Origin of the sequence: Flavobacterium chungangense LMG 26729 (genome assembly GCF_000735715.2) — a bacterium.
GTDB lineage: Bacteria > Bacteroidota > Bacteroidia > Flavobacteriales > Flavobacteriaceae > Flavobacterium > Flavobacterium chungangense.
Genome location: NZ_JASY01000002.1, coordinates 288358 through 519043, shown reverse-complemented (window position 1 = coordinate 519043; position 230686 = coordinate 288358). Strand labels below are relative to the sequence as shown.

At 34.1% G+C, this 230686-nt stretch carries 203 protein-coding genes and 5 tRNA genes (2 of these 208 running past the window's edge); 105 read left to right on the top strand and 103 right to left on the bottom strand.

From position 1 onward, the window contains the following. From JE46_RS05455 to xrtF, 5 genes are all read right to left on the bottom strand, one after another. Positions 1 to 68: the 5' end (the start) of a heavy-metal-associated domain-containing protein gene (locus JE46_RS05455; RefSeq protein ID WP_031454248.1), read on the bottom strand. The gene continues 274 nt to the left of window position 1, outside the view; only the first 68 of its 342 coding nucleotides appear in the window; it begins with the start codon at positions 66 to 68; its stop codon lies beyond the left edge, outside the window. Positions 69 to 113: 45 nt separating this feature from the next. Continuing rightward, complete coding sequence (locus JE46_RS05450) at positions 114 to 2120, bottom strand: TonB-dependent receptor plug domain-containing protein (RefSeq protein WP_031454247.1); 2007 nt, start codon at positions 2118 to 2120, stop codon at positions 114 to 116. A gap of 116 nt (positions 2121 to 2236) precedes the next feature. After that, on the bottom strand, positions 2237 to 2629 hold the full coding sequence (locus tag JE46_RS05445; protein WP_031454246.1) for an HYC_CC_PP family protein: 393 nt from the start codon (positions 2627 to 2629) through the stop codon (positions 2237 to 2239). Positions 2630 to 2675: 46 nt separating this feature from the next. Further along, the gene (locus JE46_RS05440; protein ID WP_031454245.1) at positions 2676 to 3122 is read right to left on the bottom strand and encodes an exosortase F system-associated membrane protein; all 447 of its coding nucleotides are present in this window, start codon (positions 3120 to 3122) and stop codon (positions 2676 to 2678) included. Then, positions 3112 to 3648 (bottom strand): exosortase family protein XrtF, encoded by a 537-nt coding sequence (gene xrtF / locus JE46_RS05435; RefSeq protein ID WP_031454244.1) that lies wholly within the window; start codon positions 3646 to 3648, stop codon positions 3112 to 3114. The genes JE46_RS05440 and xrtF overlap by 11 nt, the downstream gene beginning before the upstream one ends. 70 nt (positions 3649 to 3718) lie before the next feature. Here xrtF and JE46_RS05430 point away from each other — a divergent pair, with 70 nt between their 5' ends. From JE46_RS05430 to JE46_RS05415, 4 genes are all read left to right on the top strand, one after another. Continuing rightward, a complete protein-coding gene (locus JE46_RS05430) occupies positions 3719 to 4174 on the top strand; it encodes a GAF domain-containing protein (RefSeq protein ID WP_031454243.1) in 456 nt (151 codons plus the stop codon). A gap of 31 nt (positions 4175 to 4205) precedes the next feature. Next, positions 4206 to 4907: a toxin-antitoxin system YwqK family antitoxin gene (locus tag JE46_RS05425; protein WP_031454242.1), complete on the top strand. Its 702-nt coding sequence runs from the start codon at positions 4206 to 4208 to the stop codon at positions 4905 to 4907. Positions 4908 to 5118: 211 nt separating this feature from the next. Continuing rightward, on the top strand, positions 5119 to 5385 hold the full coding sequence (gene rpsO, locus JE46_RS05420) for a 30S ribosomal protein S15 (RefSeq protein WP_007804772.1): 267 nt from the start codon (positions 5119 to 5121) through the stop codon (positions 5383 to 5385). Between the two features lie 178 nt (positions 5386 to 5563). After that, positions 5564 to 7699, top strand: a complete 2136-nt coding sequence (locus tag JE46_RS05415) for a polyribonucleotide nucleotidyltransferase (protein ID WP_031454241.1) — start codon at positions 5564 to 5566, stop codon at positions 7697 to 7699. Positions 7700 to 7787: 88 nt separating this feature from the next. Here the strand turns inward: JE46_RS05415 and JE46_RS05410 are convergent, their stop codons facing one another. Beyond that, positions 7788 to 8615 carry an LA_2272 family surface repeat-containing protein gene (locus JE46_RS05410; RefSeq protein WP_031454240.1) on the bottom strand — a complete coding sequence of 276 codons (828 nt, stop codon included), beginning with the start codon at positions 8613 to 8615 and terminating at the stop codon, positions 7788 to 7790. A 34-nt stretch (positions 8616 to 8649) separates the two neighbouring features. Continuing rightward, a complete protein-coding gene (locus JE46_RS05405) occupies positions 8650 to 9729 on the bottom strand; it encodes a fatty acid desaturase family protein (protein ID WP_031454239.1) in 1080 nt (359 codons plus the stop codon). Between the two features lie 106 nt (positions 9730 to 9835). Between JE46_RS05405 and JE46_RS05400 the strand changes: the two genes are divergently transcribed. From JE46_RS05400 to rpe, 3 genes are all read left to right on the top strand, one after another. Beyond that, positions 9836 to 10798 carry a hypothetical protein gene (locus JE46_RS05400; RefSeq protein ID WP_031454238.1) on the top strand — a complete coding sequence of 321 codons (963 nt, stop codon included), beginning with the start codon at positions 9836 to 9838 and terminating at the stop codon, positions 10796 to 10798. 85 nt (positions 10799 to 10883) lie between these two features. After that, positions 10884 to 11747 (top strand): sigma-70 family RNA polymerase sigma factor, encoded by an 864-nt coding sequence (locus JE46_RS05395; protein WP_007804760.1) that lies wholly within the window; start codon positions 10884 to 10886, stop codon positions 11745 to 11747. 197 nt (positions 11748 to 11944) lie between these two features. Next, the gene (rpe, locus tag JE46_RS05390) at positions 11945 to 12607 is read left to right on the top strand and encodes a ribulose-phosphate 3-epimerase (protein ID WP_031454237.1); all 663 of its coding nucleotides are present in this window, start codon (positions 11945 to 11947) and stop codon (positions 12605 to 12607) included. On the opposite strand, the gene JE46_RS05385 is transcribed toward rpe, so the two are convergent. Both JE46_RS05385 and JE46_RS05380 read right to left on the bottom strand, forming a co-directional pair. Further along, positions 12584 to 13363: a DNA/RNA non-specific endonuclease gene (locus JE46_RS05385; RefSeq protein WP_031454236.1), complete on the bottom strand. Its 780-nt coding sequence runs from the start codon at positions 13361 to 13363 to the stop codon at positions 12584 to 12586. The genes rpe and JE46_RS05385 overlap by 24 nt on opposite strands. A gap of 86 nt (positions 13364 to 13449) precedes the next feature. Beyond that, entirely contained in the window at positions 13450 to 15636 is a 2187-nt protein-coding gene (locus JE46_RS05380) for a carboxy terminal-processing peptidase (protein ID WP_031454235.1), read from the bottom strand. 201 nt (positions 15637 to 15837) lie between these two features. Between JE46_RS05380 and surE the strand changes: the two genes are divergently transcribed. From surE to JE46_RS05355, 5 genes are all read left to right on the top strand, one after another. Next, a complete protein-coding gene (gene surE, locus JE46_RS05375; RefSeq protein WP_031454234.1) occupies positions 15838 to 16617 on the top strand; it encodes a 5'/3'-nucleotidase SurE in 780 nt (259 codons plus the stop codon). Beyond that, positions 16610 to 16882, top strand: a complete 273-nt coding sequence (locus tag JE46_RS05370; RefSeq protein ID WP_031454233.1) for a hypothetical protein — start codon at positions 16610 to 16612, stop codon at positions 16880 to 16882. The genes surE and JE46_RS05370 overlap by 8 nt, the downstream gene beginning before the upstream one ends. Positions 16883 to 16953: 71 nt before the next feature. Next, positions 16954 to 18072: a lipid-A-disaccharide synthase gene (gene lpxB, locus JE46_RS05365; RefSeq protein ID WP_031454232.1), complete on the top strand. Its 1119-nt coding sequence runs from the start codon at positions 16954 to 16956 to the stop codon at positions 18070 to 18072. An 11-nt stretch (positions 18073 to 18083) separates the two neighbouring features. Beyond that, a complete protein-coding gene (locus JE46_RS05360; protein WP_031454231.1) occupies positions 18084 to 18566 on the top strand; it encodes a C40 family peptidase in 483 nt (160 codons plus the stop codon). 47 nt (positions 18567 to 18613) lie between these two features. Next, positions 18614 to 20653: a ComEC/Rec2 family competence protein gene (locus JE46_RS05355; protein WP_031454230.1), complete on the top strand. Its 2040-nt coding sequence runs from the start codon at positions 18614 to 18616 to the stop codon at positions 20651 to 20653. On the opposite strand, the gene JE46_RS05350 is transcribed toward JE46_RS05355, so the two are convergent. From JE46_RS05350 to JE46_RS05325, 6 genes are all read right to left on the bottom strand, one after another. Next, on the bottom strand, positions 20654 to 21103 hold the full coding sequence (locus JE46_RS05350; RefSeq protein ID WP_031454229.1) for a hypothetical protein: 450 nt from the start codon (positions 21101 to 21103) through the stop codon (positions 20654 to 20656). A 264-nt stretch (positions 21104 to 21367) separates the two neighbouring features. Beyond that, positions 21368 to 21820: a thioredoxin domain-containing protein gene (locus JE46_RS05345; protein WP_031454228.1), complete on the bottom strand. Its 453-nt coding sequence runs from the start codon at positions 21818 to 21820 to the stop codon at positions 21368 to 21370. 226 nt (positions 21821 to 22046) lie between these two features. Further along, the gene (locus tag JE46_RS05340; protein ID WP_031454227.1) at positions 22047 to 22514 is read right to left on the bottom strand and encodes a thioredoxin family protein; all 468 of its coding nucleotides are present in this window, start codon (positions 22512 to 22514) and stop codon (positions 22047 to 22049) included. Positions 22515 to 22562: 48 nt separating this feature from the next. Next, complete coding sequence (locus JE46_RS05335; protein ID WP_031454226.1) at positions 22563 to 24047, bottom strand: peptide MFS transporter; 1485 nt, start codon at positions 24045 to 24047, stop codon at positions 22563 to 22565. A gap of 1 nt (position 24048) precedes the next feature. After that, entirely contained in the window at positions 24049 to 25728 is a 1680-nt protein-coding gene (locus JE46_RS05330; protein WP_031454225.1) for a peptide MFS transporter, read from the bottom strand. Positions 25729 to 25763: 35 nt separating this feature from the next. Continuing rightward, positions 25764 to 27935, bottom strand: a complete 2172-nt coding sequence (locus JE46_RS05325; RefSeq protein ID WP_031454224.1) for a S9 family peptidase — start codon at positions 27933 to 27935, stop codon at positions 25764 to 25766. Between the two features lie 181 nt (positions 27936 to 28116). On the opposite strand from JE46_RS05325, the gene JE46_RS05320 reads away from it, so the two are divergent. Both JE46_RS05320 and JE46_RS05315 read left to right on the top strand, forming a co-directional pair. After that, positions 28117 to 29415: a hydroxymethylglutaryl-CoA reductase, degradative gene (locus tag JE46_RS05320; protein ID WP_031454223.1), complete on the top strand. Its 1299-nt coding sequence runs from the start codon at positions 28117 to 28119 to the stop codon at positions 29413 to 29415. 127 nt (positions 29416 to 29542) lie between these two features. After that, positions 29543 to 30463, top strand: coding sequence for a GYDIA family GHMP kinase (locus JE46_RS05315; protein WP_031454222.1), 921 nt, complete (start codon positions 29543 to 29545; stop codon positions 30461 to 30463). Positions 30464 to 30488: 25 nt separating this feature from the next. Here JE46_RS05315 and JE46_RS05310 read toward each other — a convergent pair whose 3' ends face one another. The 7 genes from JE46_RS05310 to JE46_RS05280 all read right to left on the bottom strand — a co-directional run bounded on the left by JE46_RS05310 (position 30489) and on the right by JE46_RS05280 (position 37452). Further along, entirely contained in the window at positions 30489 to 30893 is a 405-nt protein-coding gene (locus JE46_RS05310; RefSeq protein ID WP_236010667.1) for a hypothetical protein, read from the bottom strand. A gap of 320 nt (positions 30894 to 31213) precedes the next feature. After that, positions 31214 to 33313: a peptidylprolyl isomerase gene (locus JE46_RS05305; RefSeq protein ID WP_031454220.1), complete on the bottom strand. Its 2100-nt coding sequence runs from the start codon at positions 33311 to 33313 to the stop codon at positions 31214 to 31216. Between the two features lie 108 nt (positions 33314 to 33421). Continuing rightward, positions 33422 to 34681: a hemolysin family protein gene (locus JE46_RS05300; protein WP_031454219.1), complete on the bottom strand. Its 1260-nt coding sequence runs from the start codon at positions 34679 to 34681 to the stop codon at positions 33422 to 33424. A gap of 6 nt (positions 34682 to 34687) precedes the next feature. Beyond that, positions 34688 to 34879 carry a hypothetical protein gene (locus JE46_RS05295; protein ID WP_031454218.1) on the bottom strand — a complete coding sequence of 64 codons (192 nt, stop codon included), beginning with the start codon at positions 34877 to 34879 and terminating at the stop codon, positions 34688 to 34690. 10 nt (positions 34880 to 34889) lie between these two features. Next, the gene (gene lptC / locus JE46_RS05290) at positions 34890 to 35447 is read right to left on the bottom strand and encodes an LPS export ABC transporter periplasmic protein LptC (protein WP_031454217.1); all 558 of its coding nucleotides are present in this window, start codon (positions 35445 to 35447) and stop codon (positions 34890 to 34892) included. A gap of 51 nt (positions 35448 to 35498) precedes the next feature. Then, entirely contained in the window at positions 35499 to 36725 is a 1227-nt protein-coding gene (locus JE46_RS05285) for a membrane protein (protein WP_031454216.1), read from the bottom strand. Further along, a complete protein-coding gene (locus JE46_RS05280; protein WP_031454215.1) occupies positions 36718 to 37452 on the bottom strand; it encodes a type III pantothenate kinase in 735 nt (244 codons plus the stop codon). Before JE46_RS05280 ends, JE46_RS05285 begins: the two co-directional genes overlap by 8 nt. A gap of 143 nt (positions 37453 to 37595) precedes the next feature. Here JE46_RS05280 and JE46_RS05275 point away from each other — a divergent pair. After that, positions 37596 to 37668 (top strand) — tRNA-Phe (locus JE46_RS05275). Between the two features lie 75 nt (positions 37669 to 37743). On the opposite strand, the gene JE46_RS05270 is transcribed toward JE46_RS05275, so the two are convergent. Together JE46_RS05270 and JE46_RS05265 are read right to left on the bottom strand one after the other, a co-directional pair. Then, on the bottom strand, positions 37744 to 38499 hold the full coding sequence (locus tag JE46_RS05270) for a hypothetical protein (protein WP_031454214.1): 756 nt from the start codon (positions 38497 to 38499) through the stop codon (positions 37744 to 37746). A gap of 32 nt (positions 38500 to 38531) precedes the next feature. Further along, positions 38532 to 38762: a helix-turn-helix domain-containing protein gene (locus tag JE46_RS05265; protein WP_031454213.1), complete on the bottom strand. Its 231-nt coding sequence runs from the start codon at positions 38760 to 38762 to the stop codon at positions 38532 to 38534. Between the two features lie 86 nt (positions 38763 to 38848). On the opposite strand from JE46_RS05265, the gene JE46_RS05260 reads away from it, so the two are divergent. Continuing rightward, a complete protein-coding gene (locus JE46_RS05260; RefSeq protein WP_031454212.1) occupies positions 38849 to 39088 on the top strand; it encodes a hypothetical protein in 240 nt (79 codons plus the stop codon). Positions 39089 to 39185: 97 nt separating this feature from the next. On the opposite strand, the gene JE46_RS05255 is transcribed toward JE46_RS05260, so the two are convergent. The 3 genes from JE46_RS05255 to JE46_RS05245 form a co-directional block, all read right to left on the bottom strand. Further along, positions 39186 to 39824 (bottom strand): hypothetical protein, encoded by a 639-nt coding sequence (locus JE46_RS05255; RefSeq protein ID WP_031454211.1) that lies wholly within the window; start codon positions 39822 to 39824, stop codon positions 39186 to 39188. Positions 39825 to 39845: 21 nt separating this feature from the next. Continuing rightward, positions 39846 to 40154, bottom strand: coding sequence for a hypothetical protein (locus tag JE46_RS05250; RefSeq protein ID WP_157505878.1), 309 nt, complete (start codon positions 40152 to 40154; stop codon positions 39846 to 39848). 160 nt (positions 40155 to 40314) lie between these two features. Beyond that, positions 40315 to 40396: transfer RNA gene (locus JE46_RS05245), tRNA-Leu, on the bottom strand. Positions 40397 to 40505: 109 nt separating this feature from the next. On the opposite strand from JE46_RS05245, the gene JE46_RS05240 reads away from it, so the two are divergent. The 6 genes from JE46_RS05240 (at position 40506) to JE46_RS24005 (ending at position 44902) form a co-directional block, all read left to right on the top strand. Further along, positions 40506 to 41894 (top strand): dipeptidase, encoded by a 1389-nt coding sequence (locus JE46_RS05240; protein ID WP_031454209.1) that lies wholly within the window; start codon positions 40506 to 40508, stop codon positions 41892 to 41894. 27 nt (positions 41895 to 41921) lie between these two features. After that, on the top strand, positions 41922 to 42362 hold the full coding sequence (locus JE46_RS05235; protein ID WP_051872824.1) for an energy transducer TonB: 441 nt from the start codon (positions 41922 to 41924) through the stop codon (positions 42360 to 42362). Positions 42363 to 42653: 291 nt separating this feature from the next. Further along, positions 42654 to 43076 carry a toxin-antitoxin system YwqK family antitoxin gene (locus tag JE46_RS05230; protein WP_031454207.1) on the top strand — a complete coding sequence of 141 codons (423 nt, stop codon included), beginning with the start codon at positions 42654 to 42656 and terminating at the stop codon, positions 43074 to 43076. A gap of 44 nt (positions 43077 to 43120) precedes the next feature. Next, positions 43121 to 43492 (top strand): BlaI/MecI/CopY family transcriptional regulator, encoded by a 372-nt coding sequence (locus JE46_RS05225; RefSeq protein ID WP_031454206.1) that lies wholly within the window; start codon positions 43121 to 43123, stop codon positions 43490 to 43492. Next, positions 43489 to 44709 carry a M56 family metallopeptidase gene (locus JE46_RS05220; RefSeq protein ID WP_031454205.1) on the top strand — a complete coding sequence of 407 codons (1221 nt, stop codon included), beginning with the start codon at positions 43489 to 43491 and terminating at the stop codon, positions 44707 to 44709. The genes JE46_RS05225 and JE46_RS05220 overlap by 4 nt, the downstream gene beginning before the upstream one ends. A 28-nt stretch (positions 44710 to 44737) precedes the next feature. Beyond that, entirely contained in the window at positions 44738 to 44902 is a 165-nt protein-coding gene (locus tag JE46_RS24005; RefSeq protein ID WP_157505877.1) for a hypothetical protein, read from the top strand. A 381-nt stretch (positions 44903 to 45283) separates the two neighbouring features. On the opposite strand, the gene JE46_RS05215 is transcribed toward JE46_RS24005, so the two are convergent. After that, entirely contained in the window at positions 45284 to 46648 is a 1365-nt protein-coding gene (locus JE46_RS05215) for a saccharopine dehydrogenase family protein (protein ID WP_031454204.1), read from the bottom strand. 330 nt (positions 46649 to 46978) lie between these two features. Between JE46_RS05215 and JE46_RS05210 the strand changes: the two genes are divergently transcribed. Next, positions 46979 to 47365, top strand: a complete 387-nt coding sequence (locus tag JE46_RS05210) for a DUF423 domain-containing protein (RefSeq protein WP_031454203.1) — start codon at positions 46979 to 46981, stop codon at positions 47363 to 47365. Between the two features lie 186 nt (positions 47366 to 47551). After that, the gene (pckA, locus tag JE46_RS05205) at positions 47552 to 49156 is read left to right on the top strand and encodes a phosphoenolpyruvate carboxykinase (ATP) (protein WP_031454202.1); all 1605 of its coding nucleotides are present in this window, start codon (positions 47552 to 47554) and stop codon (positions 49154 to 49156) included. 127 nt (positions 49157 to 49283) lie between these two features. Here the strand turns inward: pckA and JE46_RS05200 are convergent, their stop codons facing one another. Further along, positions 49284 to 50342 carry a phytase gene (locus JE46_RS05200; protein WP_031454201.1) on the bottom strand — a complete coding sequence of 353 codons (1059 nt, stop codon included), beginning with the start codon at positions 50340 to 50342 and terminating at the stop codon, positions 49284 to 49286. Positions 50343 to 50417: 75 nt separating this feature from the next. Continuing rightward, complete coding sequence (locus tag JE46_RS05195) at positions 50418 to 53228, bottom strand: TonB-dependent receptor (protein ID WP_031454200.1); 2811 nt, start codon at positions 53226 to 53228, stop codon at positions 50418 to 50420. A gap of 401 nt (positions 53229 to 53629) precedes the next feature. Here JE46_RS05195 and JE46_RS05190 point away from each other — a divergent pair, with 401 nt between their 5' ends. Continuing rightward, a complete protein-coding gene (locus JE46_RS05190) occupies positions 53630 to 54730 on the top strand; it encodes a DUF4407 domain-containing protein (RefSeq protein WP_031454199.1) in 1101 nt (366 codons plus the stop codon). 55 nt (positions 54731 to 54785) lie between these two features. Here the strand turns inward: JE46_RS05190 and JE46_RS05185 are convergent, their stop codons facing one another. Continuing rightward, positions 54786 to 55835, bottom strand: a complete 1050-nt coding sequence (locus tag JE46_RS05185; RefSeq protein WP_035136429.1) for a helix-turn-helix domain-containing protein — start codon at positions 55833 to 55835, stop codon at positions 54786 to 54788. A 137-nt stretch (positions 55836 to 55972) separates the two neighbouring features. On the opposite strand from JE46_RS05185, the gene JE46_RS05180 reads away from it, so the two are divergent. Then, a complete protein-coding gene (locus JE46_RS05180) occupies positions 55973 to 58189 on the top strand; it encodes a TonB-dependent receptor (RefSeq protein WP_083480846.1) in 2217 nt (738 codons plus the stop codon). 12 nt (positions 58190 to 58201) lie between these two features. Next, a complete protein-coding gene (locus JE46_RS05175; protein ID WP_031454196.1) occupies positions 58202 to 59542 on the top strand; it encodes a hypothetical protein in 1341 nt (446 codons plus the stop codon). A gap of 158 nt (positions 59543 to 59700) precedes the next feature. On the opposite strand, the gene JE46_RS05170 is transcribed toward JE46_RS05175, so the two are convergent. From JE46_RS05170 to JE46_RS05145, 6 genes are all read right to left on the bottom strand, one after another. Further along, positions 59701 to 60609, bottom strand: coding sequence for a pseudouridine synthase (locus tag JE46_RS05170; protein ID WP_031454195.1), 909 nt, complete (start codon positions 60607 to 60609; stop codon positions 59701 to 59703). A gap of 208 nt (positions 60610 to 60817) precedes the next feature. Further along, positions 60818 to 61774, bottom strand: coding sequence for a geranylgeranylglycerol-phosphate geranylgeranyltransferase (locus JE46_RS05165; RefSeq protein ID WP_031454194.1), 957 nt, complete (start codon positions 61772 to 61774; stop codon positions 60818 to 60820). A 32-nt stretch (positions 61775 to 61806) separates the two neighbouring features. Then, positions 61807 to 62745, bottom strand: coding sequence for a mevalonate kinase family protein (locus JE46_RS05160; RefSeq protein WP_031454193.1), 939 nt, complete (start codon positions 62743 to 62745; stop codon positions 61807 to 61809). Positions 62746 to 62750: 5 nt separating this feature from the next. Then, on the bottom strand, positions 62751 to 63077 hold the full coding sequence (locus JE46_RS05155; protein WP_031454192.1) for a type II toxin-antitoxin system RelE/ParE family toxin: 327 nt from the start codon (positions 63075 to 63077) through the stop codon (positions 62751 to 62753). Continuing rightward, a complete protein-coding gene (locus tag JE46_RS05150) occupies positions 63077 to 63295 on the bottom strand; it encodes a hypothetical protein (RefSeq protein WP_031454191.1) in 219 nt (72 codons plus the stop codon). The genes JE46_RS05155 and JE46_RS05150 overlap by 1 nt, the downstream gene beginning before the upstream one ends. Before the next feature lie 30 nt (positions 63296 to 63325). Continuing rightward, complete coding sequence (locus JE46_RS05145; RefSeq protein WP_031454190.1) at positions 63326 to 64408, bottom strand: diphosphomevalonate/mevalonate 3,5-bisphosphate decarboxylase family protein; 1083 nt, start codon at positions 64406 to 64408, stop codon at positions 63326 to 63328. A 146-nt stretch (positions 64409 to 64554) separates the two neighbouring features. On the opposite strand from JE46_RS05145, the gene JE46_RS05140 reads away from it, so the two are divergent. Beyond that, positions 64555 to 65031 (top strand): TspO/MBR family protein, encoded by a 477-nt coding sequence (locus JE46_RS05140; protein WP_031454189.1) that lies wholly within the window; start codon positions 64555 to 64557, stop codon positions 65029 to 65031. 42 nt (positions 65032 to 65073) lie between these two features. Continuing rightward, positions 65074 to 65997: a tetratricopeptide repeat protein gene (locus JE46_RS05135; protein WP_167343418.1), complete on the top strand. Its 924-nt coding sequence runs from the start codon at positions 65074 to 65076 to the stop codon at positions 65995 to 65997. A 52-nt stretch (positions 65998 to 66049) separates the two neighbouring features. On the opposite strand, the gene JE46_RS05130 is transcribed toward JE46_RS05135, so the two are convergent. The 11 genes from JE46_RS05130 to JE46_RS05080 all read right to left on the bottom strand — a co-directional run bounded on the left by JE46_RS05130 (position 66050) and on the right by JE46_RS05080 (position 80442). Continuing rightward, complete coding sequence (locus JE46_RS05130; RefSeq protein WP_031454187.1) at positions 66050 to 66781, bottom strand: hypothetical protein; 732 nt, start codon at positions 66779 to 66781, stop codon at positions 66050 to 66052. A gap of 124 nt (positions 66782 to 66905) precedes the next feature. Beyond that, positions 66906 to 67553, bottom strand: a complete 648-nt coding sequence (locus JE46_RS05125) for an HAD family hydrolase (RefSeq protein WP_031454186.1) — start codon at positions 67551 to 67553, stop codon at positions 66906 to 66908. 6 nt (positions 67554 to 67559) lie between these two features. After that, positions 67560 to 68768: a BaiN/RdsA family NAD(P)/FAD-dependent oxidoreductase gene (locus JE46_RS05120; protein ID WP_031454185.1), complete on the bottom strand. Its 1209-nt coding sequence runs from the start codon at positions 68766 to 68768 to the stop codon at positions 67560 to 67562. Next, entirely contained in the window at positions 68765 to 69442 is a 678-nt protein-coding gene (locus JE46_RS05115; protein WP_031454184.1) for a glycerophosphodiester phosphodiesterase, read from the bottom strand. The genes JE46_RS05120 and JE46_RS05115 overlap by 4 nt, the downstream gene beginning before the upstream one ends. A gap of 140 nt (positions 69443 to 69582) precedes the next feature. Then, positions 69583 to 71442, bottom strand: a complete 1860-nt coding sequence (locus JE46_RS05110) for a glycoside hydrolase family 13 protein (protein ID WP_031454183.1) — start codon at positions 71440 to 71442, stop codon at positions 69583 to 69585. Positions 71443 to 71470: 28 nt separating this feature from the next. Then, positions 71471 to 72295 (bottom strand): abortive infection system antitoxin AbiGi family protein, encoded by an 825-nt coding sequence (locus JE46_RS05105; RefSeq protein ID WP_031454182.1) that lies wholly within the window; start codon positions 72293 to 72295, stop codon positions 71471 to 71473. 121 nt (positions 72296 to 72416) lie between these two features. Next, the gene (locus JE46_RS05100) at positions 72417 to 74531 is read right to left on the bottom strand and encodes a glycoside hydrolase family 97 protein (RefSeq protein ID WP_031454181.1); all 2115 of its coding nucleotides are present in this window, start codon (positions 74529 to 74531) and stop codon (positions 72417 to 72419) included. A 115-nt stretch (positions 74532 to 74646) separates the two neighbouring features. Then, entirely contained in the window at positions 74647 to 76953 is a 2307-nt protein-coding gene (locus JE46_RS05095; protein ID WP_031454180.1) for a glycoside hydrolase family 65 protein, read from the bottom strand. Positions 76954 to 77101: 148 nt separating this feature from the next. After that, positions 77102 to 77755: a beta-phosphoglucomutase gene (gene pgmB, locus JE46_RS05090; protein WP_031454179.1), complete on the bottom strand. Its 654-nt coding sequence runs from the start codon at positions 77753 to 77755 to the stop codon at positions 77102 to 77104. 18 nt (positions 77756 to 77773) lie between these two features. After that, entirely contained in the window at positions 77774 to 79129 is a 1356-nt protein-coding gene (locus tag JE46_RS05085) for an MFS transporter (RefSeq protein ID WP_031454178.1), read from the bottom strand. Between the two features lie 278 nt (positions 79130 to 79407). Then, on the bottom strand, positions 79408 to 80442 hold the full coding sequence (locus tag JE46_RS05080; RefSeq protein ID WP_031454177.1) for a LacI family DNA-binding transcriptional regulator: 1035 nt from the start codon (positions 80440 to 80442) through the stop codon (positions 79408 to 79410). Between the two features lie 237 nt (positions 80443 to 80679). Here JE46_RS05080 and JE46_RS05075 point away from each other — a divergent pair, with 237 nt between their 5' ends. The 4 genes from JE46_RS05075 to JE46_RS05060 all read left to right on the top strand — a co-directional run bounded on the left by JE46_RS05075 (position 80680) and on the right by JE46_RS05060 (position 89069). Next, complete coding sequence (locus JE46_RS05075; protein ID WP_031454176.1) at positions 80680 to 83655, top strand: SusC/RagA family TonB-linked outer membrane protein; 2976 nt, start codon at positions 80680 to 80682, stop codon at positions 83653 to 83655. A gap of 54 nt (positions 83656 to 83709) precedes the next feature. Further along, a complete protein-coding gene (locus tag JE46_RS05070; RefSeq protein ID WP_031454175.1) occupies positions 83710 to 85317 on the top strand; it encodes a RagB/SusD family nutrient uptake outer membrane protein in 1608 nt (535 codons plus the stop codon). Positions 85318 to 85346: 29 nt separating this feature from the next. Next, positions 85347 to 86111: a SusE domain-containing protein gene (locus JE46_RS05065; RefSeq protein WP_031454174.1), complete on the top strand. Its 765-nt coding sequence runs from the start codon at positions 85347 to 85349 to the stop codon at positions 86109 to 86111. 72 nt (positions 86112 to 86183) lie between these two features. After that, the gene (locus tag JE46_RS05060; RefSeq protein ID WP_031454173.1) at positions 86184 to 89069 is read left to right on the top strand and encodes an alpha-amylase family glycosyl hydrolase; all 2886 of its coding nucleotides are present in this window, start codon (positions 86184 to 86186) and stop codon (positions 89067 to 89069) included. A gap of 75 nt (positions 89070 to 89144) precedes the next feature. On the opposite strand, the gene JE46_RS05055 is transcribed toward JE46_RS05060, so the two are convergent. The 12 genes from JE46_RS05055 to JE46_RS04995 all read right to left on the bottom strand — a co-directional run bounded on the left by JE46_RS05055 (position 89145) and on the right by JE46_RS04995 (position 101307). After that, positions 89145 to 89369: a DUF6814 family protein gene (locus JE46_RS05055; protein WP_031454172.1), complete on the bottom strand. Its 225-nt coding sequence runs from the start codon at positions 89367 to 89369 to the stop codon at positions 89145 to 89147. An 11-nt stretch (positions 89370 to 89380) separates the two neighbouring features. Then, a complete protein-coding gene (locus tag JE46_RS05050) occupies positions 89381 to 90877 on the bottom strand; it encodes an MFS transporter (RefSeq protein WP_031454171.1) in 1497 nt (498 codons plus the stop codon). Positions 90878 to 91194: 317 nt separating this feature from the next. After that, positions 91195 to 91764 (bottom strand): hypothetical protein, encoded by a 570-nt coding sequence (locus JE46_RS05045; RefSeq protein WP_031454170.1) that lies wholly within the window; start codon positions 91762 to 91764, stop codon positions 91195 to 91197. Continuing rightward, the gene (locus tag JE46_RS05040; protein ID WP_031454169.1) at positions 91751 to 92245 is read right to left on the bottom strand and encodes an RNA polymerase sigma factor; all 495 of its coding nucleotides are present in this window, start codon (positions 92243 to 92245) and stop codon (positions 91751 to 91753) included. The genes JE46_RS05045 and JE46_RS05040 overlap by 14 nt, the downstream gene beginning before the upstream one ends. A gap of 1 nt (position 92246) precedes the next feature. Beyond that, positions 92247 to 93083 (bottom strand): alpha/beta fold hydrolase, encoded by an 837-nt coding sequence (locus tag JE46_RS05035; RefSeq protein WP_031454168.1) that lies wholly within the window; start codon positions 93081 to 93083, stop codon positions 92247 to 92249. A 1236-nt stretch (positions 93084 to 94319) separates the two neighbouring features. Continuing rightward, complete coding sequence (locus tag JE46_RS05025; RefSeq protein WP_031454167.1) at positions 94320 to 94979, bottom strand: HAD family hydrolase; 660 nt, start codon at positions 94977 to 94979, stop codon at positions 94320 to 94322. Between the two features lie 316 nt (positions 94980 to 95295). Beyond that, positions 95296 to 95369, bottom strand: a tRNA-Asp gene (locus tag JE46_RS05020). Between the two features lie 463 nt (positions 95370 to 95832). Next, a tRNA-Asp gene (locus JE46_RS05015) sits at positions 95833 to 95906 on the bottom strand. An 86-nt stretch (positions 95907 to 95992) separates the two neighbouring features. Beyond that, on the bottom strand, positions 95993 to 96919 hold the full coding sequence (locus JE46_RS05010; RefSeq protein ID WP_031454166.1) for a DUF58 domain-containing protein: 927 nt from the start codon (positions 96917 to 96919) through the stop codon (positions 95993 to 95995). After that, positions 96916 to 99489 (bottom strand): M1 family metallopeptidase, encoded by a 2574-nt coding sequence (locus tag JE46_RS05005; protein ID WP_031454165.1) that lies wholly within the window; start codon positions 99487 to 99489, stop codon positions 96916 to 96918. Before JE46_RS05005 ends, JE46_RS05010 begins: the two co-directional genes overlap by 4 nt. 280 nt (positions 99490 to 99769) lie before the next feature. Then, a complete protein-coding gene (locus tag JE46_RS05000) occupies positions 99770 to 100564 on the bottom strand; it encodes a hypothetical protein (RefSeq protein WP_031454164.1) in 795 nt (264 codons plus the stop codon). Between the two features lie 164 nt (positions 100565 to 100728). Beyond that, positions 100729 to 101307: a DUF4082 domain-containing protein gene (locus JE46_RS04995; protein WP_083480858.1), complete on the bottom strand. Its 579-nt coding sequence runs from the start codon at positions 101305 to 101307 to the stop codon at positions 100729 to 100731. A gap of 205 nt (positions 101308 to 101512) precedes the next feature. Between JE46_RS04995 and JE46_RS04990 the strand changes: the two genes are divergently transcribed. Both JE46_RS04990 and JE46_RS04985 read left to right on the top strand, forming a co-directional pair. Then, complete coding sequence (locus JE46_RS04990; protein WP_031454162.1) at positions 101513 to 102214, top strand: LytR/AlgR family response regulator transcription factor; 702 nt, start codon at positions 101513 to 101515, stop codon at positions 102212 to 102214. Beyond that, positions 102215 to 104290, top strand: coding sequence for a tetratricopeptide repeat-containing sensor histidine kinase (locus JE46_RS04985; protein ID WP_031454161.1), 2076 nt, complete (start codon positions 102215 to 102217; stop codon positions 104288 to 104290). Between the two features lie 206 nt (positions 104291 to 104496). Here the strand turns inward: JE46_RS04985 and trxA are convergent, their stop codons facing one another. Beyond that, entirely contained in the window at positions 104497 to 104814 is a 318-nt protein-coding gene (gene trxA, locus JE46_RS04980) for a thioredoxin (RefSeq protein WP_007805142.1), read from the bottom strand. A 264-nt stretch (positions 104815 to 105078) separates the two neighbouring features. On the opposite strand from trxA, the gene JE46_RS04975 reads away from it, so the two are divergent. Beyond that, complete coding sequence (locus JE46_RS04975; protein ID WP_031454160.1) at positions 105079 to 107538, top strand: AsmA family protein; 2460 nt, start codon at positions 105079 to 105081, stop codon at positions 107536 to 107538. Positions 107539 to 107646: 108 nt separating this feature from the next. On the opposite strand, the gene JE46_RS04970 is transcribed toward JE46_RS04975, so the two are convergent. Both JE46_RS04970 and JE46_RS04965 read right to left on the bottom strand, forming a co-directional pair. Then, positions 107647 to 109626, bottom strand: coding sequence for a DUF2075 domain-containing protein (locus tag JE46_RS04970; protein ID WP_031454159.1), 1980 nt, complete (start codon positions 109624 to 109626; stop codon positions 107647 to 107649). Continuing rightward, complete coding sequence (locus tag JE46_RS04965; protein ID WP_031454158.1) at positions 109619 to 109825, bottom strand: helix-turn-helix domain-containing protein; 207 nt, start codon at positions 109823 to 109825, stop codon at positions 109619 to 109621. The genes JE46_RS04970 and JE46_RS04965 overlap by 8 nt, the downstream gene beginning before the upstream one ends. Positions 109826 to 109904: 79 nt before the next feature. Here JE46_RS04965 and JE46_RS04960 point away from each other — a divergent pair, with 79 nt between their 5' ends. Together JE46_RS04960 and JE46_RS04955 are read left to right on the top strand one after the other, a co-directional pair. Then, positions 109905 to 110177 carry a hypothetical protein gene (locus JE46_RS04960; RefSeq protein ID WP_031454157.1) on the top strand — a complete coding sequence of 91 codons (273 nt, stop codon included), beginning with the start codon at positions 109905 to 109907 and terminating at the stop codon, positions 110175 to 110177. 105 nt (positions 110178 to 110282) lie between these two features. Further along, the gene (locus JE46_RS04955; protein WP_031454156.1) at positions 110283 to 110597 is read left to right on the top strand and encodes an HPF/RaiA family ribosome-associated protein; all 315 of its coding nucleotides are present in this window, start codon (positions 110283 to 110285) and stop codon (positions 110595 to 110597) included. Positions 110598 to 110786: 189 nt separating this feature from the next. Here JE46_RS04955 and JE46_RS04950 read toward each other — a convergent pair whose 3' ends face one another. Beyond that, on the bottom strand, positions 110787 to 111464 hold the full coding sequence (locus JE46_RS04950) for a hypothetical protein (protein WP_031454155.1): 678 nt from the start codon (positions 111462 to 111464) through the stop codon (positions 110787 to 110789). 329 nt (positions 111465 to 111793) lie between these two features. On the opposite strand from JE46_RS04950, the gene JE46_RS04945 reads away from it, so the two are divergent. From JE46_RS04945 to JE46_RS04925, 5 genes are all read left to right on the top strand, one after another. Continuing rightward, on the top strand, positions 111794 to 112285 hold the full coding sequence (locus JE46_RS04945; protein ID WP_031454154.1) for a nuclear transport factor 2 family protein: 492 nt from the start codon (positions 111794 to 111796) through the stop codon (positions 112283 to 112285). 262 nt (positions 112286 to 112547) lie between these two features. Continuing rightward, complete coding sequence (locus JE46_RS04940; protein ID WP_031454153.1) at positions 112548 to 113927, top strand: ammonium transporter; 1380 nt, start codon at positions 112548 to 112550, stop codon at positions 113925 to 113927. A 122-nt stretch (positions 113928 to 114049) separates the two neighbouring features. Beyond that, the gene (gene trmB / locus JE46_RS04935; protein ID WP_031454152.1) at positions 114050 to 114727 is read left to right on the top strand and encodes a tRNA (guanosine(46)-N7)-methyltransferase TrmB; all 678 of its coding nucleotides are present in this window, start codon (positions 114050 to 114052) and stop codon (positions 114725 to 114727) included. 39 nt (positions 114728 to 114766) lie between these two features. Continuing rightward, complete coding sequence (locus JE46_RS04930; protein ID WP_031454151.1) at positions 114767 to 115402, top strand: LysE family transporter; 636 nt, start codon at positions 114767 to 114769, stop codon at positions 115400 to 115402. 138 nt (positions 115403 to 115540) lie between these two features. Further along, on the top strand, positions 115541 to 115867 hold the full coding sequence (locus JE46_RS04925; protein ID WP_031454150.1) for an MGMT family protein: 327 nt from the start codon (positions 115541 to 115543) through the stop codon (positions 115865 to 115867). 13 nt (positions 115868 to 115880) lie between these two features. Here the strand turns inward: JE46_RS04925 and JE46_RS04920 are convergent, their stop codons facing one another. After that, the gene (locus tag JE46_RS04920) at positions 115881 to 117143 is read right to left on the bottom strand and encodes a L,D-transpeptidase family protein (protein WP_236010665.1); all 1263 of its coding nucleotides are present in this window, start codon (positions 117141 to 117143) and stop codon (positions 115881 to 115883) included. Between the two features lie 678 nt (positions 117144 to 117821). Here JE46_RS04920 and JE46_RS04915 point away from each other — a divergent pair. The 4 genes from JE46_RS04915 (at position 117822) to JE46_RS04900 (ending at position 120416) form a co-directional block, all read left to right on the top strand. After that, entirely contained in the window at positions 117822 to 118952 is a 1131-nt protein-coding gene (locus tag JE46_RS04915; RefSeq protein WP_031454148.1) for an Mrp/NBP35 family ATP-binding protein, read from the top strand. A 144-nt stretch (positions 118953 to 119096) separates the two neighbouring features. After that, positions 119097 to 119336 carry a NifU family protein gene (locus JE46_RS04910; RefSeq protein WP_017494691.1) on the top strand — a complete coding sequence of 80 codons (240 nt, stop codon included), beginning with the start codon at positions 119097 to 119099 and terminating at the stop codon, positions 119334 to 119336. Positions 119337 to 119551: 215 nt separating this feature from the next. After that, positions 119552 to 120034 (top strand): hypothetical protein, encoded by a 483-nt coding sequence (locus tag JE46_RS04905; protein WP_031454147.1) that lies wholly within the window; start codon positions 119552 to 119554, stop codon positions 120032 to 120034. A gap of 64 nt (positions 120035 to 120098) precedes the next feature. Further along, the gene (locus tag JE46_RS04900) at positions 120099 to 120416 is read left to right on the top strand and encodes a 2Fe-2S iron-sulfur cluster-binding family protein (RefSeq protein WP_026982672.1); all 318 of its coding nucleotides are present in this window, start codon (positions 120099 to 120101) and stop codon (positions 120414 to 120416) included. Positions 120417 to 120457: 41 nt separating this feature from the next. Here JE46_RS04900 and JE46_RS04895 read toward each other — a convergent pair whose 3' ends face one another. The 4 genes from JE46_RS04895 to JE46_RS04880 form a co-directional block, all read right to left on the bottom strand. Beyond that, the gene (locus tag JE46_RS04895; protein ID WP_031454146.1) at positions 120458 to 121141 is read right to left on the bottom strand and encodes a DUF6058 family natural product biosynthesis protein; all 684 of its coding nucleotides are present in this window, start codon (positions 121139 to 121141) and stop codon (positions 120458 to 120460) included. Between the two features lie 112 nt (positions 121142 to 121253). Further along, positions 121254 to 122243 carry an aspartate-semialdehyde dehydrogenase gene (locus tag JE46_RS04890; protein WP_031454145.1) on the bottom strand — a complete coding sequence of 330 codons (990 nt, stop codon included), beginning with the start codon at positions 122241 to 122243 and terminating at the stop codon, positions 121254 to 121256. A gap of 171 nt (positions 122244 to 122414) precedes the next feature. After that, the gene (gene mscL, locus JE46_RS04885; RefSeq protein ID WP_031454144.1) at positions 122415 to 122798 is read right to left on the bottom strand and encodes a large conductance mechanosensitive channel protein MscL; all 384 of its coding nucleotides are present in this window, start codon (positions 122796 to 122798) and stop codon (positions 122415 to 122417) included. Positions 122799 to 122866: 68 nt separating this feature from the next. Continuing rightward, positions 122867 to 125335, bottom strand: coding sequence for a bifunctional UDP-N-acetylmuramoyl-tripeptide:D-alanyl-D-alanine ligase/alanine racemase (locus JE46_RS04880; protein WP_031454143.1), 2469 nt, complete (start codon positions 125333 to 125335; stop codon positions 122867 to 122869). A gap of 133 nt (positions 125336 to 125468) precedes the next feature. Between JE46_RS04880 and JE46_RS04875 the strand changes: the two genes are divergently transcribed. After that, positions 125469 to 126074: a hypothetical protein gene (locus JE46_RS04875; protein WP_031454142.1), complete on the top strand. Its 606-nt coding sequence runs from the start codon at positions 125469 to 125471 to the stop codon at positions 126072 to 126074. Here the strand turns inward: JE46_RS04875 and JE46_RS04870 are convergent. Continuing rightward, positions 126069 to 126770 carry a porin family protein gene (locus JE46_RS04870; protein WP_031454141.1) on the bottom strand — a complete coding sequence of 234 codons (702 nt, stop codon included), beginning with the start codon at positions 126768 to 126770 and terminating at the stop codon, positions 126069 to 126071. The two genes, JE46_RS04875 and JE46_RS04870, sit on opposite strands and share 6 nt — an antisense overlap. Before the next feature lie 211 nt (positions 126771 to 126981). On the opposite strand from JE46_RS04870, the gene JE46_RS04865 reads away from it, so the two are divergent. The 4 genes from JE46_RS04865 to JE46_RS04845 all read left to right on the top strand — a co-directional run bounded on the left by JE46_RS04865 (position 126982) and on the right by JE46_RS04845 (position 133310). Continuing rightward, entirely contained in the window at positions 126982 to 127335 is a 354-nt protein-coding gene (locus JE46_RS04865) for a hypothetical protein (RefSeq protein ID WP_031454140.1), read from the top strand. Positions 127336 to 127485: 150 nt separating this feature from the next. Further along, positions 127486 to 129693 carry a TonB-dependent receptor gene (locus JE46_RS04860; protein ID WP_031454139.1) on the top strand — a complete coding sequence of 736 codons (2208 nt, stop codon included), beginning with the start codon at positions 127486 to 127488 and terminating at the stop codon, positions 129691 to 129693. A 253-nt stretch (positions 129694 to 129946) separates the two neighbouring features. After that, positions 129947 to 132055, top strand: a complete 2109-nt coding sequence (locus JE46_RS04850) for a prolyl oligopeptidase family serine peptidase (RefSeq protein WP_031454137.1) — start codon at positions 129947 to 129949, stop codon at positions 132053 to 132055. A 262-nt stretch (positions 132056 to 132317) separates the two neighbouring features. Continuing rightward, positions 132318 to 133310, top strand: coding sequence for a Gfo/Idh/MocA family protein (locus tag JE46_RS04845; RefSeq protein WP_031454136.1), 993 nt, complete (start codon positions 132318 to 132320; stop codon positions 133308 to 133310). A gap of 202 nt (positions 133311 to 133512) precedes the next feature. On the opposite strand, the gene JE46_RS04840 is transcribed toward JE46_RS04845, so the two are convergent. Together JE46_RS04840 and dnaE are read right to left on the bottom strand one after the other, a co-directional pair. Then, a complete protein-coding gene (locus tag JE46_RS04840; protein ID WP_031454135.1) occupies positions 133513 to 134463 on the bottom strand; it encodes an outer membrane beta-barrel protein in 951 nt (316 codons plus the stop codon). Between the two features lie 175 nt (positions 134464 to 134638). Further along, positions 134639 to 139177: a DNA polymerase III subunit alpha gene (gene dnaE / locus JE46_RS04835; RefSeq protein WP_031454134.1), complete on the bottom strand. Its 4539-nt coding sequence runs from the start codon at positions 139175 to 139177 to the stop codon at positions 134639 to 134641. Positions 139178 to 139842: 665 nt separating this feature from the next. Between dnaE and leuC the strand changes: the two genes are divergently transcribed. From leuC to leuB, 4 genes are all read left to right on the top strand, one after another. Continuing rightward, the gene (gene leuC / locus JE46_RS04830) at positions 139843 to 141237 is read left to right on the top strand and encodes a 3-isopropylmalate dehydratase large subunit (protein WP_031454133.1); all 1395 of its coding nucleotides are present in this window, start codon (positions 139843 to 139845) and stop codon (positions 141235 to 141237) included. A gap of 105 nt (positions 141238 to 141342) precedes the next feature. Then, positions 141343 to 141939: a 3-isopropylmalate dehydratase small subunit gene (gene leuD, locus JE46_RS04825; protein WP_031454132.1), complete on the top strand. Its 597-nt coding sequence runs from the start codon at positions 141343 to 141345 to the stop codon at positions 141937 to 141939. Positions 141940 to 142067: 128 nt separating this feature from the next. Beyond that, the gene (locus tag JE46_RS04820; protein ID WP_031454131.1) at positions 142068 to 143591 is read left to right on the top strand and encodes an alpha-isopropylmalate synthase regulatory domain-containing protein; all 1524 of its coding nucleotides are present in this window, start codon (positions 142068 to 142070) and stop codon (positions 143589 to 143591) included. A gap of 58 nt (positions 143592 to 143649) precedes the next feature. Next, the gene (gene leuB, locus JE46_RS04815) at positions 143650 to 144705 is read left to right on the top strand and encodes a 3-isopropylmalate dehydrogenase (protein WP_031454130.1); all 1056 of its coding nucleotides are present in this window, start codon (positions 143650 to 143652) and stop codon (positions 144703 to 144705) included. A gap of 454 nt (positions 144706 to 145159) precedes the next feature. Here the strand turns inward: leuB and JE46_RS04805 are convergent, their stop codons facing one another. After that, on the bottom strand, positions 145160 to 145519 hold the full coding sequence (locus JE46_RS04805; protein ID WP_031454128.1) for an RNA recognition motif domain-containing protein: 360 nt from the start codon (positions 145517 to 145519) through the stop codon (positions 145160 to 145162). A gap of 385 nt (positions 145520 to 145904) precedes the next feature. On the opposite strand from JE46_RS04805, the gene JE46_RS04800 reads away from it, so the two are divergent. The 6 genes from JE46_RS04800 to JE46_RS04775 all read left to right on the top strand — a co-directional run bounded on the left by JE46_RS04800 (position 145905) and on the right by JE46_RS04775 (position 150880). After that, positions 145905 to 146465: a 30S ribosomal protein S16 gene (locus JE46_RS04800; RefSeq protein ID WP_031454127.1), complete on the top strand. Its 561-nt coding sequence runs from the start codon at positions 145905 to 145907 to the stop codon at positions 146463 to 146465. Between the two features lie 15 nt (positions 146466 to 146480). Continuing rightward, complete coding sequence (rimM, locus tag JE46_RS04795; RefSeq protein ID WP_031454126.1) at positions 146481 to 147005, top strand: ribosome maturation factor RimM; 525 nt, start codon at positions 146481 to 146483, stop codon at positions 147003 to 147005. Positions 147006 to 147120: 115 nt separating this feature from the next. Beyond that, positions 147121 to 147828 (top strand): tRNA1(Val) (adenine(37)-N6)-methyltransferase, encoded by a 708-nt coding sequence (locus JE46_RS04790; RefSeq protein ID WP_031454125.1) that lies wholly within the window; start codon positions 147121 to 147123, stop codon positions 147826 to 147828. Positions 147829 to 147985: 157 nt separating this feature from the next. Continuing rightward, positions 147986 to 149164 carry an acyl-CoA dehydrogenase family protein gene (locus JE46_RS04785; protein WP_031454124.1) on the top strand — a complete coding sequence of 393 codons (1179 nt, stop codon included), beginning with the start codon at positions 147986 to 147988 and terminating at the stop codon, positions 149162 to 149164. Positions 149165 to 149253: 89 nt separating this feature from the next. After that, complete coding sequence (locus tag JE46_RS04780) at positions 149254 to 150036, top strand: DUF3050 domain-containing protein (protein WP_031454123.1); 783 nt, start codon at positions 149254 to 149256, stop codon at positions 150034 to 150036. Between the two features lie 67 nt (positions 150037 to 150103). Further along, a complete protein-coding gene (locus JE46_RS04775; protein WP_031454122.1) occupies positions 150104 to 150880 on the top strand; it encodes an SGNH/GDSL hydrolase family protein in 777 nt (258 codons plus the stop codon). A 149-nt stretch (positions 150881 to 151029) separates the two neighbouring features. Here JE46_RS04775 and JE46_RS04770 read toward each other — a convergent pair whose 3' ends face one another. From JE46_RS04770 to JE46_RS04725, 10 genes are all read right to left on the bottom strand, one after another. Next, positions 151030 to 151596 carry a hypothetical protein gene (locus JE46_RS04770; RefSeq protein WP_031454121.1) on the bottom strand — a complete coding sequence of 189 codons (567 nt, stop codon included), beginning with the start codon at positions 151594 to 151596 and terminating at the stop codon, positions 151030 to 151032. A gap of 30 nt (positions 151597 to 151626) precedes the next feature. Next, positions 151627 to 152652, bottom strand: a complete 1026-nt coding sequence (locus tag JE46_RS04765) for a hypothetical protein (protein ID WP_031454120.1) — start codon at positions 152650 to 152652, stop codon at positions 151627 to 151629. Further along, entirely contained in the window at positions 152630 to 154258 is a 1629-nt protein-coding gene (locus JE46_RS04760; protein WP_031454119.1) for an NAD(P)/FAD-dependent oxidoreductase, read from the bottom strand. Before JE46_RS04760 ends, JE46_RS04765 begins: the two co-directional genes overlap by 23 nt. Then, positions 154233 to 155753 (bottom strand): polyamine aminopropyltransferase, encoded by a 1521-nt coding sequence (locus JE46_RS04755; protein WP_031454118.1) that lies wholly within the window; start codon positions 155751 to 155753, stop codon positions 154233 to 154235. Before JE46_RS04755 ends, JE46_RS04760 begins: the two co-directional genes overlap by 26 nt. Continuing rightward, positions 155746 to 155961, bottom strand: coding sequence for a DUF350 domain-containing protein (locus JE46_RS04750; RefSeq protein WP_031454117.1), 216 nt, complete (start codon positions 155959 to 155961; stop codon positions 155746 to 155748). Before JE46_RS04750 ends, JE46_RS04755 begins: the two co-directional genes overlap by 8 nt. 11 nt (positions 155962 to 155972) lie before the next feature. Further along, positions 155973 to 156152: a hypothetical protein gene (locus tag JE46_RS04745; protein WP_035136428.1), complete on the bottom strand. Its 180-nt coding sequence runs from the start codon at positions 156150 to 156152 to the stop codon at positions 155973 to 155975. Between the two features lie 6 nt (positions 156153 to 156158). Continuing rightward, complete coding sequence (locus tag JE46_RS04740) at positions 156159 to 157388, bottom strand: DUF4178 domain-containing protein (protein WP_031454116.1); 1230 nt, start codon at positions 157386 to 157388, stop codon at positions 156159 to 156161. Between the two features lie 3 nt (positions 157389 to 157391). Further along, complete coding sequence (locus JE46_RS04735; RefSeq protein WP_031454115.1) at positions 157392 to 157754, bottom strand: S-adenosylmethionine decarboxylase family protein; 363 nt, start codon at positions 157752 to 157754, stop codon at positions 157392 to 157394. A gap of 164 nt (positions 157755 to 157918) precedes the next feature. Beyond that, the gene (locus JE46_RS04730) at positions 157919 to 159229 is read right to left on the bottom strand and encodes a Fic family protein (RefSeq protein WP_236010645.1); all 1311 of its coding nucleotides are present in this window, start codon (positions 159227 to 159229) and stop codon (positions 157919 to 157921) included. A 212-nt stretch (positions 159230 to 159441) separates the two neighbouring features. Continuing rightward, complete coding sequence (locus tag JE46_RS04725; protein ID WP_035136427.1) at positions 159442 to 159894, bottom strand: hypothetical protein; 453 nt, start codon at positions 159892 to 159894, stop codon at positions 159442 to 159444. A gap of 365 nt (positions 159895 to 160259) precedes the next feature. On the opposite strand from JE46_RS04725, the gene JE46_RS04720 reads away from it, so the two are divergent. The 3 genes from JE46_RS04720 to JE46_RS04710 are packed head-to-tail and all read left to right on the top strand — an operon-like array spanning position 160260 to position 164233. After that, entirely contained in the window at positions 160260 to 160781 is a 522-nt protein-coding gene (locus JE46_RS04720) for an RNA polymerase sigma factor (RefSeq protein ID WP_031454112.1), read from the top strand. A 23-nt stretch (positions 160782 to 160804) separates the two neighbouring features. Beyond that, positions 160805 to 161701 (top strand): FecR family protein, encoded by an 897-nt coding sequence (locus JE46_RS04715; RefSeq protein WP_031454111.1) that lies wholly within the window; start codon positions 160805 to 160807, stop codon positions 161699 to 161701. A 3-nt stretch (positions 161702 to 161704) separates the two neighbouring features. Beyond that, complete coding sequence (locus JE46_RS04710; protein ID WP_031454110.1) at positions 161705 to 164233, top strand: TonB-dependent receptor; 2529 nt, start codon at positions 161705 to 161707, stop codon at positions 164231 to 164233. Between the two features lie 438 nt (positions 164234 to 164671). Here JE46_RS04710 and JE46_RS04700 read toward each other — a convergent pair whose 3' ends face one another. After that, positions 164672 to 165016 (bottom strand): winged helix-turn-helix transcriptional regulator, encoded by a 345-nt coding sequence (locus JE46_RS04700; protein ID WP_031454108.1) that lies wholly within the window; start codon positions 165014 to 165016, stop codon positions 164672 to 164674. A gap of 149 nt (positions 165017 to 165165) precedes the next feature. On the opposite strand from JE46_RS04700, the gene JE46_RS04695 reads away from it, so the two are divergent. Both JE46_RS04695 and JE46_RS04690 read left to right on the top strand, forming a co-directional pair. Beyond that, on the top strand, positions 165166 to 165906 hold the full coding sequence (locus tag JE46_RS04695; RefSeq protein ID WP_031454107.1) for a 3-oxoacyl-ACP reductase family protein: 741 nt from the start codon (positions 165166 to 165168) through the stop codon (positions 165904 to 165906). Positions 165907 to 165988: 82 nt separating this feature from the next. Continuing rightward, the gene (locus JE46_RS04690) at positions 165989 to 166372 is read left to right on the top strand and encodes a YybH family protein (RefSeq protein WP_031454106.1); all 384 of its coding nucleotides are present in this window, start codon (positions 165989 to 165991) and stop codon (positions 166370 to 166372) included. Between the two features lie 204 nt (positions 166373 to 166576). Here JE46_RS04690 and JE46_RS04685 read toward each other — a convergent pair. The 6 genes from JE46_RS04685 to JE46_RS04660 all read right to left on the bottom strand — a co-directional run bounded on the left by JE46_RS04685 (position 166577) and on the right by JE46_RS04660 (position 171309). Then, positions 166577 to 166663, bottom strand: a tRNA-Ser gene (locus JE46_RS04685). Between the two features lie 96 nt (positions 166664 to 166759). Then, positions 166760 to 167797 carry an asparaginase gene (locus JE46_RS04680; protein WP_031454105.1) on the bottom strand — a complete coding sequence of 346 codons (1038 nt, stop codon included), beginning with the start codon at positions 167795 to 167797 and terminating at the stop codon, positions 166760 to 166762. After that, entirely contained in the window at positions 167787 to 168923 is a 1137-nt protein-coding gene (locus tag JE46_RS04675) for a 1-acyl-sn-glycerol-3-phosphate acyltransferase (protein ID WP_031454104.1), read from the bottom strand. Before JE46_RS04675 ends, JE46_RS04680 begins: the two co-directional genes overlap by 11 nt. A gap of 63 nt (positions 168924 to 168986) precedes the next feature. Next, complete coding sequence (locus JE46_RS04670; RefSeq protein ID WP_031454103.1) at positions 168987 to 169775, bottom strand: TatD family hydrolase; 789 nt, start codon at positions 169773 to 169775, stop codon at positions 168987 to 168989. Between the two features lie 221 nt (positions 169776 to 169996). After that, entirely contained in the window at positions 169997 to 170722 is a 726-nt protein-coding gene (locus JE46_RS04665; protein WP_031454102.1) for a tetratricopeptide repeat protein, read from the bottom strand. A 2-nt stretch (positions 170723 to 170724) separates the two neighbouring features. Continuing rightward, positions 170725 to 171309: an RNA polymerase sigma factor gene (locus tag JE46_RS04660; RefSeq protein WP_031454101.1), complete on the bottom strand. Its 585-nt coding sequence runs from the start codon at positions 171307 to 171309 to the stop codon at positions 170725 to 170727. Between the two features lie 125 nt (positions 171310 to 171434). Between JE46_RS04660 and JE46_RS04655 the strand changes: the two genes are divergently transcribed. The 6 genes from JE46_RS04655 to JE46_RS04635 all read left to right on the top strand — a co-directional run bounded on the left by JE46_RS04655 (position 171435) and on the right by JE46_RS04635 (position 178450). Continuing rightward, positions 171435 to 171731, top strand: a complete 297-nt coding sequence (locus JE46_RS04655; protein WP_031454100.1) for a hypothetical protein — start codon at positions 171435 to 171437, stop codon at positions 171729 to 171731. Positions 171732 to 171923: 192 nt separating this feature from the next. After that, the gene (locus JE46_RS04650; protein ID WP_031454099.1) at positions 171924 to 172907 is read left to right on the top strand and encodes a hypothetical protein; all 984 of its coding nucleotides are present in this window, start codon (positions 171924 to 171926) and stop codon (positions 172905 to 172907) included. A gap of 184 nt (positions 172908 to 173091) precedes the next feature. Further along, positions 173092 to 175044 carry a DUF7849 domain-containing protein gene (locus JE46_RS04645; protein ID WP_031454098.1) on the top strand — a complete coding sequence of 651 codons (1953 nt, stop codon included), beginning with the start codon at positions 173092 to 173094 and terminating at the stop codon, positions 175042 to 175044. 124 nt (positions 175045 to 175168) lie between these two features. Next, positions 175169 to 175330 carry a hypothetical protein gene (locus tag JE46_RS24000; RefSeq protein WP_157505876.1) on the top strand — a complete coding sequence of 54 codons (162 nt, stop codon included), beginning with the start codon at positions 175169 to 175171 and terminating at the stop codon, positions 175328 to 175330. An 82-nt stretch (positions 175331 to 175412) separates the two neighbouring features. Further along, positions 175413 to 178061: a CHAT domain-containing protein gene (locus tag JE46_RS04640; RefSeq protein ID WP_031454097.1), complete on the top strand. Its 2649-nt coding sequence runs from the start codon at positions 175413 to 175415 to the stop codon at positions 178059 to 178061. Beyond that, positions 178013 to 178450 carry a retropepsin-like aspartic protease gene (locus JE46_RS04635; RefSeq protein WP_031454096.1) on the top strand — a complete coding sequence of 146 codons (438 nt, stop codon included), beginning with the start codon at positions 178013 to 178015 and terminating at the stop codon, positions 178448 to 178450. Before JE46_RS04640 ends, JE46_RS04635 begins: the two co-directional genes overlap by 49 nt. Before the next feature lie 109 nt (positions 178451 to 178559). Here JE46_RS04635 and JE46_RS04630 read toward each other — a convergent pair whose 3' ends face one another. The 3 genes from JE46_RS04630 to JE46_RS04620 form a co-directional block, all read right to left on the bottom strand. Continuing rightward, entirely contained in the window at positions 178560 to 179783 is a 1224-nt protein-coding gene (locus tag JE46_RS04630) for a TCR/Tet family MFS transporter (RefSeq protein WP_031454095.1), read from the bottom strand. An 86-nt stretch (positions 179784 to 179869) separates the two neighbouring features. After that, positions 179870 to 181111: a 2-oxoglutarate dehydrogenase complex dihydrolipoyllysine-residue succinyltransferase gene (gene odhB, locus JE46_RS04625; protein ID WP_031454094.1), complete on the bottom strand. Its 1242-nt coding sequence runs from the start codon at positions 181109 to 181111 to the stop codon at positions 179870 to 179872. 78 nt (positions 181112 to 181189) lie between these two features. Continuing rightward, entirely contained in the window at positions 181190 to 183970 is a 2781-nt protein-coding gene (locus JE46_RS04620) for a 2-oxoglutarate dehydrogenase E1 component (RefSeq protein WP_031454093.1), read from the bottom strand. Between the two features lie 118 nt (positions 183971 to 184088). On the opposite strand from JE46_RS04620, the gene JE46_RS04615 reads away from it, so the two are divergent. Both JE46_RS04615 and JE46_RS04610 read left to right on the top strand, forming a co-directional pair. Further along, on the top strand, positions 184089 to 184643 hold the full coding sequence (locus JE46_RS04615) for a hypothetical protein (RefSeq protein WP_031454092.1): 555 nt from the start codon (positions 184089 to 184091) through the stop codon (positions 184641 to 184643). Positions 184644 to 184696: 53 nt separating this feature from the next. Continuing rightward, positions 184697 to 185272 carry a hypothetical protein gene (locus tag JE46_RS04610; protein WP_031454091.1) on the top strand — a complete coding sequence of 192 codons (576 nt, stop codon included), beginning with the start codon at positions 184697 to 184699 and terminating at the stop codon, positions 185270 to 185272. A 1-nt stretch (position 185273) separates the two neighbouring features. Here JE46_RS04610 and JE46_RS04605 read toward each other — a convergent pair whose 3' ends face one another. The 3 genes from JE46_RS04605 to JE46_RS04595 all read right to left on the bottom strand — a co-directional run bounded on the left by JE46_RS04605 (position 185274) and on the right by JE46_RS04595 (position 187437). After that, positions 185274 to 185627, bottom strand: a complete 354-nt coding sequence (locus tag JE46_RS04605; RefSeq protein ID WP_031454090.1) for a hypothetical protein — start codon at positions 185625 to 185627, stop codon at positions 185274 to 185276. Between the two features lie 73 nt (positions 185628 to 185700). Beyond that, complete coding sequence (locus JE46_RS04600) at positions 185701 to 186447, bottom strand: hypothetical protein (protein WP_031454089.1); 747 nt, start codon at positions 186445 to 186447, stop codon at positions 185701 to 185703. A gap of 15 nt (positions 186448 to 186462) precedes the next feature. Beyond that, positions 186463 to 187437: a polyprenyl synthetase family protein gene (locus JE46_RS04595; RefSeq protein ID WP_031454088.1), complete on the bottom strand. Its 975-nt coding sequence runs from the start codon at positions 187435 to 187437 to the stop codon at positions 186463 to 186465. A gap of 248 nt (positions 187438 to 187685) precedes the next feature. Here JE46_RS04595 and JE46_RS04590 point away from each other — a divergent pair, with 248 nt between their 5' ends. The 9 genes from JE46_RS04590 (at position 187686) to JE46_RS04550 (ending at position 199533) form a co-directional block, all read left to right on the top strand. Beyond that, positions 187686 to 188207 carry a YceI family protein gene (locus tag JE46_RS04590; RefSeq protein ID WP_031454087.1) on the top strand — a complete coding sequence of 174 codons (522 nt, stop codon included), beginning with the start codon at positions 187686 to 187688 and terminating at the stop codon, positions 188205 to 188207. Positions 188208 to 188314: 107 nt separating this feature from the next. After that, a complete protein-coding gene (locus JE46_RS04585; protein ID WP_031454086.1) occupies positions 188315 to 188914 on the top strand; it encodes a TetR/AcrR family transcriptional regulator in 600 nt (199 codons plus the stop codon). Between the two features lie 18 nt (positions 188915 to 188932). After that, a complete protein-coding gene (locus JE46_RS04580) occupies positions 188933 to 190267 on the top strand; it encodes a TolC family protein (RefSeq protein WP_031454085.1) in 1335 nt (444 codons plus the stop codon). A gap of 9 nt (positions 190268 to 190276) precedes the next feature. Further along, complete coding sequence (locus tag JE46_RS04575; protein ID WP_031454084.1) at positions 190277 to 191344, top strand: efflux RND transporter periplasmic adaptor subunit; 1068 nt, start codon at positions 190277 to 190279, stop codon at positions 191342 to 191344. 83 nt (positions 191345 to 191427) lie between these two features. Further along, positions 191428 to 194604 (top strand): efflux RND transporter permease subunit, encoded by a 3177-nt coding sequence (locus tag JE46_RS04570; RefSeq protein ID WP_031454083.1) that lies wholly within the window; start codon positions 191428 to 191430, stop codon positions 194602 to 194604. A 222-nt stretch (positions 194605 to 194826) separates the two neighbouring features. Next, entirely contained in the window at positions 194827 to 197286 is a 2460-nt protein-coding gene (locus tag JE46_RS04565) for a TonB-dependent receptor (RefSeq protein WP_031454082.1), read from the top strand. A 58-nt stretch (positions 197287 to 197344) separates the two neighbouring features. Continuing rightward, a complete protein-coding gene (locus JE46_RS04560; RefSeq protein ID WP_031454081.1) occupies positions 197345 to 197677 on the top strand; it encodes a hypothetical protein in 333 nt (110 codons plus the stop codon). A gap of 2 nt (positions 197678 to 197679) precedes the next feature. Further along, entirely contained in the window at positions 197680 to 197982 is a 303-nt protein-coding gene (locus JE46_RS04555) for a hypothetical protein (protein WP_031454080.1), read from the top strand. 3 nt (positions 197983 to 197985) lie between these two features. Next, a complete protein-coding gene (locus tag JE46_RS04550; RefSeq protein ID WP_031454079.1) occupies positions 197986 to 199533 on the top strand; it encodes a PepSY-associated TM helix domain-containing protein in 1548 nt (515 codons plus the stop codon). Positions 199534 to 199612: 79 nt separating this feature from the next. Here JE46_RS04550 and JE46_RS04545 read toward each other — a convergent pair whose 3' ends face one another. Beyond that, the gene (locus JE46_RS04545; RefSeq protein WP_031454078.1) at positions 199613 to 199960 is read right to left on the bottom strand and encodes a toxin-antitoxin system YwqK family antitoxin; all 348 of its coding nucleotides are present in this window, start codon (positions 199958 to 199960) and stop codon (positions 199613 to 199615) included. Positions 199961 to 200167: 207 nt separating this feature from the next. Continuing rightward, complete coding sequence (locus JE46_RS04540; RefSeq protein ID WP_031454077.1) at positions 200168 to 201163, bottom strand: TlpA family protein disulfide reductase; 996 nt, start codon at positions 201161 to 201163, stop codon at positions 200168 to 200170. A 159-nt stretch (positions 201164 to 201322) separates the two neighbouring features. Between JE46_RS04540 and aspS the strand changes: the two genes are divergently transcribed. The 17 genes from aspS to JE46_RS04455 all read left to right on the top strand — a co-directional run bounded on the left by aspS (position 201323) and on the right by JE46_RS04455 (position 218096). Further along, a complete protein-coding gene (aspS, locus tag JE46_RS04535) occupies positions 201323 to 203074 on the top strand; it encodes an aspartate--tRNA ligase (protein WP_031454076.1) in 1752 nt (583 codons plus the stop codon). Positions 203075 to 203393: 319 nt separating this feature from the next. Then, the gene (locus JE46_RS04530) at positions 203394 to 203588 is read left to right on the top strand and encodes a cold-shock protein (protein ID WP_007137066.1); all 195 of its coding nucleotides are present in this window, start codon (positions 203394 to 203396) and stop codon (positions 203586 to 203588) included. Between the two features lie 242 nt (positions 203589 to 203830). Continuing rightward, positions 203831 to 204196 carry an NADH-quinone oxidoreductase subunit A gene (locus tag JE46_RS04525; protein WP_031454075.1) on the top strand — a complete coding sequence of 122 codons (366 nt, stop codon included), beginning with the start codon at positions 203831 to 203833 and terminating at the stop codon, positions 204194 to 204196. An 83-nt stretch (positions 204197 to 204279) separates the two neighbouring features. Beyond that, positions 204280 to 204828: an NADH-quinone oxidoreductase subunit B gene (locus JE46_RS04520; protein ID WP_031454074.1), complete on the top strand. Its 549-nt coding sequence runs from the start codon at positions 204280 to 204282 to the stop codon at positions 204826 to 204828. Between the two features lies 1 nt (position 204829). Next, on the top strand, positions 204830 to 205351 hold the full coding sequence (locus JE46_RS04515) for an NADH-quinone oxidoreductase subunit C (protein ID WP_031454073.1): 522 nt from the start codon (positions 204830 to 204832) through the stop codon (positions 205349 to 205351). A 17-nt stretch (positions 205352 to 205368) separates the two neighbouring features. Further along, positions 205369 to 206607, top strand: coding sequence for an NADH-quinone oxidoreductase subunit D (locus tag JE46_RS04510; RefSeq protein ID WP_031454072.1), 1239 nt, complete (start codon positions 205369 to 205371; stop codon positions 206605 to 206607). Between the two features lie 81 nt (positions 206608 to 206688). Further along, positions 206689 to 207219 carry a complex I 24 kDa subunit family protein gene (locus JE46_RS04505; RefSeq protein WP_031454071.1) on the top strand — a complete coding sequence of 177 codons (531 nt, stop codon included), beginning with the start codon at positions 206689 to 206691 and terminating at the stop codon, positions 207217 to 207219. 1 nt (position 207220) lies between these two features. Further along, complete coding sequence (nuoF, locus tag JE46_RS04500; RefSeq protein WP_031454070.1) at positions 207221 to 208591, top strand: NADH-quinone oxidoreductase subunit NuoF; 1371 nt, start codon at positions 207221 to 207223, stop codon at positions 208589 to 208591. A 93-nt stretch (positions 208592 to 208684) separates the two neighbouring features. Continuing rightward, a complete protein-coding gene (locus JE46_RS04495; protein ID WP_031454069.1) occupies positions 208685 to 209716 on the top strand; it encodes a 2Fe-2S iron-sulfur cluster-binding protein in 1032 nt (343 codons plus the stop codon). A gap of 2 nt (positions 209717 to 209718) precedes the next feature. Beyond that, positions 209719 to 210792, top strand: coding sequence for an NADH-quinone oxidoreductase subunit NuoH (nuoH, locus tag JE46_RS04490; RefSeq protein ID WP_031454068.1), 1074 nt, complete (start codon positions 209719 to 209721; stop codon positions 210790 to 210792). A 155-nt stretch (positions 210793 to 210947) separates the two neighbouring features. Then, complete coding sequence (locus tag JE46_RS04485; protein WP_031454067.1) at positions 210948 to 211493, top strand: NuoI/complex I 23 kDa subunit family protein; 546 nt, start codon at positions 210948 to 210950, stop codon at positions 211491 to 211493. Continuing rightward, on the top strand, positions 211494 to 212033 hold the full coding sequence (locus JE46_RS04480; protein WP_031454066.1) for an NADH-quinone oxidoreductase subunit J family protein: 540 nt from the start codon (positions 211494 to 211496) through the stop codon (positions 212031 to 212033). Further along, positions 212033 to 212353: an NADH-quinone oxidoreductase subunit NuoK gene (gene nuoK, locus JE46_RS04475; protein WP_017494599.1), complete on the top strand. Its 321-nt coding sequence runs from the start codon at positions 212033 to 212035 to the stop codon at positions 212351 to 212353. The genes JE46_RS04480 and nuoK overlap by 1 nt, the downstream gene beginning before the upstream one ends. Positions 212354 to 212359: 6 nt before the next feature. Then, positions 212360 to 214249 (top strand): NADH-quinone oxidoreductase subunit L, encoded by a 1890-nt coding sequence (nuoL, locus tag JE46_RS04470; RefSeq protein WP_031454065.1) that lies wholly within the window; start codon positions 212360 to 212362, stop codon positions 214247 to 214249. 10 nt (positions 214250 to 214259) lie between these two features. Further along, positions 214260 to 215702, top strand: coding sequence for a complex I subunit 4 family protein (locus tag JE46_RS04465; RefSeq protein ID WP_031454064.1), 1443 nt, complete (start codon positions 214260 to 214262; stop codon positions 215700 to 215702). A 64-nt stretch (positions 215703 to 215766) separates the two neighbouring features. After that, entirely contained in the window at positions 215767 to 217158 is a 1392-nt protein-coding gene (locus JE46_RS04460; RefSeq protein WP_031454063.1) for an NADH-quinone oxidoreductase subunit N, read from the top strand. A gap of 161 nt (positions 217159 to 217319) precedes the next feature. Further along, entirely contained in the window at positions 217320 to 218096 is a 777-nt protein-coding gene (locus tag JE46_RS04455) for a Bax inhibitor-1/YccA family protein (RefSeq protein ID WP_031454062.1), read from the top strand. A gap of 49 nt (positions 218097 to 218145) precedes the next feature. Here JE46_RS04455 and JE46_RS04450 read toward each other — a convergent pair whose 3' ends face one another. Further along, positions 218146 to 218661 (bottom strand): PAS domain-containing protein, encoded by a 516-nt coding sequence (locus tag JE46_RS04450; RefSeq protein ID WP_031454061.1) that lies wholly within the window; start codon positions 218659 to 218661, stop codon positions 218146 to 218148. A 79-nt stretch (positions 218662 to 218740) separates the two neighbouring features. Then, complete coding sequence (gene dinB / locus JE46_RS04445) at positions 218741 to 219823, bottom strand: DNA polymerase IV (protein WP_031454060.1); 1083 nt, start codon at positions 219821 to 219823, stop codon at positions 218741 to 218743. Between the two features lie 983 nt (positions 219824 to 220806). Between dinB and JE46_RS04440 the strand changes: the two genes are divergently transcribed. Genes JE46_RS04440 through JE46_RS04430 form a run of 3 tightly spaced genes read left to right on the top strand, consistent with a single transcriptional unit; the run spans position 220807 to position 223458 of the window. Further along, entirely contained in the window at positions 220807 to 221577 is a 771-nt protein-coding gene (locus tag JE46_RS04440; RefSeq protein ID WP_031454059.1) for a hypothetical protein, read from the top strand. Then, positions 221578 to 222654: a glycosyltransferase gene (locus tag JE46_RS04435; RefSeq protein WP_031454058.1), complete on the top strand. Its 1077-nt coding sequence runs from the start codon at positions 221578 to 221580 to the stop codon at positions 222652 to 222654. It begins immediately after the preceding gene. 3 nt (positions 222655 to 222657) lie between these two features. Next, a complete protein-coding gene (locus tag JE46_RS04430) occupies positions 222658 to 223458 on the top strand; it encodes a lipid II flippase family protein (RefSeq protein ID WP_031454057.1) in 801 nt (266 codons plus the stop codon). Between the two features lie 4 nt (positions 223459 to 223462). Here the strand turns inward: JE46_RS04430 and mfd are convergent, their stop codons facing one another. Beyond that, on the bottom strand, positions 223463 to 226825 hold the full coding sequence (mfd, locus tag JE46_RS04425; RefSeq protein ID WP_031454056.1) for a transcription-repair coupling factor: 3363 nt from the start codon (positions 226823 to 226825) through the stop codon (positions 223463 to 223465). Then, positions 226818 to 227426: a hypothetical protein gene (locus JE46_RS04420; protein WP_031454055.1), complete on the bottom strand. Its 609-nt coding sequence runs from the start codon at positions 227424 to 227426 to the stop codon at positions 226818 to 226820. Before JE46_RS04420 ends, mfd begins: the two co-directional genes overlap by 8 nt. 205 nt (positions 227427 to 227631) lie before the next feature. Between JE46_RS04420 and JE46_RS04415 the strand changes: the two genes are divergently transcribed. Further along, the gene (locus JE46_RS04415; protein WP_031454054.1) at positions 227632 to 228570 is read left to right on the top strand and encodes an L-threonine 3-dehydrogenase; all 939 of its coding nucleotides are present in this window, start codon (positions 227632 to 227634) and stop codon (positions 228568 to 228570) included. 64 nt (positions 228571 to 228634) lie between these two features. Here JE46_RS04415 and JE46_RS04410 read toward each other — a convergent pair whose 3' ends face one another. Continuing rightward, positions 228635 to 230686, bottom strand: partial view of a VIT domain-containing protein gene (locus JE46_RS04410; RefSeq protein WP_031454053.1) — the 3' portion only. It continues 777 nt past the right edge of the window; only the last 2052 of its 2829 coding nucleotides appear in the window; the start codon falls outside the window, past its right edge — the gene reads right to left on this strand; the stop codon is at positions 228635 to 228637.

The window sequence follows — 230686 nt, the reverse complement described above, 5'->3', positions numbered from 1 at the left end:
TTTTTAGTTTGAGCCTGAGCTGAAAATCCTAAAAAAGTTACTAGTGCTATTAAAATTATTCTGTTCATTTTATTAAATATTAATGTTATTGATTTTTGAAATTGATATTGTAATTATTTTATTTTAAAACGCAATCCTGCATAATACATCTGCCCAAAAATTGGAGCATACGCTACAGAAGCATCAAAGTTAGAGCCAAAAGGATCATCAGCACCCAAAATTGCTTTTTTCTGTTTGTAATTTCCAATGTTTTCCCCTCCAATATAGACTTCAAAAACTGATGAAAAAACTCGGGTTATCTGCGCATTCATAACAGCATACGAAGGTGAAAAATCTGAAAATTGATCAGACACAGGATTTGATGCAGTATATGGTAATTGTTGTTTTCCGGACCAATTAAAGGTATAATCAAATTTCCATTGTCTGTCATTATTCAAATTAGTTTCGTATTCCAGGTTTCCTAAAAAACGATGTTTTGCCTGAAGTGGTCTCTGAAAAGTCCCTCTTAAATAATCTGTTTGAATATCATAATATTTGTACGCTGTTCGTAGATTCAAATTATGAATCAACTCATAGTTAAACTCTAATTGCAAACTATTTGCGAATGAATTTCCTTTTAAGTTATAGAACAAAACTTCCTGCGGACTTTGCATCAAATCGACAACGGCCTGATTTTGAAAATCAGTTCTGTAGATATCAAAACCTGCTTCAGCATTTTTATTGAAAAGTTTGAATTTCTGAGAAAAACTCAAACCATAGTTCCAGGCAATTTCAGGATTTAATCCATAAACTTTTCCGTTATTATCTAAAATTGAAAAAGTTCTTGAGCTAGCAAAAAGCTGTTGATTTTCAGCAAAAATATTTGCCGAACGTTTTCCTCTTCCGGCAGAAAAACGAAGAACCCCATCTTTCCAGGGATTGTAGCGAACATGAAGACGAGGTGTAGCAAAAAAACCCAACCGGTTATGATTATCTACTCTTGCTCCCAAAATCAGACTGAAATTATCCGCATTATCATAGGTGTATTCAAAAAATGCTCCAACAGAATTATCAATTCTACTATAATCGCTTATGTTAACAAATTCCTGATATTGATCATACGTAAAATTCAAACCCGTTGTAAATTTGTGCATTGTATTATTGATAATCGAATTGAAAATTAAATTCGAATAAAAACTATTCTGCTTAATATCATATTGATTTAAACCGAAATACGAATCTTGTTTATGACTATTAAAAGCATTTTGAAAACCAATACTTTGATATGGCATATCTTTAAAAACGTATCCAATTTTAGTAGAAACATCAAATCGTTCTGTATTGATTTCTGATCCCCAATAATTTGTTGTTCCACGATCTCTGTCTTTATCAAAATCCACTTCCCCAGTTTGTTTTTTATCATTCATATATCTGAAATTGATAAAACTTACCAAACCGCTTTCGGGATCATAATATTGATATCGGTTTAAAATATTGATTTGTTTTCCTAACGGATTATCCAGAAACCCGTCATCGTTCATATCATTTTTTGCCACGCGTGCATTTCCGTGCAGAAACAAACTTGTTGCCCACTTATCTGATAATTTTTTATTGAAGTGGGTATTCAATTCAAAACGGGCATCGGTAGATCCGTAAGCATTAAGAAAAAAGGGGATATCGTTTAGAGGCTTTAGAAGCTCTGTATTTATTTGTCCCGAAATACTTTCATATCCATTTATTACACTTCCGGCACCTTTTGTAATCTGAACACTTTCTATCCAGGTTCCGGGTGTAAATGACAATCCGTAGGCTTGAGAAGCACCGCGAACAGAGGGAATATTTTCTTCGGTAATCATCAAATACGGGCTTGTCAATCCCAGCATTTTTATTTGCTTTGTTCCCGTTAAAGCATCCGAAAAATTAACATCGATTGACGGATTGGTTTCAAAACTTTCTGCAAGATTACAACAAGCAGCTTTCAGTAGTTCCTTACTTGTAATAACAGTTGTATTAGCAGTAAGGCTATAGGATTTCTTAATTCCTTTTTGCTTTTTAGTTATTTTTACTTCCTCTAAATCCTCTTGCGAAAACACAGAAACAGAAAGCAAAATCATCATAAAAAGCATGATATTTTTTTGCATAAAAAAGATTTTAATGTTATTTAGAAATTCTGATTTAACGATTCTTAACAAAAAAGAAATATTAAAACAAGACAATTACAAGCCACAATAAAAGGGCTTGATTCTAAACATTAAAATCAGGAATAAAAAATGTATTGATTGTATAATTTGAATAAGGGGGGCGCATTTGCATCAGCATAATACGAAATAACCTGATTGTTTTTGAAATTTGGTACAGACAAAAAAGCAATTGGTTTATATTCCTTAATTAACGCTGAAAAAGCAAGTTGATAAAAGAACACCTTAACAGTAGCATTATCTGATTTCTTTTCAAATTTAACCACTTTGTCTTTACAACAAGAAGACTTTTTCTCTTTATCTCCGCAGCACTTTTTAACAGGAGATACTGTAGTACTTAATGAAACAGAAGCAATCTTTCCTCCGCAATAATGCACATCAAGAGCAAATCCAATGTTGGAAACCAACAATAGGAAAGCTAAAAATAGTCCTGTGCATTTCTTTAAATTCATACTGCAAAAGTATTTAAAAAGCCTTTAAAAACAATCTAATAAAATGTTATTTTTTGATATTTTGTTTCTGATAGTAAAAAGCAGGAATGAATAACAGTACAAATATGGGCTGAATAATAAACCTTCTCACATAAAAAAGTAACCAATTTGCCTTTGGAAAATAAGTTATAATTATAAAAAACATCCCAAACAATACCAATAAAAAAAATCCATACATAAAAGTGCTGAATTTTAACCCCTCGAGATCCCTAAATAAAACATAAATAAGCATTAATGATAAAAGGGTATTAAAAAAATAACGAAAGAAAAGTCCATAAAAAAGTTTAAAAACATCTACTTCAGGAAATGGTGCATTTTTAAAATTGGATTCAAAATAATTCAAAAAAGGATCATAAAATAATTGACTTTCAAAAGCCCTTATTCCTATAAAACACAATACAATCAATGTTGCTATTAGAATTTTAGCTTTATGTTCATATATTTTACTTAGCATACTTTGAAAATTTATTAATCCAAAATATCCATAATAAAAAAACCAACCCGTAAATAATTAAAGGAAAAAGGACTCCGTGCAAAATATGCACATTTTCCGGAAAACGATATATTAAAACGGTTAAAATAGCGATTCGAATCACATTCAAAATATAAATACAAAGACTTCCTGCCAAGATGAATAATACAGTTGCTTTAAATTTTCCTGAAAAAGCAATTACAAAAGAGACAAACAGAATAAGCACGCTTACCGCATTACAGCCTTCCACAATTCGAACTGTACGTTTTTTATTATACCAAACTTCCAGAAAAGGAGATAATTGGTTTTTTTGAATTTTGATATCACAATTAAACAAATTCATTATTTGTTCAACATTTCGACCAACAATATTTGTAACTGCATCCACATCATTCGCTTCAAAACTGTTTAAATAAAGCTTATACACTAAAGTAAGTACAATATAAGCGAAAAAAAAAGTACCTATAAAAAGAAGGAAAGGTTTAAATTGTATTAAATATTTTTTCAAAAGATTTTTTTTTCAAATTTATATATTTTTTGAGTTCAGCTTTAAATACTTTTGTATAAATATTTAAATTATGACATTTCAGGAATTACAACCCAAAGTAAGTGCTATTGTAGCTGATTCAAATAAGGACAGAGATGATAAATTATTAGCAATCTGTCAATTACTAAACACAAATATAGAATATTATAACTGGGTTGGCTTTTATTTTGCCAATCATGAAAACAAAACCTTGCATTTAGGACCCTATGTTGGTGCCGAAACAGATCATACCGTAATTCCTTTTGGAAAAGGGATTTGCGGACAAGTTGCCGAAAGCAACGCTAATTTTGTAGTGCCCGATGTAAAGGCACAGGATAATTATATTGCCTGCAGTTTTACTGTAAAATCTGAAATAGTGGTACCATTATTTGTAAACAGTATAAATATCGGTCAGATCGACATTGACAGTCACGTGATTGATCCTTTCACAGAAGCTGACGAGAGGTTCCTTGAATTTGTAAATCAAGAAGTTGCTAAATTATTCTAGAAGCCCTATTTTTATATAAAAATAGACCTGAATGCAAAAAAACATCTTCATAGTATTTCTTCTTTTAGTTTCAGCAAACCTACTTGCACAAATTAACATGGTCTCGAAAAAATTTTTTCTTGATTCGTTAAATTGTGAAGCTAAACCAGAAAACTATAGTTACACTCGGGTAATTACCAATTATTCTCAAAAAAGTGTCAGATACGTTGTTACTGATTTTTATAAAAACGGAAGAAAAAAAATGACAGGCGCAACCTTAGACAGAGATTTTTTGAAAAAAGATGGGGAATTTATCTATTATTACAAAAACGGCGCAAAGGAATCGGTTGTAAATTATTCTGAAGACCATAAGTCTGGTAAAGAAATTAACTGGTACGAGAACCAAAGTAAAAAGTCTGAAAAACAGAACCTATGGGATCCTAAAAAGAAAACATCACAAACCTTAATTCTTAATTATTGGGATGAAAACAATAACCAAACCGTAATTGACGGAAATGGTGAATATGAAGAAACAGATAAATTTGTAACACAAAAAGGAACTCTTAAAGACGGACTAAAACAAGGTGTGTGGACTGGAAACGATGCTTTACGTAAAATTTCATTTACCGATAATTATGATCAGGGAATTTTAATTTCAGGATTTAGCATAGATGAAAACAATATTAAACTTTCTTATTCTTCTTTAAACGAGAAACAAACTGGCAAAAAAGTTCTCAAATCAAATAAGTTTTAATTTGAAAATCAATCTTAGAACTAATGACAAATGATTGGATTTAAAATAAAACTGTCTTAAAATCAGCAAAAAAGAATTATTTCCACCTGAAATTGACTAATTATTAAAATTTTCAAAGTTTAAATTTATTTTTTCAGAAAAAAAGATGTAATTTTGCACCCGTCTTACAAAAGCTGTATGACATACATAAAAATCATTAAATAATATTGGAATGTATTTAACTAAAGAAAAGAAAGAAGAGATTTTCGCACAACACGGTGGTGCAACAAACACAGGTAGTGCAGAAGGTCAAATTGCATTGTTCACTTACAGAATTTCACACTTAACTGAACACTTGAAAAAAAATCGTCACGATTACAACACTGAGCGTTCACTTGTACTATTAGTAGGTAAAAGAAGAGCTTTGTTAGATTACTTGAAAAAGAAAGAGATCAACAGATATCGTGAGATTATCAAAGTATTGAATATCAGAAAATAATCAATATAGAAAAGAGGTGCGAAAGTGCCTCTTTTTGTTTTTACAAGACACAAGTCTGACAAGACTTGTTACAAGAAAAAAAGTTTGGTTTTTCATTGGGTTTTAGAATACAACAACTACACACAACAACAACTACAACACAACTAAAACCCATTGTATAATCAAAAAGGAAAAAATTATGATTCCACAATTATTTGTAGAAAAAATCGATTTAGGTGATGGCAGAAGCATCACAATCGAGACAGGACGTTTAGCTAAACAAGCTGACGGTTCTGTAGTAGTTAGAATGGGCGATACAATGATTCTTGCAACAGCAGTTTCAGCTCGCACCAGCAACCCAGGCGTTGATTTTTTACCGTTAACGGTAGATTACCGCGAAAAATTTGCAGCAGCAGGTCGTTTCCCTGGAGGTTTCTTTAAAAGAGAAGCACGTCCAAGCGACAGCGAAGTATTAACAATGAGATTAGTTGACCGTGTATTGCGTCCGCTTTTCCCAGATGATTACCATGCTGAAACACAAGTTATGATTCAGTTGATGTCTCATGACGAAAATGTTATGCCAGATGCTTTAGCTGGTTTAGCTGCTTCTGCAGCATTAGCAGTTTCAGATATTCCATTTTACAACTTAATTTCTGAAGTTCGTGTTGCACGTATCGACGGAAAATTAGTAATCAATCCAAGCAGAGAAGAATTAGAAAAATCAGACATCGATATGATGATTGGAGCTTCTATGGATTCTGTAGCAATGGTTGAAGGTGAGATGAAAGAAATTTCAGAAGCTGAAATGATCGAAGCTATTAAATTCGCTCACGAAGCTATCAAAGTTCAAATTCAGGCACAATTACGTTTACAAGCTGCTTTTGGTAAAAAAGAAATTCGTACTTACGAAGGTGAGAAAGAAAACGAAGAAATTTACAAAAAAGTAAAAGCTGCTGCATACGATAAAATTTATGCTATTGCAAAAGTTGGTTCCGCTAAACACGAAAGAGGTGCTGCATTTGCTGAAGTAAAAGAAGAAGTAAAAGCTCTATTTACAGAAGAAGAATTAGCTGCTGACGGTGATTTAGTTGGTAAATATTTTTACAAAACAAACAAAGAAGCTGTTCGTAATGTAGTTTTAGAATTAGGAATTCGTTTAGATGGCAGAAAAACTACAGATATCAGACCAATCTGGTGTGAAACTGATTATTTACCAAGAGTTCACGGATCTTCTTTATTTACACGTGGAGAAACTCAGGCTTTGGCTACAGTAACTTTAGGAACATCTAGAGAAGCGAATCAAATCGATTCTCCATCTGAGCAAGGTGAAGAGAAATTCTACTTGCACTATAACTTCCCTCCTTTCTCTACTGGTGAAGCAAAACCACTAAGAGGAACTTCAAGAAGAGAAGTTGGTCACGGTAACTTGGCTCAAAGAGCTTTAAAAAATATGATTCCTGTAGATTGTCCTTATACAATCCGTATTGTTTCTGAAGTTTTAGAATCTAATGGTTCTTCTTCTATGGCAACAGTATGTGCCGGAACAATGGCTTTGATGGATGCTGGAGTTCAAATGGTAAAACCAGTTTCTGGAATTGCTATGGGATTGATTACTGATGGAGAGAAATTTGCTGTTTTGTCTGATATTTTAGGTGACGAAGATCACTTAGGAGATATGGACTTTAAAGTAACCGGAACTGCTGATGGTATTACTGCTTGTCAAATGGACATTAAAATTGATGGTTTACGTTATGACATTATGGAGCAGGCTTTGGCTCAGGCTCGTGATGGACGTTTACACATTTTAGGAAAATTAACTGAGACAATCGCTGCACCAAGAGCAGATGTAAAAGCTCATGCGCCAAAAATCATTACCAGAACTATTCCTGGAAACTTTATTGGAGCATTAATTGGACCTGGTGGAAAAGTAATTCAGGAATTACAAAAAGCTACCGGAACAACTATTGTAATCAACGAAGTTGATGAGCAAGGTGTTATCGAAATCTTAGGTACAGATCCTGCAGGAATTGAAGCGGTATTGGCAAAAATCCAATCTATCACATTCAAACCTCAAATGGGAGAAGCTTACGAAGTTAAAGTAATCAAAATGTTAGATTTTGGTGCTGTTGTAGAATATACTGCTGCCCCAGGAAACGAAGTATTGCTTCACGTATCTGAATTAGCATGGGAACGTACTGAAAACGTTGCTGACGTAGTTAAAATGGGAGATGTATTCCAAGTAAAATACTTAGGAGTTGACCCTAAAACTAAAAAAGAAAAAGTGTCTAAAAAAGCACTTGTTCCTAGACCTCCACGTGAGGAGAAAAAAGAGTAATCAGATCTTAGTTTACTAAAGGTTTATTCATAGAAAACCCCAAATTCAATAAATGAATTTGGGGTTTTTCGATTAAATACGCTTCTTTTTATTTCTTAAACTGCCAGTTAAAAAAAGGAAGTTTACGCTTTCCATTTGTATTCCAAAGCCCAAATTGCACTCCTCGCAATTCTTTAGAATTATTAAATAATCCGAGCTGAATTCCATTATGTTTTCTTGAAACGTTTGAAATTCCAATCTGAACTCCGTTACCGAAATCCGACAAATTGGCCAGGCCTGAAATACTCACGCCTGCAAAACTTTTAGTATTTAATATCCCGCCAACAGAAAAACCATTCATTTTATTCATCCCTGAAAATATTGAAATATTGATTCCTCTCACTTCTGCCCCTCCCATAAAACCACCCGAACTCACATTTAATCCATTTACTTTTATATAACTTTTTATGTTGTCATCAAAAAAAGCGACATTACTTATAACATTATCATTAATCCCCACAAATAATGACTCAAATGGAACATTTATAGAAAAAGAAATGAGAGCTAATGATATAGGACTCGCCTCAATATTTAACCCATTAATTACCTGAAGTCGAATGTTTTGATTTTCAAAATGACCAGCACCCAGAGCAAAACCATTTACTTTATTAACTCTTTTAGAAATTGGCGACAAACTGAAAATTTTAACGCTGTCATTTCTTAAATTATTATCAGATTTCCATCTGAAATAATCCAGCTTTATTTCTTTTCCATCTAATACTGCAGAAGAATCTAAAGCAATATTGTTTACCTGTGTATGATCTGTCACTTTTGAAAAATTATGCTGTCCAAAACTCAATACACTGAACATTATTATAATTAAGGTATATTGACATCTTCCTGGTTTTAAAACTCCTTTTTTATTTAATGTTTTCATGATTTTTTATTTTAATTACGCATTAAAACCTTTTTTAATTATAAAATTCAGGCTTCCCCATTTTGTGTAAATGCTTAAAATGCGAAAACATCATTTCAAATAAGGTCTTATGATGATAAGGCTGTTTGTATTCTTTTGTAGTTTCTTCGATTATCTCATTTATTTCACTATAATTAGTATGACAGATATTAGGAAAGAGATGATGTGCCGCATGGCAATTTGACCCACCACTTAAAAACCTTGCCCAACCTTTATTGGCATCCCAATCACAACTAGTGTATAATTGATGAACCGCCCAGGTATGCTCAAGAAATTCTCCTTCAGGCTGTGGATAATCTGCTCCATCAAAAAAATGCGTCCCCACAAGCATTATAATAAACACCATCGATGTAAAAGCACTAGCGGTTAGAAAAGTCAACACAATAAAAGTCCAGGAAAGGTCAGCGTACAATAACGGAAGCACTAACACTAAAGAAAAATAAAACACTTTATACAGTAAAAATCTAAAGTATAATTCAGCCTTTGAAACTCCTCGTTTCATCCAGTTGTATTCATCTGAAAACAAATACACCCAATCGCTCATAAAAACAGAATGCAGTAAAGTAAACATATAAACAAATGGCGCATAATATGCCTGATATTTATGCTTTGGTTTCCAGGGATGCGTTGGGCTCAGCCTCAAAAATGGATTTTTATCTATATCAATATCACTCCCTTCAACATTTGCATACAAATGATGTGACCGAATATGCCTTAATCCCCAAAGTAAAGGATCAATTCCTACTGTCAGAAAACTAAAAAAGTGTAAAACTGAATTTGCTTTTTTATTTCTGAATGCCGTATCATGAGACGCATCATGTCCAAAACTAAATCCGATCAATAATCCTGACAATTGAAAAACCACATATAAAAGCCAAAAAATAGTTTTATCAATGTTCAAGAATAACAACGAATACGACGAGTAGCAGATTAGGGTCCAAAACAAACCTTTAAACCAAAATCTTGCACCTCCATGCGAAACGGTTTTATCTTTGAGTTTATCATTAACTTTTTCTTTTAAAGCAAGAAAAAAGAGTTTTTCATCTGCCGATTTATTGAAATATTTAGCTTTCATAATTATAGATTATTTTAAAATTGCAGAGCAAACCTATTGCAATTATCACATCTGGATTTGCGAAAACTAATAAAAGTATTTTCTATATTTGTGATTATCACAAATTATGAAACATCAGGAATCTTTTTTAAAAGCAATTAGAAGTAAAGTTTCTAAGTCTGAATCGTTAATAGATGAAATCGCTGCTATCCTGGAAATCAGTTACGATGCATCACACCGAAGAATCTCCCAAAAGAGTAAATTCTCTATCGACGAAACCATTAAACTAGCTAGTCATTATAATATTTCTTTGGACAATTTATTTTTGAAAAAAGAAAAGGTCATTGTCGAAAAAACAATTGAAATTGAAACCTTAAAGGACATGCTGCAGTATTTTAAATCATCTGCTGAACAGATAGCATTGTTAACCAAAAATCCAAAAACAACCTTGTTTTATTCCGCGAAAGACATTCCGCTATTTTATTTTATGGATGGTACAATTTTGTCAAAATTTAAGGCTTTTGTATGGTTAAATCTTTTAAACACAAACCAGAAAAAAGTTGCTTTTGAAAATTTCGTAATCGATGAATCTTTTTCGGAATACATGCAAACACTAAAAAAAACATATGAAAATACTAGCGTAAATGAAGTTTGGAATGACACTACCATTAACAGCAGTTTACAGCAAATTTTATACTTTTATGAATCAGGACTACTGAATCTAAAAAGTGCAAATGCATTATGCAAAGACTTAAAAAGGATTGTAAATTTAATTCAGGAAAAATGCAATGCTTCTAATACTAATTTTGCCCTCTATTATAATGAACTCATATTGTTAAATAATAACATGATGATAGAAACTCCTGAAAAACTCACCATGTTTGTTCCATATACACTGCTAGGATACTTTATTACTGATAATGAAGAAAGCTGTAAGAATGTACATCAGTTTTTTAAACAGCAAATTATCAATTCAAAACCTTTGGGACAATCCGGAATTAAAGAACAGAACCTATTCTTTAACAGAGCAATACGAAAAATAGATCATTACCAGGAAAGGATAAATTCTGAAGTTGATTTATTATTTTAAAAATATTTTTTCTTCATCTGTAACTTTTTTGCATCTTCTTACGTATAACCATTTGTACACTTTAAAAAAATAGGGAGACAACAACATGAGACAACTTAAAATTACCAAGCAGGTAACCAATCGTGAAACTGCATCGTTAGACAAATATCTACAAGAAATTGGAAAAGTTGACCTAATTACCGCCGATGAAGAGGTAGAATTAGCACAAAGAATAAAGGCTGGTGATCAAAGAGCATTAGAGAAATTAACAAAAGCCAACCTACGTTTCGTGGTATCTGTGGCTAAACAATATCAAAATCAAGGATTAACTCTTCCTGACTTAATTAATGAAGGAAACTTAGGATTGATTAAAGCAGCTCAGCGTTTTGATGAAACCCGTGGATTCAAATTCATTTCTTACGCTGTATGGTGGATTCGTCAATCGATTCTTCAGGCTTTGGCAGAACAATCACGTATTGTTCGTTTACCATTAAATAAAATCGGTTCTATCAATAAAATCAACAAAATGTATGCGCTATTAGAGCAATCTAATGAACGTCCGCCTTCTGCTGAGGAAATTGCAAAAGAACTTGATATGACTGTAAATGACGTAAAAGAGTCTATGAAAAACTCCGGTCGTCACTTATCTATGGATGCACCTCTTGTTGAAGGTGAAGATTCAAACCTTTATGACGTATTACGTTCGGGAGAATCTCCAAACCCTGACAGAGAATTAATTCACGAATCTTTACGTACTGAAATCGAGCGTTCATTAGAAACATTAACTCCAAGAGAAGCAGACGTAGTTCGTTTGTATTTTGGTCTTGGCGACCAACACCCGATGACTTTGGAAGAAATTGGAGAAACTTTTGACTTAACCCGTGAGCGTGTACGTCAGATTAAAGAAAAAGCAATCCGTAGATTGAAACACACTTCAAGAAGTAAAATTCTTAAAACCTACTTAGGTTAAACAATATTTGTTTCACGTTTAAAGTTTCAGGTTATTTTTTGTAACTTGATACATGAAATATGAAACCTTTGTAACGCAAACAACAGTTTGATTGACTGTTCGTTTTTTGATTGATGATTGAAACTCCGGCTGATTACCGGAGTTTTTTATTTTTTATAATTACCTTTGCAAAAAATAACACATCACAACTAACAACAATGAAAAACACTCTTATTGCTCCTTCTGTACTTGCAGCTGATTTTGCCAATTTACAGCGTGATATCGAAATGATCAACAACAGTCAGGCTGACTGGTTTCATATTGATATTATGGATGGAGTTTTTGTTCCGAATATTTCTTTTGGAATGCCAGTTTTAGAAGCCATTGCTAAACATGCAAAAAAAACCATCGATGTTCATTTAATGATTATTGATCCGGATCGATACATTAAAACTTTTGCAGATTTAGGAGCAAATATCCTAAGTGTACATTATGAAGCCTGCACTCATCTGCACAGAACTCTTCAGGCAATTAAAGCTGAAGGAATGAAAGCAGGAGTTGCAATTAATCCTCACACAAATATAGATTTATTAGAAGATGTAATCAATGATATTGATTTAGTTTGTATAATGAGTGTAAATCCTGGTTTTGGAGGTCAGTCGTTCATAGAAAACACTTATGATAAAGTAAGAAAACTAAAAGCATTAATTAACCGTAAAAATGCTTCAACACTAATCGAAATTGACGGCGGTGTAACCAATAAAAATGCCAAACAATTAACAGAAGCAGGAGCTGATGTATTAGTTGCAGGAAGCTTTGTTTTTAAAGCAGAAAACCCAACATCAACTATTGCCGATTTAAAAGTCCTTACTGCTTTTTAAGTTTTTTAAATTAGGAAAAAAATCAATTCCGGTCATTTTTTCTAAAGTTTCAACTGAAACTACAAATTCATAAATTCCTTTTTGACTTTTTTCATTCGGAATTAAAAAAGCAATAGCCTTATGTTCCTTTCCTGATTTAGTCACAACAATTTTATAAAAATATTTAGGAACAGAAACCTCTTCTGTTCCTATTTTTATATCAGAATCTTTCAAAACTCCTCCCGTCACAACGTATACATCATTATATTTTTCTGCCCAATAACGAACTTTGTTTTCTAAGCGATTCCATACACCGCTATTAAATTCATGATTCTGAGGCGAAATATTCGAAGTATAAAATGTATCGTCATATGCTTTTTTATCAAATTCCATGTCTCCTGCAGGACAAAGATGCCCTTTATCGTATCCGGATTTTTTATAATTTCTCCAATCTGCCGAGCCAGTTGTTACCTTCGGGTCTTCAATAAAATAAGGTCTTTTGAAATCATTATTTTTCAAGTACTCTTTTTTCAATTCGTATGCTACCCATTCTGCCTGCTCAAATTTTTCATTATATGACAATGTGTAATAATCGTGTTTTACAATTTGCTTTGTTGTAGAAGTAGGTAAATATGCGATTGTATAACCCGCTTTTGAAACATCTTGTATTGAAGTAACAAAAGTATTTTGTGCCAACAGTGTTTCTTTTTCGTTTTTCTCTTTTTTACAAGAGACAATAAATAGTGTGATTATAAATAAAACGAGTATTTTTTTCATATTCAATGATTATATTTTTGAAAAAAAGCTCCATAATTTTAAAAAATATGGAGCTTTAATTATAGATTCAACTAATTTTCAAAAAATTATGATTTAACCAGTTTATCTTTTTTAATTTTAGACGAATTAGTTTGTCTATTAAGATTGGTTTTAGCCTGTAAATCATCTAATACGTTCAGAGCCTCTTCAACATAAACATCTTTTGCCAAAGCCTGATGCCAGGCTTCTCTTTTTTCTTTTAAAGAAGCGTCATTAGCAATTTCAGCATTTTCATAAGGCAATGATTTAAAAACTAAATTATTTTTATAATCAGCGATTGGTTTATATTTCTTGCCTTCGCTTTCTACTTGCTCTTGTGTTGCTTTAAAACTTTTAATATTTAAACTATAAGTATTTTCTTTGTTTTTAACATCAATCCATTTTGCATTATCTTCAATTAATTTAAATTGAGGATTTTGAGCAATTCTGTTTTTACTATTAAGGATCGCCTGATTAAAATTTTCATTTGAATTCCACATAGTATAGTTTGCAGGATCTATTTTATCCCAAGGCATTGCATTATCCATATCGCGTTCACCCATTTTTAAATAAGCATAACGATCCGGCATAACAACATCACTTTTTACTCCTTCTAATTGAGTTGAACCACCATTAATTCTGTAGAATTTTTGGGCTGTTGCTTTTAATGCTCCAAAATCTCCAAACTCACTATTACGGACAAACTGATTTAAGTCGATAACTGTTTGCACTGTACCTTTACCATAAGTTTGTTTACTGCCAATGATAACACCTCGCTTGTAATCCTGTATTGCTGCTGCCAATATCTCAGATGCCGAAGCAGAGAAACTATTTACCATTATTACCAAAGGTCCATCCCATTCAATTTTTTTATCCTTGTCATATAAAACCTCTTTCTTTTTCCCCGCAGATTTTACCTGAACAATTGGGCCTTCTTCAATAAATAATCCAGCAATATCAACTACAGTAGATAGTGATCCTCCACCATCATCACGCACATCAAGTACAATTCCGCTGATGTTTTCTTTTTTAAGTCTTTCAACTTCTATTGCGATATCTTTACCGGCATCTCTACCATCTTTATTTTCAAAATCAATATAAAATTTAGGTAAATAAATTACACCATATTTTAATCCATTTTTTTCAACAATACTTGATTTTGCATATGTTTCTTCGATTTCTACAACATCTCTAATGATTGAAATAACTTTGATTGTTCCATCTACTTTTTTTACAGTAAGCCTTACTTCTGTTCCTTTTCGCCCTTTAATTTTTTTCACTACATCATCAAGACGCATCCCTACTACATCTACAGGCTCTTCATTACCTTGCCCTACTTTTATGATTAAATCACCCGCTTCAAGCTGTTTTCCTTTCCATGCAGGCCCTCCTGAAATTAATTCATCTATTTGAGTAAAGTCATTTTTCTTAGTCAAACGAGCACCAATTCCTTCTAATTTTCCACTAATATTTACATCAAAACGATCTTTTTCCTCTGGTGCAAAGTAACTTGTATGAGGATCAAAACGAGTCATAATTGAATTGATGTAAACCGAGAACCAGTCGCCTTTGTCCAAATCTTTTATGTTCCCAAAAGACTCATCCAAAGATTTTAAAGAACTTTCACGTGTTTCTTTTTCCAAAGCTTCAAACGATTTTATTTTATAAGCCGGATCACTTTTCTTTTTATCTTCCTCTAATTTTTGTTTTGTTACTAAAGATGAAAGAGTTGAGAGTTTAATTTGTTTTCTCCATCTTTCATTTATTTCAGCTGTATTTTTTGCATACGGAATCGTCTCATAATCTGCATTAAAAGTCTCATCTATATTATAATTGAATGGCTGTGCTAAAAGAACTTTATACCTTTTTTTACTTTCTTCCATACGCTTCATTAATCTCGCATAAGTAAGATTAAAAAATGTCAAATCTTTATTAATAAACTGATCATCCAGCATTAATTCATATTGCTTAAATTCATCAATATCAGATTGCAGGAAAAAACGTTTTGAAGGATCAAGCGCTTCAATATAATCCTTAAAAATTCCTTTTGAAAATTCATCATCTATAGGTGGCGGATTATAATGTCCTTTTTCTATAACAAAGGCCAATAACTCCAAAAGCATTTTGTCTTTATTTGGATCCGGATCTATGGTTTTATCTGCATTTACTTTGAATGCAAATAAAGTTACAGACAAGCATAATACGGCTATGAGGATTTTATAATTTCGTTTCATAAATTTAATAATAGCATTCATCAATTTTTTAATCTAAGTTATGGTAAAAACCAAGCCAAAAAAGCCAAGTCTACTATAATTTTTTGTTAAAGATATGAAAATCTTTGAATCGCAAAAAGCTTAGATAAGTTAGTTGACAAATTTTAGTTCATTTGTTACTATTCTAAGAAAATCTGTCCCTACATTTGTCTTCAAAATCTTATATTCACAATAATTCTTACCATGAAAAACAAAAAGCCTTTAATATTAGTAACAAACGATGATGGCATTTCAGCTCCCGGAATTAGAACTTTAATTGATGTTATGGCAACTATTGGCGAAGTGATTGTGGTTGCACCAGACAAGCCTCAAAGTGCTATGGGACATGCCATAACTATCAACAATACTTTATATTTAAATAAAATATCAAAAGAGAACGATACTATTACAGAATATAGCTGCTCAGGAACTCCTGTAGATTGTGTAAAACTTGCAGTAAATGAAATTTTGAAGAGAAAACCTGATTTATGTGTGTCCGGAATAAATCACGGCTCAAATTCTTCTATAAATGTAATTTATTCAGGAACTATGAGTGCCGCTGTTGAAGCAGGAATAGAAGGGATTCCGGCTATAGGATTTTCATTACTAGATTATAATTGGAATGCTGATTTTGAGCCAGCCAAAACATTTGTGAAAAAAATAGTCTTAGAAACCCTTGAAAAAAAATTACCTCATGGTGTTATTTTAAATGTTAATTTCCCGAAGTTAAAAGAAAAAGAAATCAAGGGCATTAAAATCTGCAGACAGGCAAAGGCCCTCTGGGTAGAAAAATTTGACAAACGACAAACGCCTTTTGGAAAGGACTACTACTGGCTTTCAGGCGAATTCGTAAATCAGGATAAAGGAGATGATACAGATGAATGGGCATTAGAAAATGGATACATTTCTGTTGTTCCTGTTCAATTTGACTTAACTGCACATCATGCAATTCAACAACTAAACACATGGGCTCTAAATGAATAAAAAGGACATATTTACAGGCTTTATTATTGGGATTTTCACTTCTTTATTTGGAAGTTATTTGTTCATTACCTTTTTTACAAAATTTGATCTTTCTACTGGAATACAAACAATTAAAGAAAATGGATATTTAGGAAAAGTCATCACATTAGGCACAACTTTGGATCTTATCGTTTTTGCGGTTTTATTGAAAAAAGACAAAGAGTTTATGGCAGGCGGAGTCATTTTAGCAGTGATTGTTTTGGCAATTTCAACTTTATTGACTTAAGTTATATCTTTGCATTACATTTTTCACCTTCATTAAAATTCAGGTGATTATTCAAGAAATACTATCTACTCATGAAATACTACATTATTGCAGGTGAAGCCTCTGGCGATTTACACGGTTCTAATTTAATGAAAGCCTTATATGAAGAAGACCCCAAAGCTGAAATTAGATTTTGGGGAGGAGATTTAATGCAAAAAACAGGCGGGACTTTAGTAAAACATTATCGTGAATTGGCCTTCATGGGATTCATAGAAGTGGTTTTTAATTTAAAAACCATTTTAAATAATATTAAATTCTGCAAAAAAGATATTTTAGAATTTAAACCGGATGTCATCATTTTTATTGATTATCCGGGATTCAATATGCGAATTGCAAAATGGGCAAAAGCATTACATTATAAAACTCATTATTACATTTCTCCTCAAATTTGGGCCTGGAAAGAAAACCGAATTACTGCGATAAAAAATGATGTAGATAAAATGTTTGTAATTTTGCCTTTCGAAAAAAGCTTTTACGAAGATAAACATGAATTTCCGGTAGAATTTGTTGGGCATCCTTTAATTGATGCGATTCACAACCAACCTGTTTTTGACGAAACTATCTTTAGGAAAGAAAATCAATTGAGTGACAAACCAATTGTAGCAGTTTTACCCGGAAGCCGCAAACAGGAAATTACCAAAATGTTAAGCGTAATGTTAAGCGTTGTTGATGACTTTAAAGAGTATGAATTTGTAATTGCAGGTGCGCCTAGTCAGGATTTTGATTTTTACCAACAGTTTATTTCGAATAAAAACATCAAATTTATTTCGAATAAAACATATGATTTACTCCGATCTTCAACAGCTGCTTTAGTAACCTCAGGAACAGCAACTTTAGAAACTGCACTTTTCAAAGTTCCGGAAGTTGTTTGCTATAAAGGAAGCTGGGCGTCCTATCAAATTGCAAAGCGCATTATAACCTTAAAATATATTTCACTGGTAAATTTAATCATGGATGAAGAAGTAGTAACCGAATTGATTCAAAATGAATGCAATACAAAAAGAATTAAAGACGAATTACAAAAATTACTAACACCGGATTATCGTCAGGATCTTTTAAAGAAATATGATGTCTTAGAACAAAAACTTGGAGGAATTGGAGCCAGTAAAAAAACTGCTAAACTTATAGTTGAAGATTTAAAAAAACAATAAATTTTATCGTTTTGAAAAAGGCACTATTTCTAATCCTATTTTCTATTTTGTCAGTATCATGCAAAACAGGTTCAACTAATGTTAGTAAGGAATCTAAACATGAAACAAAATACATTGTAAATAATTTGATTGAAACTGCTACTGATAATATTGGCACTCGTTACAAAGCTGCCGGAACTACCAAAGCAGGTTTTGACTGTTCGGGATTAGTATATTCTACTTTTGAAAAAGAAAACATAAAACTACCCAGAAGCTCTTATGAACAATCGAAGATTGGAAAAATAATCAAAATTGATGATGCCAAAAAAGGAGATTTAATTTTCTTTAAAACCAATAAAAGCAAACAAATTAATCATGTTGGACTCATAACAGAAATCAACCGTGAAGAAATAAAATTTGTACATTCCTCTACGTCAAAAGGAGTAATTATTTCTTCAACAAAAGAAACTTACTATAAAAATTCATTTACTCAAATTAACAGGATAGTTGAATAAGCTTAAATAAAAAGTATTTTTCTTACATTTTTTTATACTTTTATGATATGAAAGTATTAAAATTTCCTCTAACAAAAATTACAATTTGTTTTATAATTGGTATTTTGACCGCCTACTTTTGGCAACCTGCCCTATTGTTAATAAATTCTGCTTTAGCTACAGTACTACTTACGTTTACTGTCTCTTATTTTTTGTCCAGGAAAAAAAAGCAATTCATTAATCTATTTACTATAAATACATATGTGATATCATTTTTAATCGGCAGCTTAACTTTATTATTTCATACCGAATCATTACAAAAAACAAATTATACAAATTGTAAGAAAGCTTTTGAAAAACCACAAAATACAACCCTTTGCCTGCGCGAAAAATTAAAAGGGAATGATTATAATGACAGATATATTGCTTTAATCAGTAAAATTGATAATCAGCATTATTCAGGGCGGATTATTATAAACATTCAAAAAGACAGCTTACCCAATTCACTTATAATTGGAAATATAATTCAGCTAAAAACTACCTTACAAAACAATTCTTCTCCCAAAAATCCGAATCAGTTTGATTACAGTAAATACTTAAATGATAAACAAATCTATGCACAGGTTTATGCTGCAAAATCAGAAATCAGCATTAATAAAAGAATACAAAAAGACATTTGGTATTACACAGCAAAATTACATACACGGATTGTAAACAATCTTACCCGAAACCATTTTAATCCGAATGAAATGAATGTTGCCTTAGCCCTTATCTTAGGGCAGAGACAAGAAATATCACCTGATATTGTTCAGGATTATCAATTTTCAGGTGCTACACACATCCTTTCGGTATCAGGACTGCATGTAGGTTTTATTATGTTGTTTATTGCTTTTATTCTAAAACCAATTGGCAATACCCCAAAAGGTTCTTTTATAAAGTTAATTGCGATTTTAGCTTCACTAATTATATTTGCCATAATTTCAGGTTTATCTCCCTGTGTCTTACGATCTGTGGTGATGTTTTCATTTTTGGCCATTAGCAATCATTTACGCCGAAATGACAATACCTATCATACTTTATTAGTTTCAATACTCTTAATATTACTTTTTGAGCCTTACTTTTTATTGGACATTGGTTTCCAACTAAGTTATTTGGCACTATTTTTTATTCTCTGGCTACAGCCAATATTAAAAAGTTTATGGAATCCCAAAAACAAAATTACTGCAAACATCTGGAATGTCTTAACTGTATCATTTGCTGCACAAATTGGAACACTGCCACTGTGTTTATATTATTTCCATCAATTTCCCGGACTGTTTTTTGTAACTAACATTATTATTATTCCAATTTTATCTTTCATCATGGTTATCGGAATAATAGTCATGATTTTGGCTATTTTTAATATAGCACCACAATTCCTGGTCAAAATCTTAGAAAAAAGTATTTATCTGCTAAATAAGGTCATTCATTTTGTAGCGTCATTTGATTCATTTGTAATAAGAGACATTAGTTTTAACACTTATTATTTATTTGCTTTTTACTTATGGATAACATTTACTATAGTTTGGATAAAAAAACCAAATTATTTAAAACTGACTGCCGTTTTGAGTTCTGTAATTATTTTGCAGCTTTCTTTTTTACTTACAAAAAAAGAAGTCCAGAGCCAACAAGAAATCATTGTTTACAACATAAAGAAAAAAACAAGTATATCTGAAAGAAACGGAAAAAATGTTACTCTTTTTTACAACAATGATCCGTTAAAAAAAATATCAAAAAATAACGTTTTAAATTCTTATTTAATTGGCAATTTTAGCCTTTTGAAAAAGGAAACAAAAATTAGAAACACTTTGTATTTTAATAATAAAAAGATTTTTATTATTGATAGTTCAGGTATCTATTTAGAGAATGTGCAACCAGATATTTTGCTGCTAATACAATCTCCAAAAATAAATTTAAATCGTCTTTTAAAAAGCATTCACCCTAAAATTGTTATCGCAGATGCATCAAATTCATATTCGATTCAAAAATATTGGAAAATGACTTGCGTGAAACAAAAAATCCCTTTTCATTCTATTACTGAAAAAGGATTCTACAAACTAAGTAATTAATTATTGTGCATTCAATATTAAATTAGAATCGTTTATCCAGCCATCAACTCCTGTCAAATTGTACGGCAGCTTACCCAATACACTAAAAGATCTTTCATCATTTCTTATAAAAGCTTTTGCTAAGTATACTTCGGGCAGATTTGCGACTCCAAAGGCATTTTTCAATTTAATATTCTGATCTCTTTCCTCGGTTGACATTTCAGTATCAGATAAGTCAAGTTTTACTAAAATAACATTTTTGCGAGACCATTTCTCAAAATCTTCCGTGTTAAAAACTTCATTTTGCAAATTTTCAGGAGCATTTGCTTCTGTAAATAAAATTAGCATTGGTTTCCTTATTTCATTGCTTAGAAGTATAGCATCTGTAATGTTAGTTTTCCATTCTAATACCTGCGATTTCATTGAAATATTAATCAGAAAGAATGCAAGAATAAGTAATTTTCGGCTCATATTTAATTGGTTTTCGATTATATTAATAAAACTAAATTAACATAAAATAAACATCGAAAGATCCATTTGAAAACAATATTTATTGCTAAAAAGCATTAAAATGAAATCAATAATTTATGATTAAAATTTTAAATTTAATTGAATTTTTAATGCTTTAAAATTTCAATTATTCAACTGCTTCTTAACTTCTTTTAAATAAAAAACCCTTTCCAGTAATTGCCAAGAAAGGGTTGTACCAATAAAGTAAGAAGCTTATCTAAGCTACTATTCACTTGGATGTAAAATAGCTTCTGACTCAGAAATCCATGCTTTAGCACCTCCCGGCTTGTATCCAAGTTTACCAAGAGCCTGAAAAGTAGTTTTATTTTTTCTGATAGAGGCACTTGCAAAGCAAACTTCGGGTAAATCTTCAACGCCAAACGCATTTTTAAGCTTAACATTTTGCTCTTTATCCGTATCTGAGGCATTAGCATCAGATAGATCTAATTTAACTAAAATAACATTATCTCTAGACCAGACTGCAAAATCAGGTGTTTTAAAAACTTCATTTTGTAGATTATTTGGAGCACTAGAAGCAGTAAAAAAAATCAACATCGGCTTATTTTCTTCATTACTTGCAGCGATAGCAGTATCCATACTGGTCTTCCAAACTAAATTTTGGGCTTGAAAAGTTATTGTCCCTAAAAAGAAAATTAATAGAAGTAGTTTTTTATTCATAATATAAAGATTTGGTTGGTTAGCAAAACGAAATTAACATTATATTTTAATTATACAAGATTTTTTACACTTAAAATTATACAATGCATTTTTTTAACCATAATATTTTATCAATATAAAATATTTACCAAAACTATCACTCAGAAATTAAAACACATTTTCTTACTAAAAAAAATCCCCTCACTTTGACGTGAGAGGATTTTTAATATTTATTAAAAATGGTTTTTTACATTTTTTGAGATTTAATTATTCCATCAGCTACAGCAAGCCAAGCCGTTGGACCTCCGGCAACGTAACCCGTCTGCCCTAGCACTTTAAAATTTACTTTTCCATCTTTGCTTTCTGCACTGGCAAAATGAACTGTTGGATATCCCTGGATAGCAAAAGCTTGTTGCAATTCAGCATTTTGAGTTTTAATCTCTGGTGTTTGAGCAGTTCTTCTTGGATAATCCAATTCAACCAGAATTACATTTTCTTTCGCCCATTTTTGAAATTCTGGTGTTTTCAGGACCTCATTCTGCAAACGGATACACCAACCACACCAATCACTTCCAGTAAAAAACATGAGCAATGGTTTTTTTTCCTTATTACTCACCGTTATTGCTTCTTTTATATCAGTATGCCAATTTAACTCCTGAGCCTTTACAGCAAAAGAACCTATTATAAAAAATGCCAGTATAAATATTTTTTTCATGTCGATTTATTTTCTTCAAATTTAAACAAAAATACTACTGAAAAATACCTATTTTACTTCTTGCATTAATTTTTTAATAAATGGAGAAATAGCTATCAAAATCACTCCGGCTATCAAAGAATAAATCGCTAACTGATAGTATCCGTCTGTATAAGACTGCAGCTTAGACATTAATGTAGTTCCGGTATTTGATTTAGAAATTTCCGCACCAAGTTTTCCTGCAAACAACTGGCCAAATGCAGTCGCCAAAAACCACAATCCCATCATCATCCCGAATAGTTTTTTTGGCGAGAGCTTAGTAATAATCGACATTCCGATAGGGCCTAAGCATAGTTCCCCAATTGTAGTTACCAAATAAGCAAACGTAAATAAGTTCAACGATGTAACTCCGTTCACATCAGCAAAAAATTTAGTATAATAAAAAATATAAAAAGAAGCAGCTAAAAACAAGAATCCAATACCAAACTTAATCAGCGTATTTGGCTCTATTTTCTTTTTAGCCAGCCAAAGCCAAAGCAGTCCAATGAGAGGACTAAAAATAACAACAAATAAAGTGTTCGAACTATTATTTACTGCATTAGGATCAACCGTGAACCCAAGTAAATTATAGCTTAAATTGTCCTTGGCGAATAATGACAATGATCCTCCACTTTGTTCATAGATTGCATTAAATACTAAATAAAAGAAAATAAATGTAAAAGCAGCAAACATCTTTTTTTGCAATTTTACATCACCTAACTTTATCACTTCGTACACAAAATAAATAATAGCAATTACACCAATTGTATACATAAAATAATCAGTGTAATCCGTGTTTTTTACCATTATAAAAATAAAAGGAATGCTTAATAATGATCCTAAGTAAACACTTATTTCTTTAAGTTTTCTTTTATTTGGCTCTAAATGAAGTAATGGGGAGTTCCCAATGGGACCAAGATGTTTTTTAGTAAACAAAAAAGTTAATAATCCAAAAGCCATTACAATAGCTGCAGAAAGAAAACACAATTGCCAGGAATAGTATTTCCCCAAATAAATACATAGAATTCCGCCAAAAAAGCCACCAATATTAATTCCTGCATAAAACATCCCATACCCGGCATCTCTTCTGTGATCTTTCTCATGATAAAGTTCTCCAACCATTGAAGAAATATTGGGTTTAAAAAAACCAGTCCCAATTATAGAAAATGCCAAACCATAATAAAATAAATCCTGGGGAGCAAAAGCAATAAGCAAATTGCCCAAAATCATAACAACTCCCCCAAAAAACAATGATTTTTTAAACCCTAAAATTTTATCTGCAAAAATCCCCCCTACAAAAGTAAAAGCATATACAAAAGCCTGAATAGCTCCATATTGCAGATTAGCAGCTTCATCTTTAAGTAAAAGCTGATCCACCATAAAAAAAGTCAAAACACCCCGCATTCCATAGAAGCAAAATCTCTCCCACATTTCAACAGTAAACAAATACCATAATTGCTTTGGGTACTTGCCTTTAAAATTTTGAATTTCCTCTAAAGTAATTGTATTTTCCATCTTATCTAACACCATGCATCATTTTTTTCAACATTGGAGTCAGAGCGAATAATACAACTGCTGCGATACCAGTAAGAACAACAAATACCATAAAGAATTCATAAAGGTTGTGAATTTCAAAACCCGCAAAAAAGTGGTTGTGAGAAGCTATTTGGTGCTTATCCAATAATGCTAATTGTTCTGCAGTAGGCGTAACTGTTTTATCTAAAACCGCCTGAAGATCAATTCCCAATTCTTTTGCTTTTGCAAATTTATCACCGGTAGCAGGCAATATAGCTCCCAAAGTACCTCCTAATGCATAACCTGCAGCATTTGACAAGAAAAATACTCCGTATAATAATGATGCAAAACGTTTTGGTGATAATTTACCAACCAAAGACAAGCCAATTGGTGACAAACATAATTCAGCACAAGTATTTAAGAAATATAATAAAATTAGCCATTTTACTAATAACAACCCTGAGGTTCCAATATAAGAAACCTGAGTAGCAATCATAAGGAAACTAATAGAAATAACCAACAATCCTACAGCTAATTTTACCGGAGAGATTGGTTCTTTCCCTTTAGCTCTTAAAGTGTCCCATAGTACACTAAAAGGAACTGCTAAAGCAACTACGAATAATCCGTTAAAGATCTGGACCATTGATGGCGGCATATTCCAAATTCCAAAAAAGTTTCTGTCTGTCTGATTATCTGCAATAAAAGTCAAAGATGAACCTGCTTGTTCAAAAGCAGCCCAAAAGAAAATAATAAAAAACGAAACGATATAAATTACAACAATTCTGTCTCTTTCAATTTTAGTTAAAGACGAATCAGAAATAATTAATCCTGCCAGTGCAACACCACTAGAATAAATTAAAGTATAAATTAAGTTCTGACCTACTACATAGTGAAAAAAGAATCCTAAAGCTACGAATGCAATTCCGGTAATGGTCAAAGCTTTATTTGAGAAATTTGCTTTTTGTGCTTCTCCTTCTTCAAAATCTTCAGCAACATTTTTAGATGGTAATCCCCCTAATGGTCTTCCTTCCGGAGAAACAACATATTTATTCTTCAAAAAATAAAAAAGAACTGTTCCTACAAGCATAGCGCCAGAAGCTGCTAAAAATCCCCATCTAAAAGCATGGATGTCTCTAATTCCGCCAGCATCTTTAACATCTCCTAAGAATGGACAAATTGACTGCCCTAAAAATGCTCCAATGTTGATCCCCATATAAAATATAGTAAAAGCGGTATCAAGCTTAGTTTTCTCTTGTTTTGGATATAAACTTCCAACCATACTGGAAATATTTGGCTTGAAAAAACCGTTACCAAAAACAATTACTCCTAATGCTGTATACATAATGATTTTTGCTAATTCTAAATTAGAACCAAAAATACTTCCGCTAGTAAACAGCAAAAATTGTCCAATTGCCATAAGCAAACCTCCTAATAAGATACAGTTTCTGTTTCCTAAAAAACGATCTGCAACAAAACCTCCCAGCATTGGAGTTAAATAACAAAGTCCAAGGAAGCCTCCATAAATTAAAGATGCTTCTTCTTCTTTCATCAGCAATGAATTCACAAGAAATAAAGTCAGTAAAGCACGCATTCCATAAAAATTGAACCGCTCCCACATCTCCGTTCCAAACAATACCCATAGTCCTTTTGGATGCCCGGTTCTTACTTTAGTTTCTTCCATATTATTCAGTATAAATTAAGTTATTAGATTTTAGATTATAAATTTTGTTTAATAAAATTAGTCATTTTATTGTAAAGCTGAATTCTGGTTTTTCCACCATAAATACCGTGATTTTTATCCGGATATATCTGAGAATCAAATTGTTTATTAGCCTGAATTAAAGCCTCCATCATTTGCATCGAATTTTGCACATGAACGTTGTCGTCACCGGAACCGTGAATCAATAAAAATTTACCTTTTAATTTATCAACGTGGTTGATCGGAGAATTCTGATCGTATCCGCTGGCATTCTCCTGTGGAGTCTGCATATATCTTTCTGTGTAAACACTATCATAAAAACGCCAGTTGGTTACCGGAGCAACTGCAATTGCCATTTTGAAAACATCTGCTCCCTGAAAAATACAGTTTGAAGCCATGAAACCACCATAACTCCATCCGAAAATGCCAATTCTTGAAGCATCCACATATGGGTAAGCACCTATTACTTTTGCTGCATCGATTTGATCTTCTACTTCAAATTTCCCTAATTCTTTTTGCGTTACTTTTTTGAAATCAGCACCTTTAAAACCTGTACCTCTTCCATCAACACAGGCTACAATGTAACCTTGCTGAGTAAGTGATAAAAACCAATAATCATCAGTGTTGTTCCAGTCGTTATTTACCTGTTGAGATCCCGGACCTGAATATTGGTACATAAAAACAGGATATTTTTTAGAAGGATCGAAATCTTTTGGTTTTAAAATCCAGGCATTTAATTCATTTCCTTTAGCCGTTTTTAAAACAAAGAATTCTTTTGCAGGTAAATTATAAGCTGTTAATTTAGTGGCAAGAGATTTATTGTCTTCGATTACCTGAATTTCTTTTCCGGTTTTCGCTTCATTTAAAGTATAAGTTGTAGGCTGTAAATTACTGGAGAAAGTATTAATAAAAAATTGGAAATTTGGACTGAAAGTAGCTGCATTTGTTCCAATTTTAGCAGTTAAAGCTGTTTTGTTTTTTCCGTCCAATGAAATACGGTAAACTGCTCTGTTGATAGAACCATTTTCTGTAGACTGGTAGAAAATAGTTTTGTTTTTTTCATCGAAACCGTAGTATGAAGTCACTTCCCAGTTTCCTTTTGTAACCTGATTTTTAAGTTTTCCTGCTTTATCATATAAATAAATATGATTAAATCCGTCTTTTTCGCTGGTCCAGATAAAACTGTTATCTTTTAAGAATGTCAAATTATCGGTGACATCAACATATGCCTTATCTTTTTCATTCAGAACCACTTTTGCTAAACCCGTAGTCCCATCTACAAATAATAAATCAAGATTATCCTGATGGCGGTTTAAAACCTGAGCTGATAAAGTATTATTATCATTTGTCCATTGTAGTCTTGCGATGTAAAAGTCATTATAATTTGCTAAATCAACTTTTTTAGTGCTATTTGCCGCTACATCAAAAATATGCAAAGAAACTTCTGAATTTTTTTCTCCTGCTTTAGGATATTTGAATGTTTCAATCGACGGATATAAATCTTTATGAAACATAGACATCGAAAATTCCGGAACCTGACTTTCATCAAAACGGATATAAGCTAGTTTTTTACTGTCTTTACTCCAGTCGAATGCCCGGACAAAAGCAAATTCTTCTTCATAAACCCAATCCGTTATACCATTTATAATTGCGTTTTTCTTTCCATCAGTCGTGACTGCTGTAGATTTTTTTGAGGCTACATCATATACGTAAAGATTATTTTCTTTGGCATAAGCAATTTTTGTTCCATCCGGCGAAAAAGTTGGTTCCTGAACCTGAAAATCAAAAAGTTTTGTCAGTGATTTAGATGTAATATCATATAAAAAATAATCTGCTGCAAACGAGTGGCGAAATATCTGATTGGAGTTACAGGCAATTAAAATCTTTTTTTCTGAAGCATCAAAAGTATAGCTGTCTATACCGTCTGCAAGGGCTGCATGATTTCTGGTGTCGATTAAATTTGATACTTTTTTGAGGGTTGCAAAATCATATAAATCAATCTGCATGCTTCTGCTGGCCTGATCAACATTTAAAACAGTATATTGATCTGTGTTTTTTAACGATTGCAGTTCGTCCATTCCTTTAGCACGAAATGCTCCGCTGTAAATATTTTCGACTGTGATTTTTTGTTGCCCAAAAACCGTAGCAACTAAAAACAAAAGCATTACAGTAATTTTACTTGAATTCATCAGGATTATTTTAAATATAAAAAAGAGTCCAATTTTAGTAAAAAAATCGAACATAATACACATTTTAACTGTTAAATGTTAAAAAAATAAAATTTAAATCCTTTTTGAATAAAAAAAACATTTTAAATAAAACGCTTAAAATGGTATCTTTGTAACCACTACACTACTTAATAGACTGAGAATGAACAACGCCGTTGCCGGATTTTCTAAATTATCCAAAAAAGAAAAAATAAACTGGATTGCAAATGAATACTTTTCAACCCCCCAAGAAGCCTTAAACATTATAAGAAATTACTGGAATACAGACGAAAAGCTTCAGCAATTACATGATGAATTTATTGAAAACACTATAACCAATTTATATATTCCGCTTGGTGTTGCTCCAAATTTCCTGATTAACGGAAAGTACAAAACCATTCCGATGGCAATTGAAGAAAGTTCAGTAGTCGCAGCCGCTTCAAAATCTGCAAAATACTGGGCAACACGTGGAGGTTTTAAAGCAACTGTAATAGATACCGAAAAAATAGGACAAGTTCATTTTACTTTTAATGGAGATGCTGAAAAATTAAACGCTTTCTTCAATAAAATAAAGCCAAAATTCTTTTCTGACACGCAAAATATTACTAAAAACATGCAACAACGTGGCGGTGGAATTCTGGACATTCATTTAAAAGACAAAAGAGACCTGCTCGATAATTACTTCCAGTTACATGCAACATTTGAAACGAAAGACAGCATGGGAGCAAATTTTATTAATTCATGCCTGGAACAATTTGCAACGACCTTAAAAGATGAAGCACAAAATGCAAACTTAGAAATTGAGGTTATAATGAGCATTTTGTCAAATTATGTCCCAAATTGCATTGTAAGAGCCGAAGTTTCATGTCCAATTGAAGATCTAACCGAAAAACACATTCCAAATCCCAGGGATTTTGCCGAACGATTTGTGCAGGCTGTTCAAATTGCCGAGGTTGAACCATTCAGAGCCGTGACACACAACAAAGGGATCATGAATGGTGTTGATGCTGTGGTTCTGGCAACAGGAAATGACTTCAGGGCGGTTGAAGCCGGTGTTCATGCCTATGCATCAAAAAATGGACAATACGCGAGTTTATCTCATGCTAAAATTGAAAACGGAATTTTTACTTTTTGGCTTGAAATTCCACTAGCTTTAGGCACAGTTGGCGGATTAACTTCATTACATCCCCTGGTAAAATTGTGTTTAGAAATTCTCCAAAAACCTTCAGCCAAAGAATTAATGGAGATTGTTGCCGTAGCAGGTTTAGCACAAAATTTTGCTGCTTTGCGCTCTCTAACTACAACTGGTATTCAGGAAGGCCACATGAAAATGCACCTCAATAATATAATCAATCAATTTGAGGCCAACGAAGAAGAGCGCCATTTAATTAAAACTCATTTTAAAAAAACGGTCATATCTCATAACGCTGTAGTAGAATTTATTGAAAATCTAAGAAAATAATATTATCATCCAGAAGCATAATCTATAGATGAAGCTATTCCCGCTGTCCACTAAATCTTTTGTGGCTCCCTATAACTATCGTGAGCCACAAAAGGATATCGTTACCATCGGGGCTAAAAAACAACGAATGAAAAGAACCTTTTACAGCAACGGAAAACTTTTAATAACAGGAGAATATTTAGTCCTTGACGGCGCAAAAGCTTTTGCATTACCAACAAAATTTGGCCAAAATCTAATTATTGAAAACGGTTCAAATCAGGAAATTCAATGGAAAAGCTACAATATTGATGAAAAAATCTGGTTCGAAGATACTATTTCGTTCAGTGAAATAATTAATAATGTAAAGTCAGAAATTGAAACCGTAAAAACAACGCTGATTACTATATTACATGAAGCCTATCTTTTAAATCCGGCTTTCATTGATAATGCTAACGGATATAAAGCAACAACACAGCTCACGTTTCCTAAAAACTGGGGATTAGGAACATCTTCAACTTTACTCAACAACATTGCACAGTGGACACAAATTGATGCTTTCACGCTACTTAAAAACAGTTTTGGAGGTAGTGGCTACGATATCGCCTGTGCACAAAACGATAGTCCGATTATTTATCGCTTAGAAAACAATTCCCCTATTGTAGAATCCATAAATTTTAATCCGGATTTTTCTCAAAACATTTATTTTGTATATCTCAATAAAAAACAAAGCAGCAAACAAGCCATTAGTGCTTACTATAACAACAAAAACAATCATTTAAGCAAAAACATACTTGACAATAATAAAATTACTGATGCGGTCATCAAAGCAAAAACATTGAAAGAATTTGCTCAATCTTTACAAAATCACGAAATACATATTAGTGATATACTCGAGCTGCAAACTATTAAAGAAAAGGCTTTTCCTGATTTTAACGGAGTTGTTAAAAGTCTTGGTGCGTGGGGTGGTGATTTTGTAATGGTAATTTCTAAAGATGACCCAGGATATTATTTTGCATCAAAAGGATATGATACAATACTTACTTATGATGAAATGATTTTACGAGAGTAATTGTTTTGTCAATAAAAAAATACTATTAAAAATTTACTTTCTGATCACTAATATGCTCAGATTCCAAATGTCTGACTTTCTCATTTTCCAGTTCATTAGATTCGATAAGAGTATTATGCAGGCGCTCAGCCATTTTCTCTATACTATTGGTAATCGAATCATAAACTAATTCCATTCTGCGATGTTTTTCTTCTTTTACAGCTCTTAAAACATCTTCAACAAAAACCTTGTCATACTTTTCAGCAACAGAATCCCGTGTATTTGTAAGCCTGATAACATAATCGTTACTTAATATCGTAACTTTAAAATGCTGTTCTTCGTTACTTAAATAGTACTTACCGCCTAATTCATCGACATTAATGTCTGTGTTACTAACTTTTAAAAGTTCAGTTATTATTCCAAAAATATGATTCTCAATTTTGGAATACACCTTAGGTTTTTTTCTAAAAAACTTAAACATAAAACAAATTAAATACCTGATTGTTAAAGCATTTACCTATCATCTTTTTCGTAATTTTTTTGATATTTCCTAATTAAATTTATTTTGTTAAAACAAAAATTCTGACAAATTAACTGTAATAAATTGAATATCCCAAATTTTTTAAATCATATTTCTATTATCCCTATATGATTAAGGCTATGAAATTCAGTTTATTACAAAAATATCTTACAAAACAATTTATTTTAGAGCAAAGAAAAACCCGAAACATTTAAAACGTTTCGGGTTTGTATCTTACTTTATTACTAAGATTAGTAATTAAACTGCAATCTGTTATCTTCAATTTTAGCATTGTTCTTCAAAGCCGGCAAAATTCTGCTTGCATCAGATGCGCTTTGAGCTTTTACTTTCGATACATATTCAGCATGATTAGCAATAGCTGGTGCTTTAATAGTACTGATATTTTTTACAACATAAACTCCCGTATTCCCCTCAATCGGAGCCGAAATTTTATTAGCTGACAATGCAAACGCATTACCTACAACTTTAGGCTCCTGACCAACTCCACCTGGTAAAGTAGGGTTTTCCATAGTAACATTTGTTGCCTGTTGAACTTTAACTCCAGCAGTTTTAGCGATAGCTTCGATACTTGAACCTGTCATTTTCGCTTTTAATATTTCTGCTTTTTTCTTGTTTTTTAAGATTGGCTCTACATAAGGTCTTGCTAATGTAACAGATACTAAACCTGATTTGTTTTCGCTTTTGTATTGTGCAATTACGTGACCAATATTTGCGATTTCAAAACGTTTTACATCTCCTTCTTTTGTTTCTTTATCAAATGCCCATCTTACAATAGCACGTTGGTTTCCTAATGGACCAAAAGACTCATCCATAGCTTTAGCTGATATAGGAGCTTCAACTTTTAACCCTAATTGTTTAGCTGTAGCATTAAAATCTTTATCAGCGGCATCCATTTCAAATTTTGTTGCCAATGTAAATATTTTATCAGAAGTAGCTTCAGAAGGCTGAATTTTTTGAGCAATGGTAGCTAAACGAATTCCGTCTTGTTTATCAGTAATTTTAATAATATGAAATCCGAATGGTGTTTCAACTAAACCAACTTTTCCAATTCCGTTACTGAACACAAAATCATTGAAAGGTTTTACCATTTGGTTTGGACCAAAATATCCTAAATCACCGCCTTGCTGAGCAGATGAATCATCAGAACTTGTAAAAGCAAGCATCATGAAACTATCAGGATTTGCCTGAACTTGTTTTAAAATATCTTCGGCTTTAGCTTTAGCCTCTTCTTTTGTTCTTTTTTCTTTTTGGTTTGGAGTCTGAGATCCTTCATAACCAATTAAAATGTGACTTGCTTTAGCATTAACACCCGGCTTAAATCCTAATGATTTAGAAATAGCATAGTATTTTCCAAAAACATATGGTCCATAAATTTGACCCGGAGCTAAACTAAATAATTTATCCGCATCTACTGCAGGTAAAGAATTTTTAGCAATATAGGTTGAATCATAAGGTACATCTGAATTAGCGTTTACAAATTCAGCTACGTTTGTAGCATTTCTAAATCCAGGTAATGTATCATTTTTACCGGTTTTTGCATTATACTCTACTCTTCCGTTTAAAAGCGCAGTAATTTTAGCTTTAATTTCAGCTTCATCTTCTTTTGAAGGTTTGTCTTCAACTAATACATATTGAATTTCACGAGTTGCATCAGCTTTAAATTTTTTCTCGTTTTTCTTCATGTAATCCACAATCTCTGAATCAGAAATTTTTACTTCACTATCTTTAATAGAAGAGTATAAAGCGGCAGCATACGCAAAATTTACTTTGTTTGCTTCCATTTCATATTTCAGCTTTCCTTCGCTGGCAGTAGTATAAAGACCTGATTTTACAAGAGTGTTGTAGATTTGGAATTTTGCATTTAAAGTAGCATCTTTTTCTTTTTCAGTAATAAACTGAGCTGCTTCAGGATTTGCTTTAAAGTATTCTTTGAATTTAGTAATATCAAACATACCTGCAGCATTTAAGAACATTGGATTTTTACCAATATTAGGATCCGCTTTTAAAACTTCCAGAAGGTGTTTTTCTCCAACTCTCAATCCTAATTTATCAAACTGGGTTGATAATAAAGCGATTGAAACTTCCTGATCCCATACTCTGTTTGCAGCTTCAGTGGAAGTAATTCCTTGCCCACTTTTTTCAACATTACTAACTTTAACTCTAAAGTCTTCAAATGAAATATCCTTTCCATCGATGCTTCCTACATCTTTTGAACTTTGACCAAAAGTACCGCTATTGAAAAGATCTTGTATTATAAATGCAAATAATGCAAGTGCAATAACTCCTATCAATAATGCGGAACGCTGTCTAATTTTTGCTAAAACTGCCATTTTTATTATCGTTAATTTTATATTCAGTTTGCGAAAATACAATTATCTGGTTAATAACAATACAACTAGAGTTTTATTTTCGACTTTTTTTTAAAATTATTAAAAAAATTATTCTTTTATAGTCATTTTTACTAATTCGATTTTCTTGTTGGAACATTCTTCTATCACAAAACGATAACCCCCAATACTGATTTTTTCTTTTTTATAAGGAATATCTTTCGTATAGTCGACAATAAATCCTCCTAAGGTTCCATAAGAATCACTTTCCGGGATTCCTAATTTATAGGTTTCATTTAAATATTCAACCTCTAACCTTGCCGAAAAAAGATATACTCCCTCCTTTATTTCCTGTTCGATTAATTCTTCATCCAGATCATGTTCATCTTCAATTTCACCAAAAAGTTCTTCTACAATATCCTCTATCGTAATAATTCCTGAAGTCCCGCCATATTCATCCAGAACAACAGCTACATTTCGCCTTTTTTTGATCAGTAAGTTCAAAGCATCTTTTATCAAAATTGTTTCAGGCACAAATTCAACTGCCATCAAAACTGACTTTATTGTTTTTGGTTTTTTAAACAAATCAAAAGAATGCACATATCCGACAATATCATCCAAAGAATTTTGACTCACAATAATTTTAGAATAGCCTGTTTCTATAAATAAAGATTTAAGATCAGAAACACTGTCAAATAAATCTATATCTACAATTTCTGTTCGGGGGGTCATTATATCTCGTGCCTTTACGCCTGAAAACTCTAATGCGTTCTGAAAAATTTGAATTTCAGAATCGACTTCTTCATTGTCTTCAGCAGCGTTCAGCTGCTCAGAAATATAATTCCCAAGTTCAATTTTACTAAAAAACAACTGTACCTGATCCCCTTTTGTCTTAAAAAATTTTCTTAGAATAAAATCAGAAATCCAAATAAAGAAAGTTGAAATATAATAGAACAACCGGTAAAAAATATAAGCCGGAATGGCAAAAATCCGAATTAGAGAATTGGCATAAATCTGAAACAAAACTTTTGGAAAAAACTCTGCCGTTATTAAAATAATAAAAGTGGAGATTAAAGTGAGGAGAAACAAATTCGTATAATCAGAAAATTGATACCCTAAATTTGTAATGCATTTCAGAATCAAATCTGCGGTAAAAAAACCATAAACAACTAACGCTACATTGTTACCAATAAGCATTGCCGCAATAAATTTGGATGGTTTTTCTGTAAGTTTTGTTAATATTCCGGAAACAAAATTATCTTGTTTTTTTTCGATTTCAAGATAAATTTTATTAGAGGAAATAAAAGCTATTTCCATTCCTGAAAAAAAGGCTGATAGTATTAAACATAGTATTATAATACTAATTTCCATTTTTTACTATTTTTTATAATGATCGTCAAATTTCTTAGAAAACTTTCTTCTGAAGAAAAACATAAAAACACTTACACCTGCAATCAAAAAACTAAGCCAGGGAGTTCCATCAGCATCGCTTAACTTTGTAATTCCATCATAAATAAAAGCACCAGCAATTAATAAGTAAACGTATTGTGTATATTTTAAGTAATTCATAATTTATATTTTATTCTTCGTCGGCTTCAATTTCTCCGCTTACCCGTTGTGAATTTATCACTTTAAAATCTTTGCTAAAATCTATTCCCTGACCATGCGAAACTCCTTTTGCATCCGTAAGCTTAAATTTTCTTTCGGTGTAAAACCATTCGTTTTTCTGATCAAAGTATAGTTGTTCTGTCTCAAGCACCTGCCCGGCCTCAGACGTAATCTTTACTTTTCCCAGCAAGTCAATTATGCCCGTTTGCTTGTAAGAAACCGCATAATTTGCCACTATAAAAGTACGTTTTTGTTTTTTATCATATAATGTAACATCAATTCCTTTAGGAAATTCTGTAAAAGGAAAATCAACACTGGCATAATCCAACATTTTACGGCTTTTCAAAACACCGGTTATACGGCCAGAATCTGTATATTTTATATTGATTGTATCAGCATCTGTTGCAGGAAAAAATTCTGAAAAGTTAATTTTCTGAACTTCTTTAAAATTACTTTCGCAACCAAAAAACAGTGTCACAGCAAGAACTGTGACAACGGTTATAATAGTATGTCTTTTTGGTAAATTCATTCGCCAAATGTAGTAAATTGTATTGAGCTTATAAAAACATAAATTTAAGCATTAGTTGAATTTACTTTTTACAAACCATTTGTCATTAAAAGAGAAACTTAGACTAAAGTTTAGGTAATTTTCCTGAATCAAATTCGAAGAAACCGTTCCTTTTTTACCATATTCAATTCCAAAATTTACATTAGAAAAAGTTCCTGTAATAGGAAAACCAGCTCCTAATGTCACACCAACATCTTTTATTGATTCATTATTTACAATAAGACCAATTTTTTCATATTTTAATCCTGCTCTATAGGTAACTCGGCTTAAATAACTTGTAAATGAACCGTAGTTGGGAAGGTAATACCCCCCAATTGCATATTTTGCATATTTCTCATAACGCACATCGTCACTTGTGTTATAATAATTTTGAAACTTACCATTACCCTGAAAAGCTACAGTAGTACCCACTAACCATTTTCTTGCCTCACCAATACCTGCACCAATGGTTAATTTGTTTGGTAATTTTAAAGTAGAGCTATTCAGGTCATCTACTGAAGTTGCATCACCATCAACCTCAATAGTTCTTTCACTGTCTGATTTTAGATTGCTTCCAAAAGTATAAGACAAACTGGTAAATAATTCTGTTTTTTTATAAATCTTAGTTTGATACATCGTACCAATATTAAAATTAACCCCGGATAAGGTTGAAGTATTAATTTCTCTTGTAGCGCTTGAAACTCCTGTAATGGCTTCTATACTGGTAGTTTCAATTTTACCAAAGTTGTATTGCATATCAGCACCTACACTCCAATTTGGTTTTATTTTGTAGCCTAATGCCAAAAAGACTTTATTCAAGCCTCCTTTTCCTTCATATTGAGAACTTGTAAGACCCTCTGTACCTGAATTATCATTTCTAATTTTATAACCAACTGATGAAACCGGAATCAATCCAAATCCTGCTCCAAATTTACCCATTGGGATTCCTAAAAGTAAATAATCAAAGGTTGACCTTGTAGAACTGGCTGTCTCTGTTTGTGACTTTACTTTTGAAGTTCCGTAAGTACCGCCAACCGTAAAAGTAGTTTGCATAAGACTGGCATAACTTGCAGGATTCTCAACATTTAAGTGAATACTATCCTGCTCAACCGAAACACCTCCCATTGACCTGTTTTCTAAAGTTCCTTTAAATTTGATGTCCCCAATTCCGTAGAATGAATAAGGTGAAGCAGTACCTTGCTGAGCAAATGAAACGAACGAAATAAGCAAACAAGCGCTTAGTATAATTTTTTTAATCATTGTTGATTTTATATTGAAATGTTTGGTTCAAACTCTCAAGTAAGAAATTTGAATTGGCAAATATGGTATTTTTTAATCGTTTAGCCAAAAATTCTGCATCACCTCCCGTTAAAATTATTATAAAATTTGAATAATTTGCGCGATATTCATCGATAAAACCGTCAATCTCATAGACGAAACCATTGACAATCCCAGAATGTATTGCCTGAAAAGTACTGTTTCCTATATAAGAGTCCGGTGCTTCCAGACTTAACAAAGGCAGCTTAGCTGTGTAATTATGTAACGTTTCGTAACGCAATCGCAGGCCCGGAGAAATTGCTCCGCCTAAATAATGATCAAATTCGTCGATAAAATCGTAGGTTATACACGTTCCGGCATCAATAACTAATCTGTTTTGTTTGGGGAATTGTAAAGTTGCTCCCGCAGCCAAAACCATCCTGTCTATTCCTAACGTTTTTGGGGTTGCATATTTATTTACAAAAGGAAAAACATCTTCATGAGTCAAAAAATGAATATTAAGTTCTTTTTCTAAAGCCAAAAAAGATTGCCTTTCGATATTTCCGACTGATGCAACGACTAAATCAGAGCAGTTTTGAAATTTTTTTAAAATTTTTTTAATTTTTTTTTCGAGTTCATTTTTCTCAAAAACAAATTTTTCCAAAACAGTACTCCCCTCAAAGACAGCAGCTTTAATTCGGGTATTGCCAATATCAACTGTTAAAACCATATTTATTTATTTACCACGGCGAAGGTACGAATTGATTTTTTTTAAAAAAATGTTTTGGATAAACGAAAAATGATTCTATATTTGCACCCGCAAACACGTTCACAGAAACACACGGAAACTGAAACAAAGTGAATTAATAAGCAGGTACCTTAGCTCAGATGGTAGAGCAATGGACTGAAAATCCATGTGTCCCTGGTTCGATCCCTGGAGGTACCACAAAACCCGAATAGCAATATTCGGGTTTTTTGTTTTTATTAATTTTCTATTGATTCGGGATTAATCTCAAATAAACTACCTCATCCAACCTTCAATTTTATAATTTTTAGAAAATAGTTTTCGTTCATTTTTTCCATTATCAGGTTTAAACCAAACTTCAAATCTTGCAGCATACGGATCTCCCCAATCGCCTTCGTAAATTGTAAAATCCTTTCCAGTACTAAATTTCTTTATACTATCGGTCGGATTATAAACTTGAATTGAACTGGCTCTAGGCAATTCATCAACAGAGAGTGCTTCATTATGAGTAATTTCAAATGCTTTTAAATAAATGCTTCCACTTTCGATCTTTCCTATCCAAAAATCATATTCATAAAGTCCAGGCTGAAAAGAATTATAAAGTTGAAAATCGGCTTTTTCTACAATTCTGTTACTGATGCTGTCAGGGCGCTGTCCTTCAAACTTTGCATAATGATCCAAATCAACCGGATTATCAATTTGAATGTTTTTTGGAATTGTTAAGTTTTTAGCCCATGTATCTGGTGTTTCTTGTTCTATAAAAAATGTTGTGACCAAGTAACCTATAAATATCAATATTGTTCCACCAAACAGAACAAGAGTTATAAGACCTTTAAACCATCTTTTATTAACTAATTGATATATTACTGAAATTAGCAAGCCAAATAACCCAAATACTACCCAAACAAAACCTATTCTGATCAAAACAGAACTCTCTAAAACATCTGAAGTTATTAAAAACAAAATAGACAAAAACCAAAATAATATTGGTTTCCACCAATTTTCAAAAAAACTTAAAAAATATTTTGTCATATTTGTGATCTTCTTTAATGAACGTTATAGATTTATTTCAAAGGAAAATCAAGTAATTCTTTTGGTTCAACATCTAAAGCATTAGCAATTCTTACAAGCGTTTTTACAGTAGTATTTATTTCAGCCCTTTCTATTCTACCTACTTGATTTTGTGTTATACCACAATCATCGGCTAAATCTTGCTGAGATAAGCCTTTTTTTTCACGTATTTGTCTAACGTGAATACCAAGATTCACAATAAAAGTATCTTCTGAAATATCCATATTTCAAAAGTCATAAGATTTATTTATCAATTACACCCATATATGGGTGTAATTTACTATATTTGGCATAACCAAAAAATAAGACAATGATTACGAAAAGCCTTTCTACAGAAGCTGAAACAAGAATAAAAGACTTTTTCATTAATACAATCGAACCAAAAGATTTGGCAAAAACAATACGACAAGTAAATTATGCTCTTTCGATGTGTTCAATGCGAGGTTGCGAAACCTTGGAATCTGAATTAAACAATATCGATGATAGTTTTTATTGGCTCAATAGATTGGCAGAAGTACTTGATCCTTATTTGGATGTTGAGGGAAATTGAGTTTACAATGTTAAATTTTTTAAAATAATTCCTGCATCAAAGAAGATTATAATTATTCTTACTTTGATACAGGGATTTGTAGCATTCAATGCAAATTTTATTTTGTTTGCAGTGTTGGATTTTCGCCTTTTTCAATTCTGTCAGTCGGCATTTTGGGTGGCTCAGACGGAGTTGGTGGCGAAGGAACGATAATAGGATTATTTTCTTCTGCCATTTTAAAATTTATTATTGTTACAAAACTTAAATTGATAAATGTCAACAAAACTGCTAATATTATAAAGCTTCGAGATCTATACAAATTTAATGCTCTTTTGTCATTTAAAATAGTGTGATTGTCTGAAAACTGAATGAATTTTTCAACAGTTTGTTGTTTAAAAGTCTTTTGTAGTGTTATGTCTTCTAGTTCGTTATTGAATTTTTCTAGATCAAGTTCGAATTTTCTAAAATCTTTTAGAAGACCAAAGTTTTGATATTTAAAGCCTTTAAAAAGATTATTTACTGAGATGAAAATGAAAATGACAGAAATAAAAGCAAGAATCAAAGTCAAAATTAAAATGATTATTATTAAAATAGAACTACTTTCATCTGCTTTAAAAATGTTCTTAGAGACAATGTAAGAATTTAGCGTGACCACTACAGTTACCCCAATTATAGGGTTATTTATCGCACCATCTAAATAGTTTCTTCTATTTAGTTCTCTTTCATATTTGTTTTTATAAAAGTCAAAATTATCCATTTTAAGTATTGTAAAGTAAGTTTATTCAAATTTAATTTTGTATCTCTCACAATATTCTTCTAAAGTTGCATGTAACATCATTCCTCTACCTGATATTATAACATAAATTTGATACTCAGTTTGTGGTGGGAAATTTTGTATTGCAACTTTTACAGCATCTTTATTAGATAAAGAATCATCAATTGTACTAAAGACATTTGACGGTGCTATTTTGTTTATTGTTTTTATAAAAGGTTCAAAGAGGTTTGGATTAACTGGAGCAATTAATGTGTAATGATTGTCCGTTAAATATTTTTGAAATTCTTTTTCTTTTAAATATAATTCTTCCATAAAAAACATTTTAAATTCTTGTTAAGGAGCATTCTCAAAAATAAAAATAGATAACGGAGATATAGATGTTGTAGTAAATTGCTTATCAACAATTTTAATAACAAAAATAAGAAGTACTAAAAACAAAAAAGCTTCTGAAAATATTCAGAAGCTTTTTTAGTGCGGATAATAGGACTCGAACCTACACGCCTTGCGGCACCAGATCCTAAGTCTGGCATGTCTACCAATTTCACCATATCCGCGTAATTGTGGGTGCAAAGATAAGCATACTTTCGAATATTCAAAGAAAAATTTGAAAAAAAATATTAATTCTCTTTTTTGTATATTTGGTTTTCTATAAAAATAATTTAAATGGAAAACATTAAGTCCTACGTTCAACAACATAAAGATCGGTTTATCAATGAATTGATCGAATTATTAAAAATTCCGTCGGTAAGTGCCGACACCGCATACTCTCAAGATGTTATTGACACGGCCGAAGCTGTAAAAGTAAGTTTATCAAAAGCAGGCTGCGATTTTGTCGAAATTTGCGATACTCCAGGCTATCCAATTATTTATGGAGAGAAAACAATCGACCCTAATTTACCTACCGTTTTAGTATACGGCCATTATGATGTTCAGCCGCCGGACCCAATGGAATTATGGACCTCTCCCCCTTTCGAACCCGTTATCAAAACAACCGATATTCATCCCGAAGGTGCTATTTTCGCCCGTGGTGCCTGCGACGACAAAGGCCAAATGTACATGCACGTAAAAGCGCTTGAATATATGGTACAAAGCAATACTTTGCCTTGTAACGTAAAATTCATGATCGAAGGCGAAGAAGAAGTAGGCTCTGCAAGTTTAGCCTGGTTTGTAGAACGCAATCAGGAAAAACTGAAAAACGATGTAATCTTAATTTCAGACACCGGAATGATTTCGAATCAGCAGCCTTCAATTACGACAGGCTTACGAGGTTTGAGCTATGTAGAAGTTGAAGTTACAGGACCAAATCGCGACCTGCACTCCGGTTTGTATGGTGGAGCTGTAGCGAACCCCATTAATATTCTGGCAAAAATGATCGCTTCTCTTCACGACGAAGACAATCATATTACGATTCCGGGATTCTACGACAAAGTACAGGAATTATCTGCTGAAGAAAGAGCTGAAATGGCCAAAGCGCCTTTCAGTTTAGAAAAATATAAAAATGCATTAAACATTGCTGATGTTTATGGCGAAAAAGGATATGTAACCAACGAACGCAACTCAATCCGTCCGACATTAGACGTAAACGGAATCTGGGGCGGTTATCAGGGTGAAGGCGCCAAAACGGTTATTGCCAGCAAAGCTTTTGCTAAAATCTCGATGCGTCTGGTTCCCAATCAGGACTGGCATGAGATTACAGAACTGTTTACCAAACATTTCACCAATATTGCTCCGGCGGGAGTTACCGTAAAAGTTACACCGCACCACGGAGGTCAGGGCTATGTTACGCCAATTGACAGCATTGGATATCAGGCAGCAAACAAAGCGTATACGGAAACTTTTGGAGTTCCGGCCATTCCGGTTCGTTCCGGCGGAAGCATTCCAATTGTGTCATTGTTCGAAAAAGAACTAAAAAGTAAAACTATTCTAATGGGCTTCGGTCTCGACAGTGATGCAATTCACTCGCCAAACGAGCATTTCGGAATCTTTAATTATCTGAAAGGAATCGAGACTATTCCGTTGTTTTATAAGTATTTTGTAGAACTTTCGAAGTAGATTTTAACCGCAAACAACGTTTTTCATATGAATGTGAATGTATGTTTCAAGTTAGCAGCTAAATTGAGTCAAAAAGGGATTGTTTTAATTATGATTGTTTTTGGTAATTATGGATTTTCTCAAGCACCAGTTCAAAAAAAAATATTTAAAGAGACTTCAAGTTTTAAATGGTTTAGTGAAGTTGAAGTAAAACCTAAATTTGTAGACGGAGTAGACAAATTTTACAAATATGTTGGAAATAATTTCAAGAGCCCTGAGAATGAATTGTGTTGTAAAATAACGGCAGAATTTATAATAGAAACAGATGGTTCATTGTCTAATATTGAGATCGTAAAAAATGATCTTGGAAGTATCGCTGAAAAAGAGCTTATTCGTATTTTAAAAAACTGTCCAAAATGGATTCCAGGTTATGACAAAGGTATTCCTGCGAGAGTAAAATCTACAATCCCTATTGTATTGAAAAAATGACAATAAAATATTCGTTTCTGAAAAAAAACAAAACTTTGTGGAAGTTTTAAACTTTGACAAAATTAATTTCAATGTAAATCCGTTCAGCAATGAGCGGATTTTTTTTGAGTTTTCAAATTGATATTCCTATTGAAATTTGCCATTGCTATTGATTAGGGCGTTACCTACGGCCGGGCTATCCCAAAGCATTGAAAATTATAGTTTTATTTAAATATTGAAACTTTTTTCTTTCATATTTAAAATTTTATTCTACATTTGTAGAAACAAATCTATAAATGTAGAACAAAAGCTATGAAGAACCTTTTTGTAATATTCTTGTGTGGTGCATTTCTTCTTGGCTGTAAACCTCATTTAATCAATCAAAAGATTGAAAAGAAAAAGCAGGGAGTATGGATTGAGGAATATTCTGAAGACAGTACTCATTATAAATCGTACGAATATTACAAAGACGACCAGCCGGTAAAAAAATGGAAATCCTACATTAACGGGAAAATCTATAAAACCGAAAAATACAAAAACGGAATCTGTACTGTAAAATATTATCATCAAAACGGAAAACTGCAATCAAAAGGAAAAACCAGCGTCGAAATTGATTCAGTCGAAACACACTGGTTTTATTTTGGAAAATGGAAATTCTATTCGGATAAAGGAAAGTTAACCGATATCAGAAAATACAATAAAGGGAATTTAGTTTCAGAACAAAACTTAGAATAAAAACTTAGAAACTCAGAATCTTAGCAACTTAGAACCTAAAAAATATGCAATTATCAAATTCAGAAGAACAATTAATGGAGCATCTCTGGAAGCTTGAAAAAGCTTTCATGAAAGATCTGCTCGAAGCGTATCCGGAACCAAAACCTGCCACAACCACCGTTGCAACACTTTTAAAACGTATGATTGACAAAAAGTTTGTGGCTTACAACGAATTCGGGAATTCAAGGGAATATTATCCGTTGGTCAAAAAAACAGATTATTTCTCTAAACATGTAAAAGGTCTGATTAGTAATTTCTTTAATAATTCGGCTTCACAATTTGCTTCTTTCTTTACCACCGAAACCAATTTGTCAACTTTGGAACTGGAAGAGCTTAAAAAAATAATCGATTCAGAAATTCAAAAGAAGAAAAAATGATTGAATATCTATTAAAATCAGGATTACTGTTTTTGCTTTTTTATACAGGATATAAAGTAGGGCTGGCAAGCGAAAAAATGTTTCGTTTTAATCGGGTTTATCTGCTTTTGAGTTTGGTTTTTAGTGTTTTAATTCCATTACAAATCATTTCATTTCAATCTGCTGCTTCCAATAAAATAGGGTCTTTCAGTTTAGATGAATTAGTGATTCAGAAAAGCAATGAAAATTTAAAAACAGTAGTTGATGATCTAAATCTGACTAATGTTATTTTTGGAATCTACTTTTTTGTGGTTTCGGTTTTAATTATTCGTTTCCTATTGAATCTGTATGCATTATATAGAAAAATTCAGGTAAATGAAACACAATTCATAAACGAAGAAAAAATCATTTTAATCGAAGAAAGTACCCTGCCACATTCGTTTTGGAATACAATTTTCATTAATAAAGCAGCATTCAAAAACAACAAAATCCCAGTAGAATTAATAGCGCATGAAAAAGCGCACTTGCAGCAAAAACATACTTTGGATATTCTTTTTATAGAAATTTTACAAATTGTGTTTTGGTTTAATCCAGTCCTTATTTTGTACAAAAAAGCGATTAAACTTAATCATGAATTTCTGGCTGACGAAGCAGTTAATATTCGATACAATTCAATTTCAGAGTATCAGAATTTATTACTTGAAATAGCTTCAGATAAAACCAGTATTAATTTGGCGAGTACTATCAATTATTTAATAACCAAAAAACGTTTTGTTATGATGACCAAAAAAGAATCCAAAATCAAATCGGTCCTAAAAGCATTTACTATAATTGCATTTTCAGGTTTACTATTATTTGTATTTAGTCATAAAAGTGCTGCTCAGGAAAAGAGTGAAAAATTCAAAGATGATAATCAGGCGATCGCTGTTAATTCAATTGAAAAACAGCCTGAATTTCCCGGCGGAATGGAAGCGTTTTATAAGTTTATAGGTGAAAATTTTAAAATGCCTTCAAAAGCGGCTAAAGACAACGTTTCAGGAAAACTTTACCTGCAATTTGTAGTTGAAAAAGAAGGCTCTTTGTCTGAGATAAAAGTTTTAAAAGATTTAGGCTATGGACTGGGAAGAGAAGCGATTCGGGTATTGAAACTTTCTCCACAATGGACTTCGGGTTCTGTAAAAGGGAAACCGGTCCGGGTTTTGTATAGTTTGCCCATAACTATTAAGTCTGAGAAATAATATATTTGATTATCAAAAAAACTAAAGCATGATAAAAGTAAATTCACAATTTAGCATGAAAAAAACTTTCTTATTTACCTTGATACTTATTAGTGTTGTAAGTTTTGCTCAGGATTCCGAAACAACAGCGGAAAATCAAAAAGCTGCCGCAAAAACAAAAAAAACTGATCCAAACACAAGAATTGATTTATAAAACACCTCAAACAACTGTAAAACCAGAATATCCGGGAGGTATACAGGAGTTATACAAATTTATAAAAGCGAATTATAAAACCCCAATAACACCGTCAAATGTACCCTTAAAAGGATATATATATTGGTTTTATTGTAGAAAAAGACGGCTCCCTAACTGATTTTAAAATCTTAAGGGACATTGGTTACGGTAGTGGTCAGGAAGTTATTCGTGTTTTGAAATTATCTCAAAAATGGATTCCTGGAAAAAACGGTGAAGAAATAGCGGCTTCTTCTTATACTTTACCAATTACAATTAAATAAGCAAGAAAACACCTCAAAAAAATCCACTCCTTTATTTAAGAAGCGGATTTTAAAAATTCAAAAACTAAAAATAAATCCGTTAAAATAAGTCCGGATTATATCCAAAATACGGCATGTTTTGCTCGTTAAAAATAACGCCGTAACTTTCCAGTTCATCTAAAATAGGCAAATACACCTCTTTATTGATTGGAAGCTGTACGCCCGGAGTTGTAATTTTTCCATTCAAAATCAATAATGTGGCTATGGCAACAGGTAATCCAACGGTTTTTGCCATTGCCGTATACGTCTGATCATCACCTATGCAAACCATTTTTGAGTCGATTTGTTTCTTCTCTCCATTCAGTTCGTAACCAAATTTATGGTACATCACAATCATATCTTTATCATCCTGTTCAAGCGTCCAGCTGTCAGTTAGTATTTTTTCCAGAATCTGTGCCGGAGTTGCATTGGGAAGATTTACTTTTTTGTTTGGGTTAAATAAATCCAGTTCTAAAAGTTTATCCCACATAATATCGTCCTGATCGATTTTTAAAATCAAACGCATTTTTATTTCGACCGAATCTGTTGGGTGATAAGGCAAAAATGAATTGGTAAACTGACGGTAACTCATGTTTTCAGAATCTTCCATGATATAACTGTCGTCTGTCATGCCCAGTTGCACAAACATATTCCATGCTTTTGAAAAACCAACTCTTCTAATTGTTCCTCTGTATAAAGTCAAAATATCATCTAAACCATATATTGACCGGTATTTAAGTGAATCACGGTTAGAATACGCTTCAAATTTTCCGTAACCTTCGACTTCAAGAAATTCAGTTCTGCGAAATAAACTTCCATAGGGAATGTATTTATAAGTTCCTTCCTGAATAAATTTTGCTGCACCACCCTGCCCTGCTAAAACTACATTTCTGGGTGCCCAGGTAAATTTGTAATTCCACAAATTGTTATCTGATTCCGGAGCAACCAAACCACCGCAGAAAGATTCAAAAAGCAGCATTTTACCACCTCTCGATCTAATTTCGTCAATAACTTTCATGGCGCTCATGTGGTCTATTCCGGGATCGAGACCAATTTCATTCATGAAAATCAAATTGTTTTTTCGGGCTTCTTCGTCAAGTTCCATCATGGCATCGCTTATGTAGGAAGCGGTAACGAGATGTTTTTTGAATTGCAGGCAGTCTTTTGCAATTTCAATATGTAAATAGGCCGGAAGCATCGAAATTACAATAGAGGCTTTTTCTATGGCAGCTTTTCTTTCTTCAACATCAAAAATGTTCAGGGTAATTGGAGTAGCATTAGGCTGTTTATTGATTTTCTTTTCGGCCAAAGCCAAAGATAAATCGGCAACTACAATATGTAAATTTTCACTTTCAGATTTTAAAAGCAAATATCGTATCAGGGAAGATGCGGATCTTCCCGCTCCAATGATTAGAATAGTTCTCATAAATTTACATATATAACACAAACATAGCAAATTGTTACAAAAATAACAATTGAAGAATAGTAAACTTTTTAAAATAAATGAAACAAAGTAAATCAGATTTTTTTGAAAAGTGTATTTGAATTGTTTTTTGTTTGGTTGAATTAAGAGTATTTTTGTGATAATAAAAACACTCTTCGTTGAGTGAAATTGATTAGAAATTTAATTTTGATACAATAATCAGAGCAAAAGAATAATCGGAAAGAGCTTCGACTAAGTTTATCCTGAGCGAAGTCGAATGGCCCCAGCCTGATACCTGATTTTAATTTCAACAACGTCATTAAATACATAAACATGGAAAGAAAAATAATTATTACAGCAGCTCTTTTTGGAATGATAGCGATTATCTTTGGTGCTTTTGGTGCGCACGCTTTAAAAGCCATATTGTCTCCGGAACAATTAACAAGTTTTGAAACCGGAGTTCGTTATCAAATGTATCACGCTTTCTTTTTGTTCTTTGTCGCTTCCAGAAAAGAGTTGTCTTTGAAGACATTAAAAGTAATTTATAATTTAGTGCTGGGAGGCGTTTTATTATTTTCCGGTTCGATCTATTTACTGACTACAAAAAATGTAACTTCAGTTGACTTTAAAATTATAGGATTCGTAACTCCAATTGGTGGTTTCTTATTAATCTTCGCCTGGTTTGTACTTTTAGCTACTTTTTTTAAGAAAAAATCATAAAATTGGTTTAAAAAAATTCTATCTAAAATTTAATACCTAATTTTGTTGTATATATAACACGTAACCTAATTACTGTGAGTTTTTTATGTTATTCATTAGTATAATTAAATAATATAACACAAATTCCTGGTTAATTGGATTTTTAAAATTGACATTTTAAAGTAAATTATAACACAACAAAAATTTATGGAAACGAATACACTTTCCTCGCAATCGATTTCGCTTATGGATTTAGGAATTACAAATGCTAAAGTTCACTATCAATTATCCGCAGATGAACTGCATGCGATTACGCTACAATCAGGGCAGGGTGTTGAAGCTTCTACAGGTGCTTTGGCAATTAATACAGGCGAATTTACAGGACGTTCTCCACAGGATCGTTTTATTGTGAAAGATAAAATTACGGAAGATAAAGTATGGTGGGGAAATGTAAATATTCCGTTTTCACCAGAAGCTTTCGAAAAACTATATGATAAAGTAACCCAGTTTTTATCAGACAAAGAAGTTTTTGTACGCGATTCATACGTTTGCTCTGATTCAAATTACAGACTAAATGTTCGGGTAGTAACAGAAACAGCATGGTCAAACTTGTTTTGCTACAATATGTTTTTAAGACCTGAAGAAAGCGAGTTGGCTAACTTTACTCCTGACTGGACGGTAATCTGTGCGCCAGGTTTTATGGCAGATCCTGCTGTAGACGGCACACGACAGTCTAATTTTGCTATTTTGGATTTTACCAAAAAAGTAGCCTTAATTGGCGGAACAGGTTACACAGGAGAAATGAAAAAAGGAATTTTCTCTGCCTTGAATTTCATTTTACCGGTTTTCGAAAACACGTTGCCAATGCACTGCAGCGCCAATGTGGGTGAAGCTGGAGATACTGCTATTTTCTTTGGTTTATCCGGAACAGGAAAAACAACCTTATCTGCAGATCCGGAACGTAAATTAATTGGTGACGATGAACACGGATGGACTAGCGAAAATACCGTTTTTAACTTTGAAGGCGGCTGTTACGCCAAAGTAATCAACTTATCTGAAGAAAATGAACCGGATATTTTTAGAGCTATCAAAAAAGGAGCGCTTTTAGAAAATGTGGTTTTCAAAGAAGGAACTAACGAAGTTGATTATGATAATGTTTCGATTACGCAAAACACACGCGTGAGTTATCCAATAACACATATCGATAATATTCAACCGGGTTCTATTGGCCATAATCCTAAAAATATATTTTTCTTAACGGCAGATTCTTTCGGAATTTTGCCTCCTATCTCAAAACTGACTCCGGGTCAGGCCGCTTATCATTTTATTTCGGGCTATACAGCAAAAGTAGCCGGAACTGAAGCAGGTGTAACAGAACCTCAACCTAATTTTTCTGCTTGTTTTGGAGCACCATTTATGCCTTTGCATCCAACAAAATATGCTGAAATGCTAAGCAAAAAAATGAAAGACGCCGATGTAAAAGTATGGTTAATCAATACTGGATGGACTGGCGGAGCTTACGGAACCGGAAGCCGTATGAAATTAAAATACACCCGTGCGATGATTACGGCAGCTCTAAACGGAGAACTGGACAATGTGGAGTACGTAAACCATAAAGTATTTGGAATTGCAAAACCGCAATCCTGCCCAAATGTTCCAAGCGAAATATTGAATCCGAGAAATACTTGGGAAGATCCTGCGTTATATGATAAAAAGGCAATCGAACTGGCTCAGAAATTCAAAGCTAATTTTGCCAAATTTGAAGAGTTTGCCAACGCTGAAATTTTAGCTGGCGCACCAAAAACAGAATAAGGAAGATTATTTAATTCAAACTAAAAAAAGCTGTTCGTTATGAACAGCTTTTTTGTTTGGTCTCCAGTCGCAGCTAAAAAAAATAAACACTAAACACTATACTGCGACTGAAAACAACACTGAAAATTTATTTTTTTGCTTCGTCAATACGCTTCTGGATCAAATCCCAGGCGTAATAATGGAATGTCATTCCGTTACTCATCGCTACAAAAAGACCGTTTTTGTATTTTCCGCCTAAATTAACGCTGGTTACATCGGCACCATCGCATTCAATTGTTGACGTTGGAACTTCTGCCAGTAATTTATAACTGTTTGGATTTCCGTTCACACCTTCTCTCGGATACACCATAAAAGTGTTTGCCTGTTGGTTTGACACTAAAATATATCCTGTAGAGTCTGTTTTTTTGTAAATCGCAATTCCTTCGTGATCGGCTTTGAAGTCTTTTTGTCCAAAAAATGCCAATTCTTTATTATCATTTAAAGCAGGATCAGCCTTGTATTTTCTGATTCCGAATTGCTCATCACAATATAAAATAGTTCCTAATTCATTATCAACAGCAATGGCTTCAATTTCTTTCTTTCCGCTGTAAGCTCCAAATTTGCGAACTACTTTTCCAACAGCAAATTTTCCGTTTCCAAAAAGTTCATATTGATATAAATAACTTCCGGAAGGGCCTGTTTTTCTTCCCACAATGGCAAATATTTTACCATCCGTCGGACGTGTGTATAAAGCAACTCCCATTGGATCACGCAAATCTTCTCCTTCAAAAACCGAAATTCCTCCATTATCAATTGGCTCTAAATCCGGCAGGCTGAAAACTCTGATTCTATTGCTTTCGCGTTCTGTTGTAACGGCGATATCAACTTTTTTTCCGTCAATAACCAATCCGTAAGCGATATCAACATTGTTCGGACGTTTTAAAGGAATTGATTTTTTAAGGATTTTTCCATTCAGATCAAAAGCATACAAACCACCGTCTGTATCTTTATCTGTTCCCACAATAATACTTTTTGCAGCATCCGTTGGGTGAATCCATATCGAAGGATCGTCGGTATCGTGAGGCAAAGCTTCTGTAACAGCTGTTGGTTTTATCGAATTTGATGCCACCGGTGCCAGTTTATCATCTTTACAAGCCATAAATGAAAGGGCTAAAAGTAAAAAAGCAAGTATCGATTTATTTTTCATTTTTATTATGTATTTGTATACAATTAGACAGAGCCGCTAAACTCTGTCTAATTTATGAATTTTAAAAAACAGGTTTTACAAGTCTAATTTCAATCCGAAATTGTAACGGGCCTGATAGTATTCAGCTTGTTTTGTATTCGATTCAATTCCCTGATAGTAACGCAACGGCTGATTTGTTAAGTTATTGGCTTCAGCAAAAAAGCGAAGTTTAGGTGTAATTTTATAAGAAGCATTCGCATCTAAGAAAAATTGTTTGTCATAGAAACTGTCGTTGTATGCTTCTGAACCTAATTCATCTAAATAATCGGATGTGAAGTTAGTAGAAATTCTTGCAGAGAAACGTTTGTTTTCCCATGATAATGATCCGTTGAACATGTGCGGAGCAGTTCCGGGAAGACTGATGTTGTTTCTTTCATTTCCGTCTTCGTCAGCAATTCCTTTTGCTTTAGACTTAGTGTACGTATAGTTTAAATAAATGCCAAAACCTTTTAAGAATTTACCAGGCAGGAAATCTAACTGACGCTGAAGTGCTACCTCAAAACCATAAACATCAACCTGATCTCCGTTTCTGGATTGTACAAATGACCAGTTTTCACCTGCAGGAATTGGATTTACCTGAGTAGGGAAATCTGCAGCAAATTTTGCATCTGTATATTGATTATCGCTGTAATTGTAAATGAAATCATTTAATTTTTTGTAGAAAACACCTCCTGAAATTAATCCAACCGATTTGAAATAATTCTCAACCATGAAATCATAATTGTATGAATACGTTACAGCAAGATCCGGATTTCCCGCTGTAATTTCTTTATCAGCCGCAATATTGTTTACATAAGGTGCCAATGCATAATAGTTTGGTCTTGCTAAAGCAGTAGTGGCAGCTGCTCTTAAAACTAAATCTTTTGTAGCATTGTATTGAAATGAAATACTTGGCAATAAATTAGTATAAGAATTTGTCGTATTGATCTGGCTTTCTAATTCTTCTTCATCTAAAACGCGGTTTCCTGTATAATCGATGTGTGTGTTTTCAATACGGAAACCTAAAACCATTGAAAGTTTATCATTAAAATCCTGGTCCCATCTTACATAAGCAGCAGTAATTCTTTCTTTAGCGTTATAGTTTACAGCCAAATACTCAGCCGCATCTGCTTCTTTATCAAATAAACTGGCGTTATTAAGGTCTAAACTTCCTAAGAAATTAGCCGAAGCAAAAGTTCCCGGTACATATTTACTTCCCGGATTAAAGTTTTTTCCATCAAAATAGCTGGTTGGAACCTCAGATAATAATTCCATTCCGTCATTGATTGGCTCGTAAGCGTAGAAATTATTATTTCTTTCTTTTTCTTTTAAACGTAATCTAAGCCCTGTTCTTAGTCTTCCTTTTTCACCTGCAATTACAGAGAATGGAAAACGAATATTCACTTTTGCACCAAATTCACTTTCGCTGGTTTCATCTGTGTTTTCTGAAACAGAATCAAATTTAAATTCATCTGTAGATTCACCAACAGTTGTCAGCAAAGGAAATCTTGGATCAGATAAATCCTGAAACATCTCTAAACCTTTCTGACGGTATTCGATGTAACGCTCTTCAGGACGGTATTCTCTTGCTTTTGCATAATTTGCAGACCAGTCTAAATCTAATTTTGAACTGATTAAATGTTCTCCACGAATAGAATAATTCTGAACGCGCTGATCTTCTAATCTTCTGTTTTTGTTACGATTATTATCAACCCCTCCTTTTGTCTGGCGTTTTACACGACCTTCAAAACCAATGATTTCTTCACCATTATAAAGTGGTTCAATATCATCATAAGTCGTTCTGAAACGGTTTTCTCTGTCATCTCTCCAGTTGTAAATTGCATTGGCGAAAATAGAGTTGTTCTCATCAAATTTATAGTCTAAAGCAATCGACCCACTTCTACGGATACGCTGTACGTCATATTTTCTAATTTCTGAAGCCTGCAAATACTGGTTTCCGAAATCATCTTTTACCCATTCGTTTTCGATGTTATCAGACCCGTAATCAACATTATTGTACGATCCACTAACAACTACTCCTAATTTATTGTTGGCAAATCTGTTACCATACACTAATCCGGCTGTGTAAGAAGCATTTTCACGAATTGGAAGATAACCTCCGGAAAGCGTTGCTGAGATTCTCTCGCCATTTGGAGTTGCTCTGGTAACTAAATTTACAGAACCTCCAATCGCATCAGCATCCATGTCTGATGTCAATGTTTTATTTACTTCGATAGTCGAAATCATATCAGAAGGAATTAAATCCATCTGAACGTTTCTGTTGTCTCCTTCTGCAGATGGGATTCGGTCACCATTTAACGTTACAGAGTTCAAAGATGGAGCTAAACCTCTAATAATAATGTTACGTGCTTCACCCTGATCATTTTGCATCGTGATACCGGGAACACGTTTTAAAGCATCACCCACATTGGCATCCGGGAAACGGCCTACCTGATCTGATGAAATTACGTTTCCGATATTTTTGTTATTTTTTTGCTGGTTCAGTGCTTTTGCCTGACCTTTTAAAATGTCTCCCACTACAACCTCATTCAATTCTGTTCCTGAAGTTTTAAGTGCAAAATCGATTACGTTGTTTTTGCCCTGCTCTACTGTGATTTCCTGAGTAATAGCAGTATATCCAATATATTTTACCGTTACCTGATACGTTCCAACATTAATATTAAGCAATTCAAAACGGCCATTATAGTCAGAGACAGTGTATTTGTTCTCTCCAACAATCTGAATCATGGCTCCCGGCAAGGGAAGTTTGTCATCAGCATCTAATACCTTTCCTGATATTATTGCTTTTTGAGCATAACTCGTCAGCGTTAATAAAAACAGCATTGCTGCCACATAAAAATTTTTCATTGTGTGTTTGGTTTAATTTTCGGTTGCGAAACTAAAACCTGAATGTTACTAAAGCAGTTAAAAAAAATTAACATAATGTTATGATTGAGTGTTTCGAAGCAAAAAATAGTAATGTTTATGTAACATTGAAATAGCATAACTACTCAGTAATTAGTAAACACTTACTAGTGATTAGCTTAATGTGGGAGCTATTAACATTGTAGTTCTTATAAATGAATTTTCTTTTCTTATTCGATAAACAAAAAACTAATTACTAATTACTAATTACTAATTACTATGGACTTAAAAAATTAAAAAATACTAAATAATTGATTTACAAATAAAAACAAATCAACGATTTTCGTTGCAATTAAATTTTTGGCGTTAAATTTGCCTTATCAATCAATCAAAAATCATCAATCATGTTAAAACAATTTTTTATCCTGTGTTCAGGAGCCGACAGAAAGCTTCTCGAAAGCTGTTCAGAAGGCGAACAAACCAAATATGTTGGTATTGGCGCCACCGTTTTTTTTACTGCAGTAATGGCTTTTCTGGCCAGTACTTATGCGCTTTTTACTGTTTTTGACTCTATTTATCCTGCTCTTATTTTTGGATTTGTATGGAGTTTACTCATTTTCAATCTGGATCGTTTTATCGTTTCTACTATTAAAAAAAGAGATCGCTTTATGGATGAATTCCTGCAGGCGACTCCCCGAATTATTCTTGCGATTATCATTGCCATCGTAATTTCAAAACCACTTGAAATCAAAATTTTCGAAAAAGAAATCAATACCGTTTTGCTAAAAGAAAAAAACGAAATGGAACTGGCTAATAAAAAGCAAATAGGAACTTATTTTCAATCGGATTTGGATAAAAATAAGGCTGAAATTGCTGCTTTAAAAGCTGATATTCTGCAAAAAGAGAAAGAAGTAAATGCTTTATACTCCACTTACATTACAGAAGCCGAAGGGACTACAGGAACTAAAAGATTAGGAAAAGGCCCGGTTTATAAAGAAAAGAGAGAAAAACACGATGCTGCTTTAAAGGAATTCGAAACTTTAAAAGCCACTAACGAAGCCAAAATTGCCGAAAAAGAAAAAACAGACAAACAGCTTCAGGCCGATCTGGATAAAAAGGTTTCACAGACACAGCCAATCATCGAAGGTTTTGATGGATTAATGGCGAGAATCAATGCATTGAACAAATTACCGTGGCTACCGTCATTTTTTATTATGCTATTATTTTTAGCAATCGAAACTTCTCCTATAATTGCCAAATTGCTGGCTCCAAAAGGCGAATTCGATATTAAACAGGAAGAAGCTGAAACTGCCATGAAAGCCACTTTGGAACAAAATAAATACCAGCGTGAGTTATTGATAAAAACAAGTGCAGAAATGCACGACAAAGTATATGCTGATATTGCCGAAGATAGGAACCTGTACAATCTGCAGCGAAAGAATGCAACCGAATTGTTAGAGCTGCAATCAAATGGTTTTTTAGAAAAACAAAAACGGACACTGTAATTCTACAGTGATTTATAAAATTGTAAAGAAAGAGGCCGGATAAGCTTCTTTCTTTTTATAAAAAATCAACAAATGGAAAAAAGTCAGTTAACTCCCAGAAAATAAAATTCAAATTGGTAAAAATGTTGAATTTTCTAAAATTCATTGGAGTAAACCCATAAAATGTTTTAAAAGCAGCTGAGAAATGAGATACATCTTTATAACCACATTTATAAGCTACCTCCCCTACATTTGAATTTTTATTTTTGAATAACTTTTTGGCATACTCCATTCTGAGTTTGGTAACGTAACTTTTTACCGTGGTTTCAAAACAAGCTTTGAACCCTTTTTTGAGTTTAAATTCGTTGAGCGAAATCAATCTCGAAAGTTCCAGAAGTGAAGGTGCGTTTGTAAAATTGCGTTCTAAAATTCTTTTGGCCTCCAATAGTTTTTTAAAATCCTTTTCATCAACTGGAACTTTGCTTTCAAGTTCCTTTAAGGATTCAAGCTGAAAAATTAAAAGCTCTTTGATCTTAGCCTCCAGGTACATTTTTTTCATGGAGCCTGAATATTTACAATTCTTTATTTCGTGGATAACCCATTGAATTTCTGAATTGAACGGAACGTATTTTGGCGTCAGGTAACCGGTTTTTTTCTGTAAAATATTTTTGGAGAATTTTTGATGTAAATCCCAGTTTTCATTAATCAATTTAGAATAAAAATCGGGAGACAAAATAATCGACAGGTAATTAATTTCTTCTGATTCAGGAATTTTAAAAATAGCGTTGAGTTTTGATGTGTAAAGGATATTATGCGTGTTTTCTGTGGTGTACTTTTCGCTTTCCACATCGTCTATATTTGCTTCTACATTATTGCAGCAAATAAAATTCAGTACTACTGACTCACCAACCATTTCAGTCCGGATCGTCTGTGGCGTCGAAAAACACATTTGAATATCAATAATCAAAACATCTTCAGTAACAAGATTCGTGCTTGTAATTACTCCCAATTGCTCCTTCTTTATACTGATATTTTCTTCAGTAAAATGATTTTTTTGATTGTAAGCGGCTGTTTCTATGTCTATAATAGGCTCTTCTTCTCCCAGAATGATTGATTTAAATCTCAAAATATAATCCGTTTTTACAAAATAATAATCCGTTTTTCCCTATCTGTTTTAAGAGCTGTCATGGTACTTTTGCTGCAAATTTATTTATAATAAGTCTAATTAAGAACAATATCTGCTAAAAATTTTAAATACCATCAATGCTCAATAAATACACTTTTCTTATTCTGTTTATTTTCATGACTTTACCGTCTTTTTCACAAGAAAATCAGGCTAAAGAAAAAGAGAAAACGACTAAAAAACAGTCCGAAGCCGAGACATTGGAAAATGTAGAAGTTAAGGGAAAATCTAAAAAACAAAAAATAGAGACACAAGGCTTTGCTGTTAATGTAATTGAAACAAAGGAAGCTTCTTTAAGAAATATACAAACTAACGAATTACTAAATCAAAGTGCTGGTGTAAGAGTACGTCAGGCTGGTGGTTTAGGCTCATTTGTCGAATATAACCTGAATGGAATGGCCGGCAGCGCTATCGGAATATTTATTGACGGTATAGATATCAGTACGTATGGTTCTTCTTTTAATTTAAATACAATTCCACCAGCATTAATAGAACGAATTGAAGTTTATAAAGGTGTTTTGCCAACACATTTATCCGGTGATTTTCTAGGAGGTGCTATTAATGTAATTCTTAAAAAGGGTGGCCTGAAAAATAATTTCAATGTTTCAACCTCTTATGGCTCATTCAATACAGTACAATCTGACATTAGCGGAATGTATCGCGATGAGAAAACAGGATTCACTGCAAAAGGATCCGGATTTTTTAGCTATTCAGATAATAACTATGAAGTATGGGGGAAATTTGTAAAAAACAAACAGCCTAACGGTCGCGAAGAAAGAGTTAGGGCAAAACGATTTAACGATGCCTTCCGCTCCTATGGTTCTCGTTTTGAACTGGGTTATACCGATGTAAAATGGGCTAATAATTTTATGATTGGCTACACAGGTTCCGAAGCTTATAAAGAAGTACAACACGGTCAGTACATGGCAACTCCTTACAAAGGAAGATTTACAGAATCTGAATCAAATATATTAACGGTTAATTACAATAAGAAAAACCTTTTTACAAAAGGATTAGAATTTACTCTTAATGGTGTTTACAGTAACAGAACGCAGTACATTCAGGACACTGTAAAATGGGCTTACAACTGGTACGATGAAAAGGTTCTTGATTTATATGGGAAACCTCTATTAACCCAAAGTGGAGCACAACAAGGCAGACCAACAATGAGTACGATTGATCGAAAAATAACCAATATTCGATCTGATCTACAATATCGTATTGCTGCCAATCATAAATTAGAATTTAACCATTTATTTTATATAGCAGACAGAGAAGATTATGACGCTTTGTTAACCATTTTGGAAAACAATTACCAGGCAACAAGTAATATTACTAAAAATGTCTTTTCATTAGGTTATGAAATGCAGGCCTTTAATTCCCGTTTAAAAGCAAACTTCTTTGGTAAATATTACAACCAGAAAGTAGAAAGAATAGATCCAAAAGCACAAGTGGTAAATGGGCAAACTGTAAGAGTAGAGCAAATCACTAATGATTCCAGATCAACAACCGGATACGGTGTTGCAACTTCATACGCGGTTACTCAAAATTTATTCGTTATTGCTTCAGCTGAGCAAGCGGTAAGAATGCCTTCTGAATCACAGGTTTTTGGTGATCAGGGCGAAAATTTAGTTGGAAATCCTAATCTTAGACCCGAAATCAGTAATAATTTCAATTTAGGATTTCGTCTCGATTCCTATAAAATAAAGGAACACCGTATTTCACTTTCCGCAACGGGATTTATCAGAGATACCAAAGACAAAATTGTTGCTTTATCGAATGACAGGCCGGTAAATAATATAGAAACTTTTCCATTTGAAAACCTTGCTGCCAGTCAGGCCATAGGATTTGAAGCAGAAATGAATTATGGCTTTAAAAATTTAGACATTCGATTTAATCTTTCAAAATTTAATTCCCTTTTCAAAAGTAAATTTAATGGCGAAAAAATCAGTAACAGATATAATGTTCAAATACCAAACGAACCTTTTTTCACGGCTAATGGAAATGTGCAGTATACATTAAAGAATCTGTTTCAGGACAAAGCTATTCTAAACTTATTTTACTATTGTGGATATGTTGCATCTTACAATACTATTTGGGTTGAATCTGATAATTACATGACACCTACGCAATTTATTCAAGACTTAGGTTTGAGCTATATATTTCCAAACAAAAAATTCATCCTGAGTTTTGATGCTAAAAACATATTCAACCGTGAGGCCTATGACAACTTTGCCGCACAAAAACCTGGCAGAGCTTTCTATCTAAAATTAAACTATACTATTAATAATTTTTAAATAAGTACAAATATGAAAAATCAAATTTCAAATTTTTTCATGAGTACTGCTGTAGTAGCAGGACTCGCTTTAGCAAGTTGCAGCAGTGACAATAATAATGATGGCGGATATGAGCCAGATTTAGGAAACAGTACTCGTTGGATTACTCTGGCTGGTGCCTTGATGGGAACTAATCCAGGAGATGGAAATGGTGGTACTATGGTATATGCTGTTAGTGTAGATGATGCTAAAAACCCTGAAAAATCAATTAATGCTTATGATAACGGTTTCCATGTAAAATCACAAAGAACAGCTCGTTTACAATCATCAGAAGATGGAGCAACACTTTTTAACATTGCTTATACAGGACCTGACGGAGGTGAATTTTCAAGGTATACCGTAGGTGGAGGAAAAAACATGGTGCAATCAGATGTTACTGTAAACATATCAGATTATGCTACTGCATCTCCAAGATGGGTAAAACTATTTGACGGAGATAAAACAGGTATTGCAGTAAACCTTTCAGGTGTTAAAGTAACAATTGAGGCAGATGGAAAAACATACAAACATTCTAGAGGAAGAGCAACTGTACTGGCTTTACATCTACAAAATGTTTTGATTAATGGTTACAAACAATACGAACTTCCGCTATCTCCTTCAGAAGAAGCTTTGGGACATTATATTTCTCGTTTAGATGGCCCTGTGTTAAATAAAGCAGGTAACAAATTAATTATTGGAGTTGCAAAAGGAAAACATGATCCTGCAACTGGGGCAGCTCACCCATCTGGAACAACTTTTACAAGAATTTCTGCAAAATCACTTGTGGTAGATTATCCTTCATTAGAAAACCCTACGATAATCTCTTCTACACTTAGTGACGGAAACACAAATGGTTACCGTAGCTTTAATAATTTCCTGGCAGAAGATGGAAATATTTATCAGGCAACTCAAAATGACACAAAGGGGTCTCACATCTTAAAAATCAATTCAAACAATCAGTATGATAACTCTTATGTATTTAGTTTAGATGCTGCTTTAGGTGTTACCGGTACTTACGTTGATGCCTGGAGATATGCTGGTGACGGAATTGCTTATGTGCTTTATACACACGCAAATGCCGACGATCAGGGCTTTGTTGCACGTATAGATTTGAATACTAAAAAAGCTGAACTTGTAACCGGAATTCCTTATGATGCCGATCTTAATTTTGGACAATATCAGGGCTTTGTAGTGAATGGAGATGAAGTTTTCATCGCTGTTACTCCTGTAGGAAAAGATGGTAACATCTATGTTATCAACAGTAAAACTAATGTTGTAACTAAAGGTGCTAAATTAATCAACAAACCGGGCAATCATTATATTGGAGTATTTTAAGCTCATTATTTTATAATAAGAAAGCCGAAAGAAGTATAAACTCTTTTCGACTTTCTATTTTAAGGACAAATTTGTCTCAATAAATCTACATGAAAAACCAAAAAAACCTATTTCATAAACTGAAATAGGTTTTTTTATATTATTCGGAATCATTTTTCTTAAACATTTTTCAAATTGATGATTTCCTGATCTGTTAAAAAACGCCAGTTTCCTCTTGGCAGATTCTTTTTAGTCAAACCTGCAAAAGATACACGGTCAATACGCAACACATCATACTCAAAGTTTTCAAAAATAGCACGTACCACTTTTACATTCGATGAACGCAGTTTAAGACCAACTTCACTTTTTGGCTCGTTATCAATATAACTGATTTCTTCAACAAATACACGATGACCATCAAGAACAAGTCCTTTGCTTATTTTCTCTAAATCCTCAAATTTCAGGTTTTTATCTAATGAAACCTGATAAATTTTAGACGATTTCTGACTCGGTAAGGTAAACTTACGAATCATATCTGTATCATTCGTAAATAACAACAAACCGGTTGTGTTTTTGTCCATTCTCCCAATCGGAGCAATTTTTGCCGTTGTAGAACCACGAACCAATTCTAAAACATTACGATATTCCTGACCTTCATCAAGAGCAGTCGTAAAGTTTTTAGGTTTGTTCAACAAGATATATTCTTTCTTTTCAGGAGTTAAAACCACTCCGTCAAAGTTTACCACATCATTTAATTTTACTAAATAACCCATTTCAGTTACCGGAACGCCATTTACTTTAACGTTTCCTGACTGAATGTATATATCTGCATCACGACGCGAGCAAACACCTGAATTCGAAATATATTTATTCAAACGTATTTCATCAGAAGCTTTTTGTCTTTTTGGAGCCTGATTTTGTTTTTTAATTTTTTGTGCTTTCTCTTCTTCGGCTGCCTTCACAGCAGGTTTCACTTTCTTCGGCCCTTGAGCACGCTTTGCCATAGGAGGTTTTGGCTTGCCGGAGTTTGATTTTGAGCTGTTTGGTCTCGATCCGCCTCTTTTATTATTCCCTTCCTTGTTGTTCATAAATTCTGTAATTTGTGCAAAGATAGTTTTTTCCTGCTAATAAATCTTAAGTTCAATATTGTTAGATTAATAGCATTACGGTTTTCATTAATCAGGAGCATCACAATTGGCTTTTTTAAAGATTAATTATTACACAGAGCTGCACAAAATTTTATAATTCTCTACGAATCTTTGCGAAAATGCTTTGCGAATCTCTGCGGAATAAAACCTAATAATTAGAAATCAGCTGCTTCCCGTGCCACAAAACACTCGGGTTAATCAAAACAATGCAAAAAACGCCCGAAACAATCAAAAATTTAAGCACATTATGAAGCAGTAAGTACTGCTCTTTTGAGTTTGATTTCCATAAATAAAGCAGAAAAAAAAGTAATGTTATAAAACATACATAGAAATAAATATCCATATAACCTACGTCATAAACATTGATTAATACGTAAACCGGAAGTATCGTTAGAAAGGTTAAAACTGTAATAACTTTTTTCGAAATGGCTTCATTATAAAGTATTGGAATAGTTTGGTAATTATTGGCCAGATCACCTTTTAAATTTTCAAGATCTTTTATCATTTCCCTAATCAGCAATAATAAAAAAAGAAATATGGCGTGAGATGAAATAATGGTAAAATGGCTCCTGTGGTTTTCTATTTCTTCAAATGAAATTTGGTTATAAAAATATAACAAAATGGCAAAAAATGGTAAAACAGCCAGAAAGGCAGCTGTTAGGTTTCCGATAATAGCATATTTTTTTATTTTATGAGAGTAAAACCAAATCAGGAAAATATAGGCCGAAAAAAATAAAGAAGCACGCCATGAAACAATCAAAGCCATCAGAACAGCCATAAAGTTCAGAGAGAAATAAACCGAAAGTTTTGTTTTTTGACTTACCAGACGATCCAGCATCGATTTGTTGGGTCTGTTGATTAAGTCTTTCTGACTGTCGTAAAAATTATTGATAATATACCCCGAAGCAATTGTAACTGCCGAAGCAAATACAATGAGAAACAAATAAGAATCCAATAAAATATCAAGTGCCCTTTTTTCAGGTGCGAGTATAAAAATAGCTGATAAATATTGTGCTAAAACAATAATCGGAATGTTGTAGCCTCTTACCACAGAAAACAGACTGACAATTTTCATTACTAAAAGTTTGTGCTGTCTGTTTAACATCATACGGATTTAAAGTTTGGAAAAGTATAAATTTAGAATTGATAAACAACTTCTAATTTATAGTCTTTTAAGGAAACTTTAGCACGTTCTAAATCTTCAGTAAAACCCAGAATATAACCGCCGCCGCCAGAACCGCAAAGTTTTAAATAATAATCATTAGTGTCAATTCCGTTTTGCCAGATTCCGTGAAACTGTTCAGGAATCATTGGTTTGAAATTGTTTAAAACGACTTTAGAAAGCTTTTTAGTATTCGTAAACAACGATTTCATATCGCCATGTAAAAAGTTGTCTACACAGGCATCAGTATATTTAACGAATTGGTTTTTTAGCATCGCACGGAAACCTTTGTCTTTCAGGTTTTCCATGAAGATATTGACCATAGGAGCCGTTTCGCCAACAATACCTGAATCTAATAAGAATACTGCGCCTTTACCATCGAAACTTTGGGTTGGGATTCCGGTTGCTTCGATATTATCTTTAGAATTAATTAAAATCGGAATACTCAAATAGCTGTTTAATGGGTCCAGACCAGAACTTTTTCCATGGAAAAAACTCTCCATATTTGCAAATATGTTTTTTAGCTGTAATAATTTTTCACGGGTCAGATTCTCAAGGACCGTAATTTTATGGGTAGCATATTTATCATAAATAGCTGCAACCAAAGCACCGCTGCTTCCTACTCCATATCCTTGCGGAATACTGGAATCAAAATACATTCCGGTTTCAACATCACTTTTTAAAGCTGCCAAATCAAAAGCAACCAAATTAGGCTGTTCTGTTTGTAAGGTTTCCAGATAAGTGGTGTAACGTTTTAAACTTGCATTTGAGGCAATGGCTTCTGCAGAAGGATTTTCATCTTTCTTTAGTGCGCCATTGTAAAAATTATAAGGAATAGAAAGTCCTTTAGAGTCGCGAATGATTCCGTATTCTCCAAAGAGTAATATTTTTGAGTAAAATAATGGTCCTTTCATATCATTTATTTAATGTCTTTCTTTATTTTATTTGGGTCTTTCTTTATTTTATTTGGGTCTTGCCTAGTGTCGAAGAATGCAATTATTTCAACTCTTTTTGTGTTGAATTTATAATAGATTGTTGTTTGTTTTGATAAAACACATTTGTGATATTTGTTATTTATTTCCGATTTAGGAAAAATTTCAGGTTCTATTTGTATTAGATAAATTACTTTGTCCAGATTTGATATAAATTTATTTTTAACTTTATCTGACCATTTCATTTCCAGATACCCAAATAATTCAAATAAACTTTTTTCTGCGTTTTTTGAAAAGATTATCGTTCTTTTCATTAACGATGTTTTTTCATCATATCTTCATACAAAACAAATTCACCACGTTCAATTTGTCTTTCTCCTTCTTCAATTTCTTCTTTCTGCTGATCAGTCAAGTCATCCCACCAATCTTTCTGTTCTTTTTTGAAAATTTTTCGAATAGATTTTAATATAGTCGGATCTTCTGTATCTGCTAACAACTTTATCAGTTCAAGTTTTTCTAATTGAATGTCCATAATCAAAAATTTAACTAAAGATACGCAAAATTATAATGCAATTGCGCCATCACCAATTTCGTCGCAAATGTACTGACCATTTTGACAAAAGCCAACTAATTCGTTCTTAATAAATTGTAATACTTTTTCTTTTACATTTTCAGGATAAAGCACATGCACGTTTGCACCGGCATCAAGGGTAAAACAAACCGGAGTTTTTGTTTCGTCCCTAAATTTCCAGATGGCATTGATAATCTGCAATGTATTTGGTTTCATCAGGATGTAATAAGGCATTGAAGTCATCATCATGGCATGCAAAGTCAGAGCTTCACTTTCTACAACTTTGATAAACTCTTCTACATTTCCACTTTCGAAAATAGCGATTAATTTATCAAGATTCTCGTGTGCCTGCGCAAAACGGCTGTAGGCATACGGATGATTGTGCATTAAATCATGTCCAACTGTGCTCGAAACCTGTTTTTCTCCTTTATCAACCAATAAAATCGTGTCCTGATAATTATGGAAATTTTCATGGATTGCATACGGAAATTCAACCCCAAATAAATCAGAGCTTCCTTCGATATTTGCCTGATTTCCCCAAACAACAACATTTCCTTTCACGCTTCGGCATGCACTTCCGGAACCTAAACGGGCTAAAAATGATGCTTTCTGATAAAAATAATCGTCTGTCATTTCCGGGTTGAGCTTTTTTTCTAAACTCATAAAATTCATTGCCAAAGCGGCCATTCCGGATGCCGAAGAAGCGATTCCCGAGCTGTGCGGAAAAGTATTATGAGTATCAATCGTGAAATGATAATCTTTCAAAAACGGCAGATATTCTTCAATTCGCTCTAAAAACTTTCTGATTTTTGGCTTAAAATCTTCTTTTGGTTTTCCTTCAAATAATAAATCAAATGAAAAAGCATCCTTACTCTCTTTCTTTTCAAAAGCAAGTTTTGTAATGGTTTTGCAATTATTCAATGTAAAACTTACCGATGGATTCGCCGGAATCTGGTTGTCTTTTTTCCCCCAGTATTTTACCAATGCTATGTTGCTTGGAGCACTCCATTCAAAGCTTCCGTTTTCAATTGTTGAAGAATATGTTTTAGGAATAAAATCAGCTGCTGTAAACATGAATTATAAAATTTTGACAAAGATAACTTTTTCACCATATAAGTTATATAAGAAATATAAGCAGCTTTTACTAAAATGAACTTAATATGACTTATATGGTTTGAAATTTTTCTTTTTGACTATTTTTGATTCAAAATTTGATTATCATGAATAAGTTCGTAAAAATAGCAATAGCTTTAGTAGTTTGTCTGGCAGTAGGATATTCTGCAAGTCTGGTAACAAGACCCAGCGTAGCAGAGTGGTACCCAACAATTGAGAAGCCATTTTTTAATCCGCCCAACTGGATTTTCATGCCGGTCTGGACCTTGCTTTATATTTTAATGGCCGTTGCAGCCGGATTAGTCTGGGATAAAATAAAAAAGCAAAATGAAGAAGTCAAAAAAGCTTTAGGATTCTTTATAATTCAACTGACATTAAATGCGGTTTGGTCTTACTTATTCTTCGGACTAAAAAATCCGATGCTGGCTTTAATTGAAATTGCGCTTTTATGGCTGATGATTTATGAAACGTATTTAAAATTTACTAAAATCAATAAAACAGCCGGATATTTATTAATCCCATATTTGGCCTGGGTTGGCTTTGCAGCTATTTTGAATGCGAGCATTTGGTGGTTGAATAAGTAGTTTCAGTTTTTTTGTTATATAAAATGTATAGTTATGAATAAATTGAAGGTTTTTATTGTTTTAGTTTTACTTTCATTTAAATCTTTTGCTTGTTTGAATGGTGAAAGTAAATATTTGAAGAATGGCGAAATTGCTTATATCGATTTTAGAGGACTAGTTCCTCATGGACATAACTTTTCAAATTTTAAATCCTCTAAGATTCTAATTGAACTTGATAGTTTATATCGAAAAACTAATGATATTGAATATTTATCAGACAAAGGATATGTTTTAATTATTCAGAAAAAATATCACGAAGCTTTACAATTATATCTCAATATTGAAAAAATTAAGCCTAATAGATATTCGACAGCATCAAATATTGGGACTTTATATGAATTAATAGGAGAAAATCAAAAAGCGTACAATTGGATTAAAAAATCTATTGAAATTAATCCTGAATCTCACTATGGTTCTGAATGGCTGCATTTAAAAATATTAGAAGCTAAAGTCAAAGACATCAAAAATGTTTCCGGTGAGTTTTTAACAAATAATAGTTTTGGGAAAGAAGCTTTTCCGAAAACAAATTTGTCTAACAAACAATTAAGGCTATTTGCTCAGTCTGTCTACTTTCAAGTCAATGAAAGAATGAGCTTTATTAAACCTGAAGATCATATTATTTCCGTGTTACTTTTTGAACTTGGGAACGCAGTTAAAATTATAGGAGAAAACCAGAACGCTAAACAAATTTACAAAAAGGCCAAAGAGTATGGTTTTAAAGATAAAATAATTGACAAAAGGCTAAACTCCTACTATGAAAGCAGCGCAAGTTATGGTAAAATTAAAAATCAAAAAAAATCTGAATCTATAAATAATAAAGTAAGAATTGATATTTGGATTGTTATATCAATAATTGGCGGAGTAATATTAATTGGTTTAATACTATTTTATTCTAAATCGAAAAATTCAAAGAATACACAGTCCTAAAAATGATTTTAAAAACTCATACCTAAATTAATGTGTTTTTAATTCTTACTATCTACCTCAACTTCTTAAACTCTTCATTTTTAGAATATAAAAAATCCATCGTAGCCAGAATATTTGGATTTTCTAAAAGGGTGTTAGATTTAGGATCAGCTTCGCAGAATTCAATAAAAAGCGCTGTTTCTTCGGGTTTTAATTTCAGCTCTTTTGTCAAAAAATCAGGATTTAATGTGCTTTTTATAAGCTGGTTTAAATCAATTTTGGGACTTTCCTTTTTAGGAGTTTCTTCTTTTTTGAATAAATTCCGAATTTGTTTTCCTAGGTAAATAAAATCTGTTCCGTTGGGCATAACTGCTTCTTTATAACCAGCAATTTTTAATCCTTCTTTTGATTTGTGAGCATTTAGTTTAATTTGTTCTATTTCTTCTTTAGTCAGCCAGACTGTTTTTGATTCCTTATTCAAAACGACAACTTCTTTCAGCTCTTCCGGTTTGGCAATCATATTGACTGTAAAACGATTGGACTGAATGTTTTCTGCTGTGACTTTTAATCTTGTAAATAAAAAATCTTTTGAGAAGAAAAGCAGACTGTCTTTTATATTTACACTAATTGAAAATTCGCCCGATTCATTTGTTCTGGTGCTGATTTTAGCAGTTTTGTTGATTACTTCTACATTTTTAAGCGGAAGATCCTGAGCAACTACTTTGCCATGAAGCAATTTTTCAGTTTGTGAAACAGATAACTGATAGGTAAATAAAGAAATTGTGGTAAGTAATTTTACTCTCATACAGAATTAATTTGCTGAGAGTAAAATTATTAGAATCGTCTTAATGAAAACTTATGGATTGTGTAAATTCTTGTTAATACTTACGTTAGGATATTGAAATGGAGTAAATATTAAATCAAATGTTTTATAAAATATCAATCAATTCTGAAGCCGAATTTATAACCAATTTTGCACCGCTGTTTTTCAATTCTTCCTGAGTTCTGTAACCCCAGGTAACGCCAACAGGAAACATATTTGCGTTTACTGCTGTCTGCATATCGATATCAGAATCGCCTACAAAAAGGATTTCTTCGGGTTTTAAGTTCCATTTTTTGCTGATTTCGACTGCTTCAAACGGATTTGGTTTTTTAAGCGCTTCTGTACTCAGACCAACTGCAGCATCAAAATGATTTGGAAATATTTCAGTAGCTATCTTCTTGGTCAACTCATCTGCCTTGTTGGAGAAAACCGCCATTTTGATATTTTGTGAAGCCAAATTATCCAGTAATTCGACAATTCCGTCGTATGGTTTTGTTTTCAGCGTGCAGGTTTCACGATAACCTTTCACCATACTTTCAAAGCAGGTTTCAATCTGCTCCTGAGAATTGTTTGATACAGGCAAAGCCTTGCTTACTAAATTCCGTAAACCGCTGCCAATAAAATATTGATACGTATCATAAGTATGCGTTGGATAATTTAGACTTGTAAGTACTGAATTCATGGCATCTGAAATGTCTTCTAATGAGTTTACTAACGTTCCGTCTAAATCAAAAATAATTCCTTTAAATTTCATTTTTTATTAAATATTTTGAGCCAGAATAAACCCGCTTGTCCAGGCATTCTGAAAATTAAATCCTCCGGTAATGGCGTCGATATTGACAATTTCGCCTGCAAAATAAAGGTTTTCGTGAATCTTGCTTTCCATTGTTTTAAAGTTGATTTCCTTTAAATCGATTCCTCCTGCAGTTACAAATTCTTCTTTAAAAGTGCTTTTTCCGTTTACCTGAAATTTTGCCTGAGTCAATTGTAAAGCTAAATTCTGCAATTGAATTTTAGATAAATCTGCCCATTTTGTTTCTTCTTCAATTCCCGAAGCTAAAACTAAACTTTCCCACAAACGATTCGGGAATTCAAAAGGTGATTTTTTTGAAACGGCTTTTTTGGCATGTTCCTGTTTTAATTCTTTCAGAATTTTTTCAGCATCTTCGGTATCAACATCATTAAGCCAATTAACGAAAATCGTAAACTGGTAATTTTTATCGTGAAGGATTCGTGCTCCCCAGGCCGAAAGTTTTAGGATGGCAGGGCCACTCATTCCCCAATGTGTGATTAACAAAGGACCCGTTGACTCTAGTTTGGTATCTTTTACGTTTACGGTAACTTGAGCTGCAACTCCGGGTAATTCTTTAATCCTGGAATCTTTGATATTGAATGTAAATAGGGAAGGAACGGGGCTTACAATTGCATGACCTTGTTCCTGAAGCATTTCCCAAATTTTTGGATTGCTTCCTGTTGCCATTACTAATTTTCCGGTAGCGTAATTTTCGGTTTGTGTGTCAATTTTCCAGTGATTTTCTTTTTTAAAAATCGATTGTACGCTTTGTCCTGTCAATACTTTGATACCTAACTTTTCTGTTGCTTTTAAAAAACAATCAATAATAGTTTGCGAGGAGTTCGAAACCGGAAACATTCTGCCGTCTTCTTCAATTTTAAGTTCAACACCATGTTTTTCAAACCATTCAATTGTATCTCCCGAACAGAATTGATGAAACGGTCCACGAAGTTCTTTTTCGCCTCTTGGGTAAAACTTCACCAATTCATTCGGTTCAAAACAGGCATGTGTTACGTTGCATCTTCCGCCACCGGAAACGCGGACTTTAGATAAAACTTCTTTTCCTCTTTCTAAAATGGCAATTTTAAGTTTCGGATTTTTTTCTGCAATATTAATTGCGGTAAAAAAACCTGCTGCGCCTCCGCCAACGATGATAATGTCGAAATTTTTGATCATATTTTATCTGGAAAATCAGAGATTATTCCGTTTACATTATAGCTTTTAACTTTTTGAATATCTTCTTCAACATTTACAGTCCACGGTAGAACCCAAAAACCTTTTTCCTGCATTTTGTGAACATTATCAGCATTTAATAAGTGAAAATCAGGGTGAATAGCTTTTGCCTGTATCGATTCGGCGAAAGCCAAAGCAGTATCCAAATCTTCTTCGGTTAAAACACCAATTGGAATATCTGAATTTAGATTATGTACTTCCTGTAAAGCATTCCAGTCAAAACTTGAAACGATAAAATGGCTATAATCCCAGTCTTCTTCTGCAATGTATTTTTCAATTAAATAAACAACTTGTCTTGAAGTATCGGCATTTTTTAATTCGACGTTGATAAAACATCTTTTTCTGACCAGATCAAAAACCTCATTCAAAGTCGGAATTTGGTGTTTATCAACAATTAAAAAAGACTTTAATTCGGATAATGTGAATGTGTTTACAGCACCTTTCCCGTTGGTCATTTTATCGATGGTTTCATCGTGCATTACGATGATATGCCCGTCAGCACTGAGGTGAACGTCAAGTTCAATTCCGTCTGAATTTAGGTCTAAAGCTTTTTGAAAAGCCTGAAGTGTATTTTCGGGTTCGTATGCTTTTGCACCTCTGTGAGCTATTTTTAGCATTTTTCTATTGAATAAGGTTCAGAGTTGCAAAGGTACAAAGTTGCAGAGGAAAAATAATAGCCACGAATTCACGAATTTTATTTTCAAAGATTGTTAAAAATAATTCGTGAATTCGTGGCAGAATAACAATGTAATTTGTTTTATTCCAATTCTAAAACCAGAGCTGATTTTGGTTCCAAAGTAATTTCAGAAGATAAATCGAATGTTTTTCCATTCAAAACATCTTTTCCTGATGTATAATTTTTGATGTTTTCTTTGAAACGATTAGTTTTTACAACTTGCTCTTTTGAATTGTTATTGAAAACTACCATTACCGTTTTAGAATCTGTATATCTGAAATAAACATAGGTATTATTCTCAGGAATGTAATGCGTCATTTTTCCGAAATGAAGAGCTTCATTTGATTTTCTCCAGTTGAATAATTTTGACGTAAAATCAAAGTATTTTGCCTGTTCTGCTGTTCTTCCGGCTGAAGAGAAAGCATTATTTTTGTCGCCTGCCCAACCGCCCGGAAAATCCTGACGAATATCGGCGTCACCGCCTTTGCTTTTATCACCGCCCATTCCAATTTCTGAACCGTAATATACTTGTGGAATTCCGCGAACGGTTGCCATCAAAGTCATCACCAGTTTATATTTTGCAAAATCATATTTGTAAACATCATTGATTCTGTTGGTATCGTGATTTTCAGCAAAAACCAAAAGATTGTTGACATTAGGATACAAATAATCCATTGCAAAATTATTATAGAATTTAATCAGTCCGCCATCCCAATTCGGGGTATCTTCATTAAAAACAGAACCAATTTGATCTTGCAAAATAAAATCCATTACACTTGGTAAATTCGAATTGTAGTTTTGAATTTCGCCTATTTTACTGTCTTTTTGCCAATACGCCAGACTCGCCTGATTGTGCATCCAGATTTCTCCCACGATATTAAAGTTTGGATATTCTGCAGTAACTGCTTTTGCCCAATTGGCCATTGCGTTTGCATCTGAATAATTATAAGTATCTACTCTAAATCCGTCAAGATTGGCGAATTCAATCCACCAAATAGCGTTTTGAGTTAAATATTTTGCAACTAATGGATTTCTTAAATTCAAATCCGGCATTGAAGGTACGAACCAGCCATCAATACAAATTTCCTGATCTGTTTTTGAAGCGTGCGTATCCGGAATTACTTCACGACGATGGTGCGTTTGAGTATAATTTTCAAACTGATTAATCCATGATTTGGTTGGGATATCTTTCATCATCCAATGGGTAATTCCCCAATGATTCGTAACATAATCCATTACCAGTTTCATGTTTCTTTTATGCATTTCTGCAGACAAACGAGCGTAGTCGTCATTAGTTCCGTAACGCGGATCTATTTTGTACACATCAGATTGTGCGTAAGTATGGTAGGAATACTCCTTGTCATTGTCTTCGCATAAAGGCGTGCTCCAAATTGTTGTTGCGCCAAGAGACGAAATATAATCTAAGTTTTTAATGATTCCTTCGATATCTCCACCGTGACGTCCGCCCGGCAAAGCACGATTTCCTTTTTCTGCTAAAGAAGCATTGCTGTCGTTTTTTGGATTTCCGTTTGCAAAACGATCCGGCATAATCAGGTAAATCAAATCTGATGCATCATAACTTTTTCGGTCTGCTGAATTGGCTCTTCTTTCTTTAAGGGAATATTTTTGTGTAAAAGCTACTTTGTTTTTCAATTTAAAGGAAAAAATTAATTCTGAAGCTTTTACATCTTTTGTATCTATGGTTACAAAAAGATAATTTGGGTTTTCAGTTTTTTCAACATTTTTAATCGCAACATTATTTGATACCGAAGTTTCATACTGCGAAATGTTTTTTCCGTAGAACATAATCTGCAGTTCCGGATTTTTCATTCCGGCGTACCAGAAAGGCGGTTCTGTTTTTTGTATTTGCGCTTTCGCGGAAGCGGAAAACAACAGGACGATTAGGATTAGATTTCGGAATAATATCTTGTAAAATTTCATGTTTTTTTAGTTTTTTAAAATCACCATCTTAAAAATCATTACGAATTAAATCGTCATTAATTATCATTAAATTTCCAGAAATAATAGAATCATAGACAATATCTTTTCCAAATTTCCTTTCTAAAACAGAAAGAACCCTTTTTCTCTGCATTTCATTGTTAATTATTATATATCTAATGTTTTCTAAAGAGTTTAATGGCAAGGTAAATTCAGGTAAATGAGGTTTCTTTTGGTATTTAGTTTTTTTTAATTCTATGAATTCATCTTTTAATAATAATCTATCATTTATTAAATTAGGAATATATCTCCATTCCCTTTCATGATAAGTTCTGATTTCTTTTTCTTTATAATTTGTTTTCCAATTTTTGAAAAATTGAATTGCTGGAATTGCAATATCTCGTATGCTTTCTAAATTTTTATCATACTCTGTATAATCAAAATCTTTAAAATCTTTTTCTGCATTTTCGAATGTTTTATTACCAAACATTTTCAGTAACATTCCAGAAAAATGCATTTGAAGAAGCTTTGAATGAATGTCTTTAAATGGTGTAGTTTCATGTATATAAACAACTGGAGAAATCGAATTTTTTATAGCCCATTCTAAACTCATTCCAATTCCAAACTTTCCGTATCTCATGTATAAATCAACATCTCCCAAAGGGATATTACAGAAACTTGTCATTGGGATATAATAATCAATATCATTTATTTTCTCAGCACAGTAAGAAGGAGAAAAGCCATCTCTTAAAATTTTTAAAAGAAATTCAAAATTGTTTGTGTAATGAACAATATGATTAATTTCTTTTTGGTTAAAGATGGGATCTATATTTTCTGCTTTTTTTGACTTCTTCATTTTGATATTGAATTATAAATTTACAATCCTAAAAATAGTACAAAAAGAGCTTGATTTATAAAATAAAAATAATAACAAAAAGACAAGCAATCCTGGGAGAAATTACTTGCCTTTTAAAGGATTATTTGGTTTCAATAATACTGATCGCATAACCTCCACCTGGAGCTGATAACTGTGATAATTTTGATTTATTGGTTACAGCAATTTTCTTAATAGTATAAGCCTGCGGATTTGTTTTGTAATGTGCCTCTTTTGCATCAGCATAAATGGTTGCAGTGTATTTTTTACCTTTTTCAAGGAAGCTGAAGTCGATGTTTGAAGTACGTGGCGTTTCTCCATTCACATTTCCAACAAACCAATTGTTTGTTCCTTTGGCTTTACGGGCAACAGTAACGAAATCTCCCGGTTCAGCCTCAATGTACTTACTTTCAGACCAGTCTACAGCCACATCTTTAATGAACTGGAATGCATCCGGAAAACGGTTATAGTTCTCCGGTGTATCAGCTGCCATTTGCAACGGACTGTACATTGTAACGTACAAAGCCAATTGGTTTGCCAATGTGCTGTTTACGTGAGAGGTATTTCCGGGATTCATTTTGCTGATATCCATTTCAAAGATTCCAGGCGTGTAATCCATTGGGCCACCAATTAAACGTGTAAATGGTAAAACGGTAACGTGATTTGGTTTTGAACCTCCAAAAGCCTGGTATTCTGTTCCTCTTGCCGCTTCGTTTCCAATTAAGTTTGGATATGTTCTGCAGATTCCTGTTGGGCGGATGGCTTCGTGCGCATTGACCATAATTTTGTAATCAGCTGCTTTTTCGACTGCATATTGGTAGTGGTTTACAATCCATTGGCTGTAATGGTTTTCACCGCGAGGTAAAATATCACCTACGTAACCGCTTTTTACGGCATCGTATCCATTATCGTTCATGAATTTATAAGCAGCATCCATATGACGTTCATAGTTGCGAACAGATCCGGAAGTTTCGTGGTGCATGATGATTTTTACACCTTTAGATTTCGCGTATTCATGCAGACCTTTCACATCAAAATCAGGGTAAGGCGTCAGGAAATCAAAAACATAATCTTTAGAATGTCCGAACCAGTCTTCCCAGCCTTCGTTCCAGCCTTCGACTAAAACAGCATCAAAACCGTTCTGTGCCGCAAAGTCAATGTATTTTTTTACGTTAGCATTATTTGCTCCGTGTGTTCCGTTTGGTTTTGCTTTTGAGAAATCAGAAACGCCTAATTGAACCGTTGGGAAATCGTTTGTGTACGACCATGAACTTTTTCCTGTAATCATTTCCCACCAGACACCCACATATTTAACCGGTTTAATCCATGAAGTATCATCAATTTTTGATGGGTCGTTTAAGTTTAAAGTCATTTTTGAAGCTAAGATTTCTCTTGCATCATCGCTCACCATAATTGTTCTCCAGGGCGAATGGCTTGGCGCCTGAATATACCCTTTGTCACCTTTTGCATCTGGCGTTAACCAAGAGGTAAAAGTCATGTTTTTATCGTCTAAATTCAAATGCATACAAGAATAGTTGATCAAAGCTGCTTCGTGTAAATTGATGTATAAACCATCATTTGTTTTTAACATCAAAGAAGTCTGAACTCCTGTTGGTGAAAAGTTTTTTTGCGAAACATTTGCAGTATAGGCTTTTTCAGATAAACCTCTGATTTCTGATAATTTTGATTTGGTGTAATCGTATTCCTGAGTATCATAATCTCCCGGAATCCAGAAAGCCCTGTGGTCGCCTGCCATTGCAAATTGAGTTCTCTCTTCTTTAATAACAAAATAAGTAAGGTTCTTTTGAGCAGGGAATTCATATCTAAATCCAAGTCCGTCATTAAACAAACGGAAACGGATTATGATTTGTCTGTCAGTACTTTTTTGATTTAAAGTTACCGCCAATTCGTTATAATGATTTCTGATGTTGTCAACTTCTCCCCAAACCGGTTTCCAGGTTTCATCAAAAGTGCTGGTTTTAGTATCAACAACCGTAAAATCATTTAGTAAAGATTTGGTATCGTTTTTAAGTTCAAGACCTAATTTACTGGTTTTTACAACTTCTTTGTTTTTGTATTTCAAATTGTAAGCTGGAGTTCCGTCATTTTGAAGCGAAAACTCCATTACGAACTTCCCTTCCGGTGATTTTAATTGCTGTGCATTTGCTATTGAGCTGAATGCAAACAAGATTAAACTTGCGAAAAATAAGTTTTTCATATGATGATATTTATTGATTTTTAAAGGTCATATGTAATTCGCATATCCTAATTGGTATATTCGACCAATTTCCGGTCATGCTCATTTCATATTTTTAGTTTTAAAGTATTGTAATTTAATTAATTTTTGCAAGTTGTTTGTTTGCAATTACAGATTTTCCATTTACGATAATCGTTAAATCCTGATCACCATCTACCATAAAAGTTGTTTCAGTATGACTTACTGTAACTTTTAAAATCTGATGCCTGAAATTGATTTTAAATGAATATCCTTTCCATTCTTTCGGAATTTTTGGTGAAAAATGAAGCTGGTCATTTTTAACACGCATTCCGCCAAAACCTTCAACAATACTCATCCATGTTCCCGCCATTGACGTGATATGACAGCCTTCTTCTACTTCTTTGTTATAATCATCCAAATCCAGACGTGAAGTTCTCAGGTAAAAAGTATACGCCATGTCCATTTTATCTAAAACAGCAGCCTGAATTGAGTGTACACAAGGCGAAAGTGAACTTTCATGAACAGTAAATGACTCATAAAATTCGAAATTTCGTTTTAATTCTTCTCTCGAAAAATGATCTTCGAAGAAATAGAAGCACTGCAAAACATCGGCTTGTTTGATATAAGGCGAACGTAACACACGGTCCCAGGACCATTTTTGGTTAATAGGGCGCTGCGAACGGTCTAAATCTTTTACCCGAATTAATTCTTTGTCTAAGAAACCGTCTTGCTGCAGATAAACTCCTAATTCCTCAGAAGTTGGAAAATATATATCATCTGCTACTTTTTTCCATTCCTGAATTTCAGCAGCAGAAAGGTTTACTTTTTCTACTATTCTTTTATGATCTTGCGGATATTCTGAAGCTACTTTTTTAATTTGTTCTTCAGCATAATCAATACACCATTTTGCAATATAATTGGTGTAGAAATTATTGTTAATGTTATTTTCGTACTCATTTGGCCCAGTGACTCCTAAAATAACGTACTGGTTTTTTTCTTTGGAAAAAGAAGCTCTCTGGTGCCAGAAACGTGCAATTCCGATTAATACTTCCAATCCTTTTTCAGGAATATAGGAGTAATCTCCTGTGTAACGGTAATAGTTGTAAATCGCAAAAGCAATTGCCCCGTTTCTGTGGATTTCTTCGTGTGTGATTTCCCATTCGTTATGACATTCTTCGCCATTCATGGTAACCATTGGATACAAAGCTGCACCGTTTTTGAAACCTAAATTATCTTTTGCATTCTCAATCGCTTTATCCAGTTGATTGTAACGATAGGTCAATAAATTTCGGGCAACTTCCTGATCTTTTGTGGCCATGTAAAACGGGATACAATAGGCTTCAGTATCCCAATACGTTGATCCGCCGTATTTTTCTCCGGTAAATCCTTTTGGTCCAATGTTTAATCGGCTGTCTTTTCCGGAATAGGTTTGGTTCAACTGGAAAATATTGAAACGGATTCCCTGCTGTGCTTTTACATCACCTTCAATAGTAATATCTGACATTTCCCAGATTTTTGCCCAGGCATCAATTTGATTTTGAAGTAAAGTATCATATCCTAAGCCAACTGCTGTTTTAATTACTTTTTCGGCTGCAGCCAAAGTATTTTCGTGATTTAAAGAAACGGTATAGCCACCTATTTTCTGAATGGATGAGGTTTGCCCTTTTGCTATAATTGTTCCGTAAGTAAATTGCACTTTATCAATTGTGGAATCAATTGCAGAAGGAGAAATATTTACGTTTTCACCATTAGCCAAAATCGTATTGTGCATAAAAGTAGTGACTTTAAAATGCGTTTTAAACGTTTTTGCTGTTACAAAAGCCTCACTGTTTGATTTTTTTACCTCTAATGGTTTCCAGAATTTTTCATCCCAATTAGCGTCTTCATTGGTTACACCAGCGTCAATATAAGGTTTGTATACAATTTTGGCATCTTTGTTTAAAGGTGTGATATCGTATTTAATGATTCCCGCTTCATCTAAGTCCAAAGAAAGGAAACGACGGACATTAACAGCGATTTCGGTTCCGTTTTTTAAAACGGCTTCAAAAGACCGATTGTACCATCCTTCTTTCATATTCAGCTCTCTGCGAAAATTCCGAACCTCATCACATGCGTTCAAATCCAGGTTTTCTTCGTTGATTTCGATATTAATTCCAATCCAGTTAGGCGCGTTTAAGACTTTGGCAAAATATTTCGGGTAACCGTTTTTCCACCAGCCTACTTTGGTTTTATCCGGGTAATAAATTCCGGCAATGTAGCTTCCCTGAAAAGTCTCGCCGGAGTACGCTTCTTCAAAATTGGCCCGCTGTCCCATAGCCCCGTTACCAAGGCTGAAAAGACTTTCAGAAGATTTGACCTTTTCGGTATCAAATCCTTCTTCAATGATGGACCAGTTGTCTGGTTTTATATAATCCTGATTCATTTGTTTTCTTAATTAGATAATTAGAAAATGTGTCAATTTGATAATTATTTGACTGTTTCTTCTAATTTGATTTATCTGTTAATTGATGATTTATACTATTTTATTATTTGATAATTTTCATTTTCTAATTATCAAATTGACACATTTTCTAATTGATTAACGTTTGGATAAAACTTTCCTCGATAAGAGTGAAGTCCTTGAAAATGTAATCTGCCTCATGTAAAATGGTTTCCTCGCCAATTCCTACACTAACCATTTCTGCAATGTTTGCTGCCTGAATTCCGGCAACAGAATCTTCAAAAACGATGGCGTTTTTTGGATCAATGTTTAGTAAGTGAGCCGCTTTTAAGAAAACTTCGGGGTCTGGTTTTGCATTGGTAACGTCATTTCCGTCAACAATGACATCGAAGTAAGACAAAATCCCTGTTTTTTCCAGAATGGGCCTTGCATTTTTACTGGCAGAACCCAGTGCGATTCCCTGATTTTTATCTTTTAATAATTGCAGAATTTTAAAAACTCCCGGAAGAATCTCGCTTTCGTCCATGTCAACTAAATACGATAAGTAATCCTCATTTTTCTGAATCAGCATTTTGTCTTTATCGGTCTGTGAAACCTGAACATTTCCTAGTTCTAAAATGATATCCAAAGAACGAACACGGCTTACGCCTTTTAAAAGTTCGTTGTGTTCGTGGGTAAAATTTATATGTAAGGCCTCAGCAATTTTCTGCCAGGCCAAAAAGTGATATTTGGCTGTATCGACAATGACTCCGTCAAGGTCGAAAATGAATGCTTTTTTGCTCATTGTAAAAAGGGATCTTCTTTATGATTTTAGGATAGTGTCGTCTACATCTTTTACTTTGTAAACTAATGCGGCAGCAATTAAGAAACTCACTCCGCTTGTGAGTAAAGCATAAATGGCTTCTCCATGATAAAGATATTTTACCACAGGACCTCCAATTAATGCATTTACAATTTGTGGAATAACAATAAAGAAATTAAAAATTCCCATGTAAACACCCATTTTTTTAGGCGTAATCGAACCGGCAAGAATAGCATAAGGCATAGCCAGAATACTTGCCCAGGCGATTCCAATTAAAACCATAGGTAAAACTACCCAATCTTCATCTGGCATAAAGTAAATGGATATTAAACCAATTCCTCCTATAATTAAAGAAAATGAATGTGTTGCTTTTCGTCCGATTTTTTTTGCGATGTACGGCAGGAAAAACAAAGCTACAATGGCAGAAACAAAGTTGTAAACCCCAAACAAAATTCCGACCCAGTCCCCTGCGTTTTGATATTGCTGGCTCGAAGTGTCGCTAAGCGGTAATTTGTAAATGTGGTGTGCAATGGCAGGAGTTGTAAAAACCCACATACCGAATAATCCAAACCAGGAGAAGAACTGCACCCAACTGAGCTGACGCATTGTTACAGGCATTTTTGCAAAATCTGTGAAAATGTCGGTAATTTTTGATTTTTCCTCAACATTGGAAATCACCTGATTTTGCGGATCCTCAAATTTTACCAGTTCTTCAGGTGAATATTCTTTTGTTGTAAACATGGTTACGAGAATTGAACCCACTAAAACAGCAGCACCAATAATAAAGGATAGCGTCAGGTTTAACGGAACACTTCCCGGTGTACTGCTATTTGATACATCAAACCATTTTGTTAAAACATAAGGAAGTGCTGAACCAATTACGGCTCCAAAGCCAATTAATGAAGTCTGAATACTAAATCCTGCAGTACGCTGATCTGTTCGCAAATTATCTCCAACAAGTGCACGAAAAGGCTCCATGGCAATGTTAAAAGAGGCATCCATAATCATTAACATTCCGGCGCCAACCCACAAAGCAGGTAATACTGAAGTGAAAATATTAGCCTGAGGCATCAGGATTAATCCTACCGAAGCCAAAATTGCCCCTATTAAAAAGAAAGGTTTCCGTCTGCCAAATCTTCCCCAGGTTCTGTCACTGTAATGACCAATAACAGGCTGCACTATTAATCCCATAAGGGGAGCAATAATCCAGAACCATGAAAGCTCATGGACGTCGGCACCAAAGATTTGTAGAATTCTGCTCGCATTTGCATTCTGAAGTGCAAACCCCATTTGTATCCCAAGGAAACCGAAACTCATATTCCAAATTTCCCAGAAACTTAATTTACGCTTTTCCATTATCGCAATTTGTAAAAAATTATACGATAAGCGCTTTGCTTATCAAAACTTACTATTATTTCGAAGTAAAAGTAAAAGCTTTGAACTGGGCTGTAAATATATAAATATATTTCAGTTTTTTGTTTTATATAGGCAAATAAGAGCAAACATTTTTTACTACAAGGTTGTAGTAATGAATTAAATAAGAAAATAGTACTATTAAAATCAAAAGTGATAAAATGGAAAATACAATTCAGGTTTCGTCAGTTTTTATCACTTTTAATTTATGATTTTCAGAATTAGTCGGTAGACTCTCTTTTTATAAGATGCGTTTCGATTACTTCTGTCGTGTAATTTTCATTTTCCTCCTCCTCATCATCTTCATGTTCTGCTTCGAGTCTTTCAATAAGCATTTTAGCTGCTTTACTGCCCATTTTTTCTCCGCTCTGGCTTACTGTTGTTATACTTGGCGTAGAGTATTTTGAAATAATTCCGTCGGTAAAAGCAATTACAGCCAGGTCATCAGGAACTTTAAGTCCCATTTTGCTTGCTGTTTTAATAATGGTTACGGCAAAAAGCTCATTTACGGCAAAAACGGCATCAAAAGCCCTGTCATGTAAAAGCTGGCTGATTGTAATTTCGCAGGTATCTACATCTTCAATTTTTATAATTAAATCTTCATTGAATGGTAATCCGTTGTCTAAAAGTGCTTTTTCGTAACCATCAGTTCTGAGTTTTCCAACACTTACATAATCAACAGTTGTGACAAGGGCTATTTTTTTTCTTCCGCTATCAATAAGGCTCTGAACGGCTTCATAGGCAGCAGCTTTGTCGTCAATAATTACTTTATCACATAAAATATCATTGGTAACACGATCAAACATCACAACCGGCATTCCCTGATTGATCACTTCTGTAATATGGTGGAAATCACCTTTGAACTGGGTTTCTTTAGAAAGCGACATGATAAAACCGTCAATGCTTCCGTTGGCTAGCATTTCCATATTTAAAACTTCCTTATCAAAAGAATCATCCGATAAACAGATTACTACGCTATAACCATTTTCGTTTGCAATCTGTTCAATTCCGTTAATTACGGTAGAGAAAAAATAATGTACAATTTCCGGAATGATAATACCAATACTTTTGGTTTTTCGGTTTTTTAAACTAAGGGCAATGTTGTTTGGTTTGTAGTTGTAAAACTTTGCAAAAGCCTGAACTTTTAATCGTGTTTCTTCGCCAATTTCAGAGCTGTTTCGCAATGATTTTGAGACCGTTGAAATAGATACATCGAGCTCTTTTGCAATCTGTTTTAGGGTCACTTTTCGTTTCATGGTGTTAATTTGAAAAAAATGTTATTAATAATAAAGGTATGTTTAATTTTCATAAATCATAATTTTATTCTTAAAAAAACGGCATAATATATAAAGTTTTCAACACTACCACGTTTGCGTAAGCCAATAAAAAAGGCTTGATGTTGAGCATGTTAATTAATTCCTAATTTTGAAATTCGAAGTAAAATTAAAAGCTTAACTAACAATCAAAAACTCAAACTAAATTAAACAAAAAGTATGAAAACAATTTCTCAAAAGTTGTTATTTTTATTCCTGCTAATACCTTTTACGATGCTAGCTCAAAGCACTTTAAAAGGTACAGTTGTCGACAAGGCGACAGGACAACCAATCCCGGGGGTAAATGTAAATGTACAAGGTGCTTCGGGAGGAACATCAACCGGATTTGACGGTAATTTTGAATTATCTAATGTAAAGAACGGAAACAAAATCGTAGTTTCTTTTATTGGATACAAAACAGCAACTGTCGATTATAACGGACAAAAAACACTAAACATTTCACTAGAAGAAGATACCAATCAACTTAAAGAGGTAGTTGTGCAGGTAGGTTACGGTACCGTTAAGAAAAAAGATGCAACGGGAGCAGTAGCAGTTTTATCTTCAAAAGAATTTAATAAAGGATTAAATGTAACTCCGGAAAGTCTGTTAACAGGCCGAATTTCAGGTGTTAGTGTTACCGGAGGAGGAGCTCCGGGAGCAAGAGCAAATATCAGAATCAGAGGAGGTTCTTCATTAAATGCTTCAAACGACCCTTTAATCGTAGTAGACGGACTTCCGTTGAGTAATGCGGTTCCAGATGGCTCTACCAGCATCTTATCTACAATTGACCCTAATGACATTGAATCTTTTACTGTTCTTAAAGATGCTTCGGCTTCTGCAATTTATGGTTCTAGAGCTGCCAATGGTGTAATCGTTATTACAACAAAAAAGGGTTCTAAAGACGCATTAAAAGTTACTTTTAATTCTCAGACGGGAATCAGCTCTATTGCAAAAAAGATAGATGTCTTAAGCGCAGATCAGTTTCGTGAACTTGTAAACGAAAAAGGGTCAGCTGCACAAAAAGCATTATTAGGAACTGCAAATACAGACTGGCAGGATGAAGTATTTAGAAATGTAGTAACTTTGGATAACAATATTTCAGCAAGCGGTTCTTTGTTTAAAAAACTACCTGCAAGATTGTCTGTAGGTAATACAAATACTCCGGGTATACTAAAAAATACTTCGTTTGAAAGAACAACTACGTCTTTATCGTTAAACCCGGTATTGTTTGATAACCATTTAAAAATTGACATTAGCGGAAACTTGTCTTTTGGTAAAAACCAATTTCAGGATGAAAACAGTGTAATCGGAAGTGCCATTAATTTTGACCCAACACAATCTGTATATGATGAAGGTTCTCGTTATGGAGGTTATTTCGAATGGCTGCAGGCAAATGGAGATGTGAATCTTCTTGCTGCTAAAAATCCGGTAGCACGCATCAATCAAAATACGAGAAAATCTACTTCAACCAGAAAATGGGGTAACGTAAGAGTAGATTACAAACTTCATTTCCTTGAAGATTTGAGAGCTGTTGCGGAATTAGGAATTGATAAATTTGACAGTAATGGTTACGAAGAAAACAGTACCGAAAGTGTAAACGGTTATCAGCCTACATCTTTCTCTGCAGGGAACTGGACAAATTTGGGAGATTACAGAGGATATACAGATTCAAGACAAAATAAAAACTTAAATGCTTATTTAAATTATGTGAAAGCATTCGGAAAGATCAAATTAGATTTAACGGGTGGTTATAACTATCAAATGTTTGAAAGAGAAGCATACAATAGTGGAGAAATAAGAAGACCAAATCCTGCTACTGACGTAACTACTGATGCTGATATTAACCTACAGTCTTATTTTGCCAGAGCAAATATTGGTTACGAAAGCCGTTATTTATTAACTATAAACTACAGAAGAGACGGTACTTCACGTTTTTCTAAAGAAAACAGATGGGGAGATTTTGGAGGAGCAGCATTTGCATGGAATATTACTGAAGAAGATTTCTTGAAAAACAATTCAACTATTTCATCCTTAAAACTAAGAGTTGGATACGGTACTACTGGTCAGCAGGATATTACAGCAGCTTATGACTACCTTAGAAGAGTAACTTTAGGAACCATAAATTCGAATTATATTTTTGGAAGCACTGCTTATCAGGTTGCTAAAACAGAAGGATTTAATAAAGATATCAAATGGGAAGATACTGCCGAATTTAACTTAGGTATTGATTTTGGATTTTTAGCAAACAGAATTAACGGATCTTTAAATTACTTCAACAAAAAAGCGAATGATTTATTAGCTGACATTGCGTATCCTGATGGTGCTAACATCAGAAATTCAGGATTCTCAAATGTAGGAAGTGTAAAAACAGACGGTATAGAATTTAACCTTAACGGTGACGTTTTAAAATCGGATAATTTAAACTGGAATCTGGCATTTAATGCGACTTACATTAATCAGGAAATTACAGATTTAGGATTTACTGTACCTGGATTCCAGGGATACATGACAGGAGATAATATCACGGGAGGAAGTAATAACAGAATAAAAATAAACTCTGTAGGATTTAATCCGGCTGCTTTCTATGTTTTTGAGCAATTATACGATGCGAACAAAAAACCAATTCAGGGTGCCTATGTAGACAGAAATCAGGATGGCAGAATTGACAATTCAGATCGTTACAGATTTCATAAACCAACAGCAGATTATACTTTCGGGTTATTCAGTACTTTCAATTATAAAAAATTCGACTTTACAATGAGCTGGAGAGCAAGTGTAGGTAACTTCATTTTTGATAACATCAACTCGGATAAAGGATATTTACAGGCTGGTCTAAGAAGAGATACTGATTTGGCGAATATAACACCGGATTATTATAACACCGGATTTACTTTTGAAGATAACGGAACTCAGCGTTATTTATCTGACTATTACGTAAAAGATGCTTCTTTCATCAAATTAGATAATGCAAGTATTGGCTACAATGTTGATAGATCTTTATTCAAACAAGTATCATTACGTTTTACTGTAGGAGTACAAAATGCATTAGTATTTAGTAAGTACAGCGGAATAGATCCTGAGAGTTTTTCAGGTGTAGACGGTAATGTTTATCCACGTGCGAGAACTTATGTATTTGGTGTAAATGCTAATTTCTAATTTATCATTCGATAAAGTATTGAAGTTTCAATTAAAATTTAAAAAGTAAATAAAATGAAAATATCATTTAAAAAAATAAGTTTTTTATTCCTGGTAATCCTGGGTTTAAATTTAGCTTTTACATCTTGTACAAGTGACCTGGATGTAACACCGGAAGATGATGATGAGTTTTTGTCAGAAGATTTCTTTAAAAGCCCGGATTCCTATAAGCAGGTTTTAGCAAAATTATATGCCGGAATGTATGTTGGTGGGAATGACGGAGATGCATCACCGGATATTTCCGGAATTGGTGGTGATTTCAGCAGTTATTTAAGACTTCTGTTTGTAGTACAGGAATTTACAACTGACGAGGCTGTGATTGCCTGGGCAGATGGATCACTGCCTACAATGAATACTCAGACCTGGGGACCGAGCAATGAATTCCTTTACGGAGTTTATTCAAGATCTTTTTATCAAATAAGTCTTGCAAATGAGTTTTTAAGACAAACAACCGATGAAAAACTTGCTGAAAGAAATGTTGATGCTGCATTGAAAACAGAAATTGCAGCTTTTAGAGCAGAGGCACGTTTTTTAAGAGCTTTTGACTATGTTCAGTTAATGGATTTGTTCGGGAATGTGCCTATTACAACTGAAGCTGATCCGGTAGGAATTTACAATCCGGTTCAAAAATCAAGAGCTGAAGTTTTTGCTTTTGTAGAAAGTGAGCTAAAAGATATCGATAATAGTTTAGTTGCCTCTAAAGCAAACGAATACGGAAGAGTTGACAAAACGGCTGCTAAATTCTTATTGGCTCAAATTTATTTGAATGCCAAAGTATATATCGGAACTGCAAAAAATACAGAAGCTGTTGCTCTTTGTGGTGAAATCATCAATAATTCTGGATACACTTTTGCAGACGTACCTTACAAATATTTGTTCTCTGCAGACAATAACACAAATGGTGCGCAAAGCGAATTTATTTTCCCTGTAATCAGTGATGGTAACTTAATCAGAGCTACCGGAGCAGGAGTTAGTTTCATTATTCATGCTTCAATTGGCGGTTCAATGAATGGAAGTGATTACGGTATGGATGGAGGCTGGCAGGGCATCAGAACAAGAAAAGAATTTGTTCAGTTATTTCCTGATGAAACAGCAACCGGTGATAAAAGAGGAACATTCTATACTACCGGACAAACACTTGATATCAATAATATAGGATCTTTTACAAATGGTTATGCGGTGACTAAATTCACTAATAAAAAATCAGACGGAGGTTTAGCCCAAAGAAATGATATCCCGGATACTGATTTCCCTGTATTCAGATTATCTGATGTATACCTAATGTATGCAGAAGCAATCTTGAGAGGAGGTACGGGCGGAGATTTGAATGCTGCAGTTGGATACATCAATAAATTGAGAACCAGAGCAGGAGCTTCTACTATAACATCAGGAGATTTAAACCTTAATTTTATTCTTGACGAAAGAGGAAGAGAATTGTTTTGGGAATGCCACAGAAGAACTGACTTAATTCGTTTCGACAAATTTACAGGATCTACAAAATTATGGCAATGGAAAGGCGGTGTTAAAAACGGTACTTCTACAGAATCCTATAGAAACCTTATGCCTATTCCTGCTACAACTATTCAGGCAAACCCTACTTTAATTCAAAACACTGGTTACTAACTAAATAACTCATAAAAAAAATCAATAAGATGAAAAATATAAATAAAATTTTAATTGCATTTATCAGCATTTTGGCTGTTTCATGTTCAGGCGACGACGTAGAAAGCAGACCAGTAATTGAGGCTGCAACTGCTCCGGTATTATTAAGCCCTAAATCAGATTTTAATGTTGTACTTGAACTGGCTAATGCAGGCGGTCTTGCAACTACCTTTGTTTGGGATGACGCACAATATGAAGGAAGCACAACTGTTGTTAATTATAGTGTAGAAATAGCAAAAGCAGGAACTAGCTTCGCAACTCCATATGTTGCAGGTACAACCACAGACAAGTTCAAAAACTTTACTGTTTCAGAATTAAACGCAGCAGCTTTAAATATTGGTTTAGCTCCTTTTGTTGAAGGTCAGATTGATGTACGCATTAAATCTACTGTTGGAGGTGTTGGATCAACTCCTCAAATATCTAATTCTTATACCATCAAAGTTACTCCTTACCCTGCATGGGACAACTGGGGTATAATTGGTAGTGCAACAGCTGCAACAACAGGCGGTGACGGTTGGGGAACTGATGCGAATTTAGATTATAACTCAGCTACTAAAAAATATTCAATCACAATGAACTTAGCTGTTGGAGAAATCAAATTCAGATTAGATGATGGGTGGACAACAAATTATGGTGATGATGGTAATAATTTAAGTTTAGAAGCAGGCGGAGCTAATATTCCAATTGCAACAGCAGGAAACTATACTATTGTTGTTGATTTCATTGCAAAAACATACACCATTACAAAAAATTAGTAATTTTTGATTTAGTAAAAAGGCTATCTGCGGGTAGCCTTTTTTTAATCAGACTGACTAACCACAATCCTTATGAAAAAAACTTTACTAACACTATTCTTTTTAATGTCGGCTGCTGTTTTTGCCCAGGTACAAAACGTAACCTCTTCAATAAGTCCTAATCCTTTTGAAGAAACAAATGCCATTACCATTACTATAAACGGAAGCAGTATCAATGAAACTACGTGGGGAAATGCCGCAACTCACGAATTATACATGTGGGCATGGGCTTTTGATACCAATGACACTACCGCAAAAGGAACGCCAAATAATGGCTCATGGACCGCTTCAAGCGCTGCAAGTATGTTTACTTATAACGCTGGGACGGATACTTATACCAAAACCATTACTCCGGCTACATATTACAATGCAACCGGAATTGGCAGAATTGGTTTTTTGGTCAAAGCCAAAGACGGAACCGGAGACAAAAAATCGCAGGATATTTTGGTCGAAGTAGGTACTTTTCAGGTTACACTTACTGCACCGGTAGAAAACAGTTCAGCCATTTTAGCATCAGGAGCTAATTTTAATATTACTGCTACAAATACCAATGGTGTTGCGGGTTATGTACTAAAATCAAACGGAAATACGATTAATACAAATGCAAGTACAGCCAGTTATTCCTTTAGCCATACCAACATCACTACAAATCAGAGTTATGAATTATTGGTAACACAGGGAGCAGTAACAATTTCAAAAAAGTTTTCGGTTATTGTTAATCCTAATACCGTTTCAGAAGCTATGCCTGCTGGTTTGGTTGATGGAATCAATTACAACGCAGCCGATGCTACAAAAGCGACTTTAGTTCTGGATGCGCCTTTAAAAGATTTTGTTTACGTTGCCGGAAGTTTTAATAACTGGCAGCCTTCATCGACATATGCCATGAAAAAAGATCCGACTTCAGGGAAATTTTGGCTTGAATTATCAGGACTGGTTTCTGGAGCGAATAATACGTTTCAATATTGGGTTGGAGATGCAACGCCCTTGGCTAATTCACCTTCATTGGTTAAAGTGGCAGACCCCTATTCTACCTTGGTTCTGTCTCCTTATGATGACGGTTCGATTCCTGCCGCAAATTACCCAAACATGCCGGCTTATCCATCAGGGCAGCAATTTGAAGTAACGGTTTTAAAAACCGGACAAACACCATACAATTGGCAGGTGACCAATTTTACAAAACCTGAAAAAGATAAATTGGTAGTGTACGAAGTTTTGGTTCGTGATTTTGATGCCAACAGAAATTATCAAAGCCTGATTGATAGAATTGATTATTTTAAAAATCTGAAAATAAACGCGATTCAATTAATGCCGATAATGGAATTTGAGGGCAACGAAAGCTGGGGTTATAATACTTCTTTTCACATGGCTCTGGATAAATTCTACGGAACTTCAGATAAGTTAAAAGAATTAATCGATCTATGTCACCAAAACGGAATTGCAGTTATTCTGGATGTGGCTTTAAATCACGCCTTCGGAAGAAATCCAATGGTAAGAATGTGGATGAACGATCCTGACGGCGACGGATTTGGATCACCAACTACTGAAAATCCTTATTTCAATACAGTGGCAATGCATAGTTATAATGTTGGTGAAGACTTTAATCATCAGTCCATCAGAACTCAAAATTATGTGAAGCGTGTTGTAAAGCAATGGGTTGAAGAATATAAAATTGATGGTCTGCGTTGGGATTTAACCAAAGGATTTACTCAAAATTGTCCTTCAAATGTTGCAGGCGGACAAGAGCCGTGCACAGGAAATTTCCAACAAGACAGAGTTGATGTTTTGAAATCATACGCAGATTATTCATGGAGTCTTGATCCTACACATTATACTATTTTCGAACATTTAGGAACTGATTTGGAAGAACAGCAATGGGCAAATTACAAAATTGCAGAATCGCCAAGCAAAGGAATCATGATGTGGGGAAATCTGAATAATGCTTATAATGAATTGTCTATGGGATATACCAGTAATATCTCAAGAATGACAAGTTCAAGCCGCGGTTTTACTTCGCATCGTTTGATAGGTTATGCAGAAAGTCATGACGAAGAACGCCTGATGTATAAAAATATTCAATACGGAAATTCAACAAATTCAGCACACAATGTAAAAACATTAAATACAGCCTTGTCAAGAATGTCAGCTATTGGAGCCGTTTCATTATTAGTTCCGGGGCCAAAAATGATCTGGCATTTTGGAGATTTAGGCTGGGATTCTTCTATTTTCACTTGTAATAACGGAACTGTAAACGATGCTTCGGCTACGATTTCAGGAGATTGTAAATTAGACACAAAACCACAGCCTCAATGGACAGGAAACTGGCTCGGAAATACTGCTCGAAGTAAAATTTACAACGATTGGGCCAAAATGATTACCCTAAAAACCAAAGAACCTGTGTTCTCAGGGACTGCAACAATGGCCAATACAAGCTCTTTGTACCCAAACATTAAAATTACCAATGCTGCTTTAAATTCTACTCAGCTTAAAGATGTATTGATTATAGCCAATTTTAATGTAACAACACAAAACGTTGCCACTGGTTTTTCATATCCGGGAACATGGTATAATTTAATGGACAACTCTACAATAAATGTTACCGATGTGAATGCTGTAATAAGTATTCCGGCAGGTGAATTCAGAATTTACGGAAACAAACAAGCCAGTCTGGCTATTGAGGATTTTGAAAAAGGCAATGCAGTGAGTTTATATCCAAATCCGGTTTCAAATTATTTTACATTGAATTTTACTGCTGTAAAAGTTGAAATTTATGCCATTACAGGTCAGTTGGTAAAAAGTTTTGCAACCAATGGAAATCCTGATTTTCAATTTGGCGTAAGCGATTTAAAACCGGGCTTATATATTGTAAAAGCGCTTAATGATAATAATGAAGCACAAGTGATAAAGTTTATTAAAAAATAAATTTTTGGTTAGTTTAGTAATGCAAAAAGACTGTCCATATATGGACAGCCTTTTGTTTTTTTATTGTTTTAGAGATTAGTTTTCTTTATCATATTCTCCTGTTAACGAAAAGTATCCAAAAACTCCCAGTCCCAAAACAATTAAAGGAGTCAGGATAAACAGAATGATAATCCCAAATACTAAATCTTCTTGCTGATCAGATAAAAATTTTGGCAGACCAAATTCAAAAACACAAAAATAGGCAGCAGCAATTGCTAATACTATCCACAGAATTCCCAAGGCTCTTTTTATAAAATTCATTTTTCAGCAGATTAAAGGTGAGAGTTTTTATTTTTATTATCGATATAAATCATTCCAATTACAAAGCAAATAGAGGCAATCACGATCGGATACCAAAGTCCGTCGAGATAAAAGTCCTGTTTTCCTGCTGCTTTTGAATGAGTCACAAAATAAGTCGAAATCGCAGGAAGCAAACCTCCAAAAATTCCGTTTCCAACATGATACGGCAATGACATTGAAGTGTAACGAATTTTTACCGGAAACATTTCCACTAAAAAGGCTGCTATTGGCCCATAAACCATCGTAACAAATAATACCTGAATAAATACTAAGAAAATCAGACTCCATTCATCACTCGAGTTAATAATGACAGAGGTAGTAACCTGAGCGTCTTTTTTAGCAGCGAAATGCGTCTTTTTTTCAATTGAAACGGTTCCATCTGTAAATTCTTTATGAGTCGTATAAACCGAATCCTTGGCAGCAGTTAGTTCAACGGTAGTTTTTGTTTTTTCTGTAATTTCTGTTTTAAGGGTAGTATCTGTTGTGGTATACATTGCCTTGTAAATCGGTCTGTACAGGAAAATGGCCAGCAGCATACCGCCCATCATAATATATTTTCTTCCTACTTTATCACTCAGCCATCCAAATACAATAAAAAACGGAGTTCCTAATAAAAGCGCAATTCCCAATAAAGTATCAACCTGCGAGGAGTCTATGTTCATTACTGTTTTCATGAAACTCATGGCGTAAAATTGTCCGGTATACCAAACAACACCCTGCCCCATTGTAGCACCAAACAAAGCAAGCAGTACAAATTTTAAATTATAACGGTTTCCAAAACTTTCCTTTAATGGACTTGCACTTGTCGTTCCTTCTTTTTTTGCTTTTGCAAATTCAGGAGATTCGTCCATATTTTTTCGGATGAGGTATGAAACTCCTACCATTACTATCGAAACCCAAAACGGAACACGCCATCCCCAGATGTCAAAATCTTCAGCTGAAAGAACCGTTTTTGTCGCCAGAATAACCATCAGTGAAATAAACAATCCAACCGTTGCTGTAGTCTGAATCCAGGAAGTCCAATAACCTCGCTGTCCTTTGGGCGCATGTTCTGCAACGTATGTTGCTGCCCCTCCATATTCTCCACCAAGCGCTAATCCTTGTAGTAAACGTAAAATCAGAACCAATAAAGGTGCTAAAAAACCAATCGTTTCATAACTTGGAATACAGCCTATTAAAAAAGTAGATCCACCCATTAATAATAAGGTAGCCATAAAAGTGTATTTACGACCAATAATATCTCCAAGTCTTCCAAAGAATAAGGCTCCAAAAGGACGCACTACAAATCCTGCCGCAAAAGTGGCTAATGTTGACAGAAATGCTGCGGTAGGATTGTCGCTGGGAAAAAATTTGGTAGAAATTACAACGGCTAGACTTCCAAAAATATAGAAATCATACCATTCAATCATTGTTCCCATTGAAGAGGCCGAAATGACTTTCCAGATGCCTTTTGTAGATGTTTTACTCATAAACTGCAAATAATGTAATTGATAATAAACAAATAATTAAAATATTTTTTTACGAATATAAAAGATATTTATTTATCTCACTGATACTTTTTTAACAAAAGCAGATTAATTGTGTATTTTACATTTTTAAGCAATGAGAAAGCTGTGATAAATGAAAAGAAAATGTTGATCGCAAATGACGCAAAGAACATTAAAGGTTCACAAAAGTTGTAATAAGCATTGTAAACCTTTAATGCGCTGTGTGGTTTTAGAATTAATCAAAGGGCTAGAAACATGAAATCTTTTCTTACTCTGTATGTTTAATTAATTACCTTATTTTAGGAGATATTTTTTAAAAAACTTAAAAGCCCTATCTCTTTTTTAATCATTTTAATCAAAAGCAATCCGAAAAGCAGTAAAAAACCAAACCCACTCACTAGTATGTAAAGATAAAACCCATTTGAAAAACTTTCTTTAAAAACAGGCAGTAGGAGCGTAAAACCTGCAATGTATATCAGATAAACTACCGGTGTAAAAACGTAATGAATTTTTTTTCTCCATTGATAAAACTGTTGTGCCAGCTTACTGTATTCAATCAAAGAAACATCTGATTTTAGGTTCTTTAATTTTTCCATACTAACCCACTCTAAAACGATACGAAATATAAGCATCGTAATCATAATGCTTAATCCTAAACTAAATAACGTTTGTTTATAAGCACCTGCCCAAACATAATAAAATATTAATATCACAGAGGTTACACTTAAAATTACTCTGGTCCAAAAATGATTGCGTTTAATCTTTTTAGTATATTCCTCTGCTTTTTTAACAATATCAGCTACTGCTGGTTTTGAATCTGGACCGGTTTGCTGGTTCCAAATAGTTTGTAAGTCTTCAAATGTTTTCATTTTGTACGCATTGAGTTAAACTTTTTTTAATTCGATGAATTCTAACGCGAAGTGCTTCCTCGGTTATACCAATTACCTCAGCTATTTCAGGATATCCTACACTATCTAAAGTCATTAGAATTATCATTTTATTTGTTTCTTCAAGTTTTTGTATGCACTGATACATTTGTTGAAGTTGTTCTTCTTTTTCATTCGAATACGATTCTGAAACAACCTGAGGCTGAATGTGAGTCCTTATTTCTTTTTTAGAAGATGATTTTCGCAAGTAAAGGAGACAGGTATTTACAGTGATTCTGTAAATCCATGTACTAACACTTGATTCATTTCGGAATGTGTCTAATTTCTCCCATATCTTAATGAAGATTTCCTGAGTCGCATCCGAAGCCAATGCTGTATCTCCACAAAAATAACCTTTGCACAAACGAAATACCTTAGGATAATGGCTGTTGTATATGTTGTTAAATTGCTCTTTGGTACTCACCTTATTTTATTTCTGATTTTACTTTTTCCATAAACCACTCCGGCTGATCATACATTACAAAATGAGCCGCTTTTTGTGCGTAATAAATTTTAGCGGAAGGTAAATTTTCGTATTGGCTTTTATAGGTATTTTGTACGGTATTAATATCTGGATTTGTCGCTGCGAGAATCACTACCGGAATTTTAATTTTAGCAATTTCTTTTCGTAAATCTAAATTAAGCATGTCAATATAACCATAAACATAGGTTTTTCTATCCGCAGTTTTCATCCATTCTGCAATTGTTTTTTGCTTTTCTTTATTAAAGCACATGTAAGAAACCGACTGGGTATTCATAGCATTGAACGCATTTGCATCCATAGCAAGCATCATCTTGCTCTGCGGATTGTCATAAGGAATAATATCTCCTTTGTAATTAGGAATCATTAAAGCTGCATTTGCAGGTAATGCATCAACAATAATTGCTTTTTTGAACAGATTTGTTTCCTGAGACGCTAACCACAAACTCAAAGTTCCTCCCAAACTATGACCAATTAATATGGCTTTCTTTAATTTTTTAGTTTTTACATAAGCAATAACCTGATCCTTTATAGTAGACAACCAAGGGCCTTCAATTGGAGGAACATTCCCAAATCCTGCAAAAGTAAAAACGTGGCATTCGTAGTTTTTAGACAATTCGGCTACCGTTTCATTCCATACTTCTCCTGTACAGCCAAAGCCAGGGAATAATAAAACAGGATTACCTTTTCCTTTCACCTCTACCTTAAAGGCAGTTTGAGAAAAAACAGGTCTTGAAACGATAAGCATAAATACGATAATTAAGATTGATTTTGTTTTCATAATGTTTCTTTTTTTTTTAAATTTACCTTTTGATGCAGCACTATATTATTTGTTACATCAAAAAATCTATTTTTTTTTAAAAAAACTTTCAATACCTGATTTTACTGGCTATACGAATAATAAAAATTTATTCAGATTATAATTTTCGCCTCATTTCTTAACAAATTTTACGACTTATAATTTGGGTTTCTCATTTTAAATTCAAATAAGAATCTAAAGCTTCGGCTAATTTATCAATGCAATAAAAACTGTTTTGAAGATTGTTAATTTCAGCTTGCAAGGTTTCGGATTTTCTCAATACACTTAAAGCCAATATATAATTTACTTGCCGTATTACCTTAGCCATGTCTCAGGGATTAATGTTATTTTTGAAAAAATCGATTAGTCTGATTTCTGTTTCCTCTGAAAGATTATTTATACTCATAATTTTAGAATTTAAATATTGTAAAAATCATCAGAACTTTATTTAATTTAAAATCCTATTGCGGTCGAGCCTAATTATTTTTTTAATTTTATAGCAAATCCAAAAGCTACAAATGATTAAAACCAAAAAATAGCAACTCACAAAAAACGAATACTTTTTATTTCTTATCAAACTTGTATTAAAAAGACGATGGTGGCTATATGCTTTTATATTATTTCTTGCTGTGGCACTTGTTTTTAGGAATAATAAAGACACATAGATAATTTCATAATCGTATTTGGTTTTACCTATCCGCTAATTACATTATTCCAATTTTGGAGATTTGCAAATTCAAAGGAAAACAAGATTATTTTTAACGAAAGACAACATGAAATCTTTCCTGATAAAATTGTTTCTCATATGGGAGAAATATCTGAGAGTACAATTGATATAAACAACTTTATAAAAGTTTTTGAATTAAAAGGTCTTTATCTTTTATATCTAAAAAGGTCAGACATTATTTTTTCCAAAACGAATTTTTGAAACTCCAGAAGATGAAAATTGGTTTAGAAATGAAGTATTTTTGATCTTCAAAAACAGATAAAATTTTGGTAGAAGTCTTTTTTTTTTCAAACATAAAAAAATTCTCCAGCTATTAATTGAGTTATGTTATTCTTTAAAATGAAGAAATTCATCTAGTTTGTTCATTTCGAAGAACGAGAAATGACAAGTTTGTGGTTAAAGAATTGCGAAAAAAAACCTTTGGCAAAGTTTTAAACTTTGATAAAGGTCTCTCATATCGTTTGGAATTTGGTACTTTAAAAAATTGGAATTTATTTCTCCAACAATTCTAAAATCTTATCCACATTCACTTCACTATAATCATTAATATAAAAATCACATACAGGAAGCTGTTCTTTTGTATGTGTACTCAAAACGCCCACAACTTTCATTCCGGCATTTAATCCTGCCGTAACGCCCGAAAAAGAATCTTCGAAAACCACACAATCAGACGGAGAAACGCCTACACGCTCTGCCGATTTCAGATAAACCTCAGGATTTGGTTTATGAAACGTAACATCTTCGCTTGACATCATCGAATCCATTTTTTTATCAAGTTCCAGGAAATTGGCAATCAAATCTAAATTTGCCCGAGGTGCAGAGGTTGCAACTGCTGTTTTAAATCCGCGGGATTTTAGTTTGCTTAAAAATTCTAAATAATGCGGAATCGTTTCTACTTTGTCTTTATAAATCTCACGAAACATCGCTTCTTTTTCATATTCCAGTTTGGCCAATTCCTCTCCCGTAATTGGGCGTTTGAAAAAATGTGTCATGATATATCCGTTATGTTTTCCGTACATATGTTCTTCAAATTCTTCATTGGTATACGGAATTTTGTATTTATCAAAAAAGGTTTCAAAAGCGACGACATGATGTGGATTTGTGTGGCAAATTACGCCGTCCATATCAAAAATTACACATTGCTGGCTCATATATTTATTATGTTTTTTTTAACGATTGCAAGATAGCGGTTTTTCCCCGGAGATTCACGGAGGTTTTTCGCAGAGATTCGCTAAGTTTTTTTGAATCATGCAGAGTTGCACAGTTTTTTCACGCAGATTTAAAAAAGATTTAAACAGATCAAAACAGATTATTTATTTCTAAAATTTTAAAAAGCAAATCTGCTAAAATCTGCAGAATCTGCGTGAAAATATTTTTATCTACTTACAGGATTTAGAAAAAACGACATCCCGGAATCAAACTAAAAACAAAAAAGCCTTTCCGTTAAGAAAGGCTTCTTTTTAAAAGCGGTCTGGACGGGACTCGAACCCGCGACCCCATGCGTGACAGGCATGTATTCTAACCAACTGAACTACCAAACCCACTGCTTATTGTGACTGCAAAAATACAATAGAACTTTGATTCTGCAAGGGTTTTTGTAAATTAAAATTCAGAAAATTTTAATTAGCTAAATTCCAATATTTTAAAATTTCAAATTCCATTTTTTTGAAACTCATTTTCTACAAAATATGTTTAATTAACCACAAAGCACACAAGGTTAAAAGAGAAAAAGGTTCGCAAAGTTTATAATAAACTCTGCAAACCTTTTTTGTAAATCTTAGTGCTCTTTGCGGTTAAACTTAAATGAGCTTACATAACTTATATGGTTAAAAAGCCAAATGTCTTAAATCAAAAAAGCCATCCACAAAGTGGAAAGCTTTTCATTGGTCTAACTACTAAACCGAGCTGAGAGTTACAAATTCTCAGCAAAACAACACAACTAATCTTAGATACCGTATTTGGGCAAAAAAGCCTTTCCGTTAAGAAAGGCTTCTCCCAATATTGCGGTCTGGACGGGACTCGAACCCGCGACCCCATGCGTGACAGGCATGTATTCTAACCAACTGAACTACCAAACCTCTGCGTTATTGCGGTTGCAAAGATAGTACAGAATTTCGTTTCTGCAAGCGTTTTGATAAAAAAATTTGAATTTAATTTAAAAATATCAGCCAAAGTTTTGTTTTTCAACCAAATATGTCGTCAGAATTTTTTCAAAATTATCGCCTACATTGACCGGAACATACTTAATTTGGTTCTTGGCACAGGTTAAAGCCAGTTTTTTAAAGTAAGCTGCTGCCCTGTTTTCATATTCCAGCTTTACATTATCGGCAAAAATCGAAACTTCTTCGCCTGATTCTAAGTCGATAAACTTTCTTGGCGTGTTATCGAAGTCAAATTTCAGCTCGGTTTCGTGATCGACTACGTGAAACAAAACGACTTTATGTTTGTTGTGTTTTAAGTGCTGTAAGGCATTAAAGAGTTTTTCATCATCTTCAGACTGAAACATATCCGTAAAAAGAATAATCATCGAACGACGATGCATTTTCTCTGCGATTTGATGCAGATACGTAATTGTATCGGTACTTTTTTTGACTTTTGGCTGCTCTAATAATTGTTCCAGTTTATTCAAAAGCATTCTGTGGTGACGATCGCTTCCTTTTTCAGGAGCATAATATTCGTAATTATCCGAAAAAACGCTTAAACCAACGGCATCACGCTGTTTCTTTAAAATATTCATCAAAACCGCCGAAGCCAGAACCGCAAAACCAATCTTTTTTTCATAAAAAGGCTGATTCGATTTTAATTCAGGATAATGCATCGACGACGAATTATCGACAATAATATGACAGCGCATATTGGTTTCTTCCTCAAAACGTTTCGTGTACAAACGATCTGTTTTGGCAAATAATTTCCAGTCGATGTGTTTGGTGCTTTCGCCTGCGTTATAGACTTTATGTTCGGCAAATTCAGCCGAAAACCCATGAAACGGACTTTTGTGCATTCCGGATATAAAACCTTCCACAACCTGATTCGCCAGCATTTCGAGATGCTGAAAACTGGAGACTTTCTCTATTTCCGATTCAATTTTCATTCGGTTTCTTTTTTAATATTTTGCGCTTTATAAAGCAAATCTGTCGCCATGAACAATTTACGCTTCAGGATTGGACTAAAATTAGGGTTTTCCTTCAGGAATCGCTGTACTTCATCAAAAGCATATTTCGATGAATACCTTCCAACCGTATTATCCAGCCAGTCTTTTGGAAAAAAGATATCACCCGTGCGCTGGATTTCTTCTGTCAAATCTAGTGAAAATCTAATATATTTCTGCGCACTTTCCTGACGAAGCGGATGATTTATATTGGCCAAACCAACAGAAACCCAGGATTCTTTCTCGCGATTTGCATCGTCTTTTAATGATTCCATAAAAGCATTTCGAATCGATTCGTCTTTTGACAAGGACGGAAGCAGAAATTCAAAGCGTTTCTTTTTATCCGGATTTGTGATTGAAGTTCTCGTTTTCTCCAAAATTTCATCCACTTTTTTATGCTTAAAAATTGCCAGATTCATTGCCATATTGCTATAATCATCTTCGTTTAATTTCAATCCCGAAATTACAACTTCTTTATTCCAAATCTTATATAATCTGGCTTTCGCCGAATCTGAATAGGCAATCGAACTAAACAATCCGAACAGCGTTTTTTTAATGTTCGAAGACAAATTAGCCTGTAAACGTTCATCTAAAATACCCACCAGCTGTTTCTGAACTTTCTTTTGCTGTTTTCCGGTAAAAAACCTCCAGTAAATCGTATTTAAATTCCCTGATGCAATTCGTAACACCAATTCATTTTCTTCTGACTGAATTCCTTTTACAAAACAATCAAAAGCTTTGTCTGGAGAAATGTTCCCCACCAAAGTATTTTCATAAAGATTGCTGTATGCTGAAGCTCTGGCAACCTCATCTTTTAAACTGGCGATATAATTTAAATGAGTCCCGTCAAGCGGAAAAACACCGTATCCAAAACCATTATAGTTGTAAATAATGGCAAGTGGTTTTTCAAGTCCGACAGCTTCTTTTACGATCAGACCTTTAACTGTAATATTTGCGGTTACCACTTTTACATCATTCGCATAAACGAAACCAATCTGAAAAACCTGTGGCCAGATATTGCTGGATTTATCTTCTGCTTGCTGTATAATTTCAAACTTCCTGATTCGGTTTTGATCGTCGTATTCAATTTGGTCTGTAAAAATGGCTCTTCCGGATTTGTTCACCCAGACTTCGCTCCATTTCTTCATATCCAGTGGTGATTCGTCATCGAGGATTGCTACAAGATTATTCCAGTCAGCATTGTCGTTGGCGTATTTCTGAATGTATTTTTGGATTCCTTTTTGAAAAGCGGCTGCCCCCATTGAGGCCTCTAACTGACGCATCATAATTGGCGCTTTGTTGTAAATTATGGCTCCATAAAGAGATCCGGCATTTTTTAAATTCTCAAGATGCTGCTTTATCGGATGTGTTCCCAACGATCGGTCTTCCGCGTAAGCGCTGCCATAATGCGCTGTAAAAAACTGCAGATTATGATTGACTTTCGGAAAAATCGGGTTCATAATTTTGTCTGCCATAAAGTTGGCAAACACTTCTTTCATCCACACATCATCAAACCATTTCATTGTTACCAAATCGCCAAACCACATATGCGAAGTTTCGTGTGCGATCAATTTTGCACGGTTTAACTTTTCGCTGTCGGTGGCGCTGTTGTCCAGAAACAAAGTCGATTCGCGGTACTGAATCGCACCAACATGCTCCATTCCGCCATATTGAAAACCCGGAATCGAAGCAAAATCGAATTTCTGAAAAGGAAATTTATAGTTCGTATATTTTTCTAAAAAATCTAAAGACTGCTGGTGCAAACTGAAAATCGTATCGGTGCTGCTTTCTATTTTGCCTTTATCATTTTCCCGATATAAAAAAGTCATTTCTAAACCAGGTTTTTTCATAACGCTATTGAATTTTCCTGCTACGAAAGAAAACAAATAGGTACTCATTTTATCAGATTGTCCAAAAGTGTATAAAGTAAAATCCCCTTTTTTAACAGTCTCTTTTACATCGGCTCCAGCCAAAACCTTCCAGTCTTTTGGAACCGAAAGACTCAATTTATAAGTTGCTTTGATATCCGGCTGATCAAAACACGGAAATAACGTACTCGCACGGTCGGGAACTAATAAAGTGTACAGAAAATCATCATTTCGGTTTAAAGATAAATTTCCGGCGATAAACGAAATTGCAATCGTGTTTTTCCCTGAAACCAAACTTCCAACAGGAAGCACAATATGTCCTTTTTCATGAACAATGGCGATACTTTTTCCGTTTGCTGAAACTGATTTTATATTTGAAGTTTTCTCTTTAAAATCTAAAAGTAAGGGCTGACTCAAATCAGACAAATTCAAATTTAAAGTCAATTGAGAATTGATGTTCTCACTTTTCTGATTTGGGATTTCGAATAAAAGCTCATAATTCACATCAGAAATTTGATGTTTCCGAAAAATAGCCAGCTGCTCGGAAACGCCATTTTCTAAAAGAACACTTTCTTTTTGTTTTGATTGAGAAAAACCAATTGTAATCATTGCAAAAAAACTAAGAAAGCTGTAGATAATTTTCATTTTTAGGAGAATATAAGATTCGTTAAAAATAAAAAATATTTAAACACATAGAGACATAGATTTTGCAAGCTCAAAAAGAAGGCATTTCATTTGTTTGAAAACACATAGCTATCTGTTTTGATGCAAAAGTGAAACGCCTTTTATTATCAAAGAACTATGCTTCTATGTGTTTAAAATAATTAAACTCACTTTATTATAAAAAAGGCCTGACTTTCGACAGACCTTTACATTGGATCAAAAACTTCAATTTGATTTAGTTTTTTTTAATTGTATCGGAATTTTATAACTTTTTGTATTCGTAACTACTCACAATACCGGATTGCGATTTTTTTGTGGGATAGCCGCCTTCATTATATTCCACAACAATATCTGCAGTTGTTGGAGAACCTGAGTTATACGTTTCTATCACTTTTATTGGGTTATTTTTTGATGTATTTGGAAACCTGTATTCTAATGGTAAAGAAGATTCCGGATTTGGTTTCGTATCATACGTATAAGTATGAGAGTAAAAAAACACTCCATCAGGAGTATTTGCGTCTATTTTGTTGTAATAGGTAATTTTTGACACATTCCCTTTTTTGTCATACTCAAAAACAGCTTTACTGCTTGGCAATGCATTTCCTTTTATCTGTAGTTTTTGAGTAACCGTACCCCCGTTATATTCAAAAATATAGCTTTGCTTGTGATCGTATATGGCCGGAGTTGCAGAAGAATTTTGCGTATATTTTTTTTCTGTAAGTCTGCCCTGGGCATCATAATTATAAATTATTCTGTTATATGATGGCGTTGAAAACAGAGCAGAAACGATTTTAAGTTCTTCCTGAATTTTGCCATTAGCATTATAGGTCACCGTACTGTTGAAAGTTGATGTAAAAGAGCCATCTGCCCCGTCTATCTCAATCAATTTGTTTGCATCGTTGTACTTATAAGTATTGAATGCCGAAGTACTGTTTAATTTTGTCAATAAATAGGACGGTGTGATTTCTTCTGGCGCTTCGTTATCACTGTCATTACTGCATGAAATTGCAAATACTGCCAAAAGCAAAAGAGTCAGTTTGTTTATTCTTGTTTTCATAATTTTGGTTTTGAATTATTATAGAACAAAGATGCAGCACTATTGAAGTGTAAAAAACCACTAATAGACGAACGACATTTTAAATAGACAAACATTCCTAAAACATAAAAAAAGACCCGACTTTCGCCAGGCCTTTTAAACATACTAATTCAAACTATCCAAAATTATTCTGTCTGCTGAAAATCAAAACTTAAATCTCCGGCATTATACGTAGTGGCAATGGTCGTTGGAAAAGTCTGCGCTGTGCCCGAAAGCCATCTGTACTCATTAAAAGTGATATTTCCGGCAACAATAGGATATGTAGCAGCAGAGTTATCGGCTTTATTCTTTTTATACCAGTCATTAGAATTCATAGAGATCAGGTATTTTTTGTCTTTCTCCAAAGCGAGCTCACTAATTTCTTTTTTAACTTCAACATCCGCAGTTGCAACATTTAAGGTTTCAGAACGCAATACTGTTTTTGTTGTATAATCCCAAATGGTAACACGTAAAAAAGGATTTGTAGCCGGAAGTTTTAACGTAATCGCTTTTATTTTTCCTTTAACTGTTGGCGTAAATACCAATCCGAATTCGTAATCCCCCGAATTGATAAAATTGGTTGAAGTTGTAAAACCGGTTTGGGTATAATAAGCGGCTAACGGATTTTCTGTTTGAAATTTTGGTGAATTATCATCATCATTACTGCATGAAACAGTAAATACTGCAATTGATAAAATGGCAAAAATAGTTTTAAGCGTTTTCATAATAATTTTAATTTTAAAATGGTTCAAATGGTTCTTTTTTAATTCAATAACATTTATTTTTGTAAAGTCCAAAGTCAGAAAAAATGATTTATTTTTGCTTTCAACTGAATTACGGGACAAATTTGAATCAATAAAATCTCGTTAAAAACACCCAATAGACAAACAACGTTTTAAATAGACAGACAACACCAAACAGGCTGGAATAATGAAGAAATACTCTTGTATTATCGTTGATGATGATGAAATAGACAGACTGACGGTGCTATCTTTTGTCAAAAAATTTCCGGTTCTGGATATTTTAGGTGTTTTCGAATCTGCTGAAGAAGCACTTCCGTTTATACAAAAACAAAAAGTAGATATCTTATTTCTGGACATTGATATGCCGGGTTTAAACGGAATCGAATTCAGAAAAGATGCCCTCGAAATTCCAGTTTGCATTTTTATAACCGCACATCCGGAACATGCTGTAGAAAGTTTTCAGATTGAAACCCTCGATTTTATTGTAAAGCCATTAAAACTCGATCGTTTTACGCAAACAATGAAGCGTATTGAGGAATTTATGGAAATCAAACTCAAAGCTTCTCTCTTTGAGGCAAGCATCGGCGGAGATACTATTTATATCAAAGAAGGTCATGAACAGACCAAAGTAAAACTGCATGAAATTCTGTATCTCGAAGCCTTAAAAGATTACACATTAGTTGTTACCGAAGGAAAAAGGCATTGTGTTTTATCGAGTATCGGAAATCTTTTAAAAGAAAGTCATTTTCAATCTTTTATCAGAATTCACAGAAGTTTTGCTGTGCAAAAACAATTTATCCAGAAAATGAATTCCACCGAAATTATTTTAAACAATAACATCTCCATTCCGGTTGGCAGAAGCTACAAAGACAACTTAAACCTGATCTAGATGAAGAAAGCCGGTTTTTTGATTTTGCTTTTTATTACTGTTTCAGTTTTTGGACAACAGGAACCGGATTTGGCAAAATATAAAACAACTATTCAAAAACTGGATGTCTTACTTACCTATACCAAATCACTTTTAGATAAAGAAGAATATTCCAAACTTATCATTGCCTCACAAAAAGGTATTGCACTTTCAAAAAATTATCACAAGTATTTAAGCACATTTTATCTGCATCAGGGAATTGCTTATGAATTCAGTAACAACCAATATAAAAAAGCGTTGATCAATTATGAAAATGCTCTGAAATATGCGCAAAAAGTCCGTCATATCGAAAATCAGACTTCTTCTTTGATGCGGCTTAATTATATCTATTACTCTTTAAACGAAAACAGAAAAGGCAAAGCATTAATTGAAACTATCAAAAAAGTGCTTGACACTACGAAAAGTAATTATGCACGCGCGGTTCTTTACGGTAGTCTAGGTGAATATTATTTGAATACCTCTGAATATGAAAATTTTATTGGCTATCAGTTAAAAGCAATCAATTACAAAAAACAGCTTGATAAAAATGAACCAAATACAGAAAACATAGGTGTCTCCTATTGCCAAATTGCGAGTGCTTACGTTAAAATGAAACAATTTGATAAAGCGATTGAGTATTTAAACGAATCAAAACCTTACATTAAAACATCTCCCTACGTAAGTGCTTTTTCATGCAATTATTTATTACAGTGTTACGCTGCCAAAAAACAGCCGGACAGCATTAAAAAATATTATAAATTAATCTACACCTTTCCCACAGCGAAAGATTCCCTCTTTCTTAATTTAAGTTTTGCAAACCAAAGCATGTCTAAATATTATGCCGATGAAGGACAGGTTAACAAGGCTTATCATTATGCCAAAAAAGCTGTTTTATTTGGACAAAAGTCAACCGACGAAGAAATTCTTATGGAGGCAAACACCATAATGGGCAGGGTTTTATATGAAAAGGGAGATTATAAAAATGCTATTAAAACACTTAAGGAAGCATCAAAGGATGCATTAAACTACGACAAGGAATTCTTTGTTATCATCAATCAGAAACTGTCTCAAAGCTATGCATCTCTAGGGCTTTGGAAAGAGGCTTTTTATTATAAGGAAATCTACTCCAAATACAATGACGAGATGATGCAAGAGTCAGCCAAACAAAGCATTGCCAATGCCGAAGCCCGTTATCAAAACAAAACTAAAGGGCAGGAAATAAAAAATCTCTCTGCTCAAAATACAATCAAAAACATTCAGATTGAAGATGCCAGAGAACAACGCTTGTTTTTAATTTCAGGAATACTATTAGTTGGAATCATTGGATTATTGTTGTTCAGACAAAACCAAAACCGTAAAAAAACAAATGAAAAATTACAGCTCCTGAATCAGGAACTCGATGAAGCCAATAAAATTAAGGCACGATTTTTTGGAATTTTAAATCACGATTTGAGAAGCCCGATTTCAAATCTGATTCATTTTTTACATCTTCAAAAAGAAAATCCTGAACTCATTGACGAAGAAACCGCTTTGAGAATGCAGGCGAAAATAATTTCCGGAGCCGAAAATTTACTATCCTCTATGGAAGATATTTTACTTTGGAGCAAAGGCCAGATGGAAAATTTCAAACCGCATTTTAAAAATATTCCAGTCGAAGTTATATTCGAAGACACAAAGAAGCATTTTTCAGCTGTAGAAAATATCGAAATTTCATTTGAAAATTCCGAAAACATTATTTTAAATACCGATGAAAATTATCTGAAAACGATTATCAGAAACCTTACAGGAAATGCTGTAAAAGCACTGGATAAAAACAAAAACGGAAAAATAATCTGGAAAGCCTGGCAGGAGCATAATCAAACCTTACTTTCAATAACAGACAATGGCCCGGGAGAAAGTCTGGAAAAATTTAAAGCTCTTTATGATGATTCAGAAGTCATCGGAATCAAATCAGGATTGGGTTTGCACCTGATTCGGGATTTGGCAACGGCTATTAATTGTAAAATCGAAGTAGATTCAAAACCTAATTTCGGAACTACATTTACTATTTTATTTTAAACACATAGAGACATAGATTTTGTAAACTCATTAAAAGGCATTCCATTTGTTTTAAAAACGCATAGCTATGTGTTTTGATGGAAAAGTGACACGCCTTTTATTCTCAAAGAATGGCTATGTTTCTATGTGTTTAAAAGGTATACTTATTCCAATAAAAAAGGCCTGACTTTCGTCAGACCGTTTTTATATAAATCATAATCTTACGATTACAACAAAGCGTCTAAGCTATCTGCGTAGGTTTGTTTCGGAGCAACTCCTACTTGTTTTCCTACTACTTCACCGTTATGAAAAACCAAAACAGTTGGTATGTTACGCACACCGTATTTTGCAGCGAATTCCTGGTTTGCATCAACATCAACTTTTCCAACAACTACTTTACCTTCGTATTCGCTGCTTAATTCGTCAATGATTGGACCAACCATTCTACAAGGACCGCACCATGCTGCCCAAAAATCTACCATTACAGGTTTATCTGATTTCAAAACTACTTCATCAAAAGTAGCATCTGTGATTGCTAATGCCATAATAATTTTATTTTAAGATTATCCCTTCGGTTTTTGTTCAGGGAAACAATTTTTTAATAAGTTTTAAACTTGAGTACAAATTTAGAAATTTTAAATCAATCAAACGTCATCCGCAAATTAGTTTTGATTATAAATGTATTGCCAATAATTATATGAGTAGTAAAGCGCTTATTTACAAGCATTTATTATTTAATCCATTGAAAACCAATTTTTTAAATCGACTCATTTTTTTAACGTATCTTTAATAAATCTAAACCGTTTCTGATGAAAAAAACGTTGCATTCAATTAAAACCTTTTTACAATCGCTTCGTTTTAAAAAGTTCGTCAAACGTCTTGGTATCTTTATTTTAGGATGTATTGTATTTATTGTAATTGCTTCCGGAGCGTTATCATTTTATTTCAACAGGAATAAAACGGAAATCATAGCCAAAATCAACACCAAAATCAATGAGAACATCAACGGAAAATTTCATATTGGCGATTTTCAGTATAAATTTCTAACCGGTTTCCCGAATTTTACGCTGGCGCTGAAAGATGTAGAATTAAAAGACAATCAATGGAATACCCACAAACACACTTTACTGAAGGCAAACGAAATCGAAGTGCGTTTAAACGTTTTGAATTTACTGCAAAAGGAAATCAACATTCATAAAATCCTGATCAACGAAGCACAGATTTACGTATACAAAGCCGAAAACGGCTATTCGAACGCCAATATTTTTAAACCAAAAAAGAAAAAAACGCCTGAAACGACTTCTGAATCTGGAACCACAATCGATCAGGTTGACCTCAACGATGTTCATTTTGTATTGGACAATCGCATCGGACATAAATTATTTGATATTGATATTGCCAGTTTAAAATCGAAAGTAAATTATGATGATGAAAACTGGCAGACCGATGTTTTCCTGAAAACCAACATCAAAAGTCTGGCTTTTAATACCGTTCACGGAAGTTTCGCCAAACAAAAATTGCTTCAGGGTACTTTTGCCGTTTCCTATGCTGCCGAAAAAGAAAAAATAGACGTCAAAACCGAGAATCTTAAAATCGGAAAAGATGCTTTTGACATTGTTGCTTTTTTCAATTTAGCCAAAGGCAGCGCGCTTTTCGGAATCAATATCGGCACTACTATTTTATGGGAAGATGCTTCGAATTTACTTTCGGAAAATATCAGTTCTAAACTCAATCGCTTCAATCTAAAGGAAGAAATTGATGTGAATTGCGACATCAAAGGCGATTTTAATGCCGAAGGTGATCCGAAAATTGTGGTTCAGGCCGAAGTCAAAAACAACGAACTGAGCATTCCCGACGGCTTAATTACCGATTGCGGTTTTAAAGGCATTTTTACAAATAATTTCAAACCAAAATCAGGTTTCAACGACGCAAATTCTGCTATCATTTTAACGCGCTTATCCGGAAAATACAAAAACATTCCGCTTACAATTCCGCAATTATCGATTAATAATCTGGACAAACCACTGGCAACCGGAATCGTAAAATCTGATTTTGACATCGAAAACCTCAACGAAGAAAACGCCGAAAAATGGATTAATTTTACCGAAGGTCATGCCACAGCCAACTTAAAATTTCAGTTTGATATTGTCGATTTGTACATCACCAAACCTCGTTTTATTGGCAATGTAAATATCCAAAATGCCTCTTTTCATTTTATTCCGAAAAATGTTCGTGCTGAAAAAATCAACGTACAGCTCGAATTCACACAAGAAGCTTTGCTGATTAAAAAAATCGCCTACAAACACCAAAAAAACACGATTTTTATCGATGGGAGAATCGATAATTTCCTGAATTTATATTATGACGCTCCCGAAAAAATGGTCGTAAACTGGAACATTTATTGCCCAAGTATTGACATCAGGCAATTTTTGGGCGTTTTGGCCACTTCTCAAAAAAAGAAAATGACCGTCAAAAAGCCTTCCATGTCGCATCAGTTACGAACAGCCATCGAAAAATGTATTGTACACATCAGCATCAAAGCCGATAAAATCACTTACAATAAACTGACCGCAACCAACACCAAAGCCCAAATCCAGATGATTGATTCCCGGCTTGTCATCAAAAACGGTTCACTGCAGACTTGTGGCGGAAGCATCAATTTTAGCTCCACCGTTTCTCCAAATGGCAAAAACTTCAATTTCGCATCCAACGCGCAGGTCAATCAGGTTGATATTACACGCTTTTTAAAGTCGTTCAGCAACTTCGGAATCACGTCTTTTTCTCCAAACAACATCCGTGGAAAACTCACCAGCAACGCCAATGTAACTGGTTTAATCAACAGCAACGGCGAACTGATCCCGAATTCGGCACACGGAAATCTGGTTTTCAATGTCAGTCAGGGCGCTTTACGAAACTTTGAACCTATTATGAAAATCGGGAAATTTGCGTTTCCGTTTCGCGATGTCGAAAATATTACGTTCAGCGATTTATCCGGCAATTTTAAACTTCGTGGTGAGCAAATCGACGTCAACAAGCTCACCATTAGTTCCAGCGTTCTCAACCTCGATGCCCAGGGCGTTTATTCCTTTGGCCGCGGTACCAATTTAGCCCTAACCGTCCCGCTCCGAAACTCCAAAAACGACGCACAACTCGCCACCAAAGCCGAGCGCGACGCCGTCCGTCAACGCGGAATCGTCCTGCATTTACTCGCTGTAGACGATAATGGAAAGATGAAAATTAAATGGGGGAAGAAGGATAAGAATAATTAGAAGCCGCTTCCTGCTCTCCGCTGTATCTTTTGTCCCGAACCCCGGCACAAAAGGATGCCGCTTCGATCAGGGCTAGGGGGCTTGGTTTTATAAGGAATTTAGTAAAAACTAAATCTCTTCAATTCCTAATAATTTAAAGAATTCAAAAGTTCCATCATACATAAATTCTGGCCTTGTAATATCTTGATCATTGCCTTTCGGAATATAAATTACCATTCCCTGCCTTGCTCTAGTCAACAAAACTCTATAAGAATTAATTAGGTAATTTGTAATTTCAGGACTATTTATGTTTTGCCATTTAGTTCCTTTAAATTTTCTATAATTCCATTGATTATTATGATAAAATAAATCTCCATCCCAAGCAACACAAGTCCAATCCAATTCCAATCCTTGTATATCGAATTCTGTAGCAACTTCTTCAAGAAAATAAGATGAACGAATATCTTCTCTATCATTTAAAAACCAAATTGGAGCATCAATTTTAGCTTTTACATTTAATCCAAAAGGTCTTAAACGAATTCCTCCGGATGAAGCTACAATTCCAGTTCTTTCCGAGCCTTTTGCTGAGTTTTTTACCCAATTTCTAGCTTTATCTAAATCACGAGTTATCTTAATTGGATAATATTCTTTAATAAAACGTTCATAGATTTCTTTAGCATTCACCGTATTATTATTAATTATTTCTTGAATAAAATTAGATAATTGAGCACTTCTAAATGATCTTAATGAAATCGACAAGTGCAATTCATCTTTCTTTATTGCTTTTTTATCATTTAAGATTATTAAAGCTTCTTTGTCTTTGATATAGTTTTCGTCTTCAACAATTTTAGAAGAGTAATAAATATCCCAATCTTCAAATTTATTTGAAAACGGTCTGATCCATTCTTCTAGACCAGCTTCTCCAGTATTTATTTCTTGTCCTCCTCCAATCAAACAAACAATTGTGCACCAATCTTTATGCCTATCCATAACCTCAATAAGAAATTCAGGTTCCGATTTATTAAAATCTGAGACACCTTTATTTCTCTTCATAAAACTTGAAGCTTGCTCTTTCGTCCAAGCTCTTTGTGCTTCATCGAAAATAGTTACTTTTTCGATTGGCGCTTTTTCATCTCTTATGGAAGCATCTCTAAAATGATGAATATTTTGAATAAAAGATTTTACTTGAGAAGTTGCTGAAGATTTTGTAATAATTGAACCTTCATCTCTAGCAGTTTTGACTTTATCTCTCGCTAAAGCTTCACGCAAAACATCAACTAAAGGGCCATTTCCTGAAAGGAAAACTGCATGTTCCTCCTCTTTATAATTTGAACGCAAATTAGCAATATTTAGCCCCGCCAATGTTTTTCCGGCACCAGGAACTCCTGTTATAAAACAAATTGATTTTTTATTTGTGCTTTTCGAATTATCGATAATTTCAGAAATACACTCTGAGGTAACAGATAAATTTTCTGCGCCTGAATCACTTCGTGAAATTTCTAAAACATTGTGTTTTTTATATAAAGCAGTAGCAGCTTCAATAATTGTTGGTGTTGGTTTATAAATTGAATTTTCCCAATTTGCAACATTTATAATTTCCGAGTTTTTAAATTTTTCTAAAGTCTCAGATATAACTTCTGATAAATTATTTTCATTAGCTACAATTGTTTCATGTAAATTATTAAGAGCCTTTTTATAAACATTGCTCACATTGTTTGCTCTGTCAGCAATTAAAATTGGAATAATAATTTTATCATGACTTCCTTCGTGGAAATTATTCAAATCTAATCCATAATCAAAAGCTTGATCTTTTGCATATTTGTCATACACATTTGAACCAATCTTAAATTCTAAAACAAAGATGCAATTATCAATAATTAAAATATTATCAACTCTTTTACCCATTCTTGGAATTGTAAATTCAAAATAAACTCTTCCAGCAAAATTTAAGATCGTTTGTTTTAGAATTTTAATTTGACTTTGCCAAGCATTAGATTGCTGAATAGTCAATTTGTTTAAGTCATAACCACCCGAAATTTTCCCATAAATACTGTCTCCATCTTCGAGACAAAAATCGCCAATAGAATTACAATAATATGCCCTATTCATCGAACAAGTCTCTTATTTTCACTTCTAAAGCATTCGCTAATTTCTCGACAACTTCAATAGATACATTCCTTTCACCTTTTTCTATTGTTGGTAAATATGTACGATCTATCTCTGCTAAATTGGCTAGCTTTTCCTGAGATAATCCTTTGAGTTTTCTAAGCTCTTTAATTTTAAGTCCGAATTTTTGTTTAATGTCCATGTTAACAAAAATTGCAAAATGTAGACTATAAAACAACGGAGTATAGTCGGGTTTTTATTATATTTGAAATAAAAATCCTATGTTAAGTTTAGACGAAAAAATTCAATACTTAGAGAATTATTTGACTATGACAACTAAAAATTACGCAGATACTTTTAAAGAAGATATCGTTATGTTTTTAGATGACTTTACAAGTAAAAACGAATTATTGCTTTTTCTTAATAAACTTAATTCATTTGTTGATATAGAAAATTGGGCTGATAATCTGTGTTCAAAAATTGTTTTAAAGTTTGACTACGAAACAGAGCACATAAATGATTTTATATTCGATTATATAAACTTGAGCAATTAAACCACATAAAAATCTACTCAACATTTCATAATCTTTCCTTAACTCACTTGCCATTTTATCTAAAAAAAGATAGATTTGAGAAACAATCATTAAATACAAACCGTTATGAAAATTCAAATCAATACCGACAAAAACATTGAAGGACACGCAAGATTAGAAAACTATTTTTCTGAAGAATTAGAAAAAGGCTTAGCCCGTTTTGAAGATAAAATTACCCGCATAGAAGTACATTTTGGAGATGAAAATGGAGAGAAATTCGGCTTAAACGATAAAAAATGTGTTCTTGAAGTCCGTATCGCCAATTTACAGCCGCTTACCGTTACAGAACACGCTGATACACTGGAAAAAGCGTTTAGCGGTGCTTTGGCAAAAGCCAAAAAATCATTGACTACTACTTTCGAAAAAATGAAAGCACACTAATAGAATATTTAAATCCAAAATTTTAAATTCCAAATTCCAAACTAAACAGTGGGATTTGGATTTTTTTTGAAATAATTCTAATACTTCAAACTTAGAATAATTAAGTTTTTAAATTCCAAGTTCCAAAATGAAGACTTGGAATTTGGAATTTAAAAATTGGATTTTTATATCCGTTGAATTTCGACTAATTTAAGATTTTGGCAATGGCGCTCCCACGGCAATATCGCAGCGGTGTCCGGGCTGTCCGTGTACCGGGTTTGTTCCTTCGGCTGTGGTTACGGGTTTTGAGGTTTCGGTACTTAATAAAGCAGGAACGGCATTGTTTGCTGGCGGTGTTACCGTAAATGATTTTTCGACTGTTCCGCTTTGTGTCGCAGCTGTTGTTGTGGTCGCTGGTTTTGTAACCGGAGAATTTAAAGGCGCTCCAACCGGAATATCACATCGGTGTCCCGGCTGACCATGCGACGGATTCATTCCTTTGGCTACTTTTACAGGCTGTGCAACGGCTGTCGTAGTTACGACTTTCGGCTGACCGGGATTTACCTGAACCGTTTGTGCAGGCTGTGTAGTTATAGTTTGCCCTTGTTGCGTTGGTGCCGAGTTTAAAGGCGCGCCAACCGCAATATCACAGCGATGTCCCGGCTGTCCGTGTGCAGGATTCAGTCCTTTTGTCTCTCCTAAAACCGTATTTGGATTTGTGGCCGGAGCCTGTGCCACCGGAGCAGCTGTTTTAGAAGTGTCTTTTGCAAGTCCTAATCTTACCAATTCTGATGTTGAAGTGTTCTCCTGGACTTCTAATTCTTTTTTACAGGAAATAAAAACTAAAGAGGCAATAATAATCGAACTTATGTAGATTTTTGAATTCATGATTGAGGTATTTTAAAGCACTCAAATATAAAAAATAAACCTTAGTTATTATTCAAAGATGATTTTAAGTTTTTCTTTGATATACTTTGTCTTTTTAATCTCGCAAAGTCGCTAAGACGCAAAGTTTTTATTTTAATTTTCTTTGCGGCTCTGCATCTTTACGAGAAACAACAATAAGCTTATATCCATTTTTCGCTCGCAGATTTTGCAGATAATGCAGATTTTTTTCTATAACTGTCAAAAATTTTATCTGCTGGATCTGCCAAATCTGCGAGAAACTTTCCATCGTTAAAAATCATTCTTATCTTTAATCTCTAATACCATTTCCTATGAAAAAATCAATTCTATTCTTTCTATTAGTTACTTATTTCTCAAATGCTCAAACTATCGAAAAAGACAAAATCAACCAAACCTTAGATGCCTGGCACAAAGCCGCTGCTGATGTAAAATTTGAAGCCTACTTTAATGCCATGGCAGAAGATGCGATTTACATTGGAACAGACGCTACCGAAAACTGGGTCAAAGCCGATTTTAAAGTCTGGGCTAAACCCTATTTCGATAAAGGCACAACCTGGAATTTTACCGCTTTGGAACGCCATATCTTTTTTGACAAATCCGGAAAAATGGCGTGGTTTGATGAATTGCTGAATACTCAGATGAAAATTTGTCGCGGTTCGGGCGTTTTGGTAAAAATTGGAAAAGAATGGAAGATTCAGCATTATGTTTTATCCATGACCATTCCGAATGATGAAGTGGATGCTGTTGTGAAAGTAAAAGCACCTATTGAAGATATTCTGATTGCCAAACTTCAAAAAAAATAAGCAATATCTGTCATTCTTATAACAATCGTTAGCTTTCAGGAACTTTAGAACTCAGGATATCAATTCTATTATAATATATTTGACAATAATAGCGCAAATTTAGAAGCACAAAATAAGATACTCTCAAAAAAACAAGCTGAATTTTATAAAATTTACTAAAATAAAAATCAAACCTCTATTTTGTCAGACCTTAAATTTAAAATATTTATTTTTTTTTAACTTTGCCCCCAAAAAAAATAGGGTTAAATAAAGTATTTGAAAAATGAAAATAGAAAAACGCTGGATCATTTCCTTTATTATGATAAGTATTGTTTGTATCACGGGGGCATTTTGGCCAACGGTTACAGAAAATGATTATGTATTATCAAAATTTGGCACTACCGACCATATTGTTTCGGCAGACGTTGCCTGGATGCTTACATCCTCTTGTCTGGTTTTAATTATGACACCTGGATTGTCTTTCTTTTACGGTGGAATGGTAGGCAAGAAAAATGTGATTTCAACCATGTTGCAAAGTTTTATTTGTCTTGGGGTTGTGACACTTTTATGGGCTGTAGTGGCTTTTAGTCTGGCTTTTGGAGAACCGGTTGGTTTTGGTTCGGGAGATCATTTTTACAGTTTCTTTGGTGATCCTACCACTTTTGCTTTTATGGATTATGTTGGCGTTTTGCCACACAAACAATTAGCTAATACAATTCCGTTTATGCTTTTTGCATTGTTTCAGATGAAATTTGCGATTATTTGTCCTGCCATTATTACAGGATCTTTTGCAGAACGCGTTCGTTTTATCTCTTATCTGATTTTCATCAGCTTATTTACCATTTTTATATACGCTCCTTTATGTCATTCCGTTTGGTATCCAACGGGTGTTTTGGGAAGCTATTTTGGTGTAAAAGATTTCGCCGGAGGAACCGTAGTACATATGAGTTCCGGATTTGCCGCTTTGGCCGGAGTTATCGTTTTAGGAAAAAGAAAAAACAGTCAGCATATTCCAACCAATATTCCGTTTGTATTATTAGGAACCGGAATGTTATGGTTTGGATGGTTTGGTTTCAACGCCGGTTCTGCTCTTGCTGCCAACGGAACTGCAGCAATGGCTTTTGCAACCACAACAACTTCATCAGCAGCAGCCATGTTAACCTGGGTTTTCTTTGACAGAATGAACGGCAGAAAAGTTTCAGCTTTAGGGGCATGTATCGGAGCTGTAGTCGGCTTGGTAGCTATCACTCCTGCGGCAGGTTTTGTATCGGTTCCTGAAAGTATGTTCTTCGGGTTCATTACGGCTTTGGTATCCAATTCTGTAGTAAACTGTAGTTTTTCAAAAAAATTCGATGATACTTTGGACGTTTTTGCCTGTCATGGTGTGGGTGGAATCATGGGAATGATTCTTACTGCTATATTCGCTCATGGTGAAGATGCAAGTTTATTGCACGGGGGCTGGAATGTTTTCGGACACCACATGATGGCACTAGTACTGGTTTCAATATTTACTTTCTTCGGAGCTTATTTCTTATTCAAAGTAACGAATTTCATTATTCCGTTACGAGTTTCAGAAGAGTCAGAACACATCGGACTGGATTTGTCTCAGCACGATGAAACACTGGATCCAAAATCATCACATATAACCGAACCACATTACTAACCAAAAATAAGCCGCAGCGTTCTCAGATTAAAACCTGAAAATACTGCGGCTAAAATTTAAACTTCAATTACGTCTCGCCCATTCGTTTATATTCCTTAATTTTGCGGAAAATTTTTGTAAAAGTGGGAAGTAAAAATAAACTAAAAAGATTCAGGGAAAACGAAACATTTGAAAACGTTTTCCAGCCAACCAGAGAAGAAGTTGTAAGTGATTCATTTCCGTTAAGAGGAAAATGGAATGCTGATTTCTTTAAAAATGACAATCCGTTAGTTTTAGAATTAGGATGTGGAAAAGGCGAATATTCTGTTGGACTGGCAGAAAAATACCCGGACAAAAATTTTATCGGAATTGACATTAAAGGTGCCCGCTTCTGGAGAGGCGCAAAAACTGCTGTTGACACAGGATTACACAATGTGGCTTTTATAAGAACTCAGATCGAATTAATCAATCATATTTTTACTGAAGGCGAAGTAGATGAAATCTGGATTACTTTTCCGGATCCACAGATCAAATACAAAAGAACCAAACATAGAATGACCAATTCTGAGTTTTTACAATTGTATAAAAAAATCCTTAAAAAAGATGGTGTCGTAAACCTAAAAACCGACAGCGAATTTATGCATGGATATACCCTTGGATTGTTGCACGGCGAAGGGCACGAAGTTTTATATGCGAATCATAATGTGTATAAAAATGAAGGAAGTCCTGAAGTAGTAACTTCAATCCAGACCTTTTACGAAAAACAATATTTAGAAATTAATAAGGCAATTACGTATATTCGTTTTAAAATTAAAGACTAATTTAGTTTTAAAATCATTTTTCAACCATTAAATAACTGAATGGCATTACTCACTCCATTAATTTCAGGTTTTATTGCCGCATTTATTGGGATTATTCCTCCGGGACTAATCAACATGACCGCAGCCAAAATAAATTTGAAAGAAGGAAAAAAAAATGCCCTATGGTTTGTTATTGGTGCCGTTTTAGTCATTTTTTTTCAGGTTTATGTAGCGGTTTTATTTGCGCAGGTTATTAATAGCAGACCGGATGTCGTTGCATTACTGAGAGAAGTTGGTTTTGGTATCTTTTCGGTTTTAACCATTTATTTTTTATTTATAGCTAAAGGACCCAAAACCAAAAAATCAAAAATCAAAAAGAAGAGTAAAGAAAGCCGTTTCTTTTTAGGAATGCTGCTTTCGGGATTGAATTTTTTCCCAATTCCGTATTATGTACTGGTAAGTGTTACTTTAGCTTCTTACCATCTTTTTGTGTTCGAAAACAACATTATTTTTACTTTTGTATTAGGTTCTGTTTTAGGCTCTTTTGCCGTTTTATACAGTTATATCGCTTTCTTTGGAAGAATAGAAAAAAAGACAGATTATATGATGCGCAATATGAATACGATTATTGGAAGCATCACCGGTTTAATTGCTCTTGTGACACTTTTTAATATTTTGAACTATTACTTTAGTTAAAAATATTAAACCTCAGATTAGAAGATTAAACTGATTTTGAGAAATGGGGCAAAAAAAGTGATTTACGCAGTTTCTGCATAGTAACAGATATTAATTAATCTCTTTTAATCTTCTAATCTGTGGCAAAATTCAAACTCTATGGCTGAAGATAATTTTTTTGAAAAAGTCTATACAATCGCCCGACAGATTCCGTACGGAAGAGTAACTTCCTATGGTGCTATTGCAAAAGCATTAGGGACTGCACGATCAGCCCGAATGGTGGGCTGGGCAATGAATGCTTGCCATAACATGGAAGATATTCCCGCACATCGCGTTGTTAACAGAAAAGGACTCTTAACAGGAAAACATCATTTTCACGGAACCAACTTAATGCAGCAGCTTTTAGAGAGCGAAGGCATTGAAATAGTCAATAATCAAATTATAAATTTTGAAAAACATTTTTGGCAGCCCGAAATGACGTTGTAACCAATTCCAGGCATTACTCCATCACCACATTTTTGGATCCATCAACTTCTTTTTCTTTGTCTTTTTCATACACATCCGGAAAAAAATTAACTTCACCTGTATCCTCACTTACCCATGCTGTAAAATAACCTATATAAATCGGAATTTTATTTTTCAATATACAGGTTGTTTCAATTTCACCATTCATCGCAAGATCTATTTTTTCTGATGGCCAGTCTGGATCATCTTTTAAAATTACATGCGCCAATTTCTTAGCTTCTTTAATATTGATACATCCATGACTAAAAGTACGTTGTTCGAACTGAAACAAGCTTTTGGCCGGAGTATCGTGCATGTAAATATCAAATGGATTTGGAAACAAAAATTTCACTAATCCCAAAGAATTTTTAGGCCCCGGTTTTTGTCTTACCTTCCCTCCATTCCATTCCATATTATGCTCTTCCAGATAATTTTTATTCGAAGCCATGTTAAGCTTTAATTCGTTATCAATGATACTTTGCGGAACATTCCAATATGGACTAAATACCACTTTGTCCATTGTACTGCTGAAAATTTCCGTTTCAGACCATTTAGTCCCAACAAAAACATCAGATGTAAATTCACTATGTCCGTTTTTAACATAAAGCAATCGGTAAGATGGAATGTTTACCATAATATAATCACTTGCATTTATCAGATTTTCGGGAATTAAACGACAACGTTCCATGTTTAGCTGTATCGTTTTGATTCTTTCTGATATTGGCTCGTTCATTTGTTTGATATGATCCAGCGTCAATTTATAATTTAGAGCAAGACCATATCTTTTTTTATAATTTAAAACCCCAGCCATAAGTTCTTCATCATAAATAGTGCTTTTCGAATCTTTTTTTAAATCACCATCTATAAATAAACGCTCACGAATTTGCTTTACTGCAACGCCACTATCAAAAGGTTTTAAATCTTTAAAAGTTGCACTGTCAATATCAATTTTTTTCCAAAGTTTTTTTCTTTCAATTTTTCGATATTTTTCCAAAGCTGTTTCAAGTCTGTCATACTGTCTGGATAATAGGTAAACCTGACCTGAAGTTCTGGTTAGATTCGCGATAGAATCCCGATTTCTATTTTGAAAATTAAAGGTCGATGACAGGACTGAAGTGCTGTCAATAAATTTTTCAAAATTATTTTCTTTTAAAAATAATTTATCATTTAAAGATTTTTCTTTTTCATTCTTAAAGCCAAATGAAGAGAACAAAAAAACTATCGTTATAATTAGGAGGAATTTATTTAAATGTCGCATGATGTTCATTTTTTAAATATTTAACATTAAACTTATTTAAAAAATAAAGCGAAAAACACAATCAGAAACCTTCAACATGAATCTTCACCATATTTTTTAAAATATTGTAAATCAAAAATTTAGGGTTCTTCAAATTTACCTCAATACGATAAAAATTGTTTTACAGAATAAAACATACATTTATTAAAATTCACATTAAGTACCTGATGTCCATTAAATTGCACCAATACAGAATTTTATTACAGCTAGAATACGAGAGATTCTGGTTTGGTTAAATCTGTTTCAATTTGAGTTTATACAATTATAAGAATCATACTGTTTCTGATAACTATTAGGAAAACATTATCGCCAAAATGTATCTTTATTACCAACAATTATGTAAACAATATTTAGTATAGTTTTTTTTCATGCTTTTGACTTACTATTTTTTTAAAAGAGATATCAGGGTCAAAAAGTTGGTATTTAAAAAACCAATAATTAGCCCTAATCACTTTTTGAAACCCCTAAAACTATTTTTTCGGTTTCTGTTTTGATTTATTTACTCAATCAGACCATCAACAAATACAATTCAAAACAGCAAAAATCTGAACATAATCCGTTATCTTTGCAATCTGAAATTAGTTTGAATAAATTCCATTTTTAAATTAGTTTCAATCATTAGAAAAATACAATATCAAAATGAAATTAGATAGAAAAGAAATTCTTAAAGCTTTAGAAACGATAACTATAGCAGGAGAAGGAAAAAATATGGTAGAAAGCGGTGCTGTTGCGAATGTCATTACATTTGGAGACGAAGTTGTAGTGGACCTGCTAATTCATACCCCGGCTATGCATATCAAAAAAAGAGCTGAAGATGATATCAAAAAGACAATCCTTGAATTGGTATCTCCAGAAGCAAAAGTTAAAGTAAACATTAAGGTAGAAACTCCTGAGAAAAACGAAATTAAAGGCCGTGCCATTCCGGGAATCAAAAATATTATTGCTGTTGCTTCAGGAAAAGGGGGTGTCGGAAAATCTACAGTGACAGCAAATTTAGCTGTAACACTGGCAAAGATGGGATTTGCAGTTGGTGTTCTTGATGCCGATATTTATGGACCATCAATGCCAATTATGTTTGATGTTGAAAATGAAAAACCAATTTCGATTACTGTTGACGGAAAATCTAAAATGAAGCCCGTTGAAAGTTATGAAATCAAAATACTTTCTATAGGATTTTTTACAGCACCTAGTCAGGCTGTAATATGGAGAGGGCCAATGGCGGCAAAAGCCCTGAATCAAATGATTTTTGACGCTGATTGGGGTGAATTAGACTTTATGCTTATTGACCTGCCTCCTGGAACGGGAGATATTCACCTTTCTATTATGCAGTCATTGCCAATCACCGGAGCAGTTGTAGTAAGTACACCTCAGGCAGTGGCACTTGCAGATGCAAAAAAAGGTGTTTCTATGTTTATGCAGGATAATATTAATGTTCCGGTTTTGGGAATTATTGAAAATATGGCGTACTTTACACCAGAAGAATTACCTGACAATAAATATTATATCTTTGGACAGGAAGGAGCAAAAAATCTTGCAGAAGATTTGAATGTTCCGTTTTTAGGAGAAGTACCAATTGTTCAGTCTATTCGTGAAGCAGGAGATTATGGCCGCCCAGCAGCTTTGCAAACTGCTTCAGCAATTGAAACTGTATTTGAAGAAATTACCAGAAATGTAGTTCAGGAAACAGTAAACAGAAACGAAAGCCTGCCTGCAACAGAAGCCATAAAAATTACAACAATGGCAGGATGTTCAGCAGTTAAAAAAAATTAGATAATTGAGACAATGTGTTAATTAGATAATTTGAAAATAAGATAATGAAATAATTGGGATCGTTTTAAGAATTACCTAATTGACACATTCTCTAATTGACACATTCTCTAATTAGCAACATTCTCTAATTGATACATTAATATTATGACAACAGAAGAATTAACAAGCAACGTATTATTAGCTCTTGATGAAATCAGACCTTTTTTGAATTCTGATGGTGGTGACATTACACTGATTTCAATTGAAGACGATAAACATGTAAAAGTTCGTCTTGAAGGTGCATGCATAAGTTGCAGTGTAAATCAGATGACTTTAAAAGCGGGTGTAGAAACAACTATAAAAAAATATGCTCCACAAATAGAAACAGTAGTCAATATAATGTAATAAACGGGTAATTTATTCTTGTTTTTAAGTTTGAAATAATCAATAAGAATAATAGCCATTTGACCTCTTTTGTAATATTTTTTTATATAAAGCTGTTAAAACACATGTTTTTTTATGATTTTGACAAAAAACAATATAAAGATTTAAGGTATTCTATTGAGAAATTGTTGCATTTTTAACTTAAATTTGCAACATAACCCCTTAAATCTTAAATCATGAAAAAATATTACATTCTATTTATATTATTTTTTTCTATTAGCATAAATTACGCACAACAAAGTTCAGAGACATTAATTGTAGACAAAGCATGGCTTAATGATTCAGAAGAATGGTCCGATTATACTTATTCTGGAAAGATTGTATTTTCTATCAACAACAATGAAGAAGGCAGCCTTAGATTAGGTAATTATGATTTTTTATATGATTTTTGCGAAGGGAAGCCAAAATTTTCAAATAAGGCGGCTTACAATTCAGCAGAATTTTCACATCCAAGAAAAATATCATCTTCAACAGATAAACAAGGAGTCGTAAATAATACTTATGAAGGTACTTTGATTTTTCAATTGGATAAAGATTATTATTCAGTAATTGCCATTGTTACATTATTAGAAAAAGGCGGAAATATATTAGGGGCTAAAATGCACCTGAAAGAAAGCAGCAGAAAAGAATTTGCATTTAGCTTAAAACCAAATAGTTAATAAATAATTTTAGAGTTTGTTCACGTTATCAAATTCTAAGTAAGTAAAATTCCAATATTTTAAAATGGATGTATTAATAAAGATTAAAGATCGAGAAGGAGTTATACACGAATTACAGGCTCCAACTGATATGGCAATGAATATAATGGAGTTATGCAAAGCATACGAACTTCCTGTTGAAGGAACCTGTGGCGGAATGGCTATGTGTGCTTCCTGCCAGTGTTATGTTCTAAATGATGTTGCTTTACCGGAAATGGGAGATGAAGAAGAAGCCATGCTTTCTGAAGCATTTTATGTTAAATCTAACAGCCGTTTAGGGTGTCAGATTCCAATTACTACAGAATTAGAAGGACTGGAACTTGAACTGGCTCCGGAATATTAATATTAAAAAAGGCGAAAATCAGTGATTTTCGCCTTTTTTAATTAATCGTATCTTTTTATTAAATCCGTTAAAGTATATTCTTCCAATAACTTATCAAGATACTTTCCTCTGCTGCTCGTTTCACGCTGATAGGGTGCAAATAAACTCGTTGATTTATTCAATTCGACATTCAGCTCTTTTAAATAATTTTCATGTTCTGTTATCGCCAATAAATCTTTATTTGCAATAAAATCCAGAATTCGTTTAATAATAATTTCTTTTTTGATAATCGCATTTTCATTATTAAACAATGTACAAATTCCGTAAACACCTTTACAAAAATAATCCCATTCTTCCTCTAACAATTCATTTGTTTTTTCAAGGTTTATTTCATCATTCTCATCAAAAACATTTCCGTATGCAAATTTTCTATGATTATGCTTTTTTAAAATTGATAAAAGATTTTGTTTAAAATCTTCTTTCAGATTCTCATAACTCTTTTCGCTGCTATCTTTTATAAGCTCAAGAATGTTTTTAGCAAAATATTTTTTAGAAGAAATAATTTTATGATTATCATTTAAAGAAGAACTAATTCTCACTTCTGAATCAATAACATAAGAAGGCCCCGGAATTATCTTGTCTGCGATAAGCTGATTTAGTTTATCAGGAGAAAAATTAGTCAATTTTAAAACTTCTTCAAATTCGAGATAGTTCTCTTCTATATATTTTATGTTTATTTCTTTCATTTTAATTCTTATTTTCAGAAATCAAATATAGTCACAAAAAGACGCAAAAAAACCGTAATCGCTTTTGGTAATTACGGTTTTTTCTTTATAACAATTTTGCGTAACCTCTTGATTATACCAAACCTGCCTGAATTAAATACTCTGCAATCTGGATTGTGTTTGTAGCAGCTCCTTTTCTTAAGTTATCAGCAACGATCCACATGTTTAATGTATTTGGCTGGCTTTCGTCACGACGAATTCTTCCAACAAAAACTTCATTTTTACCTTCTGCAAATAAAGGCATTGGATAAGAAAACGTATCCAGGTCATCCTGAACCACTACTCCGTCAGTATTTTGTAAAATTTCGCGAACTTCTTTTACATCAAAATCATTTGTAAACTCAACGTTTACAGCCTCACTATGACCTCCAACAACAGGAACACGAACTGCAGTAGCCGTAACTCTGATGGTATTATCTGCAAGTATTTTTTGAGTTTCACGAACTAATTTCATTTCTTCTTTAGTGTATCCATTAGCTTCAAAACTATCGCATTGTGGAATTGCATTTCTGTGAATTGGATATTTGTAAGCCATATCACCTTCAACTCCTGCGTATTCATTTTCTAATTGTCTCACCGCTTTTACACCGGTACCGGTAATCGATTGGTAAGTCGAAACAATAATTCTTTTGATATTGTATTTTCTGTGCAAAGGAGCCAATGTCAATACCATTTGAATCGTAGAGCAGTTTGGGTTTGCAATAATTTTATCTTCTTTCGTCAAAGACTCGGCATTGATTTCAGGAACGATCAGTTTTTTTGTCGGATCCATTCTCCACGCAGATGAATTGTCAATTACCGTTGTACCGGCAGCAGCAAATTTTGGAGCCCACTCTAATGAAGTATCACCTCCTGCAGAAAAAACAGCAATATCAGCTTTTAAATCAACCGCAGTCTGCAAACCAACAACTTTATATTTCTGACCTTTATATTCTATTTCTTTACCTACAGATTTCTCTGAAGCAACTGGAATTAATTCTGTAACAGGAAAATTTCTTTCTGCTAAAACTTTCAACATTATTTCGCCAACCATACCGGTGGCGCCTACAACCGCTATTCTCATTTTATATTTTTTTATATGAATGTTCTAATTTAGAATGCAAAAGTAAGGATAATAAAAACGATTACAATTCGATTCACAAAAAATAACAAATTGTTACAAATTAAACAAAAAGAAAAAAAACCGCCCCAATTATGGAACGGTTAAGTTAGACTTAGTGTAGCGGTATGTATTTTATTGTTTATTTTTCAAAAGATCCCTAATTTGTGTAAGCAATTCTTCCTGAGTTGGTCCGGCAGGCGGTGCAGGAGCAGGTGCTTCTTTCTTTTTCAGATTGTTTATTCCTTTAATAATTAGAAACAAAACAAAAGCAACAATTATAAAGTTAATTACTGCCGAAAGAAACATTCCGTATTTTATGCCTCCAAAAGCCGTTAATTGTTCAATACTTGATAAATGAGCAGCTTCTAAAGCAGGTTTTAATATCAATGGTGTTATAACATCATCAATTAATGAGCTTACAATTTTATTAAAAGCAGCTCCAATAATTACACCGACAGCCAAATCAATTACGTTGCCTTTCGTTGCAAATTCCTTAAATTCTGAAACAAATCCCATAATTCTTTATTTTTATGTAATTAATAGGTATCGAAAATACGTAATTTTATTGAAAGTTTCTTTAAAAACTATCTGAAAAATACCCTTTTTACTCTTTGTGAAATACTGGTCAGAATTTCATAAGGAATTGTTTTTAAAGCTTCTGCAATTTCTATTACTGTTGGAGATTCTCCAAAAATGGTAACCGAATCACCTTCTTTACAATCAATTTCGCTAACATCTACCATCAGCATATCCATACAGACGCTTCCTACTATAGATGCCTTTTGATTTTTAATCGTAATATAACCTATCTGATTGCCCCATAATCTTGAAATCCCATCAGCATAACCAATCGGAATTGTTGCTATTTTGGTTTCTTTTTCGGCCATGAATCTTCTTCCATAGCCGACACTGTCGCCTGCAGGAATCGTACGAACCTGCGAAATAATCGATTTTAAAGTCCCTACATTTTCCAGGTATTTTTGTTCTGAGGGATCGTTTGAAACACCATAAAGTCCAATTCCCAAACGTACCATGTCGTATTGCGCATCCGGAAAATTGCTGATTCCGGAAGTATTCAGGATATGACGGATTGGGTTTACTCCTAATTCATTCATTAATTTTGAAGAGAGTTTTTCGAACAATCGAATTTGCGACATTGCAAATTCATAATGCTTTATATCATCGCTAGTCGCCATATGCGATAAAATACTCTGAATGCGTACTGTTGAATTTCCTTTTAAAGCAGCAATCAATTCGTCTATTGTATTTTCTTCAAAACCCAGACGATGCATTCCGGTATCGAGTTTGATGTGGATCGGAAAATCTTTTAGATTCTTTTCACGGGCAATCTTCAAAAAAGCATTTAATCCTTTCAAACTATAAATTTCAGGCTCTAACTGATATTGAATAATCGATGCAAAACTCGTCGATTCAGGATTTAAGACCATGATTGGTAATTTGATTCCGCCATTTTTAAGTGAAATTCCTTCATCGGCGAAAGCCACTCCTAAATAATCAACTTTATGATGTTCCAGCAATTTTGCTATTTCCAATCCTCCGTTTCCATAGCCAAATGCTTTTACCATAACCATGATTTTGACATCACTTGCTAATTTAGATTTAAAGAAATTTAAATTATGGCTGATGGAATTCAGATTGATTTCGAGAATGGTTTCATGCGTTTTCTCTTCCAGTAAAGCTACAATTTCTTCAAACTGAAATGACCTTGCCCCTTTTATCAAAATGGTTTCGTTATTAAAATTCAGATTTTCAAAATCATTGATAAATTCGGCAGTGTTTTGATATGTGATACAATTCGAAAATTTGTTTTTAAATAACGAAATGGTTGTACCGATTCCAATTATACGATTGACTTTATTATCTGCAATTAGTTGGGAAACTTTAGAATATAATTCTTCGTTTGAAAATCCGCTTTGAAAAATATCAGATAAAATAACTGTTTTGGATGCATTCTTTTTTTGGCTTTCTAAAAAATCAAGCGCTATTTTAAGTGATTGAAAATCAGAACTATAACTATCGTCAATAATACTGCAATTGTGAATTCCATTTTTGACTTCCAGGCGCATTTCAACCGGATACAATCCGTACATCCGATTTTGAACCGTCTCAGCATCATATTCAAAATTAAGCAATACTAATAAGCAGGAAATTGCATTTTCTAAAGAAGCGGAATCACTGAAAGGAATTTTTAAGTCATAACTTCTCCCTTTGTAATGATACTGAATACGGGTCGTTTCATTTTTATTTTCTTTTTTCGAAACAAAAACATCCGCTGTATTATCTGTATAGCTCCATGAAAAAAGTTTTCGGGGATGCAGCATATATTCGGCCGAAAATTGAGATAAACAGGAATCTACAATTTCATTTTTCTGATATATAATAACCGGACAGTCTTTAAACAAAAGCAGTTTTTCATCAATCTTTTGTACTAAATTTAGAAATCCTTCGTCGTGTGCAGTTCCAATATTGGTAAGTAGTCCTATTGTGGGTTTTATGATTTGCTCTAATTTTTCCATTTCATTCACCGTCGAAATTCCGGCTTCAAAAATACCTAAATTATGTTTCTCATTAATCGCAATCACCGAAAGTGGCACTCCAACCTGTGAATTATAACTTTTAGGACTTCGTATAATATTATAATCAGGACTTAATAAAAAATTAAGCCATTCTTTTACGATCGTTTTTCCATTACTTCCCGTTAATCCGATAACAGGAAAGTCAAAAAGATGCCGGTGATGAGCGGCAAACTTCTGAAGGGCATCTAAAGTAGATTTTACGACTAAAAAATTGGCTCTCCCGACACAATTTTCAGGAATATATTCAACTACAAAATTCTGAACTCCTTTATCTATAAGTTCCGAAACATACGAATGCGCATCATTATTTACTCCGGACAATGCAAAAAATAAAGTTTGAGAACCGTTTTGCAGTGAACGGCTGTCAATCGAAATCTGTTCAATAAAAACAGTTAGATCTGAGCCAATCCATTCGGCATGAAGAACCGAAACAAGGCTTTTTAAGTTTACGCTCATTTAGAAGTTTCTTTTTTTTCAAAATTAAACATTAAAGACTGAAAAGAGTTGTGATTTTCTTAAAAAATAAAGGGTTTACAAAAAGCTATTTATATTTCAATTATATTTGTTAGACACCTCAAATTACTGCATTTTGAAAAAAATACTTCCGATATTCTCCTATATATTACATCCAATTTTTATATCGATATATGCGACCTTATTTTATCTTTTTTATAAAGATGATGCCTTTACTATCCAGGAAAAATATTTTGTTTTATTTCAAATACTCATTATTACCGTTATTGTCCCTTTATTATTTTTTCTATTGCTTCGCTCCACCGGTAATGTAAAATCGGTCATGATACATGAAACCTCGCAACGAATAATACCCTTAATTTTACAGTGTTTTTTATTTATATTACTGGTAAAAAGAAGCATTGTTATTACTCGCTACCCTGAACTGCATTTCTTTTTTCTGGGCGGATTATTCAGTACTATTATGGCTCTGATTTATTCTCTTTTTAAGATAAAAGCCAGCCTGCATATGATGGCAATTAGTGGTTGTGCCGTTTTTGTAATTGGACTTAATATGCATTTGCAATTACATAATCCGTACTGGCCGGCACTTTTAATTTTACTGACCGGAATCGCAGCTTCATCTCGCCTTGAAATGAATGCCCATACGTACAAGGAATTGTTAATAGGATTTTTAATCGGAATAATTCCGCAGGTTTTATTTCTGTATTTGTGGTTATAAAATATAAAAAATAAGCCCCACACTCATGGTTTTCATTTTTACGCTTTCTCCTGAAACAGTTTTAACGTCTTTAAACAAAGGATTCAGTCCATAATACAAATAAGCATTCCAGGTGTTGTAACCCGCAGAAATAGTTGCGCCATACTGAAACCTGTTGATATCGGAATTATTTCGAACTATATAAGTGTTTTCGCCATCATCTACAACAGATTTGCTGGCTAAAACATAGCTTAATTTTAATCCGGCATAAACCCTCCAAAACTTATGACTTTCATAAGTAGAATTTCTCCATCTAAACTCAATGGGAAGATCTACCAAATATTGCCTGTATTTATTTGAAACAAACTCATTATAATCATTTACGCCATAAATTAGTGTTCCGTCCTGGCTTTCAGAAATAGTCAGGTTTTGAAAATAATTCTGATACGTTAAACCTAAACCTGCTGCAATGGCAACAGTTCTTTTTTTGTTGATTGGCATATCTCTTAAAAAACCGGCAGAAATCTCGGCAGAAAATTTATCCTGTTTAAGCCCTTCCGGAGTCTGAGTCAACAGATTATAGCCCACCGTAAAATAAAACTGATCTTCCCTGTACAATGAATCAATTTTAATTACCGGCTTTTCTTGAGGTTTTTCTTCTTGCGAAAAAACATTGAAAAACGATATCAGAAATAAACAACTAAAAAATAATCGCATAGTTTGTTTGAGTTTTATGAGGATTTTAAATAAACGTTTTTTAGAAATATTTATTTGACACACAAATATAATATAATGATTGTTTATGATTTGGTTGCAATGCTAATTATTCTGTTTTCACTCTTCATAAAAATATTCTGTTGCACTATTTTCAATAAAAAGCGTTAAAATCAAACATTTTTATATTTGCCTTTTATACCTTTGTACCGTAATGAAAAAAAGACAGCTCATAACCGGTTTTACTTTGGGTCTGATGGTATTGCTATCAATACTGTTTCAGTCCATCCATAGTTATGAGCACATTTCAAAACAGCTTTCAGAAAAAAAATGTCATCATAATTACAATGATGTAAATGGTGAAATTACGCATCAGCATCATGACGATGACTCTTGTTTTGTTTGTCATTTTTCTTTTGGAAGTTACATTGCTCCTGAAAATTTCACGTTTCAGTTTTTTAGTAATCATCAGGAAATCCCTTATTTCTTTGGATTTTCAGAAAGTATTATTTCCTTTTCAGGAAGTCTTTACACACTCCGGGGTCCTCCTTCAGCTATAGTTTCATAAAGTTTCGCCCCAAGAAACAAAACCCTTTTAATTGAATTCAAAGTTCAGTTAGGTTTCCTGATTTTCATTTCTATGTAAATTCAGTAAACTTCGCGTTTCTTTTGCTTCTCTTTAAAAGAAAAATCCATTAACTATAGCAATCATTTTCAAATGAAAAAAATAATAATAGCCCTAATTTTGGGGTTTTCGGGTATACTTTCTGCCCAGAATTCGGTTTCAGGAACTGTTACCGATAATCAAAATCAGCCATTACCTGGTGTTTCTGTTTACGCTCCCGAATTACACAAAGGAACTACGACTGACGAAAACGGGAAATACGAATTAAAGAATCTTCCAAACGGAAGTTTGCGTATTGCCTTTTCTTATGTGGGATATTCAAATCAAAATAAAACCATTGCAAAATTGACAAAGGAAAACACGCTCGATGTGACGCTTTTAGAATCAATTCTGGAAATGGATGAAGTCGTGGTTTCTACTCCTTTTAACAAACTGCAGTCACAAAACGTAATGAAAATTGATCACGAAAGCATCAAAACATTACAACAAAAAGGAACTTCTACATTGATTGAAGGCCTGGCAACAATTCCGGGAGTTTCTCAGATTTCTACAGGGACTTCTATTGGAAAACCTGTAATTCGCGGACTGAGTGGAAATCGTGTTTTGGTATATTCTCAGGGTGTTCGTATCGAAAACCAACAGTTTGGAGATGAACACGGTTTAGGTTTAAACGATGCCGGAATCGAAAGTGTCGAGGTAATCAAAGGACCAGCTTCCTTATTGTATGGTTCTGATGCATTGGGAGGCGTTTTGTATTTCAATCCTGAAAAATTTGCTGATGCGGGTACATTCAAAGCTAATTTCAGTCAAAAATATTTTACAAATACACAGGGAAGCAATTCTTCCATCGGATTAAAAACGTCTACAGACAATTGGAAATTTCTTGCCCGTGGAAGTTTCAATACACATTCTGACTATAAAATTGCCGATGGCGACCGCGTAACCAATTCGCGTTATAATGAAACTGATTTTAAAACTGGAATTGGTTACAGCAACTCCACATTTTCAAGCGTTTTTCGATACAACTACAACAAACTGGACATCGGGATTCCGGAAGATGGAATTGCAGAACAATCTTCGAGCAAAGACACTCAGTTTCCAAAACAGGGAATTTTCAATCATTTGTTTAGTTTAAATAATGTGATCTTTTTTGAAAACTCAAAACTTGACGTTGATTTAGGTTACATCTCAAATGACAGAAGCGAATTTGAAGATAGCAACGACGCTACACTTCGAATGAAACTAAACACTTTTAATTATAATGCAAAATATCATTTCCCGAAATTCGGTAAAATTGAAACCATTTTAGGTGTTCAGGGAATGCATCAGACCAATACAAATTCCGGAGAAGAATATTTGATCCCGAATGCAACAACCAATGATTTTGGCGTTTTTGGAACTGCTAATTACGAATGGAATAATAGCGTTTTGCAAGCCGGTTTACGTTTTGATAACCGAAATGTTACTTCAGAAGCACACGGAATTGTGGGAGAAGAAGGCTCTTTTGAAGCTTTAGACCGATCTTTTGACAGTTTTAATGCTTCTTTGGGATACAAAACAAAATTAGCAGAACCGTTAACACTTCGATTAAATGTAGCTACCGGATTTAGAGCTCCAAACTTGGCCGAGCTGACTTCAAACGGTGTTCACGAAGGAACCAACCGTTATGAAATAGGAAACAGCGATTTGAAAACCGAACAAAACGTTCAGACCGATTTGAATCTGGAATACAAAAATTCGCATTTTGAATTCTTTGTGAACGGATTTTATAACCACATAAACAATTACATTTATACTTCACCAACAGGAGAAATCAGAGATAATAATAATGTTTTTGCCTACATTCAGGATAATGCAAAATTATTTGGAGGAGAAATTGGACTGCATTTTCACCCGCATCCTTTAGACTGGCTGCATTTTGAAACCAGTTTTGAAACCGTAACCGGTAAAAAAGACAACGATGATTATTTGCCTTTAATTCCTGCCAATAACTGGAACAATACCCTTAGGACCGAATTTAATATCAAAAACTGGTTCAAAGAAGGTTACGCTTCTTTGAATGTTTCTTCGACTTTTGATCAGGATAATGTGAGTGGTTTTGAAACGGCATCAAAAGGCTATACTTTGGTCAACTTAGGTTTTGGAGGAACGGTAAAACTGGGCAAAACTGCTTTTGACGTAAACCTGAACGGAAATAATTTGTTCGATAAAAAATATATTGCACACCTTTCAAGATTAAAAACAGATGGAATCCCAAACATTGGACGAAATATTGTTTTGGGAGTTAATTTTAATCTGTAACATTTTTAAACCATATGAGTCTTATAAATAATTTTTGGAGAATCAATTTATTCTTCTGAAGATTGGTGTCAGGCTGAGCCACTTCGGCTTCGTTCAGGATAAACTAAGTCGAAGCCCTTTTTTCCGCAAAAGCCTTCGATTCCGCTCAGGATGACAATAATTTTCATTATCCCTGAACTAATATGACTCATATGGTTTAAATTATTTTTCACAACAAAATTTGCTATTTTTGTTACAAACACAAAAATCAACTATGAAAAAAACATTTCTTATAATGGCAATAACTACTGCAGGAATTTCTTTGGCACAAAATAAAATTCAGTATCCCGAAACTAAAAAAGGTGAAACTGTTGATGTCTATTTTGATACCAAAATTAGCGATCCTTACCGTTGGCTGGAGGATGATAAATCTAATGAAACCGGTGCCTGGGTAAAGGATCAAAACGAAGTTACATACGGTTATTTAAATCAAATTCCATTTAGAGATGCATTAAAAGCACGAATGGAAAAACTATGGAATTATGAAAAAATAGGTGCTCCTTTTACAGAAGGAAAATTTACGTATTATTCCAAAAATAACGGGCTTCAAAATCAGTCGGTTGTTTACAGAAAAGATGAAAAAGGCAAAGAAGAAGTTTTCTTAGATCCAAATACATTTTCTAAAGACGGAACCACTTCGCTTGGCGGACTGGATTTTTCTAAAGATGGCTCTAAAGCTGCTTACGCTATTTCTGAAGGCGGAAGTGACTGGAGAAAAGTAATTATCATTGATGCCGTTTCTAAAAAAGTTCTGGAAGACACATTAGTTGATGTAAAATTCAGCGGTGTTTCATGGTATAAAAATGAAGGTTTTTATTACTCCAGTTATGAAAAGCCAAAAGGAAGTGAATTATCTGCCAAAACAGATCAGCACAAATTGTATTTTCATAAGTTAGGTACTTCTCAAAAAGACGATAAAGTTATTTTTGGTGCCGACCAAAAAAGAAGATATGTTGGAGGATCTGTTACCGAAGACGATCATTACCTGGTGATTACAGCTGCCAATTCTACCTACGGAAATGAATTATACATTAAAGACTTAACAAAACCTGAAAGCCCCATAGTTACTATTGTAGACAATTTTAACAGTGACAATAATATCATAGAAAACGAGGGAAGCAAATTGTTTATTGCTACCGATTTTAACGCTCCGAACAAGCGAGTAGTAACTGTAGATGTAAGCAATCCGAAGCCTGAAAACTGGAAAGATTTTATTACTGAAACCCAAAACATTCTATCTCCGTCTACAGGTGGCGGGTACTTTTTTGCTAATTACACCAAAGACGCAGTTTCTTTTGTACAGCAATACGATTACAACGGAAAATTAATCCGTGAAATCAAACTCCCTGCAGTTGGAACAGCAGGCGGATTTGGCGGAAAAAAGAATGAAAAAATATTGTATTACAGTTTTACTAATTACACTACCCCGGGAACCATCTTTTCGTTTGAGCCAAAATCAGGCAAATCGGAAATTTATCAAAAACCAAAAGTAGATTTCAAAAGTGATGATTACGAGTCAAAACAAGTATTCTATACTTCAAAAGACGGAACCAAAATCCCAATGATTATTACCTATAAAAAAGGGACAAAACTAGACGGTAAAAACCCGACAATCCTTTACGGTTACGGCGGATTCAATATTAGTTTAACACCAAGTTTCAGTATTGCCAATGCAGTCTGGCTGGAAAACGGAGGTGTTTACGCCGTTGCCAATTTAAGAGGCGGTGGTGAATACGGAAAAAAATGGCATGATGCAGGAACAAAGCTCCAAAAACAAAATGTATTTGACGATTTTATCGCTGCTGCAGAATATCTGATTGCGCAAAAATACACCTCATCTGATTACCTGGCAATCCGTGGAGGATCTAACGGAGGTTTATTAGTTGGCGCAACAATGACTCAGCGTCCTGATTTAATGAAAGTAGCTTTACCGGCAGTTGGTGTTATGGATATGCTTCGCTACAATGCCTTTACAGCAGGTGCAGGATGGGCTTTTGATTACGGAACTGCTCAGGACAACAAAGAAATGTTCGAATATTTAAAAGGATATTCTCCGGTTCACAACGTTAAAAAAGGAACGCATTACCCAGCTACAATGGTAACGACAGGAGATCATGACGATCGTGTAGTTCCGGCACACAGTTTTAAATTTGCTTCTGAATTGCAGGAAAAACAAACAGGAGAAAATCCGGTTTTGATTCGTATTGACGTTAAAGCAGGTCACGGAGCAGGAAAATCTGTTGCAGCTACGATTCAGGAAAATGTAGATATTCAGGCGTTCACGCTTTACAATATGGGTTTTAAAGCATTGCCTAAAAAATAAAACTTTAAGCTGAAATTTTTTAGACACGACCCGAGCGATAGCGAATAGGCGAAGCAATTCACGAATTATATTGTGAATATCGTGGCTAATTTTTTTGCCACAGATTAAAAAATCTGTGTGCATCTGCTTAAATCTTTTAAAATCTGCGTGAAAAATAATTCGTGAATTCGTGGCTATTTTTAACGCAACAAAAATTAGTGAAATCCGTGCAATTCGTGGCAAACCTTTTTTAAATTTGAATAAACTTAAAAAAACTTAAACCATGAAAATCATAAAATGGGGAATCATAGGTTGCGGAAACGTAACCGAAGTTAAAAGCGGTCCGGCATTTCAGAAAGCGCCAAACTCAGCTTTGGTAGCCGTTATGCGAAGAGATGCAGCCCTTGCCGAAGATTATGCCAAACGCCATAATGTGCCAAAATGGTACTCCAACGCTGTCGATTTAATCAACGATCCGGAAGTTGATGCCGTTTACATCGCCACGCCTCCGTCTTCACATAAAGAATATACGATTTTGTGTGCCAAAGCCGGAAAACCGGTTTATGTTGAAAAACCAATGGCTTTGACCTTTGAAGAATGCAACGAAATGATCAGTGCCTGCAAAGAACACAATGTTCCGTTATTTGTAGCTTATTACAGAAGAAGTCTTCCCCGCTTTTTAAAAATCAAAGAAATAATAGACGAAGGAAAATTAGGAAACATACGTCACGTAAATTGCGTTTTGTACCATCCATTTGAACAACGTTATGACGACGAAATCAATCTTCCGTGGACAGTTTTACCACATCTTTCAGGCGGTGGAATCTTTGTCGATCTGGCCTGCCATACTTTAGATTTTTTAGATTTTGTTTTAGGTCCGATAAAATCCGTACGCGGCCATGCGACTTCTCAACTTAAAGCGTATCCTGCCGAAGATTCAGTTTCGATGTCCTTTCTATTCGAAAACGGAGTGCACGGTACGGGATTATGGAATTTCGCCAGTTTTGAACGTTACGATACTACTGAAATTGTAGGTGATAAAGGAAAAATAGCCTTTTCAACTTTTGGAGAGGATCCTATTAAAATTGAATATACAAACGGGGACAAAGAAACTATTACCATCGAAAATCCGCTTCATATTCAACAGCCTTTTATAGAAACCGTTATTGCAGAACTTTTAGGCAACGAAGGAGCTTCTCCATCGAAAGGAGTTTCAGGTGCAAGAACCACATGGGTTATTGACGAAGTTTTAAAAGAGTTCAGAAACTCGAAATAAGCATAATTAAAATCAGGAGCTGATTACTTCGTCAGTTCGCTATCGCTCGTGTCCTGCTGTCCGCTGTATCTTTTATGCCGAACCCCGGCATAAAAGGATGCCGCTGTCATCAGGGCTAGGGCCTTAGTTTTCATAATAACCAAAAAAAAGAGGATATTTTCATGTAGAAATATCCTCTTTTAAATTATAAGATTTTGTAGAATTACAGACTGTATCTTAACCCAAAAGTTAAACCTACACCACTAATTCCAACATAAGAACTAATATCATCAGTCGCTTTTGTATTGTCAAAACCAGCTGCATTAGTTACTTTACTATTGGAATTTGTAGTTAATTTATCTACATAATTTGTATGAATTGCAGAATACGAAGCATCTTGTCTAAAAGTAGAGGCTGTATGCAGTTTATCTACTCCGTTTTCGGTAAACACAGTAGTTTCTTTTGTATCTCCGTGAACCGTAAAGTTTCTATATTCAATTTCAGCAAATAATGCCAGATGTTTACCTAATTTATATGAAGTTCCAATCGCAGCCATAAAACCAAGAGTTGGATTAGGTTTTACAACATCTTCAGCATATGTTTTTGCCACTGTTGTTCTAGTTGGTGCTACAGTATAATACTCACGATTCGTTTCAATAGTTAAATCTCCGTGTATCGGAACAATAACTCCTACTTTTGTATAAGGTTCAAAACCTTTATTTTCTCCTAAAAATAACACTAATGTAGGTGATAAATCCCATGCTCTAATTTTTCCTACAGCATCTCCGGTTACAAAAATATTTGTTGGCGTAGTAGCCACTAAGCGATTTCTGGTTTCAACCATCAATTTATCAGCACTAGAATAATAGTTAATTCCCATTTCAACCCCTAAACGCGTTGAAAAACGGTAACCTGCAGTTAATCCGGAACGAAAACCTTCTCCAAATGACCCATGATTAGTTTCTCTTGAAATTAAAGTAGTTCCATTAGCTGCGTAAACATCTGTATTAGGCGGTTGACCATTTACAATTGGAAATTCCGTGGCAGCAGTTTGAATGAAGTATGACCCTCCTAATTTAAAGTACCAGCTTTCCGGCTTATCTGTACCTTCTGACTGTGCCATTGTGGCCATGGAGCAAATCATCAATACGATTAAAAATAAATGCTTTTTCATAGTTTTCTTTATTAAGTTATTACAAAATTATAACAATTAAAATTTCTTTCTTTACAGCATTCCCACTCTATTAAAAATAATTATTAATTTGAATAACAATACAAAAATAAATTACTATGCGCGCATAATTTTAACCTAAAAAATACATTATCAATTAAATTTTAACTGTTAAATTTTAATTGAGTTTAAAGTTAATCTGCATTTTTTCTAATTCCTCTAATAATTCATTAGATATTCTGACTTTTAATCTACGGCTTGGCATCGATAATTTAGTCACTACCTTTATTTCTTCTACTTCTTTTACTTCTTTTATTTTGGTATCTTCAAGAGTGAGATCTCCATCGTCATTTTCATCTGTAAAAACTGCGTCCTCTGTCTCTTCAAACTCATTTGCTGTTTCAACCTCAACGAAACGTTTTACCTTTTCTAATTCCATAATTTCAAAAGTCACTGAATTATCCCCTTTGTACGCATTGAACAACTGGCTTAATCTATGAATAAAATCGGTCTGCAAATCTTTAATATTTAATAAAAGAATGAGTTTTTTAGCAAATGCTTCCAAAACATCCTGCAATTGTCTTACCTCAACAAACTGCAGTCTAGGCTCCGATTTTTTACCTGTATCGTGATTCACCCAGCCATCTTTAATTAATACCTTTATATGGGCAAAATTATTCTGAATCAGGAAATGACGGAATTTAAGATACTCTTCATTAAAAATCTTAAACTCATAACTTTCATCATAGCCTTCTAAATTGAATGCCGCCCAGCCTTTTCCGTTCTTAGCTACACGATGCTGTACGTTATTAATGATTCCTGCAAATGTTAGATTTTTGCCTACGTATTCATTCATACTTTTCAGTGCTTCCAATCGTGCATTGCAGAAGTATTTCATTTCGAACCTAAAATCATCCAATGGATGTCCTGAAATATAAATTCCGACAACTTCTTTTTCTTTGGCCAGTTTTTCCATCGTACTCCAGTCTTCACATGGAGGCACAACCGGTTCTGCAATCTGTACTTCGCTGGTTTCTCCAAACAAACTTACCTGAGACGAATTTTCGTTTTCCTGAAACTTCGATCCGTAGCGCATTGCTTTTTCGTAGAATGTAATTCCGTCGCCATCATCATGAAAATACTGTGCTCTGGTTGTTCCTTCAAACGAATCAAATCCTCCAGCCAAAGCAAGGTTTTCAATTGCTTTTTTATTGGCAGCACGCAAATCAATTCGTTTTGCCAGATCAAAAATCGATTTATATCTTCCGTCTTTTCTGCTTTCGACGATTGTCGCAACTGCTCCTGAACCAACCCCTTTGATGGCTCCCATTCCAAAACGAACTGCGTAGTCGTCATTTACTGTAAATTTATAGTAGGATTCATTAACACAAGGCCCTAAAACCTGCAAGCCCATACGTTTACATTCTTCCATGAAAAACGAAACCTGTTTGATATCATTCATATTATTCGAAAGTACTGCTGCCATGTATTCTGCAGGATAATGTGCTTTCAAATAGGCGGTTTGGTAGGCAATCCAGGCGTAACAAGTCGAGTGTGATTTGTTGAAGGCATAACTCGCAAAGGCTTCCCAGTCTTTCCAGATTTTTTCGAGAATTTTAGCATCATGACCTTTTGCAGAAGCCTGCTCAACAAACTTCGGTTTCATTTTATCCAATACATCTTTTTGTTTCTTACCCATCGCTTTACGCAAAACGTCGGCCTCACCCTTTGTAAATCCTGCCAAAGACTGAGACAAAAGCATTACCTGTTCCTGATAAACTGTAATTCCGTAGGTTTCTGATAAATATTCAGCACAGGCATCTAAATCGTATTTGATTTCTTCATCGCCGTTTTTTCTTCGAACGAAAGATGGAATATACTCCAAAGGTCCCGGGCGATACAAGGCATTCATGGCAATTAAATCTCCAAAAACCGTCGGTTTCAGATCTTTCATGTATTTCTGCATCCCGGGCGACTCGTACTGGAAGATTCCAACGGTTTCACCTCTTTGGAAAAGCGCATATGTTTCAGGATCATCAATCGGAAAAGTATCGGGATCAAGATCAATATTGGTTCTGTATTTTACCAGTTTTACGGTATCTTTTATCAGCGTAAGGGTCTTCAGACCCAGGAAGTCCATTTTCAACAGTCCGGCGCTCTCTGCAACCGAGTTATCGAACTGTGTTACATATAAATCCGAATCTTTTGCGGTTGTAACGGGAACATAATTCGTAATATCTGACGGTGTGATGATCACCCCACAGGCGTGAATTCCCGTATTTCGCATCGAACCTTCCAGAATTTTTGCCTGCTGAATGGTTTCTCCTGCCAAATCACCTTCGTTGGCAATGGCGATTAATTCTTTTACATTGTCAAATTCATCCGAACGAAGGGCTTTTTTAACCTCTTCTTCACTTTCTGAAATAAAACGCGCCAGATTCCATTTTGACGGCATCATTCCCGGAATCAATTTTGCGATTCTGTCGGCTTCAAACAACGGTAAATCCAGTACACGAGCCGTATCACGAATCGCCGATTTGGTTGCCATTTTACCATAAGTGATAATCTGAGCCACCTGTTTCTGTCCGTATTTGTTGATTACATAATCCATTACACGTCCACGACCCTCGTCATCAAAGTCGATATCAATATCGGGCATCGATACACGGTCAGGATTTAGGAAACGCTCAAAAAGCAAGTCGTACTTAATGGGGTCAATATTGGTAATCCCGAGACAATAGGCAACAGCTGAACCCGCTGCAGATCCACGGCCTGGACCAACCGAAACGTCCATTTTTCTGGCTTCGGCAATGAAATCCTGTACAATCAGGAAATAACCCGGATATCCTGAATTCGAAATCGTCAATAATTCAAAATCCAAACGTTCCTGAATCGATTCGGTAATTTCACCATATCTTCTTTTAGCACCTTCCATTGTAAGATGTCGCAGGTATTTATTTTCCCCTCTAACTCCTCCATCAGCTTCATCTTCAGCAACTACAAATTCTTCCGGAATATCAAACTTCGGAAGCAATACATCTCGGTAAAGCGAATAAATTTCTACTTTATCAACAATTTCCTGAATATTGATAATCGCTTCCGGTAAATCGGCAAAGAGTTTTTTCATCTCTTCTTCCGACTTATAATAGTATTCCTGATTTGGAAGTCCGTAACGGTAACCACGACCACGACCAATTGGCGTTGCCTGTTTTTCACCGTCTTTTACACACAATAAAATATCGTGTGCATTGGCATCTTCTTTATTTAAATAATAGGTATTATTAGTTGCAATTAATTTGACATTATGCTTTTGAGAAAACTCAATCAGGGTTTTGTTGACACGATTTTCATCTTCCTGATTGTGGCGCATAACTTCCAGATAGAAATCTTCTCCAAATTGTTCCTTCCACCAAATCAAGGCTTCTTCTGCCTGGACTTCACCAATATTTAGAATTTTACTCTGGATTTCCCCGTATAAATTCCCGGACAAAACCATGATATCTTCCTTATATTGTTCGATAATTTTTCGGTCAACTCTTGGAACATAATAAAATCCGTCAGTAAAAGCAATCGAAGACATTTTAGCCAGATTGTGGTAACCATTTTTGTTTTTGGCTAATAATACAATCTGATTTCCGTTGTCTTTTTTACTCTTATCTAAGTGATTATCGCAAACATTGAATTCACAGCCCACAATCGGCTTGATTTCGGTTTCTGTTGGCTCCTCTCCTGCTTCAACCAAAGCTTTGTTTTTGCCTGAAGCAGCTTTATTATGATTCATAACAGCACTCACAAAATGGAATGCTCCCATCATGTTTCCGGTATCGGTCATAGCAACGGCCGGCATTCCGTTTTTGGCTGTAGCCGATACAATATTCCCAATTCCAATAGTCGATTGAAGAACCGAAAACTGTGTATGATTGTGTAAATGCGCAAATTTTGCCGCTTTGAAATCAGCTTTGGCAGATTCTGAAACTAAAGTTGGTGTCTCATCAACTTGTAAAGCCTTGATCTGCTCACGGATTTTATCAGAAGCCGCTTTTAGATTGATGTGTTTTAAACCGATTAAAGGAAACTCTTGTGGGTTTCTTTCCTGAAACTCTTTGAAATAATCCTTTGGAACGTCAAGTTCTTCTTTGGTAAAAACCTCTCTTCTAACCAGTTCCAGAAAACAACGCGTAGTTGCCTCAACGTCGGCAGTTGCGTTGTGCGCTTCTGCGAAAGGTTTATTAAAAAGATATTCGTGTAATTCTGTCAGGGTCGGAAGTTTGAATTTTCCTCCACGACCTCCGGGAAGCTTTAATAAAGAAGCCGTCACTTCAGTACAGGTATCTAAAACAGGCATTGAACTCATTTGAGATTCTACTCCCATTCTATGAAATTCGGCACCCATGATATTAACATCGAAACCTAAATTCTGACCTACGATGAATTTCGTTTTGCTCAATGCAATATTGAATTTCTCTAAAACTTCGGCCAGTGAGATTCCATCGGCTTCTGCCAATTCAGTCGAAATTCCGTGAATACGTTCAGCATCGTAGGGAATATTAAATCCTTCGGGTTTTACCAAATAATCCTGATGCTCGATTAGCTGTCCCATTTCGTCATGAAGCTGCCATGCGATCTGTATACAGCGAGGCCAGTTATCAGAATCGGTAATTGGTGCATCCCAGCGTTTTGGTAATCCGGTTGTTTCGGTATCGAATATTAAATACATATATTTTTATAGAAAAGTCAAATTTTAAAGTCCCAAATTCCAAAACTTTCATATTGTAAACATTTGACAACATGAAACATAAATGAATGCGAAATGAAAAATGGAAGGAAGTCAAATTTACGCTTTTTTTGGAGAAAGAAAACGGATAATTTCTTAAATAGATATTCTTATTAATAAATCAGATTTCCTCTTAAAATTCATGAAATTTCATAAAATTTCACTTCTTGGATGTCGTAGATTTTTATCATTTATCAATTCTAAATAACACGTAAAAAAGAGTTTTTAGAGCTTGAAAAAATCAAAAAACAGATAGTTTATTACAGAAATCAAAACTAACAATTGTTACTATTTTTATACATTTTGTTACATTTTTTCAAATTAAACACTATATTTTATAGCAAATTTGAGATAAATTTGCAAACTATTAAAAATTAAACCAATCAATAAAAATTTAAGCAAAAAAAGAAAATCAAAATTAATTTCTAGTTCATTTTTGATCAAAATTTATTCTGCAAAAGCGCATTCGTAATTGTATTTTAGTTTGGGTATCGTATATAATGAAATATTGAAATTGACGCCTTTGTATCTTTTTTTACTTTTGTTTTGCTAATATAATGAACAGGATAGCTGTGCTTATAGAAATTACAATTAAAAAAAAATAAAAAATGAGTAAGACATTATTTGACAAAGTATGGGATTCACACGTTGTGCGTAAAATTGAAGATGGACCAGATGTGTTTTTTATTGACCGTCATTTCATTCATGAAGTTACGAGTCCTGTTGCTTTTTTAGGATTAAAATCAAGAGGCGTTAACGTTTTATACCCGGAGCGTACTTTTGCAACTGCAGACCACAATACCCCAACTATAAACCAACATCTACCGGTAGCAGATGCTTTATCAGCAAACCAGCTGAAAGCACTTGAAGACAATGCGAATGAATACGGAATTTCGCACTGGGGATTAGGTCACCAAAAAAATGGAATTGTACACGTAGTTGGTCCTGAAAACGGAATTACTTTGCCAGGCGCTACTATTGTATGCGGGGATTCGCATACGTCTACTCACGGAGCCTTCGGAGCTATCGCTTTTGGTATCGGAACATCTGAGGTTGAGATGGTACTTTCTACGCAATGTATCATGCAGCCAAAACCAAAGAAAATGCGTATCAACGTAAATGGTAAATTAAGCAAAGGTGTTGGTCCAAAAGACGTTGCGCTTTATATTATTGCTAAATTGACTACTTCTGGAGGAACAGGATACTTTGCTGAATACGCTGGAAATGTTTTTGAAGAAATGTCTATGGAAGGTCGTATGACTGTGTGTAACCTTTCTATCGAAATGGGTGCTCGTGGAGGTATGATTGCTCCTGATCAAACTACTTTCGATTTCCTTGAAGGAAGATTATACGCCCCAAAAGGTGAAGCCTGGACTAAAGCAGTTGAATACTGGAAAACTTTAAAAACGGATGCTGATGCTGTGTTTGATGCTGAATTAAACATCAAAGCGGAAGATATTGAACCAATGATTACTTATGGTACTAACCCAGGAATGGGAATTGGTATCACAAAACATATCCCTAATGCAAAAGAAGTTGAAGGCGGTGAGGAAACTTACAAAAAATCTTTAGCTTATATGGGCTTCAATGAAGATGATGTAATGATTGGAAAACAAATCGATTACGTTTTCTTAGGAAGCTGTACAAACGGACGTATTGAAGATTTTAGAGCTTTCGCTGAAATTGTAAAAGGAAGAAAAAAAGCAGATAATGTTACCGCCTGGTTAGTTCCGGGTTCTCACGTTGTTGAAGCTCAGATTAAAGAAGAAGGAATTTTGGATATTTTGACTGAAGCTGGTTTCGTATTACGTCAGCCTGGATGTTCTGCCTGTTTAGCAATGAACGACGATAAAGTTCCTGCGGGAAAATATGCAGTAAGTACTTCAAACAGAAATTTTGAAGGTCGTCAGGGTCCTGGTTCCAGAACGCTTTTGGCAAGTCCAATTATGGCAGCAGCAGCAGCGGTAACAGGAAAATTGACTGACCCGAGAGAATTATTCTAGTCAATTGCAATAACAATTTCAAAAATCAATTAAAATTGTTTTTAGATTAAAAGATTCTCGCTTTCAGAAAATCTAAAATCTAAAATCCAAAAATCTAAAATTAAAATGGCATACGATAAATTTAATATACTTACCAGCAGTGCAGTGCCACTGCCAATTGAGAACGTAGATACAGATCAGATTATCCCGGCTCGTTTCTTAAAAGCTACAAAACGTGAAGGTTTTGGAGACAACCTTTTCAGAGACTGGAGATATAACGGAGACGACACTCCAAAATCAGATTTCGTTTTAAACGATTCAACTTACAGCGGAAAAATTCTTGTTGGAGGAAAAAACTTCGGCTCAGGATCTTCAAGAGAGCATGCTGCATGGGCGGTTTACGATTACGGATTTCGTGCTGTAGTTTCTTCATTCTTTGCCGATATCTTCAAAGGAAATTGTTTAAATATTGGTGTTTTACCGGTACAAATCAGTCCTGAATTTGCTGAAACTATTTTCAAAGCTATCGAAGCTGATCCTAAAACTGAACTAGAAATCAACTTGCCAAACCAAACGATTACTTTGCTAGCAACTGGTCAACAAGAATCATTTGCGATTAATGGATACAAAAAGAACAATATGATCAATGGCTTTGATGATATTGATTATTTACAAAATATTAAGGAAGATATTAAAGCTTTCGCTGACAAGCTTCCTTACTAAACACAACCAACTCAAATGCAGTTACGTAAGTTTCAATTGTAAAGTTGGGCTTCGTAACTGCTTTTTACAATTTTACAAAATTCGATTCGATAATTATCAAATCACGCAAAAGTCATCTCATATTTAATATGGAAAAAAGAAAAATTGAAATAATGGATACAACACTCCGTGATGGTGAACAAACCTCTGGAGTATCTTTTTCTGCTGCAGAAAAACTGACCATTGCACAATTATTGTTGGAAGAATTAAATATTGATAGAATCGAAATTGCCTCGGCTCGTGTAAGTGAGGGCGAATTTCAAGGTGTAAAAGGCATTATGTCATGGGCTGAAGAAAAAGGGTATGCCAATCGTATCGAAGTATTAGCTTTTGTTGATGGAGGAGTTTCAATTGAATGGATGAAAAAAGCAGGTGCCAAAGTGCAAAATCTTTTGACTAAAGGCTCTTTAAATCATCTGACACATCAATTAAAAAAAACACCTGAACAGCATTTTGCCGAAATCGCACAGTCTATTGCTTTAGCAAATGAAAACGGAATTTCAACCAATGTTTATCTGGAAGACTGGAGTAACGGTATGCGTAATTCACCTGAATATGTTTTTCAATATTTAGATTTTTTAGTACAACAGCCTGTAAAAAGAATTTTACTTCCTGATACTTTGGGTGTATTGATCCCTACTCAAACTTTCGAATTCATTTCACATATCACAGCAAAATATCCACAAATACATTTTGATTTTCACGCACATAACGATTACGATTTAAGTGTCGCCAATGTAATGGAAGCTATAAAAGCCGGAATTCACGGATTACACGTTACAGTAAACGGAATGGGAGAACGTGCAGGAAATGCTCCGCTTGAAAGCACTGTCGCCGTAATCAATGATTATCTACCAGAAGTTAGTATCAATATTAAAGAAACTTCTTTATACTCTGTAAGCAAATTGGTCGAAACGTTTACCGGATACAGAATCCCTGCCAACAAACCAATTGTAGGAGATAATGTTTTTACACAGACTGCAGGAATTCACGCTGACGGAGACAATAAAAATAATCTGTACTTTAATGATCTTCTTCCGGAGCGTTTTGGAAGAAAAAGAAAATACGCTCTTGGAAAAACTTCAGGAAAAGCCAATATCGAAAAAAATCTTCAGGAACTGGGTCTACAATTAAATCAGGAAGATTTGAAATTGGTTACCCAGAGAATTATAGAATTGGGCGACAAAAAAGAAACTGTAACAAAAGAAGATCTTCCATACATTATTTCTGATGTTTTGGACAGCCACACTTACGAAGAAAAAATCAAAATCGAATCTTATATGCTGGTTCATTCTAAAGGAATGCGACCATCAACTACGCTATCCTTAAATCTTAATGGAGAAATAATTGAAGAAAATGCTCAGGGCGATGGTCAGTTTGATGCCTTCATGAATGCATTAACCAAAATTTACAAAAGCAAAAAATTGACACTCCCAAAATTGATTGATTATGCTGTGAGAATCCCACCCGGAAGTAGTTCTGACGCTTTGTGCGAAACTATTATTACCTGGGTAAATAACGGAAAAGAATTCAAAACACGCGGATTAGATTCGGATCAGACAGTTGCTGCCATTATTGCAACTCAAAAAATGCTGAATGTTATTACGCAGTAAACTGAAATAAAATAAATAATTGAAATAGTAAATGTAAATAAACCCATAAATCAATAAAATGAAATTTAACATAGCCCTTTTAGCCGGAGACGGAATCGGACCAGAAGTAATTGATCAGGCAGTAAAAGTATCAGATGCTGTTGCACAAAAATTTGGACATGAAATTACATGGAAACCAGCTTTAACAGGTGCTGCTGCAATTGATGCAGTAGGTGAGCCTTATCCGGATTCTACACACGAAGTTTGTAAAAATGCTGACGCAGTTCTTTTTGGAGCAATTGGCCATCCTAAATACGACAATGATCCTTCTGCACCTGTAAGACCGGAGCAAGGCTTGTTAAAAATGCGTAAAGCATTAGGTTTGTTTGCAAACGTAAGACCAACTTTTACATTCCCTTCTTTATTGGATAAATCTCCATTAAAAAGAGAAAGAATCGAAGGAACTGACTTGGTTTTCTTAAGAGAATTAACAGGTGGAATTTACTTTGGTGAAAAAGGAAGAAGAGACAACGGAGATACTGCTTTTGATAACTGTGTTTACACAAGAGCTGAAGTACAGCGTTTAGCTAAAAAAGGTTTCGAATTGGCAATGACTCGTTCTAAAAAATTGTGTTGTGTTGACAAAGCTAACGTTTTAGAAACTTCACGTCTATGGAGAGAAACAGTTCAGGCAATGGAAAAAGACTATCCGGAAGTTGAAGTAAGCTACGAATTTGTTGATGCAGTTGCGATGCGTTTGGTGCAATGGCCAAACTCTTATGATGTATTGATTACTGAGAACTTATTTGGAGATATCTTAACAGATGAAGCTTCTGTAATTTCCGGTTCAATGGGATTAATGCCTTCTGCATCTATGGGAGCTGAAGTATCTTTATTTGAACCTATTCACGGTTCTTACCCACAAGCGACAGGCCTGAACATTGCAAACCCAATGGCTACTGTTTTATCTGCTGCCATGATGTTTGAAAACTTCGGATTAATGGAAGAAGGAAAAGCAATGAGAGATGCTGTAAACAAAGCTTTAGAAGCCGGAATAGTTACCGAAGACCTGGCTGATGGAGGCAAAGCATACGGTACCAAAGAAGTAGGTGACTGGTTAGCTGCCAACATCTAATACTTTATAATAAAAAAGATATAAGATATAGAAAGGTGTCAATTTTCATTGACGCCTTTTTTATTTATAGCTGTGATGAATTTTTATTTCAAATTATAATTTATCAATTATGATTACTTTTATAAGAATAAATGATAATGAGATTATAGATACTAGATTCATTATCCCATATTTATACTAAAAATCAATTATGATAAAAATAAACTTAAAAATACAGTTTTTACTTTTTATTACCTGCCTATTTTTTATTGGTTTAGGCATAAATAACATTTTAACAGATGGTTTTAAATCAGGTGTAAATCTTTTTTATCAAATTTCACCAATAATGCCTTTTGTCTTCTCCGCGTTTATCTTTGGAAATAATATCTATTCTAAAAAAGCTTCACAAAAATAGTTTATGAACAAAAAAGGCGTCAATTTTCATTGACGCCTTTTATATATTTAGAAAAAAATATTAATATCCTCCTCTGTTACCACCACGGTCATTTCCACCACGGCTGTTTCCTCCACCATAACCTCCGCGTGAATCTCCACCACGGCTGTTATTATTGAAGCTTCTTCTTTCACCTTCAGGTTTTGGCTCAGATTTATTAACAACAATTGCACGTCCCTGAACAGTTGCACCGTTCAATTCATCAATTGCTTTTTGAGCTTCGCTATCGTTTGGCATCTCAACAAAACCAAATCCTTTGCTTCTTCCAGTAAATTTATCAGTAATGATCTTAACTGAATCTACTGCTCCGTAAGCCTCGAAAGACTCTCTTAAATCTGCTTCCTCAATACTGAATGGAAGGCTTCCAACAAAAATGTTCATATGTACTTATTTATAATAATAAAACAAATGTAATCTTATTTTTTTGTAATCTACTATATATTAGCTTATTTATGTTTTTATTTTGATTTTATCACAATATATTGCTATAAAAATAATCAATTAATGAGAAACCGAAATTTTATTAAAATCCATATGGAAACCAATTCCATAGTTTTTTATATAAATTATGACGTAATTCATTAAAATAATTTAAAGCAAAAGGCATTATATTAGAATCTAAATTTGGGATCTAAACATTCAAAAATCTGAAAATTCTACTCTTCTTATATTTAATGTCTTTTTGAACCTACAATTCAGAAAAAAATTATATCTTTGCGCCCTTAATTAACAGAGGTCGAGTACCTCAAAATTTAATCATACGATTATGTCAGTAAAAATTAGATTACAAAGACACGGTAAAAAAGGAAAACCTTTTTACTGGGTTGTAGCTGCAGATGCACGCTCAAAAAGAGATGGTAAATACTTAGAGAAAATTGGTACTTACAATCCAAACACTAACCCTGCAACTATCGATTTAAACCTTGATAGCGCTGTAAAATGGTTACACAATGGTGCACAACCAACTGATACTGCAAGAGCTATCCTTTCTTACAAAGGAGCTTTATTGAAACACCACCTTGATGGAGGTATTCGTAAAGGAGCTTTAACTCAGGAACAAGCTGACGCAAAATTAGCTGCCTGGTTAGAAGCTAAAGCTGGAAAAGTTGATGCTAAAAAAGACGGTTTAACAAAAGCACAAGCTGATGTTAAAGCTAAAGCTTTAAAAGCAGAACAAGAAGTAAATGCCAAACGTTTAGCTGCTGCAGCTCAGGCTGAAGCTGATGCTATCGCTGCTGCATCTGCTGCTGAAGCGACAGAAGAAGTTGCTGAAGTAGAAGCTGCTGAAGAAGCTTCTGAAGAGAATAACGAAACAACTGAAGCATAATTTTATCTGGCGATAATGCGTAAAGAAGAATGTTTTTATTTAGGTAAAATCGCTAAAAAATTTAGTTTCAAAGGTGAAGTTCTGATCTATTTAGACACAGACGAACCTGAGTTATACGAAAATCTGGAATCAGTGTTTGTTGAGCACAACAAACACTTGGTTCCTTTTTTTATTGAAACAAGTTCTATACACAAAAACGATTTTTTAAGAGTTCGTTTTGAAGATGTAAATACCGAAGAAGATGCTGATGCCCTTATTGGTAATGCTGTTTATCTTCCTTTAACTATGCTGCCAAAACTTACAGGCAACAAATTTTATTTCCACGAAGTTATAGGTTTCGAAATCGAAGACCAGCGTTTAGGCGTTTTCGGAAAAATAACTTCGATTAACGATTCTTCTGCACAACCTCTTTTCGAAGTTTTAAATGGTGAAGTAGAGATCTTAATTCCAATGATTGATCATTTTCTTGTAAAAATTGACCGGGAAAATAAAAAAGTAATCATGGATCTGCCAGAAGGATTGGTGGAAATGTACTTGTAATTAGATTTTAGACTTCTTAGATTGTTGGACTTTTAGATTATTCGAATTAACAATATTGGTTCCTTTCAAGGAAAATCAAAAATCAAGAATCGTTAATCATCATTCTTAAATCATTATGTTTCAGTTTAAGCAATTTAGTGTCCAGCAAGATAAAACCGCTATGAAAGTTGGAACAGATGGTGTTTTATTGGGTGCGTGGGCTCCAATTTCTAATAATCCGTTTAGTATTTTAGACATTGGCTCAGGAACTGGAATTATTGCTCTAATGCTTGCTCAGCGAACGCATGCACAGCAAATCGATGCTCTTGAAATTGATGAAGATGCCTACGAACAAGCAGTAGAAAATTTTGAAAACTCTCCCTGGGGAGATCGTTTATTCTGCTTTCATGCAGGATTAGATGAATTTATAGACGAACCGGAAGACGAATACGATTTGATTGTTTCAAATCCGCCCTTTTATTCCGAAGATTATAAAACATCAAACGAACAACGTGATTTGGCACGTTTTCAGGATGCCATGCCTTTTGAAGATTTGATTGAAGCTGCTGATTTATTCCTATCTGAAAACGGAATATTTGCTATAATTCTTCCATTCAAAGAAGAAAAAAGCTTTATTGCTTTAGCCAAAGAATCTGAATTATATCCAGCCAAAATTACACGCGTAAAGGGAACTCCAACTTCAGAAATTAAAAGAAGTTTACTCGCTTTTAGCCGAAATGAAAATCAGGAAGCTGAAATCGATGAATTGGTTATTGAAATCGACCGACATGTGTATACACCGGAATATATTGAATTGACAAAAGATTTTTACCTTAAAATGTAATCCCTGCTTTTAATCTTCAGGTCATTCAAATCCACTAAAAAATCTATTTACTTACTTTTCTACACCTAAACAAGCTAGGTATTTTATTTTTACAACATTAACTATTAGTTTTGTTATATTTCTTTATGTAGATTTGTATTTATAAAACTATCGCACCATGAAACCAGATTTATTTCAAGCACCCGATTATTACAACCTGGATGATTTACTAACAGACGAACACAAACTGGTTCGCGAGTCTGCACGTGCATGGGTAAAGCGTGAAGTTTCTCCTATCATAGAAGAATATGCCCAAAGAGCAGAATTCCCAAAGCAAATCATAAAAGGTCTTGGAGAGATTGGCGGATTTGGACCTTATATTCCGGTTGAATATGGAGGAGCCGGCTTAGACCAAATTTCATACGGATTGATCATGCAGGAAATTGAACGTGGTGATTCAGGCGTGCGATCTACTTCATCTGTTCAGTCTTCATTAGTTATGTATCCAATCTGGAAATACGGAAATGAGGAACAACGTATCAAATATTTACCAAAACTGGCCACTGGAGAGTTCATGGGATGTTTTGGATTAACAGAACCCGACCACGGTTCTGATCCCGGAAGCATGATTACCAATTTTAAGGATATGGGCGATCATTATCTTTTAAATGGTGCCAAAATGTGGATTTCGAATGCACCGTTTGCCGATATTGCAGTAGTTTGGGCGAAAAATGAAGAAGGAAGAATCCACGGATTAATCGTAGAACGCGGTATGGAAGGTTTTACAACACCTGAAACCCATAATAAATGGTCACTTCGTGCATCATCTACAGGTGAGTTGATTTTTGACAACGTAAAAGTTCCTAAAGAAAATTTATTACCCAATAAATCAGGATTAGGCGCCCCGCTTGGCTGTTTAGATTCGGCACGATATGGCATTGCCTGGGGAGCAATCGGAGCAGCAATGGACTGTTACGACACGGCTTTGCGTTATGCTAAAGAAAGAATCCAGTTTGGAAAACCTATCGGAGGAACTCAGTTGCAACAGAAGAAATTAGCCGAAATGATTACCGAAATCACAAAAGCTCAATTATTAACCTGGCGTTTAGGAGTTTTAAGAAACGAAGGAAAAGCAACGACAGCTCAGATCTCAATGGCAAAACGTAACAATGTAGATATGGCTATTCATATCGCACGCGAAGCCAGACAAATGCTGGGCGGAATGGGAATTACCGGCGAATATTCGATCATGCGTCACATGATGAATCTCGAAAGTGTTATTACCTACGAAGGCACTCATGACATTCACTTATTGATAACAGGCATGGATGTTACGGGACTTTCGGCATTCAAATAACAATACTTTATTAAAATATATTGAAAATCAATACCAAAAGCTTCTTCTAATCGGGAAGCTTTTTTATATTTACCAAAAATACCACGTCTATGAATATTGAAACCATCAACAATCGCATTCTTCCTCAAAAGGAAATGCTTTTACAGCATTCTTTGTACAATAAAATTCAAAGCATTGATGACTTACACCGTTTTTTAGAAAGTCATGTTTTTGCAGTTTGGGACTTTATGTCATTATTAAAGGCTTTACAGGCTAAACTTACCTGCACAACTACGCCGTGGTTTCCAACAAAAAATCCAGAAACCCGATATTTAATCAACGAAATTGTTCTTGCCGAAGAAACTGACCTGACTATTGACGGAAGAAGACAAAGTCATTACGAAATGTATTTCGAAGCTATGGAAGATTGTGGCGCTGATACTACAGCAATTAACAAATTTTTATCCGAAGTAAATTCGCTTCATAATATTTTTGTGGCCATCAAACAAAGTTCATTACATCCGGATGTAAAATCATTTTTAGATTTCACCTTCAGAGTTATTGAACAGGGAAAACCGCATGAAATTGCCGCTGCCTTTACTTTTGGACGAGAAGACCTAATTCCGGCTATGTTTACCCAAATCTTAAAGAACTTTCAAAAAAATCTTCCGGAAACCGATTTAAGCAAATTACTGTATTATTTCGAAAGACATATTGAATTGGATGCCGATGAACACGGACCAATGGCCATGCAAATGATTACGGATTTATGCGGAAATGATGCTGAAAAATGGTCCGATGTTGAAGAAATTTCAATTCTTGCTTTAGAAAAACGTATTGGTCTTTGGAATGCCATTGAAGAAGAAATTTCGATGAAAGCTGAAATGGTTTAAAACCATAATTACTTTTTTAACGTAACTATTTGTTTAGAAATGATGCAAAATCTAATTTATCCAAATTATGAAACCACAGTTCAAACAAATAGTTATTGTTTTACTTTCTATATTTCTTTTGAGTTGCAGTACAGACGAATCAAATACTGAAACCGCTGTTACTCCCGTACCCGTTACACCACCGCCATCAGTCCCAAATCCGGAAATTCCAAGCGGACCCATTGCTAAATCCATAAATTATTTAGCCTTGGGAGACAGTTATACGATTGGTCAAAGCGTTTGCGAAACATGCCGATTTCCGGAACAGCTCAAAACGAGCTTAAAAATGTTTTATACACAAACCAATTTTTCATTAAAAGTAATTGCTACCACAGGCTGGACAACCACCAATTTAATTTCGGCCATAAACCAGCAAAAACCCGAATCCAATTATGATTTGGTAACATTGTTAATTGGTGTCAACAACCAATATCAGGGAAAAGATTTCTCTTTGTATGAAAAAGAATTTCCGGAACTGGCAAACAAAGCCATTATGTTCGCAAAAGGCGATAAGAAAAACGTGATTGTTGTTTCGATTCCGGATTATGCTTACACTCCTTATGCAAAAAATTTAAGTGATAGCCAAAAGACAAAAATCTCCGCAGAAATAAATCAGTACAATAATTTTGCTGAAAATTATTGCAAGGCAAATGAAATAGTTTTTGTTGGAATTACCGATATCACAAGACAAGGTCTCAGCAATACAAATCTGGTTGCCTCAGATGGTTTGCATCCTTCAGAATCTGCTTATGCGGCGTTTGTTGAGCGACTTTTACCCAAAGCCAAAATAGCATTGCAGGATTAGTTTATTAATTTTAGGCAGCAGACAATCTGTTTTCAAAACACATATAGTCCCGCTATCCATTTTATCTTTTGTGGCGAACCCCGCCACAAAAGGATATCATTCCTATCGGGGCTAAATTAGAGAATTTTCAATTTAAAGAACGCATTTTTTTACATTGGCGGAGGCGGAGGTGGAGCCGAAAGATGCCCTAAATCACCAAAGTCTAAAACTTTTTTTGTTGGGAGAAATTTTAATTTGGCATTTATTTGTTCTAATGAACCTATGAATATTTTAAGCTCTTTTGGAAATTTATTTCCATATAAAGAAATCCTTTTTCGCTTATCTCCTGTAGAAATACCCAAAACATAAGCCTGACGGCCATACAAATGCTCTTCTGTATAAATACTACCAAACTTTGTAAAATCTATTCCGTTAAATAATTTAATAAGTTTTTCTCTTTCTTCTGATTTAAGGATTGCATAAGCGTTTTCTATTGGATATGGATCACTTTTATGAGCATAAATCGTATCGCTTTTTGCAAATTTTATTGAATTGATCTGAAGTGAGTCTGCTGAAGTAAAAACAAAATTATCAAAAGGAAATGGCTTGACTTCCTGATTATTAGAAAGCAATGACTTAACCTCTTGATCATCAAAAGGTAATGATCTGGTTTCTTGTTTTTTAGAACAGGAAATTAATATGAATATAAAATTTAAAAGTATAATTTGTTTTTTCATAATATTAAAATATAAAATAATTCGTATCAATCATACAGCTTTCTTAGACTTCCAAATAAAACCATCAAGCAAATAATGCGTAAACTGAGGTACACTCAACAACGGAACCAGTACAAACTGCCAGCCTGAGAAATCTAAATTACTCACGGAAATATTTTCATTCCACACAAAAAATTCCCAGAGAAATTCTTCTGAAAAAGCAATTATCAATAAAATCAGTCCATAAATAAATACGGCATTGTAATTTTTCAAAAAGCCAAAAACTCCTGAACCGTTATCAACTTTGCTTTCAACTTCTCTAAAATAAACCAACGCCATATACGGAATTCCATGTGAGACTACATTAAGCAAAGTAAAAACAAGATCATCATTAAAATAGACAATTCCGAAATACCACGACAATGCTGTTCCCAAAATAATACTGTTTTTGGGTATGTTAAAAAAGCGATTTTTAATCGAAATAAAAGCCGTGCAAACTGCATACAACATCAAAATCCCGATGTAAATCCAAAACAGAATATTTAGTAATTTTTGATTTTCAAAATGAAAAAATTCATTTTCAACAAACCAGTTAAATTTTCTGTCTGGAGACAAAAACCAAAACAGCATTGGGTAAACGGTTGCCGCATAAATCGCCAGATTATCAATTATAACAGAAGTCTTCTTTTTTTCTTCATTACGAGCATACAAACGCATAAAACCATATTGCTGTCTTATAAAATGAAAGACCGCTACATAAGCCAGAAAAGACCAAAAAACAAGACTCCCGAAAGAAAATAAAACCATGCTTATCACAAAACAAACAATCGGCAGAAGAATTAGCAGTTTCTTCTTTTTCTGAAATTCATCTGCAACAAAATACGTTTTAAACAAAGTCGCATAAACGTGGGCTACATCGATAAAAACAATTAAAAAAAGCCAGGTATAAAAAGAATAATCATTTTCTATCTCAGTTATGTAATCCTGAAAAACAAAAATTATTGCCAGCACAAAAAATGACGGCCCGATGATAAACAGTAAATCTGTTTTGGCTTTATGAATCCAGGGTTGCATCATTTAAAATTTGGTTTACAGCATTAATTCCCTGATGAAAAGCTTCTTCAAAAATGGAGATTCCAGACAGGTCGGTGTGCGCAAAATAAATTCGGTTTTCGATGTTTTTTGCGGCATTCTCTTTGGCCTGACCAAAAATAAAATCAGGTACTGGCGAAATCATCCCGTGACCTAAAATAAAAACTTCCATTTCTTCAGTATATTCTTCAATATCCGGATGCGCAATTTTCAGGTCATCAAAGACAATCTGCTTCCAGTATTCTTTGTCTTTTTTATAGATTTCTTTTCGGGTTTTCTTCAAATTACCTGATGAAAAACTATAATAATAGGTAATTACTTTTTTCTCCTGAACCTGATTCAGCGTTTGGTGCTGAGCATACACATAACCCAAACCTTTGGCGTCATAAATCACATTATCCCACGAAAGCGGAAAACTAAAATTATCCGGCAAATCATTTACCGTTAAAGTTGCCAAAAGCCAGGGTGTATAATGAAATCTCTTTGTAAATTCTTTACGGTTTTTCATCAAATACTGATTGACAAACTGCGGTGTTGCCATAATAACTTTGTCTGCAATGATTTCTACTGAAACTTTTTTAACATCATCAAATGCTTTGGCAACCACTTTATTATTTTCCACTTTTACCTCATAAACCAAATGGTTTTTCAGGGTTTTCTTTTCAGTATATTTTTTAAGATGACTGGCTAATCTGGCATTACCTTCCGGCCATGTTAAAACGCTATCGTTTTTATCAGCAACCGAATCCTGTTTTCTTCCGGCGAAATAATGAATCCCGGCCCAGGCAGAAACGAATTCAATTCCTAATCCAAAATCATCTTTACAGCAATAATCGATATAATTGAATAAAGGTTTCGATTTGAAATTATTGTTTTCAAACCATTTCTGCATCGTTATTTTATCTAAATCCCTTGTGTTTTTATCTGTTGAAGAAAGGCAGATCGGAATATCAAATAAGTATTTCTGATCTGCTCCTTTCGCTGTTCTGAATGCATCCATTTCCTTAAAGAATCGTATAAATTCCTTATCATCTTCAACCGAATTTCCTTCTTTTGGAACAACGCCTTCCTGCCAGTTATTTTTGTAAAATAGTCTTTCGTCAGGCGCAAAAGTCAATTGCAGTTCATCGAAAACCGGAAGACCTTTTTCGTTATAACCTAGGATTATTTTTTCTTCTTCCAGAAAATGCAGCAGTTCTTTATCATCAAAATTGGGAAGAGGCAAATAATGCGCTCCCAATGGATATTTTGAATATTTATTCTGCCCGTTTGAAGAGTTTCCGCCCAAATGATCTGCCATTTCAAGGAGCAAAAAATCTGAAATGTCTTTTTTATGAAACTGGCGGGCAGCACTCAGTCCCGAAATACCGCCTCCGATAATCAAATACGGAATCTGAATTTGAGCTGTCGGCTTCGGAAAATCCTTAATCCATAACCGATGCCCCAAAAGATGGTTGGTCCCTGATAAACGAATCATCAGAATAGCTGTTTTATCGGAACAAAACTGCAGAAACGGAATTAAAAGCAATGAAGCTCCAATTCCTTTTACGAAATTTCGTCTTCCCTTATTGCAGTTTTCCCCACTCTTCATCAAAATAGCGCACTAAAATCTGGTTATCCAAACGATTGATTTCTATTTGGTTTGAAATCATATCGTTGGTAAAATAATTGAACCGGTCAAACTGATAATTATAGAATTTCAGACCTGGAACTTGTCTTTTTACATCGTTAAAAGTGGTTCCGAAACCGTTTATGGCAATCGTATACCCCCATTCTCCAAAAGAAGGGACATAGGCATGATACGCATCAACCTGAGGAAAAACCTGCATGACCGTTTTATTGATACACCAAAATGACTTTGGAGCAAAGTAAGGCGAAGTCGTCTGAATTACGACCGCTGCATCTGGCTGTAAAATGGTTTTTATCGTTTGATAAAAGTTCAAAGAATACAATTTCCCTAAACTGTAATTGGAAGGATCCGGAAAATCTATAATGACAACATCAAACTTTTCTGTACAGCTTTTAGCCCAAATATAAGCGTCGGTATTTATAACAGTAACTTTTGAGTTATTTAACGAATTCTGATTAAAATTACTCAATACTTTGTTTGTTTTGAAAAGCTTTGTCATTCCTTCGTCCAAATCGACCAGAGTCACTTTTTGAACGTCTTTGTATTTTAATATTTCACGAACTGCCAAACCATCTCCACCGCCCAAAACCAAAACGTTTTTTACATTTTTGGCGATTGACATTGCGGGATGCACCAAAGCTTCGTGATAACGGTATTCATCGGCAGAACTAAACTGTAAATTGTTGTTTAAATACAATCGATAATCACTTTTGTTATGCGTCAAAACAATTCGCTGATACGGAGTTGTATTCGTATAAATAATATTTTCTCCATACAATTTGCCTTCAGAATAAGCCAGAATAGAATCTGAAAAAACAAAAACAGTCAATAAAAGTAGAAATGAAAAGATGGCTTTTACCCTTAAGAAATAAGGCTTTTTTAATTCGTTTTTCAAAAGAAAACATAAAACAATGGCGATACTGACATTGATCATTCCGAAGAAAAGCGATGTTCCCATGATGCCTAATTTTGGCACTAAAACCAACGGAAATAATATCGACGCCAGTAAAGCTCCGATATAATCAAACGTAAAAACATTCGAAACCAGATCTTTGAATTCGACTCTGTCTTTTAAAATATTCATTAAAAGCGGAATCTCCAATCCGACCAAAAAACCGGTTACAAAAACAAATAAATACAAGATAAACTGAAATGATGCAACGCTTTCGAACAGTAAAAACAAAACTACCGAACTCAATCCGCCAATCAGTCCCACCAATATCTCGATTTCAACAAAAGTGTTGAGCAGATTTTTATGGAAAAACTTAGAAAAAAAAGAGCCGATACCCATCGAAAACAGGTAAACTCCAATAATAAATGAAAATTGTTTCACCGAATCACCCAATAAATAACTTGCCAGCGTTCCAGCAACCAATTCGTAAATTAGTCCGCAGGTGGCGATTATAAATACGGCAAACAGTAAAAGAAATTCAAACCTGAGAAACTTTTTACCCATGAATTGCGGCACTAATAATCATGGAGATTCCAATGATAAAAGCTGCCAGAACAATTGCTACAGCAACATTATTTTTTTCTACAACTTCTTTCCATGTGCTTTCCGGAGTCAGTTTTTCGATGATAAAGTATCCGATTAATAAAATAACTATTCCTAAAAAAGAATAAATTATTGAGTTCACTATTGGCTGTGCGTGTATAAATTCCATATTGTTAAATTTTATTTGTGATAAAAACGGTTATAGGATGTACGGCTTCCCGCAGACTTGTAAGTTTCAGTAGATTCGCAGTCGCAAATTCGGTTTCCTGCAAGGGCAAAATAGATATAAACTCCAAAGCAAAAGAATCCAATTGCCAATGGAGCCCAATTATTGGTAAAAAAATCAGAAATTCTTTTCATATTAATTTATTCGTATTTTGAGTATGAGCTATCCGACCAGCGTTCTTTTTCAAAATTATAGCTAAAAAATCGTATGATGAAGTAAATAACAATCATTGCGATAACCACTAACCATACATTTCGGCTCGATGGTTCGTTCCAGACTACATTTACCCGGATTTCGCTGTTATTGACATCTTCAGGAGCTTTCATTGGTGTTATCAAAAGATGGTATTTTCCGGCTTTAACCCCGCAAATATTAAACTCTTCCGACTGGCTTCCTTCTGTCCAGGATTCCCCATCAGAAAAGCCATGATAATACTCTATATCTTTATTAGCATAAATTTCATCATTTGTAGCTTCATTCACTAATGCAACATTCAGGTTGGCCCATGAATTATCTAAGCTTGTTGAAACCTTGATTGTCAACGGAGCTGAACCGCCCTTTAAAACAAAAGCATCACTTGTAACCTCTTTGTTGTCAAATTCACTAAATTTTATTGTTTTCGAAAAAACATTCTGCTGAAATTGATCTTTATAAATATACCAGTTTGCAGTTATAATCAATAAAGCAAAAAGGCAGAAAATAACAGCTGTATTTCTAAGATCAAAACGGTATGGCTGAATCATACTGACTCCTGACTGATACGGCAGCGTTATCCCCGGAAATGCTTTCTTTATTTCGCTCTTTTTAACATATTCTCCATGGAAAGCTGTTTGAACCTTATTCATTTTTTCCACCGAAACAATGTATGGCGGATTTATAAATTCAGCAAGATGAATTAATTTATTAACCGGAATCTCAAAATCAAAAAATCCCTGTGCATTAATTATTTCAGCATCTGAATGTTCAAACAAATCATAATCGTCACCATTGTACTTAAGAATTTTAGTCCCTTTTTTTAAATCATCAATCTTTTCCATTTCGGTAAGCATCATCCAATGCCCGTTTGAAAGCGACAGATAAAGAAACTCTTTTGCTTCATTTTGCAGAATAAATTCTGTCCATCTGTAATCAGGATGTACTTTTTTTCTCAAAATACCGGTCACTTTATACTGGCATCCTTTTAAAAAACCAGTATCGCCAATGGACAGCGGAATAACTTCTGCTTCAGCTTTATATTTAGATTTTCTACGAAAATTACCCTGATCATCAAGAGTATATAAACTCTGACAATTAGGACAGACAAAATTGAGTACTTCAAAACCAACCTCTAATTCGGTTTCTGTATTACAATCGTAACAAGGAATTTTCATATTTTATCGGTTAATTTCAAAATCCTTAATAATTTTTGCTTCAAAATAAGTAATATAATCGGCCACGACACTGCGCACCTTATGCGAATTATCCTGAAGATAATTACACAAATAAACGTCCAAAGTCAACTGATTGTATTCTGGCCAGGTGTGGATACAAATATGTGATTCTTTAAGGCAGAACGAAATGGTAAAACTGTTATTTTCAAAATCATGCACCACTACTCCAACCTTCTCTAAACCGTACTTCTCTAAAATAGAATTTGTTACCACAACAAAATCAGTACTGGCTGTAAGTTTCTCCGTTTTATCGACATGTAAAGTAACCAGTTTGTGCAGTCCCGGCGAATAAGGAGGTAAATCCATTCAATTATTTATATAACTCAGGCGCCAAATATATAATAATTTCTCTAATAAAATAATGTGAAAATAGATTTCCGAAATCATTTATCAATTCACAAACTGGGGCTATAGATTCTGTTTTTTTTGAGCTTTAGCCCTACACATTAATCTTTTCAGAATTCTGATTCTTATTTAATCTTATACTTTACTAATAATGCTTCAAAATTTTCAGAACGTACAAAATTCTGCTTGATTTTATTTACCTGAATTGCCTCCAAAAATTTCATCTCTACCAGTGTATTCAAATCCGTTCTAGCGGTATATTTTGATACCTGAAAACGATTTTCAACTTCTTTTACTGTAAATATACTTTCAGGTTCATCAAAAATAATTTTTAATAATTGAGCTTGACGTTCATTTACATTTGGAATTCTTATAAAACTTGCTATTTGCAAATTTTCTTTTTGTTTAAGTTGTATATATTCTTTCAGCGCTTCAAAAGATTTATCCATTACTTTTAAATGATATGTCATAAAGTAAGTCAAATCATTTACATCTGCTTCTGTATATAAATAGGCTTTCTCATATTGACTTTTAGTATCCTGAATAATTTTTGAAATAGATAAATATTCTGTTAACCAATATCCTTTTTTTAATAAAAACCAATAAAACAAAGCACGAGCAGTTCTTCCGTTACCATCTGTAAAAGGATGTATATAACCAATCATAAAATGAATTACAATAGCTTTAAGAATTGGGTGAATAAAAGTTTCTTTTGTATCTGTATTAAAAAAATCACATAAATCATTGATCAATACCTCAAGTTCCTTATTACCCGGAGGTGTATGCACTACTTCTCCGTCAATATGATTAACAACATGAACATCATCAGATATTCTAAAGGCACCTTCTTCTTTTTTATCGTCTAAAGTATCACATGATATTAATCCATGGATATAAAGTAATCTTTCAGGTGTTAAATCGTCATTACGGTTTTGGGTAATATGTTTGATAGTTAAATAATTATTTACAATCATTTGTTCCGACTTGGTCTTCGGTTTTACTTCTTTGCGAAGCATTTCTTTTGCTTTTTTTCGTGTCGTATTAGCCCCCTCAATTTGGCTGCTGGAAATTGCTTCTTCCATGATAGCACTTACTAAGTATCTGGTTTTATCAGCATCTGGTACTACATTTTTGGCTCCCATATAACCACCAATGTGCATGTCAAAATAATGGAGAATCTTTTGAATGTAATCAGTAGTTACATAATTGAAGTGGTACTTTCCAAAATTTATATTCTTATAATTTACAGCACGTGCCATTTTAACTGCTGACCATAACTCTTCTGGTTCTAAATTTGGAAATTTTTTATATTTTAGCTTATCCCAATATAAATATTCATTATTAATCTCTTTGATTCTCAATATCATATCAGGCTTATTTACTAATGCAAATATTTTTGTAGTAAAGTGTACTTTTGGAGCATTTTCGATCATCATGAATAGTTTTACAAAACAAAAATAAATAAAAATAGGGAGATTTAAGTAAAATCTCCCTATTTTTACGGTTATCCTTAATTTAGTATGCAAACACATGTTGCTGCAAGATTTTTTTATATCCGAAAGTCTTTCTACTCAGTTACTATTTTTGAAACAAAAAAACTCCCATCATCGACGGGAGTTTTTAGAATTAAAAATGAAATCGTTTATAATTAGTTTCTTTCAAACACTAAATAGTCAGATGGGCCATCATCATCTATATCAGCAACTTCAACCTTTGTATCACTAATACTAATAATATCCCAATCTTCGCTAAGAATTCTAAAACTTTGTGGATTGGCAAAATAAAGATTCAAATCCAGATCAGTATCCGGCGGCGTATCGCGTTCATCATCTGATGTAACTGACCATGATCCTGAATAGCTTTGGTCATTTCCGTTTACAGCTAATACATTTCCATTGCTAAAAGTAAAATTATAGCCGGTAAAATCGGCAGTTTTGTTAACACCTCGATCTTCAAATTTTGTAATTCTCCAAGTGCCAACTGCAAGAACTGATGTTGCAGGCGTAGGATCTGTATTAAGTGATTTGTCATCGTCATTGTCACAAGAAGTGGTTAAAACACTTACAGCTAAAAGGGCTAATGCAAAAATTTTTTTTGTCATGATAAAATAATTTAATTTAATATTCTGTTTTTTTAAATTCACAAAGACTGTTTCGTTGTCTTTGCGTGCTTCTGTATCTATAACCCCTGGCTTATTCTCATCCCTACCAGAAAATATTATTTTTTTTTCATCGGTAATAAAAATCGTTACGAAAGCCTTTTAAATAGTGGAAATCTCTTTAGAATTATAAGGCAAATTAATTATTGAATTCGTTTATTAAGCAAAGCTAATCAGCGTTCCCTTATCTTTGCAGCTCAATTTAACACCCAATTTATATCAGCATTCCGACCCAGAAATATTTATTTTATTTTTCAGGTAGGGATTTTATCAGACTAGAGGTTACATCTTTATCTAAGGATACATTTATGTCAGAAAAAGAAATTTACAATACCTGCAGCGAAAATCATTTTTCCCTATTTTTTAAAAGCCACGAAAGAGCGCTCCGTAATTTTCTATACTATAAATTTGGCAACGAAGAACAGGCGTATGATACTGCACAGGAAGCTTTTATCAAATTATGGCAAAACTGCAGCAGTGTCCCATGGGAAAAGGCAAAATCTTATCTCTACACGGTAGCATTTAACAAATCGCTAAAAGTGGTCGCCCATCAAAAAGTTGTTCTTAATTATGTGCAGCAATCGCAGCCTGTTACAGCGACCAACGAAAGCCCCGAATTTGTACTCGAAGAAGAGCAATTCAGACAAAAACTATTAAAAGCAATTGATGATCTTAACGAAACACAAAAAGTAGCGTTTTTAATGCACCGTATTGATAAGATTCCTCAAAAAGAAATTGCAGCCACATTAGGAATTAGCGTAAAAGCAGTAGAAAAAAGGCTTCATCTGGCCATGCTTGCCCTAAAAAAAAACATAGAAAATTTCAGGTAACTGAAAACAAAAAATAGTACGTTATGAAAGAGGATCATTATTTATCACGTTTGCTCAGCAATGATTTGTCTGAAGAAGAAAAACAGGCTTTGGGCAAAGATATTGACTGGCAAATGTTTGAAAAAATAAAAGAACATTCTGCTCAGTTGAATGTATCACAAAAAGAGGCCGGCAATATGCTGCAGAGCGTTTTAGCGGCGCCTAAAAAGAAATCATTGTTCCAAAAGCATTCTTTTCAATGGATGGCGGCAGCGGCAATGCTATTATTATTCACAGGAATTGGATTTTTATTCTTAAAAGATTCCAAAACATCCATTTATGCAGCCAGAGGAAAAGAGAAAACATTTTTATTGCCGGACGGATCTCAGGTCAGCCTGAATTCTGATTCGGAAATCAATTTTGATAAATCAGACTGGGAAGAAAACCGTACGCTCAGTCTAACGGGGGAAGCCTATTTTAAAGTTGTAAAAGGGAGTAAATTCAGTGTCGTAACACCAAACGGAATGGTTCAGGTTTTAGGGACACAATTTAATGTGCGGTCGCGCAGCCAGAGAATGGATGTAGCCTGTTACGAAGGCAGGGTAAGGGTTAGCGAAAAAAATAAGGAAGAAATAGTAACCCCGGGCAAAATGGTTACCATAAATAAAGGCAGCTGGCTAGTAAACAAAGTAAATGTAAGCCAGCCTGAATGGACAGCCAATCAAATTGTTTTTCGTGCTGATTTGCTCAACGAAGTTACTGCTGAACTGGAACGCAAATACAATGTTACAATTAAAGTGAGTAAAGTGCATACCGACAAAGAATATACCGGAACTGTACCTGCAGATAATTTAGATATCGCCCTAAAGATCATTGAAGAGACCTTTAACCTTAAAAGAACCCAGCTCGCAGATGACAGTTATGAATTAATGAAGAAGTAAAAATTGTCTAAGAAAGCTTTATTATTATATGTCTTATTTTTAACCTGTTGTGTTGCAAATGCCCAGCAGGCCGGGACTCGCATATCTTTACGTGAAGCTTTACAATCTATTGAGTCCAGATACCATATCAAGTTTAATTACATTGAACATGATATCGCAAATGCAACGGTTTCGGCTATCCCTCAGGGCAGTACACAGGAAATCATTGCCAAACTTGCATTAGAAACAGGGCTTTTTTTTAATCGTGTTTCTGATCATTATATTGTTATCAAACCGGCAAAGGTCAAATCTTCACAATTGTGCGGCCTTTTATTAGATGCCGATACAAAAGAACCGATTCCTTTTGCCACGATAGCATTAGGGCCGAAACAATCCACACAATCAGATGCAGAGGGTCGTTTTTGTTTCTTTAGTTCCAATGACAAAAACCTGCACATCTCGCATGTAGGTTACAAAGATAAAATGGTAGCGCTAAGCAATTTTTCAAAAGAAGGAACAACTACAATTGAACTGTCTGTTCATATCGCCCAGCTCTCTGAAGTACAGATTATGCATTTATTAACACGCGGTATTAGAAAAGGCGGAGATGGAAGCTACAAAATCGAATCTAAAAATACCGGGATACTTCCGGGCATGACAGAACCGGATGTGTTTCAGACCATCCAGCAATTACCAGGTGCTGTAAGCCTTGATGAAACCGTTTCTAACATCAGTTTCCGCGGAGGCACACACGACCAGAACCTGTTTCTTTGGAACGGGATACGGTTGTACCAGACAGGACATTTTTTTGGCCTTATCTCTGCTTTAAATCCGAATCTTTCGCAGTCCTTTACGGTTTATAAAAATGCAAGTCCTGCTCAATACGGACAGGCAGTATCCGGCACCGTAATTATAGAAACGCTTCCTGAATCAGGCGATTTCTACGAAAGTTCCTTAGGTGTCAATATGCTGAATGTCGATTTCAATACTTCATTTAAAACTTCCGAAAAGGCAGACTGGCAATTTAGCGCCCGAAGATCCATAACCGATTATTTTGCTTCGCCTACTTATAAAAGTTATTTTAAACGAATTTTCCAGAATACTAAAATCACCAACTTGTTTATTGATGAGGATGTAAATTATAAAAGTTCCGAAGATTTCTATTTCTATGATATTACCGGTCAGTACAGGCAAAAAATAGGCAAGCGTTCCGAACTTCGGATAAATTCCATCCTAATTTCAAACGCGCTCAACGTCAACCAAAGCATAGCAGACAATAATGGGCCTATCAATGAAAAAAGCAAACTGGACCAGCAGACAATAGCCGGAAATGCCTGTTTTTCTACAAAATGGGAATCCGGTGATGCAACTGAATTAACATTGCATTACACCAATTACAGCATTGATTCACGTGATATGTTTATAGAAAGCAACCGAATTCTTAAACAGGAGAATAGAATACTGGATAAAGGTCTCGGAATACATCACAGCATTGCAGGAAGCAAAAATTTCTCACTCCAGCTAGGCTATCAGCTTAATCATACGAATATTGACAACACCAATAACGATAATACTTTTAAACTTCAAAACAGTAAGGAACATCTCCTCTCCCATGCTGTGTATGCTCAGGCTGATACAAACTATAAGCAATTTTTCCTGACTGCCGGGATCCGCCAAAATTATTTTCAAACCCTTCGTACCTTTCGCACAGAACCCCGTTTTTTAATACGTTACAATCTTACTGAAGATTTTGCATTGGAATTACAGGGCGAAATGAAAAGCCAGACGACACAACAGATTGTTGATTTTCAGGAAAACTTCTTTGGTCTGGAAAAAAGAAGATGGACACTTTCTAACGGCGATAATCTTCCGGTTACCAAAAGTTCCCAGCTCTCTTTTGCAGCAAACTTCCAAAAGCGTAAATGGCTGTTTACTGCAGAGCCCTTTATTAAAAAAGTAAGCGGAATCAACAGTATAAGCAAGGGATTTCAGGGACAGTTTGAGTTTGCCAATACGTTAGGAAAATATACCGTTTATGGTATCGAAACGCTGGTACAGAAGCAATGGCGCAATTTTACCGGATGGGTAACCTACCAGTACAACAATAATGAATATGAATTTGACCGCCTGCATGATCAGGATTTCACCAGCAATCAGGAAGTTCCACATGCGGTTAGAAGTGGTTTTATTTTCGACAACAAACGCTGGCAATTTGCCTTAGGAGGAAGCTGGATGTCAGGCAGATTCTATACTCAGCCTGCTTCCCGTGTTCCGGAATTTGATGAAAACCAAAATCCAATGATTGTATATCGAAACCCAAACAGCAGCCAGCTCAATGACTATTTACAGCTCAATGCCTCAATAAGTTTCACCAGTAAGCTATCGGATAAGATGAAATGCAAGGCTGGAATTTCTGTCCAAAACCTTCTTGATTCCTCAGAAACCATAAACCGAAGCTACCGAATCAACTCACAAAACTCAACCATCGAAGAGGTAAATATCAATGCCCTGGAAAATACATTTAATGCTTTTGTACGGGTTTACTTTTTGTAGTTTAGTTTTCATCTTTAAAACCTGTTTTGAGATTCTACCGAAGTAATTTACCCCTTATTTATTTTAGGAAGCAGAAAATCTGTTTTCAAAACACCTTTAGTCCCGATCCATTTTATCTTTTGTGGCTTCCGATAGCTATCGGGACCGCCACAAAAGGATGTCATTTCTATCGGGGCTGGATTAGAGGTTTTTCAATTTACAAAATGTATTTTTTCTGGTTTTGGAGGTGGTGGCGGAGGTATGAGATATCCTAAATCTCCAAAATATACAACCTTTTTTGTTGGAAGAAATTTCAATACTGCTTTTATTTGCCCTAATGAATCTATAAATATTTTGAGTTCTTTTGGGATTACATTACCATATAAAAAACAACACTTAATTCATGTAAAGTCGACAATTTCATTTCTAAACGTATTTGAATTTCAGAATTAATTTAATTTACACACTTTCATTTTTCATTCGCTCCTTAGCCCAATTATCTAAATGTTCGAGAAACGGCATCAGCATCCGCCCTGTTTCATTAAGTGAATATTCAACCTTCGGAGGAACTTCATGATACATTTTCCTGCTGATTAATTTATCCTCCTCCATTTCACGTAAGGCTTGAGTAAGCATCTTCGTACTTACATCTGGAAGAACACGACACAATTCTCCATAACGTAGTGCCGGAACAAGTCCCAGATTCCAAATAATACGTGCCTTATATTTGCCGCCTATCCGTTTGAACGCATAATCTATACCACATTTTGAGCATTCCTGAATGCCTTCTTCATTTTTTTTCATTTTTATGAAATTTTAAACAACTGAAAATCAACAATTATTACTTTTTGGTAAGTAAGTAACAAAAAAGTACATACTTGCCAAATCTACACAAAGTATTTAAGTTTGCCTTGATTAAAACAATAATTAACATTATAAAAATCAAAAAATTTATGGAATCATTAAATAATAAGGTAGCGTTCGTAACAGGCGGAAGCCGCGGAATTGGCAAGGAAATAGTTCGTAAACTTGCTTCAGAAGGAGCAGCTGTTGCCTTTACTTACAACAACTCAGAGGAGATTGCTAATATACTAGCAAAAGAATTATCAACACCTAACGTAAAAGTTATAGCCATAAAAGCAGATAACGGAGATGCACAATCAATAGCCTCAGCTATCAAAAAAGCATATGAAAGTTTTGGGCGATTAGATATTTTAGTTAATAACGCCGGTATAGCGGTTTTAGAAACACTACCAAATATTACGTTGGATGATTTTGACCGTACTATTGCCGTTAATGTAAAAGGTGTATTTGTGGCAATGCAGACTGGAGCAGAATTAATGAGTGAAGGTGGAAGGATTATCAATATTGGAAGTACTGCCGCTGATAAAAATGGTTTTCCGGGCACATCAATTTATGCAATGAGTAAAGCTGCTGTAGCCGCACTTACGAGAGGAGTAGCACGTGATCTTGGTCCACGTGGGATAACAGTAAACACTATACAGCCCGGACCAATTGCCACAGATATGAATCCTGAAAACTCTGACTTTGCAAATATGCTTAAAACTACGATGGCCCTGGGGCATTATGGCACTACAGCAGATATCTCAGAATTGGTTGCGTTCCTCGCTAGCCCCGCGAGCAAATTTATTACCGGCACCAGCATCAATATAGATGGTGGATTATCAAGTTAATTAGAAATACCACACATATCATCTCCTGTGATTCATTTTATAAAGTCACAGTAATAACCCATAAAAATTTAATAAAAACAATATGAATGATAAGTATCTTGCTGAAACAACAGTCCGTAATTATTTCAAGCATCTTTATGATTCGAATACAGATGCGATCTTAGACCTTTACAGTGAAAATGCTGTGTTAATGCCCGCCGATCTTCCAAGTGCTATAGGAAAAGCCGAATTAGTATCTGCATATAATCAAACTTTCATGGGGATAAAATTTGTAAGCGCCACAACGGATTATGATGAAATATCTGTTTATGAGAATCTTGCAATAGTTCGTACCACATCCGAAGTAAATCTTTTTTTAATAAAAGAAAAACAAGATATAAAAAGTAAAATGCGCGAGTTTTTCATCCTTAGTAAAGAAAAAGAAGAATGGAAAATATCAAGGTATATGTTTAATCGAGAACTGTGATAATGATTTCTTTCCAGTGGAAAATTTAAAAATAAACGATTCTTGTTAATCTAATAAAGTATAGGGAAGTTGATTCCCTTTTAGTAAGGTCTTATAACATTGAAAACTAACAGCAGTTTTCTGTATTGGTTCAGACTTTTTCAAATGAAGAAGAGTTGCTTATTTGCAAAAAAAAGGGATAATCAGAAGATTATCCCTTTTTAGCAGAGAGGAAGGGATTCGAACCCTCGATACAGTTACCCATATACTAGCTTTCCAGGCTAGCTCCTTCAACCACTCGGACACCTCTCTATTTTGGTTTGCAAATAACATGAAAAAAAATGAGTTAGAAAAGCATTTTTTATAAAATCCTTTCAATACTTGCAGTATTTCGCCTAATTAAATTGGCTACAGCGAAATTTCGCCACGCAAGGCCGTTTCGAAAATGGTTTTAAACTCCGTTTGCGGAATCATAACCGTGTGTCCTAATAAATACATTAACTTCGTGATGGCTGCTTCTGTCGTAATATCTTTGCCGGAAATCACGCCCAGAGATTTCAAAGCCGTACTGGTTTCGTATTGTCCCATATTGACGCTTCCGCCTGAGCATTGTGTTACGTTTACAATGTGCAATCCGTTTTGAATCGCTTTTTCGATCAAATTTAAAAACCAGTCTTCGGTAGGTGCATTTCCGGAGCCGTAGGTTTCCAGAACAATTCCTTTTAAATCTTTAGTTGCCAAAATCGAAGCCAGAACAGTCTCACTCATTCCCGGAAACATTTTTATAATGGCTACATGATTGTTCAGGTTTTTATGCACAATCAGTTTTGCATCGGTTTTTATGGGAAGAAATAAATGTCGGTTTAATTTGAGATGTACTCCTGATTCTACCAATTCCGGATAGTTAGGTGCTGTAAAAGCCCTGAAATGCTCAGCATTTACTTTTGAAGTTCTGTTTCCTCTGTATAATTTATATTCGAAATACAGGCAGACTTCAGTAATTACCGGATTTCCGTTTTCCCTAAGCGAAGCAATTTGAATCGCAGTAATCAGGTTTTCTTTGGCATCGGTACGCAAATCTCCAATGGGAAGCTGCGATCCCGTAAATATTACAGGCTTAGATAAATTTTCAAGCATGAAACTCAATGCCGATGCGGAATACGACATGGTATCAGATCCATGCAAAACGACAAATCCATCAAAAGCAATATAATTTTCCTCAATAATAGTGGCAATTTTAGCCCACATTTGAGGATTCATATTCGAAGAATCAATTGGATTTTCAAACGAAACCGTTTCGATTTCGCAATCCAGCTGTTTTATTTCAGGGATATTTTTGAGTAATTTTCCAAAATCAAAAGCTTTAAGTGCTCCTGTTTCAAAATCCTTGCTCATTCCGATAGTTCCACCGGTATAAATTAAGAGTATTTTAGCTTTAGATGACATTTTGGTATTTTAATTTACTCACAACAGGATTCGCATACATTGCTAAAAAGCCCTGTCTTGCAACGCCATTGTCAGTTCCTATTCGTTTCTCTAAACGACGCTCAAAAAGCTGTTTCTCGTTTTCTTTATATAAATGAGAATACGTATTGGTTTCATTTAGGATATCGTAAGCAATAAAATTGGTTGGCCATAATTGGTAATTCTGCAAAATAGAATCATCTATTACTTGTGCTAAAGCCTGGATCTGTTTGTTTGAGTTATCGTTTTCGGCAACAATCTGATCAATTTCTGTGTCTAAAACATCTCCTACCGAAATATGAATTCTTTTTTTGGTTCCCATGATACCGCTTAAAATGGTCATGAAATCCTCATTTTTATCTTTTACGTAAACCTCGTTGTTGGCTTCTGCCATTAATTGTGGCATTTTCAGCACATCAGTAGGATCGTATTCGTAGGAAATAGCAACCGGAACAATCTTTAATTTTTTGAAATAATCCATAGGATTTGCTTCATCAGAACCCATTGCGATCATTTTTAAAACACCGGGATTGGTTTCGTCATTTCCGTCTTTGGTACGACCTTCTCGCTGTGCAATCCAAACCGAACGATTTTCGCGAAGCAGCAACTGCCCCATATATTCGGCAAGTAATTTAGAGCTTTGCAGCATTTCACGTGGCGTTAACCCTCTTAAAACCAAAAAGTTTCTGTTTAGTTTTGCCAGCGTGCTCAAAAATGCTTTTTTAACTAAATTATCACCAATTGCAGATGCTGTCATCACTAAACCGTGTTCGAAAAGACAAACATTCAGCAAAGTCGTATCCAGCAAAATATCACGGTGATTCGAAATAAATAAATAAGGAGTGTTTTTTTCTAACTTTTCAAAACCCGAAGTCGTAAGTCCTTCCGAACTTTTATCGAGTACTTTTTGAATGGTCTGATAAATAAAGTTGCATTGAAAATCACGGATAGAGTGCGTTTTCTTTAATTGTTCTTTCCAGACTTCATCATTTAATTCCGGGAAAGTAAAATTCATCATGGTTTTCATCATCGGATGATTGGCAGCTCCATGAAGTGCTTCATTTACTTCAGAATCATAAAATGGTCGAATAGCGTCAAATTTCTGCATTATAAATATCAATTTAAGTGGGCAAAAGAACAAAAAAAAAATTAAAGTATTGTAATCCGGATATTAAATCCCGAAAACGTCTTTAGAGTTTTGCGTTGTTGCTTCTGCAATTTCTGTATCTGAAAGGTCGTAAATTTCGGCCAGTTTTGCAATTACATTCGTTAAATAACTGCTTTCGTTGCGTTTACCCCTGTATGGAATTGGCGCCAGGTAAGGTGAATCGGTTTCTAAAACAATGTGTTTTAAATCAATTTGGTGTAAGAATTGGTCGATTTTTCCGTTTTTAAAAGTTACTACACCTCCGATTCCCAACTTCATATTATACGAAATGGCCTGAAGCGCCTGCTCATACGTTCCGGAAAAACAATGAAAAATTCCGAACAGATCAGCTGATTTTTCTTCCTCCAGAATTTCAAAAATTTCATCAAAAGCTTCACGGCAATGAATTACAATAGGCAGTTTGTATTGCTTTGCCAATTGAATTTGTTTTCTAAAAGCGATTTGCTGTTCTTTCAAATGTGTTTTATCCCAGTACAAATCAATACCGATTTCGCCAACCGCATAAAATTTTCGTTTTGACAATTCATTTTCAACATGTTGCAGCTCATCGAGATAGTTATCTTTCACGTAAGTGGGATGCAGCCCCATCATCAGGAAAACATAATCCGGATAATTTTGCTCCAGATCATACATCGACTGTGTGGCTGCAGCATCAATAGCAGGAATAAAAAAACGTGTTACTCCGGCATTTATCGCTCGTTGCATCATTTCATCACGATCCTGATCAAACTCTTCAGAATATAAATGTGTGTGGGTATCGGTAATAATGGGTGTTGAATTCAAGTGTATCATTTTAAAGCTGTCAAAATTACGACAATATTAAAAGAATACCAATTGCGTGTGATTGGGACGCGGATGAAACGGATTCACTTTCGTGAAAACGCTGATAAAACGGATTTTTTTTTAAGGAACATTTACCCAATCTTGTCATCCTAACGAAAAAAAAATCCGCAAAGCATTTTAAAACTTTGCGAATCTCTGTGTAAAATTCTCCGTGTACCTCAGTGAAATATCTAATCTAAAGCATCCAAAAGCTCCTGAACCTCATCATAGCCTTCATAGTCCTGAGAAATAGTCTCCAGGATTTCTTTACATCCATTATAATCTTTTTGTTTTAATTTTAGTAAAGCCAGATTCCAAAGTGATTTGTCTTTGTAAACAGAGTTTCCTGATTTCAATTCATTAAAAACTCCCTCTGCTTTTTTATATTGGCCTGTTTGCACCAAAGAAACACCATAGTAGTATTGAATTTCTGAGGTTTTGTTACTTTTAAGAACAGCCTCAAAAAACGGAATCGCTTCTTTGAATTTTCTGTCATTAAAAGCTTTTTCGGCCTGTATCAGGTTTACATTTGTATTGCTTCTTTCCGTAAAATGAGCTTGTCCGGGATAGTTATAATCATTAAAAGACGGATTTTGATTATAGTCAAAAAAGAACAATCCGAATAAAATTGCCACAGATGCCGCCGCCGCATAATACCAGGGACGCATCAATACCACTTTTGGCTTTTCTTTATTGAAATGTTTATTCGCAATATTGGACAGGTTTTCTTTAAACGCTTTTCTTTCCTGCTCATGCCCGAATTTATTTTCCAGTTGTACCTGAATCTCTTTGAAAGTTCTGAATTCAGCGGCAAATTCCAGATTTTCTGAGATCTCTTTTTCAAAGCTGTTTCTTTCCTCAACAGTCATTTCTCCCAGCAGATATTGATCAAATAATATGTAGCGTTCTTCGTTCATGGCTAATTATTTTTAAGAGATTTAAAATTTTTTGCTTCCTGAATCCATTGTGTCAGCTGTCCGATACATAACGACTTCTTTTTACGGACATATCCGTAAGTTACGTTTAGTTTTTCGGCAACCTCTTCCATCGATTTAATGGCGAAACTCAGTTTTAGCACCTCCTGGCATTTATCTCCTAATTTTTGGAACATCATATCAAAAAGCTGCTGTTTTTCATCAAATTGTTCGGCTTCCTGAACCAATTCAAGAGCAGATTCATTGATAGATGCAAAATCTTCATTAATTGTTACCCCTTTATTCGAAGTTTTTTTCAATTCGTTAAGCCATTTCCTTTTGCACAACAAAAAGAAGTACGCATCAAACGGACAAGTCAGCTGTAATGTTTTGGCTTTTGCCTGATTAAAAAGCAAAATCATGATTTCCTGAACGACATCCTGAGCCTGATCCTTGTCTCCGGAATTATTCATTATATAGAAAACCACTTTGGGAACGAAATTTTTATAGATAGAACGGATTATTGCCGAGTCATTTGCTGCTATACCGTCAATATACATTTGGTCAGAATGTGTTTTACTTTTTTCCATATCGAAAATTATTAGCTAAAGTAAAAAAAAGAATCTGAAAAAAGTTACAGAAAAGGAGGTAACAATAATAGCCGCAAATTGATATAGAGCAATAAAGGGTTATTTAGAATTAAAATCACATAGAAATGGGAAGTTATCAATTTACAACCGAGAAAGATTTTGCCAAGTTTCAACAGATACTGTCGAACAAAATTCGCAATGGATTTATCGTGATTGAAAAAAACGACAAACTTCCTTATGTGGTTTTATCCAAAGAAAAAAAACAACTCAATTCTTCTTTACAGCTGATTTTGGTTTTTGCAACCATAGGGCTCTGGTCAATAGTCTGGCTTTATTTACTGATTAGTCTTCGCAAAAAACAAATTCTGGTGGCACTCGACGAAGACGGAAATGTTTTTGAAGAAAAGTGTCTTTCTAAATAGTTTCAAAAAAACTTCGAATAGAGGGGTAACAATTGTAAAAACGATTTGATATAAGGGTATAAAAAGAATTTTTAAAAATAAGGGTAACAATATCAAACCCGAATTGATATAAGAATATAAAAATTAAATTAACAACCGGAATCTGAAAACCAACTGATCAAAATCAGTTCAGATTTATAAAAATTAGAAATCATGAACACAAATTTTAAAAAAATCGGACTATTATTTTTAGCATTAGCAACATTTGCAAGCTGTGATGACAGCAACAGTGAAGACGAAAAAATTATACCACCATCGGCATCAGAATTTGCAGCTGTAAGAGATGAGGCTTTGGCAGGAAAAACACAACACTTTACAGCAACAGCAGGTGCAGGTGCTATTACGCTTACATCAGCAAAAGGTGTGAAAATCACCATTAACGGAAACTGTCTTACTAAAGCAGGAAACGCTGTAACAGGAGCTATTAACATTGATTTTGTTGAACTTTTTGACAAAGGAAATATGCTTGTAACCAATAAACCAACTATGGGGTTAATGGCAGACGGAAAGAAAAACTTATTAATCTCCGGAGGTGAATTCTTTATTAAAGCAACGCAAGGTGGTGTAGATCTGGCAACTTCTTGCTCTATAAATCTGGTTGTACCAACTAATTTAACTGGCGGTTTGGATAATGCAATGACACTTTGGTTCGGAAACATTGATGAAGATGATAACTTAGTGTGGAGAGAAGCCAAAGACGGTGCTGACGGTACAGGCGGAAAAGGCGGGGTTCAGGGCGAAGGAAACAATTATTATGTGACTTTTGGAAACTTCGGATGGACAAATGTTGATAAATTCTACAGCGATCCAAGACCTAAAACTACTATTTTGGTAGATGCTCCAGAAGGTTATGACAATAATAATTGTGCAATTTACTTATCTTATGACGGAGAAGGACAAAATGCATTGGCTAAGTTAGATACTTACACAGCTGCCGGATTATTCAGCGAACACTATGGCCAGATTCCTGTTGGTTTAGCTTGTCACATCATTTTTGCTACCGAAGATAACGGTCAATGGCGTTATGCTATCAAAGGTGTTACAATTGCCGCTAATCAAACCTACAGCTTTACTTTGGCTGAAACAACAGTAGGTTCAGAAGCTCAACTGGTAGCAGCGATCAATGCCATTCAGTAACTTTCAAATACTTTTTTTAGGAAAAAGTGATGATTTGCTCATCACTTTTTTTTACATTTAATGCTGTTTTAAACTAACTCTGATGATTTTCAGAAGCTAATCCTGCTGTCCGCTGTATCTTTTTCTGTCTAAAGAAGCCAGAAAAAGGATGCCGCTCCCATCAGGGCTAAAAACCTCCTCGACCATGAAAAAACTTTTATGCTGTTTCATTTTTCTATCATCAGCAATGGTGTTGGCGCAAACCAAAGTAAAAGACACCATCACCCGAAGAGCAAATATAAGCTATACCCAAAAAGGCAACTCGGTAACGTTTAAACCCGAAACACCGCCTTTAATTCCAATTGCCGGTGCGCCAAAACCAAGCTACTCTTATTTATGGGAACTTGGAGACGGACATTATAGCAAACAGGCAGAACCCAAACACGTCTACAAAAACAAGGGGAATTACACCGCGCGATTAGCCGTTACCAACAATTATGATAACGGAAAACCTCCTGCTACAAGGCCAAAAAAAGTTGCTGTTAACGAAATAGCAGATGATCCTTATCAGGACATTGCCTCGATTGCTGACCAAAACGGATTTGCTATCCAAAAAAACTGTGACCCCATTCCGGAACAGGAAATGGTAGTCGTAGTGAGTTATCAAAATCTGGAAAATTATGTCTCAAATGGTAAACTGTATCTTTTTTATAATGAGAAGCAATTCAAAAACAATAATTTCGAACTGGTCGATTTTCGAAACTATGCAGGCGAACGCGAAGTAAAAGAAAACACAGTAGCTTCAATTGACGATCTCGATGATACGAAATCCTATCTCGCTTCTGCCGAAAACACTTTTAAATTCAAAAAATATAAAAATACTACAACCGAAGAAGATTTAGAGGCAAGTTTAAAAGAGGCACATACTCTTTATCACAATGTTTCGATTCTGGAATTTGACGAAGCCAATCCAAGCGAAACCCGAAATGTCTTTTACACTTTCAAAACCACTCCGGAAATGATCAAAGATACCAGTGCAACAGTTACCATGCGCGGGATTTTTGTGCCAAACCGCAGTTTTAAAAACCATAAAATAAAAAACCTCGAAATGGAAATCGTAACCTCTCACGACCCCAACAAAATGGGGTCTAACGGAAGTTTGATTAATTATAGATTTGTCCGATTTAAAAGAGTGAAATTTAAAACCCGTTTTCAAAACAATGGAGAAGGTCCTGCAAGAAAAATTCGCTTAGAAACCGATATTCCGGATATGTTTGACAAAAAAACATTCCAGATTGAAGGCATGTATCCCGAATGCCCAATTTGCCCAAAAGGCGAAGAACCAACCGTAAGCTGTCTCGACACTATCATTAAACAAAAACAAATCATTTTTACTTTCAAGAATATTTATTTGCCGGGAACTGAACAAAAAAACGTTCAGGAAAAAGACAGTACTAAAGGTTTTGTACGATATTCAATGAAATTTAATGAAGACTTTCATAAGGTAAAAACCAAAAGCCGAACAGCAATAATTTTTGACAAAAATGAACCTATCATTACCAATTACGCCACTACCCGATTTTTACCCGGAATATCGATTGGCGCTAAAGCCGGGTATAATTTCTATCCTGATTTAGATAATTCAACCAGTTATTTTGTTGGTGCAACTATTTCTCCTTTTAAATCCTACCGCTTTTACTGGCAGGCAGAATGGGTAAACAGTTTAAATAATTATGATAGCGCAGCTAATGTGGTTACTGAAGTAATTACCAATGCCAATGGTGTAAAGCAAAGACAACGCACCACAACAAGTACAGAAAACAAAAGCGTTAATTGGGAAGTGCCGGTTCTTATTCGCTACAACATCAATAACTACATAGGAATTGGTGCCGGTTTTCAGGCAAACATAAATGTTGCACAGGAACAGCGTCAGAGCAAAAAAATAGACCTTTACGAGGGAGATTCAGATAAACTTATAATTAATACCAGAACAGAATCAAATTCTGCCAAAGCATCAATGGCAAATTTAAACACAGGACTTTTATTCGATTTAACTACTGGATTTGCAAGGATTGGCCCTAGTTTAGGGGCTCGGTATGTGATGAACTTTGAAAAGGATTTTAATTATTTTCAGGTTTATGGGATCTGGAAGTTTTAAAAGTTATTCCGCAGAGTTTCACAAAGACCACACAGAGATTCGCAAAGTCATTTTAAATCTTTGTGCATCTTTGTGAAAAACCTTTGTGTATCTCTGTGAAGCAACAAAACACGCAGTACATTATATGAACTTATATCGCTTATATGGTTTAATTTTCTTCTTCCTGAATCTAACTGTTTTTGGACAAAACCCCGAAGACAAAATTTACAATGTAATTGATGCCTTTTGGGATCTGGAAGTTTTAAAGTTATTCCGCAGAGATACACAAAGACCATACAGAGATTAGCAAAGTTATTTTAAATCTTTGGGCGTCTTTGTGAAAAACCTTTGTGTATCTCTGTGAAACAACAAAACACGCAGCAAATTATATGAACTTATATCGCTTATATGGTTTAATTTTCTTCTTCCTGAATCTAACTGTTTTTGGACAAAACCCCGAAGACAAAATTTACAACGCAATTGATTCATTTGTTGCCCATCCTTCAGCGAAAGCGCTGCAAAACTTAACCAGTACCGAAGCCTCTTTCTGGAAAAATCCAAAACCAAAAACCAAAGACGAATTATTGTCCATAGTGGTTTTAAACTGCAACAAGGCGTATTATCAAAACCAGTTTGGACAGACACATAATGCGGTTTCAGGTTACGAAAAAGCGTGGCAATTATACCAAAAATACAAACTCAGCAATTACGATATTATTGAATATTGCCTGAAACCTTTGGGCAATTTATACACTGTTTTGGGCGATTATGACAGTGCTGAAAATACAATCAAACAGTATTATTTTATTGCTGAAACAGAGAAAAACCAATCACAAAAAATAGCGGCAATCCTCAATTTATCAAATGTTTATCAGAGTTCAGGCAAGATCTCAATGGCAATTGAACTTTTGGAAAATACTTTAAAAACTGAAAAATTATCGAATGCCCAGAGAGGAATTTTACTGAATAATCTGGGAAATAATTATTTATTGAATTCAGGCGGAAATTTATTATTCCCCGAAAAAAGAGAAAAGACTGAAAAAGCATTTGAATCCTCAATAAAATTTCTTCAAAAAGAAAAAGATGAATATGAAACTTTATCGAATTCTTATCGAAATCTTGCAACGCTTAACCGAAAAAGACGAAACTTCGAAACAGCAAACTCTTATTTAGAAAAAGCTGAAGAACTGTTTTTAAAAGCGCCCAACCATCAGCCTCGAAAACTGGCTAAACTTTATTATGAAAAAGCTTTATTACTTTTTGATGAAAGAAAATATGACGAAAGTACAAAGCAAATTTCGGGTGTTTTTAAACTTCTAATTCCAAATTATAATTCTAAAAACCTTCTGCCAAATCAAAACCAGTTATATCCGGAAACTGTTTTGACAGATGCAATCGACCTTCAGGCAGAAATACTACAGCTTAAACAGCCAAAAAAAGCATTAAAAGCTTTTGAACTTTCCTTTTACATTGAAGATTTACTCATGAACGGTTTGGTTTACGAAAACTCTAAAATCCTGATGCAATTGCGATCACGAAACCGAACTGAAAAATGCATTTCGATTTATAAAAATTTATATGAAAAGGAAGGAAAAACTGAATATGTGAATAAAGCCTTTCAATTATCTGAACGAACTAAATCTGGAATTTTAAAAAGTTATCGTTCGAATATTAAAAACGCTTCCGCAGAAGAAAAACAGCTTTTGCAGGAATTTCAAAATTTAAATAATGCCATTTTAAAAGAACAGCAAAAAGGAGATGCTGCAGATATTTCGAAAATCAATAATCTTATCCAAAAGCAAAATGAATTGACGCTTTCACTGAAGAAAATTCAGGCTGAAAATGAAGATTATATTCCGGAAAATTGTGATTTAAAATCATTGTTCAAGAAATTGGAAAATGACAAAGCCATTATGATTTATTATTTCATGGGTTCTGAAAAATTGTATTATTTTACTTTACAACACAATCGAATTTCATTAAACAGAGTTCCTATTGGAGACGGAAAAATAGCTGATATTCTTTTTTTTCTGGATTATTTTAATGACGCCAATGCTATTATAAATGATATTGCGGGTTATAATCGTTCCGGAAATAATGTTTATAATCTATTACAATTGCCTGGTAATTCGGTTTATCAAAATCTAATCATTGTTCCTGACGGCATTTTGAATTTTCTTCCTTTTGAAGCATTGATTACACATAAATCAAATACAACAAATTTTGCTAAAATGCATTATTTGCTGAATGATTTCAGGATTGCTTATAATACTTCGGCGAATATTTATCTGAATTCCAAACCCTTTTCAAAATCAGAAAAAACAGTTTTGGGTGTTTTTCCGGTTTTCGAAAAGACGGCTTTTGAATTGAGTTATTCGAAGAAAGAACTGGCATCAATCCGGAGTAACTTTAAAGGCAAATATTTAGAAAATACCGATGCGAATTTTTCTAATTTTAAAAGTAACATTTCTAATTATTCTATTCTTCATTTAAGCACACATGCGGCTGCAGGTGATATTGAAACTCCCGCCAGCATCAAATTTTATGATCAGGAAATTTTATATTCAGAATTGTACAATCTTAATATAAATCCGGATTTAGTAGTGTTGAGTGCCTGTGAAACCGGAATTGGAAAACTTTACAAAGCCGAAGGAGCGATGAGTGTAGCAAGAGGTTTTCAGTTTGCAGGAGCACAGAATTTGTTGTTTTCGTTATGGAAAGTAAACGATTATACAACATCGGTTTTTATGACTGATTTCTATAAAAATATCAAAAATAAGCAAACTTACTTTGAAGCCAATACAAATGCAAAACTTGATTTCTTAAATGATAAATCGATTCCAAACGCTAAAAAATCTCCTTATTACTGGAGTTCGTTTGTCTATTACGGCTCTATTTCGCCAGAAGAAAAATCAGCCTATTATATCTGGTACATCATTAGTTTATTGGCTGTAATTGGTTTATTTTTGGTTTTCAATCACTATCTAAAATGGAAAATCTTCACGAGGTTCTCAAAAAAGAGAAATACAGAAAAATAAAATTCAAAGTCACCAAAACACAGCATTTATCTATTAAAGCCAAAATCAATGGCGTTTCCGGAACTTTTATTTTAGACACCGGCGCATCAAATTCCTGTGTGGGTTTTGAAAGTATTGAAAAATTCGATTTAACCACAAAAAAATCTAAAACGAAAGCTGCAGGTGCCGGCGGAACCGGAATGAAAACACAAATTTCGAAGCACAATATACTTCAGTTGGGTTCCTGGAAAAATACTGATTTTAGTCTGGTTATTTTTGACCTTTCGCACGTTAATGAAGCTTTACAGCAATACAAAGCAAAACCTGTTCATGGCATTATCGGCGCTGATATTTTGCTGGAAGGGAAAGCGATTATTGATTATTATAATCATTATTTGTATCTCAAATAATAAAATTCCAAATCTGAAATTCCAAATTCCAAAACTTAAGTTCTGGTAAAAATAAAAAATCCCAAACTCCTTAACTGGAATTTGGGATTTTAAATATTTATAAATTTGATTAATTATTATTCGAATGTTTTTTCAATGAAAGGTAAGAAACAATTCCACTGCTCATCATCAAGATTCCTCCAAGTATAAAAGGCATTCCCGGAAATTCAAATGGTGCGTCCTGATGCGTGAAATAATAAAAAAGACCCGACATGACCGGCGGACCGATAATCGTTGCGGCACTCATCAAACTCGCAATTGTACCCTGAATCTCTCCTTGCTCTGTTGGTAAAACATGTCCGGCAATTATGGCTCGCAATGCCGGTCCTGCGATTCCGGCAAGACAATACGGAATCAAAAAGAGAAACATCATCCAGCTTTCTGAAACAAAAGCAAACAAAAACATGGCAAGGGTGTATAAAGACATTCCAATATAGATACTTTTTTTGTTTCCTAATTTTTTACTGGTCCATCGTATCAAACCACCCTGAACGAGACTTACTAAAACTCCGACAACGCCCAGCGAAATTCCGACCATCTTTTCGTTCCAGTTAAATTTATACATCGTAAAATAACTCCAGTTACTTTCCACGGCATGTGCTGCTATGTAAATCAAAAATAAGGCAATCAGCAATCCATAAAGCGAAGGATATTTCCTTAAGTTCAAAAAAGCACCAATCGGGTTGGCTCTTTTTAGATTAACTGATCTCCTATTTTGTTTTGATAATGATTCGGGTAGAATAAAATATCCGTACAGAAAATTAAGTAGACACAAAACTGCTGCTGCATAAAACGGAATTCTCGATCCGTAATGTCCCAGAATACCACCCAGAACTGGCCCAATTATAAATCCAAGTCCAAAAGCCACACCAATCATTCCGAAATTTTTGGCTCTGTTTTCCGGCGTACTCACATCGGCAATATAGGCAGAAGCAGTTGAAATACTTGCCCCGGTTAATCCGGCAATTATTCTTCCTATAAAAAGCCATGTAATTGTTGGTGCAAATGCAAGTAAAATATAGTCCAGTGCAAAAGCAAAAAGCGAAATTAAAATTATAGGTCTTCTCCCAAATTTATCACTCAGATTACCAATTAAAGGAGCAAACAAAAACTGCGTCATCGCATAAGCAAATGTCAGCCAGCCACCATATTTTGCAGCTTCACTCACATCTCCGTGTATTAATTCTTTAATCAGTTTTGGAATAACCGGAATAATGATTCCCCATCCGGTAATATCGATTAACATGGTGATGAAGATAAAGCCGATTGCTGCCTGTTTTTTGGTTGAAGACATAAATGAATTGGTTAGTTATGGCAAATAAACAAAAAATCCGTTTAGAAGTTCTAAACGGATTTTTTTATTTCTAAGAATTTACTTGATTACAACTCCAATGCTCTTTTAGCATCTCCGTTCATCAATAATTCTACCGGATTTTCTAAAGCTTCTTTAACAGCCACTAAGAAACCAACTGACTCACGTCCGTCGATGATTCTGTGATCATAAGAAAGAGCAACATACATCATTGGGTGAATTTCAACTTTACCGTTTACAGCGATTGGACGCTCGATAATGTTGTGCATTCCTAAGATTCCTGACTGAGGAGGGTTGATGATTGGAGTAGATAACATACTTCCGAAAACACCACCGTTAGTGATTGTAAAAGTTCCACCAGTCATATCGTTAACTGTAATTTGACCGTCACGAGCTCTTAAAGCCAATCTTTTGATTTCAGCTTCGATTCCACGGAAAGTTAAAAGTTCAGCATTACGAACAACAGGAACCATTAATCCTTTTGGTCCGGAAACTGCGATAGAGATATCAGCAAAATCATAAGCGATTTTGTAATCACCGTCCATCATTGAGTTCACATCCGGATATAATTGTAAAGCTCTTGTAACTGCTTTTGTAAAGAATGACATAAAACCTAAACCTAAACCACCATGTTTAGCTTTGAAAGCATCTTTATATTCATTACGAATTTGGTTGATTGGCGTCATGTTTACTTCGTTAAAAGTAGTAAGCATAGCTGTTTCGTTCTTAGCCGAAACTAATCTTTCTGCTACTTTACGACGTAACATTGATAATTTAGTACGCTCAGTTCCACGGCTTCCACCAGTTGGAGTTCCCATTGAAGGTACTGCGTTTACAGCGTCGTCTTTTGTAATTCTTCCACCTTTACCAGTACCAGAAACTGTAGCCGGAGCAATATTTTTCTCGTCTAATATTTTTCTTGCTGCCGGAGATGGAGTTCCTGCTGCATAACTTGTTGCTGCCGGAGCCTGAACCGGAGCTGCTTTTGGAGCCTCTGCTTTTACTTCTGCTTTTGGAGCTTCAGCCTTAGGAGCTTCTGCTGCTGGTGCAGCTGCAGAACCAGATGGTTTTGCTGCATCAGTATCAATTAAACAAACTACAGCACCTACTGCTACTGTATCACCTTCTTCAGCTTTTAGTGTAATTACACCGCTCATTTCAGCAGGCAATTCAAGAGTAGCTTTATCTGAATCAACTTCAGCAATTGCCTGATCTTTTTCTACATAATCTCCGTCTTTTACTAACCAAGTTGCAATTTCAACTTCTTTTATTGATTCCCCTGGTGATGGGACTTTCATTTCTAAAATCATCTTATTTTTGTTTAAGGTTGTATTGTTTAAAGTTTCATGTTAATGTTAAAACTGAAACTTTAAACTTGAAACATTTTTTTATCTGAATAAATTTTTATCGAATACCATTCTGATTGCATCTGCATGACGGCGTTTTGCACGTGTATAACTTCCTGCTGCCGGAGCTGCGTAAGCTTTTAATGAAGCAAGTCTCCATTTTACAAGATCAAAGTTCATTAGCATAAAACTGTAAGCTCCCATGTTTTTAGGTTCTTCCTGTGCCCATACATAATCATCAGCTTTTGGATATTTTGCAATGATTTCTTTGATTTGTTCTGCAGGGAAAGGGAATAATTGCTCGATACGAACAATTGCCACATCTTTTCTTCCGTTGTTTTCTCTTTCAGCAGCAATATCATAGTAGAATTTACCTGTACAGAAAACCAGAGTTTTTACATCTTTTTTGTTTACTGTATTGTCGTCGATAGTTTCCTGGAAACTTCCTTTTGCTAATTCTTCAACTGAAGACACACATCTTGGATCACGCAATAAACTTTTTGGAGAGAAAACTACCAAAGGTTTACGGAAATCTGTTTTCATTTGTCTTCTTAACAAGTGGAAGAAGTTCGCTGGCGTTGTACAGTCAGCAACATACATATTGTGTCTTGCGCAAAGCTGTAAATAACGCTCCATTCTTGCAGAAGAGTGTTCTGCTCCCTGACCTTCGTATCCGTGTGGCAATAATAAAACAATACCGTTTTGGTTGTTCCATTTATCTTCTCCACAAGAAATATACTGGTCAATCATAATTTGTGCACCGTTAGAGAAATCTCCAAATTGTGCTTCCCAGATTGTTAAAGCATTTGGGTTTGCCAAAGCATAACCGTAATCAAATCCTAAAACTCCGTATTCTGATAAAAGTGAATTGAATACTCCGAATTTTCCTTTTTTGTTTTCGATATTGTTCAGTAAGATTACTTCTTCTTCAGAATCTTCTACTTTAACTACCGCATGACGGTGAGAGAATGTCCCACGCTCTACGTCCTGACCAGAAATTCTGACATCAAATCCTTCAGTTAAAAGAGAACCATAAGCCAATGCTTCTGCAGTTCCCCAATCTAAGGTGTTGTTATCGTATCCTGTTTTTCTGTCAGATACAATTTTGTTGATTTTATTGATGAATTTTTTATCCGAAGGTAAAGTTGAAATCGTATTGATAATTGAATCCAGGCCTTTTTTATCGAAAGAAGTATCTACCTTTTTCAACATCACATCATCAGAAACCTGTTGGAATCCTTTCCATTCATTTTGCATAAATGGAGTAATGATTGTCAACGCCTTTTTACGGGATGCTTCTAAATTTTGTTCAAGATCTGCTTTGTATTCTTTTTCAATTGTGTTTACATAATTGGCATCAATAACGCTTTCTGATAAAAGCTTTTCAGCATAAATATCTCTTGGGTTTTGATGTTTTGCAATGATTTTATATAAAACCGGCTGTGTAAAACGAGGCTCATCACCTTCGTTATGACCGTATTTTCTGTATCCTAATAAATCGATAAATACGTCACGTCCAAACTCCATTCGGTAATCTAATGCAAAAGATACTGCGTGTACAACAGCTTCTGCATCATCGGCATTTACGTGTAATACAGGCGAAAGTGTTACTTTGGCAACGTCTGTACAATACGTTGAGGAACGCGCGTCTAAATAGTTTGTTGTAAATCCAACCTGGTTGTTGATTACGATATGAATGGTTCCTCCGGTTTTGTAACCATCTAATTGTGCCATCTGGATAATTTCATAAAGCAAACCTTGTCCTGCGATTGCAGCATCTCCGTGAACGGCGATTGGTAATACTTTTGAGAAATCATCAGCGTAATATTTATCTTGTTTTGCTCTTGTGATTCCTTCAATAACAGCTCCAACCGTTTCTAAGTGTGAAGGATTTGGTGCTAAATTGATATTGATGCTTTTTCCTGTTCTTGTCTTTTTGTCGGCTGTAAGACCTAAGTGGTATTTTACGTCACCGTCAAAATATTCCTGATCGTAATCTTTACCGTCAAATTCGCTAAAGATATCCTGAGTAGATTTTCCGAAGATGTTTGCCAAAACGTTCAAACGGCCACGGTGCGCCATTCCCATTACAAACTGCTCTACTCCTTTTTCAGCAGCTTTTTCGATCAAAGCATCCAAAGCCGGGATGATGGTTTCACCACCTTCTAATGAAAATCGTTTTTGGCCTACATATTTAGTATGCAAAAAGTTCTCGAAAGAAACAGCTTCATTTAATTTATTAAGGATCGTTTGTTTTTCTTCAATAGAGAAATTAGGCTGATTGTTGTTAACACCCAATTTATCCTGAATCCATTTTACAACACCAGGGTTTCTGATGTACATATATTCAACACCAATATGCTGACAGTAAATTGCTTTAAGACGGGTAATGATATCCTGCAGAGAGCAAGGAGCAACACCAATGACCTGTGCAGCATCAAAAACTGTAGAAAGGTCTGCAGTAGTTAATCCGAAGTTTTCAATATCCAAAGTTGGAGATGAAGTTCTACGGTCACGAACCGGATTGGTTTTGGTAAATAAATGACCACGTGAACGGTAGCCATCAATCAATTTCAATACGTTAAATTCTTTTTGTAATTTTTCAGAAACTTTACTGTAATCTGCGTTGTCGTTTGTAGTCGTTACATACTCAACGATTGTTTGCACAGGATTTTCATCATTATAAGTAGTCATTCCAAAGTCAAAGCCCTGAAAAAAACTTCTCCAGCTTGGCTCAACGCTGTCTGGGTTTACTAAATATTGATCGTATAATTGTGCAAAAAACTCGGTATGCGCTGCATTTAAAAATGAAAACCTATCCATAATATTTGAGTGAATATACTTTTTGTTATATAGAATGGCAAAAGTACAACAAACGATATTATTTAAATGATTTTTTTACGTACTTTTACGTAAAAATTTGTTAAAAATAGCCTAAACTATGAAGAAAATTCATCTTTCAATCGTTTTCAAATCATTTTTTGTGATTTTGATTAGCCTATTTTCAAATCATACAATTGCACAGGATGAAAATAATGTAATCGATAACAATAAGGAGTTTTGGGACAAAGTGCAATTTGGTGGTGGATTGGGTCTAGGATTTGGTTCGGGATATACAGACATCTCTGTTATGCCCAGTGCCATTTACAACGTTAACGAAATTTTAGCTGTTGGAGTTGGATTGCAATTTGGTTATTTATCTTCTAAAAATTACTACAGTTCCTATGTGTATGGAGGAAGCGTTCTCGGGTTAGTGAATCCAATTCCTGAAATTCAATTATCTGCCGAACTGGAACAGGTACGTGTAAATACAGATTATAAGGCAACTAATATGAATGCTTCTTTTTCTGATAATTACTGGAATACTGCTTTGTTTTTAGGAGCCGGTTACAGAACCGGAAGCGTAACCATAGGAGGTCGTTATGATATTTTATTCGACAGCAAAAGAAGCCTTTACGGATCTGCGTTTATGCCTTTTGTGAGGGTTTATTTCTAAAAAGTTGCTAAGGTTCTGAGATGATGACATTCTAAGTTTTTAAAAACAGTAATTTGAAAAAAAATATTTTAATAATTACGTCAATCATACTTTTTGGTTGTAACAATTCTAAAAAAGCAGATCTTAATAAAGAAAAGGTTGTAAAGAAGGAATTACGACCATTTTTTGATTCTGATCAAATCTGTCATTATTATTTAGGTTCTACAAGTGATTTTGAACATTTGTCCAATGATAAGGCGAAACAAACAGAAAAGAAAAAAGAATTCTCAACTTTTTTTTATGGGTATTATCCCAAAAATGTCGAAAAAAGTTTTGAAAAACTTTTATTAAAATACAAGTATAAAAAATCAAATCTATCTATCAAACAACAAAAACAAATCGAAGGTATATTTAGCGAAAAAGACTCATTAAAAAATGATGCATGTGCTTGTATTGCTGAATATCGTGATATTTTTATTTTTAAAAAGGAAGGAAAAACAGTAGGGATAGCCAAGATTTGTTTTAAGAATGCACGTTTCCAGATTACAGGCAGCAAAATTGATACTGAAGATTTTGGTCTTATTGATAAATTAGACAGATTAAAAAAAATCGTAAGACCTGAAAATTATAGTATCCTGATAACTGAATAACCTATTTGTAGAAATTCCGAAACCAAACCTTCTGCCATTCTCTCTTTAAAACCAAAAAAGAAACTTCTTCAGCAAGAACAACCAGATCTGACCCGTCAAGTTGTTTGATTTCATTTTCAGGAACATCAATTATGTATAGCAAATTGAGGTATTCAGCAAATTTGTACTGAATCATTCTGTAGATTTTTTCGTGAAGCTGGATTTTTAATTCTTCCGGAGTGATGCTCAGCGGAAAATCTATGCCTTCGTTTGCCAGATTAAAATCTTTATTGAGCTGCTCAATCAAGTTCAGGTATAAAGAATCTTTTTGAGCTTCTTCGAATAATAAATCGGTATTTAATGGGGAAACATACATATTTTTTCAATTTCAAAATTCAATTTCAATTTCAATGGCAATGGCAAAAATCAATTTCAACTTTAAAATCAATTCAATTACAATCGATATTGGTTTTTATGGTTTTTAATTTCCAATAATCTACAATCTTAGACAAAAGAACATCCCCTCCTGCATAGAAAAATACAGCTCCCATTGGCGGATTGGCGGCCGGAATTAATCCGAAGGTTTTTGGCATCCATTTCCAGCATTGAAAATAAGTTCCGCCAAGCTCAATAAATATAACACAAAGGGCGATGAAATAATACAAGTTCTGCCATTTTTTTCTCTTTAGAATCAAAAAGAAAAAGATTCCGAAAATCAACGAAAAAACATCTTTCAGAAATATTCCAACTAATAAAAACAGTAATGTAAATCCAACTGTGAAATATTTTCTAAGAAATTTGTCGTTCTTAACTGCCCATTCTGCATTTGCAAAAACATAACCTGAAGCGTATACAATTGCATGACCAAAAGGAACATATAAAGGAATAACTGTAGTTATGTAATGATACATTCCGAGCAAAGTGCAAAAAATCACTTCTCCTATATAAGACAAGAAAACCATCACAAACATCAGTTTTCTTAAATAAGAACCGGAAACCCAAAAGAAAAAGGAGAAATAGAGTATTGCTAACAAGTTTGTAATTTGACGGCCGTCAAAATATTGCTCATTAAAAAAAACACTGTCAATACCTAAAGCGAAAAGGGTAAAAAAAGGGAAGCAAACAGCAAAAAACAATTGTTTTTTAGCATCACAATTTTGTTCATTAAAAAAAACAGAGCTTACAATAGCATTCATAAATCCTGATTTATTTTAAACCTTTCTGCCCATTAGGTTTTCTCCAAAAGTTTTCAGAATGTTTTTCTTTTCTACACTGATATCCATTTTATCAAGTGTTTCAAAAGCCTTAAAGGTATACATTTCTATAGCTTTTTGAGTAGCTTCTGACGCACCGGATTCGTTAAAAATTGCTTTGGCATTTTCTATTTTATCCGTGTTATCCTCCAACTGTAAAGTGAATAACTTTTGTAATTCTGCTGCTTTTTCAGAACTAGAAAACTCAACTGCCTTTAAGTACAAATAGGTTTTTTTGTTTTCGATAATATCCCCTCCTACTTGTTTTCCAAAAGTTTCAGGATCACCAAAAGCGTCTAAATAATCATCCTGAAGCTGGAAAGCCAATCCTAAATTAAGTCCAAAATCATAAATTAAACAGGCCTCTTTTTCAGAAGTTTTTGCTACAATGGCTCCCATTTTCATCGCTGCAGCAACCAAAACAGCCGTTTTATATTCTATCATTTTCAGATATTCAGGAATTGTAACATCTTTACGGGTTTCAAAATCAACATCCCATTGCTGACCTTCACAAACTTCAAGGGCCGTTTTACTGAACAGCTTTGCTAAATCCCTAAAAACTTCCGGTTCGTATTGTTCAAAGTACTGATACGCCAGAATAAGCATAGCATCTCCGGAGAGAATTCCGGTATTCAGGTTCCATTTCTCATGTACCGTAACTTGTCCTCTTCTCAACGGTGCATCATCCATAATATCATCATGAACTAACGAAAAATTATGAAAAACCTCTACAGCCATTGCTGCCGGAAGTGCTACTTTATAATCAGTGTCAAAAACTTCGGCTGCCATTAGAGTTAGTACCGGACGCATACGTTTTCCGCCAAGACCTAAAATATATATAATGGGTTCATAAAGGTTAGCAGGCTCTTTGGTTATGTTTTGACTTTTTAGATAACTAATAAAAAAATCCTGGTACTGACTAATATCGTGCATAAAATGGAATTCTGATTTACGAAGCCCAAAGATACAATTGAAATATGAATTTATTGTTTTTAAAATTTAAATGCTTATCAGAATTTAATATTACCTCATTTTTAATCCTTTAAAATAATTTTAAAAAAACATGGAAACTTTTTTGGTGTTATGAGTTTCCTTTCTATATTTGCAAACGGAAACTCATAACACCAAAAAAGTTTCCAATATAATTTAAGCTTTTATAAACTCAATTAAATCAAATATTTATGAGAACAACATGGACCGTAGATTCTAGCCAGTCAGATGTTTTAATAAAAATGAGGCATTCGATAATTGCTTATTTGGGAGGAACTGCAAACAAATTTGATGGTTATGTAAATATCGAGGATAATGAAATTGAAGATGCATCAGTTGCTTTTTCATTAGATATAAATAATAAAGCAGATAGTTTTCAGCAAATTGACTCTCATCTGCAACTGAATGATTTGTTTAATGTAAATGAGCATCCGATCATTAGTTTCAAATCAACATCTTTTCAAAAAGTAAATAATAACATCAATTTCTTTAAAGGTGACCTTACTATAAAAGACGTTACAAGGGTTGTTGAACTTGATGCGGAATTCATTGGAGTTAATAACTACAATGGTGAGAAAAAAGTAGCTTTTGAAATCAAAGGTGATATTAAACGTCAGGATTTTGGACTTGATTATAATTCCTATAATCAAAATGGAGGGTTGGCAATGGGAAAAGATATCAAACTTATTGCAAATTTAGAATTTAGCATATAAATCCTACCTAATGAATACGTTAATGTAAAACTATTACTAAGATATTGGAGACTTTTTTCTTAACTTTAGTTTCCTGGTATATTTGTAATAAAATTTGAAAATCAAAAATGAAAGAGAAAATAATATCAAAAGCAAGTGATTTGTTTTTAAAACTGGGTTTTAAAAGCGTTACAATGGATGATATTGCGGGAGAAATGTGCATTTCAAAAAAAACGATCTACAAATACTTTTGTAACAAGGAAGTTTTAGTCAAAGAAAGCACTGCAATGGTTCACAAACAGGTTCATGATTTAATCGATACTATTGTTGCAAAAGATTTTAATTCGATTCATGAGAATTTTGAAATTAGAGAAATGTTTCGTGACATGTTCAAAACCAATATTGACACCTCACCGATTTATCAACTAAAGAAACATTATCCTGAAATATACCAAACTGTACTTACGAAAGAAATTGATCAGTGCACACAGTATTTCAGAGCCAATATTGAAAAAGGAATTCGCGAAGGATTATACCGCAAAGATCTGAACATCGCTATTTATGTAAAATTTTATTACACTCTTATTTTTCATATCAACGAAACCACAGTTTCAGAAACAGAAGCACAGAAAATGGAATTAGAAGCTTTAGAATATCATACCAGAGCCATGGCAACTGAAAAAGGAATTCAGGAACTAGAAAAACAACTTGAAAAAATTATAATTTAATCATCAATCTATAAATATATGAAAAGAATAATTCTAATATTTTTGTGCATCATTGGCCTGTCTGTCAATGCACAAGTCACAACCTTAACCCTAAAAGATGCTGTTTCCTATGCGCTTCAGAATAAAGCCGACGCAAAAAAAGCCAAGTTGGAAGTTGAAAACAGCGAATACCAGATTCAGGAAGTTCGCTCTCGTGCACTACCGCAAATTTCTGCTAATGGAAATCTGACCTATAACCCTGTTATCCAGACAACTGTTATCGACGGTGCGGCATTTAACGCTCCTGGAACTACAATTCAGGCCGCTTTTGGTCAAAAATGGACATCTACTGCAGGAGTTTCGTTAACTCAGGCTTTATTTGACCTTTCCGTTTTTACAGGTTTGAAAGCAGCAAAATCAACCCGTCAGTTTTATCAGATCAATGACAAGTTAACAGAAGAGCAGGTAATTGAAAGAGTAGCCAACAACTATTATCAGGTATATGTTCAACGTCAGAAATTAATTTTACTGGACAGTAATTATGTTAATACAACAAAAGTTCGAGACATTATTAAAGGACAGTTTGATAACGGACTGGCAAAAAAAATTGACTTAGACAGGGTAAGTGTAAAACTATCAAACATTAGTACACAGCGCCAGCAAATTTTGAACGCAGTACAATTACAGGAAAATGCCTTGAAGTTTTATATCGGAATGCCTATGGAAACACAAATTGAGATTCCACAATCTGAATTTGAAGTGACCCCCGCTGCTTTAAGTGAGGCTCCTAATACTGCAAACAGAACAGAATATTTGCTTTTGAAAAAACAGGAAGAATTATTGATGTTTCAAAAAAAATCTGTTGAAGCTGAATATTACCCTACCCTTTCGTTATCTGCAGGATATAATTATATAGGACAGGGTCCTGAAATGCCTTGGTTTGCTAAACCCGCCGATGGTGTTTACTGGTCAGATTACTCTTCAATCGGATTAAATTTGAGAGTACCCATTTTTACCGGATTCGGAACCCGTTCAAGAGTAAGACAAGCTGATGTAAAAATCAGAACGCTACAGGAAGATATTAAAGATACACAGCTTTCCTTAGACCTGGAATATAAAAATGCAAAGACTCAAATAGAGAATAGTTTAATTACAATAGAAAATCAAAGAGAAAATATGACTTTGGCCGGAGAGATCCTGAGTAATACCAAAAACAATTATCTACAGGGACTTGCTTCATTAACCGATTTACTTGATGCTGAAAATGCATCGATAGAAGCACAAAACAATTATACCGCGGCTATATTAGATTACAAATTAGCTGAAGTAGCACTAATCAAATCAAAAGGCGAACTAAAAACTCTTATTAAATAACTAATTACAATGAAGAAAACTATTATAACGATCGTAATCATAATCGCAACTTTGGGTGTGATAGGATATGTTTTAAGTAACAATAAAAAGGAGAACAAAGAAAAAACAGATATTGTAGCTGAAAAAAATGCTGCTGTTTCAGTAAAAGTTACTCCTGTAAAAACAGAGCAAATTTCTTTAGATTTTGTTGCTAATGGAAATTTTGCACCAAACCAGGAATTGACTTTTTCTGCAGAAAAATCAGGAAAAGTAATCAGCGTTTTGGTAAAAGAAGGTGACTATGTAAGAGTAGGTCAGACTTTACTAACGATGAGAGGTGATGTAATAAATGTAAGTGCGCAACAGGCTCAGGCTGTTTATCAAAATGCAAAATCTGATTACAACAGATATGAAAATGCTTTTAAAACCGGCGGTGTTACCAAACAACAATTAGATCAGGCAAAATTAGCTCTGACAAATGCGGAGTCTAATTTAAAACAAGCTAACATTAATGTAGGTGATACAAAAGTAAAAGCTCCAATTAACGGATTTATCAATAAAAAATACATTGAACCGGGATCTATTTTAACAGGAATGCCTGCAACTGCATTATTTGATATTGTAAATACATCTAAATTAAAATTAACAGTTACTGTAAATGAAAATCAGGTAGCGAGCCTTAAAAAAGGAGATAACATCAATGTAACAGCAAGTGTTTATCCTGACAAAACATTTTCCGGAAAAATTACTTTTATTGCTGCAAAAGCGGATGAATCTTTAAATTTCCCTGTTGAGATTGAAATTACAAACAACTCAAATAATGATTTGAAAGCCGGTATGTACGGAACGGCAAATTTTGCTTCAAAACAACAAAAACAAAACTTAATGGTGGTACCAAGAAATGCATTTGTTGGAAGTGTGAGCAGTAACGAAATTTTTGTTGCTGAAAATGGTAAAGCTAAATTGAAAAAAGTTACTGCCGGAAGAATTTTAGGTGACAAAGTAGAAATTATCAACGGACTATCTGACGGTGAAAAAGTGATTACCACAGGTCAGATTAACTTACAAGACGGAAATACAGTAGAAATTATTAAATAATTATTGGCTTTAAGCAATAAGCTTTAAGCCATTAAAAAAGCCTAAAGCCTACAGTTTACCGCCTATAGCGTAAAGCAACAAATATGAAATTAGCCGAAATATCCATAAAACGTCCGTCGTTGGTAATTGTATTGTTTACAATTCTGACACTTGGTGGATTATTCAGTTACAGCCAACTGGGCTACGAGCTGATCCCAAAATTTGAACAAAATGTTATTACCATTTCTACAATTTATCCGGGAGCTTCTCCAAGTGAGGTTGAGAATACGGTAACAAAGAAAATTGAAGATGCGATTGCGTCCTTAGAGAATATCAAGAAAATTGACTCAAAATCTTACGAGAGTTTGTCTATTGTGTCCATTACTTTGACTTCAAATGCAAAGGTTGATTTCTCTATGAATGATGCGCAGCGAAAAATAAATGCAATCATTAGTGATTTACCAGATGATGCTGAAACGCCTGCATTAACCAAATTCTCGTTGAGTGATTTACCAATTATGACAATTGGCGCCAATGGAAAAATGGATGAAGCTGCATTTTATGACTTAATTGATAAAAAAATTGCGCCTATTTTATCTCGTGTACAAGGTGTCGCACAAGTAAATATTATTGGTGGTTCAGAACGTGAAATTCAGGTAAATCTGGATGCGGTAAAAATGCAGGGTTACGGGCTTTCAATCCCTCAGGTTCAGCAAACTATTTTGTCTTCAAACTTAGATTTCCCAACAGGTAACATTCAGACCCGTGATCAAAAAATATTAATTCGTTTAGCGGGTAAATATAAAAATGTAGAGGAATTAAGAAACTTAGTGGTTTCATCTCAAAACGGAATTCAAATTCGTTTAAATGATATTGCTGACGTTCAGGATACACAGAAAATAGCTGAAAAAATATCACGTGTTGATCAAAAAAGTGCGATTGTTTTACAAATTATTAAACAATCAGATGCGAATGCGGTTGCCGTAAGTGAGCAATTACTAAAAACAATTGCAATTCTTGAAAAAGATTATGAAAAAAACAATTTACAATTAGAAGTAGCAAAAGACAGTACAATTTTTACTTTGGAAGCTGCAGATTCTGTAGTTCACGATTTATTAATAGCAGTAATTCTGGTGGCTCTCGTAATGTTGTTCTTCCTGCACAGTATTAGAAACTCATTAATTGTAATGGTTTCGATTCCGGCATCGCTAATTGCAACTTTCATAGGTATTTATTTAATGGGATATACTTTGAACTTAATGAGTTTATTAGGATTATCTCTGGTGGTTGGTATTCTGGTCGATGATGCTATTGTGGTTTTGGAGAATATTTACAGGCACATGGAAATGGGTAAAAGCCGAATTCGTGCATCATATGACGGGACTGCCGAAATTGGTGGTACTGTAACTTCAATTACATTGGTAATTGTGGTGGTATTCCTGCCTATTGCGATGAGTTCCGGATTGGTTTCTAATATCATTACGCAATTCTGTGTTACAGTAATTATCTCAACACTGTTATCACTTTTAGCCTCTTTTACTATTATTCCGTGGTTATCATCTCGTTTTGGGAAATTAGAACATATTGAAGGAAAAAATTTATTTGGAAGAATTATTCTTGGTTTTGAAAATTATTTAACACGTTTTACAGACTGGGTTTCTCACTTATTGACATGGTGCTTAGATCATTATGTAAAAACTCTTATCGTAGTACTTGTTTTGTTCTTTGGATCTACAATAGGATTAATGGGCGGAGGTTTCATAGGTGGTGAGTTTTTTGCTGCGTCAGATAGTGGTGAGTTTTTAGTTCAGATCGAAATGCCTAAAGACGCTTCGTTAGAACAAACTAACTTTATGACACAAAAAGCAGAAGCTTTTTTGAAAACGCAAGAATATGTTCACAGTCAAATCACAACAGTAGGACAAACTAGTGAAGGTCTTGGAGCATCGCAAGCAACGGCTTACAAAGCAGAGATTGATGTTAAAATGATTGAGCAAAAAGATCGTACAGACGGGGCTTCTGTATACGCTGCTAAAATCAAACGTAAATTAGAAAAAGTATTAGTTGGTGCCAAAGTTAAAACGGTTCCGGTTGGTATTTTAGGAACTGCAGATAACGCCACTTTAGGTTTGATCGTAACAGGTCCTTCAACGGAAACTGCAATGGCTTTTGCTAAATTAGCTGAAGCAGAATTACGTACAATCCCCGGAACAACAGAGATTAAATTAACCGTTGAAGATGGTAATCCTGAAATCAATGTTAAGGTAGATCGTGATAAAATGGCTGCTTTAGGATTGACTTTACAAACAGTTGGTTTAACGATGCAAACTGCTTATAGTGGAAACACAGATGGTAAATACAGAGCAGGCGAATACGAATATGATATCAACATTAAGTATAATGCTTTTGATCGAAAAAGTATTACAGATGTTAGTAATTTGATTTTTATTAATTCCGCCGGACAACAAATTAAATTATCCCAATTTGCAACTATTACAGAAGGTTCAGGCCCAAGCCAGTTAGAGCGTAGAGACAAAACGGCTTCGGTAACAGTACAAGGACAAAACGTTGGGGTTGCTTCAGGAACAATTGTTACCCAATGGCAGGAAAAATTAGATAAACTTAAAAAACCAGTTGGTGTAAACTATATTTGGGGAGGTGATCAGGAAAATCAAAGTGAAGGATTTGGTACCTTAGGAATCGCTTTATTAGCTGCAATTATTTTAGTTTATTTGGTAATGGTTGGTTTATATGACAGTTTTGTTCATCCTTTTGTAGTACTATTTGCTATACCATTATCCTTTATCGGAGCAATGTTAGCTCTAGCTTTAACAAACAATACGTTAAACATCTTTACGATATTAGGTATCATCATGTTGATTGGTCTGGTGTGTAAAAATGCGATCATGCTTGTCGATTATACGAATCAAAGAAGAGCTGCCGGAGAATCAATCAGAAAAGCTTTAATTCAGGCAAACCACGCTCGTTTGCGTCCGATTTTGATGACGACAATTGCGATGGTATTTGGTATGTTCCCAATTGCATTGGCATCAGGAGCTGGAGCTGAATGGAAGAACGGTTTGGCATGGGTAATTATCGGAGGATTAATTTCTTCTTTATTTCTAACCCTGATTGTAGTTCCGGTAATTTATAATATTATGGAGAAAATAATTCAAAAATTCTCTAAAGGAGATAAAATCGATTATGAAGCTGAAATGGTAGCTGATTATGAGCACACTGAGTTAAGTGAAGACGGTTTTAATCCTAAACATACGCATTAGTTAATTGTTGATTTGTAATTTTAAAAAGCCTGTTCATTAATTTGAACAGGCTTTTTGCTTATACCAGTGTTAATTTTTTGCTTAAATTACTTAAGATGTTAATTTTTTAAACAATTATAAGTTTTAACCTTTTAAAATAATTTATTTAGAATAAATAAAAATAGTTTGTGTAGTTGATGTCCAACACTTAAATTTGCACTATCAAAAACAATTCTAAATAACATGAAAGTAAGATTTACAATACCACTATTAGGTTTATTTTTTATTTTGTTAACTGGTACATCAATCAGTGCACAAGAAAAAACAACTATAAAAGGTAAAATAACTTTAAACAATAATGAAACTCCAGAAAATATTTCTGTCATATTAAAAGGTACCCGTTTAGGTACTATTACGGACGAAGCTGGAAATTATAAAATAAAAAACGTTAAACCAGGATCTTACACCATTAAAATATCTGCCGTTGGACATTCTACTAAAGAAAAAAACATTGTTGTAATTGAAGGTCAGGAACTTATTGAAAACTTCACTATCAGTTCAAATTCAGAAGAACTAACAGAAGTGGTTATAAACGGAGGCAAAACGAATCATTTTGCCCGTAAAGAAAACCAACAAGTATCAAGATTGCCTCTTAAAAATCTTGAAAACCCACAAGTATATACAACTATTACAGGTGAAGTTTTAAAAGAACAAGTTGTAACAAATTTTGATGATGCTTTAAAAAATGCTCCGGGTGTAACGCAGCTTTGGGCTTCAACAGGCCGTGGCGGCGATGGCGGAGGTTATTATGCTTTAAGAGGTTTTCCTGTTCAGCCTACAATGGTTAACGGATTACCTGGCCTAACAAACGGAAGTTTAGACCCTGCAAATGTTGACAAAATCGAAATCATCAGAGGACCATCCGGAACCTTATTTGGAAGCAGCTTAATCTCATACGGAGGATTAATAAATACTACTACAAAAAAACCATACAAAACATTTGGAGGGGAAATAAATTACACTGTTGGAAGTTATGGGTTAAACCGTGCTACTGTTGATCTAAACACACCTTTAAACGACAAAAAAACTTTAAATTTCAGAGTAAACTCGGCATACAATAAACAAAATAGTTTTCAGGATGCAGGTTTTAGAGAATCGTTTTTTATTGCTCCATCATTATCTTACGAAGTAAATGATAAATTATCATTCTTAGTACAAACTGAATTCATGAGTAATGAATCTACAAATCCAACAATGTTATTTTTAGATAGAGGAGCTCCCTTAAGAGTTCATAATATTGAGGAACTAAAATATGATAACAACCGCTCTTATACCAGTGATGAACTAACAATTAAAACACCTTCATTTAATATTCAGGCTCAGATGAATTACAAACTTTCTGACCAGTGGACATCACAAACCGTTTTCTCAAATAGTACAGCAAAATCAGATGGAAATTATGCCTATTTGTATGAAGTAACAAATACAAAAAATCCTTCTTTAATTCCACTGGTATCCCAAATAACTGATGGAATTGTTCTCTATCGTCAATTTAGTTACCAGGACAATGAAAATAAAAGTACTGATGTACAGCAAAACTTTATTGGCGATTTCAAAATAGGAAGTTGGAGAAACAGACTGGTTGTTGGTTTAGATTATTATAAAAGAACAGCTGCAGACTATAGTTCGGGTTATTTTGGTAATGGATTCGTTTATATAGGAGATGATTTGGCTTCTTTCAATGCTGTTTTTGGTCCTTCAAACGGAGATACAGGTGATTTGACTAAAGAAGGGTCTGATGCAATTGTAGGGAATAGCCAAAGAAATAATAGTAAAACTAAGCAAGAAGTTTACAGTGCCTATTTTTCAGATGTATTAAACATTCTTCCAAATTTATCAGCGATGGTTAGTTTACGTGCCGATCGTTTTATGAATGCTGATAATGACGCATACAATCAAACCGCTTTTTCTCCAAAATTCGGAATTGTATTTCAGCCCATTTTAGATCAGGTATCCGTTTTTGCTAATTACATGAACGGATTTTCTAACGTAAGTCCTTCTGCTGATGTCAATGGTTCTGTTACAACACTAAGAACATTTGACCCTGAGCATGCAAATCAATTCGAAGTAGGAACAAAACTGAATCTCTTCAAAGACAAATTTTATGCTACTGTTAGTTACTACGACATTAAGGTAACAGACAAAGTTTATGGTGTTAGACCTAATGCTAATGATGTGACTTATTATCAGGATGGAGCTCAGGAAAACAAAGGTGTAGAAGTTGAAATTGTTGCCAATCCTGTTAATGGTTTAAACATTATTGCCGGATACAGCTATAATGAAGCCATTTTAACAAAAGGAGATCCTGACTTTGTGGGATTCAGATCTGAAGATGCAGGGCCTAGAAATCTGGCAAACCTTTGGGCCAGCTACAAATTTACAAGCGGTATCCTAAGAGGTTTTGGTTTAGGTTTTGGAGGAAATTATGTTGGTGACAATATGATTATGCATAGAGCTACTGCAGGAACATTTACAATTCCGGAATACACTGTTCTAAATTCATCTTTGTTTTATAATACTGAAAAATTTGGCGTAACAGTTAAACTAAACAACATTGAAAACAAAGAAATCTATGATGGATGGTCAACTGTTCATCCTAAAGATCCTAGAACTATTGCTGCAAGTTTTACATACAGATTCTAAATAAACACCAAAAAACACCTTTCTCCTCAAACAGAAAGGTGTTTAAAATTATAAAATTATGATAACAATAGCCAGTCTTGTACTTTTTTTAGCTTTTTACACCTTATATCATACTTCAAAAAAAGCTGTTTTATCGTATGATTTAGGTTTTGAAAAATGGATGCAGAAAAATCCGAAACAAACCAAAATTACCGGATTAATTTTGCTTCTTTCTGCCTATGGTTTTTGGCTTTTTACAAAATCATTATGTTGTGGTACTTTAATGTTTTTTATTCAGCTAATGGCTGTTGGAAGCTTAATTGTATTATTATCCCCACTTAAAAAAATAAGCCGTTCAACACTATTCATTCTTTTTATAATAATTGCTTTATTAGAATTTTATTACGCTTAAACATGCCAGCAAATCCTAAATACTTAACACAATCTAAATGGCAACGGTTTGCCAAAATTACAGCTGCCATTCTGGGTGGTTATTTTGTTTCGATTACTTTTCATTTAGCTTTAGCTTCATGGCTAAACAGGGCAAACATTCTTATCACAATGGCTTTTAGTGGTTTTATCCTTTGGGTAGCGCTTATGGTTGTTGCTTTTTTAGCCAAAAACGGATGGAAAATATGGCTGATTTATATACTCCTTTCGCTAGTTTTTTCTCTTTTAATCTATTTAGGGCAAACGTATAATTCAATCGTACAATAAACTATGAGTAATCGTAATTATAATATTTATTTTCATACACATACTGTTAGCGGAATTGTTATAAGTGTAGTCCTTTTTATAATATTTTTTGCAGGTTCGTTTTCTTTTTTTAGGGATGAAATAATCAATTGGGAAAGAAATGAATCGACTTCTATATCAAGAGAGATTGATTTAAACTATGATGCAGCTTTAAAAAAAATAGATAAGGAGTATGTCTTACACGGCAGAAATCTTACCTTTTCCAAACATAGCAATGAAAGAAGAGTTAGTGTTTATTTAGAAGGAACTAAAGATACTTTAGCTCCGGCAAAACTAAAAGAAGGAGCTTACTTTACCATAGATACCAAAAACTATAAAACATCAACTTATGAAGAATCTTATTCATTGGGAGAGTTTTTATACAGACTTCACTTTTTGGCTCAGATTCCTTATCCTGTGGGATATTATCTTTCAGGTTTTATAGCTTTGTTTTTCTTATTCGCAATTGTAACCGGAGTTTTATTGCATTGGAAAAAAATCGTGTCTAATTTTTATGTATTTCGCCCAAAAGAAAAGCTTAAAACATTATGGACTGATGCTCACACAGCATTAGGAATGATTGGTTTACCTTTTCAGTTTGTTTATGCGGTAACAGGTGCTTTTTTTATGATTAAGCTTCTAATAGTAGCCCCAGCTGTAATGGTACTTTACAAAGGCGACCAGGATAAATTATACAAAGAACTTGAATATAAGGATCCTGAATATAAGTTTAATAACAAAAAATTAGTATCTCCTTATAGTATTGATCAATTAGTTTCAAAAGCAAAAAACAATTGGAAAGATTTTGAAATAAACCGTGTTATGATTCAAAATTATGGAGATACCAATATGCATGTTATCGTAGAAGGTGAATTATTAAGCACCAAAAAATTTACAGGAATCGGAAAAGTAGTTTACCGTATTTCTGATTCAAAAGAAGTTGCAAAGAAAAATCCTGAAACGGAAAACAATTATTTAGATGCTGTAAAAAATGTTTTGTACCGCATCCATTTTGGTGATTATGGTGGATATGCCTTAAAAATAATAAGTTTTGTTTTAGGCATTATAACCTGCTTTGTTATTATTTCGGGAGTAATGATTTGGTTAGTTGCAAGGAATAAGAAAAATATGCCTGAAAAAAAACGACGTTTTAATGAAGGTGTGGTCCGAATTTATCTGGCAATTTGTTTAAGCATGTATCCTATTACGGCATTGGCTTTTATAGCTGCTAAACTGTTTCATCCTTTAACTCAGTCTAATTTATACAGTATTTATTTTATCGGATGGTTATTGCTTACAATCTTTTTTATCATCAAAAAGAATGATGCTTTTACCAACAAATGGTGTTTAATCTCAGGAAGTATTTTAGGTTTGTTAATCCCGATAACAAATGGAATTATTACAGGAAATTGGTTTTGGAATTCTTTTATACAAAACCAGATTCAGATTTTCTTTATTGATGTTTTTTGGATAGTTCTGGCTTCAATTACACTATATGTTGCTTTTTCATTAAAATCAAAAGAAAGCAACTAATTGTGACATTAATCAATTGAACAAAAAAGGGAGAAAATTTTACAAAATTTTCTCCCTTTTTTCATTAACTAAAATTATATTAATTTCTATTTGCTATAATCTTTTCTTCTAAGCTTTTAACCGAATTAATTTTGCTGTTTGAATAATCTACCTGGCAAATGTTTTTGTCATTAAAGAAAATCCATTTTCCGCTTTTCAAGCCATCCTTGTATTCAGCGATAGCTTTCTTATTTCCGTTCTCATCATAAGACACCCAAACACCATCTAATTTACCTTCTTTAAAAAAACCTTCCTGTTGTACTTTACCATTTTCATAATAATATGTAGCTCTTACTTTGTTTCCAACAGCTTCCAACTCAGGTTTTGTCTCTTGTGCAACTAAAATTCCAGAGAACAATATTGCAACTAAAATTACACACTTTTTCATATCTTTAGGTATTAATGTTATCAAATCTTTATCAAATATAATTAAATGTTTACATTAAAAAAACTTTTACTTAACAATTTGGTAACATTAGATAAAAGCTTAACATTGGATATCAACCGGATACAAAAAAACCAACGCTGAAGCATTGGTTTTACTGGTGTTTTTAAAAAATATACAAGTTACGATAACGTTGTAAATTTGCAAGAATTATTTCAATAAAGCATCCAGCTGGGTTTGCAATGTTGCAGATGATGGTCTGTCGGCATCCGGATTTATAATATTACCGTTTGGATCGATTAGTATAAATCTTGGGATTCCATTTACGCCATAACTTGTTACAAAATCAGATCCCCAGTCTTTGTCAGCAAATAACTGAACTCCGCCTAAATTTTTATCCGTAACAAATTTCTTCCACTTGTCATGATCTTTTGCTGTATCAATTGAGATGCTTACAAATTCAATATTTTTTCCATGATATTTTTCTTCAATTTTTTGCAGAAAAGGAATTTCAGCTCTACAAGGCCCACACCATGTTGCCCAAAGATCAATGTAAACATATTTCCCCTTTAAATCAGAAAGCTTTGTTTTACCTCCTTTATAATTTTCATAATCAAAATCAGGTGAAGGTTTTCCTTTAAGTTTATTCGTTTTAGCATTGCTTTCATAAGTTTGGGCTGCATATTGGCTAAATTGTGCAAATGAATTTTTTAATGCAGTCTGAAAATCTGCATCATATTTTCCTTTTTCCAGCGTTTCATTATCCCATTTTTTCTTTGCTTCTAAAAGTGTAGCAAATTCAGCTTCATCTTTAGAAAAAGCTTCATTTTGAAATTTTTCATTGTTTAAGGAATATTGAGCCAGAAAATTACTTTCGTCTACCCCTTTTCCTTTATAAACAATCGTTTCATCAAATTGCTTGGCATCCATAGTCAGATTTACCTCAGAATTAGGTTTTAAATACAACCCTGAAACTTCATGACCGTCTGAAAATTGATAAAAACCTTTTGGAGCTTCGAAGGTTGCATCAAAAACTCCTTTCTTATTAATTGGAATGACTTGTTTAAAATCATTTGCTCCTCGGATAACTAAAGTATCACTGTTTCTATTGGCAATTTTCGCAGTAAATTTTATTTGATTCTTTGTTTGGGCATTAATACTAAAAACACTAAGCACAATTAAAGCTAAAAGAAAAACTTTTTTCATAATCAATATTATTTTGTTTTGAATAGACCAAATCTAAAGAAATTATATGTGAGAAAATTAGCCGTTAACAAAATATTTCAATTTTATAAGCATCAAGTTATTACTTTACTATATTAATTTGATTTTTGTGTTTACTTTTGCAGTCTAAAATTTTGATCAATGTATAGAAGTCATAATTGTGGCGAATTAAATGCCTCAAATATTAATACCCAAGTTACACTTGCAGGCTGGGTTCAAAAATCACGCGATAAAGGATTTATGAATTGGGTTGATTTACGTGACCGTTACGGAATTACACAACTTATTTTCGATGAAAGCCGTACCGATAAAAACGTTTTTGAATTAGCCAAAACTCTTGGTCGTGAATTTGTAATTCAGGTAAAAGGAACAGTTATTGAGCGTGAAGCCAAAAACAAAAATATCCCGACTGGCGAAATCGAAATTTTAGTTTCCGAATTAACCATTTTAAACGCAGCTTTAACACCTCCATTTACAATTGAAGATGAAACGGACGGTGGTGAAGATATCAGAATGAAATATCGTTATTTGGATATCAGAAGAAATCCTGTAAAAAACAGCTTGTTATTCCGTCACAAAGTGGCAATGGAAGTTCGTAAATATTTATCAGATTTAGATTTCTGTGAAGTTGAAACCCCTTACTTAATCAAATCAACTCCTGAAGGAGCGAGAGATTTTGTTGTACCAAGCCGTATGAACGAAGGACAGTTTTATGCTTTGCCACAATCTCCACAAACTTTCAAGCAGTTATTGATGGTGGGCGGAATGGATAAATATTTCCAAATCGTAAAATGTTTCCGTGATGAAGATTTACGTGCAGATCGTCAGCCTGAGTTTACACAGATTGATTGCGAAATGGCATTTGTGGAGCAAGAAGATATTTTGAATGTTTTTGAAGGATTGACAAGACATTTATTAAAAGAAATAAAAGGTATTGAAGTAGATAAATTCCCAAGAATTACCTACGATTATGCCATGAAAACATACGGAAATGACAAACCGGACATTCGTTTCGGAATGAAATTTGGCGAATTGAACGAATTTGCAAAACACAAAGAATTTCCTGTATTTAATGCGGCAGAATTAGTTGTAGGAATTGCTGTTCCGGGAGCAGGAAATTACACTAGAAAAGAAATCGACGGGTTAATTGACTGGGTAAAACGCCCTCAGGTTGGAGCATCTGGAATGGTTTACGTAAAATGTAATGAAGACGGAACTTTTAAATCATCTGTAGATAAATTCTACGATCAGGAAGATTTGGCAAACTGGGCAAAAGCAACAGAAGCAAACCCAGGAGATATGATTTTCGTCCTTTCTGGTCCTGCAAATAAAACACGAGCTCAGCTTTCTGCTTTACGTATGGAACTGGCAACTCGTTTAGGATTGCGTAAGCCCGAAGAATTTGCTCCGTTATGGGTGGTAGATTTCCCATTATTGGAATTGGATGAAGAAAGCGGTCGTTACCACGCAATGCACCATCCGTTTACATCTCCAAAACCGGAAGATATGACATTATTGGAAACAGAACCCGGAAAAGTTCGTGCAAACGCTTACGATATGGTTTTGAACGGAAACGAAATTGGTGGAGGATCTATTCGTATTCACGATAAAGCAACGCAGCAGTTAATGTTCAAATATTTAGGATTTACCGAAGAAGAAGCAAAAGCACAATTTGGTTTCTTAATGGATGCATTCCAGTTTGGAGCACCGCCACACGGAGGATTAGCTTTTGGTTTAGACAGATTAGTTGCTATTTTAGGAGGTCAGGAAACTATTAGAGATTTTATAGCTTTCCCTAAAAACAATTCAGGTCGCGATGTAATGATCGATGCACCTGCTGCAATTGACGATTCACAATTGAAAGAATTATCAATTAAACTGGATTTAAAATAGTTCTACAATTTTTGATAAATATAAACAGAGTGACAATTAATCTGTCACTCTTTTTTTATTTTACTAAAACTTATTGTAAGAATTTAAAAAAATTAAATTTTTAATAAGTAGTCCGTTTATTACAATAAAATTAGTACTGAAATTGCTTTATCCTTAATAAATGAATCTTAATTCAAAGAAATTCATATGAATTTTAATATAATTTAAGCACAGAAAACACTGTAAATCAATAATTTTTACAAAAAATTAACACCTTAGTGTCTTTTGTATGAATTTATATATTACATTTGCTTTATTATAAATTATTATTACAATTACAATGCGTACAGGTACAGTAAAATTTTTCAATGAGTCTAAAGGTTATGGATTCATTACAGACGAAGAAACAGGAAAAGACATCTTCGTTCACGCTTCAGGAATTAACGCGGAAGAATTACGCGAAGGTGACCGTGTAAGCTACGAAGAAGAAGAAGGAAGAAAAGGGAAAGTTGCTGCTAAAGTAGCAGTAATCTAAGAAAAATATAGCAATTTATTTTTTTTGCCTCTGAATGGTTTAAAAACGTTTCGATTTATTTCGAAACGTTTTTTTTTGCTTTCTTGTTAAAAAAAATACAAAAGTCTGACCTTTTATTTATAATCAATAAAAATTACACTTAATCCATATTACACACTAAACTTAAATCATTTTTTAGTTTGTGATTTACAGAGTTGAAAGCTATCTTTGTGGCTTATTTTTTAAGTAAAAACCCTAAGTTTATGCAATCTGACCAATACAGTTATCTTCCTATTTTAATGCAGCTTATCTTAGCCGTTGGTTTTGTAGTAGGAACTATCATTATTTCCGGAAAATTAGGCCCAAAAAGGACTTCTGAGACAAAAGATAAAAACTTCGAATGCGGTATCGAATCTGTAGGTAACGCCCGTATTCCTTTTTCAGTAAAATATTTCCTTGTAGCCATTTTATTTGTATTGTTTGACGTAGAGGTAATTTTCCTTTATCCATGGGCAGTAAACTTTAAAGAATTAGGAATTGAAGGGATGTTAAAAATGATTGTATTCATGTCTCTTCTTTTAGTTGGTTTTTTCTATATCATCAAAAAGAGAGCATTAGACTGGGAATAAAAAATATTTATTTTTAAATTATAAATGCTGAATTATAAATTATTTGAACATTCAAAATTTATAACTCAAAATAACAATACAAAATGAGCGATTCAAATGTAAATATGGTTGCCCCTCCGGAAGGTGTTGTTGGTGAAGGTTTTTTTGCCACAAAACTAAATGACGTTGTAGGTTTGGCACGCGCGAATTCTCTTTGGCCACTGCCTTTTGCAACTTCATGCTGCGGAATCGAATTTATGGCAACTATGGCATCACATTACGATTTGGCACGATTTGGTTCTGAGCGTGTGAGTTTTTCTCCTCGTCAGGCAGATATGTTGATGGTAATGGGAACTATTTCTAAAAAAATGGCGCCAATCTTAAGACAGGTTTACGAACAAATGTCGGAACCTCGCTGGGTTATTGCTGTTGGAGCCTGTGCTTCATCAGGCGGAATTTTTGACACTTATTCGGTTTTACAAGGAATTGACAAAGTAATTCCGGTTGATGTTTACGTTCCGGGATGTCCTCCAAGACCTGAACAAATTGTTGACGGCGTAATGAAACTTCAAGAATTGGTAAAAAGCGAATCTGTGAGACGAAGAAGCTCTCCGGAATACCAAGAATTATTAGCTTCCTATAACATTTCATAAGATGGCTTTAGAAAACACCCTGATCCAGGATAAACTTATAGAAACATTTGATTCAAGTGTTTTTAACTTTCAACAAGAAAGAGATATTTTTTCACTGGAAACTTCTGCTGATAAAATTACAGCCCTGATTCTTTTCCTGAAAAATGACGCTGATTTACGTTTCCACTTTTTAACTGACTTATGCGGTATTCATTATCCTGATAATGAATCTGAACGTCAGTTTGCCATAGTATATCATTTGCACAACTGGTACGAAAACAAACGTATTAGAATTAAGGTGTATCTTAACGGGGAAAAACCGGAAATCAAAACAATTTCGAATATTTTCTTAAGCTCCAATTGGATGGAAAGAGAAACATACGATTTCTTTGGGGTTAACTTCATTGGTCATCCGCAATTGAAACGTATTTTGAATATGGATGAAATGGTTTCTTTCCCTATGAGAAAAGAATTTCCGATGGAAGACAGTGGAAGAACGGATAAAGACGACAGATTCTTTGGAAGAACAACAACAAATTGCTAAATAATTCAACATTATAAATGTCAGAACTATTATTATCACCAGAGCATCGATATGCTAAAATAATTAAGGACAAACTAAACGAAGACGGAAGCGAGCTTTCAGTACTGAATTTAGGCCCTACACACCCGGCTACTCACGGTATTTTTCAAAATATCCTGTTGATGGATGGTGAAAGAATTCTGGAGGCCGAACCCACTATTGGATACATCCACAGAGCTTTCGAAAAAATTGCAGAAAATCGTCCTTTTTATCAAATTACTCCTCTTACAGACCGTATGAACTACTGCTCCTCTCCTATTAATAATATGGGATGGTGGATGACTTTAGAAAAATTACTGGGAATTGAAGTTCCAAAAAGAGCTCAATATCTAAGAGTTATCGTTATGGAACTTGCACGTATTACAGATCACTTAATTTGTAATTCAATTTTAGGAGTTGATACTGGTGCTTATACCGGTTTCTTATATGTTTTTCAGTTTAGAGAAAAAATTTACGAAATCTACGAAGAAATTTGTGGTGCACGTTTGACAACCAATATGGGAAGAATCGGTGGATTTGAAAGAGACTGGTCTCCTGAAGCTTTCAAAAAACTAGATGCTTTCCTTGAAGAATTTCCTGTTGCATGGAAAGAATTCGAAAACTTATTCGAAAGAAACAGAATTTTTATTGACAGAACTGTAAATGTAGGTGCAATCTCAGCAGAGAAAGCAATGGCTTACGGATTTACAGGCCCAAACTTACGTGCAGCCGGAGTTGATTATGACGTCCGTGTTGCACAGCCTTACTCCTCTTACGAAGATTTTGATTTTATTGTTCCTGTTGGAAAATCAGGTGATACTTATGATCGTTTTTGTGTTCGTAATGCAGAGGTTTGGGAAAGTTTAAGCATTATCCGTCAGGCTTTGGACAAAATGCCTCCAGGAAACGAATATCATGCAGAAGTACCGGATTATTATTTGCCTCCGAAAGAAGATGTGTATACTTCAATGGAATCCTTGATTTACCACTTTAAAATTGTAATGGGTGAAGTTCCTGTACCGGTTGCAGAAATTTATCACCCGGTTGAAGGAGGAAATGGAGAAATCGGATTTTACTTAGTGACAGACGGAAGCAGAACGCCTTACAGATTACATTTCAGACGACCTTGCTTTATTTATTATCAGGCTTATCCGGAAATGATCAAAGGCGCATTACTATCAGATGCAATTGTTATTTTATCAAGTTTAAATGTAATTGCCGGAGAATTAGACGCATAAATGAATTATAAATTTTGAGTTATAAATTATAAATGCCAAAAACATTTAGAATTTAAAATTTAAAATTCAAAATAATAAAAAATGGAACGTAAACATTACAAACAAGAAATAAACATGACTGAAGCATTGATGTCCCGCATCAATGAACTGATTAGTCATTATCCTGAAGACAAAAGAAAATCAGCTCTGTTGCCTGTTTTGCACGAAGTGCAGGATGCGCATGATAACTGGCTGAGCATTGAGTTGCAGGATAAAGTTGCCGAAATTTTGCACATCAAACCAATTGAGGTTTACGAAGTGGTTACTTTTTATACCATGTACAACCAAAAACCAATTGGAAAATACATGTTCGAATTTTGCCAGACTTCTTGTTGTTGTTTAAACGGTGCCGAAAATTTAATGGATTATACTTCTGAAAAATTAGGGATCAAAATGGGCGAAACAACTCCGGACGGAATGTTTACCATTGCCGGCGTAGAATGTTTAGGTGCCTGCGGATATGCTCCGATGATGCAGTTAGGCGATTTCTACAAAGAAAAATTGACAGAAGACAAAATCGATCAGTTAATCGCTGATTGCAGAGATGATAAAATAATATTACACGATAAATAAGATGTCAAAAAAAATATTATTAGACAAAATCAATATTCCGGGTATTAAGACTTACGAAGTGTATCGCCAAAACGGTGGTTATGCTTCTGTAGAAAAAGCTTTAAAAACACTTACGCCTGACGAAGTTGTTGAAGAAGTAAAAAAATCAGGAATCAGAGGTCGTGGTGGAGCTGGTTTCCCGGCCGGAATGAAATGGAGTTTTATTGACAAGAAATCAGGAAAACCAAGACATTTAGTTTGCAACGCTGACGAATCTGAACCGGGAACTTTCAAAGACCGTTATTTGATGGAATTTATTCCTCACTTATTGATCGAAGGAATGATTACTTCGAGTTTTGCTCTTGGCGCAAACCTATCCTACATCTACATTCGTGGAGAATACATGTGGGTTTTTAAAATTTTGGAAAAAGCAATCAACGAAGCAAGAGCTGCAGGTTGGTTAGGAAAAAATATATTAGGTACAGGTTACGATTTAGATTTATATGTTCACTGCGGAGCAGGAGCTTATATTTGTGGAGAAGAAACTGCGCTTATTGAATCACTGGAAGGAAAAAGAGGCAATCCTCGTATTAAACCACCATTCCCAGCTGTTTCAGGACTTTGGGCAAATCCAACTGTGGTAAACAATGTTGAAACTATTGCAGCAGTGCCGTGGATTATCAATAATTCAGGTGATGAATATGCTAAAATTGGAATTGGCCGTTCTACAGGAACTAAATTAATCTCAGCTTCAGGACACATCAAAAATCCTGGGGTTTATGAAATTGAATTAGGATTATCTGTTGATGAGTTCATGAATTCTGATGAGTATTTAGGAGGAATGTCTTCAAACAGACCCTTGAAAGCTTTAGTACCGGGAGGATCTTCTGTGCCAATTTTACCGGCTGAATTAATTTTTAAAACAGCAAACGGTGAAGACCGATTAATGTCTTACGAATCTTTGAGTGATGGTGGTTTTGCTACCGGATCAATGTTAGGTTCAGGAGGGTTTATTGTGTACAACGACACATCATGTATAGTGAGAAATACATGGAATTTTGCTCGTTTTTACCACCATGAATCCTGTGGCCAATGTACACCATGCCGTGAAGGAACCGGCTGGTTAGAAAAAATATTACATCGTATTGAAAACGGTCACGGCCGTGAAGAGGATATCGAATTATTATGGAGTATTCAAAGCAAAATCGAAGGAAACACGATTTGTCCGCTTGGTGATGCGGCTTCATGGCCTGTCGCAGCTGCTATTCGTCATTTTAAAGATGAATTTGAGTACCATGTTCGTTTCCCTGAAAAAATAAAACACAGAGATCATTTTGTTGCTGAACCATTTTCGCAAGTAAAACATTTGGTAGGCGGTAAGATAATCGTATAATAAAAATATAAAAGAATTACGAAGTTATATAGTATTAAAGGACAGCAAATCTTTTGAATATCTAAGCTTTCGAGATTCAAATCATTAAGAGAGATGAAAGTAACCATAGACGGTCAAAGTATTGACGTAGAACCAGGAACTACCATCCTGCAGGCTGCACGTATGATTGGAGGAGATCTAGTTCCGCCAGCCATGTGTTATTATTCAAAATTAAAAGGGAGCGGCGGAAAATGCCGTTGCTGTTTAGTTGAAGTTTCGAAAGGAAGTGAAGCCGACCCAAGACCAATGCCAAAACTAATGGCATCTTGTGTAACAGGCTGTATGGACGGAATGGAAGTAAACAGTAAATCTTCTGACCGCGTAACAGAAGCCCGTAAATCTGTAACGGAATTTTTATTGATCAATCACCCACTGGACTGTCCTATTTGTGATCAGGCCGGAGAATGTGATTTGCAGAATTTAAGTTTCGAACACGGGAATCCAAAATCACGTTATATTGAAGAAAAAAGAACGTTCGAGCCAGAAGATATCGGTCCGAATATTCAACTTCATATGAACCGTTGTATTTTATGTCAAAGATGTGTACAAGTTGCAGATCAATTGACAGACAACAGAGTACACGGCGTATTAGACCGTGGTGATCATGCTAATATTTCCACCGGAATTTCTAAAGCAATCGACAATGAATTCTCTGGAAACATGATTGACGTTTGTCCTGTTGGGGCATTAACTGATAAAACTTTCCGTTTTAAATCAAGAGTTTGGTTCAACAAACCTTATAACGCACACAGAGAATGTACGACTCCTGGATGTTGCGGAAAAACTACTGTTTGGATGTTTGGAGGAGAAATTCAGCGTGTTACAGGTCGTAAAGACGAGTACCATGAAGTAGAAGAATTTATCTGTAATTCTTGCCGTTTTGACCACAAAAATGTTAGTGACTGGGTTATTGAAGGACCAAGAGAATTTGAAAAAGATTCTGTTATCAACCAAAACAACTACACTCAAAAACTAGAGAAAGTACAAATTGACACCGAAAAGAATATTCTTTTGGGTAGAGATGTTGACCGTAAAAAAATTAGTATGGCTGAAATTCCGTTGAACACTAACAACAAAAATTCTTAAACATGGTAGATAGTGCATTTATTATAGAGAAAAGCGTTGTTATTGTAGTGGTTTTTGCCGTAACTATGATTATGGCCATGTATTCTACCTGGGCAGAGCGTAAAGTTGCTGCTTTTTTACAGGATCGTGTAGGACCAAACCGTGCCGGATGGGGAGGATTATTACAGCCTCTTGCAGATGGTTTGAAATTATTTTCGAAAGAAGAATTTTTCCCGAATACACCAAATAGATTTTTATTCGTTGTAGGGCCTGCAATTGCCATGAGTACCGCTTTGATGACCAGTGCTGTTATTCCGTGGGGAGACAGATTGCATTTATTTGGAAGGGATATTTTATTACAGGCAACTGATATTAACATTGCATTATTATACTTCTTTGGCGTTGTTTCAGTCGGAGTTTACGGAATCATGATTGGTGGATGGGCCTCTAACAATAAATTCTCTTTGATGGGAGCTGTTCGTGCCGCTTCGCAAATGGTTTCTTATGAAGTTGCGATGGGGTTATCAATGATTGCTTTGTTGATGATGACCGGAACTTTAAGTTTAAAAGAAATCTCTGAGCAACAAGCAGGTTTTTGGAATGACGGATGGTTTACTTGGAACGTTTTCAGCCAACCTTTATCTTTCCTTATTTTCCTTATTTGTGCTTTCGCAGAAACCAACAGAACACCTTTTGATTTGGCAGAATGTGAATCGGAGTTAATTGGTGGTTACCATACTGAATATTCATCTATGAAAATGGGATTCTATTTATTTGCTGAATATGCCAATATGTTTATCTCTGCAACTATTATCTCGGTATTGTTTTTTGGAGGATACAATTATCCGGGAATGCAGTGGATGGTAGAAAATGTTGGAGTAAATACCGCTAACATATTAGGAATAGCAGTTTTATTTGCCAAAATATGTTTCTGGATCTTTTTCTATATGTGGGTACGCTGGACGATTCCGAGATTTAGATATGACCAGTTGATGAATTTGGGATGGCGAATTTTGATTCCGCTTTCTATAATTAATATCATGATTACGGGTGCTGTTATTTTAAGACACGATATCGCAGCCGCTTTAGGATTCTAAAAACCGTAATGCCCTAGCCCTGATAGCAGCGGCATCCTTTTATGGTGGGGTTCACCATAAAAGATACAGCGGATAGCAGGATTAGCTACTAAATAAAAAACGAAATAGATTGGATTTGGTCTAATCATCAAATTGAATCACAAATTATACTTTAAATGTCAATAGAAACTATATCATTATCGGGTAGAAAAAAGTTGGTCTCTAACAAAGAGATGACTTTTTGGGAGCGATTGTATCTTGTGGCGATTGTAAAAGGTTTATTGATTACGATCAAACACTTTTTTAGAAAAAAAGCTACTATTCATTATCCGGAACAAGTACGTGAAATGAGTCCGGTTTATCGTGGTCAGCACCAGTTGAAACGTGATGAACAAGGTCGTGAAAATTGTACTGCCTGTGGATTATGTGCTTTGTCATGCCCTGCAGAAGCGATTACAATGAAGGCTGCTGAGCGTAAAGCAGATGAAAAACACTTGTACAGAGAAGAAAAATATGCTGAGATTTATGAAATTAACATGTTAAGATGTATTTTCTGTGGTCTTTGTGAAGAAGCTTGTCCGAAAGATGCCATCTATTTGACAACTTCAAAAGTATTGGTTCCTTCCAGTTATGAAAGAGAAGATTTTATTTTTGGAAAAGACAGATTAGTGATGCCTCTTGATGTGGCTATCAAAAATGCTCAACTTAATAATGCTAACTAAATGATACATATTCCTGATTTTGCACATGCAACTACTGTTCAAGTTATATTTTGTTTCTTAGCGTTTATCACGGTAATTACTGCTTTTTTGACCATTTTTAGCCGAAACCCAATTCATAGCGCTATTTATTTAGTGATTTGTTTTTTCTCGATTGCAGGTCATTATTTATTGCTAAATGCCCAATTTTTGGCTATCGTACATATTATAGTGTACTCGGGTGCTATTATGATTCTTTTCCTGTTTACGATCATGCTGATGAACCTAAACGAACGTCATCAGGTTCACAGACCGAGGATTACACGTTTGGGTGCGATTGTTTCTTTTTGTTTGATTGTTATTGTACTGATTACAATTTTCATTAACTCAAAACCAATTGTTGGCGAATATGATTCAAGCGGAGAAGATTTTCAATCTATTAAAGTTTTGGGTAAAATATTACTGAACGAATATATGGTTCCGTTTGAATTTGCTTCGATACTGCTTTTGGTAGCGATGATTGGAACTGTATTATTGTCTAAAAAAGAAAAATTAAATAAATAATGGGTAATATATTAAATCAAATAGGTATTGAAAACTACATCTTTTTAAGTGTTGTACTTTTCTGTATTGGTATTTTTGGTGTATTGTACAGACGAAATGCAATTATTGTTTTCATGTCTATCGAAATCATGCTAAATGCGGTAAACCTTTTATTTGTTGCTTTTTCGACTTATCATCAGGATGCACAAGGACAGGTTTTTGTATTCTTTTCGATGGCTGTTGCTGCAGCCGAAGTTGCGGTTGGATTAGCTATTTTAGTTTCGATCTTTAGAAATTTAGGTTCGATTAGTATCGATAATTTAAAAAATTTAAAAGGATAAATGGAAATGGATACCAATTTAGCTTTAGTTTTAGTTTTAGCTCCTTTTTTAGGATTTTTAATCAATGTTTTCTTTGGGAAAAATTTAGGAAAAACAGTTTCCGGAATTATCGGAACCGTTGCCGTAGCAGTTTCTTTTGTGGTTACTCTTTTACTTTTTAATCAAATTACTTCAACTGGAAAAGCCATTCAGGTCACTTTATTTGACTGGATTCAGATTAGTAATATTAACATTAATCTTGGATTTTTATTAGATCAGTTATCCTTACTTTGGCTGCTTTTTGTAACCGGTATTGGTTCTTTGATTCATATATATTCTATCAGTTACATGCATGATGATGAAAATGTGCACAAGTTCTTTTCGTACCTGAACTTATTCATTTTCTTTATGATTACCCTTGTAATTGGAAGTAACTTATTGGTATTATTTATCGGTTGGGAAGGTGTTGGACTTTGTTCGTACTTATTAATTGGATTTTGGTATAAAAACCAGGATTACAACGATGCTGCGAAAAAAGCTTTCATCATGAACAGAATTGGGGATTTAGGTCTTTTGATTGGAATGTTTATTTTAGGATATACTTTTAAAACATTAGACTATACCGAATTAAAACAAACTATTCTAACGATTCATTATGAGCCGCAAATTGCATGGAATGTATCAATTGCAGCATTATGTTTATTTATAGGAGCTTGTGGTAAATCTGCACAAATTCCTTTATATACCTGGTTACCGGATGCGATGGCGGGACCAACTCCCGTTTCTGCATTGATTCACGCAGCTACGATGGTAACTGCAGGGATTTTTATGGTAACGAGATTAAACTTTGTTTTTGATTTAGCTCATGACGTCCAGACTGTAATTGCAATAGTTGGAGCTGTAACTTCATTAGTTGCTGCAACTATTGGTTTAGTTCAGACAGACATCAAAAAAGTATTGGCTTACTCTACAGTTTCTCAATTAGGTTTAATGTTTTTGGCATTAGGATTTGGAGCTTATGAAGTAGCTGTTTTTCACGTAATTACTCACGCTTTCTTTAAAGCTTGTTTATTCTTAGGTTCAGGATCTGTTATTCACGGATTGCACGGAGAACAGGATATGCGTAAAATGGGTGGATTGCGTAAAGCAATGCCAATCACGTTCTGGACCATGTTAATTTCTTCATTGGCAATTTCAGGAGTTCCATTCTTTTCAGGTTTCTTTTCTAAAGATGAAATTTTATTGACAGCTTTCCATCACAGTATTCCATTATATGTTGTTGGCTCAGTTGCTTCAATTATGACGGCTTTCTATATGTTTAGATTAATGTTCTTAACTTTCTTTAAAGAATTTAGAGGAACTGAAGAGCAAAAACATCATTTACACGAAAGCGGTTCCTTAATTACTATTCCGCTTATCATCTTAGCTATTTTAGCAGCTTTTGGAGGATTAATCAGTTTACCTGGACACAGTTGGTTAAATGAATATCTTGCTCCGCTTTTCACGAAAGTAGCCGGCGAAGAACATCATTTAGGCGCAACTGAATATACTCTTATGGGAGTTGCTGTTTTAGGCGGGTTACTAGGGATTTTAATTGCTTACATCAAATATTTCAAACAAGATAATGTTCCTGAATCTGATGAAAATATTACAGGCTTGAGCAAAGTTTTATATAACAAATATTATGTTGATGAAGCTTATGATGCACTGTTTGTTGCTCCGGTAAACTTTTTATCAAAATTCTTTAGGGATTATATTGAAACAGGTTTATCTGCACTTGTTTTTGGATTAGGCAAAGCAACCAATGAGATTGGTTTTCAGGGTAAAAAATTACAAAACGGAAGTGTCGGATTGTATCTTTTTGCTTTTGTTTTGGGTCTTTGCGCCATTGTTTCCTATGTATTTTTAGCTCAATAATTTTATAACTATGAACGTTTCTCTTATATTAATTATTCTTTTAATTGGTGCATTTGTCACTTATTTTGCTGGTGATAAACTGGCATCAAAAGTAGCTTTGTTCTTTAGTTTGACAGCATTGGGCTGTTCTGTTGTCTTGTTGAATCATTTTTTGGCAGGAGAAAACATCAGTTTAATCAACGCCTGGATTACTAAGCCTAAAATTTCATTTGCTTTAAATGCTGATGGTTTAGCAATCGCAATGGTTTTATTAACGGTAGCACTAACTCCAATTATTATATTCTCCTCTTTTGGAAATGAATATAAAAATGCAAAAGGTTTTTATGCTTTGATTTTATTTATGGCTTTTGCAATGACAGGAACTTTCCTTGCTGCAGATGGTCTTTTATACTATATTTTCTGGGAGTTAGCATTAATTCCAATTTACTTTATTGCTCTCATTTGGGGGAATGGCGATGCTGAAGAACGCAGAAAAGCAGTGGTTAAATTCTTTATTTACACTCTTGCCGGATCCTTATTCATGTTAGTGGCTTTTATTTATTTATCTCAAAAAGCAAACGGAAGTTTCTTAATTGAAGATTTATACAAAGTAGAATTATCCGTTTGCGAACAGCTTTGGATTTTCCTGGCTTTCTTTTTAGCTTATGCTATTAAAATTCCAATTATTCCTTTCCACACCTGGCAGGCAAATGTTTACCAAAAAGCACCAACTGTTGGAACTATGCTTTTATCAGGTATCATGCTTAAAATGGGATTGTACAGCGTTATCCGCTGGCAATTGCCAATTGCACCTTTTGCTGCTAAAGAATTAATGAATATTATTATCGGTTTGGGAATTGCGGGTGTCATCTATGGATCAATTGTAGCTTTAAGACAAAAAGATGTAAAGAAATTATTAGCATACTCCTCTCTTGCTCACGTGGGATTAATTGCGGCAGGATCTTACACTTTAACCCTTGATGGCTTACGCGGGGCAGTTTTACAAATGATCGCTCACGGTTTTGTGGTGGTTGGATTATTCTTTGCTGCCGAAATCATTTTTAGAAGATTTGCTACAAGAGATATTACTGAATTAGGCGGAATACGTATTCAGTCCCCTAAATTCACTTCGATGTTTTTAATTCTGGTATTGGCTTCAGTTGCGTTACCGGGAACTTTTAACTTCGTAGGTGAGTTTACCGTTTTATACAGTCTTTCTCAAATTAATGTGTGGTTTGCAGTTTTGGGTGGAACCACGATTATTTTAGGAGCTTATTATATGCTTAAAATGTTTCAAAATGTAATGTTGGGTGAAGCTAATGCTAAAACTTTTTCTGATGTTACTCTTAACGAAGGAATTTCACTGGTTGTAATTATTGGCATTTTATTGTTCTTTGGATTGTATCCAAAACCAATTACTGACTTAATAACACCAAGTTTAGAAACGATTTTAAACGTTATCAATAAAAATTAATATTTTAAATAAAAATAAATTAGGGCATCGCCAGTTTTAGATTTCCTAAATCAAAAAAGCAAAAATGAATACATTAATAGCAATTACAGGATTGGGTATTTTCTGCCTATTATTTGAAATTCTTAATTTAAGGAAAGCCATTGTTCCGATAACAATTGTTGGATTATTGGCTGTTCTGGCACTTAATTTTTCAGAATTTGGATCAACAGAAAGTTACTACAACAATATGATTACAGTGAGTAAGTTTTCTACTGCTTTTTCATCATTATTTATTGTATTGACTATTTTTCTTGTTGCCTTAAGCCATAATTTTTACGAAAATCATCAAAATAAAATTTCAGATTTTGTTGCTATAAAAGTTTTTTTATTGGCTGGAGCAGTAGCAATGGTTTCTTTTGGAAATTTAGCCATGTTCTTCTTAGGTATCGAAATACTTTCTATTTCTTTATACATTCTGGCAGCAAGTGAGCGCTTAAATTTAAAAAGCAACGAAGCAGGAATGAAATACTTTTTGATGGGTTCATTTGCTTCAGGAATTATCCTTTTTGGAATTTGTCTGATTTACGGGGCAATGGGAAGTTTTGATGTAGTGGAAATAAGTGAATATTCTTTATCTGCAGAATTGCCAATCTGGTTCCCTATCGGAATGATTTTACTAACTGTAGGTATGTTGTTTAAAGTTGCCGCAGTTCCTTTTCACTTCTGGGCACCTGATGTGTACGAAGGCTCACCGGCTTTAACAACTGCCTTAATGAGTACATTGGCAAAAGTAGTAGCTATTGCAACACTTTATAAATTAATAGCTGGGCTAAATTTAATTTCATCTCTTGAAAATCAGGAGCTTTTAGGAACTTTTGAAACTATAATTGTTATCATTTCAATTGCTTCTATGACTGTCGGAAATATAATGGCATTACGTCAGGTTAATGTAAAACGTATGTTGGCTTTCTCAGGAATTTCTCATGCAGGTTTTATGTTAATGACTTTCTTAACTGTTGCAACTTCTGCAGGAGTTTTATTGTACTATACTGCAGCTTATGCTTTGGCTGGTATCGCAGCTTTTAGTGTAATTTTATACGTATGCAAAAATCAGGACAATGAAGATATTACCAACTTTCACGGTTTAGGAAAAACAAATCCGTTGTTGGCTGCAATCCTTACTGCTTCTTTACTCTCAATGGCAGGTATTCCAATTTTTTCAGGTTTTTTTGCAAAACTATTTTTATTCAATCAAACCATTCAGGCTGGTCATATTACTTTAGTTATTGTAGCCGTTATTAATTCTATTATTAGCGTTGGTTATTATTTTAAATTGATATTAGCTATGTATTCAAAAGAGCCTAATCAGGAGCGTAGCGGAAAACCATTCCTTATTTATGCTGTTGCCATCATTTCAATTGGTTTAAATATTGCGTTAGGTTTGTTCCCTTCATTAGTTTTAGATTTATTGAATTAAAAATTTCAATTCTTATAATTACAAATCCATCAGAAAAATTTCTGATGGATTTTTTATTTTAATCAATAATTTGTGATAAAAAATGATGTTAAAAATTTTATCCAAACCTGCAGACTTCAAAAAAACTACCTATATTTGATTACAATTAAATGTATTAAAATATGAACTTCAATTCGAAAAATCCATTTTTAAGTAACAAGCGTTTTTCATCAAATGCTGTTTCTAAGTCTTCTGAGCAAGTACACGGAGCACAGATTATCGATTACAATCAGGAAATGACTATATCCGGTACTATAAATAAAACAGCCATTTTATTCTTACTGTTATGTGCCGGAGCAATTTTAACATGGTGGATGGCATTTAATGGAATGAATGCAATGTTACCAACTATTGGAGGCGCCATTATAGCCCTTATTTTGGTAATAATTTCAGCATTCAAACCTCAGGCCTCTCCTTATTTAGCTCCAGGTTACGCTATATTTGAAGGGTTGTTTATTGGAGGAATCTCCGCTATTTTTGAAGCAAAATTTCCAGGAATTGTATTAAATGCTGTAGGAGCGACCTTAGTCACTTTTTTAGTTTGTCTGGGTCTATATAAATTTAAAATCGTAAAAGTAAATGAGCAATTTAGATCAATAGTTATTGCTGCAACATTGGCGATTGCAACTTATTATTTAATTTCCTGGATAGTTTCAATGTTTACCAGCTTTACTCCTGTTCATCATGGAAATTCATTGATGAGTATCGGAATTAGTGTTTTTGTAATCATTGTTGCTGCCTTAAACTTATTTTTAGATTTTGACCAAATCGAAAAGGGTGTTCAGCAAAGAATGCCAAAATTCATGGAATGGTATGGCGCTATGGGATTAGTAATTACATTAGTTTGGCTATACATAGAGTTCCTTAGATTATTGTCAAAATTTGCAAGCAGAGATTAACTTTTTTCTCAATAAAAAAAGGGCCTTTTGAAATTCAAAAGGCCCTTTTTTATGCTGCTTTTTCAAATGCTATAAAATGTGACAATTCGCCTTTCAAATTAAAAACAGGGAAACCATGAATTGTACAGTCATAAGTTTTTCCGTTTTTTTTATAATTCAAAATTGTCTTTTCAAAAGGAATTTGTTTTTTTATTGCTGTTCTGATTTCCCCTAATATTACACTTGAAGTTTCCGGTCCCTGAAACATCTTTGGTAATTTTCCAATCACTTCCTTTTCTGTATAACCTGTCATTTTACAAATTCCCTCTGAAGCAAAAATTATTTTTTGTTCTAAATCGGTAATTAAAACAACCTCATCTTTCATTCGTTCATTTATTCCTAAATCAGTTATATTCCATTTAAATTGGCTGGAAATACGTTGTATTTTTTTTACATCCGAAGAGAAAGTTTTCAGTTCATTTAAAGATTCATAATGAAAATCCCAACAAAGTATCGGAACTGAATTGCAATTTAAATTTGCTTCAGATTCAGTAAAAAACGCTCTATAATGATTAACAGAATTCATAAAAAAAAATTATATCTAAAATTAGCTAAAAAAATTGTACTGCTTAGCTTTTTATTCACTTAATGATTTTTTAATCTAATTAAAAAGCAAATTTTAACTGAACAACTACCGATTTTTTTTGTTCTGTATTTAGATTACTCAAAGAAATCCCCAATAATCTGACAGAATCTTTCATTCGTTCCTGATACAATAACTCTTCAACCGTTTCAAGAATTAAGCTTTTATCAGAAATAAAATAAGGCAGTGTTTTACTTCTGGTTTGCTGTGTGAAATCGCTGTATTTAATTTTAAGTGTGACCGTTTTTCCTGAAACATTGTGCCTTTTTAATCGCTTTTCCAACGAAACAGCTATTTTTTCGAGTTGTTCCAGCATAAAAATTTCCGATGTAAGATTGACATCAAAAGTATGTTCTGAGGCAACAGATTTGGTATTCCGTGAAGGTTTTACTTCGCTGTTATGAATTCCCCTAACAACGTAAAAATAAAATTTTCCTGATTTTCCAAAGTGCTTTTCTAAAAACTCAAGTGATTTGCTTTTCAAATCTAATCCTGTAAAAATCCCCAGTTGGTACATTTTTTCTGTCGTCACTTTCCCGACCCCATAAAATTTCCGAATGGGTAATTCTTCTAAAAAAGGAATTACTTCATCAGGGTTTACCGTTTTTTGACCATTAGGTTTATTGTAATCACTCGCAATTTTAGCTACGAATTTATTTATAGAAATTCCTGCAGAAGCAGTGATTCCAACTTCATTCAAAATTCGTAATCTGATTTCCTGAGCCAATAAGGATGCGCTTGGATTTCCTTTTTTATTCTGAGTTACATCAAGATAGGCTTCATCAAGCGAAAGCGGCTCCACCATATCTGTGTATTCATGAAAGATTTTATGAATCTTGGAAGAGATTTCTTTGTAACGATCAAAACGAGGCCGGACAAATATAATTTCGGGACAATATTTTTTGGCCAAAACACCACTTATAGCACTTCTGACACCAAATTTTCTGGCTTCATAGCTTGCTGCAGAAACTACTCCCCTATTCTCTGAGCCACCAACAGCAATGGGTTTTCCACGCAAAGCAGGATCATCCATTTGCTCTACCGAAGCATAAAAAGCATCCATATCGATGTGGATTATTTTTCGATGAATTGGAGTTTCAGACATAATACAAATTTAAAGAAGAACAGGTAATCTGAGCTATCAAAACTGATCAAATGTTTTTTAGGAAATTGAAATTTTTATTTAATTCCTGATAAAAACATTTTTTCAGCATCAAAAGAACAAATAACCATATTTAAAATATCTTAATAAATTAAGTATTAATTTTAATTATTTAAAAAAATAACGATAAAAAAAATAAAATAAGTTTTTTTATATATCTATAATTGCGAAAAATATTTTTATATATTTGCTGTACAGAAATGAATTACACCTGACATTTCGGTAAAGTGAATTGAAAATCACAAGCAGAAAAAAAATTAAATATCATGAAAGAAAGGCATGAGTTCATAAGAAATAAATCATAATGGACTCGGCATATCTATAAATACTATCAGAAAACAAAAAGCTCGCATATAATAGATGCAAGTATTTTGGGTTCATGATGAACTATCTAAACCAAAAAACCAATTGACCAAATTAAATCACCTTCCCCCGGTGATTTTTTTTTGACTTTTTTTGAGATTTATTTTATGTGATTTACACAATTCAATAATCTTGAAACTAAGAATAATGCATCATTACCTGAATTCGAAACAGGAGAGGTAGCCTCGATTACGGCTTCTAATCTGAAATGGGAAAATTGTTTTATCAGAAAAAAATTAATTACCTTTTAGCCGTTAGATTATATATGCTACTATAAATTCTAAAATATTTACTGTACTAAAAAGCTAATAAATAATTGTTGCTTTTTCTAAAATTAGATTTGGATTATTCTCCCGAAGTGAAATTTCAAATATCCAAACGACATATAATCCTAATCGATTATACTTAAAAAAACATTAGATGTTTTATTTTTACAACCTCATTACCAAAGAGTTTTAAAAAAAAATAGGGTGGTTTTGTATATTTAATAAATTAAATATTACTCGATTTATATCCTAAAATTGATTATATTGTTCCTAAATTCTTACAAAAATTTACAGACTATGAAAACTAATTCGGCGTTGATTATTGGGCATCCGGGACATGAATTACGAGCTTTCAAAATATTAAAAGACTTAAAACCTGACGTATATATTCTAACAGATGGTTCCGGGCAAAACAATGACTCCAGATTACATCAGTCTATAAAACTAATAGAATCTTTGGGTGCCACTTACAAATATTCCTTCATTCCTTTTTCTGATAAAGAAATATATAATATTATTCTTTCGGGCGACCTTGATAAAATTAAACAAATTAAAAAACAGCTTTTAATTTCAGTAAAAGAAAATAACTACAGTGAAATATATGGTGATGCACTAGAGGGCTTTAATCCTACTCATGATATTTGCAGATATATTATTAATGGAATTGTTGCTGAAATGGAAAAAGACAATCCCAAAAAACCGATTCTAAATTATGATTTCCTACTTGACAAAATACCGGATATGTTATCACAAAAAGAAAACAATTTGTCTTTTGAGCTTTCGCCAACGGAATTAGAAATGAAAATAAAGGCTGCCCTAGATTATCCCGAATTAAAAGCAGAGGTTGAAATGGCTATTGAGCGTTTTGGAGTTTCATCTTTTTCATGGGAATTGTACAGCAGAATTACAGATTTGAATCAAATAATCAACTGGAAAAACCCTTTTCCTTATTATGAAGAAATTGGAAGAAAGAGGGTAGTTTCAGGTGCATATAAAAACTGTATTGAATTTGAGAAACACATTAAACCTATTGCTGAAATTTGTTTAGCAACAACCGTATTTAATTAAATGAATATTTTAATCATAAATTTTATTTTAAATACACCATCGGGTACAGAAACCTACGTGTACGAATTAGCCATAGAATTACACAATCGCGGACATCATGTTGAAATATTTACTTTATTAAAGGGTGATTTAGCAAAATCTCTAATAGATTATGGAATACATGTTTCTACAGATTTAAAAAAAATAAAAAAGAAGCCCGATTGTATACATGCCCATCATAATATAACAACTCTCAAAACTGCGGGCTTTTTTAAAAAGACTCCAATTGTATATTTTATCCATGACAGAACACATTTTCATGATTATCCATTTAGACATCCTAATATTTTAAAATATGTTGCAGTCGATTATAATTGTAAAGACCGTTATTTAGAAAATGGATTTGAAGATAATGATATTGAAATAATTTATAATTGGGCAAATTTATCCCGCTTTAAACAACGCAAAACTATTTCAGAAACTCCCAAAAAAGCTTTGGCATTTTCTAATTATATGTCACAAACACATATTTTTCCTTTTATAAAAGAAGCCTGTTTATCTGAAGGTATCGAAATTGACCTAGTAGGTAGTGGCAATGGAAATGCTACTACAAGTCCGGAAAAAATCCTTGAACAATATGACATTGTATTTGGGAAAGCAAAGGCAGTAATAGAAGCCATGGCTACAGGTGCAGCCGTAATTGTATGTGATTTTAGAGGATTGGCAGAGTTTGTAACACCCGAAAACATGTTTCATTACAGAAAATATAATTTTGGGATGAAACTTATGACTAATACTATACAAACCGATTTGATTGTTCGTGAAATCAGGAAATATAATCCTGAAAATATATTAAAAGTCTCTAACTTTATCAGAGAAGAAGCTGATTTTATGTCAATAGTCTCCCAATTAGAAAACACCTATTTAAAGGTAATTAAAGAGTATGATAATAAAAAAAGAGGAAAATATAAAACCAGTTATTATAATTATCTAACCATTAGAAAAATTACTTTTATATTGGTGATGAAAATTCGATTAAATTATCATTTTCCAAAAAGCTATGCCTTCATTAAAAAAGTACTACATAATTTAAAATAAGAAATGAATAATAACCTTGTACTCGTTTGTATTCTCACTACTGTTATCCATTTTATAAGTATTATTAGTTTATCATCAAAAATAGTAGGTACAAGAACACGCAGAGTCGCATCTTCTTCTTCTATTTTTAATATTATTGCCCTTACAGCCCAATTTTCAGGCAGTATACAAGCACCTTTGTTAACAAAATCTATAGAAAACACAATTATATCAGGCTTGGAACCCAATGAATTTTTGTTTAGGAGCATTATTTTTTGTGCCACTTTAGGATGCGCTTTGGGTGCATTTGCTATTCCCACCACACATCGATTTATGGCAAAGGGAGTTCAGGCACTTTATGAAAACAATTCAATTATAGGAGTATTAATGAAATCTTTCCAAAAAAAGACATTTTATCATTTTAAAGAAAGTGTATCTCTACCCCAAAAAGAAAATTTTACCCGATTAAAACAATATAAAGATTTATACTTAAAACTAATTTTTATGAATATATTGGTTTATAGTTTTATCACTGTTAGTGTGTTATCCTGCCTCTATGCGGGCTATCTTAATCCTAATCTTCGAACAACTTCATTATCACTGAGTGGAATTGCAGTTGGCCTGGGATCTGTTGGCATGTTACTTTTTATAGAACCTTATCATGGCACGCTTACAGATAAAGTAATTGATGGCACCGTTAAAGAAGCATACTTTAGAAGGCATTTAACCTACATTATAATTGCAAGAATTCTTGGAACCATATTGGGTCAGCTTCTTTACATCCCATTGGCCTGGATAATTGTTACCATTGCAGAGAGATTATAATCACTTACTCTTCAAACAACTCCATCAATTCCAAAGCCCGTTTTATTGATTTTACATTATCAAAAGTCAATAACAAACGTAATCCGTTTACGGTTTGTTTTTCTTTCATTTTACAGAGTGAACTTTGTTTTTGTACAAAAGTTAAAACGTTTCTGAACTTAGAAGACTGATAATAATCGGATTGCTGATCAGATACAAAGTAGCCAATCATTTTGCCCTGTTTTAGAACTAATTTCTCAATTCCGACTTTTGTGGCAATCCATTTTATTCGAATACTGTTTAATAAAGCAACTGCAGGTTTTGGCAATGGTCCGAAACGATCTATTAGTTTTCTTTCGTATTCTTTTAATCCGGCTTCGTCTTTTATAGCGCCCAATTCGTTGTATAAAACCAAACGCTCTGAAACGTTGTTGATATATTCATCCGGGAATAATAATTCGAAATCGGCATCGATTTGAATGTCTTTTACATATTCTTTTGTATCGATATCATTTTCTTCCGGATATAAATCTTTGAATTCGTTTTCCTTCAATTCTTCGATGGCTTCGTTCATTATTTTTTGGTACGTGTCAAAACCAATTTCATTAATGAAACCGCTTTGTTCTCCACCCAACAAATCTCCTGCACCACGAATCTCCAGATCTTTCATCGCAATGTTGAAACCACTTCCTAATTCACTGAATTGCTCCAAGGCCTGAATACGTTTTCTAGCATCTTCAGTCATGGATGAATACGGCGGACAGATGAAATAACAGAACGCTTTTTTGTTGCTTCGACCTACACGACCACGCATTTGATGCAAATCTGATAATCCGAAATTGTTGGCATTGTTGATGAAAATTGTGTTGGCATTTGGAACGTCCAATCCGCTTTCGATAATTGTGGTTGCTACCAAAACATCAAAATCTCCGTTCATGAAACCTAACATCAATTCTTCGAGTTTTGCTCCCTCCATTTGTCCGTGACCAATTCCAACTCTTGCATTTGGCACCAAACGCTGAATCATCCCTGCCACTTCTTTGATATTTTCGATTCGGTTATTGATAAAGAAAACCTGTCCGTTGCGCTGAATTTCATATGAAATTGCATCACGAATTGTTTCTTCGTTAAAACCAACTACATTCGTTTCAATTGGATAACGATTTGGAGGAGGCGTTGTAATTACTGATAAATCACGTGCTGCCATTAACGAAAACTGAAGCGTCCTCGGAATTGGTGTTGCTGTTAACGTCAGCGTATCGACATTTGCAGCAATAGTTTTGAGTTTATCTTTTACGTTTACACCAAACTTTTGTTCCTCATCGACAATTAATAAACCCAGATCTTTAAAAACCACATTTTTGTTGACTAATTGATGTGTTCCGATGACGATATCGAGTTTCCCTTCGGCCAAATCTTTTAAAGTCTGCGATTTTTGTTTGGCAGTTCTAAATCGATTTAAGTAACCAATTGTGACCGGCATATCTTTTAATCGTTCTGAAAAAGTTCTGTAGTGCTGATAGGCCAAAATTGTGGTCGGAACCAAAACGGCTACCTGCTTGCTGTTGTCAACTGCCTTAAAAGCAGCACGAATCGCAACCTCTGTTTTACCAAAACCTACGTCTCCACAGACTAAGCGGTCCATAGGACGATCACTTTCCATGTCGGCTTTTACTTCTGCTGTCGATTTGGTCTGGTCCGGAGTGTCTTCATAAATAAACGAGCTTTCTAATTCGTTTTGAAGATAACTGTCCGGCGCAAACTGAAAACCTTTCTCCAAACGGCGTTTTGCATAGAGCTGAATCAAGTTGAAGGCAATATGTTTAACGCGTGCTTTGGTTTTCTGTTTTAAAACTTTCCAGGCGTTCGATCCAAGTTTGTAAATTTTTGGAGGCGTTCCGTCTTTTCCGTTGTATTTCGAGATTTTATGAAGCGAGTGGATACTCACATATACAATATCATTATCGGCATAAACCAGTTTTATAGCTTCCTGCGTTTTTCCCTCAACCTGAATTTTCTGCAATCCGCCAAACTTCCCAATTCCGTGATCGATATGCGTTACATAATCACCAACTGAAAGTGCCGTTAATTCTTTTAAAGTGATATTCTGCTTTTTCGAATAACCGTTTTTGATGTTGAATTTATGATAACGCTCAAAAATCTGATGATCGGTATACGCCGTAATCTGATTTTCTTCATCAATAAAACCCTGGTACAAAGGCAGTACAATAGTATGATATTGTTTTCGGATGTTCTCTGAATTGGCTTCGTCTAAGCTTTCAAAAATATCATGGAAACGTTTTGCCTGCGTTTCATTTGAACAGAACAAATAATTTTTGTATCCGTTAAAATGATTGTCGCTCAGATTGTTCAGCAGCAAATCAAATTGCTTATTGAACGAGGGCTGTGGCTGAATATGAAATTCGAATTTCTTAGCTGTTTTATAAACCGGTTTTGACAATTCTACAACAGAAAAACCCAAAGAACGCTTTATAAATGAAGCCTGATTTAAAAACAATTGTTCCGGCGCTGCGTGTTTTATTTCTTTGGACAATTTCTCAAAAGCTTCTTCAGCCCTTGCGAATTGTTTGTCTAATTGACTAAAAAGCCCTTCTGTATTTTGAATAAAAATAACAGTACTTTCCGCAATATAATCTAAAAAGCTTTCGCGATTTTCCTGAAAAAGTTTGTTTTCGACATTCGGGATAATCGTAATTTTTTTATGTGTTTCTACCGATAATTGTGTTTCTACATCAAAGCTTCTGATACTGTCTACTTCGTTGCCAAAAAACTCAATTCGGTACGGATGATCGTTTGAGAAAGAGAATACATCGACAATTCCCCCACGAACCGAAAATTCTCCGGGTTCTGTAATGAAATCAACCCTTTTAAATTCATATTCAAATAAAACTTCGTTGATAAAATCAATCGAAATTTTATCGTTCAAGGCTACTTTTAAAGTGTTTTTATCAAGTTCCCTTCTCGTAACCACTTTTTCAAAAAGCGCTTCCGGATAGGTAACAATTACAGCTGGTTTTTTTCTGGAATTGATTCGGTTTAAAACCTCAGCGCGAAGCAAGACATTTGCATTATCGGTTTCATCAACCTGGTACGGACGTCTAAATGAAGCCGGATAAAACAAAACATCCTGCTCTCCGATCATTTGTTCCAGATCATTCAGGTAATACGCAGCTTCTTCTTTATTGTCTAAAACAATCAAAAAAGGCAGTTCGGTTTTCTTAAAAACAGAACGGATTATAAATGAAACCGCAGAACCAAGTAATCCTGAAAGATTCATTTTTATTTGATTCCCTTCCAGTAAACTTGTTGCGATCTGCTCAGCTTTTGGCAGATTATCGTAGGTTGTATATAAGGCGTTTTTACTCAACTTTAGGTAAATTTTTATCTATTGGTGGCATCGAATTCGGGATTGCTCGTGTAGTATCTAACATTCTCAAGAAATCTGACTCTCCTTCTTCTTGTGGAATTTTGCTTTTTTCAACAATTTTATCCATTTGTCTTTCTAATGAAATTAACTCTTTATTGATTTCGCCAATTAAAAAAGTAACTTTTTCATCCGGAATTTTATCTAAATGAATAAACAAATCCATCATCTTCACTTTTGTAATCAAAATAGAAATTCGACTTCTGATTTGAGGCTGATTGAATTGTGCCGGAATATTATTGTTTAATGCCATTGCTTTTTTGGCAATCGCAGCAGATTTTTTTTGAAATGCTCCAATAGTTTTCTTTGGCTTTCCGTCTAATTCTTTTAAAAATTCACCCCATTCTTTCCAATCATTTACATTTTTTTCTGAAACTTCGTTAATAGGTTCGTCAATAAACGACCAGCCTTTATCTATATTATTAAAAATGATTTCCTTTTTTTTGGCTTCCTTTTTATTTTCAGCTATACGTCTTTCATTTTCATCCTGACATGAATTCAATATGAAAGCAAAAAGCAGAAGAAGAGATATTTTGTATTTCATTTTATAAAACATTAAGCTACAAAGTTACAAGTAAATTTTACAATTATGAATTTTGAATTACAAGCATTTTGTTAAGTTTAAGAAAAGCACATCAGAACGAATTATATAAAAATAAATATTATTTGTTATTAAATTCATAATTTAACATTCTAAAAAGCACTATAATTTACGAATAAACTATATTTGTTCTTTAAAATCTATTCAAATGAATCCAAAAATATTAATTATTGGTGCTTGTGGTCAAATTGGAACAGAGCTGACTCAGAAACTTCGTAAATTGTACGGAACCGACAATGTAATTGCTTCTGATATCCGAAAATTAAATACAGATGTGGTTAATTCAGGCCCATTTGAAGTAATTAATGCTTTGGATTTTAACCAGATTGAGCATCTTGTAGAAATTCATCAGATTACTGATATTTATTTAATGGCAGCCCTTTTATCGGCTACCGCTGAAAAAAATCCTGCTTTTGCCTGGGATTTGAATATGAATTCCTTATTTCATGTTTTGAATCTGGCGAAAGCAAAAAAAATAAAAAAGATATTCTGGCCATCCAGCATTGCTGTTTTTGGACCTACAACCCCTAAAGAAAATACACCTCAATATACCATTATGGAACCTTCAACAGTTTACGGAATTAGTAAACAAGCCGGCGAAAGATGGTGCGAATATTACCATAACATTTACGGAGTTGATGTTAGAAGTATTCGTTATCCTGGTTTAATCAGCTGGTCAACACCTCCGGGTGGAGGAACTACAGATTACGCCGTAGATATTTTTTACAAAGCTATTGCTGATAAAAAATACGAGTGCTTTTTGTCATCAGAAACCAAAATGCCGATGATGTATATGGATGATGCAATTGATGCTACGATCAACATCATGAAAGCTCCTGCTGAAGAAATCAAAATACATTCGTCTTATAATTTAGCAGCGATGAGTTTCACACCAACTGAAATTGCTGCTGAAATCAAAAAACACATTCCGGAATTTGAAATTACTTACAATCCGGATTTCCGTCAAAAAATTGCGGACAGCTGGCCTGCTAGTATCGATGATGCTGATGCCAGAAAAGACTGGGGCTGGAATCACAAATTTGATCTGGAATCTATGACCAAAGATATGCTCGAGCATTTGGGCTAATTTCAAAATTAAAACAAAAAAATACCGAAGTTAAAAACGCTTCGGTATTTTTATATGTTTTTTTCTAAAACTCAAATTCTCCAATCAGAATTTTACTGTCGCTTTCGCGCTTATTTTCTTTCTGACTCTGGAAAACAGCAATTTTTCGTTCTTGCCTTCCATCAGAATAGTACAAATATACTTCTGCCATCACAGTTGCCGGACCGGAAAGAATATTTTGTCTCTCTCCGAAAAAATTGGTTTTAATTTTATATTTACCTTTTATGGCTTTTTTTAGTAAAAACTGTTCAGGACCAAAACCCTGAGTGAAATCATTACTTAATCTGCCTCCAATTTCTGTAGATTTATGAGAATAGGAACAATCTTCCCCCCTCGGATCTGTAATCCATAGGTCTATATCTGTATTGTCTTTATTCCAGTTGATTACAACACGAATGTCTATAGGTAGATTTGCTTTTAAACGATTATCTATTTTACTGGCATCAACATTTTTATTCTGGCTCAGGATATTATTAATTTCCATAATCAAAATCTCCTCTATACCATTGTCTCTTACTGAAATTTCATCGGTATATTCCTGATACAGCATGGATTTATATACATTAAGAGCCTCCTGAGGTTTTTTATTATCAATCAGGGCCAATGCATAATCTCTGTGACTTTGAGAATCGAACGGCCTCCATTCCAGAATTTTCTGGGTAATCCACAATTCTTTTTCATAATTGCCTCTCTGTTTTAGCAGATAATATATCGTTTTGTATAATTCTTCATTCTCCAGATCAAGCTCTGCTAATGTACTTAAAACTTTTAAAGAAAGCGCTTTATCTCCTTTTTTGAACAACAATTTAGAGATGTCAAAATAATAGGTTACCTGCTTTTCATATTTTGAACGGTTTTCAAGATATTTTTGGTAAATCAGCTCAGAGGACTCCAGATTTTGAAAATCTTTCATATACTCTTCTTTGCTTTCTACATCTACCAAAGTTATTTTGCCTTTTGCTTTAACTTCCGCTTGCGCAACAGCTCTATCTTCAACAATGCTTTCAGCATTATAACCCGCAGAAACAGGTACAGATGATTGATTTTTGTTAGCAGATTCACTTACCATTTGTTTAGAAATCTTAGGATACTGCTTTTTTTCGACAGGTTTAAACTCCGTATTCCACCAGGCCGTTAGTTCGCGGGTTATATCAAAAGATTTAGACAGAAGGTTTTTTCTTCTTTCTAAAATCTCTTTTTTATTTCTTGAAACGATTTTGTTGTATTCAGATAATAATTCCTGAGGGGGTGTGATGCTGTATCGCACATAATCATTGACATCATCCAATACAATAAGACTGGTGTTCTTACTTACCACCCCAAACTGTTCGCTCAGATTTCTGATTTCATCACGGTTTTGAGTCGAATTGAGTTCAAGATCATTGATTTTTCTTTGCGCCCAAAATTGTGCAATTGGCCAGTTTTCTACCCGAACAGCTGTATTAAAATCTACAGGTATTTCAAAGTTTTTATTTCCTACAGAAAAAAGAGCGGTCAGCTTACCCAAATTTAAAGACGAGATTCCAAATATATTGACTGGCTCATTTACTGCCGTTCCAATATTTGGATATAACTCCTGAATATTAGCATTTTCTTTAAATCCTAAAAATTTAACCGGAAGTTTTTTGTAGGTTTTCAGCGCCGATTGAGTGTCTAATTCATTAAGATTAATAAAATTTCCTCCTGATTGCGATGCTAAAAGTTTAAGCAGGTTAAAGTCGGAAGTAGGCGTACTTACAATACTGTTAAGCGGTTTCTTGAATTTTAAAGTCAAATCACCAAAATTTGAAATTCCGTCAGAAAATAAAAGGTATTCTTCTACTCCTGGAATTTCTTTTAATGCACCAAAGTCAGTTCCACCATCGTATTTCAGGTCAACAATTCTATTTTTTAATGCACTCCAGTTTCCTCCGGAAATTGTAAATTCTTCTGTCTTTTCCAGAATATTATTCAATAGAACTAATGATACTGAAACATCTTTATTACTGAAAAAAAAGGCAGTCAGAAAGTCCAGTTCTTTTTGATGGTCTCTCTTTGATCCACTGAATGAATTATCCCAAATAATGGCAATTTTATT

Bases quoted from the DNA above. Each gene is read 5' to 3' on its own strand.
- JE46_RS05320 (WP_031454223.1), top strand. From the start codon at position 28,117: ATGAACAACGCCGTTGCCGGATTTTCTAAATTATCCAAAAAAGAAAAA.
- JE46_RS05125 (WP_031454186.1), bottom strand. From the start codon at position 67,553: ATGAAATTTAAAGGAATTATTTTTGATTTAGACGGAACGTTAGTAAAC.
- JE46_RS05055 (WP_031454172.1), bottom strand. From the start codon at position 89,369: ATGAATTTTATAAAAAGAGCCTTGGGAATTCTGTGGATAGTATTAGCA.
- JE46_RS04680 (WP_031454105.1), bottom strand. From the start codon at position 167,797: ATGTCATCTAAAGCTAAAATACTCTTAATTTATACCGGTGGAACTATC.
- JE46_RS05285 (WP_031454216.1), bottom strand. From the start codon at position 36,725: ATGATTAAAAAAATTATACTAAGCGCTTGTTTGCTTATTTCGTTCGTT.
- JE46_RS04745 (WP_035136428.1), bottom strand. From the start codon at position 156,152: ATGAAAAGAATTTCTGATTTTTTTACCAATAATTGGGCTCCATTGGCA.
- JE46_RS05345 (WP_031454228.1), bottom strand. From the start codon at position 21,820: ATGAATAAAAAACTACTTCTATTAATTTTCTTTTTAGGGACAATAACT.
- JE46_RS04895 (WP_031454146.1), bottom strand. From the start codon at position 121,141: ATGAAAGAAATAAACATAAAATATATAGAAGAGAACTATCTCGAATTT.
- JE46_RS04550 (WP_031454079.1), top strand. From the start codon at position 197,986: ATGAGTAATCGTAATTATAATATTTATTTTCATACACATACTGTTAGC.
- JE46_RS05110 (WP_031454183.1), bottom strand. From the start codon at position 71,442: ATGAAATTTTACAAGATATTATTCCGAAATCTAATCCTAATCGTCCTG.
- JE46_RS04605 (WP_031454090.1), bottom strand. From the start codon at position 185,627: ATGTATGTTTCCCCATTAAATACCGATTTATTATTCGAAGAAGCTCAA.
- JE46_RS04700 (WP_031454108.1), bottom strand. From the start codon at position 165,016: ATGAAAAAAAATGAAGAAGGCATTCAGGAATGCTCAAAATGTGGTATA.
- JE46_RS05440 (WP_031454245.1), bottom strand. From the start codon at position 3,122: ATGCTAAGTAAAATATATGAACATAAAGCTAAAATTCTAATAGCAACA.
- JE46_RS05410 (WP_031454240.1), bottom strand. From the start codon at position 8,615: ATGAAAACATTAAATAAAAAAGGAGTTTTAAAACCAGGAAGATGTCAA.
- JE46_RS04530 (WP_007137066.1), top strand. From the start codon at position 203,394: ATGCGTACAGGTACAGTAAAATTTTTCAATGAGTCTAAAGGTTATGGA.
- lptC (WP_031454217.1), bottom strand. From the start codon at position 35,447: ATGAATTTACCAAAAAGACATACTATTATAACCGTTGTCACAGTTCTT.
- JE46_RS04630 (WP_031454095.1), bottom strand. From the start codon at position 179,783: ATGTCTTCAACCAAAAAACAGGCAGCAATCGGCTTTATCTTCATCACC.
- JE46_RS05270 (WP_031454214.1), bottom strand. From the start codon at position 38,499: ATGACAAAATATTTTTTAAGTTTTTTTGAAAATTGGTGGAAACCAATA.
- mscL (WP_031454144.1), bottom strand. From the start codon at position 122,798: ATGGGATTTGTTTCAGAATTTAAGGAATTTGCAACGAAAGGCAACGTA.
- JE46_RS05035 (WP_031454168.1), bottom strand. From the start codon at position 93,083: ATGAAAACAAAATCAATCTTAATTATCGTATTTATGCTTATCGTTTCA.
- JE46_RS04480 (WP_031454066.1), top strand. From the start codon at position 211,494: ATGATACATATTCCTGATTTTGCACATGCAACTACTGTTCAAGTTATA.
- JE46_RS04510 (WP_031454072.1), top strand. From the start codon at position 205,369: ATGTCAGAACTATTATTATCACCAGAGCATCGATATGCTAAAATAATT.
- leuD (WP_031454132.1), top strand. From the start codon at position 141,343: ATGGCATACGATAAATTTAATATACTTACCAGCAGTGCAGTGCCACTG.
- JE46_RS04460 (WP_031454063.1), top strand. From the start codon at position 215,767: ATGAATACATTAATAGCAATTACAGGATTGGGTATTTTCTGCCTATTA.
- JE46_RS04845 (WP_031454136.1), top strand. From the start codon at position 132,318: ATGAAAATCATAAAATGGGGAATCATAGGTTGCGGAAACGTAACCGAA.
- JE46_RS05000 (WP_031454164.1), bottom strand. From the start codon at position 100,564: ATGAAAACAAGAATAAACAAACTGACTCTTTTGCTTTTGGCAGTATTT.
- JE46_RS05065 (WP_031454174.1), top strand. From the start codon at position 85,347: ATGAAAAATATAAATAAAATTTTAATTGCATTTATCAGCATTTTGGCT.
- JE46_RS05145 (WP_031454190.1), bottom strand. From the start codon at position 64,408: ATGTTTACAGCAGCTGATTTTATTCCTAAAACATATTCTTCAACAATT.
- JE46_RS05080 (WP_031454177.1), bottom strand. From the start codon at position 80,442: ATGAAACGAAAAGTGACCCTAAAACAGATTGCAAAAGAGCTCGATGTA.
- JE46_RS05350 (WP_031454229.1), bottom strand. From the start codon at position 21,103: ATGAGCCGAAAATTACTTATTCTTGCATTCTTTCTGATTAATATTTCA.
- JE46_RS04840 (WP_031454135.1), bottom strand. From the start codon at position 134,463: ATGAAAAAGCATTTATTTTTAATCGTATTGATGATTTGCTCCATGGCC.
- JE46_RS04995 (WP_083480858.1), bottom strand. From the start codon at position 101,307: ATGAAAACGCTTAAAACTATTTTTGCCATTTTATCAATTGCAGTATTT.
- JE46_RS04545 (WP_031454078.1), bottom strand. From the start codon at position 199,960: ATGAAAAAGTGTGTAATTTTAGTTGCAATATTGTTCTCTGGAATTTTA.
- JE46_RS05050 (WP_031454171.1), bottom strand. From the start codon at position 90,877: ATGAGTAAAACATCTACAAAAGGCATCTGGAAAGTCATTTCGGCCTCT.
- JE46_RS04785 (WP_031454124.1), top strand. From the start codon at position 147,986: ATGAAACCAGATTTATTTCAAGCACCCGATTATTACAACCTGGATGAT.
- JE46_RS04555 (WP_031454080.1), top strand. From the start codon at position 197,680: ATGCCAGCAAATCCTAAATACTTAACACAATCTAAATGGCAACGGTTT.
- JE46_RS05305 (WP_031454220.1), bottom strand. From the start codon at position 33,313: ATGGCAGTTTTAGCAAAAATTAGACAGCGTTCCGCATTATTGATAGGA.
- JE46_RS05140 (WP_031454189.1), top strand. From the start codon at position 64,555: ATGAATAAGTTCGTAAAAATAGCAATAGCTTTAGTAGTTTGTCTGGCA.
- JE46_RS05095 (WP_031454180.1), bottom strand. From the start codon at position 76,953: ATGAATCAGGATTATATAAAACCAGACAACTGGTCCATCATTGAAGAA.
- JE46_RS04970 (WP_031454159.1), bottom strand. From the start codon at position 109,626: ATGAATAGGGCATATTATTGTAATTCTATTGGCGATTTTTGTCTCGAA.
- JE46_RS05220 (WP_031454205.1), top strand. From the start codon at position 43,489: ATGATTGAATATCTATTAAAATCAGGATTACTGTTTTTGCTTTTTTAT.
- JE46_RS04955 (WP_031454156.1), top strand. From the start codon at position 110,283: ATGAAAATTCAAATCAATACCGACAAAAACATTGAAGGACACGCAAGA.
- JE46_RS04440 (WP_031454059.1), top strand. From the start codon at position 220,807: ATGAAAACTAATTCGGCGTTGATTATTGGGCATCCGGGACATGAATTA.
- JE46_RS05165 (WP_031454194.1), bottom strand. From the start codon at position 61,774: ATGTTAAACAGACAGCACAAACTTTTAGTAATGAAAATTGTCAGTCTG.
- JE46_RS04660 (WP_031454101.1), bottom strand. From the start codon at position 171,309: ATGGAAAAAAGTAAAACACATTCTGACCAAATGTATATTGACGGTATA.
- JE46_RS04860 (WP_031454139.1), top strand. From the start codon at position 127,486: ATGAAAAAAATAATAATAGCCCTAATTTTGGGGTTTTCGGGTATACTT.
- JE46_RS04695 (WP_031454107.1), top strand. From the start codon at position 165,166: ATGGAATCATTAAATAATAAGGTAGCGTTCGTAACAGGCGGAAGCCGC.
- JE46_RS04925 (WP_031454150.1), top strand. From the start codon at position 115,541: ATGGCTGAAGATAATTTTTTTGAAAAAGTCTATACAATCGCCCGACAG.
- JE46_RS04940 (WP_031454153.1), top strand. From the start codon at position 112,548: ATGAAAATAGAAAAACGCTGGATCATTTCCTTTATTATGATAAGTATT.
- JE46_RS04930 (WP_031454151.1), top strand. From the start codon at position 114,767: ATGGCATTACTCACTCCATTAATTTCAGGTTTTATTGCCGCATTTATT.
- JE46_RS05265 (WP_031454213.1), bottom strand. From the start codon at position 38,762: ATGGATATTTCAGAAGATACTTTTATTGTGAATCTTGGTATTCACGTT.
- rpsO (WP_007804772.1), top strand. From the start codon at position 5,119: ATGTATTTAACTAAAGAAAAGAAAGAAGAGATTTTCGCACAACACGGT.
- JE46_RS05045 (WP_031454170.1), bottom strand. From the start codon at position 91,764: ATGAAAACATTTGAAGACTTACAAACTATTTGGAACCAGCAAACCGGT.
- JE46_RS05100 (WP_031454181.1), bottom strand. From the start codon at position 74,531: ATGAAAAACTTATTTTTCGCAAGTTTAATCTTGTTTGCATTCAGCTCA.
- JE46_RS04415 (WP_031454054.1), top strand. From the start codon at position 227,632: ATGAATCCAAAAATATTAATTATTGGTGCTTGTGGTCAAATTGGAACA.
- JE46_RS05330 (WP_031454225.1), bottom strand. From the start codon at position 25,728: ATGGAAGAAACTAAAGTAAGAACCGGGCATCCAAAAGGACTATGGGTA.
- aspS (WP_031454076.1), top strand. From the start codon at position 201,323: ATGTATAGAAGTCATAATTGTGGCGAATTAAATGCCTCAAATATTAAT.
- JE46_RS04430 (WP_031454057.1), top strand. From the start codon at position 222,658: ATGAATAATAACCTTGTACTCGTTTGTATTCTCACTACTGTTATCCAT.
- JE46_RS04765 (WP_031454120.1), bottom strand. From the start codon at position 152,652: ATGATGCAACCCTGGATTCATAAAGCCAAAACAGATTTACTGTTTATC.
- JE46_RS05430 (WP_031454243.1), top strand. From the start codon at position 3,719: ATGACATTTCAGGAATTACAACCCAAAGTAAGTGCTATTGTAGCTGAT.
- JE46_RS04715 (WP_031454111.1), top strand. From the start codon at position 160,805: ATGAAAGAGGATCATTATTTATCACGTTTGCTCAGCAATGATTTGTCT.
- JE46_RS05315 (WP_031454222.1), top strand. From the start codon at position 29,543: ATGAAAAGAACCTTTTACAGCAACGGAAAACTTTTAATAACAGGAGAA.
- JE46_RS05355 (WP_031454230.1), top strand. From the start codon at position 18,614: ATGAAAGTATTAAAATTTCCTCTAACAAAAATTACAATTTGTTTTATA.
- JE46_RS04575 (WP_031454084.1), top strand. From the start codon at position 190,277: ATGAAGAAAACTATTATAACGATCGTAATCATAATCGCAACTTTGGGT.
- JE46_RS05160 (WP_031454193.1), bottom strand. From the start codon at position 62,745: ATGAAAGGACCATTATTTTACTCAAAAATATTACTCTTTGGAGAATAC.
- JE46_RS04985 (WP_031454161.1), top strand. From the start codon at position 102,215: ATGAAGAAAGCCGGTTTTTTGATTTTGCTTTTTATTACTGTTTCAGTT.
- JE46_RS04735 (WP_031454115.1), bottom strand. From the start codon at position 157,754: ATGGATTTACCTCCTTATTCGCCGGGACTGCACAAACTGGTTACTTTA.
- JE46_RS04640 (WP_031454097.1), top strand. From the start codon at position 175,413: ATGAACTTATATCGCTTATATGGTTTAATTTTCTTCTTCCTGAATCTA.
- JE46_RS04960 (WP_031454157.1), top strand. From the start codon at position 109,905: ATGTTAAGTTTAGACGAAAAAATTCAATACTTAGAGAATTATTTGACT.
- JE46_RS04515 (WP_031454073.1), top strand. From the start codon at position 204,830: ATGGCTTTAGAAAACACCCTGATCCAGGATAAACTTATAGAAACATTT.
- lpxB (WP_031454232.1), top strand. From the start codon at position 16,954: ATGAAATACTACATTATTGCAGGTGAAGCCTCTGGCGATTTACACGGT.
- nuoL (WP_031454065.1), top strand. From the start codon at position 212,360: ATGGATACCAATTTAGCTTTAGTTTTAGTTTTAGCTCCTTTTTTAGGA.
- JE46_RS04690 (WP_031454106.1), top strand. From the start codon at position 165,989: ATGAATGATAAGTATCTTGCTGAAACAACAGTCCGTAATTATTTCAAG.
- JE46_RS04620 (WP_031454093.1), bottom strand. From the start codon at position 183,970: ATGGATAGGTTTTCATTTTTAAATGCAGCGCATACCGAGTTTTTTGCA.
- JE46_RS05195 (WP_031454200.1), bottom strand. From the start codon at position 53,228: ATGAAAAATTTTTATGTGGCAGCAATGCTGTTTTTATTAACGCTGACG.
- JE46_RS04540 (WP_031454077.1), bottom strand. From the start codon at position 201,163: ATGAAAAAAGTTTTTCTTTTAGCTTTAATTGTGCTTAGTGTTTTTAGT.
- JE46_RS24005 (WP_157505877.1), top strand. From the start codon at position 44,738: ATGATAAAAGTAAATTCACAATTTAGCATGAAAAAAACTTTCTTATTT.
- surE (WP_031454234.1), top strand. From the start codon at position 15,838: ATGAAAAACAAAAAGCCTTTAATATTAGTAACAAACGATGATGGCATT.
- pgmB (WP_031454179.1), bottom strand. From the start codon at position 77,755: ATGAGCAAAAAAGCATTCATTTTCGACCTTGACGGAGTCATTGTCGAT.
- JE46_RS04670 (WP_031454103.1), bottom strand. From the start codon at position 169,775: ATGATACACTTGAATTCAACACCCATTATTACCGATACCCACACACAT.
- JE46_RS04770 (WP_031454121.1), bottom strand. From the start codon at position 151,596: ATGAAAAAACAAATTATACTTTTAAATTTTATATTCATATTAATTTCC.
- JE46_RS05130 (WP_031454187.1), bottom strand. From the start codon at position 66,781: ATGAGAGTAAAATTACTTACCACAATTTCTTTATTTACCTATCAGTTA.
- JE46_RS04805 (WP_031454128.1), bottom strand. From the start codon at position 145,519: ATGAACATTTTTGTTGGAAGCCTTCCATTCAGTATTGAGGAAGCAGAT.
- JE46_RS04730 (WP_236010645.1), bottom strand. From the start codon at position 159,229: ATGATGATCGAAAATGCTCCAAAAGTACACTTTACTACAAAAATATTT.
- JE46_RS05180 (WP_083480846.1), top strand. From the start codon at position 55,973: ATGCTCAATAAATACACTTTTCTTATTCTGTTTATTTTCATGACTTTA.
- JE46_RS05210 (WP_031454203.1), top strand. From the start codon at position 46,979: ATGGAAAGAAAAATAATTATTACAGCAGCTCTTTTTGGAATGATAGCG.
- JE46_RS04455 (WP_031454062.1), top strand. From the start codon at position 217,320: ATGAACTTCAATTCGAAAAATCCATTTTTAAGTAACAAGCGTTTTTCA.
- JE46_RS05300 (WP_031454219.1), bottom strand. From the start codon at position 34,681: ATGGAAATTAGTATTATAATACTATGTTTAATACTATCAGCCTTTTTT.
- JE46_RS05415 (WP_031454241.1), top strand. From the start codon at position 5,564: ATGATTCCACAATTATTTGTAGAAAAAATCGATTTAGGTGATGGCAGA.
- JE46_RS05450 (WP_031454247.1), bottom strand. From the start codon at position 2,120: ATGCAAAAAAATATCATGCTTTTTATGATGATTTTGCTTTCTGTTTCT.
- JE46_RS04900 (WP_026982672.1), top strand. From the start codon at position 120,099: ATGGATGTATTAATAAAGATTAAAGATCGAGAAGGAGTTATACACGAA.
- JE46_RS05445 (WP_031454246.1), bottom strand. From the start codon at position 2,629: ATGAATTTAAAGAAATGCACAGGACTATTTTTAGCTTTCCTATTGTTG.
- rpe (WP_031454237.1), top strand. From the start codon at position 11,945: ATGAAAAACACTCTTATTGCTCCTTCTGTACTTGCAGCTGATTTTGCC.
- JE46_RS04495 (WP_031454069.1), top strand. From the start codon at position 208,685: ATGAAAGTAACCATAGACGGTCAAAGTATTGACGTAGAACCAGGAACT.
- trxA (WP_007805142.1), bottom strand. From the start codon at position 104,814: ATGGCATTAGCAATCACAGATGCTACTTTTGATGAAGTAGTTTTGAAA.
- JE46_RS05380 (WP_031454235.1), bottom strand. From the start codon at position 15,636: ATGAATGCTATTATTAAATTTATGAAACGAAATTATAAAATCCTCATA.
- dinB (WP_031454060.1), bottom strand. From the start codon at position 219,823: ATGTCTGAAACTCCAATTCATCGAAAAATAATCCACATCGATATGGAT.
- JE46_RS04615 (WP_031454092.1), top strand. From the start codon at position 184,089: ATGAAGAAAATTCATCTTTCAATCGTTTTCAAATCATTTTTTGTGATT.
- JE46_RS05120 (WP_031454185.1), bottom strand. From the start codon at position 68,768: ATGATCAAAAATTTCGACATTATCATCGTTGGCGGAGGCGCAGCAGGT.
- JE46_RS04420 (WP_031454055.1), bottom strand. From the start codon at position 227,426: ATGAAATACAAAATATCTCTTCTTCTGCTTTTTGCTTTCATATTGAAT.
- JE46_RS04590 (WP_031454087.1), top strand. From the start codon at position 187,686: ATGAGAACAACATGGACCGTAGATTCTAGCCAGTCAGATGTTTTAATA.
- JE46_RS05190 (WP_031454199.1), top strand. From the start codon at position 53,630: ATGTTAAAACAATTTTTTATCCTGTGTTCAGGAGCCGACAGAAAGCTT.
- JE46_RS04635 (WP_031454096.1), top strand. From the start codon at position 178,013: ATGGAAAATCTTCACGAGGTTCTCAAAAAAGAGAAATACAGAAAAATA.
- JE46_RS04560 (WP_031454081.1), top strand. From the start codon at position 197,345: ATGATAACAATAGCCAGTCTTGTACTTTTTTTAGCTTTTTACACCTTA.
- JE46_RS04650 (WP_031454099.1), top strand. From the start codon at position 171,924: ATGAACACAAATTTTAAAAAAATCGGACTATTATTTTTAGCATTAGCA.
- leuB (WP_031454130.1), top strand. From the start codon at position 143,650: ATGAAATTTAACATAGCCCTTTTAGCCGGAGACGGAATCGGACCAGAA.
- JE46_RS05385 (WP_031454236.1), bottom strand. From the start codon at position 13,363: ATGAAAAAAATACTCGTTTTATTTATAATCACACTATTTATTGTCTCT.
- JE46_RS04870 (WP_031454141.1), bottom strand. From the start codon at position 126,770: ATGCGATTATTTTTTAGTTGTTTATTTCTGATATCGTTTTTCAATGTT.
- JE46_RS04565 (WP_031454082.1), top strand. From the start codon at position 194,827: ATGAAAGTAAGATTTACAATACCACTATTAGGTTTATTTTTTATTTTG.
- JE46_RS04755 (WP_031454118.1), bottom strand. From the start codon at position 155,753: ATGGGTAAAAAGTTTCTCAGGTTTGAATTTCTTTTACTGTTTGCCGTA.
- JE46_RS05335 (WP_031454226.1), bottom strand. From the start codon at position 24,047: ATGGAAAATACAATTACTTTAGAGGAAATTCAAAATTTTAAAGGCAAG.
- rimM (WP_031454126.1), top strand. From the start codon at position 146,481: ATGCGTAAAGAAGAATGTTTTTATTTAGGTAAAATCGCTAAAAAATTT.
- leuC (WP_031454133.1), top strand. From the start codon at position 139,843: ATGAGTAAGACATTATTTGACAAAGTATGGGATTCACACGTTGTGCGT.
- JE46_RS05400 (WP_031454238.1), top strand. From the start codon at position 9,836: ATGAAACATCAGGAATCTTTTTTAAAAGCAATTAGAAGTAAAGTTTCT.
- JE46_RS05085 (WP_031454178.1), bottom strand. From the start codon at position 79,129: ATGGAAAAGCGTAAATTAAGTTTCTGGGAAATTTGGAATATGAGTTTC.
- JE46_RS05240 (WP_031454209.1), top strand. From the start codon at position 40,506: ATGGAAAACATTAAGTCCTACGTTCAACAACATAAAGATCGGTTTATC.
- JE46_RS05260 (WP_031454212.1), top strand. From the start codon at position 38,849: ATGATTACGAAAAGCCTTTCTACAGAAGCTGAAACAAGAATAAAAGAC.
- JE46_RS04790 (WP_031454125.1), top strand. From the start codon at position 147,121: ATGTTTCAGTTTAAGCAATTTAGTGTCCAGCAAGATAAAACCGCTATG.
- JE46_RS05325 (WP_031454224.1), bottom strand. From the start codon at position 27,935: ATGAATTCAAGTAAAATTACTGTAATGCTTTTGTTTTTAGTTGCTACG.
- JE46_RS05070 (WP_031454175.1), top strand. From the start codon at position 83,710: ATGAAAATATCATTTAAAAAAATAAGTTTTTTATTCCTGGTAATCCTG.
- JE46_RS04910 (WP_017494691.1), top strand. From the start codon at position 119,097: ATGACAACAGAAGAATTAACAAGCAACGTATTATTAGCTCTTGATGAA.
- JE46_RS04585 (WP_031454086.1), top strand. From the start codon at position 188,315: ATGAAAGAGAAAATAATATCAAAAGCAAGTGATTTGTTTTTAAAACTG.
- JE46_RS05200 (WP_031454201.1), bottom strand. From the start codon at position 50,342: ATGAAAAATAAATCGATACTTGCTTTTTTACTTTTAGCCCTTTCATTT.
- JE46_RS04920 (WP_236010665.1), bottom strand. From the start codon at position 117,143: ATGCGACATTTAAATAAATTCCTCCTAATTATAACGATAGTTTTTTTG.
- JE46_RS05405 (WP_031454239.1), bottom strand. From the start codon at position 9,729: ATGAAAGCTAAATATTTCAATAAATCGGCAGATGAAAAACTCTTTTTT.
- JE46_RS05060 (WP_031454173.1), top strand. From the start codon at position 86,184: ATGAAAAAAACTTTACTAACACTATTCTTTTTAATGTCGGCTGCTGTT.
- JE46_RS04450 (WP_031454061.1), bottom strand. From the start codon at position 218,661: ATGAATTCTGTTAATCATTATAGAGCGTTTTTTACTGAATCTGAAGCA.
- JE46_RS04570 (WP_031454083.1), top strand. From the start codon at position 191,428: ATGAAATTAGCCGAAATATCCATAAAACGTCCGTCGTTGGTAATTGTA.
- JE46_RS04525 (WP_031454075.1), top strand. From the start codon at position 203,831: ATGCAATCTGACCAATACAGTTATCTTCCTATTTTAATGCAGCTTATC.
- JE46_RS05340 (WP_031454227.1), bottom strand. From the start codon at position 22,514: ATGAAAAAAATATTTATACTGGCATTTTTTATAATAGGTTCTTTTGCT.
- JE46_RS04720 (WP_031454112.1), top strand. From the start codon at position 160,260: ATGTCAGAAAAAGAAATTTACAATACCTGCAGCGAAAATCATTTTTCC.
- JE46_RS05150 (WP_031454191.1), bottom strand. From the start codon at position 63,295: ATGGACATTCAATTAGAAAAACTTGAACTGATAAAGTTGTTAGCAGAT.
- nuoF (WP_031454070.1), top strand. From the start codon at position 207,221: ATGTCAAAAAAAATATTATTAGACAAAATCAATATTCCGGGTATTAAG.
- JE46_RS05255 (WP_031454211.1), bottom strand. From the start codon at position 39,824: ATGGATAATTTTGACTTTTATAAAAACAAATATGAAAGAGAACTAAAT.
- JE46_RS04850 (WP_031454137.1), top strand. From the start codon at position 129,947: ATGAAAAAAACATTTCTTATAATGGCAATAACTACTGCAGGAATTTCT.
- dnaE (WP_031454134.1), bottom strand. From the start codon at position 139,177: ATGTATTTAATATTCGATACCGAAACAACCGGATTACCAAAACGCTGG.
- JE46_RS04435 (WP_031454058.1), top strand. From the start codon at position 221,578: ATGAATATTTTAATCATAAATTTTATTTTAAATACACCATCGGGTACA.
- JE46_RS04780 (WP_031454123.1), top strand. From the start codon at position 149,254: ATGAATATTGAAACCATCAACAATCGCATTCTTCCTCAAAAGGAAATG.
- JE46_RS04465 (WP_031454064.1), top strand. From the start codon at position 214,260: ATGAACGTTTCTCTTATATTAATTATTCTTTTAATTGGTGCATTTGTC.
- JE46_RS05170 (WP_031454195.1), bottom strand. From the start codon at position 60,609: ATGAACAACAAGGAAGGGAATAATAAAAGAGGCGGATCGAGACCAAAC.
- JE46_RS04905 (WP_031454147.1), top strand. From the start codon at position 119,552: ATGAAAAAATATTACATTCTATTTATATTATTTTTTTCTATTAGCATA.
- JE46_RS04725 (WP_035136427.1), bottom strand. From the start codon at position 159,894: ATGACAAAAAAAATTTTTGCATTAGCCCTTTTAGCTGTAAGTGTTTTA.
- JE46_RS04820 (WP_031454131.1), top strand. From the start codon at position 142,068: ATGGAAAAAAGAAAAATTGAAATAATGGATACAACACTCCGTGATGGT.
- JE46_RS04880 (WP_031454143.1), bottom strand. From the start codon at position 125,335: ATGAGCGTAAACTTAAAAAGCCTTGTTTCGGTTCTTCATGCCGAATGG.
- JE46_RS04865 (WP_031454140.1), top strand. From the start codon at position 126,982: ATGAAAAAAAGACAGCTCATAACCGGTTTTACTTTGGGTCTGATGGTA.
- JE46_RS04655 (WP_031454100.1), top strand. From the start codon at position 171,435: ATGGGAAGTTATCAATTTACAACCGAGAAAGATTTTGCCAAGTTTCAA.
- JE46_RS05215 (WP_031454204.1), bottom strand. From the start codon at position 46,648: ATGAGAACTATTCTAATCATTGGAGCGGGAAGATCCGCATCTTCCCTG.
- odhB (WP_031454094.1), bottom strand. From the start codon at position 181,111: ATGATTTTAGAAATGAAAGTCCCATCACCAGGGGAATCAATAAAAGAA.
- JE46_RS04675 (WP_031454104.1), bottom strand. From the start codon at position 168,923: ATGCAGAAATTTGACGCTATTCGACCATTTTATGATTCTGAAGTAAAT.
- JE46_RS04950 (WP_031454155.1), bottom strand. From the start codon at position 111,464: ATGAATTCAAAAATCTACATAAGTTCGATTATTATTGCCTCTTTAGTT.
- nuoH (WP_031454068.1), top strand. From the start codon at position 209,719: ATGGTAGATAGTGCATTTATTATAGAGAAAAGCGTTGTTATTGTAGTG.
- JE46_RS05225 (WP_031454206.1), top strand. From the start codon at position 43,121: ATGCAATTATCAAATTCAGAAGAACAATTAATGGAGCATCTCTGGAAG.
- JE46_RS04975 (WP_031454160.1), top strand. From the start codon at position 105,079: ATGAAAAAAACGTTGCATTCAATTAAAACCTTTTTACAATCGCTTCGT.
- JE46_RS05175 (WP_031454196.1), top strand. From the start codon at position 58,202: ATGAAAAATCAAATTTCAAATTTTTTCATGAGTACTGCTGTAGTAGCA.
- JE46_RS04775 (WP_031454122.1), top strand. From the start codon at position 150,104: ATGAAACCACAGTTCAAACAAATAGTTATTGTTTTACTTTCTATATTT.
- JE46_RS05370 (WP_031454233.1), top strand. From the start codon at position 16,610: ATGAATAAAAAGGACATATTTACAGGCTTTATTATTGGGATTTTCACT.
- JE46_RS04965 (WP_031454158.1), bottom strand. From the start codon at position 109,825: ATGGACATTAAACAAAAATTCGGACTTAAAATTAAAGAGCTTAGAAAA.
- JE46_RS04485 (WP_031454067.1), top strand. From the start codon at position 210,948: ATGTCAATAGAAACTATATCATTATCGGGTAGAAAAAAGTTGGTCTCT.
- JE46_RS05395 (WP_007804760.1), top strand. From the start codon at position 10,884: ATGAGACAACTTAAAATTACCAAGCAGGTAACCAATCGTGAAACTGCA.
- JE46_RS05155 (WP_031454192.1), bottom strand. From the start codon at position 63,077: ATGAAAAGAACGATAATCTTTTCAAAAAACGCAGAAAAAAGTTTATTT.
- JE46_RS05280 (WP_031454215.1), bottom strand. From the start codon at position 37,452: ATGGTTTTAACAGTTGATATTGGCAATACCCGAATTAAAGCTGCTGTC.
- JE46_RS04750 (WP_031454117.1), bottom strand. From the start codon at position 155,961: ATGGAATTTATACACGCACAGCCAATAGTGAACTCAATAATTTATTCT.
- JE46_RS04580 (WP_031454085.1), top strand. From the start codon at position 188,933: ATGAAAAGAATAATTCTAATATTTTTGTGCATCATTGGCCTGTCTGTC.
- pckA (WP_031454202.1), top strand. From the start codon at position 47,552: ATGGAAACGAATACACTTTCCTCGCAATCGATTTCGCTTATGGATTTA.
- JE46_RS05295 (WP_031454218.1), bottom strand. From the start codon at position 34,879: ATGAATTACTTAAAATATACACAATACGTTTACTTATTAATTGCTGGT.
- nuoK (WP_017494599.1), top strand. From the start codon at position 212,033: ATGGGTAATATATTAAATCAAATAGGTATTGAAAACTACATCTTTTTA.
- JE46_RS04665 (WP_031454102.1), bottom strand. From the start codon at position 170,722: ATGAACGAAGAACGCTACATATTATTTGATCAATATCTGCTGGGAGAA.
- JE46_RS05075 (WP_031454176.1), top strand. From the start codon at position 80,680: ATGAAAACAATTTCTCAAAAGTTGTTATTTTTATTCCTGCTAATACCT.
- JE46_RS05105 (WP_031454182.1), bottom strand. From the start codon at position 72,295: ATGAAGAAGTCAAAAAAAGCAGAAAATATAGATCCCATCTTTAACCAA.
- JE46_RS04740 (WP_031454116.1), bottom strand. From the start codon at position 157,388: ATGAAAATTCCTTGTTACGATTGTAATACAGAAACCGAATTAGAGGTT.
- JE46_RS04990 (WP_031454162.1), top strand. From the start codon at position 101,513: ATGAAGAAATACTCTTGTATTATCGTTGATGATGATGAAATAGACAGA.
- JE46_RS05010 (WP_031454166.1), bottom strand. From the start codon at position 96,919: ATGAAAATTGAATCGGAAATAGAGAAAGTCTCCAGTTTTCAGCATCTC.
- JE46_RS04915 (WP_031454148.1), top strand. From the start codon at position 117,822: ATGAAATTAGATAGAAAAGAAATTCTTAAAGCTTTAGAAACGATAACT.
- JE46_RS04595 (WP_031454088.1), bottom strand. From the start codon at position 187,437: ATGCACGATATTAGTCAGTACCAGGATTTTTTTATTAGTTATCTAAAA.
- JE46_RS05250 (WP_157505878.1), bottom strand. From the start codon at position 40,154: ATGGAAGAATTATATTTAAAAGAAAAAGAATTTCAAAAATATTTAACG.
- JE46_RS04760 (WP_031454119.1), bottom strand. From the start codon at position 154,258: ATGAAGAGTGGGGAAAACTGCAATAAGGGAAGACGAAATTTCGTAAAA.
- JE46_RS05005 (WP_031454165.1), bottom strand. From the start codon at position 99,489: ATGAAAATTATCTACAGCTTTCTTAGTTTTTTTGCAATGATTACAATT.
- JE46_RS24000 (WP_157505876.1), top strand. From the start codon at position 175,169: ATGAACTTATATCGCTTATATGGTTTAATTTTCTTCTTCCTGAATCTA.
- JE46_RS05230 (WP_031454207.1), top strand. From the start codon at position 42,654: ATGAAGAACCTTTTTGTAATATTCTTGTGTGGTGCATTTCTTCTTGGC.
- JE46_RS05025 (WP_031454167.1), bottom strand. From the start codon at position 94,979: ATGAGCCAGCAATGTGTAATTTTTGATATGGACGGCGTAATTTGCCAC.
- JE46_RS04600 (WP_031454089.1), bottom strand. From the start codon at position 186,447: ATGAATGCTATTGTAAGCTCTGTTTTTTTTAATGAACAAAATTGTGAT.
- JE46_RS05425 (WP_031454242.1), top strand. From the start codon at position 4,206: ATGCAAAAAAACATCTTCATAGTATTTCTTCTTTTAGTTTCAGCAAAC.
- JE46_RS04505 (WP_031454071.1), top strand. From the start codon at position 206,689: ATGGAACGTAAACATTACAAACAAGAAATAAACATGACTGAAGCATTG.
- JE46_RS05235 (WP_051872824.1), top strand. From the start codon at position 41,922: ATGAATGTGAATGTATGTTTCAAGTTAGCAGCTAAATTGAGTCAAAAA.
- JE46_RS04890 (WP_031454145.1), bottom strand. From the start codon at position 122,243: ATGAGAATAGCGGTTGTAGGCGCCACCGGTATGGTTGGCGAAATAATG.
- JE46_RS04800 (WP_031454127.1), top strand. From the start codon at position 145,905: ATGTCAGTAAAAATTAGATTACAAAGACACGGTAAAAAAGGAAAACCT.
- JE46_RS04945 (WP_031454154.1), top strand. From the start codon at position 111,794: ATGAAAAAATCAATTCTATTCTTTCTATTAGTTACTTATTTCTCAAAT.
- JE46_RS05115 (WP_031454184.1), bottom strand. From the start codon at position 69,442: ATGCTAAAAATAGCTCACAGAGGTGCAAAAGCATACGAACCCGAAAAT.
- JE46_RS04645 (WP_031454098.1), top strand. From the start codon at position 173,092: ATGAAAAAACTTTTATGCTGTTTCATTTTTCTATCATCAGCAATGGTG.
- JE46_RS04520 (WP_031454074.1), top strand. From the start codon at position 204,280: ATGAGCGATTCAAATGTAAATATGGTTGCCCCTCCGGAAGGTGTTGTT.